The following is a 230,686-nucleotide window of genomic DNA, read 5'->3' as shown; positions in this document are numbered from 1 at the left end:
TTGACTCACGCCGAGGAGGAGCCTTACGACCGTTATATTGCCCGCATAAAGGGCAATCCGCTGGCCGTGGCGGTCAAGCTGAACGACTTGACGGACAATATGGATATCCGCCGCCTGCCGTACCTCTCGGACAAGGATGTCAAGCGGCTGAAGCGTTATTTGCGGGCCTACAAGCAGCTGACCGGCGAACCGACCTACTCGGTCTACGCCTGCCGCCAGGAGTATCCGAACGCCTATATGCCCTGGACTGAGGAAGATGATTTGGAGTTGACGCGCCGGTGGTGTGAGGGGGCGACGGAGGTGGAGCTGTCCGCCCATTTCCAGCGCAAGCCCGTGCCATCCGTTCGCGCATCGAGAAGCTCGATCTGGAGCGGCTTTACGGGAAACCAAACAGCCATGACTGAACTGCGAAAAATACCAAACGTCGGGCCGCGGACCGAAGCGGATCTACTGGCCATGGGCTACACGACCATCGAATCGCTGAAGGGCAAGACGGCCGAGGAACTCTATGCCGAGGAGTGTCGTCTGCGGGGGTGTCAGATTGACCGCTGTCAGCTGTATCTTTATCGCGCGGTCGTCTATTTCGTCAACACGGAGAATCCCGATCCGGCGAAGTGCAAGTGGTGGCTCTGGAAGGATCGGCCTGCGGCGGAAGCGGACCCCGAGCGCAAATAGACCGGTTGGGCCGATATACGCCGCAGCCTCGGGTGCCGTCTGCAAAGTGCGGCGAAACGATAAAATGATTCGCGATGATACTGAGCGTCAGCAGAAGAACCGATATTCCTGCCTTCTATTCGGACTGGTTTTACAACCGAATCCGGGAGGGGCAGGTGTGCGTCCGGAATCCGATGAACCGGCATCAGGTCAGCAAAATCCGGCTTTCTCCGGATGTGATTGATTGCATTGTCTTTTGGAGCAAGAATCCGGCGCCGATGCTGCCGCGTCTGGGTGAACTTGCGGACTACATGTACTATTTCCAGTTTACGGTCACTCCATACGACAGGGAGCTGGAGATGGGGCTTCCGCAGAAGGAGTCCGTGATCGAGACGTTCAGACTGCTGTCCGACCGGATTGGCCCCAAGCGGGTCATCTGGAGGTATGACCCGATTCTGTTCTCGCAAAGCATGGACGTCCAATATCATCTGCACGGTTTTGAGGCAATCGCCAAACGGTTGGCATCCTGTACCCAAACCTGCGTGATCAGTTTTGTGGATCTGTATCAGAAGACGCGGCGCAATTTAAGGACGACAACGGCCCGGGAACCGAGTGCGGATGAAATCACCCGATTGGCTGCGGGTTTGGCCTCCATTGCATCAAGCTATGGCATCCGGATTCAGAGCTGCGCGGAACGGATAGACCTGGAGCCGATGGGCATCCGGCATGGCCGATGCATCGACCGTATGTTGATTGAAGAGCTGCTGGGGTGCAGGTTGGAGGTCGCCAAAGACAGGAACCAACGGCCGGAGTGTGGATGTGTGCAGAGTGTGGATATCGGAGCCTATGATACATGCAGCCACGGCTGTCTGTATTGCTATGCCAACACCGATACGAAGACGGTGTATCGGAATCGGGTGTTGCATGACCCGACGTCGCCGTTGTTGATCGGCCGTATGGAGGAGGGTGATGTTGTAAAGGAGCGGGTGATCCGCTCGTTTAAGGGGAGCGATGCGCTTTTTTAGGGGTAGATAATCCGGCCGCCCCGATGGGCTTGGGACCGGTCGGACCGATGCGTGCCGCTATCTCGGACGTTGTTTGCGAAGGACGAACTCGGTCGCCTCGCGATCCTTCTGTTCGGCGGTCCGCACGGGATTCTGCAGCAGCCACTGTTCGAGCTCCTCGCGCAGGAAGTAGACATTCTTGCCGTGAGGCTTGTAGTGGGGGATGCGGGCGCTGTGGGTGAGTTTGTACATGTAGCTCGGTGAGATGCCTGTGAAGTCGCAGGCTTCGGAAAAGTTCAGGACATTCTTCTGTCCGCGCAGCAGTTGTTCGATGCGGTCGAGACGTTCCTCGACGGTTAGACTCATTTGCATAAAAACACAATTTAAAAGGTTTGACAAAGGCGTTGCACAACGCACAGGCTTGTAATTACAGAGACAAAAAAACGAAGAAAAAAGGCTGGCGACATTGTCTGCCAACGTTTCCGCTTGTTTGGACAATCTTTCCCATCTTTTTCCCGCGTACTGGCACCCTGCAAACACGACGGCGGAACCCCGAAAAGGGAGACATTGTCCGTGCCTGTCGGCGTCTACGGGCAGGCTATGACTGCGCGGCCTCCAGGGCCCGGATGCAGTCGAGAATCTGCTGCTCGCGTTTCGCGTCAATGATGTCGGCCATCTGCTTGGCCGCCGAGAGATCCTTGGCCGTAAGCGGTTTGCCCAGCTTCGAGAGGAAGCATCCCTTGGCTCCTGCCACGCGCTGCCACTTCGGGGTGATGAACCGCGCGGCACTCAACGATTCGAGCAGCAGCGCCAGCAGCTTGTTGTGGGTCGTCTGCAACGGTTCCGGGAGTTGGCAGGCGAGCAGCGACTCAACCTCCGGTCGGGTGACGTCGCGCCGGAAGAGGCCGATGCGGTTGATGTGTTCGGTCAGCAGATCGAGCTGGCGGTCGGTAAGGCGCGGCGAGAAGTCCTCCGGCGTGGGGTCGAATCCCGTGCGGCTGCGGTTGATGGCGCGGCGTTTCTCGGCCTGCACCTGCAGGGCGGTTTCGCGCTCCCGGGCCTGCTCCAGCTCCTCCTGCCGCTGCCGCGTGAAGCCGGCAATCTCCGCAACGGCGCTCTGCACCTCGTCGAGCCGGGCGTTGAGGTCGTCCCGTATGGGGGCAGGGTAGCGGTTGTAGAGGTACGCGAAGGTCTGGTCGATGCGCCGCTGTTCGTCGCGCGTGAAGTTGCCGTAGGCCAGCCGACGTTCGTAGTCGCGGTGCTGCTCGTCGAGGTAGTGGCGGACCTCCGCACCGGTGAGTCCGCGGCACTCGATCTCGCTCTCCAGGTAGTGGAGCGTGAAGCGGGGATCCTTGAAGAGAACGACGCAGAAGGTGAGCCAGCTGAAGAGGACGACCAGCGCATAGAAGATCGATCCCGGCACCATCCAGATCCAGCCCAGCAACCGGCTCCGACGCGCGAGTTGCGCGCGTACGCTCCCGATCCATGCACGAACCCTGCTGTTGGCACGACGGTGCGAGTAACGGATGTATTCGATGCGGTTCATGGGCGGTCGGTTGCGGTGCGGGGGTGAAGGCTGAAGCCCCGTCTTCCAAAGATAATCATAATTCCGGAATCCGGTTCACCGCTTCGCGTTTCTTCTCGTCCATAATCTGCGCATAGACCTGTGTGGTCTTCAGCTCGCGGTGGCCGAGGAGCTTCGAGAGGGTGTAGATCTCGGTACCCAATGAGAGCTGGAGCACGGCGAAGGTGTGGCGCCCGCAGTGGAAGGTGATATGCTTCGTGATGCCTGCCTTCATGCACCATTCGCGCAGCGCGAGGTTGTGCCAGGCGGAGTATTTCAGCCCCGAGAAGACCCGCTCGTCGGCCCTGCCGCGCGGCCCCATGTAGCGCACGGCCTGCTCGGAGATGTCGAGGTACTCCAGACCGCGGGTCTTCTTCTGGCGGAAGACCACGCGCGTGCCGCCGTCGAACTCCTGCACCTCGCCCCACGTCAGCTTGTTGATGTCGCTCCAGCGCATGCCCGTCAGACACGAGAAGATGAAGGCATCCTTTAGCACCGGGTAGGAGCAGTCGGTCTTGACCAGCCGCTGCAGCTCCTCGACCGTGAGGTATTCGCGGTGGACGTCCTCGGTTCGTGTGGCCTTGACCCCCATGGCGGGCGATTGGGTGACGATCCCCTCCTCGACGGCCCGGTTCAACGCCGCCTTGAATTTCAGAAAGTAGCTGTTCTGGCTGTTGGCCGAGAGGGCGGTGCCGCTCTTCGTGCGGGCCTCCTTGGCGAGGTAGTTGCGGAATCCCTCGACGAACCGTCGGTCGATCCGTTCGAAGGTGGTCTCCGTCCCCGCATAGGCGATCAGGTGTTTCAGCATGCTGTCCCAGTTGCCCCAGTTGCCGGGCGAATCCTTGCGCTGCTCGACCATGCCGCGGATAAATTCGACCAGGTTGGTGCGGATCTTGAACTGTCCGGCGAACCCGTACTGCTCGTTCTGCTCGTCAAGCAGCCGTTTGGCCTTGACCTTTTCGGCCATCTCCAGGTTGATCTTGTTGTGATCGCGCTCGGCCTTGTTGCGGGGTGTGGTGTAGAGGAAGTATTCGAGGGTCTCGAATTTGCGGCGGTGCTTGATCCGCCCCTCCTCATCGCGCGTGTAGCCATAGTAGTACTCCAGCACCAGCGAGGTGCGTCCCGTCGAGCGCTGTGGTTTTTGATGAAGTTTGATTTCCATGGTGTCGAGGTTTTGGTTCAGGGCAAAGATAGAAAAATATTTTTACACTTTTTTACACCTCGGCGTTTTCGAGGTGTAAATGGAGTGTAAAATTTACACCTCTACGGCAAAAACGAACTCTAGAAAATCGCTCGATTTTCTGTTGTAATTCGTTGATTTATTGGTAATTATTCTGCGTTTTGCTCGATTTTTCTTCGGTCGAGTTACTTTCCGATGCAGAACTTTGAGAAGATATTGTTCAGAACTTCGTCCGGGGCGATAGCCCCACGTCCCGTGATCTCGCCCAGATGCCGGATCACCGGCCGGATCTCTTCACTTAACAAGTCCGCCGGAAGCCCTTCGTCCAGACTCTCCATGGCGCGGTGCAAGGATTCACGCGCCGCCGTCAGAGCCTCGTAGTGGCGGCTGTTCGATACTACCGCGTCGCCGTGGTACAGCCCCTCCGTATCGACCGCATTCCGCAGCGCTTCACACAACGCCTCGATCCCGTCTCCCCGTTTGGCCGAAATCCCAAGTACTCCCTTCGGCAACCGGAAGCCCTCCGGTAAAGCATCTGTCTTGTTGACCACCGTCAACAACCGCTGATCCGGACGAAGCGTGAATTCCGGTTCCGATGCCTTCGATCCGTTCATCGTCCGGGCGTCGAGCAGGTGGACCACCACCTGCGCCCGGCGGATGCTCTCCATCGTGCGTTCGATGCCCATACGTTCCAGCCGGTCGCCCGTCGCACGGATTCCCGCCGTGTCGAGAAACCGGAACAGCACACCGCCGATATTGGCCCGCTCTTCGATCACGTCGCGCGTCGTGCCGGCAATCTCCGAAACCATCGCGCGATCCTCATTCAGCAGCCGGTTCAGCAGCGTCGACTTTCCGACATTCGGAGCTCCCACGATCGCCACCGCAACCCCCTCCTTGATCGCATTGCCCAGGGCAAAGGAGTTGCGCAGCCGCTCGATCTCCGCGCCGATGCGCTCCATCGTCTCGCGCAACGCCCTCCGGTCCGCAAACTCCACATCCTCCTCCGAGAAATCCAGTTCCAGTTCCAGCAGCGAGGTAAGATTCAATAATTGGTCCCGAAGCTCCTCCAACTCTTCGGAGTAGCCGCCGCGCATTTGGTTCGTGGCCAGCGCATGCGCCGCGCGGTTCGACGAGGCGATCAGGTCCGCCACGGCTTCGGCCTGCGAGAGGTCGAGTTTCCCGGCCAGGTAGGCGCGGATCGTGAACTCTCCCGGCCGGGCCATGCGGCCGCCCGCAGCGATCAGCAGGCGGAGAATCTCCGAAACGATGTACGGGGAACCGTGGCACGAGATTTCGACCGAATCCTCGCCCGTGTAGGAGTGCGGAGCCCGGAAGACGGTCGCCAGTACGTCGTCTACCACGCGTTCGCCGTCCGGAATCCGGCCGTAGTGGACCGTGTTCCCGGCCGCAGCGGCCAACGCCTGCCGTCCCCGGAAGATCCGGTCGCAGAGCGACAAAGCCTCCGCACCGCTCACGCGGATGACCGCGAGGGCTCCCCCGGGAGCCGTCGCCGGGGCGACGATCGTATCGTGATCCGAAATCATTACCGGCCTTCGATCCGGAGCCGTTGTCCGATCCGGAGCTTGTGTGCGTTCTTGATGTTGTTCCAGCGCATCAGTTGCGAGGTCGTCACGCGGTAGCGGCGGGCGATGGCGCCCAGCGTATCGCCCTTCTTGACCACGTAGATCGTGCCGCTGCGCTCCTGGCGTTTCTTGTCGATGTTCGCCGGGTTGATGTACTCTTTGAGATACATCGAGTCCTTGGCCTGAATTTCAGGCTCGTGGGCGATGTATTGCGCGATGTTGCGTTGCGGGAGCACCAGCGTGTAGGCTTTGGTCGTCGCCGGGATGATGTCCAGTTTGTATTGCGGGTTGAGTTGCCGCAACGTTTCCAGCGGGACGTCGATCGTCGAGGAGATCTGGTTCAGATGCATCAGCCGCGCGATGTGCAGCGTGTCCACCGAGAGCGGAATCGGCGCTTCGGTCGGCTCGATCTCGTGGAGCTGGTGGTAGGCATAGGCGTAGGTCGCGCCGATGAAGGCCGGGACATACCCGCGGGTCTCGCGCGGCAGGTAGTCGTAGATCTCCCAGAAGGTCTTGCCGCCCGAACGGGCCATGGCCTTGTTGACGTTTCCCGGACCGCAGTTGTAGGCTGCGATGGCCAGCGTCCAGTCGTTGTAGATCTTGTAGAGGTCTTTCAGGTAGCGGCACGCAGCCTGCGTGGCCCGGTAGGGGTCGCGGCGCTCGTCGACCAGCGAATTGATTTCCAGTCCGTAGCTCTTGCCCGTCGTCGGCATGAACTGCCACAGCCCCACGGCGCCCATCGGCGAGACCGCCGTGGTCGACAAGGCCGATTCGATGATCGGCAGGGCCCGCAGCTCGACCGGAAGTTCCGCCCGGAGCAATGCCTCCTCGATGATCGGGAAGTAGTATTGCGACATGCCGAGGATCCGGCTGATCGTCCCCGAACGCGGGTCGATATAGCGGTTGATGTAGTTCTTGACGATTGCGTTGAACGGCAGTTGGATCGGCGAGGCCAGATCCAGCAGGCGCCGCGCATAGACCGAATCGGGGGTCTGGTCGGCGATCACCGTCGAATCTTCGAGGATGTAGCGTTTGAAGAATTCGTCGTAGGCGTCCTGCCGCTGCCGTTCGCGCCAGACGGCCAGCAGCGAGTCGGCCTGTTCGGCCGTCAGCCCCAGCGTGATGTCGTTCAGTTCGGGCTCTTCTGCCACGGGTGGCGTCGGCTCTTCCACGGGTTCCGGGCAGACGGTCCGCAACGTATCCGCAACGGTTGCCGGAACGGTCTGTTCGCTCCGGGACTTTTTATCGCGTTTCTTCTTGCGCGGGCTGCGGTCGAGACCCCATGCCGGGGCGGAGAGGGCGGCCAGCAGGGCGAGTATCAGGAGTTTTCTCATCGTCTAAAAGTTCAGGCTCAAATTGAATCCGAAGACCGGACGGTTGCCGCCCAGCGTCGGAACGTACGTGTAATTGACCAGCGGTTCGAGGTTCATCGACAGGTCGTCCGAGATGTCGTAGTCTTTCAGGTGGGCGTCGACATGGGCGTCGATGATTTGCAGGACGTAGAGCGCTCCCGAAATGATGATGCACAGGTCGCGGTTGCGCCGGTAGTTGTCGCGCAGGTTCTTGATGAAGTCCGACGAATAGCGGCCCCGAAACTCGTCGGTCGGGCCGTTCGGATAGTTTTCGGGATGCTGTTCGTAGTCGGCCAGCAGGTTGTAGGCCTTCTTGAAGCGTTGGAAGCCGCGGTTGTTCCAGTCGATGCAGTAGATCATCGAGGCGAATCCGCCGACGACGAACGGCACCTTCCAGTAGCTGCGGTTGTAGATCTGGCCCGCGCCGGGGAAGATGCACGCCAGCGTGGTGGCCTTCTTGACGCTCGACACGTCGTTGGTCTTGTAGCTCACCGCGGCGTCGCCGATGAAGTAGATGTACGAGGCGATCGTCACTCCGAGGTAGATCTGCCGGCGCGTGTTGCTGCGGATCATCTTGGTTTGCAGCGCGTCGAGTTCGGGCGTGCGCGACAGGCTCACGTTCGTGTAGGAGTTGTACTGGCGCCGCAGCGGCTTGTAGATTTTGTTTTCGTGGATGTAGAGCCCCAGTCCCGTGCCCACCAGTCCGTAGAGGATCGGGAGTTTCCAGTACTGTTTGTTGTAGATCTGTCCGTATCCGGGCAGGACGGTCGAGATCCAGCACACCTTCGAGAGCGACATCGAGTCGCTCATGAACCACCCCTTCTTGTAGACCTTGCGTTTGGTCGTGGTGTCGATGCCGTGCAGTGCGGCGTCGTAGCGCGCCAGTGCGATCGAGTCGAGTTCCAGCAGGTCGTCCGTGCGCAGCATTGCCACGGCTGCCGAGTCGATGGGGTAGTCGAGCGTCTGGGCCGAGTCGATCCGCAGGGCGAGCTCCGCGAACCGGATCGAGTCGCGTTTGGCCCGCAGCGAATCCGGTTTCTGGAACATGCCGCCGCGCACGATGCTGCGTGCGCTGCGGGGCAGCTGTGCTTCGGCGGCCTGCATTCCCAGCAGGAGACAGCCCAGGAGCGGAAGGAGGAACCGGATTTTCGACATGGAAGGCTGCGGTTTAGGGGCGTTTGGCAAATCGTTCGATGAAGCGTTCGATATCCCGGTCGTCGTCGAAGCCGATGACGATCTTGCCGCCGCCGTTTTTCGCGCGCTTGATCGAGATCTCCTGCGAGAAGATCGGTTCGAGCGCCTCGACCAGCCGCGAGTAGCTCTCGGGATACTCTTCGTCCTCCACATTCTGTGCCTCTTTGGCGGGGGTTTCGGCGAGCGTGCGCACCAGCTCCTCGACCTGACGCACCGAAAGGTCCTTTCTGATGCAGCGTTTCAGTACCCGCAGCTGCTGTTCGGCCGGTGCGCCGGCGATGGCCTTCGCATGGCCCATCGAGATGAGCCCCTCTTTGAGAGCCAGCTGCACCTCGTCGGGGAGTTTGAGCAGGCGCAGGTAGTTCGAGACCGAGGAGCGTTTCTTGCCGACCTTTTCGGAGAGGGCGTCCTGCGTGAGGTGGCACTCGTCGATCAGGCGCTGCATGCCCAGGGCGATCTCGATGGCGTTGAGGTCCTGGCGCTGGATGTTCTCCACGAGGGCCATGGCGTGGAGGTTCTCGTCGTCCGCCTCGCGGATGTAGGCCGGGAGGGTTGTCAGGTCGGCGCGCTGCGCGGCCCGCCAGCGTCGTTCGCCGCTGATGAGGATGTATTTCCCGTCGTCGGTCTTCTTCACCGTCACGGGTTGGATGACCCCTAACTGGCGGATCGAATCGGCCAGTTCGTCGAGGGACTCCTCGTCGAACTGCGTGCGCGGCTGCGTAGGGTTGGGTATGATGTCGGCGATTTCGATCTCGGCCATCCGGCTCATGGGTTTGAGCTTTGCGTCGATGGGCTCGCTGCCGAAAATGGCGTCGAGACCCCGGCCTAATCCCTTCTGTGCTTTCATGACTTTTCGCGTGTTATTATAGGGTGCCGGATGGAGCCCCTTGCATCGGGACCCTTCTCCGGAGTTTTCAGTTGCGTTTCCGGCGGTTGCGTTTCAGAAACTCCCGGGCCAGGTTCAGGTAGTTCTCCGAGCCCACGGCCCCGGCGTCGTAGAGCATGACGGGCTTTCCGTGCGAGGGGGCTTCTCCCAAACGGATGTTGCGCTGGATTATTGTGTCGTAGGCCAGTTCCCCGAAGTGTTCGCGGACCTCGGTGACGACCTGATTGTTCAGGCGGTTGCGCATGTACATCGTCAGCAGGAAGCCTTCGATGTCGAGCGACGGGTTGAGCCCCGACTTGACCTTGCGGATCGTGTTGAGCAGTTTGGAGAGCCCTTCGAGCGCGAGGTATTCGCACTGCACGGGGATCAGCACCGAGTCGGCCGCGGTGAGGATGTTGACGGTCGTGTATCCGAGCGACGGGGAGCAGTCGATGAAGATGTAGTCGAAGCGTTCGCGCACGGAGTCGACGATGCGTTTCATGACGAAGTGGGCGTTCTCCATCTTCGGCAGTTCGGTGTCGGCGGCCACCAGGTCGATCGACGAGGGCAGCAGCCAGAGATTCTTCACGTCGGGGCTCCGCAGGATGACCTCTTCGGCCTGTTTCTGGCCGGCGAGGCATTCGTAGATGCCTTCGAGGTTGATGTCGAAGCCCAGTCCCGAGGTGGCGTTGGCCTGCGGATCGGCGTCGAGCAGCAACACCTTTTTGCCCAGCAAGGCCAGCGATGCCGCCAGATTGATGGCCGTCGTGGTCTTTCCGACGCCGCCCTTCTGGTTGGCCAGTGCGATTACCTTTCCCATGTTTCAGATTCGGTTTATAAGCAGGCAAATTTACGCAAATAATATGGCCCGTGCAAATCCGGCGGGGTGATTTCCCGAAAAGCCCGCAGGGAAGCGGATGGGAGGGGCTTCGGCGGCGATTGCGGCAAGAATTTCCCGACGTCCGGGGCGCTTAACCGAATTTTTCGTATCTTTGGAGCGGTTCCGCGCCGGAACGGCGCCGCAGGCAGAGGCTTTCGGCGGTCGCCGCCGTGCGGAATCCTCCGGGATTCCCGGAGCGACGTCCCGAAGGCCCGGGCTTCCGGGACGGCGTTCGGACCCGGAAGCCGCTCCCGACGGCAAATCGGGAAGATTTTCAGATCCATACGCATCATGAAGGAAAAGATTGAACAGAAACCGGCGGAGCATGCGCCGGAATCCGCAGCCGGAGTCTCCGCCCCGGAAATCCGTCCCACGGCAAGCCGCTTTCCCACGATCGGGGACCTGCTGGCCATGCTGGGCATCGCCCTTGCGGTGCAGGTCGTCGTCGGGGTGGTCGGGCAGCTGCTGGCCGCCGCATACGGACTCGACTTCAAGACGGCCGCCCCGAACGTCCTGGCCCGGATGACCGCCGTCCTCTACCTCGTGTCGATGTCCGTCACGCTGGCCGGGGTGCTCTATTACCGCCATCTCCGCGGCGGCCGCGGGTCCTGGGCGCATTTCTCGCTCCGCGGGCTCAACCCCACGCTGCTGCTGTGGGCCTTCGTGCTGATCTTCGCCGTCGGCATCGTCCTCGAACCGCTGCTGCGGCTGCTGCCCGACCTGAAAATCGATTTCGGGCGCGGCTTGTGGGCCATCCTCTCGCTGGTCGTGCTGGCGCCTCTCTTCGAGGAGTTCCTCTGCCGGGGCGTGATCCTCGGATCCCTGCGCGCCCGCTACGGTGTTACGGTGGCCTGGCTCGGCTCCTCGCTCTTCTTCGGCGTGCTCCACGTGCAGCCCGTGCAGGTCGTCAGCGCCACGGTCATCGGACTGATCCTCGGATACGTCTGTCTGGCCACCGAATCGCTCTGGTCGGCGATCATCCTCCATGCGCTGAACAACGCCGCCGCCTACCTGCTCATGATCCTCTTCGTCACACCCGGCGGCGAAACCCGGAGCACGCTGCTCATCGACCTGATCCATAGCCCCGTCCTTTACGGAATCATCTATGTCGTGGCGGTGGTCCTCTGCCTCGTCTCGGGATGGATGATCTGGCACGCCCTGCATCGCATGAAGGAGGCGGAGAAAAATCGCTCCGCAGCGTAATATTCCGGCCGCAATGTGCGTTACTTACAAGTAAAAAACCTATCTTTGCCATCCGAAAGATGAGTTTGCGGGCGAAAATAACGATCGCGGCGAGTGCGTTGCTGCTGGCGGGTTGCCGGGAGCTGCCCCGCTATTTCACCAGCGACACGACCATCGCCCGCGCCGGCGGCAAGGAGCTGCGCATGCGTGACGTTCGTTCGGTGGTCCCGCAGGGGCTGTCGGGCGACGACAGCGCCGCCTTCATGAAGGTATACGTCGACCGCTGGATCGTCAAGCAGCTCAAACTCGAAGAGGCCGAGACGCTCTTTTCGTCGTCGGCCGGCGACATCGACCGCATGGTCGAGGAGTACCGGCAGGCGCTGCTGATCCGCCAGCTGGACCAGCATTACGTCGACCGTTCGATCGACACGGTCTTCACCGACGACGAGATCGCCGCCTACTACAAGGCACACAAGGCCGATTTCCGGCTCGACCGGACGATCGTCAAGGGGCGGATCGTGCAGTTCGATGCCGGATACCGCCAGGCCGTGAAGCTCAAAACGCTGATGGCGGCGAAAACCGGGGCCCAGCAGCAGGATTTCAGCGATATCTGCGAGAAGAACAACTTCACGGTCAATGATTTCCGCGACCAGTGGATCGACTTCCCGGAGTTTTTGAGCTACCTCCCGACGCTGCGGTCGCAGAACTACGATCCGGTGCTGGCCTCGTCGGCCGTACAGGAGATGCGCGACAGCCATTCGCGCTACTACTTCCAGATCGATGCCGTGATGCGCGAGGGGGAGGCGATCCCGCTCGAACGTCTCCGGGACAACATCCGCCGGATCCTCTTCAACCGCCGCAAGAGCGAGATCATCCGCCGGCACGAGGAGGAGCTGTGCGCCCGGGCGCGGGAGAACGGTGCGGTGAAGGTCTTCGAAGAGCGGCACAAGACCGCGGGAACGGATGCGGCGGAGTCGGAAAACGAATCAACGAAACAAAACGATAAACGATAGCGAAATGTTGAAAAAAGGTATACTGGGTGTGCTTCTTGCGCTGTTGTTCGCGGGAGCCCTGGCGCAGAAACGGCAGGTGATGCTCGACAAGGTGGTCGCCGTGGTGGGCGGATCTTCGATCCTCTATTCCGAGGTGGCGGATTACGCCCGTCAACTGACCGAACAGCGCCGGCAGGAGGGTTACACCTCGGACCGTGACCCGATGAACGAGGCGCTGGAAGCGTTGATGACCCAGAAACTCCTCTACAACCAGGGACAGATCGACTCCGTGCAGGTCAACGACGCCGACATCATGTCGCGCGTCGAGGATCAGGTGCAGCAGATGATCGACATGGAGGGCTCGATTCCGGCCCTCGAAGCCAAACACCACATGCCGATCTTCAACATCCGCGAGATCATGCGCCAGCGCTACGAGGAGCAGGCCTATGCACAGTCGATGCAGAGCGAGGTGATGAACAAGGTCTCGGTGATTCCGGGCGAGGTCGAGCGCTTCTACAAGTCGATCTCGAAGGACAGCCTGCCGACCATCGCCGACCAGTACGTCTATGCGCAGATCACCAAGTTCCCCAAGTCGATGACCGCCGCCAAGCAGCGCACCCGCGAACGCCTGCTGGACATGCGTGAGCGTGTCATCACGGGCGGCGCGAAGTTCGAGAACCTCGCGCGGATGTATTCGCAGGACGGTACGGCGATGCGCGGCGGTGAGATGGATCCCTCGCCGCTGGCGAGTCTCGACCCGTCGTTCGCCGCGGCGCTCGAACCCCTCAAACCGGGACAGATCTCCGAGGTCGTGGAGTCGCAGTTCGGGTTCCACATCATCCAGATGCTCGACAAACGGGGGCAGCTCTACCACTTCCGCCATATCCTGCTGCGTCCGGTCTATACCTCCGAGGAACTGGGCGAGTCGCTGAATCTGCTGGACAGCATCGCCGACCTGATCCACAAGGATTCGATCACCTTCGAGGCGGCGGCCCTCAAATATTCGGACGACGCGGCCTCGAAGATGAACGGCGGCATCGTCTCGAACCACGACATTCTGGAACGCTTCAACGCCTTCGACGCGAAACTCACCGTCACGAAGTTCCTCAAAGAGGATTTCGGCCGTTTCAAGAGCCTGGACGACTACAACGCGCTGCGTCGTCTGAAACCCGGCGAAGTTTCGGATGCCTACCTCACGGAGGACATGCTGGGCAACCAGATGGGCAAGATCGTCAAACTCGTCGCGGTGATCCCCACGCACACGGCCTCGCTCAACGAGGACTACCTGCGCCTGGAAGAGATGGCCTTGCAGGAGAAGCAGGAGCGGGTCTTCCGCGAGTGGCTCTCGAAGAAGATCGATGCCATGTACGTCTACATCAGTCCGGAGTTCCGCGACGGGGAGTTCGAAAACAAACATTGGGTGAAATAGATCGTGCGCAGACTCCTCTCCATAGCCATTGTGGCGCTGTCGGCGGTTGTCGTCGTGACGGCGCGCAGCGGCATGCAGGCCCCCGAACAACCCGAGGGGGAGAAGAAACTCATCGATCTGAAATCCGACCTGATGGGTCCGGTGGCCCCGGGCGATTCGGCGGTTTTTCTGGTGGGGAACTTCGCCGCACAGCACAACGGGGCGGTCATCACGTGCGACTCGGCCGTCCGCTATTCGGACATGCGGATCGAGTTCTTCGGCAACGTGCTGATCAACAAGAATACGACCTACATCTATGGGGACCGTGCCGAATACGACGGCAATCTGAACGAGGCGCGGGTCTATTCGCATATCGTGAAGGTCGTCGACGGCGACGCCACGCTCTACACCTACAAGTTCCTCTTCAATACGAAGTCCAACGTGGGCGAATTCGCCGACGGCGGCGTGCTGACCAACCGGGAGAGCCTGCTCGAAGCCGTGCGCGGATACTACTACGCCGACACGAAGGAGCTGGTGGCCGTCGATCAGGTCGAGATGCGCAACGAGGAGTACGAACTCAAAGGCGACTCGGTGGTCTACAACATGGCCACGGACAACGCCTACTTTTTCGACCGGACGAACATCTGGAACCGCGACGGCGACTACCTGTATGCCGACCGGGGCTCCTATGAGAAACTCGACACGCTCTACATCATCACCCGCAACGGCTACATCCTGACCGAGAAACAGGAGATTTGGAGCGACAGCCTCGATTACTACCGCATGCGGAACCACGTGATCATGCGCCATGACCTGCAACTCGACGATACGGAGCGCAAGGCCATCGGGTTCGGCGATTACGGCGAATATTGGAAAGAGCCGGGAAATGCCTTTCTCACACGCCGTCCGGCGGTGGTGAGCTACGACCGCTCACAGGGCGATTCGCTCTTCCTGCGGGCCGATACGATGCTGCTCCTCACGATCAACACCGAGGCGGAGCGTCGGGCGGCCGAAGCCGCACGAGCCGATTCGCTGGCGCGGATGCGTGCCGATTCGCTGCTTCGGGCCGCGGAGCGGGGCGGCGAGTTGCCGGTCCAGACGGCCGATTCGCTGGCGCAGGAGCCGGGAATCGGTGCCGACAGCCTCGGCGGGGAGCAGCCGCTGTTGCCCGGAGCAGTCGAGCCGGGCGATTCGCTGGCGCGTCCCGAACTGCCCGATTCGCTGCGGGGAGCGGCGGTGGCCGATTCGGTGGCTGCGGAGCGTGTGAATCCGCTCGATACGCTGGTCGGCGATGCGCGGAAGGCCTATCTCAAAGAGCAGGCCCGGAAGCGGAGAGCCGAGGAGAAGGCGGCAAAGGCCGAAGCCAAGAAGACGCTGCTGGCCGAGATCGCGGCCAAGCGTCAGGAGAAGGCCACGGCGAAGCTGTTGGCCCAGAAGGAGCGCGAGGAGCGTCGGCTGGCGGCCCGCAAACTGAAACTCGAATCGAAACTCCGGGCGCGGCAGCTCCGGGCGGCCCGCAAGGGGAAGAAGCGGCCGATCGATCCGGCGGAGCTGGCGGCATTGCGCGAACTCGACTCGTTGATCCGACGCAGCGTCGAGGAGCAGGATTCGCTGATGCTGCTGATGGCCGACTCGCTGGCGGCCGCGGACTCCGCGGCGATGGTGATCCCGGCCGACACGACCGATTCGGTGGCCATGCCGGCGGACTCGATCTACCGGCTGATGAAGGGTTTTCGCAACGTGCGGATTTATCGGTCTGATTTTCAGGCTGTCTGTGATTCGATGACGTCGATCAGCACCGATTCGACGATTCACCTCTATATCGAACCCGTGTTGTGGAACGAGGCCAATCAGATCACCTCCGAGGTGATGGACATCTATACGGCCAACCAGCAGATCACGCATGCGGAGTTCGTGGGAAGCCCGCTGATGGTCTCGCAACTCGACACGACGCACTATAACCAGGTGGCCGGCAAGCAGATGACGGCGTGGTTCCGCGACAACCAGATCTACCGCGACGACGTGAACGGAAACGCCCAGACGATCTACTACATGCAGGATGGCGAACCGCCCCAGATCACGGGTGTGGGCGTCATCGAGAGCGGCGATGCGTCGTTCTTCATCGAAGAGAAGCAGATCGTGACGATCATCTATCGGCAGGACCCCACATGGAACATCTATCCGATCGACAAGGTCCCGGCGGATCAGGAGCTCTATCTGAAAGGCTTCAAGTGGGAGGGGGCGCGGCGTCCGGCGCAGCGCGATGTCTTCGACCGTACGATCCGGCCGTCGCTGCGAAGCGAGAAGTCGCAGCTTGCGCATCCGAAATTCCCGCTGCGGCAGGCCCTTGAAGAGCGCAAGAAACGCTACATCGAGGAGCGCCGCTGGACGGACCGCAACGATCTGGTCGATCCGGCCACGGTGGAGTGGATGCATGCGCTGGGCTTCGAAGTGGGGCAGCCGCGCGAGTCGGGCCCGGAGTTGTGAGTCTCCGGGGCGCTGATGGACCTGACGACCGGATGCCTTTTCCGAATGATCCATATTCCTAAATACCCTTGCCATGCCGAAAAGCGACAATAGCCGGGAACTCTTCCCGGTGGTGGACCTTGCGGGTCGGGTCGTGGGGAGCGCCACGCGCGGCGAATGCCACAACGGCTCGATGCTGCTGCATCCGGTGGTGCACCTCCACGTCTTCAATTCCCGCGGGGAGCTCTACCTGCAACGGCGTCCCTTGTGGAAGGATATCCAGCCCGGACGCTGGGATACGGCTGTGGGCGGACACGTCGACTACGGCGAGTCGGTCGAAGAGGCCCTGCGGCGCGAGGTGCGCGAGGAGTTGGGTATCGTCGGCTTCGTCCCCGAAGCCGTGGCGGTCTATCCTTTCCGTTCGGAGCGCGAATACGAACTGGTCCACGTTTTCCGCACGGTCTACGACGGGGAGGTGCGCCCGAGCGACGAGCTCGACGGCGGCCGTTTTTGGACCGCGGCGGAAATCCTCGAAAACCGCGGTAAAGGCCTTTTTACTCCCAATTTCGAGGGGGAGGTATCCCTGATTCTGAAATAGAACGCACCCCGGCCCGGAAATTGCGGGTCCCGGGGTATGCAAACACTGCTGAAACGTTGGACTCATGCCCTGCTCGAATGGCTGGGCGTTACGACGTCATCCGACGACACGCTGGACCGTTGGGTGGCCTTCCTGCTCGTGCTGCTGGCCGCCGTGCTGCTCGACCTCTTCCTGCAACTGGTCGTCGTGCGCGGCATCCGCCGGCTCGTGGAGCATACCCGCATGAAGTGGGACGACAAACTGTTCAGCGTGCCGGTGCTCAACCGCACGTGCCACGTCCTGATCGCCATCCTGCTGACGATCGTCCTGCCGATTCTCTTCGACGACGGATCCGCGGCACAGACCGTCGTGCTGCGCTTCACGCAGGTCTGTATCGTCGTCACCTTCCTGCGGCTGGTCAATGCCCTGCTGTGCGCCGCCTTCCACATCGTCTCGCTGCGCCCTTCCTGGCAGAACAAGCCCATCAAGGGGCTGCGGCAGACGGCCCAGGGGATCGCTTCGCTGATCGCCGTCATCCTGATCGTCGCCATCCTGATCGACAAGTCGCCGGTCAAGCTCCTCACGGGGCTCGGCGCCTCGGCGGCCGTGCTGATGCTGGTTTTCCGCGACAGCATCATGGGTTTCGTGTCGGGGATTCAGCTCTCGGCCAACAACATGTTGCAGGTCGGAGACTGGATCTCGGTCCCGAAGTACGGCGCCGACGGAACCGTCGAGGAGGTGTCGCTCACGACGGTCAAGATCCGCAACTGGGACAATACGCTGGCCATGCTGCCTCCCTACCTGTTGACGACGGACTCCTTTACGAACTGGCACGCCATGCAGTTGTCGGGCGGGCGGCGGGTGATGCGTTCGGTCTCGATCGACATGACCAGCGTACACTTCTGCACGCCCGAGATGCTGGACCGCTTCCGGCGGATCGATCTCCTGCGCGACTATATCGACCGGACCGAACAGCGCCTCCGGGCCTACAATGCGGCCCACGGCATCGCACCCGGCGAGCGGAAGATCAACGGTCTGCATCAGACCAATCTGGGGGCCTTCCGCGCCTATCTGCTGCGCTATCTGGAAAGCGAGGTTCCGGTGAACAGGTCGATGACGCTGATGGTCCGTCAGTTGCAGCCGACCGAAACGGGAATTCCGATCCAGCTCTACTTCTTTACCGATACGGTGGTGTGGGAGGAGTACGAGGGGATCCAGTCGGATGTCTTCGACCATGTGTTGGCGGTGATTCCCGAATTCGGACTGCGGGTCTTCCAGAATCCCGCCGGTTCGGATGTCGCGGCTCTGGGCGATTTCATCCAGGCGGATCCGGAGTCCGCACAGCCGGACTCTCCGCAGCCGGACTCTCCGCAGCCGGATGCTCCGCAGCCGGACCGGTTTGCTCCGGATTCGGACGTGACCTCTGCCTCTGTTCCGGGGGCTGCCCCCGATGTCTCCACAGCTTCCGCTGTCTCCGCCGTCCCCGCCGCTTCTGCTCCCGCTTCCGCCGCCCCGAAGGTCCCGGAGCCTACAACGTGAGCATCAGCAACACCTGAATGACGATCACGCGCAGGAACATGCAGACGGGATAGACCGTGGCGTAGGAGACCGAGGGATTGTCGCCTTCGATGGTGTCGTTGGCGTAGTTGAGGGCCATGGGGTTGGCCATGCTGCCGCAGAGCAGTCCCGAGACGGATCCGAAATCGACCTTCTGGACCCGGAGCGCGAACAGCCCGACCAGCACCACCGGTACGAACGTCAGGAAGAGTCCGGCCGCGAGCCACAGCACCCCTTCGGGCCGCATGACCGTCTCGAAGAAGTGCTGCCCGGCGTCGAGCCCCAGACAGGCGAGGTACATCGAGAGCCCCAGGGCGCGCAGCATGAGGTTGGCGCTCTGCGTCGTGTAGGTGATCATGTGCAGGCGGGGTCCGAACGTGCCGATCAGGATGCCGACGATGATTGGACCTCCGGCAAGCCCCAGTTTGACGGGGATCGAGATGCCCGGAATCGACACCGGGATGCTTCCGAGCGTGAGCCCGAGGATCAGCCCGATGAAGACCGAGATGAGGTTGGGTTCGTTGAGGCTCTTCACGGCGTTGCCGAGGATCTTCTCCACGTTGCGGATCGCCTGGGCCTCGCCCACGACGGTCAGTCGGTCGCCCAGCTGCAACCGCAGGTCGGGCGTGGCGAGCAGCTGTACGCCCGAACGGTAGACGCGGCTGATGTTGATGCCGTAGTTGTTGCGCAGGCGCAGTTGTGCGAGTTTCTTGCCGTTGATTTCGGGCCGCGTGACGAGGATGCGCTGCGAGATGAGCTGGCTGTCGACGGCGTTCCAGTCGATGTTCTCCTTGTTCCAGTCCTTCTGCTCCTGTTCGCCGAAGATCATCCCGAGGGCTTCGGCTTCGCCGGGGGTGGTGATCACCAAGATGACGTCGTCCTGTTGGAGGGTCTTGTCCGACGTGGGGATCGAGACCCGCCCGTCGCGCCAGACGCGCGAGATGACGAAGCGGTGGTGGCTCTGCACGGCGATGTCGTGGACGCTCCGGCCGAAGAGCGCCGGATTGGTGATGTGGTAACTGGCGATGAAGACGTTCTTGCGGTGTTCTGCATCGGGCCCCGGCAGGTCCGCGGGGCGGACGAAGAAGCGGCGCAGGAAGGCGATGGCCAGAATCACCCCCACGACGCCCAGCGGATAGGTGACGGCACAGCTCAACGCCGCGCCGCTGTCATCGAGCCCCAACTGTTTGAGCACCTGCTGTGCGGCTCCCAGCGCCGGGGTGTTGGTCGTTGCGCCGCACAGGATGCCCGACATGTCGGGCATCGCGATGCCGAGCAGGCAGCTCATGCCGGCGGCTGCGGCCGTGCCGAGAAGCACGAGCCCGATGGCCGGGGAGAGGAGCCGCAACCCGTCGGAGCGCATCGAACTGAAAAAGCCCGGTCCGACCTGCAAACCGAGGGCGTAGACGAAGATGATGAGTCCGAAACTCTCGGCGTAGGTCAGCATCGCCGGGTCGAGTTTGAGTCCGAAGTGCCCGGCGAGAATTCCCGCGAAGAAGATGAAGGCCGTGCCGAGGGAGATTCCGAAGAGGCGGATCTTCCCCAGACCGATTCCGATTGCGGAGATCAGCGATATCACCACGACGGCTTGCAGGGCCGAGGGTTCGAGGAGCAGGTCTTTGAGCCATTCCATCGTTGGGGCGGTTGAAAACGCTGCAAAAGTAGGTCAAATTTTCCGGATTACAGCCTTTTTCGGCCGAAAAGTGTCGGTTCCGAGCAACAGCTTCCGCAGCGCGTCGACATCCGCGGCGAAATGGCCGGGCCGTGCGGCTTCCAGTTCGCCGGGTGCGGCGTATCCCCAGCCCACGGCCACCGAGTCGAGTCCCGTGGCGGCGGCACCTTCGATATCGTAGCGGCGGTCGCCGATCATCACCGCCTCCTCCGGGGCGATTCCCAGTTGTGCGAGGGCATGGCGGATCACTTCGGTCTTGGTGGTGCGTGCGCCGTCGAGCGCACTTCCGGCGATGAGGCGGAAGTGGCGGGCGATGTCGAAATGTTCGGCGATCCGCCGGGCGAAGGGCTCGGGTTTCGACGTCGCCATGACGTTCGCGCACCCCGCGGCCGCCGTGTCGGCCAGCAGCTCCGGAATCCCGGGGTAGAGTTCGTTCTCGAAGATCCCCTTCGGGACGAAGTATTCGCGCATCTTGGCGATGGCCGCGGCCGTATCGGCGTCGTCCATGCCGTAGCGTTCGCGGAACGAGTCGGCCAGCGGCGGCCCGATGAAGGGGCAGAGTTCGCGGCGGTCCGCCACTTCGATGCCGAAGTGGCGCAGGGCGTACTCCACCGAGCGGGTGATTCCCTCCATGGGGTCGGTCAGCGTGCCGTCGAGGTCGAAGAAGAGGTATTTGCGGAGCATGGCCATGCGGGGGTTCGGGTTTCTGTCGGCAAAGATAGGCAAAAAGCCCGGTTTCCACAGCAGAAAACCGGGCTTTTCGTGATGTGAGCGGCGGGTTGGGGCGGTTGCGGATGCCGAAAAGCTCCCTGTGGCCCCTCCCTGCGACTCCTCCTTGCGACTCCTCCTTGCGACTCCTCCCTGCGGCCCCTCTCTGCGACTCCTCCTTGCGGCCCCTCCTCGCGGCCCCCCCCCTCGGATCACCCCTTCATGCGCAGGAACGAATAGCCGTAGCGTTCGGCGGCGGCGCGTTCCAGCTCTTCGCGGACCGACGGGTGGGCGATCGAGATCAGCGCCCGGGCCCGTTCGGCGAGGTTTCTGCCCCGGAGGTGCGCCACGCCGTACTCCGTGACGACGTGCTGGATCATGTGGCGCGTCGTGACGACACCGGCTCCGGGCGTCAGCAGCGCCTTGATCTTCGACTCGCCCTTCGGGGTCATCGACGGTATGGCGATGAAGGTCTTGCCCCCCTCGGAGAGCGACCCTCCGTACATGAAGTCGTGCTGGCCTCCGACACCCGAAATGATGCGCTCGCCGACCGAATCGGCGCACACCTGCCCCGTGAGGTCGACCTCCACGGCCGAGTTGATGGCCATGACCTTCGGGTTCCGGCGGATGCGGAACGGGTCGTTGGTCCACGCCACGTCCTTCATCACCAGATCCTTGCGGTAGTCCATGTAGTCGTACAGCCGGCGCGAACCGAGGGCCAGCGAGGCCACCGAGACGCCGGGCATGACGACCTTCTGCGAGTTGTCGATCACGCCGCTCTCCAACAGCGGCAGTACGCCGTCGGTCATCGCTTCGGTATGGAGACCGAGGTGTTTGTGGTCTTTCAGCGCCCCCAGCACGGCGTTCGGGATGCCGCCGACGCCGATTTGCAACGTCGCACCGTCGGGGATCAGCTCGGCGATGGCCTGCCCGATGCGGAGTTCGGTCTCGGTCGGCACGGCCGTCGGGACCTCCACCAGCGGAGAGTCGACCTCCACGGCCGCTGCGAAGCGCGACGAGTGGATGACGGCATCCCCATAGGAGAAGGGCATGGCACGGTTGACCTGCGCAATGACGGTCCGGGCGCACTCCACGGCCGAGACCGCGAGGTCGGCCGAGACGCCGAACGAACAGTAGCCCTCGGCATCCGGAGGCGAGACGTTGACCAGCGCCACGTCGAGCGGAAGGGTACCGTCGCGGAACAGCCCCGGGATCTCGCCCAGAAAGGCCGGGATCGACTGCCCGTAGCCGTCGGCGAGCCAGCGGCGGATGTTGTTGGCTACGAAAAGACTGTTCACAAGGAACGACTCCCGGAATTCGGGACGGCAGTAGGGGGCCTCGTGCGCCCCCACGGCAAAGGCCGAATAGACCTTCACGCCCCGCAGCTCTCCGCCGCGGTCGGCCAGCGCCGCAACGAGCACTTCGGGAATCGACGTGCTGCCCTGGATGTAGATGCTGTCGTTCGAACGGATGAGTTTTACCGCCTCCGCGGCCGTGGTGTATCGCATGACTCTATTTTAGGGGGTGGTTTTCGGCAAAGGCTTCGAGGCGCCGGTCGAGCAGCTCGAACTGCTCCGGACGGTTCATCTGCGAGACGCAGACCCGGATGCCGTGCTGTCGGCTTCCCGTCGAGGAGAGCGAGATGGCGCAGACGCCGCACAGCAGCAGTTCGCTCAACAGTTCGGAACTGGTCATCGCTCCGTAGCCGATCGTGTAGAAGAATCCGTCGCCGATCTGCTCGTCGCGGTCCTTGTCGTAGACGATGCGGAATCCGTGGCGGAGGAAGGTCTCCTTGGTCAGCCGCGCCCGGCGTGCGTATTCGGCGGTTTCGCCCACGAAGTCGAGCCGTCCGTCGGCCGCCGCGCGGAACATCGCCGCCAGGGCGTGCTGCGCCGAGTGGCTCGTACCCGAGGAGGCAGCATAGAGGATCGTCAGCACGTAGGCGTCGCCCAGATGTCCGATTCCGTAGCGTTCGCGCAGCGCCGCATATTCGCGCCGGAACAGTGCGTCGGAGATCGCCGCCACGGCAATCCGCTGTCCGGCGTAGCTGAAAATCTTCGACCCGGAGATCAGCAGGATCCAGTTCTTCGTATAGCGGGCCACGGTGGCCTGGTAGGGAGCCTCGAAGGGGCGCCCGAGCGGTTTGCGGAAGTCCATGCATAGGTAGGCCAGGTCCTCGATGACGATGGCGTCGTAGCGTGTGGCCAGTTCGCCGATCGTGCGCAGCTCCTCTTCGGTGAGGCAGACCCACGACGGGTTGTTCGGGTTCGAGTAGACGATCGCCGCCACATCGCCCTGCGCGAGGTAGCTTTCGAGCTTCGGGCCCAGCTTTTCGCCCCGGTAGTCGTAGATGTCGAACGAATCGCCCGGAATGCCGAGGATGCGCACCTGGCTCCGCTGCACGGGAAAGCCGGGGTCGATGAAGAGGATCTTCCGCTTCCGGGGATCGAGCTGCGAACAGAGCAGGAAGGTCGTGAAACTCCCCTGCATCGACCCCACCGTGGGAATGCAGCCCCGGGGGTCGATCTCCACGTCGAGGTAGGCCCGGATGAAGCGGGCGGCCTGCTCTTTCAGCTCCGGCAGTCCGTACATGTTGGGATACTGCGAGGCGACGCCGTTGGCCAGCGCCCGGCATTCGGCCTCGACGCCCACCTGCGCGGGCGGAAGCCCCGGAACGCCCATCTCCAAATGGAGAAACTCCTCGCCCGTCGCGCGCTCCATGATGCGGGCGATGTCGCCCGACTGGCGGATCGTCGCCCGGGCGATGTCCGCGATGTCCATCTGTTCCAATGCGGCGTGCAGATAGGAACGGTCGTAGGGCGCTTTCATCGTGCGGTCTGTTTTCGTGCGGTTTCGTATCCCGCGCGGAAGGCGGCGAGATTCGCCTCGACGACCGCCTCGCCCTTGCGGGCGAAGATGTCGCGGATGCCGGCTTCGAGCTGCCCGGCGTCGATGCCCAGCAGCGGTGCGGCAGCCCCCAGCAGCGCCATGTTGGCCGAACGCGGCGATCCCGCCTCGCGGGCCAGGGCGTCGGCATCGAGCGTGACGACCTGCGGCAGCGCCTTCAATTCGGCTTGCAGCGCCGCCTCGTCCGGGTAGTTCGGAATGTTGATCACCGGCACGGTGTTGGTCACGACCCACCCTTCGGCCGCGAGCCACGGCAGGTAGCGCAGCGACTCCATCGGTTCGAGCGAGATGATCAGGTCGGCGGCGCCCCGCGGAATGAGGTCCGAACGGATCTCCGACGAGGAGATCCGCAGGTGCGACTGCACGTCGCCGCCGCGCTGGCTCATGCCGTGGACTTCGGCCTGCTTGATCTGCAACCCTTCGGCAAGGGCCGCACGGCCTATTACGGTGGCGATCGAGAGGATTCCCTGTCCTCCCACGCCCGAGAGTATGATGTCTTTTTTCATGGCGTTTGCGGATTTATCTGTTTTTGGCGGCAGCGTGGCGTTTGGCCGTCTGGATGCACTCGCGGCGCGGGATGATGACCGAGACACCGTGGTAGGCGATCTCCTCGCGCAGGATCTGCTTCATCTCCTCGCGGTTCTTCGGCAGCGGCACCACCACGCGGATGTGGGCCGGATCGACGCCGATTCCGGCGCAGATCTGTTCCAGACGCCCCGTCCCGGCCGAATCCTGCCCGCCGGTCATGCCCGTGGTGAGGTTGTCGGAGATCACCACCGTGATGTCGGCCCCTTCGTTGACGGCGTCCAGCAGCCCCGTCATGCCGGAGTGCGTGAAGGTCGAGTCGCCGATCACGGCCACCGAGGGGTGCTGTCCGGCGTGTGCCGCGCCGATGGCCATCGTGATCGAGGCCCCCATGTCGACGCAGGTGTCGATGGCGTGGAACGGCGCCAGCCATCCCAGCGTATAGCAGCCGATGTCGCTGAACACCTTGCCGGCGGGGAATTCACGCACCACTTCGGTCAGAGCCGTGTACATGTCGCGGTGTCCGCACCCCTGGCAGAGGGCGGGCGGACGCGGTACGACGGTCTGGCTGGCGGCATGCGCCCGGTGCGGGGCGAGTCCCAGCGCGGCCCGCACGCTGTCGGGGGTCAGCTCCCCGGTGCGGGGCAGTTCGCCGGTCAGGCGTCCCCGGATCTTCTGTGCCGCGGGCAGCACGCCCCGCAGCGCCTGCTCGACGAGCGGCTGCCCCTCCTCGATGACCAGCAGCTCCTGACACTCCGCGGCCAGGTGGCGGACAAGCCGTCGCGGCAGCGGGTATTGCGAGACTTTCAGCACCGGACAGGGACAGCCCTCCGGATAGTTCTCCATCAGATAGTTGTAGGCGATTCCGCAGGCAAGGATGCCGAGCCGCTTGTCGGGACCCTCCGTATAGCGGTTGAACGCGCTCTCGACGGCCGCCTCCTCCATCCGGGCGTAGTCGTCGATCAGCGCCGTGTAGCGCACGCGCGAGTTGCCCGGCATGAGGACCCACTGACGCGGGCTTTCGGGGTAGCTCAACGGATTCTCCGGCTGCGGCTCCCCGACCTCGACGGCGGCCCGCGAGTGGGCCATGCGGGTCGTCAGACGCATCAGTACGGGAATCCGGAACCGCTCCGAGTGGTCGAATGCCGCGCGCACCATGTCGTATGCCTCCTGCTGGGTCGCGGGTTCGAAGACCGGGATCAGGGCGAACTGTCCGTAGAAGCGCGAGTCCTGCTCGTTCTGCGACGAGTGCATCGACGGATCGTCGGCCACGACGACAACCAGGCCGCCGTGGGCGCCGGTCATGGCGGAGTTGACGAAGGCGTCGGCGGCGACGTTCAGTCCGACGTGCTTCATGCAGACCATGGCGCGTTTGCCGACGAACGACATGCCGAGCGCCTCCTCCATGGCTGTTTTTTCGTTTGCCGACCATGCACGGTGAACGCCGCGTTCGGCGGCCAGCGGGTGGTTCTGAATGTATTCGGTGATTTCGGTGGACGGCGTTCCCGGGTAGGCGAAGACGCCCGACAGTCCCGCATGGAGGGCCCCCAGTGCGAGGGCTTCGTCTCCGAGTAAAAGTTCTCGTTGTGCCATAGCTTGCAGGTTGTTTCGGATTTTCAGACATGGGGAAAGGCAGGTGCCGTGCGTGTTCGATGGAGCCGGGCCGTATCCCATATCCGCATTTTACGCAAATATAACGATTTTTGATAAAACAGCAACATTTCCCGACGAATTATTAGATATACTGTATGAATTCGAAAAAAAATTTTCTCATAAAGGTCGAATTCGATTAAAAATGTAAATATGTATGGATGAGGGGCGCCCGGAGGGGGCGGGTCCGGCCGTCGAAAAGGGCAGTTGATAATTTTGGTTTGATTGGTTTTTTTACGACCTTTGCAGGGCAATCCGAAAATTGACTCTTTTTTCATGAATCACTCGCCCAACATCAAACAGGTAGAGACCGTTCTCAAATATATCAAGGATCAGCTCTATTCGGGACTTCTTCAACCCGGGGAACGCCTTCCGGCCGAACGGCGTCTGGCCGAGAAGCTCGGCGTGGGGCGTGCGCATGTGCGTGCGGCGTTCCAGAAGCTCGAATTCTACGGCATCGTGCAGACCTTCCCGCAGAGCGGTACGGTCGTCGCACAGGAGAAGATGCAGGTGCTCGAACGCATGATCACCGATGCGTTGCAGATCGAACAGTATGACTTTGCGTCGCTGGTCTACGTGCGGGTGCTGCTCGAAATCGAGGCCGTGAAGCTCTGTGCCCGGAACCGGACGCTCGAGGATCTGGCGGCCATCGAGGAGGCCTTGAAGGAGTGCGAGGAGAAGTTCTATACCGACGAGCGGGTTTCGAAGGACTTCGCCTACCACCAGGCGCTGGCCCGCGGGGCGCACAACCCGGTGATCGCATCGCTGCTGCTGGTCATCACGCCCGACGTGCTGCGTTACTACCAGCGTTACCGCGTCTGCTCGGTTCCTTCGGAGGAGGTTTGCTTCGAGCACCGGGAGTTGCTGCGCTGCGTGCGCGAGCAGGACGAGGAGGGTGCTGCCGAGATGCTGCGGCGGCATCTGAAATCGCTGCGTGAGTTTGCGGTGACGAACAACGACGAAAACCATTTTCTCGAATAGCCGGGGCCGGAACCCGGAAGAAATCCGGATCCGTGCGCACGGAAAGGACCTTTGAAACCGGGGTCCGGAGATGGAACAGACCGTAAAAATGAAGCGTATCCTTGCCTGGATACGCTTCATTTTTTATCGCTGCGACGGTCCGGATACCTCTTCCGTCCCTCTTCCGCCGTGTGCCGTTACTCTGCCTCGACCCATTCGCGCAGCGGGGTCGGCAATTCGATCGCACGGCAATCCAGCGATCCGAGCAGGCGGTGGCCCTGCGGCGTTATGGAGTAGTAGATCTGCCTGCGGTCCTTGCAACACATTTCACGCTCGACCAGTCCCTTCGATTCGACGGTGCGGAGCACCTTCGACATGTTCGAGGGTGTCAGCCCGAGCGTCTCGCCCAACTCGCCCGGACACATCCGTTCCCTCTTCGAGAGGCTGCACAGGGTCATTCCTTCATTCAGCGTGATGCCGTAATGTGCCTCGAAATCGGCCTCGAAACGCATCACAGCCCGTTGCAGGTCGCGGATTCTGCATAGTTTATCCATGCTGTTCGGCTTTGTATACGGCCTGTCTGCCGCAGTGTTCCATACATTGGCCGCATTCGATGCAGAGTTCGGGATCGATCTTCGGCAGCGAGAATCCCTCCTGCGAAATGGCCTCCACGGGACAGATCGCAATCAGCGGGCAGCGGTGACTCTGCGGGCAGCGGCCCGGGTCGATCGTGAGTGCCATTACTTGCCGAGCATTACTTCGTCGATGGCCTTTTTGAGCATGGCTTTGGGCAGGGCGCCCTGTGCCATCTGCGGTTTGCCCTCCATCGGGATGAAGAGCAGCGTCGGGATCGAGCGGATGCCGAATGCCGCGGCCAGTTCCTGCTCCTCTTCGGTATTGATCTTGTAGATGTGGATCTGATCGCCGTATTCGGCGGCCAGCTCTTCCAGAACCGGGGCCAGTGCCTTGCAGGGCCCGCACCATGAGGCGTAGAAGTCGATCAGGGCGGGCTTGTCGCCCAGGTATTTCCACTCCGTAGGATTCGTTTCGTAATCGGCGACCTTTTTCAGAAAGTCGGCCTTGGTCAATGCGATCGTGTTCATCTTTTTTGATTTTTGTTCGTTTTGTTTTTCCGTTTTGTTGTTGTTCTGGGCGCATCCGGTTGCGAAGAGCGAGAGCGCACAAAGCATGGAGAGCAGTTTTTTCATCTTTTTTCTTGCGGTTGTCTGTTCATAACGATGCAAAGGTAAAAAGTGTTTTCCAATAAAACAAATTTCCAATGGAAAATATTTTTGATTGGAATTGTCCGGCCCGGAAACGGGCGTGCGGGGCGGACTTGGGAGAAGGGGATGCGGTCGGAAATGGGACCGGCGGAAATGCGGTCGAAAATGGGACCGGCGGAAATGCGGGCCGGAAATGGGACCGGCGGAAATGTGGGTCGGAAATGGGACCGTCGGAAGTGCGGGCCGGAATGGGATCGTGCGGCAATGCGGGCCGGAAATGGGGGGGGCAGGGCGAAAATCTCCGGCTGAAACCGGGCGACCGCGGGGTGCGAATGAGGCCCCGGATTGCCGGGGCCTCTTGGATGACTGGTCTTTGAAGGGGGCCTGCCGGACGGATTCCTGACCTCGGAACCGCTCCTGCGTAAGGCCCGATGCGGGTGCCGCCTATTCGAGATAGATCATGACGTTGCCGCTGATCTGCTGCAACGAGATTTCGCAGAGTTTCGTGTTGTATTGCGCCGTGAGGATACGCTCCTCGGCATCCAGCAGGCTCTTCTGCGCCTCGCGCATCTCGATGCCCGGCAGGTCGCCCAGCCGATAGCGTTCCATGGCGATTTCGTAGTTCTCGCGTGCCGCCACAAGGTTCTCCTTTTCCAGCACGATCACTTCCAGATTGTTGCGGTAGGCCTGCCAGAAGTTCGACAGATCGGCCCGCAGCGACTGCTCCAACTGCTGGCGGGTCAGCTCCGCATTCTCGATGCTGATCCGGGCGTTGCGCTGTTCGCGCCGGCGGTTCCCGTCGAAGAGCGTGAAACCCACCGATACCCCGGCATTCAGCCCGAGCGTTCCGCGCGAGCGGTTCGTCCCCGTTCCGTAGTGGTTGTAGGCGTATCCGTAGCCGGTCGAGAGGTTCACGTAGGGGTAGTTGCGCGCCTGGATGATTTTCAGGTCGAGTTCGGCGACCGAGGTGTCGTGCCCGGCCAGCAGCAGCGAGGCGTTGGTCGCCAGCGTCCGTTCCAGCAGACGGTCCCAGTCGAGGGCGGCATTGACCCGGATCGCCGAGTCCTGAATGGCGATCTGCCGGTTGAGGTTTTCGTTGGCCAGCAGCTCGTTGATGCGGATGCGCGAGGCCGTGACGACCTCCTGCTGCGACATGTACTGCGAGCTGTCGGCGTTGAAGTCCACGCGGGCTTGCAGGAGGTCGAGCCGCGAGAAGCTGCCGACGCGGAAGCGCTCCTCGGTGATGCGGAGCCGTTCGCGCGAGAGCGCCACGGCATAGCGGAAATTCTGCAAACGCAGCGTCTGCTGGATATAGTTGTAGTATTCGGCCGTGAGGCTGGCCATGAAGTCTTCGATGGTGATGCGGGTTTGCAGGGCGCCCATCTCCTGCAACTCCTTCAACCGGCGGTAGTTCGTCCGGATGCGGAATCCGTCGAAGAGCGTCCAGTTCACGGCGACGCCCACACTGGCCGTCTGGTCGTAGACGTTCGTTTCGGAACTCTCGCCGCCGTCGCGGAGCGCCGTCGTGCGGCTGTTGTCCCACGTCCCGGTGTAGCCGGCCGAGAGGTCCGCCGTCGGGAGCATGCCGGCATTGGCGGCCGTGGCGTTGTTGTCGCTGATGCGCTCGTCGTTGCGGACGATGCGCACGTCGTAGTTGCGTTCGAGCCCGATTTCCAGACACCGCCGCAGCGTCAGCGGTTCGCTCTCGGCGTACGCTCCGGAAGCGGCGGCACCCTGTGCCGGGAGTTCCTGTGCCGGAGCCGTCAGGCAGGCTCCCAGCAATCCGAACGTCAGAATGATGCGTTTCATGCCTGTTTCTTTTTCGATTTGCGGATCCGGTCCGTCGAGACATAGCTGTAAATGGCCGGGACGATGTAGAGCGTCAGCAGCGTCGAGACCACCATGCCGCCCACGACCGCCACACCCATGGCGATCCGTCCGTTGGCGCCCTCGCCCGTGGCGACGGCCAGCGGCAGCATGCCCAGCACCGTCGAGGCGCTGGTCATCAGAATCGGTCGCAGACGCTGCTGCGCGGCCTCTTCGATGGCGTGCAGCTTGTCGATGCCGGCCTCCTGCTTCTGGTTGGCGAACTCGACGATCAGAATACCGTTCTTGGCCACCAGGCCGATGAGCATGATGATGCCGATCTGGCTGAATATGTTCATCGTCTGGCCGGCGTTCCACATGAAGACCAGCGCTCCGGCAATGGCCAGCGGCACGGTGAGCATGATGACCAGCGGGTCCTTGAAACTCTCGAACTGCGCCGCGAGGATCAGGTAGATGAGCGCGATGGCCAGAATGAAGGCGAACATCAGGCTCGACGAACTCTCGCGGAACTCCTTCGAATCGCCGGCCAGCGCCGTGCGGAAGTCGTCTCCGAGCGTCTCGGCGGCGATGCGGTCCATCTCGTCGAGCCCCTGCCCGATGGTTTTGCCCTTGGCCAGACCGGCCGAGACCGTGGCCGAGAGGAAGCGGTTGTAATGGTAGAGCTGCGGTGGCGCGACGTTCTCGACCAGCGAGATGAGGTTGTCCAGCTGGATCATCTCGCCCTTGTCGCTGCGCACGTAGATCGAACGCAGGTCGGAGGGTTTGTTGCGCTGCTGGCGGTTGATCTCGGCCAGAATCTCATACTGCTTGCCGTTCATGTAGAAGTAGCCGAGGCGCTGGCCGCTCAATCCGTATTGGAGGGTCTGGGCGATGTTGCGCGTCGAGACACCCAGCAGGTTGGCCTTGTCGCGGTTGACCTCGATGCGCACTTCGGGTTTGCTGAATTTCAGGTCCACGTCGGCCATCTGGAACACGTCGCTTTCGTAGACCCTGCGCATGAATTCGGGCAGCACCTCCTGCAAGCGTTCGAGCGAGATGGCTTGCAGCACATACTGTACGGGCATGTTGCTGCGGCGGCCTCCGAAGGTGCTCTGCTGCTGGACGAAGGCGCGGGCCCGGGTCTTCGTCCGCACGGCGGCCGAGATCTCCTCGGCGATCTCCATCTGCGAGCGTTTGCGGGTGGCGATGTCCGAGAGCGAGATGCGGACGTTTCCCGAACCGCTCGATACGCGGGCCATGACCGATTCGGCCTCGGGAACGAGCGAGTCGACCAGCCGGTTGATCTCCTCGGTGTAGTCGCGGATGTATTCGTAGGTGGCTCCTTCGGATCCGCGGGTGTTGACCGAGATCTGCGACCGGTCCTCCAACGGCGCCATTTCGGCCGGGATGGTGCTCCACAGCCACCCGATCAGGGCGAGCGTCAGCGCCACGATCGGCAGCGCCAGCCAGCGGCGGCGCAGGAACGAGGCGAGCGTCGAGCTGTAAAAGCGGTTGAGCCACTCGAAGAAGGGTTCGGTTTTGGTGTAGAACCAGTTTTTGCGCTCCTGGCGCACGAGGAGTTTGGTGGCCAGCATCGGGGTGATGGTCAGAGCGGCGAAGGTCGAGATGACGACGGCGCCGGAGATCACCATGCTGAATTCGCGGAAGAGACGTCCGGTCATTCCCTCCATGAAGACGATCGGGAAGAAGACGGCGATCAGCGTCACGGAGGTCGAGATCACGGCGAAGAAGATCTCCTTGGCGCCCTCGATGCCGGCGTCGAGCGGCGTCATGCCGCGTTCGATGCGGATGTAGATGTTCTCGGTCATGACGATGGCGTCGTCGACGACCAGTCCCACGGAGAGCACGACGGCCAGCATCGAGAGGACGTTGATCGAGAACCCGGCGACGTACATGATGAAGAACGTACCGATGAGCGAGACCGGGATCACGATGCAGGGGATGAGCGTCACGCGCCAGTTCCGAAGGAAGAGGAAGATGATGATGATCACCAGCACGAAGGCCTCGTAGACGGTCTGCTTCACCTCGTCGATCGACGCGCGGATGAAGCGCGTGTTGTCGAAGCCGTAGGAGGTCACGACGTCGTCCGGGAGGTCCTTCTTCATGGTCTCCATGCGCTGGTAGACGGCGTTGGCGATCTCGATGTGGTTGGCGCCCGGCTGCGGGACGACCACGACGCCCACCATCGGAATGCCGTTCATCTTCATGTAGCTGCGCGTGTCCTGCGGTCCGAGTTCGGCGCGCCCGACGTCGCTCAAACGGATGATGCGGTCGTCCTCCTCGCGGACCACCAGGTCGTTGAACTCCTGCGTGGTGTGCATGAGCCCGAGCGTGCGGATCGTCAGCTCGGTGGTGTTGCCCTCGATGCTGCCCGAGGGGAGCTCGACGTTCTCGCGGTCGAGGGCGTCCTTGATGTCCGACGGCGTGATGCCGTATCCGGCCATCTTCGCCGGGTCGAGCCACAGCCGCATCGAGTAGCGCTTCTCGCCCCAGATCTGCACGCCGCTGACGTCGCTGATGGTCTGCAACTGCTCCTTGACCGTGAGGTCGGCGATCTCGCTCAATTCGAGCAGCGAGCGTTTGTCGCTCTGGATCGTGACCATCAGGATCGGCGTGGCGTCGGCATCGGCCTTCGTCACGGTCGGCGGGTCGCAGTCGCGCGGCAGGTAGCGCTGGGCGCGCGAGACCTTGTCGCGCACGTCGTTGGCTGCGGTTTCGAGGTCGGTGGAGAGTTCGAACTCCACGGTGATGCGGCTCTGTCCCTGCTGGCTGGTGCTCGACAGCGAGCGGATGCCCGGAATGCCGTTGATGTTCTGTTCGAGGGGTTCGGTGATCTGGTTCTCGATCACGTCGGCGTTGGCTCCGGGGTAGGAGCACTGCACGGAGATGATCGGGTTGTCGACGCTCGGGTATTCGCGCACGCCGAGCGAGCTGTATCCGATGAAGCCGAACAGGAGGATGATGATCGTCATCACGGACGCCAGCACGGGCCGTCGGATGCTGAGTTCGGAGATGTTCATGCGGCGGCGTTTTTAGGCGGGGTTGTCGAGGTTGTCGAGTCGGACGGGAAGCCCCTCGCGCAGCTGGAGGGTGCCGGAGGTGATGAGCGTGTCGCCGACGTTGAGCCCGTTGATGATCTGGATGCTCGATTCGGTGCGCAGCCCGGTGGTTACCTCGACGGCGTGGGCCTTTCCGTTGCGGTAGAGGAAGACCTTGTCGATGCCCATTTCGGGGACGATGGCTTCGGTGGGTACGGCGATGGCGTCGGGGATCTCGTGCATGCGGATCTCGACGGTGGCGAAGCGTCCGGGGAGCAGCCGTCCCCGGGCATTCGGGTAGCGGGCGCGCACGGCCAGCGTGCGGGTCGTGACGTCGACCTGCGATTCGGTGGCGTAGACCGTGGCCTCGAAGCGCTCCTGGCGTCCTTCGATGGTGAACGAGAGGCGGGTGCCGGGTCCGATCTGGCTGGCGTAGCGTTCCGGAACGAAGAAGTCGATCTTCAACGGCGAGATCTTCGTCAGCTTGGCCACGACGACCGACGGCGAGGCGTAGGCGCCTTCGCTGACGTTGCGCAGACCGATGATTCCGTCGAACGGCGCGCGGAGTTCCGTGAGGTCGATGTTGGATTTCACGATGTCGATGTCGGCGTTGAGCATGGCCAGTTCGGTACGGGCCTGTTCGTAAGCCTCCTGGCTGACGGCATCCTTTTCCAGAAGGGCACTCTGGCGGTAGACGCGGTCTTCGGCGAGTTTGAGCTGGGCCTCGTAGCGCGAGAGCTGGGCCAGCAGCGGCTTGTCGTTCACTTTGGCCAGCAGTTCGCCCTTGCGCACGGTGGCGCCCTCCTGGAAGTTGATGGCGACGATCTTGCCCGACGTCTCGAACGAGAGGTCGACCTCCTCGTCGGGGAGGAGGTTGCCCACGGTGGTGATTCCGTCGGTCAGGGGCTGGGTGCGGATGACGGTACCGTTGACGTTGAGGATGTTTTTGGTGCGCGGCGAAGGGGTTCGTCCGGCGTCGTCCTCGGGGACCGCGCGGGAGCCGTAGTAGTTATAGATGCCGAGGGCCGCACAGAAAACAGCCAGGATGACGGCCGTGATGATCCATTTCTTCTTTTTGTTCATTGCAAAGGAGGTTGGAGATTGATGACAAAGATACGATTTTGTACCGGAAAACCGAATAAAGTTTTTTGTTTTTCTGCGTTTGCGGTCGGGTTTGCGGCACGTCGGGAGGCTTCCGGAGGGCTTTGCGGGGCATTTCGGCGGGATTTTTGTTTTTCAATAATTTAAATTAAGAGCCTTTTTATTATATTTGCGGAACAAGGAGTGCGGTTCGGCCGGACCCTGATCCGGAGACGGAGTTTCCGGGGTTCCGACGTCCGCTTTTTCGGTATGCCGCCTTCGGCTGCGGAGGCTCCGGAAGCGAAACCCTAACTTTAAATAATTGATAAAACAACCGATGAAACTGCGAACCCTTACCACCGGCCTGCTGCTGCTCTGCGGGAGCGGAGCCTTCGCGCAGGGCGATGCCTGGCGCGATCCGCAGGTCAATGCGATCAACCGCCTGCCGATGCGGGCCTCGTTCTTCGCCTACGAGAACGGGGAGATGGCCCTCCGGGGCGAAAAGAGCGCCTCGGAGCGCTTCCTGTCGCTCAACGGCGACTGGAAATTTGCCTGGGCGAAAGACGCCGACGAGCGTCCGACGGACTTCTACCGTATGGATTACAACGACGGACATTGGGCGACGATGCCCGTACCGGGACTCTGGGAGGTGAACGGATACGGCGACCCGCTGTATGTGAACATCGGCTATGCGTGGCGCGAGCAGTTCCCGAACAATCCGCCCGAAGTGCCCGTCGAGAACAACCACGTAGGTTCGTACCGCCGCGAGATCGAGATTCCCGCTTCGTGGAAGGGACGTCAGATCATCGCCCATTTCGGGTCGGTGACGTCGAACATCTCGCTGTGGGTCAACGGCTCGTTCGTGGGGTACAGCGAGGACAGCAAGCTCGAAGCCGAGTTCGACATCACGCGTTACGTCCGGCCGGGGCGCAATCTCATCGCCTTCCAGGTCTTCCGCTGGTGCGACGGATCGTATCTCGAAGATCAGGATTTCTGGCGTTTGAGCGGTGTGGGGCGCGACTGCTACCTCTATTCGCGCGAACGGGCGCATATCGCCGACGTGCGTTGCACGGCGTCGTTGGAGGATGGCTTCACGCGCGGCGTGCTGCGTGCCGACCTCACCTTCCCGACGGCGGCCCGCGGGGATGAAATCGCCCTGACGCTCACGGCGCCCGACGGGAGCGTCGTGGCCGGAGAGACGCGCCGGATCTCCGGAACGCAGGAGCAGGTGACCCTCGGGGTGGAGCATCCGAAGGCATGGACGGCCGAGACGCCCGATCTGTACCGGCTTGCGCTGTCGTTGCGCTCGGCGGGGCGCGAGGTGGAGACCGTGCACGTGCGGGTGGGCTTCCGCAACGTGGAGATCCGCGACGGACAGTTGCTGGTCAACGGACAGCCGGTGCTGTTCAAGGGCGTGAACCGCCACGAGATGGATCCGGGAACGGGCTACTACGTGACCGAGGAGCGGATGTTGCAGGACATCCGGCTGATGAAGCAGGCCAACGTGAACGCCGTGCGGACGTGCCACTATCCCGACGACAGCCGCTGGTACGAACTCTGCGACGAGTACGGATTCTACGTTGTGGCGGAGGCCAACATCGAGTCGCACGGCATGGGCTACGGGGAGCAGACCCTGGCCCGCAACCCGATCTACGACAAGGCGCATCTGGAACGCAACCGGCGCAACGTCCTGCGGAACTTCAACCATCCGTCGGTGATCGTCTGGTCGCTGGGCAACGAGGCGGGCGACGGCGGGAACTTCACGGCCTGCTACCGGTGGATCAAGTCGTTCGACACGACGCGTCCGGTGCAGTACGAGCGTGCCGAGGGCGGCGACAATACGGACGTCATGTGCCCGATGTACTGGGATTACGACCGTTGCGAGAAGTATGTGACGAACAATCCCCGCAAGCCGCTGATTCAGTGCGAATACGCTCACGCGATGGGCAATTCGGAGGGCGGCTTCAAGGAGTATTGGGACCTGATCCGCAAATATCCGTCGTACCAGGGCGGATTCATCTGGGATTTCGTCGACCAGTCGTTGCGCGTGAAGCGCGACGGGCGCTGGATCTACGCCTACGGAGGCGACTTCAATCCCTACGACGCCAGCGACAACAACTTCTGCGACAACGGTCTGATCTCGCCCGACCGGCGTCCGAACCCCCACTACGACGAGGTGGCCTTCCAGCACCAGTCCGTCTGGACGCGCCCCGTGGATCTGCGGGCCGGGAGAATCCGGGTCTTCAACGAGTACTTCTTCCGCGACCTGTCGAACTATACGCTGCTGTGGACGCTTCTGGACGACGGCTGCCCCGTGCAGACGGGAACGGTCGAACGGCTCGACGTGGCTCCGCAGCAGGAGCGTGAGTTCACGCTGCCGCTGGACCTCGACGGTTTGGAGGGCGAGCTGCTGCTGAACGTGGAATACCGCCTGAAACGCGCCGAACCGGGGCTCCGGGCCGGCCATTGCGCGGCCCGGGCCCAGCTGGCCGTCTCCGACTGGACGTTCGCGCCGCTGACGCTGGCGAACCGCTCCGCGGACCGCTTCACGCAGCCCGTCGTCACGCTCTCGGATGCCGACCGCAACTACCTGCGGATCAGCTCGGAATGCTTTACGCTGGACATCCGTCGCGCCGACGGACTCATCACCCGCTACGAGGCGGCGGGCAAACCGTGTCTGGAACCGGGTGCCGTGCTGCGTCCGAACTTCTGGCGGGCGCCGACGGACAACGACTTCGGAGCCGGCGTGCATCGGAAATACGAGGCGATCCGGAATCCGGAGCTGCGCCTGACCGCACTGGACTATGAACTCCGGGAGGGCATTGCGCATGTCCGTGCGCAGTATGATTTCCCGGCCTATGCCGCGACGCTCTCGGTGAACTATGCGGTCAACAACGTCGGGGAGATCTCGGTCGAACAATCCGTGACGGTGAAGGGCAAGGCGTCGGACCGGTCGCTGCCGCGTCTCTTCCGCTTCGGGATGCTGATGGCCATGCCGGAGGACTTCGACCGCATCGACTACTACGGCCGCGGCCCGGGCGAGAACTATGCGGACCGGAAATCGGCGGCCTTCATCGGGCTTTACAGCCAGACGGTCGACGAGCAGCCCTATCCCTACATCCGGCCGCAGGAGACCGGCACGAAGAGCGATGTGCGCTGGTGGCATCAGAGCGATCCGGACGGCTGGGGACTGCGCATCACGTCGGATGCGCCGTTCTCGGTTTCGGCGCTGCACTATTCGCCCGAGTCGTTGAGCTGCGGACCCGTGAAGGAGCAGCTGCACTTCCCGGAGATCGAGCCCGACAAGTGCGTATGGCTCTGCATCGACGGCGTGCAGATGGGTCTCGGGTGTGTGGATTCGTGGTATTCGCTGCCGCGCGACGAGTACCGGATTCCCTACGCCGACCGGACGTTCCGCTTCAAACTCTCCCCGTCGCGCCTGCTGCGGTGAGGGTTTCGGGGTGTCGTCCGGGCGTTTGCGGCCCGCAATTTGCAGCGGGGCGGTTGTAACCAAAAAATTCCGCCTATGAAAGAGAAGGAAAAATGCACGCCGTGCGAAGCGAATTTCGAGCGCAACATCCACCATCTGGTCAAGGAGGGCGAAGCCCCGACCCCGAAACAGCGCCATGAAAAGGAGCAGGAGGTGAAGGCCGCTTTCGAGGAGACCCGAACCAAAAAGTAGCCCTTCCCCGCAAGGGAATCCTGCCCCGAAGGATTGAAATGAAACCGCCCCTGCTGCAAACAACAGCAGGGGCGGTTTCGTTGTGCGGCGCTCCTTCCGGTCCTCCCCGGCTATTGCCGGGAGCGGTAGGCTTCGACGCCCTTGCGGAGGAAGTCGACGAATCCCTCGACCGAGAGATCATATCCGCGGGGTTCGACAAGGATCTGCCCGCCGTTGTCTTGCAGCACGTAGTAGGGTTGCGCATTCACGCCGTAGGTTTTCAGCGCATAGTAGGAGTTGATCTTGCCGAGGCTTTTCAAGACTTTGCCGGTGTCGGTGGTCACCCACTCCTCTTTCGGGAGCACCTTCTTGTCGTCCGAATAGAGGGCGCAGATCACGTATTCGTTGCGCAGGATGTCGAGCACCTGCGGGTCGGACCATACGCGGGCCTCCATTTCGCGGCAGTTGACGCATCCGTGTCCGGTGAAGTCGATGAAGAGCGGCTTGCCGACCCGGGCGGCGTAGGCTTCGGCCTCCTCGAGGTCGAAGAAGCCTTCGAGTCCGTGCGGGAGGTGGAGGAAATCGCTGTATTTCGGTTTGCCGTCGATGCCGTCCTGCACCGTGGAAGCGGCGGTTGAGGCCGTGTTGGCCCCGAGTACGAAGTCCTGGGTCGTCAGGGGCGGAAGGTATCCCGAGAGTCCCTTCAACGGGGCGCCCCACATGCCGGGAATCAGGTAGACGACGAACGACAGCACGACGATGGCCAGCGCGAGGCGTCCGACGCCGAGGTGTTTCACTTCGTCATCGTGTGCAAAGCGGAGTTTGCCCAGCAGGTAGAGACCCAGCAGCGAGAAGACGACGATCCAGACGGCGAGGTAGATCTCGCGGTCCAACAGCCCCCAGTGGTAGGTCTGGTCCGCGACGGAGAGGAATTTCATGCCGAGAGCGACCTCGATGAACCCGAGGACGACCTTCACGGAGTTCAACCATCCGCCGCTCCTGGGCATCTTCTTCAAGACCGAGGGGAAGAGGGCGAAGAGGGTGAACGGCAGGGCGAAGGCCACGGAGAAGGCGAGCATGGTGAGGATCGGCGTCCAGAACTCCCCGGAGGTGGATTTGATGAGCACCGACCCGACGATGGGCCCCGTGCAGGAGAACGAGACGAGGACGAGCGTCAGGGCCAGGAAGAAGATGCCTCCGAGCCCCTTCGTGTCGGCCTTCGCGTCGGTTTTGTTGACCAGCCGCGAGGGCATGGTGATCTCGAAGGCCCCGAAGAACGAGGCGGCGAAGAGCATGAAGATGAGGAAGAAGAGGATGTTCGGCAGCCAGTGGGTGGCGAGCCAGTTGAAGATATCGGCCGTCACGGCATCACCCCCGAGGATCCGCGTAATGAGGATGATGGCGGCGATGGGCACCGTATAGAGCAGGACGATGAACAGACCGTACAATGCGGCGCGCAGACGCCCCATGGCGGGTCCACCCTCGCCTTTGAGGAAGTACGAGACGGTCATCGGCACCATCGGGAAGACGCAGGGGGTCAGCAGCGCGGCGAATCCCCAGAGGATCGCCTCGATGATCAGTCCCCAGAGCGAACCGCTGCCGGCGGCATCCTTCGTCGCGGCAGGTGCGGCGGTTTCGGAAGCCGGGGCGACCTCGGCGGCGGGGGCTGTCGATGCGTTCGCGTCGGCAGGTATGGCGATCGTCAGTTCCGTATCCTCGGGGGGCATGCAGCTCTTGTCGTCGCAGATCATCCATTCGATGGCGGCCCTGACCTCGGCCTGCGGGACCGAGAGCCGCACGCGCTGGGCGAAGCGGGCCTTGCCCTCGTAGGTCCCGATCTCCATTCGGAACATCTCGTCGAAGTAGCGGTGCGGAGTCGTGAGGGGCTCGACCCCGCCTTCGAAGGCAACCCCTTCCGCAGGGGCGAAGGTGATGGAGGTGGCGTTCGGGCCGCCGTCGTAGGGACCCATGTCGTACATGTGGTAGGGTGCCGGGATCGTCGCCTCGATGACGATGCGGTATTCGTTGTTTTCGAGCGGTTCGGCGGTGCCGGTCCATGCGACCTTTTGTCCGAAGGCCGTCGCGACCGTCAGTGCGGCCAGAACAGGCAGGAGGTTGCGCATCAGTTTCTGCATCTTCGTGTCGTTTTATACCGCTGCAAAGATACATTTTTTACGGATAAATCGTTATATTCGCACGATGATTCGCATCTCGCTCATAATTGCCACGCACAACCGCGCACAGCCGCTCATCGCGGCGTTGGAGTCGGTCGTGCGGCAGGATCTCCCGCCCGGAGAGTGGGAGTGCGTGGTCGTGAACAACAACTCGGCGGATGACACCGAAGCGCGGTTTGCGGCCTTTGCCGCGCAGCATCCGGGGCTCAATCTCCGCATGGTTTTCGAACCGAACCCGGGGCTCTCGCACGCCCGCAACCGGGGGCTTCGGGAGACCGCGGCGCCGCTGATCGCCGTCATCGACGACGACGAGCGTATCAACCCCGGTTTTCTGCGGGCCTATGCCTCGTTCTTCGACGCACATTCCGATGCCGTGGCGGCCGGAGGACGGATCATCGCCGAGTACCCCGAAGGATGCCCCGACTGGATGTCGCGCTACACCGAACAGCCCATCGCCAACCCGATGGATTTCGGACCGAAGGTGCGGCCGTTCCCCGCAGGGCGGATTCCGGGCGGCGGGAACATGGCCTTCCGGCGGACGGTCGTGGCGAAGTACGGTGATTTCGACCCGGCGCTGGGGCGTGTGAACGGCCGACTGACCGGCGGTGAGGAGAGTGATTTCTTCGAACGGCTGACGCGCGGCGGCGAGACGCTCTGGTACGTTCCCGATGCCGTGATGTGGCACATCATCCCGCCGCAGAAACTCACCCTCGACTATTTCCGGCGGTTGTGCCGGAACGTCGGGGCGAGCCAGCGCCTCCGGGCGCAGCGGGACCACCGCCTGCCGAAGGCCTTCGCCGCCGAGTGCGTCAAATGGGCGGCGACGCTGCTGCTGGCCTTCGGGTATCTCTTCCGACTGTCGCCCCGCAAGGCGCTCTGGCTGCTGCGCCTGCGCTGCGGGATCTCCCGGGGCCTGTTCGGCGGCGGGTGCGGCGAGGCGTAAGCCGGGCCGTGCACTCCTTCCTTCGGGTGCTCCTGCGTTTCCTTCTTTTCCTCCTTTCCGGATGCCGACAAAAAAACGGACCCGCAAAGGTCCGTTCTCTCGTTTTCAGGCACTCCTGCCGCAGGTCAGAAGAGGTATTTCTCGTGCTTGACCTTGCTGACCAGCCGATGGATATCCGCCCAGGCCTCCTCGCCGAAGGTCGTGCCCACGACCTCGATCACCTTGCCGGCCGTGATGGCCCCGATCGTGCCGCACTGGCGCAGCGACAGCCCGTCGCAGAGTCCCGCCATGAAGCCCGCGGCATAGAAGTCTCCGGCTCCCGTCGTGTCGACGCGCTTCGCCGCGGCCATGATCCCCACGTGCACCACCTCGTCGCCCTGCTTGATCATGGCACCCTTGGTGCCGATCTTCACCACGGCGAGTTCGCACATCTCCGAGATCTTTTGCAGGGCATTCAGCGGCTCGGCCTCGCAGGTGAACGTCTTGGCCTCGTCCTCGTTGGCGAAGACGATGTCGACGTGCTCGCGCACCAGCCCGCGGAGGAATTCGAGGTTCTCGGCCACGATGTTGAAGCTGGCCAGGTCGATGGCGACCTTCAACCCGCACTCTTTGGCCGTGCGTGCGGCTTTGAGAATCAGATCGTGGTTCTGCACCAGATAACCTTCCACGTAGAGGCAGTCGTACCCGTCGAAGATCGTCGGTTCGATCTCCTCGGCGGAGAGTTCCAGGGCTGCTCCGAGGTGGGTGACCATCGTGCGCTCCCCGTCGGCGGAGATCAGCGACACGCACTTGCCCGAACGCTCCCTGCCGCGGAAGATGATCGGCTCGATCCCGAGGTTCTCCAACGCCTGGACGAAGAAGTCGCCCGTCGTGTCGGGTCCGACCTTGCCGATGAATCCGACGCTGCATCCCAACTGCGCCATGGCACGGATCGTGTTTCCGGCCGACCCTCCGAGCGAGAGCGAGTAGGGGAGTCCGGCGACCGATTTCGAGATCTCGGTTTGGAGCCGGGTGTCGACGAGGCTCATCGAGCCCTTTGCCAGTTTGAACCTCCCCAGCACGGAGTCGGTTTTCAGGTTGACCAGCATGTCCGTGAGGGCATTGCCGATCCCGATGACGCGTCTGATGCGTCGGTGTTCGGGTTTGTCGTTGAAATTCATGCGTTTATTCTGCAAGGTCGCCGTGTGGCGGCCGGGGTTACATCGAGAGTATTTTCACCAGCTCCAACGCGGCGCGGTCGATGCCCTTGTCGTGCTTGACGGCCTTCGTGAAGGGCACGTAGACGATCTTTCCGTTCATCGTGCCGATCATGACGTTGCGCTGCCCGTCGAGGAGCGCCTCGATGGCTGCTTCGCCCATGCGCGAGGCGAGGATCCGGTCGACGGCCGTCGGGGATCCGCCGCGCTGGATGTGGCCCAGGATCGTCACCCGGGCGTCGTATTGCGGGAACTCCTTCTTCACGCGCTCGGCCAGCGCCGTGGCTCCGCCCGTCTTGGGGTTCTCGGCGACGATCACGATGGCCGAGTTCTTGCTCTTGCGGAAGCCGTGGTTGATGAGTTCGGCCAACTGGTCCACTTCGGTCTCCATCTCCGGGATGATTGCGGCCTCGGAGCCCGTTGCGATGGCGCTGTTCAGCGCCAGATAGCCGGCCGTGTGGCCCATGACCTCGACGAAGAAGAGCCGTTCGTGGCTCGACGCCGTGTCGCGGAGTTTGTCGACGGCCTCCATGATCGTGTTCAGGGCCGTGTCGTATCCGATGGTCGAATCGGTCCCTCCGAGGTCGTTGTCGATCGTGCCGGGAAGCCCGACGATCGGGACGTTGTATTCCTCGGCGAAGAGACTGGCTCCGGTGAGCGAACCGTCGCCTCCGATGACCACCAGGGCATCGATGCCTGCGGCGACCATGTTGTCATGGGCCTGTTTGCGGCCTTCGGGGGTCATGAACTCCTTGCATCGGGCCGTTTTGAGGATCGTGCCGCCCAGCTGGATGATGTTGCTGACGCTTTGCGACTTGAACTCCACGATTTCGTTGAATACAAGACCCTTGTATCCGCGCATGATACCCTTGACGGCGAATCCGTTGAAGATGGCGCTTCGCGTGACGGCGCGGATTGCGGCATTCATGCCGGGGGCGTCGCCTCCGGAGGTCAGGATGCCGATACATTTGATTCCTCCCATACTCACATTAGCTTAAAAACAAAACCGGCCAAAGTTAGTGATTTTTTCAGTATTTTTCAAAAATCCGGCCGAAACCGATCGAAAATGACGACCCGCCGGACAACCGCAGGGGGTGTCGGGCGGGTCGGGTGTTGTCGGACGGGCCGGGGTCACTCCCCGGCGGAGTGCCGTGCTGCGTGGCGTTTTCCGCGGGGCCGGGAGCGTCGGGTATTGTCGGACGGGCCGGGGGTTACTCCCCGATGTCGCGCACCGAGACTTCGGGGTTGCCGGCATCCTGTCCGGCACGGATCGAGACCTCCTTGCCGTCGGCATTGATCTTCAATTCGCCCTCGTTCTTGTCCACGGTGATGTCGATCTCCTTCGACGGCACGGCGATGTGGAGGGTCCGGCGTCCCTCTTCGATAACGCTCTCCTCGTCGTAATCTTCCAGCAGGCGTTCGAGCGTCATGGTGTCGCCGTCGATGATGAATTCGCTGCGGAAGACCCGCTCCACGGCGGCTTTTTTCTTGCGGAGTTTGGCGCTCACATCCTCGCGTATGGCGATCACCGAGCACCCGATGATCGAGAGGATCCAGAGCAGGAAGATCGCCAGCACGGTCTTTCCGCCGGGTTTGCGCGAAGCGATCAGACACATCAGCACGTAGATGAGCAGGATTACGGGGATCAGCACGATGAAGATGCCGAGGATCGGGACCCAGAGCGAGAAGTCGGCGAGTTTTTCCAGATGGATCTGTTCGGGGCCTCCGATTATGATGGCGAAGAGCCCGATGATCAGGGCGCAGGCGCCCATGATGAGTCCGAAGACGAGGATTCCGGCGAAGATTTTCATCAGGATAAGGACGATCTTCCCGAAGAGCGAGACGGCTTCGGCGACGATGGGTTTCGCCTTTGCGTCGGGTTCGTTGCTGGCTGCGGCGGCGGTGGCTTCGCCGATGGACTGGGCGGTGATCTTCTCGCCGTTCATTTCGAGCCGCTGGCGGGCGGTGCGGGCGGCCGGCACGGCGAACCACATGATGAAGTAGCAGATCAGGAAGATGCCGAAGAGGTTGCCGAAGACGGGCCCGAACCAGAACAGGAAGGGAATCCCGCCGAAACAGGAGAGCAGCATGGGCAGGAAGAGCGTCAGACGGACCCAGACGGGGTCGATGTCGAAGTATTTGCCGATGCCGGCGCAGACGCCGCCGAGTTTGGCGTTTTCGGTATCGCGGTAGAGGCGGCGGGGGATGCGCGGGGTTTCGTATTGCAGGTCGCGGTCGGAGCTCTCGTCGGAGATATCCTCGGCGGAGCCCATCTGTGCGATGATGTGCTGGATGAGGGGCATCTCCACCACGCGCGTATTGTCCTGTTCGGTGAGGATCAGTTCGGCGATGCGGGCCTCGATGTCGGCGACGATCTCCGTGCCGTCGGGGGTCTCCTTATAGCTCTTTTTGAGGCTTTCGAGGTAGGCGTCGAGGGTTTCGTAGGCATCGATGTCCATCGTGAAGGCCACGCCCGATATGCTGCATTTCTTGACTTCTTTCATGGTATTGCGTTGTGTGTGGTTTCTTTCGGAGGAGGGGGTTAGTTTTTGCGGATGCTGCCGCCGCTCGATTTCGAGGCTTCGACCTTGCATTCGCCCTGGTAGCGGATTTTGGCGCCGCTCGAAGCCTGTGCTTTGAGCGTCTCGGTGCAGTTCACCGAGATGCTCGACGCGCTCGACGCCTGGACGTCGGCGCACTTCGAGGTCAGCTCTGCGGCGTTGATCTTGCCGGCCGAGCTGCTGCTGCCTTTGAACCGGTTCGTACCTCCTTTGAGCACGATGCTGGCAGCGCTCGATGTGTCGGCCGTGCACGACTGTGATTTGATCTCGGCACGGACCGTAGCGGCACTCGAAGCGTCGATGTCGCACGTCGCGGCCTTGACCGCGGCCTTGACCGTAGCGGCGCTTGACGCGTCGATGTCGCACGACCGGGCTTTGACCGACGTCTCTATTTCGGCGGCGCCCGATGCCTTGACTTGCAGATCCGCACTCTTCAATTCGACCTCCTCGCCCCGGATTTTCGAGGCACTCGAAGCTTCGAGCCGGCAGAGCATGCGGTTGCCGACCGGAACGGTCACGGTCGCCTCCATGTTGCGGACATTTTTGATTTCGGGGTCGATCGTGATCCGGAGTTCCTGATCCTCGGCCTGTACGACCACCCGCTCCATCAGGTTGTCGTCGGCGTCGATGCGGATCTTGTCGCCCTGCTCGGCCAGTATGACATGGACGGCGCGCGAGACGCTGATGGCGTCGAATTCGGGTGCCGGGATCTCCTTCGTGACGATATGTCCGCTGCCCTTGATCTCTTTTCTGTCCGGCAGGAGTCTTGCGAAGCAGACGGCGCAGAGCGCACAGGCGGCGGTCAGCATCACGATCGGTATGGTTACCAACAGGAACTTTTTCATGGCTTTGTATGTTTGAGGGTTAATCGTTCTCGACTTGTCCGTGGCGCACGCGGCGGATCTGTTCGACGAGTTCGTCCCACGCCTCGTCGAGCGTGTGGAGGTATTCGTGTCCCTTCTCCGTGAGGGTGTAGTATTTGCGGGGCGGTCCCTGGGGGGATTCCTCCCAGCGGTAGGTGAGCAGTCCGGCGTTTTTCTGCCGGGTGAGGATCGGGTAGAGCGTACCCTCGACGACGATCATCTCGGCCTGTTTGAGCTCGGCGATGATCTTCGGAGCATAGGAGTCCCCGCGCGACAGAATGGCGAGGATGCAGTACTCCAGAATTCCCTTGCGCATTTGCGCCTTTACGTTGTCTTCTGCCATGGTCTTATGCGTTTAACCGTTGAGGGGCGTTGGGGATGATCAGCCAGAGGATGATGTAGACCCAGAGGGAGAGCCCGGCGAAGAGGATCAGCAGCAGCAGGGCGAGGCGGATGCGCGAGACTTCGAGTCCGAAGAATTCGGCCAGCCCGCCGCAGATGCCGGCGATGATGCGCTCGTCGCGCGAACGGTACAGTTGGTGTCGGTTGTTTGCAGTCATGGGTTGTCAGGATTTCGGTTGGAAGGGGTTGAACGTGCGGGCGGGCTCCTCGGGAATGACGATCCAGAGGATGATGTAGGCCCAGATGGAGACGCCTCCGCAGAGGATCAGCAGCAGCGCCAGCAGGCGGACCGTCGTGGGGTCGGCGTCGAAGAATGCGGCCAGTCCGCCGCAGATGCCGGCGATCGAGCGGTCGGTCCGCGACCGGCGGAGTTTTCGCGGAGCCGGTTTCGCGGCTTCATATCCGGCTTCCGGGGTTTCGGACGCGGGGTCCGTGCGGAGTTCTCCGAAATCGGACGGGGCACCCAGTTGGGCCATCGTGGCGCGGACCACGTCGATGGAGATCACGCGCATGGGGGAGGCGACGCGTTCGCGGAAGATCTCCCCGACGCGGGCCTCGATGTCGGCCATTGTTTCGGCATCCTCCCCGGGCAGCCGCCGGCGGATATCGTCGAGATAACCTTTCAGCAGTTGACAGGCATCCTTGTCGAGCGTGAAGGCCATCGAGCCGATGTTTACGGTTACAGTCTCTTTCATGATCGCACCGGTTTTCGCCGGCTGTTTTTGCGGGTTCAACTATTTTGACACTGCAAATATATAACACTTTTTAGTATTATGCAATACAAAGTACCTGTTTTTTGAAAAAATTCTTCGGAAATTCCCCCGGTGGAGAGCTTCGGAGGAAAAAATGGCGATATTTGGGGCTTCGATGTTGCGTTTTGCCGCTTTGCTTCGTTTTACGGATACCATGAAGGAGACCGAATTCACTGCTTGTGTCCTGCCGCTGTGCGACCGTATGTTCCGTTATGCACGGATGCTGCTGCTCTCGTCTGCGGAGGCCGAGGATACGGTCCACGACCTGCTCGAACGGTTGTGGCTGGACCGGGAGCGGTTGGAGGCGGGGCGGCATTTCGACGCGTTCGTGATGACGGCGGTCCGCAACCGCTGCTGCGACCGGCTGCGGCGGCGTCGGGCCGACGAGCGGCGCAACGATGCGGTGATGGAGGGCATCGTACGCTCGTCGGAGGGTGAATCCGAGCGGTGGGAACTCCGCGAGCTGGTCCGCCGGGCGATTTCGGCCCTGCCGGAACGGCAGCGGGAGGTGCTTCACCTGAAAGAGATCGAAGGGTATCCGACACGCGAGATTGCCGCGATGGTGGGGTGCGACGAGGCGCAGGTGCGGGTGATTCTGTCGCGGGCGCGGGCGGGTCTTCGGGTTATTCTGCAAAAAATGAGAGACGATGAACGGACGACACGAACGGATTGAACGATTGGCTGCGCGCTGGCTGGCGGCCCGGACGACGGAGGCCGAGGAGCATGAGTTGCGCGAACTGCTGCGGACGGAGACGGAGCTGCCGGAGTCGCTGCGCGATCTGGCGATACTCTTCGAAGGATTCGGGGCGCTCGCCGGGGAGCGGATGCCCCATGACGGGGCGTTTGCGCCGGAGTTTGCGGCCCGGCCCGACGAAAAACCGCTCCGGCCGCTTGTCTGCGGCATCGGGCTGCCGCCCGAATCCGCACCGGCCGAATTTGTCGCACGCCCGGACCTTGACGCGCAGCCGGATACCTCGATCCGGTTGTCTTCCCGCGGCCGTCGCGGCCGTCGGATGCGGATCTTGTGGGGCGTTGCGGCGGCAGCTGTCGTGATTCTGGGGATTTTCCTCGGCGCGGAGTGGTTGCGCAAACCCTACTGTTACATCGACGGCAAGCCCGTCTACGACAAGGAGGTGGCCATGCAGACGACCGTCTATTTCGACTCCTTTGCCATGCTCGATGCTCCGGCCCGCCTGGTCGACGAACTGATCGAAAACAATTAAAAACTGAAAAACGATGGATAAACGTTTGATTTATCGCTTTGCTGCGGCTTTTGTCGCGATGCTCCTGCTGGCGTTCCCGGTTTCGGGGCAGACGCCCGAACCTTCGAAGGTCCCGGCAGTCCCGGCAGTCCCGGCAGTCCCGGCAGCCCCGGCCGTCCCGGTGGAGCCGGTGCCGGCCGAACGGGATTCGACCGCGCGGCTGGTGTTGAGCGACCGCCCGATCGCCGCCGACAGTCTGGAACGGATCGATCCCGTGGATACGGATCTGGTGGCGCTGCGGCGTTCGGCCGAGGGCGAGGAGGTGGTTCTCGAGGTGGCGGGCTTCGGCATTACGCTCTCCTCGTTGTCGGACGAGAAGATCCGGGATCGCAATGCGCGGATCAGGCGGCCGCGTTGCAGTCTGGTTCTCTTCTACAAGTCGGAGTGGGGTTACAACATCCCTTCGAAAGTCGATTACGGTGCCTATCCGGCGGGTACGGACTCGTTCTTTGACCTGCGCGGCGGCAAATCGTTCCACTTCTCGACGACGCTCGCCGGACTGAACTACGTGTTCGGCAAGCAACGTCGGTTCGATATGACGACCGGACTGCGTTATACGGTCGACAACTACCGCCTTTCCAACAATTCGATCACGCTCGGCAACGAAAACGGGATGGTTGTCCCCGTTGCGCTCGATGAGAAGGCCGACAAGTCGAAACTCCGCATTACCTCGCTCGGTATCCCATTGCATCTGGCCTACCATCCGGTGAAGCAGATGACCCTTTCGTTGAGCGGTTATTTCGACTTTACGATGGGTGCCAACTCCATCTACAAGAACCCCAAAGTGAAGAATCCGCTTTCGGGAGTCCGGACTTTCCAGTTCGGCGTCGGGGTTGGTGTCACCTATTACCGGTGCGGTGTTTATTTCCGTTACGGCGTGACGCCGCTTTTCGAGAACGGGGTGGGGCCGAAGGTGCATCCGCTTTCGCTCGGAATCTGTTTTGGATTGTAAATCGAGTGTGTTATGAAACGGATTTTGATTCTGATTCTGTTGACCGTGCCGTTCCTGGCGCGGGCGCAGAACGCATCGTGGAAGTTTTTCGACCGCTACTCGAAGGCCGAAGGTTTTTCCAGCGTGCAACTGGAACGCAAGATGATGCGGATGATGAGCCGTCAGGCGGCCGAGAAAGGGGATGCGAAACTGGCTGAACTGTTGGATGGCATCCACTATATCCGGATTGTAACCGTGGATGGCGGGGATTGTGCCACGTTTCTGAAAGATGCCGAGGCGTTGGCCTCTGATCCGGTTTTCAAGTTCCAGTTGGTGATGTCGGAGAGTTCCGGGGGCCAGACGACTCGTTTTTACCTTCGGGAAGCGGAGTTTTACAGCTATTCGGAGTTGTTAATGCTGACTTATGGCCCGAAGGAGACCGTGGCGGTGAATATCTACGGACTGTTCGATTTGAAGCAGGTTTCGCGGTTGTCGACGATCCGCCCGAAGCGTCCGAAGGAGTAGGGCGGGTGCGTGCAACGCATATCGTCCGCTTGGGCCACAAAAAAAGCCCTCCGGATTTTCGGAGGGCTTTTTCTGTGGCATTGTTCTCGCAGTTGTCAGTCCTTGAACTTGGCGGAGCGGAATTTGCGGTTCAGGCGGGCCCGGCTCCTCCCTTTACCAAAGGGAGGTCGGGAGGGATTGTGAATAACGGTTGCGTGCAACGCATATCGCCCGGGTTGGCAACAAAAATCCCCGGAATATTGTTCCGGGGATTTTCTGTGGCTACGCTTACCGTATCCGTCAGTCCTTGAACTTTGCGGAGAGGAACTCGCGGTTCAGGCGGGCCCGGCTCCTCCCTTTTCCAAAGGGAGGTCGGGAGGGATTGTGAATAACGGTTGCGTGCAACGCATATCGCCCGCCGCAACAGAAAAGCCCTCCGAAAATCCGGAGGGCTTTTTCTGTCGCATTGTTCTCGCGGTTGTCAGTCCTTGAACTTGGCGGAGAGGAACTCGCGGTTCAGGCGGGCGATATGCGTGATGGAGATCTGTTTCGGGCACTCGGCCTGGCAGGCCCCGGTGTTGGTGCAGTTTCCGAATCCCAGTTCGTCCATCTTGGCGACCATCGCCTTGGCGCGGCGTGCACCCTCCACGCGGCCCTGGGGCAGCTTGGCCAGCGACGATACGCGGGCAGCGACGAAGAGCATCGCCGAACCGTTCTTGCACGTCGCGGCGCAGGCTCCGCAGCCGATGCAGGCGGCGGCGTCCATCGACTCGTCGGCGTCGGGCTTCGGAATGGCGATGGCGTTGGCGTCGGGCACGGAGTTCGTGCGCACGGAGATGAAACCTCCGGCCTGGAGGATCTGGTCGTAGGCCGAACGGTTGACCACGAGGTCCTTGATCACGGGGAATGCGGCCGAACGCCACGGTTCGATGGTGATCGTTGCGCCGTCCTTGAACTTGCGCATGTAGATCTGGCAGGTCGTGGCGCCCTGGCTGGGGCCGTGGGCCTGGCCGTCGATGTGGAGCGAGCACATGCCGCAGATACCCTCGCGGCAGTCGTGGTCGAAGGCCACGGGCTCCTTGCCCTGGTGTACGAGGTCGTTGTTCAGGATGTCGAGCATTTCGAGGAACGAGGTGTCGGCCGAGATGTTCTCCACCTTGTAGGTCTCGAAGGCCCCTTTGGATTTAGCGTCCTTCTGACGCCATATCTTTAATGTGAAATTCATTGTTTTTCGATCTTAAAGTTCAACGTCAAAATGGATTAGTCCTTGTAGTTGCGCTGTGCCGGGTGTACGAACTCGAAGTTCAGCGGCTCCTTGGTCATCTCCGGGGCCTGGTCCATACCCTTGTACTCCCAGACGGCGGCGTAGGTGAAGTTCTCGTCGTCACGCTTGGCCTCGCCCTCCTCGGTCTGGTGCTCCGAGCGGAAGTGACCGCCGCACGACTCCTCGCGGTTGAGTGCGTCGCGGGCCATCAGCTCGCCCAGTTCGAGGAAGTCGGCCAGACGCAGCGCCTTTTCGAGCTCGACGTTGAAGTCGTTCTCGCGGCCTACGACCTTCACATCCTTCCAGAACTCCTTGCGCAGGGCCTGGATCTCGGTGATGGCCTTTTCGAGCGACTCCTTCGTGCGGGCCATTCCGACGTTCTCCCACATGATGTGTCCGAGTTTCTTGTGGATGTCGTCCACGGACTGCTTTCCGTTGATCGAGAGCAGCTTGGCGATCTTCTCGCGCACGCCCTTCTCGGCCTCGTCGAAGGCCTTGGTGTCGGTCTTCACCTTCGGGGCCTGGATCTTATGCGAGAGGTAGTCGCCGATGGTGTAGGGCAGGACGAAGTATCCGTCGGCCAGACCCTGCATCAGCGCCGAGGCGCCCAGACGGTTGGCTCCGTGGTCGGAGAAGTTGGCCTCGCCGATGGCGTAGAGACCCGGGATCGTGGTCATGAGGTTGTAATCGACCCAGATGCCGCCCATGGTGTAGTGCACGGCGGGGAAGATCTGCATCGGCTGCTCGTAGGGGCTGACGTCGGTGATCTCCTCGTACATGTCGAAGAGGTTGCCGTAACGCTGCTTGATGATCTCCTTTCCGAGGCGCTCGATGGCGGTCTTGAAGTCGAGGAAGACGGCCAGACCGGTCTCGTTCACGCCGTATCCGGCATCGCAGCGCTCCTTGGCGGCACGCGACGCCACGTCACGCGGCACGAGGTTTCCGAAGGCCGGGTAGCGGCGTTCCAGATAGTAGTCGCGGTCCTCCTCGGCGATGTCCGACGGCTTCTTGGTGCCGGCGCGCAGGGCCTTGACGTCCTCGAGCTTCTTCGGCACCCAGATACGTCCGTCGTTACGCAGCGACTCCGACATGAGGGTCAGTTTCGACTGCTGGTCGCCGTGTACGGGGATGCACGTGGGGTGGATCTGCGTGAAGCAGGGGTTGGCGAAGCCGGCGCCCTTGCGGTAGCACTGGAAAGCGGCCGAACCGTTCGAAGCCATGGCGTTCGTCGAGAGGAAGAAGACGTTTCCGTAACCTCCGGTGGCCAGCACGACGGCGTGGGCTCCGTGGCGCTCGATCTCACCCGTGACGAGGTTGCGGGCGATGATACCGCGGGCCTCACCGTCCTCGATGACGATGTCGAGCATCTCATGGCGGGGGTAGCTCTTGACCGAGCCTGCGGCGATCTCCTTGTTGAGGGCGGCGTAGGCGCCGAGCAGCAGCTGCTGACCGGTCTGGCCGCGGGCGTAGAAGGTACGCGAAACCTGCGCACCGCCGAACGAACGGTTGGCCAGCAGACCGCCGTACTCGCGGGCGAAGGGCACGCCCTGGGCGACGCACTGGTCGATGATCAGGTTCGAAACCTCGGCCAGACGGTAGACGTTGGCCTCGCGGGCGCGGTAGTCGCCGCCCTTGATCGTATCGTAGAAGAGACGGTATACGGAGTCGTTGTCGTTCTGGTAGTTCTTGGCTGCGTTGATACCGCCCTGTGCGGCGATGGAGTGTGCGCGGCGGGGCGAATCCTGGATGCAGAACACCTTGACGTTGTAGCCGAGCTCTCCGAGGGAAGCGGCTGCGGAGGCGCCTCCGAGACCCGTACCGACGATGATGATGTCGAGCTTGCGCTTGTTGGCGGGGCTCACGACCTTGATAGCTGCCTTGTGGTTGCTCCATTTTTCGGCGAGCGGCCCGGCAGGGATTTTAGCATCTAATTTTAAAGCCATATCGTTTGTGTGTTTATTGTTCTACAATTTGCAGGATTGGATCAGCAGGCGCCTGCCAGGCAGGGGCAGAAGAAGTAGACGAGAACCACGACGGCGAACCCGAGGAATACGATCGTGGCGATGATGTTGGCGATGCATTTCAGACGGGGGTACCAGGTGTCGTTGGCCCATCCGACGCTCTGGAACATCGACCATACGCCGTGGGTGAGGTGGAACCACAGGGCGGCGAACCACACGAGGTAGATCACCACGTAGTACCACTGCGAGAAGGTGTAGCGGATCAGCGCGGCGCCGTCGGCGGGACTGTACCCGAGGGAGTTGGTGTGCTGTCCCATGAGCTCGACGAGCTGCATCTTCGACCAGAAGTTGAAGAGGTGGAGCAGCAGACCGGCCAGGACGATGAATCCCAGGACGAGCATGTTTTTCGAAGCCCATGCCACGCCCGGCTCCTTCACGGTGACGGCATAGCGCCGCTGTCCGCGGGCCTTGTAGTTGCGGAGCGTGAGGATGATGGCGTAGAGGAAGTGGATCAGGACGCCGGCGGCGAGCACGACGGTTCCGGCCAGGGCGTACCAGTTGGCCCCGAGGAACTCACAGATGGTGTTGTAAGCCTCCGGCGAGATGATGGCCGTGACGTTCATCGACATGTGGAAGAGGATGAAGAGCACGAGGAAGCACCCCGTCACGCTCATTACTAACTTCTTGCCGAGCGAGGAATTGGATAGAAAACAGCTCATAATGTTTTGAAATTTGTTATATTTGTTAATGATTTGTGTCGCATCCGGCATTTCGCGGGCAAAAACGGGGCCGGTTTCGGTCGGGGATCCGGGCATCGGACCGGGAGTCGGAACGCAGCCTCTTTCGCACGGCGTTGCTTGCCGCAAAGATAGCCATTGTTTGCGGAATAACAATAGCCGGAGGCAGGAATTTATCGACCGATGGAGGGTTTTATGACCAAAAAAGAGCTCCGGAAGGAGATGCGGGCGCTGAACCGGGCGCTGGACCCCGCGGTGCGGGCTGCCGCATCGGTAGGGATCGTTGCGCGGATCGAGCGTCTGTCCGTGTTTGCGGAGTCCCGTACGGTGGGTCTCTTCTGCGCGCTGCCCGACGAACCGGACCTGTCGTCGGCGCTGGAACGCTGGCGGGCGGCCAAACGCCTTGTGGTTCCGCGGGTCGAGGGCGATGCGATGCGCTTCTTCGAATACGATCCCCGGAGGCTCGTCCCGGGAGCCTTCGGGATTCTCGAACCGGGGCCCGACGCCCGGCTTTGCAGCCCCGGGGAGATCGACCTGTTGCTGGTGCCCGGCGTCGCCTTCACCTGCGGCGGGCTCCGCTGCGGCCGGGGCCGGGGGTATTACGACCGCTATCTTGCACAAACCGCCTTCCGGGGCTTCCGGCTCGGCGTCTGCTTTGCCCACCAGCTGGTCGATGCCCTGCCGGCCGAACCGCATGATATCCGGATGGATGGCGTGATTTTTGAAGGACCTGCGAATCAGCCCGGCGGAGTTGTTCCGCCGGATGTGTCCCGCAACTGAAACGATAAACGGAACGTATGGAAAAGCGAAGGGTTGCCCTGGTGCTTGCAGGAGGCGGTGCGAGGGGTGTGGCGCATATCGGCGCCATCGAAGAGTTGGAGCGTCGGGGCTTCGAGATCGCGGCGGTGGCCGGGACCTCGATGGGAGCGTTGGTCGGAGGCATCTATGCCGCGGGACATCTGGAAGCCTTCAAGGAGTGGATGTGCTCGCTCGACAAATACAAGGTGTTCGGTCTGGTGGACTTTGCATTGAGTACCGAAGGCCTGGTCAAGGGCGACCGGGTGATGAAGGCCATGCAGGAGCTGATCCCCGACGTGCGGATCGAACAGATGCCGGTTCCGTTTGCGGCCGTGGCGGCCGATCTGCTTACGGGGCGCGAGGTGGTGCTCGACCGGGGCGGGCTCTACGATGCCATCCGGGCGTCGATCTCCATTCCGTCGGTTTTCCGTCCCGTGCACCGCGACGGCATGGTGCTCGTCGACGGCGGGACGGTCAATCCGCTGCCGTTGAACCGGGTCCGGCGCGAGGAGGGCGACCTTTTGGTTGCCGTGGACGTGAGCGCCCCGTTCGGGGCCGATCCGACGACGCGGGCCAATGCGTCGCTCAATTATTACAAGGTGCTGATCGCCTCGTCGCAGATCATGCAGCAGCATATCTCGCAGTTGATGTGCCGCCTTTACCGGCCCGACGTGCTGGTGCAGCTGCCGGCCGACAGTTACGGGATGTTCGAATTCTACCGTGCGGCGGAACTCGTCGAGGCCGGACACGCCGTGACGCGGGCGGCTTTGGATGCGTGCCCGGCGTTCGGATGATCCGTTCGTTGCCGCGGAGATCGGTATGGTTTTTGTAAATGAGAGAAATGAAAAAAGCGACGGCCCGTTTTGAAGAATTCAAATAATAGTGACGCAACTTCACACAGATTTTAGGGCCGCCGCAATCCTTTTCGGAGCGCTCCGAAGCGACCGGAGCCTTTCCGGAGTTCGTACGGGGCAAAGATAGACGAAAGTTTCCGAATCTGCAACGGCTTTGTCCGAAAGTTGCACGTGTGCGACCAAAATGTCGAAAGAGTCGGCTTTTTTGATCCGGATTTCTTTCCCCCCCCCTCTCGCTTTTGCACTGCGAGCTGCTCGCTCCGGATTTCGGACGATGCCGCGCTCCGGGACAAAACGGCAGCCGCCCGGCACCTTGCGGTCGCCGGGCGGTTGCCGTTCATCGGATTCGGGGGTCTCTCCGCTCGTTCCGTCCGCTTATTTGCGGTCGTTCTCGCGGACATAGGCCGCGATACGATGGCTGCGCTTGCCGAGCGGAATGCCGATCCCGAGGGTCAGGTTCATCGAACTCTGCCTGATGGGAACCCACTGCGGGGTGTGCTTGGTGAGCAGCAGGTCGGTGGCGAGGAAGAAGTTGATCCATCCCGGGCAGAGGTTCAGTCCGAGACCGACGGCGCTGCCGCGGTTGTCGAGCACGGAGTAGCTTCCCGAGAGGGTGAACCAGCGCGTGGGGTGGAAGTTCACCGATCCGGTGATGTTGTGCATGGTCTTGTACTCCCAGAAGCGGGCCGTGTAGAGGAGTCCTACGCCGACGCGGTGGTTCCAGACCTCGTATTCGATGCCGGCGTTGACCGATGCGCGGAGCATTTTCGACATGCTTTTACCCTCGACGCTGGTGAATTTCATCATTTCGAGATCGAAGTCGGGCGTGCTCTCCGACCCGTCGTCGGGAACCGTCACGCCGGTGAACTCGGCCTCCTGGGTCGAGACGCCCGAGACGGTGTTCTTCCGGCCCCAGTTGATGAATCCCAGGTCGGTTACGGCCAGCGAGGCCTGCAGGTTGGGCAGGATGTCGTACGTGGCGCCCAGGTCGACGGCAAATCCGTATCCGGCGGGTTTGCGGGGTTTGTAGTTGATGTCTCCGAATTCGAAGATTCCCGTTTCGGGGTCGGGCGTGACGGAGGTTCCGTCGGCGGTGACGTCGATCGTCCCCTTCGTGACGACGGCCCAGCGATCCTGTTGGAGCGAGATGTCGAACTGGTCGTAGTTGACCTGTGCGCGGGCGAGTCCGGCGAGGAACTTGCCCCGCACGCCGATGTAGAGCCGGTCGTTGAGCAGCGGGAACGAGTAGTTGAATCCGGCTTCGAGGTAGGATTCAAGCGTGGCTCCGAAGTTGCTGATGCTGCCCTCCTGCCCGCGTTTGAGGAACTCGAAGAGCGTTTTGGGGAGGTTCATCTCCTCGTTGACGCGCACGTTGAGGTCGAACGACCAGAAGTTCTTGTGATTCTTGGTGAATTTTCCGAATCCGAGGATATTGATCCGGGTGTCGAGCCCCAGAAGGTTGTTCTTTTTGAGGTTTCCGAGGGCCTGGTCGGGCGTTACGGAGCTGTCGAGCAGCGTCACCAGCTTGCCGTCGCGGGCGTAGAGAAGGTTGTCCAGGGCGATGTTTCCGTTCCACCCCATCTGGACCCCGCCGATGACGGGCAGGTTGATGTAGCCGCGCAGGGGCGCGAAGGCGGGGTTGAACTGCGAACGGAAGGTGGAACCCTCCATGAAATAGGCCGTAGGGTTCTGTGCGGCCAGCGACGTCGCGAGGAACAGCGCGGCCAGAAGAAGGTATGTTTTTTTCATGTCGGGATTCGGTTTAGAGGTCGAACTTCAAGCCTCCGCGTTTGATCAGGTGGAGGTTGATTTGGAGTTGGGTGTCGGTATCGGTTCCGCGTTCGAAACCTTTGCCGGGATAGTATTTGCCGAGCGCCACCGAGATCTCGATCGTGATGCCGCGGACGATCGTCCGCAGGTCCTCGGCGAAGAGCTGCGTTTCGGGGAACTCGTTGCCGTCGCGGTTGGCGGCGATGTCGGCCGTGAAGGTGACGTCGGTCGGCGTGAGAACGGGGGTCGCCGTGAGCGAGAGCGGGAGCTTGTTGTCGATCGTGCCGGCGATATGGAGCGTGTTCCGGCTGTCGGGGGTTCCCTCGGGGTCGAGGTTGTCGGTGAGCATGTTGACGATGTCGTCGCTGATGTCGATGTGCTCGATGTCATAGGAGAGTCCCGAGAGGTTCATGTCGAGCGTCGAGAGGTAGTTGCCGGCGAGGCTTCGGACCTGTTCGGCGAGCTGTTCGTGGAGAAGTTCGTTGTCCCGGAACTCCCTCTTGAAGGTCTCCTGGAAGGTCTCCGGGGTGACTCCGGGAAGCAGTGGCGCGAACGATTCGTAGTATCTCTCGCTCAACAGCGAGGTCACGTCGTCGAGTTTGGCGTCATCGGTCTCCATTTCGGAGATCAGTTCCGGGAGCAGTTCGTTCTTGACGAATTCGGGATCGTCGGTGAGCTTCTGCACGAGGATGAACGATCCGTTTTCGTCCTTGTCGGGCAGTTGGGTCGGAAGCCAGGTGTCGGCTTCGTTGAAGAGTTCGTCGATCGGCGTCTGATCGTTGCTGTTGAGTTCGTCGATTCCGACGATGACTCGGGCCAGGGGAATTTCGAACCGGGAGCTCTCGTCCCCGATGGCGATGTTGTCGGTGTCGATCTTGGTGAGGTCGTAATTCTGATCGACACAGGCCGTTGCGCAGATGCCGCACAGAACATACAGCGGAATGAATCTTTTCATAGGCATGGGAGTGTGTGAAAATGACCCGCAAAGATAATTAAATCCGGACAAATAAACCAAAAAAACGAACGTTTTTGTTTATGTGCAATTTCGTGACAATTTTGTTACATTTGCAGCACGTATGGATGCCGATGTGAAAAGCACGTTGAAGGAGCAGGTTGCGCTGCTTCCGTTGTCTCCGGGGGTCTATCAGTTCGTGGACCGCACGGGGACGATCATCTATGTGGGGAAGGCGAAGAGTCTCCGCAAACGGGTTTCGTCGTATTTCGTGGAGTCGAAGGAGCACAGCGCGAAGGTCCGGGTGCTGGTCCGGCAGATCGTCGGGATCCGCCACATCGTCGTGGGGAGCGAGACGGACGCCCTGCTGCTCGAAAACTCGCTCATCAAGAGCCTCCAACCGCGATACAACATCCTGCTCAAAGACGACAAGACCTACCCGTGGATCGTCGTGCGTCGGGAGCCCTTCCCGCGGGTGCAGTCGACGCGGCAGCTGCTGCGCGACGGCTCGCAGTATTTCGGGCCCTACGGGTCGGTGATGATGCAGCACAGCGTGCTGGAATTCATCCGCGAGGTGATCCCGCTGCGGACGTGCAAGCTCAACCTCTCGCCCGAGCAGATCGCCCGCGGGAAATACACCGTCTGTCTGCAATACCACCTGGGGAACTGCAAGGGTCCCTGCGTGGGTGCGCAGAGCGAGGCGGAGTATGCCCGTCAGGTCGATATGGTGGTCTCGGTGCTCAAAGGCGACCTGCGTCCGGCGCGCCGGTATCTCGAAGGGGAGATGGCGCGTGCGGCGGCGGAGCTGCGCTTCGAGGTGGCGCAGCGTTACAAGCAGCGGCTCGACGCGCTGGACCACTATGCCGGGAAGTCGGTGATCGTGAGTGCGAAGATCGTCGACGTGGATGTCTTCTCGCTGCTGCCGGACGACGATGTGGCGTGGTGCAACTTCGTGCGGATCCGCCACGGTTCGGTGGTGGGCGTGCAGACCGTGAAACTCTCGGCGGGTGTCGAGGGCGACGAGCGCGACATGCTGACGCTGGCGATCCAGTACATGGTCGAACATGTGGCGGGCGGCGAGTTGGCCCGGGAGGTGATCGTTCCGTTCCTGCCGTCGACGACACTGCTGTTCGACGGCGTGACGTTCACGGTACCCAAGCGGGGCGAAAAACTCGACCTGCTGGAATTTTCGCGCAAGAGCGCCCGGATCTACCGGGCCGAGGAGCTCAAAAACCTCGAAATCCGGAATCCCGAACGCCATGCGGAGCAGCTGCTGTCGGCCCTGCAAAAGGAACTGCGGCTGGACCGTCCGCCGCGGCACATCGAGTGCTTCGACAACTCGAACCTGCAAGGGGCGCATCCGGTAGCGTCGTGCGTGGTTTTCCGCGACGGGAAGCCGGCACGCAAGGAGTACCGCCACTTCAACATCAAGACGGTGGAGGGTCCGGACGACTACGCCTCGATGCGCGAGGTGGTCTACCGCCGTTACAGCCGCTTGCAGGCGGAGGGCGGGGAGATGCCCGATCTGATCATCGCCGACGGCGGAAAGGGGCAGATGGGGGTGATCCACGAGGTGTTGGAGGCATTGGATCTGGACATCCCGATTGCCGGACTGGCGAAGGACGACCGGCACCGCACGGCGGAACTCTATTGCGGTTATCCTCCGCTGCTGGTGGGCGTGCGGCCCACGTCGCCGCTGTTCCATTTCCTGACGAACATTCAGGACGAGGTGCATCGCTTTGCCATTTCGTTCCACCGTCAGAAACGCAGCAAGGCCTTCATCCACAGCGAGCTGGAACAGATCGAAGGCGTCGGGGCGAAGACGATCGAGGCGTTGCTGCGCCATTTCCGGACGGTGGAGAAGGTGCGTGCGGCGAACTGGGAGGAGTTGTCGGCGCTGATCGGTCCGGCGAAGGCGCGTAAGGTTCGGGCCTATTTCGAAACGGGGAAGTGATCCGGGCGCGGGAGGATGAGTTTATTCCGGATGCGGATGTTGTGGGAATGCGGGGCCGCAGGCAGGATGAGGGATGGAATGGGAAAATAATTCTGTAAAATTTCTTGCAATTGCCGGATTTTTTCTATCTTTGTCCACCCGATTCGCCGCGACGGGATCGGATTCGATCCGGCCTTTTGTGCGATACGATGCGTATTGCGAGGGGAGGCCGAGGTGTGAACCCGATGCGGAGCGCGGAGATCAGCCCGGATGGCGGAATCGGTAGACGCGTTGGTCTCAAACACCAATGACAGCAATGTCGTGCCGGTTCGACCCCGGCTCCGGGTACACAGCAAAGAGGCAATTATTTGATTTTCAAATAATTGCCTCTTTGCTGTTTTGTGATTGTTCCCGAATTGTTCCCGGCGAATCTGTAAAATCCCGTGTTGTAGTTCCGCGTGACAACTCTGCAAGAACAATCAGTTGCCTTTTACCTCGTAGCCGAGTTTATTGCGCAACAGATCGAGCAATTTGGCAAATTCGGCAGGCTTGCCGTTGACCTGCGTTGGCCAGTTGGCCGCAATCACGATCTTTTTGTCTGCCAACTGAATGGTCGGGATGTCCGGACGCCGGCCGAAGAAGTCGACGCTGCCCCGTTCGGCAAGTTGAGCCAAATACTGATCGTAATCCATGAAAACCTTGTCCATATTGCGCTTGATGGCAAAGACTTCTTTGAGGCGTTCGTGGGTCGTTTCGGGATGCTGCGTGATGTAATATTCCACCACGTCATGCACGAACTCGGTCTTCTTGGCGTATGGTTTGCCATTGAAACTGTAGGTCTGCGTATCTCGATTTCGTTCGCCCGGCTTTTTCATCGGGCCGTCAAAGGCCTTCAGATTCGTGACGGCCGACAATTCCAGCGTTGAGGCGATCATCTCTCCCAAAATCGTGTCGTCTCCGACCAACTCTGCAATTTTGTTGAAGAGTGCCGAAACACTGAACACCCGGCTACTCAAATAGGTCTCCTTCTGACACATACGGAAAACCACCTTTTCCCACTCTTCATCGAATTCCTCAGTGGCATCGAGCGATTCGAGTTCGGCTTCGGTCAAGGGTCTCAACTTGAGTTTCGAGGCGATTTTTTCGTTCCAGGATTTGAAGTCCGGCTCTTCAGTCAATTGGTTGTAAATGTATGGATAGGCGATTTGTACGCACACAAGCGCATAGTTCAGTGTCTTGCCGAGACGCTCCTGCGAGGATGTCTCGCCTTGATTCTGCATCTCGTTGATGATCGAGATCAGCGCAAGCGTATTGGTCAGACGCTTGAGCGAACGGGGATTGCTGCCCACCGAGAGGCGCGTGATTTCGGAAAGCGTTTCGGCCAGGGCAGGATCATCGAGTTCCGCATCGGTGAAAAACTCGATCTTGCGAAGGGCATCGACCAGAAAGGTATCCACGTTGTACGACGCAACGGGCATCGAGAAGGGCAGTTGGATGATCTTGTCGAAGAACGACCGGAACTCCCGTTCGTTGGCGTCGGTCAGCTCCCCGAACTTGGGTTTGAGCCCCTTGATAACCACGTCGTAGTCGATGGCCAGGATGAAGACACATTTTTCCAGATCGAAAATGTTTTTCAGCAGTTCGAGAATCTCCACGGCAACGGGAGGATCGATTCGGTCAAGGTCGTCGATGTAAAAGGTGAAGCCCTGCTTCGAGGGATCGCGGAGCAGCGCATCGTTGATCAGTTTGGCGATCTCCTCCTTGAGTTGAAGAATTTCCGAAGAGGCCGTGTTGGCTCCTCCGGCAAAGAACTCGTCGACCAACTCCCCGTCGATGCCCACGGCCCCGGCTGCGACCTTCGTGCCGACGGCGGCCATCTTCTTGAAGAGCCCGCCGAGCTTCTTTTTGCTCTCCTCCCAGCGCTGCATGTTCGGGTTCAGGGCGCCGATCTGGTTGATGATGCCCTCGAGGATAGAAATGATGGCCTGCGGCGGCGTCTTCATCAGCGAATACTGCCACGTATTGATCCAGATCGGATAGAACGGCGCGTTGTCCACTTCGCAAAGGTTGTAGCGGAGCATGTTCATCAGTGAGGTCTTGCCGCTGCCCCATTCGCCCTGCAGGGCGATGGTGATGGGGGTGTCCGTCAACCGGATGTAACGGATCAGCGCATCCTGATAGACCTGGATGCCGAAGAGATCGTCCTGCGTATGCTGACGCGGAACGTCGATGATGCTTGATTTCATGGATGAATAAAATGGTTTTATGGTCGTTGGCCGCATGATTCGGGATGCGGGCGGTTTGTTGTGAAACGCAAGCGTCCGATCTTGGGCGGCCCGTAATCCGGACTATTCCCAGACGCCTTTCTTGCAGCCCGTCTTTTCGCAATATTCGTTGAATGCCGACAAGGTCATTTCATCGCTCGACCCGCTTGTATAGTAGCGATTCCCGGTCGATTCGGTGTAGCAAACCTGGCAGTAGAGTCCGAATACCGTATCGAACTCCTTCTCGAGGCTCTTGATCTTCTTGTTCCCGGAGATCGAGATGGTGCCGCCGGAATCGGCCCGCCGGACCGAGGCCAGGGTTTTCGCGCCGTCGATGGGGGTGATACGCTCCCCTTTTGCCACCTGCTGGCGGGCATAACTGTAATAGATGCCCAAACGCAGATAGGGAAATTTGCGATTAAATTCCTTGCGGAGGGTCTCGATCTTCTTGTTGCCCGTCACCGTCAATTCCGTACTTTTGGTTGCCGGGGACGCCTTCCGGGCACTTGCCGTTGTCGTTTTTTTCGCCGTTGCGCTCTTCTTGACGGTGGTTGTGGCCTTCTTGACTGTTGCAGTCGGTTTCTTGCCGGCTGCAGCTTTCTTGGTGCTCGGAGCCTTGGGAACTGTTGTCATGATAGTCGGTTTTATAGATGGATGATGGATTCATTTCGGCGATCCGGCGGCCGGCATGGGCCTGTCGCGAATCGTCATACGTTACGGTGGCAATGTCGTAATTGTACCCGCGAACCGAATCGGGGGCAAACCGGGTCACAATCTCGGTTTTGTAGAGGCGCCCGATTTTCCGGGCCAGCAGTGAATCGTTGTTCGTCAGGGCCATGTCCAGCAGTTGGTCGCAGCGGTCGTTGTAGAAGCGTACCCACGACTGGTAGACGACATGGTCGATGGCGGCGGGATTTGCCGCAGCATCGTTGTTGTAAAACATGCCGTTGGCATGGGTTCCCTCGGCCAACGGAGCCCCTTCGACCGGAATGGTGACGAGCAGACGGATCAGTTCGTTGTCGTCGTTCCCGCTCTTCGCACCGAAGTAAATGGCGGCGGTTTCCTGTCCGAAGACATAGCCCAGAGCCGAGTGGTAGCGCTCCTGCAGCATGCGGGCTTGCGGCACGTGAAAGGCATTTGCCTTCCATCGTCCCAGTTCATCGGAGTAGTCCGCATAGAATTCGGAAAGAATGGCATGGGCCCCTTCGAAATCACCCGCAGCACACCGGTTTCGGTAGTCGGTCCGTTTTTCGTAGGCGGCTTCGGCGGCCCATTCAGCCCGTTCAACCGGGATCGAAAGCAGCGCCAGAACCACAAGCCACACGATGACCGATGCGATGCGGTATCCGCGTCGCCAGAGTAGGGACTGCCACAGATCATGGAGGATGCTTTGGATCGAGATCGGTCGGGACTGGGTCCCGTTTTTCTTTTTTCTGCTGTTCATCGTCGCTGAAAAGTCTTGCAGATCGACTGGAAGGCCGTCGGAGGGCTATTTGCAACGTTTCAAGGCGTCGCGTGTCCGTTCGACCTCGTTTTTCAGATACTCGATGCGGCGCTCGTGGGCGGCGGCCTTGTCGATCTTGTTCTTGCGATAGGTGGCTTTGGTCGAGGTGTTCGAAGCGTTTTTGATCAGACTGGCATAGTTGGCGTTGTCGCGCTTCTTGGCCTCGCGTTCCCGGGCAATTTCGGCCCGCAGGTCGACGAGCCTTTTCTTGTAGTATTCTTTGCTCATGATGGATAATCGATATGGAGATGGTTTCGGAAAAGTCCGTTTCTGCTCAACAATAATTGGCAAGGACCGGCTCCAGAATCAGCCGCACGAAATAGATGGCTGGAGGCCATGCCGCGAAGCTCCACATGTAGCCCAGCACGGCAAAGATCTTGAAGCGGAAGATTTCGTTGCGGGATTTGGCCCAGAACCACCTCGGAGGAATGTCCAGCCGATAGGCCAGCATACCGAAGATAAGTCCGACGGCAGTTCGGTGACGCTGTACTACAACGGATTGCGCGCGGCGACGAAGGCCTATTCCTGTGAACCCTACTTTGGAGGAGTAGCGTGGTTCGGCGGCGACGCCGGCGGCGGCCACGGCACGGGTGACAGCAAGTGGTGGGCCGGATGCAAGATCCTGTGTTCGGAGCTGCGGCTGTGGTCGGTCTGCCGTACGGAGACCCAGATCCGGAACGACATGACGATGACCAACGCCTCCTCTGCGGATCTGGTCGGTTATTGGCGCATGGACCGCACCACGTCGAATGTCCTTTCGGACGGCGGTTCGACCCGTTACACCTTCGAGGACTGCTCGGGTAACGGCTATACGTTGGAGACCACGGTCGCTCCGACGTGGGTTGAGAACATCAAGTCGACGGACACGGAGACTGCATGGCCCGAGTGACGTCGGGACCGGATGTTCCGAAAGTTTGAATCCCGGGCCGCACAGTCTGCGGCCCGGGATTCTGTTGTACGGGCGCCGGGGAATCCGGCCCGGACGGTTCGCCTGGCGGGTCCCGTCTCTCCTTACGGGGCTTCGGCCCTTTTCCGCTCCGGGAGCAGGGCTAAATCTCGGCGAAGAGGTTCAGCTGGTGCAGCAGCGTGAAGGTGAAGAACCCGCCGATGATCAGACAGAGAATCCCGAGCAGGGCGTTCAGCACGTGCGGACCGGGCTTCGAATGCGCGGGGTCGAGCATCCGTATGTACTCGCGGAAGAAGAGGTAGAGCGCCGGGACGACGCTGCATGCGAGCAGGTAATCCTCCGGAATGCCGAAGAAGTAGACCTTCGAGAGCCCGATCAGGGCCCAGTGGCAGAGGAACATGGCCAGTATGATGTTGACCCGTTCGGAGAAGGCCAGCATCAGCCCGATGGTGAAGACGGCCACCGAGCAGGGCATGACGGGCGAGGTCATCATCGGGAACGAGCGGCCCAGGGCCAGCGAACAGAGCGGATAGGCGAGCGGCATGAGGAACAGCACCCCGGCGAAGAGGGCATGGTGTCCGGTGCGTTCGAGGGATGCGTGCTTCACCGCGAGGTCGTAGATCCAGATGGCGCCCATGATGGCCCAGAACAGCGCCAGCAGGGTATGGTATTCGCGCGGTTCTCCGTAGACGAGGTAATATACGCCGGCGATCCAGAAGTTGAGCAGGGCCATGTAGATCTTCATGGCCGTGCGCACGGCTCCCGAGGGCCGTTTGTAGAGCAGCAGGGTCAGTACGGCGCCGGACAGCACGAGCAGCAGTTGTGCGGGCCAGGTAGCGGCGTTGTAGGCGGCGATCGTATTCCAGAAGGTTTCCATGCGGAGGGGTTATTTTTCGGTCTTGCCGCTGTCGGGAGTCCCGGATGGTTCCGATGACTTCGGGGGGTGCGGCCGGTCGGATTTCCGGCGGCGGGTCAGGGAGAAGGCCCGGCGGTTGAAGACGAAGATCGGCAGCGTGGCCCCTGCGGCGAGCAGGGCGATGACGCTCAACGAGACGGTGGCATTGAGGAAGAAGAGCTGCATGTATTGCATGCCCTGTCCGGGGTCGTTGAGCGATTGCAGGAACATGATGAGCGAAAAGACGCTCTTGTAGGCGTAGATGCCGGGGACCATGGGCAACAGGGCGGGGATGTAGAGGACGGTCATCGGACAGCGGATTCCGCGTCCGAGCCAGAGGCTTCCGAATCCGATGAGCATGGCGGCGCAGAGCGATGCCGAGGCGATGTCCACGCCGGCGCAGTTCATCAGACAGAAGCGCAGGGCGTGGCCGGCGGCGGCGAGCAGGGCGATGCGCGGGAAGGCCCGCATCGGGGGATCGGAGATGGCGCCGAATCCGATGGCGGCCACGGCTGCGAAGAGCCCGTCGAGGAGGATGTCCGCAGCGATCATAGCAGGCTGTCCTTGACCATGAGGAGGGTTGCCGAGAGGCCGACGGCGATGCAGATGATCAGCAGCAGGGCGTTGATCAGCCGGCTGCAACCGATGAGGATGTGTCCTTCGACGATGTCGATCACGCCGTTGATGAGCGGAACGCCGGGGACGAGGAAGAGGACGCTCGTGGCGAGGGCCGTTTCGGCCGTGCAGTCGAAGCGCAGGGCGGACGAAGCGCAGAGCGAGGCCATGAAAGCCGCGATGATGAAGATCAGGAAATGGTTGACGCCGTGTGCCTGCATGCGCTGTTTGGCGGCGAATCCGACGAGCGTCGAGGTGAAGACGATGGCCATGGCGGTCCAGTCTCCGCCGAAGAGTCGGCAGAACGAGGCGTTGGCCAGGCCTACGGTCAGCAGGACGAAGATCGGGTCGATTCTGGGTTTGGAGGTGAGTTCGGCGTAGCGTCTTCGGATCTCGTCGAGGGTCAGCCCTTCGTCGAGGGCGTCCCAGCTCAACGCGCTCAAGTCGGAGTTGCGCTCGAAACTGATCGGCAGGGCGGGGATCTTCACCACACGGGTGAAGGCTTCGCCCGTCTCCCCGTCGCGGACCGTGAGGATCGTGCTGCGCTGGAAACTCGACAGCTGGATATCGACGCCGAGCGATTCGCCGATGCGCTGCGAGTTGCGGATCGCCCGCGAGGTGTGGACGCCCGACCCGAGCAGGTAGGTGGCATACTCGGCGATGAAGTCGAGGATTTCCGTGAGTTCGTGCCTGGTTTTCATAATCGGGGGCAAAATTAGTTTTTTTCACTGTACCCCGTACTGCCGGGGCAAAAAAAATGCCGCCGCGCCGACCGGCATTTGCCGGGAGGGGCGCGGCGGCGGTCCGGGCGTTCGGCGGGAGCCGGAATGGGTCGTATGGCAGACGACGCGAAAGGGGTTACTAATCTCCGTGTTTTCCGGCTCCCGGGAACGTCAGATGGCTTTCCGGCGGAATCGTCCGGTGATGTCGTTCATGGTGCCGTCGGGGCCTATGCGGTAGAGTCGCTGGTTGGTTGTCGGGGCGGTCAGCGGGCCGCGGGCCGCGATCCAGGGTCCGAGTTTCACGTAGTCGAACGCCGCCGGACGGAATGCTTCGGGCAGCTGCGCCCGTCCCGAATACCAGCCCACACGGAGCCGGGGCCACTCCCGCCGGACGAACTCCGCCAGCCGGGCCACCCCGCCCGGATCGGCGTCGCCGCCCATGAAGCAGACGCAGGTTACGGACCGTCCGTAGAGGCGGAGCAGGGCGGCAAGCTCCCGCTCGTCGAGCACGCGCCCCGAGTCGCTGCACAGGTGGGGGCTGTGGCATCCCGGGCAGCGGTTCGGGCACCCGGTGAGGTTGATCGCCAGGGTCGTCTCGTCGGGAATCTCCGCGAAAACGATGTCGAAGTTGTGGTAGCGGATCATGCGTTGGCTGCGTTTTCCGGACGGAAGCCTTCCGGCCCCTTTTCCGCCGGGGCGTAATAGCGGCGTGCGGCCTCCTGCTGGCGGGCCGCCGAGAAGTTCGAGACGCGCTTCATGTAGCCGATCACGCGCGTGAGGTAGTCGAGATCGGTGCCGTGGCACTCGGGGCATTCGTGCAGATAGCGTTTGTCGATGTGCCCGCACCGGTTGCAGACCGTGTTCGGGATGTTGAACGTGAAGTAGTTGCACCCTTCTCCGGCAGCCACGCGCAGCAGGTGGCGGTACTGCTCCTTCGAGAGATGCTCTTCGAGGTTCATGTGCAGGGCCGAACCGCCGGTAAGGTGCTCGATGTAGCGGCGTCCGTGGAGGCGGAACTTGTCGATGATGTTCAGCGAGGGGTCCTCGACGACGTAGAAATAGGAGTTGTAACAGTCGCGCGGTACGGCATAGCCGTCCTCGCGGTCCCACTTGGCGTGCTTCACGCCGACGTTCTCCGCCGGGATCATCTCGCAGTTGAACATCAGCTCCTTCGAGCGGTATTTGCGGTTGCAGCGCTCGATGAGCCCCAGCACCTCCTGCACGAACGAGGCGTAGCGGTCGTTGTCGCTGATCTCGATGCCGAGGAACTCGGCGGCTTCGACCAGTCCGTTGACCCCGATCGTCAGATATTGGCGCGCGAGGTTGATGTACCCGGCGTCGAACAACGGCAGCATGCCTTTGGCCTGCAACTCTTTGAGATTTTCGTTGTAGGCGGTCTGGACCTTGTGCGTGAGGTCGACGATCTCTTCCAGGAAGGCGAGGTAGTGCATGCCGTTGCGGGCGGCGTACTGGATGCAGCGGTTGAGGTTGATCGTCAGCACGCTCTTCGATCCGGTGGAAACGCCTCCGGCGCCGAGCGTGTAGCTGAACCCGTTGTCCTGAATCTCGTTGCGCAGGCGGCAGCACGACGACAGCGAGTCGGCGTTGTCGCTGATGTAGGTGAAGAACGAGTGTCCTTCGGCATACATTTCGGCGGTGAAGTCGCCCCATTCGCGGTCCATGACGTCGCCGTCCTTCGTCAGCAGGGCCATCGTCTCGACGGGGAAGGTCAGCACGGTCTTGGTCCGTTCGCGGTTGAACCACCGCATGAACCGCTTCTGCAACCACGAGAGCGATTCCCAGTGGGGTTTCGAGCCGTCGGGGAAGACGAACTCCCCGAAGAGCGATTCGAAATAATAGCGGTCGTAGTAGGCGACGTTCCAGAAGACGGCCTGGAAGTTGCGGGCTCCGGTGGGCTGGTTGATCGAGTAGACGATCTGCTCGAAGCAGTCGGTGATGACCTTGTCGAGTGTGCGGTGCTTGCGCGAGAGGTCGACCACCTCGTCGGCGCGCGTGTAGTAGTCCTCGCCGTACTCCTGTTCGATGAAGTAGTTCATGTACATGAGGAATTCGGGCGTGGCGCAGGCGCCGGACAACATCGACGAGACGATGAAGACCATGTTGACGAAGCCGCCGCAGAAGGATTTGAGGTTGGTCGGGCGGGTGGAGTTCCCGCCGATGGAGATCGTTCCGCCGAGCAGCCAGGGGTACATCGTGATCGAGGCGCAGTAGTTGGCCATCGAGGTTTCGTCGTTCTTGTAGATGAAGTGGTTTTTGAGCAGGTGGATGTACTTGTCCGCCAGTTCCTTTCCGTACATCTCCCTGATGCGGTCGGTGAGCAGCCGGCGGTTCAGGCGGATGAAGTTCTGCTTGGGGAGTTCGCCGATCAGGGTGGCGATGTTCTTGTTCTCGACGTTGGCGTTGGCGTCGTACTTCGATCCGGTTGCGGGGTTCGAGGCGGCGCAGTAGTCGGTGAGGAACCGGAGTTTTTCGCGTTCTTCGCGATCCTCGGTGTGCTTCTGGCGGTAGAGCATGTAGCTTTTAGCCACGGCGAAGTAGTGCTCGGCCATCAGGGCGACCTCGACCTGGTTCTGAATCTCCTCGACGGACATTCCGTCGGCGACGTGCACGCGGCTCAACACCGAGGTGAGGTCGTCGTCGGTGGCGTACCCGCCCACGGCGAGGAAGGCTTTTCTGACGGCGCGTTTGATCTTTTCGACGGAGAAAGCCTCGCGTTTTCCGTCGCGCTTGACGATGTAGAGTTCCGAAATGCCCATAGCGGTCTTTTTGAAGGTTTGTCTTTGTTCGGGGACAAACGGACCTGGCGGGGGCGGCGATGCGGGGTATCCGGATCCGTCTGGCGGCAGCGTGCAGGGTAGCCGGGAGCAGGACGAAGTGCGGCGGGCGCATTCCGTATCCGAGGTCGTATGTCGGTGTTAAAAAGCATTGCGGCCCCGCCTTACATCCCGAAGGTTTCGGCCTCTCCGTCAAGGCAGGTCTTCTGACTCGCTCCCGCCGCACGCCTTCCCGTCCCCGTGGGGACAGTGGCAAAGAGTGTGCGGTGTTTTTCGGAGCTTACAGCTACGGGCATAGTCCCTGATTCACACAGGAGTTCCCTTTTGATCCCGGACCGGCAGCCGCCGGCGGGGAACCTTGCACGGAGACAAAGATAGGGATAGTTCCGGATCGTGCAAGGGTCGGACCCGAAATTTTAATGAACAAATTATGAACAACCGCGGAAAACCGCACTCCGGGGCTTCCGGACCCGACGTTCGGTGCTACGGGCGCCGGCGGATTTTGCGGAACGGGAGCCCCAGGACGCCGAAAAGGGCCTCGCGGAAGATTCCGCCCGACATCTTGGAGGTTCCTTCGGTGCGTTCGACGAAGACGATCGGGATTTCACGGAGCCGGAGCCCGAGCCGCCAGGCGGTGTACTTCATCTCGATCTGGAATCCGTAACCCTTCATGCGGACGGCGTCGAGGTCGATGGTTTCCAGCGCACGGCGGGAGTAGCAGACGAATCCGGCCGTGGTGTCGTGCAGGGGCAGGCGCGTGACGAGCCGGGTGTATGTCGACCCGAAATAGGAGATCATCAGTCGCGACAGGGGCCAGTTGACGACCTTTCCGCCCTTGACGTAGCGCGAACCGACGACGACGTCGTAGCCTTCGGCCGCGGCGGCGCAGAGCCGGACCAGATCGTCGGGGTTGTGCGAGAAGTCGCAGTCCATTTCGCAGATGCAGTCGAATCCGTGTTCGAGCCCCCATCGGAAGCCGGTGAGATAGGCGGTTCCGAGCCCCAGTTTTCCGGTGCGCTCGATGAGGTGGAGCCGCCCGGGGAACTCCTGCTGGTGTTCGCGGACGATGCCGGCCGTGCCGTCGGGCGATCCGTCGTCGATGACGAGCATCTCGAAGGGTTCGGGCAGCGAGAAGACCCTGGCGATCATCTTTGCGATGTTCTCCTTTTCGTTGTAGGTCGGTATGATGACGAGTCTGCGCATGGCGGATTCCGGAATGAATTCGGGCGAAATATACGACATATTTTCCGAAATCCGACGTTATTTCGTGTTTCGTTTCAGCGCACGTGCGGCGGCTTTCCCTTCGGGCGATACGCGAAACGACTCTCCGATCTTCTGAATGGTCTTGTTGAAGGTCCAGTCATCGAGCGGACACTCCTCGCGCAGCCAGTGCAGCGTCCGCTCGGGGAACTTCACGTAGCAGACCGAGAGGGCCCATGCGACGCCCATGCGGGCGTAGTAGGCTTCGTGGCGGAACGTTTCGAAGTGGCGGAAGAGGGCATCGAGGTGTTCCTCGTCGATGAAGTTTGCGGTGGCCATGACCACGGCGAAGCGGACGTCGTATTCGGCCCGGGCGCGGAAATAGGGCTGGATGAAGCGCCACATCGGCTCGCGTTCCTCGGTGCGGAGTTTCCAGCAGAAGCAGTCGCACAGGGCCCAGTTGTCGATCCGGGGGACGAAGCGGGCGACGAGCGGGAGTTTTTCGTCGATCGGGCAGCGGGCGGAGGCGATGACCATTCCCTGCAACATGCGCTCCTCGAAGAAACGGCAGTCGTCGCGGACGGCGAATTCGCGCCAGTTGTCGTCACGGACGATCCGGCGGGCCATTTGGCGGAGCTGCGGGATACGGATGCCGAGCATCTCGCCGGCGCCGGGGATGATCCGGGCGTTGAAGTCACGGTAGGCCGGGTCGGCCATTCCGAGGAGTGTTTCGCGGAGGTTTTCGAGATTGGTCATGTTTTTCGTTGTTTTTCAGGGTTGCGGCAACGGCTGATTATCGGATTCGGGAATGCGGTTCTGCGGTCGTACCGCCTTCGGATTCGGGAATGGGGCCCTGTTCATCGACTTCCGAATTTCGGCGTAATACCGATGAATACGGCGGCGTTGAGCCGCGGCATGGGGCGCCCGAGCACCGACTGATACTCCTCGTTGAAGAGGTTGTAGATGCAACCCTTGACCGAGAGCGCGAGCCGCCGGAATTCGAGGTTTTTTTCCAGCGAGAGGTCGTTCATGATGTAGGGCGGGACGCGGCCCAGCACGCCGAGGTCGTTGTCCGACATGGTGAAACGCTCGCTGTACCACTGCCATTTGTAGACGAGCTCCCAGCGGCGCCACGCCACGCGGGCCGTGAGGGCCGCCGACCAGACCGGGATGTAGACCAGCTGCTTGCCGACCGACTCGTCGGCCGCGGAGAACTTGTCGCCGCGGTTGACCGAACGGGTCCAGGCGATGTTTCCGTCGCAGGCGAGACGCCAGCCCGAAGGGGTTTCGGTCGATCCCGCGAGTTTTCCCTCGACACCGTAACTGTGTACGCGGCGGATGTTGATCGGGGTGTAGACGCCCTGCTTGGCGGTTGCGATCCAGAGGATCCAGTCGTCGATGCGCGAGTCGAAGGCCGTAGCCGAGAGCCGCAGCGAGCTGCGGCGGCTTTTGAGCGACGATTCGACGCCGGCGTCCCAGGTCCAGCCGCGTTCGGGGTCGAGATCGGGATTCCCGCCCGGCTGGAAATAGAGGTCGTTGAGCGTGGGGTAACGGTAGTTGCGGGCCGCAGAGGCTTTCAGGACGACGTTGCCGCGCTTCGCGAGCAGCCAGTCGACGAACAGCGCCGGGATGAGGGGCGTCGAGCGGTCGCCGTAGAGTTCCCAGCGCAGGTCGGCGGCGATGCCCAGCCGCGGCGTGGGGCGCCACTTGGCCGAGGCGAAGGCCGAGAGTTCGAAACGCTGCTGGCGGTAGAGCGTGTCGGCGCGGCGGCCCGTGGTGGCGTCGATGAGCGAGAGGTCGCCGCTGTTGACGCGGTGCTGGTGGGCCGATACGTTGGCTGCGAACATCCACTTTTCGTTCGGGGCGTATTCGGCTTCGGCCCGGGCGAAGAGGGTGTGGATGCGGCTCCGGGCGTCGGTCACGGGGGTGAAGTTGCCCTGTCCGTCGGGATCGGACTCCATCAGGTAGCGCAGGTCGTCGTAGGTGTACCCGGCGCGCACGCCGGCCTTCACCGCTCCGAAGAGCCGGTCCCAGGCGGCGACGGCGCGCAGCGTGCGTTCGGCCTGGGAGTTGCGCTTTTCGCGCGAGGTGTTGCGGTCCGAGGAGAGGAGGGCCAGCCCGCGGTCGGTGTCGAGATACCAGGCCGCCAGCGAGAAGCGGTCGCCCTGCCGCGAGGTGTAGTAGAACTCTTGCAGGAGGTGCAGGTCGCGGAAGGCACCGTTGCGGTTGCGTTGCAGGGGGTAGCAGGCGTCGACGATCTCGCCGTTGTCGTTGGTGACGAACTGCTTGGAGTCGTAGTTGCGGTAGCGGAAGTCGTTTTCCGAGGTGCTGACCAGCACGCGGGTCACGGCGCTCCACCGCCCGGCGCGGTAGCTCAACCGGAGGAACTCGTCGAAGGTGGTGAACGACCCGACGCCCTGTACGTACCGCATGGCGAATCCGCGGGTCTCGGGCTCCTTCGTGGCGAGCGTGATGGCGCCGCCCAGCCCGCCGCCGGTGATTCCCACGGAACTGGCGCCGTGGTAGATCGAGGCGTCGTCGACGAAGTACGAAGGGATGAGCGAGAAGTCGACCTGTCCGAGCATCGGGGAGTTCATCTTCATGCCGTTCCAGGTGACCTGCGTGTGGGAGGGCGCCGTGCCGCGGAACGAGGCGGTGGCGAGTGTCGCGCGGCCGTAGGACTTGATGAAGATGGTCGATCCGGAGCTCAAAGCGTCGGCCAGCGACGAGGAGATGTTCTCGCGCAGGAGGGCGCTGTCGAGCACGGTGCGCTGCACGCCGATCTCCTTCATGGGGCGCACGCCGGCGATCTCGACCCGTTCGATGTCGACGGTGCGGGCCGTGGAGTCGCGCTGCGCGAGGGCGGGCCCGGCACAGAGCAACGCGATGAGTATGGCGGCGATGCGCAGCACGTCGGACTATTCGGTTCGGGTGAAGGTGCGGTAGCAGCCGACGGCGCACACCTCGGTGGAGATCTCTCCCACGTTGTTTCCGGCCTTGTAGTTCACGCCGGTCTGGATCTTCACGAAGTCGATCCGGCGGAGGTTGGCGGGGTTGCCGTCGGTGTCGACGGCGTTGGCGATCCGGAACCGGTTTTTCATCCCGGCGCCGTCGATCGACGAGGCGTTGTCGGCATATCCCCAGGCGAAGGCCCGCATGTCGTAGATGCCCGTCTCCTGATCCGGCTCGACGTTGTCGGGGAGCCGGGTTCCGGTGTAGGTCAGCGGCTGCACCCAGGCCGGGACGTAGCTCTGCGTGTGGATGGTGCGGTCGATCGAGCCGTCGCCGCCGTTGTTGTCCGTCCAGGTGACGGTGCCGTCCGCCTGTTCGGCGTAGGTCGCCTCGTAACCGAAGCGGGTTTTCGGATTGTCGTACTCGCTGCCTTTGAGTTCGTACCAGGTTTCGCCGACGTGCGAGTCGTCGCCGTCCGAATCCTGCGCCACCCAGACGATCCCCGGCTCGGAGGAGCCGTTGAAGGAGTTCCCGGTGACGTAGAGGTCGTAGTCCGAGCCTTCGGCGGCGGGCACCGGCTCGTCGAATCCGAGGACGATGTATCCGCCCCAGCCGCCGAGCGAGACGAATCCGTAGGTGACGGTTTCGGCCCCCGGATCGGGCGTTCCGCCCATGTTGAGCCGGGCCTGGGCATAGGCGGCGGCCGCTTCGGGGGTGGTGATCGGCGCGTCGGCGGGGAACCCGGCCAGCGAGCTGTTGATGAACTGCCCCGGTGCGGGGGTGTATTCGAGGACGCGCGAGGCGGGCTCTTCGACCGTTGCCGTGGTGATCGTTTCGCTCGAATTGCAGGCCGAGACCAGGAGCAGGAAAAGTGCGTATTTTTTCATGGAGTCAGTTGTTTATTGTCGTTTGAAACAGAAGGAGCCGGGGATGATCCCGACGCGGAGCGTGTCGAGCGGTTCGCCGTCGGGTGAGAAGCGGTAGACGGCGGCGTGCTGGACGTAGTCGATGGCGTCGGCGACGTAGACCTCCGCCGTGTCGGGGTCTACGCCCAGTCCGTAATAGAGAGTCCCGGCATAGGGCAGGAAGGGCTCCGCGGGGAGCGACTCGGCATCGGCCGGCATGCGCCAGACGTCGCGGGCGATGAAATAGATGCGGTTGTTGCGTGCGTCGAAGGTGAGCCGCGAGGGCGGCGTGTCGGGCGGGAGCTCGAATTTCTTCTCGATTTCGAGTGTCGCGGGGTTGATTCTCCATAGCGCGGGGGCTTCGCCGTCGCGGCCGTCGGTTGCGGCCCAGAGCTTGCCGTTGGCGTCGAGCGCCAGCGAGTTGGGCTGCCAGCCCACGGTGATCGACCCCGCGAGGCTCTCGGTCCGGGTGTCGATGACGAGGATCTTGTCGTCGTAGGACCAGCAGTTGACGAAGACGCGGTCGCCGGTCTGCACCATCTGCTCGGTGGATTTGTGCCCGTCGGTGTCGATGCGTGCGCGGATTCGGTTGGTGCGGGTGTCGACGACGGAGATGCGCGGGTCGTAGAGGTCGGTGACGTAGGCGGTTTTCTCGTCGACGAAGTGGATGTAGCGGGGCGATACGACCTCCTCGATGAGTCCCGTGATGCGGAACGTCGCGGGGTCGATGACGTAGATCACCCCCGAGTTGTTGACTACGACGTATCCCTTCCCGTCGTGGAGGACCATCGACTGGGCGACGTCTCCGAGCTTCATGCCGTTGGCGCGGAGGAAGACGTTGTTTTCGACCGCTCCGGTGGCGGGGTCGTAGTAGGAGAGCGAGGCGTTGTCCCACATGAAGTTGCCCTCGCAGGTGATGAAGACGCCGCGTCCGGGAAGGTCGAAACGCTCCTCGGACTGGGGGCCGTACTCCATGCAGGCCCCTGCAACGAGGGCCGGCAGCGCGAGCATGATATTTCGCAGACAGCGTTTCATCGGCGTACCGTGTTTGTGTCCGGCTCCTGCGGGATATTGCGGCGTACGGTGGGCTGAAACGGTTTCGGCACGCATCGGACCCCATTCTCCGCAGGGTTTTCGGGCGGAATCGCGACGGCAGGTCTTCTGACTCGTTACCGTTCCGGCGCCTTCCCGTCCCCTTGTCGGGGGCAGTGGCCAAGAGTGCCGGATCGAGGATCGTAACTCACAGCAGCGGGAACTGTTGCCGATTTGCACGGCATTCCCTTTTAATCCCGGCGCCCGTTCGGGGCGGCTTCGGAACCGTTGCGCGACAAAAGTACGCTTTTTTCCGCGGATCGCCATGACGTTTCGCACAAAAAGGTTATCTTTGTGAAAAATTGACCGGATGGAGGACCTCGTCGTATATCGGGTGACGGCCTTTTCCGAGGCCCTGGCAGAGGCATTTGCACGGCTGCTGCCGCAGTTGTCGCCGCGCCTGGGCGCGCTGTCGGAGGAGCGGCTGCGGAGGCTGCTTGCGGCTCCGGCCGCGGCGCTCTACGTCGCCGAGCGGGCGGGCCGCATCGTGGGGACGCTGACGCTGGCGTGGTACGATGCGCCGTCGGGCCGCAAGGCGTGGATCGAGGATGTGGTGGTCGACGCTGCGGCGCGGGGCTGCGGAGCCGGGGAGGCTCTGGTGCGGGCGGCGCAGCGGCATGCCGCGGAGATCGGTGCGAAACGGGTGATGCTCACCTCGAACCCCTCGCGCACGGCGGCCCGGGCCCTCTACCGGAAGTGCGGATTCAACGAAGCAGAGACTACGGTCTTTGCCTGTAAAACGGATATGGAATGAAAAAGCTCGTGAAGATTCTGACCACGATCGTCGTGGTCATTCTGGCGATCGCACTGATCGTGCCGATGGCCTTTCGGGGCAAGATTGCCGACATCGTGAAAAAGGAGGCCAACGCGATGCTTGCCGCGAAACTGGATTTCGAACGGCTCGACATCAGCCTGCTGCGGCATTTCCCGAACGCTTCGGTCGAATTGAAGGGGCTGACGCTGGTGGGCGTCGATCGCTTCGAGGGCGACACGATCGTTGCGGCGCGCCGGATCTCGGTGGTCGTGAACCTGATGTCGCTCTTCGGCGACAGCGGGTTCGAGGTGACGAAGGTGATCCTTGCGGATCCGGCGCTGCATGCGCACAAGCTCGCCGACGGGGCCGTCAACTGGGACGTGATGAAGCCTTCGGAACCGGAGGAGACTCCCGCGGAGACTCCGGAGGAGACCCCTGCGGCCGAAGAGCCCTCGTCGTTCCGGCTTTCGGTGCGGGATTTCCGGATCTCGGGCGCGGTGATCCGCTATGAGGACGACTCCACGAAGATGCGCTTCTCGACGGATCCGCTGTCGCTGCGCCTGCGGGGCGACCTGTCGGCCGACCGCACGAACCTCGACCTGCGGTTGAAGACCGAACGCACGAATTTCGTGTCGGGCGGGATTCCGCTGTTGAGCGACGCCGAGGCGGAGCTTGTGGCGACGATCGACGCCGACCTGGCGAACCGGCGCTTCACCTTCTCGGACAACACGTTGCGGCTGAATGCCATCCGCGTGGGGCTCGACGGCTGGGTCGAGATGAAGGATGACGTCGTGGCGATGGATGTCAAGGCCGGCTGCGACGAAGTCCAGTTCAAGGATGTGCTGTCGCTCGTTCCGGCCTTCTATACGCGGGAGTTCAAGAATCTGACGGCAGGCGGCGAACTGGCCCTGTCGCTGTGGGCGCGCGGCGAGATGCAGGGCGCGCGGCTCCCGGCCTTCGAGTTGAAGAGCGAGGTGCGCGACGGCAGCTTCCAGTACTCGTCGCTGCCGAAGGCCGTCACGGACATCAACCTGGCGGCGCGGATTGCCAATCCGGGCGACGTGATGGACCGCACGGAGGTCGAACTCTCGAAATTCGGACTGCGGATGGCCGGGAATGCGCTTTCGGCGACCTTCCATGCGACGAATCTGGCCAGCGATCCGACGTTCCGCGCCACGGCCGACGGCAAGGTCGACCTGGGGGCCGTCAAGGAGGTCTACCCCCTGGAGAAGGGCGTCGAACTGGCGGGCATCATCACGGCGGACGTGCAGCTCTCGGGGCGGATGTCCGACATCGAGAAGAGCCGCTACGAGCAGCTCGGCGCCAAGGGTACGTTCGTGGTCGAGGGTCTCGATCTGACGCTCGAAAACCTGCCGCCGGTGCATATCCGCCGGGCTGCGGCGACGATCACCCCGGCGACGATGACCCTCGGGGAGTTCGGTCTGACGGTCGGGCGGAGCGACCTCTCGGCCAACGGCCAGTTGAGCGGTTACCTCGGCTACCTGCTGCGTGAGGAGACCCTTTCGGGACGCCTCTACGTGAAGTCCGACCTGCTGGATCTGAACGAGATCATGAATGCTCTTCCGGGCGATGCGTCGGATACGCCCGATGTGGAGGAGGAGACTCCGGCCGATGCCGGAGCTGCGGCGTCGACGGCGCTCGAAATCCCGCGGAACCTGAACCTTTCGCTCAATACCGAACTGCACAAGGTGCTCTTCGGGAAGATGACCTTCGACCGGATCCGCGGTGAGATGCGCATGGCCGACGGCACGCTGTCGCTCAACGGTCTGTCGCTGGGCGCCTTCGGCGGCAAGGTCTCGGCGTCGGGCAGCTACTCGACGGCTGCCGATCCGGCGCATCCGTCGCTGAAACTCGATGCCGACTTTGCGGACGCCTCGTTCCAGCAGACGTTCGAGCAGTTGGAGATGGTGCAGCAGCTGGTTCCGATCTTCGCCAAGACGGGCGGCAACTACTCGCTGTCGCTGGATTTGCGGACGTCGCTCGACGCGCAGATGTCTCCCGACTTGCAGACGCTCAATGCTTCGGGCGAGATCCGCTCGGAGAACATCGACATCCAGAATATCGCGGCGTTCGATGCGTTGGCCGACGTGCTGGGCAACGACAAGCTGCGCAGAATCGAGGCCCGGGACGTGTCGATCCGCTTCACGATCAAGGATGGCCGGATCACGACGCAGCCTTTCGACCTGAAAATCGGGGATGTGGGTGTCAACCTGTCGGGCTCGACGGGTCTCGACCAGACGATCGACTACCAGGCGAAGGTCTCCATTCCGGGCGGCGGGGTACTCCAAACCGTGGGTGTGAACATCGGCGGGACGTTCACCTCGCCGAAGGTGACGCTCGGCGTGAAGGAGGCGGTCGAGGAGGCCGTCAAGAATGTGGTCGACGAGCAGATCCAGAAACTTACGGGCAGCGAGTCGTTGTCGGAGGAGGTCGCCAAACAGGCCGAGAACCTGCGCACCGAAGCCCGGAATGCGGGAGCGAAGCTCGTCGAGGCGGCACAGACGCAGCGGGACAAACTGGTCGAGGAGGCCTCGAAGAAGGGTGCGCTGGCGAAGCTTGCGGCGCAGAAGGCCGGCGACAAACTGGTCGAGGAGGCCGAGAAACAGGCTGCGAACCTCGAAGCCGAGGCCGAGCGTCAGATCGGGAAACTCACCTCACAAGCGGAATAACCGATGCTGATTATCTTTGCCGTCATTCTGGGCGGTATTTTGACGGGACGCCTGCTGCTTGGCCGGCGTCTCGCTTTTGTCCAGCCGCTGATCACGGGGATCATCTGGACGCTGCTGTTTCTGCTGGGCGTCGAGGTGGGCTCGGATCCGGCGGTGGCGGGCGGTCTGGCGACGCTCGGCGTGACGGCACTGGGGCTTTTCGCCTTTTCCGTTGCGGGGAGCATCCTGACTTCCTGGGGGCTGTGGCTCTGGATCCGCCGCCGGGGCCTCTCCGTCCCGGCCTCCGGACCGGCGGATGACGAAACCCCGCAGGCTGCGTCCTCCCTGTGGCAGACCTTGAAGGGGAGTCTGGTGATCGTCGCCTTCTTCGCTGTGGGATGCCTTGCGGGGCTTTGGACGGAACCCGACATGCAGGGATCGTCCCTTTCGACCTGGGTGCTGTATGCGCTGATGTTCTGCGTGGGCGTGACGCTGGGCAACGACCGCACGCTGGCCGGGCGCGTCCGGCGGCTCGACCGGCGTCTGGCGCTGCTTCCCGTGGCGACGGCCGTAGGGACGCTCGGCGGCGCGGCGCTGGCGGCGCCGTTTTTCGGTGCGGACTCCGCGGTGACCTCGGCGGTCGATTCGCTGGCCGTGGGGGCGGGTTTCGGCTACTATTCGCTGTCGAGCATCTTCATTGCCGATCTGCGGGGCGCCGAACTGGCGACGGTGGCCTTGCTGTGCAACATCCTGCGGGAACTCTTCACGCTGCTGGCGGCACCGCTGGTCGCACGGTGGTTCGGGCCGCTGGCGGCGGTTTCGATCGGCGGAGCGACGACCTTCGACACGACGCTTCCGGTCATTACGCGGGCGGCGGGACGTCCCTACGCCGTGGTGTCGATCTTCCACGGCTGCGTCATGGATTTCAGCGTGCCGTTTCTGGTAACCTTCTTCTGTACGCTCTGACGCCTCCGTGCGCTTGAAACGGCGGGCTCCCGGTCCGGGAGCCTATCGTTTGATGTAGCTTTGCAGCGCCTCGACATACTCCGCGAAGGCGTCGCGTCCGGCGTCGGTGATGCGGCAGAGGGTGCAGGGCATCCGGCCGCGGAAGGTCTTTTCGATGTCGATATAGCCGGCTTTGGCGAGTTTGTCCAGCTGCACGGAGAGATTCCCGGCCGTGGCTCCGGTCTGCTGGCGGAGGAAGACGAAATCGGCGCTCTCGACCCCGATGAGGACCGACATGACGGCCAGCCGCAGTTCCGAGTGCAGCAGGGGATTCAGCTCCTTGAACATGGCTCCTGTTTTTGGTGACGACTCCGGTGGTTGATGATGTGTCCGGGGATGACCATCATCACGACGAAGATGGCCGCAAAGATCAGAATTTCGTTGTTGAGCATGCGGCAGTCGATCTGCTGCGGGTCGGGCAGTTGTTTCAGGTAGAAGTCCCAGAGGGCGATGGCCGTCGTTCCGGCCATGCCGAGAAGTCCGGCTGCGGTGTAGACTTTCGAGCGGACGATCAGCCCGGTTGCGGCGGTTCCGATCGACATCACGAGGGTGATCAGCGCAAAGAGACTCGGGCGGTAGTTCCATCCGTGGAACAGGCAGAGGATGAAGATCGGGACGAGCGCCAGCGAGCAGACGATCCACAGCGAGTTGACGATGCGGTCGATTTCGGTGCGGGGTTCGGAGCTCTTCTTTTCGGGGAAGAGCCGCATGAGGAGGATGCCCAGCACGGGGATGAGGAACCACGAGAGGCTCCACGCCGGATCGGCCCCGGCGATGTTGAGCGAGTAGTTGAGCAGCGAGACGGCCACGGTGGTGTATCCCCAGATGAGGAACGGGCGTCCGGAGTGGCGTTCGAGCCGTTGGCGGGTGTTTCGGATCATGCGCGTGATGAGTTCGATGCTCTCCTGCGCGTCGAGTTTTCGCTCTTCCATGGCAATGTGTTTTAGGGTTTGTATTTTCCGGTTTCGGGGAGGCGGTGTTGTTCACTGATGTTGCGGAGTCTCCTCATCTTCGTGGTCGAAGAGGTAGAAGGCGAACGCGAGGAGGAGTTGCAGTCCCCATCCGCCGATGACCCACAGTACCCACCAGTAGTGGGGCGAGGTGAGCCGGTTCACGACGGCCAGGAAGGCACATGTCACGGCCCAGATGATGACCTGTCGGGCAAATTGGCGGGTGGACCGCCGGCGTTTGGTGTCTGCTTCGGCGGTGTCGGCGGCGCGGATCCCTTTTCGGTCGGCTTTCATGCGGTCGGTGGCTTCCATTTTTTTTCTGCTTTTGGTGTGTCGGGCGATCTCGGTTCCGGACCTCGGATCTGTCTTGTGTTGCAAATATAAACCAGTTTATTTTATAAACCAAATTTTCCGGCGGGAAAATTGCCGGAACAGGGATATTTATTGTTGAATTCCGTGAATTTTTCAAATAGATTGTCTGTCCCCCTTGAAAAGTAAACTACTTTCGCTATTTTTGTGAGACAAACCAACAACACGAGTGCCTATGGGGAAATAGCCTGATTAAAGGGACATATTGAGACATAAAAAGCGTTAACTTGTATTCTTGTTTCTGAAAATCGCCAAATCAAAGAAACTCCCAAGAGTAAAAGTTGATGCTCACGTTGTTTTTCAACGTGGGCTTTTACTTGTTTGGGAGTAGGGTGTTTGGCGATACCTCAGAAACAAATAAGGTTAAAGGTCCGCGTTTTTTATTGTCCGGATCCCGAAAAAACAAGAATTGTAACGGACCGATAATAAATGAAAAACCTTATTGTAAAAAGAATGAAACGTATTGTTTTCAGTGGGGCAATTGCCTTTGTTTCCCTGTTTTTGTTTTCAAGTTGCTCGACGTTGAGCAGAACCAGCGCCTCCGCGCCGTTTGCCTATACGGAAGTGCATCCCAATGAGATCCGGGCCGACCTCGATTTCAACACCTCCGACAAGATTGAGGGCACGGTTCATGTCGGATACCTGCTCGGTGTAAAGGTAAGCGGCGGACGTGAATATGCCGAGGTGTTGAGCACCAACAACAGCAAATCCATTTTTGGGCTGCGGGGCAAGCGCATTCGCTCCATGGCCATGGCCAAAGCATTGAAAGGATCGGACTATGATATGATTATCAATCCGCAGTATGAAACCAAGCGCAACCGGATTCTGTTCGGCTTGTGGACTCGTTATACCGTAACGGTGAAGGGTTACGGCGCGAAGGTCAGCAGACTCTATCAAACCGACGAACCGTCCGACAGGCAGGATATCCCCTTGACGAGAGACTGATCCCGGACTTTGAACTGCGAAAATCCGATAACTTGAAATACAGTTATCGGACTTTTTGTTTCAGGATGGTTCGTTGCAATAGCAGCCTCTGTACGCCCCCCCCCTTGGTGGGTGCGGATGCGGCTTCCGACCCTTCGCTACGCTTCGATCCGATATCCTTCTGCCAGCAGTGACTCCCACTCGGGGTGGCGCTGGATGTAGCGGACGATGAACGAACACTCCGGAATAATCCGTACGTCCCGTTCGCGGAGGGCTTCGAGCGTCGATTCGACCAGCTCGCGGCCGATTCCCTGTCCCTCGAACGCGGACGGCACGATCGTGTGGGTCAGCCGATAAATACCCTCCCCGGCGGGTTCGTATTCGACGTAGGCAATCCCTCCGTTGAGGTGGAACTCATAGCGGTTCCGTGCCGCATGGTGGATGAGTTGAAACCGTTTTTCCATCTTTTTTTGTTTTTGAATCGCTGCGGAACGTATCAAATTCGATTCCGAAGCCGTATTTTTGTCACCTGTATGACGCGCATATCCGATATTCTGATCGAGTGGTACGCGCGCGAAGGGCGCGATCTGCCGTGGCGCCGCACGCGCGATCCCTACCGCATCTGGCTCTCGGAGGTAATCCTCCAACAGACCCGCGTGGCGCAGGGACTGGCCTACTACGAACGTTTCATGAGTCGTTACCCCGATGTCGCCTCGCTGGCTGCGGCCTCTGAGGACGAGGTGCTGAAACTCTGGCAGGGGCTCGGCTATTACAGCCGTGCCCGGAACCTGCTTGCCGCGGCCCGCGAGGTCGTTGCCCGCTTCGGCGGGGCGTTTCCCCGCACGCTGGACGACGTGCGTTCGCTGCGCGGCGTGGGCGACTATACCGCGGCTGCGATCTGCTCGATCGCCTACGACACGCCGTGCGCCGTCGTCGACGGCAACGTCTACCGGGTCCTGTCGCGTCTTTTCGACCTCGACCTGCCGATCGACTCCACACCCGGACGGCGCGCCTTTGCCGAACTGGCCCTCCGGGAGTTGGATCCCGCCCGTCCGGGGCTCCATAATCAGGCGATCATGGACTTCGGGGCGATCCAATGTACGCCCGTTTCGCCCCGTTGCGAGGCATGCCCGCTTTCGGAGCGCTGCCTGGCCCTGGCGTCCGGCACGGTCGCCGAGCGCCCGGTCAAACAGGGCCGGACCCGCGTACGCGACCGCTGGTTCCATTACCTGCACATCACCTCCGGCGACCGGACGCTGCTCCGCCGCCGCGAAGGAGGCGACATCTGGCAGGGGCTCTACGAATTCCCGCTGGTGGAGACCGCCTCGGCGGCCGATTTTGCGGAGGTAGCCGGAGCTCCGCTCGTTGCCGAACTGCTGGGCGATGCCCCGTGGCACCTGCTGCGGAGCACGCCGCTTCCCGTCCACCGACTCTCGCACCAGTGTCTCCACGCCTGCGTCTATCGGATCGACACTCCGACGCTGACCCCGGCCGCCGCCGCAATCGCCGTCCGGAGCTCGGAGCTCGGCGACTACGCCGTGCCGCGGCTGCTCGAACGCTATCTCATGTCGGGCCCTATCGGATGAGGTATCCGATATAGGCGGCATAGATCGCCAGGAACAACACTCCCTCCCAGCGGTCGACGGCCCGGCGCCGGAAGGTGAAGGCCGTCAGGAAGAGCAGCACCGAACTCAACAGCACGACCAGCAGATCGACCGCCGTGATTCCGCCCATGGTCAGCGGATGGATCGTGGCGCTCATGCCGAGGATCAGCAGGATGTTGGCGATGTTCGACCCGATGACGTTCCCGAGGGCCATGTCGCTCTTGCCTTTGAGCAGCGAGACGAGCGACGAGGCCAGTTCGGGAAGCGATGTCCCTCCGGCCACGAGCGTGATGGCGATCACCGATTCGCTGATTCCCATCCTCCGGGCGAGGGCCGTGGCGTTGTCGAGGAACAGCTCGCCGCCGAAGATCAGTCCGGCGAGTCCGCCGACGATCATCACGGCCATCAACCATCCGGCCATCGGTTTGCGGGCGGCTTCGGCGCTGTCGCCGGAGACTGCGGCGGGTTCCGGCGCCGTGCGCCCCGCCGAGCGGATGGCGTAGATCATCAGCAGGATGTAGAGCGCCAGCATCACGATGCGGTCGAGGCGTCCGATGCGGTCGGGGGCGCCCGTGCAGAACCAGCTGTCGGTGGCGAGCAGCAGCAGGAGGAGCGACGCGGCGGCACCGAACGGAATGTCGCGGCGGATGTTCCCGGCCGTGAGGGGCAGCGGCCGTATCAGGGCGCAGATGCCGAGGATCAGAAAGACGTTGAAGATGTTCGAACCGACGACGTTTCCGATGGCCACGTCGCTCTTCCCGGCCAGTGCCGAGAGGAGGGAGACGACCAGTTCGGGCGTGGAGGTCCCGACGGCGACGATCGTCAGCCCGATGATGAATTCCGGGACGCGGAAGCGCTGGGCCAGGGCCGCGGACCCGTCGGTGAGGAAGTTTGCGCCGGCGAGGATCAGCGCCAGGCCGGTCAGGAGAAGGAGTATGTCCATTTTCAAAGGGGGCGTTTTGCGGGTTTATCCGAGCAGGAGCAGGCTGACGGCCATCAGGGCCATGCCGGCCACTACGCCGTAGATCGAGGTGTGGGCCTCGCCGTACTCGCGGGCGGCGGGGAGGAGCTCGTCGATGGAGATGAAGACCATGATTCCGGCCACGCCGGCGAGGATGCATCCCATGAGCGTCGCGGACATGAAGGGCATCAGCACGAGGTAGGCCAGCAGGGCGCCGACGGGTTCGGCCAGTCCCGAGAGGAGCGAGAGCCGGAAGGCTTTGGCGCGGTTGCCCGTGGCGTAGTAGATCGGGATCGAGACGGCGATGCCTTCGGGGATGTTGTGGATGGCGATGGCCACGGCGATGGCGACACCGAGCGTCATGTTGTCGACGGCCGAGGTGAAGGTGGCGATGCCTTCGGGGAAGTTGTGGATGCCGATGGCCAGGGCCGTGAGGACGCCCATGCGCATCAGGCGCGGATTGCGGGGCCGGCGGTCCATCTCCTCGACGAGGTGGGCTTCGTGGGGGTTCTCGAACGAGGGGACCAGACGGTCGATGACGCCGATCAGGAGGATTCCGGCGAAGAAGCTCAACGCGGTGACCGAACCGCCGAGGCGGGGTCCCCATTCGGCCGTGAGGGCGAGGTTGGCCTGCTGGAAGAGCTCGACGAACGAGACGTAGATCATCACGCCGCCCGAGAGTCCGAGCGAGAAGGAGAGCAGGCGTTTGTTGGTGCGTTTGGCGAGGAAGGCGATGGCGCTTCCGATTCCGGTGGCGAGACCGGCGCCGAGCGTCAGCAGCAGGGGTGCGAGGATGTCGTATTTTTCCATGCGGATCGGTATCGGGATTGTCTGCGGGCAAAGATAGTGTACAAAACGGAAGTTCCAAACCGCAAGGAGTCGGTATTTTTGTCCGGGAAGCGGATTTCGGCGGCGGAATGACGGCTGTCGGGTCCGGCGGCGGTCCTTGCGGGACGGTCGGGCGTTTCAGGGAGGCCCTCCCGGGAGGGGCGAATCCGGTGACGGCCCTCGCGGGGAGGGGTTCGGCAGGCGGGTTTGGAGACGGTTTTCAGGACGGTGTCCGGTCGGGCTCTCCGGTGGCGGGCGGCCCGGGCATGGGATTCGCGGCGGAGCGTTGACGGAATGTTGAAAAAAAATCGGAAAAAGTGTTGCAGGGGTGGTGAAAAACCCCTAACTTTGCAAACAATAATAGAGAGTTCCCGAGTCCTATGTATGGTAACCCCCACATCCCGATGGCGCAGAAGTTCTGGCAACAGGATTATTGGTCGGGTTTCCAGTCTCCGAAGGACGCGGGCATTGTTGTTTTATTAGGGTAACTATTTCAGTTGCCCTATTTTTTTATGTTTCGGAGCCGATGAAGACGTTTTACGAGAACGCCGAGATTTATCGAGGAGGTCGTTTCGAGAGGGGGCGGCTGGTCGTGGAGGCGGACCGGGTGGTTGCGGATGCGGCGCCGGGGCCGGACGACCGGATCGTCGATCTCGGGGGGCTGTACCTTGTTCCGGGGCTGGTGGACGTGCATGTCCACCTGCGCGAGCCGGGCTTCCCGCAGAAGGAGACCATCGCCACGGGTACGGCCGCGGCGGCCCGCGGCGGCTATACGACGGTCTGCTCGATGCCCAACCTGAACCCGGCGCCCGATACGCCGGAACACCTCGAACAGCAGCTGGCGATCATCCGCCGCGACGCTGCGGTGCGGGTCATCCCCTACGGGACGATCACCGTGGGGCAGCGCGGGTGCGGCGAACTGTCCGACTTTGCGGCGCTGGCTCCGGAGGTCGTGGGGTTCTCGGACGACGGCCGCGGGGTGCAGTCGGCCGAACTCATGGAGGAGGCGATGCGCCGAGCCGCGGCGGTCGGCAAGCCGATCGTGGCGCACTGCGAGGTCGACGAACTTCTTCACGGAGGATATATCCACGACGGCGCCTACTGCCATGCCCACGGTCATAAGGGCATCTCGTCGGAGAGCGAGTGGCGGCAGGTGGAGCGCGACATCGCGCTGGCCGCGAAGACCGGCTGCCGGTACCACGTCTGCCACGTCTCCACGAAGGAGAGCGTCGAACTGGTGCGGCAGGCGAAGGTGCAGGGTCTGCGCGTGAGCTGCGAGACGGCGCCGCACTACCTGCTGCTGTGCGACGAGGATTTGCAGGAGGAGGGACGCTTCAAGATGAACCCGCCGCTGCGGAGCCGCGAAGACCGCGAGGCGCTGCTGGCCGGGGTGCTGGACGGCACGATCGAGGTCGTCGCCACGGACCACGCCCCGCATACGGACGAGGAGAAGTCGCGCGGGCTGGCCGGGAGCGCCATGGGCATCGTGGGGATCGAGACGGCCTTTCCGCTGCTCTACACCGGGCTGGTCCGGCGGGGTCTTCTGCCGCTGGAACGGCTGATCGACCTGATGTCGACGAACCCGCGCCGGATCTTCGGACTTGCGGGAGGCGTCGAACCGGGGCAGGCGGCCGACTTTACGGTGCTGGACCTCGGGACGCGCTGGACGATCGACCCGGCGGCGTTCCTCTCGAAGGGGCATGCCACGCCGTTCGCCGGATGGGAGGTCGAAGGATGCGCGGTGCTGACGGTGGTGGGCGGCCGCGCGGTTTACGATACGCTGACAACGAAATCAATCAGATAAGGACAGACAAGAGGATGAAAGCATTTACGAAAAAAATCGTCCTGGAGGACGGCCGCGAATTCTACGGATACGGATTCGGATCCGATCGCGAGGCCATCAACGAGATCGTCTTCAACACCTCGATGGTGGGGTATCAGGAGATCATGTCCGATCCGTCGTACACGGATCAGATGGTGGTGATGACCTACCCGCTGATCGGCAACTACGGTATGACGGACGACGACTACGAGACGAAGACGCCGACCATCGGCGGGATGATCGTGCGGGAGTACAACGACCTGCCGTCGAACTTCCGCTACACGAAGACGCTGAACGAGGTGTTCGAGGAGTACGACATCCCGGCGATCTGGGGTGTGGACACGCGTGCGCTGACGCGGATCATCCGCGACGAGGGGAGCCAGAAGGTGATCATCACCGATGCCGCGACGCCGCGTGAGGAGGCTCTGGCGCGGATGAAGGCCTATGAGATGCCCCGCGACATGGTTTCGCGCGTGAGCTGCAAGAAGCGCTGGATGTCGCGCGTGGCGAACCACCGGTACGACGTGGTGGCGATCGACTGCGGCATCAAGTACAACATCGTTCGCCTGCTGAACCGCGTGGGTTGCAACGTGATCGTGATGCCCTACAATTCGACCGTGGAGGAGATCCTGGCCTTCCGTCCGGACGGCATCGTGCTGTCGAACGGCCCGGGCAACCCGGCGGACGTCACGCCGGTGATCGAGCTGGTGAAGCAGCTGCGGGGCCGCCTTCCGATCTTCGGGATCTGCATGGGGCACCAGCTCATCTCGCTGGCCTACGGGGCGAAGACCTTCAAGATGAAGTTCGGACACCGGGGCGCGAACCATCCGGTGAAGAACCTGATGACGGGGAAACTGGAAATCACGAGCCAGAATCACAGCTACGCCGTGGATATCGACTCGCTGAAAGGCACGGGGCTGACGTTGACGCACGTGAACCTGCTGGACGGCACGGCCGAAGGGGTGGAGTGCGCCGAGGACCGGGTCTTCTCGATGCAGTACCATCCGGAGAGCGCTTCGGGTCCGCAGGACAGCGCCTATCTGTTCAATAAGTTCACTAAAATCATGGAGGAGCACAAAAATGCCTAAAAGAAAAGATATCAGAAAGGTGATGGTGATCGGGTCGGGCCCGATCGTGATCGGCCAGGCCGCGGAGTTCGACTATGCGGGCACGCAGGCGTGTCTGGCGCTCAAAGAGGAGGGATACGAGGTGATCCTCGCGAACTCGAACCCGGCGACGATCATGACCGACACGCACATTGCGGACAAGGTCTACATGGAGCCGCTGACGCTGGAATACGTGGCGAAGATCATCCGTTACGAGCGCCCGGACGCCATCGTTCCGGGACTGGGCGGACAGACGGGTCTGAATCTGGCGGTCCAGCTGGCCAAGAAGGGCATTCTGCAAGAGTGCCAGGTGGAGATTCTGGGCACGTCGTTCGATTCGATCGAGCGGGCCGAGGACCGCGAACTCTTCAAGGAGCTGTGCGAGTCGCTGGGCGAGCCGGTGCTTCCTTCGGAGATCGCCACGACGGTCGAGGAGGGCGCGGCGGTTGCGGCGCGGATCGGTTATCCGGTGGTGCTGCGACCGGCGTTCACGCTGGGCGGCACGGGCGGCGGCTTCGCCGACGATGAGGCGCAGCTGCGCGAGATGATGCGCAACGGTCTGGCGCTCTCGCCGGTGCACCAGGTGCTCGTCGAGAAGAGCATCAAGGGCTACAAGGAGATCGAGTTCGAGGTGATGCGCGACCACAACGATACGGCGATCAGCATCTGCTGCATGGAGAACATCGACCCGGTGGGCATCCATACGGGCGACTCGATCGTCGTTGCCCCGAGCCAGACGCTGACCAACAAGGAGTTTCAGATGCTGCGCGACTCGGCGTTGAAGATCATCCGGGCATTGAAGATCGAGGGCGGCTGCAACGTGCAGTTCGCGCTGGACCCGCTCTCGTTCAAGTACTACCTGATCGAGGTGAACCCGCGCGTGTCTCGTTCGTCGGCGCTGGCGTCGAAGGCTTCGGGCTACCCGATTGCGCGCGTGAGTGCGAAGATCGCCGTGGGTCTGACCCTCGACGAGATCCGCATCGCCAACACGCCGGCATCGTTCGAGCCGACGCTGGACTACGTGGTGACGAAGGTGGCTCGCTTCCCGTTCGACAAGTTCTCGGACGCCTCGAACAAGCTGGGCACGCAGATGAAGGCCACGGGCGAGGTGATGTCGATCGGCCGCACGATGGAGGAGTCGCTCCTGAAGGCGGTTCGTTCGCTGGAAACGGGCGTCTGCCACATCTACCACAAGAAGTTCGACTCGTGGTCGAACGACGACCTGCTGGACTACATCAAGATCGGCACGGACGACCGTCTTTATGCCATCGCGCAGCTGATCCGCGGAGGTGTGGACCTGGCGCTGATCTACGACAAGACGAAGATCGACCTGTTTTTCCTCGAAAAGTTCAAGAACATCGTGGAGTTCGAGAAGGTGGTCCGCGCGCATCCGATGGACGTCGAGACGCTGCGCGAGGCCAAGCGGATGGGATTCAGCGACCAGTATATCGGCCAGCTGTGGGGACTTTCGCAGCATGAGATGTACCGCCTGCGGGAGAAAAACGGAATTTTCCCGGTCTACAAGATGATCGACACGTGCGCGAGCGAGTTCGCGTCGTACGTTCCCTACTTCTACTCGACCTACGAGCAGGAGAACGAGTCGAAGGTGAGCGACAAGAAGAAGATCATCGTGCTGGGTTCGGGGCCGATCCGCATCGGACAGGGCGTTGAGTTCGACTATTCGACGGTCCACGCGATCTGGTCGATCCGCGAGGCGGGCTACGAGGCGATCATCATCAACAACAACCCGGAGACCGTCTCGACGGACTATACGACGAGCGACAAGCTCTACTTCGAGCCGCTGACGGTCGAGGACGTGATGAACGTCATCCATCTGGAAAAGCCGCAGGCGATCGTGGTGTCGCTGGGCGGACAGACGGCAATCAATCTGGCGGAGCCGCTGGCGGAGCTGGGCGTGCCGATCATCGGTACGGACTGCGAGGCGATCAAGAACGCCGAGGACCGCGGCTGCTTCGAGCGGATCATGGAGGAGCTGGGCATCCCGCAGCCGGAGGCCGAGGCCGTGACGGACATCGAAGCGGGTGTACGGGCCGCGGCGCGGATCGGTTATCCGGTTCTGGTGCGTCCGAGCTACGTGCTGGGCGGACGCGCGATGCAGATCGTCTCGAACGAGGAGCGTCTGCGCCACTACCTGCAAACGGCCGTGGAGGTGAACGTGGACCAGCCGGTGCTGGTCGACCGCTACATCATGGGCAAGGAGCTGGAGGTCGACGCGATCTGCGACGGGAAGGATGTCTTCATCCCGGGCATCATGGAGCATGTCGAGCATACGGGCATCCACTCGGGCGACTCGATCAGCGTCTACCCGACGTTCAGCGTGAGCCCGAAGGCCAAGCAGAAGATCATCGACTATACGGTGCGTCTGGGTCTGCGGATCGGCATCGTGGGTCTCTACAACATCCAGTTCATCGTGGCCGGCGAGGACGACGTCTACGTCATCGAGGTGAACCCGCGTTCGTCGCGCACGGTGCCGTTCCTGTCGAAGTCGACGGGGGTTCCGATGGCGCACATCGCCACGCAGGTGATCCTGGGCAAGAAGCTCCGCGAGCTGGGTTATGCGGAGGTCTACGGGCGTGAGAAGGAGCGCTGGTACGTGAAGGCTCCGGCCTTCTCGTTCGCGAAGATCCGGGGCATGGATTCGTACCTCTCGCCGGAGATGAAGTCGACGGGCGAGGCGATCGGCTACGACGACAAGCTGACGCGCGCGCTGTACAAGGCGTTGCAGGCGACGGGGATGCACGTCTCGAACTACGGGACGATCTTCGTGACGATCGCCGATCAGGACAAGGCGCAGGCGCTTCCGCTGGTGAAGCGTTTCTACGACCTGGGCTTCAACATCGAGGCGACGACCGGCACGGCGGAGTTCCTGCGCGAGCACGGGATCCGCACGCGGACGCGGCGCAAGCTGAACGAAGGAAGCAACGAGATCATCGACGCGCTGCGTCAGGGACATATCAGCTACGTGATCAACACGATCGACATCAACCAGCACAACACGCGCCTGGACGGCTATGAGATCCGCCGCACGGCCGTGGAGAACAACGTGACGGTCTTCACGGCGTTGGAGACGGTGAAGGTGCTGCTCGACGTGCTGGAAGAGATCACGCTGCGTGTCTCGACGATCGACGCGAAATAAGAGACGGCGGAACGATGTACAAGAAGGGAATCTATCGCATCGAGCGGAACGAACGGTTGACGGAGACGGTATGGCGGATGACGCTTGCGGGCGACACGCAGTGGATCACGGCTCCGGGGCAGTTCGTGAACATCGCGCTGACGGGCAAGTACCTGCGGCGCCCGATCTCGGTCTGCGACTGGGATGAGGGTCGGATTACGCTGATCTACAAGGTTGTCGGCGAGGGTACGGAGCAGATGAGCCGCCTGACGCCGGGTGCGGAGCTGGACCTGCTGACGGGTCTGGGGAACGGTTTCTCGACGAAGAACGACGCCCGGCGACCGCTGCTGGTCGGCGGCGGCGTGGGGGTTCCACCGCTCTACGGGCTGGCTCGGCAACTGCTGGCGGCCGGGAAACCGGTCGAAGTGGTGCTGGGCTTCAACACCGCGGCGGAGATCTTCTATGAGGAGGAGTTCCGGGCGCTGGGCTGTAACGTGACGGTGGCCACGGCCGACGGTTCGCGCGGCATCGAGGGCTTCGTGACGACGGCCATCGCCGGGGCGGGTCTGGATTTCGATTACTTCTACGCCTGCGGGCCGCTTCCGATGCTCCATGCGCTTTACAACGCCGTGGAGCAGGACGGACAAATGTCGTTCGAGGAGCGCATGGGGTGCGGTTTCGGCGCCTGCATGGGCTGCACGTGCAAGACGAAGTACGGCAACAAACGCATCTGCCGGGAGGGCCCGGTGTTGCAGAAAGGAGAGATCATATGGTAGAGAAAGTGCGCGAACAGGAGAATGCCGCCCCGGCGGTCGACATGTCGGTGGAGTTGTGCGGCGTGCGGCTGGACAACCCGGTCGTCCCGGCCAGCGGTACGTTCGGCTACGGATACGAGTTCAAGGATTTCTACGACATCAATATCCTGGGGTCGTTCTCGTTCAAGGGGACGACGCGCGAGCCGCGCTTCGGGAACCCGACGCCGCGCATCGCCGAGTGTACGGCGGGGATGATCAACGCCGTGGGATTGCAGAACCCGGGCATCGACGCCGTGATCCGGCACGAGCTGCCGCGGCTGCGTCAGTTCTTCCGCAAACCGGTGATCGCCAACATCTCGGGCTTCTCGGTCGAGGAGTACGCCTACTGCTGCGAACGGATCGACAAGCAGGAGCAGGTCGGGATCATCGAGGTGAACGTCTCGTGCCCGAACGTGCGCCACGGCGGCATGTCGTTCGGCACGAGCCCCGAGGCGGCGGCCGAGGTGACGCGCGCGGTGAAAGCCGTGACGACCAAGCCGGTCTTCATCAAGCTGTCGCCCAACGTCACGGACATCGTCTCGATCGCCCGGGCGTGCGAGGAGGCGGGTGCGGACGGCATCTGCCTGATCAACACGCTGCTGGGCATGCGCATCGACGTGGCACGTCGGCGTCCCGTGATCGCCAATACGATGGGCGGATTTTCGGGTCCGGCGGTCTTTCCGCTGGCGGTGCGGATGGTCTATCAGGTCTCGAAGGCGTGCCGGATCCCGGTCATGGGGTGCGGGGGCGTGCAGTCGGCGCGCGACGTGATCGAGATGATGATGGCCGGGGCCACGGCCGTGCAGGTCGGGGCCGCGAATCTGGTGAACCCCTACGCCTCGAAGGAGATCGTCGAGGCGCTGCCGGGCGAGATGCGGCGGCTGGGCATCGAACGATTGTCGGATATTATCGGAATAGCATAGCATCGAAGAATATGGAACGAGACGTAATCATTGCCTGCGATTTCAAATCCGCAGAGGACACCTTCCGCTTTCTGGATCTCTTCCGGGAGGAGGCGCGCAAACCCTTTTTGAAGATCGGCATGGAGCTCTACTATGCCGAGGGCCCGTCGATCGTGCGGGAGATCAAGCGCCGGGGACACAGGATCTTCCTCGACCTGAAACTCCACGACATTCCCAACACGGTGAAGAAGGCGATGGCGGTGCTGTCGCGCCTGGACGTGGACATGTGCAACGTCCACGCCGCGGGGACGATCGAGATGATGCGTGCGGCGCGCGAGGGCCTCACGCGCGAGGACGGCACGCGGCCGCTGCTGATCGCCGTGACGCAGCTGACCTCGACGAGCGAGGAGCGGATGCAGCGCGAACTGCTGATCGGGGCGTCGATCAACGATACGATCGTCAAGTATGCGCAAAATACGCGCGAAGCCGGGCTGGACGGCGTGGTCTGCTCGCCGCTCGAAGCAGGCATGGTCCACGAGGCGTGCGGACGGGAGTTCCTGACCGTGACGCCGGGCGTGCGGTTTGCCGACGGCGACGTGGCGGACCAGGTGCGCGTGACGACGCCGGCCCGGGCCCGCGAGATCGGTTCGGACTTCATCGTCGTGGGGCGCCCGATCACGGCGGCTGCGGATCCCGTGGCGGCCTACCGCCGCTGCGTGGCGGAGTTCGTGGGATAGCCGCAGGCTGATTTTTTACCGGGCATCGGAACAACCGGAAAATGTACATGGACATGAAACCCGTAAAACTGTTTTACCTGAAAGCGTGCCCCTTCTGCAAGAAGGCGCTGCGTTACATCGAGGAGGCGAAGGCCGCCCATCCGGAATTGGCTCCGATCGAGATTGAGATGATCGAGGAGTCGGAGGAGCCTGTCGTGGCCGACCGGTACGATTACTACTATGTGCCGACGTTCTATGTCGGCGGGGAGAAGGTCCACGAGGGCGGCATCTACCCCGACGAGGTGGAGGCGGTGTTGCGGCAGGCATTGGAATAGAAACCAGAAAATCAGAACATAGCATTCATGGAAAAATCAATTGCCAGGGATTTGCTGTCGATCGGCGCGGTTTTCCTGCGCCCGGAGCAGCCGTTTACGTGGGCCAGCGGTATCAAGAGCCCGATCTATTGCGACAACCGTCTGACGCTGACGGCACCGGAGGTCCGCAAACATGTCGAGGCGGGTCTTGCGGAGATCGTCCGCACGAAGTACCCCGAAGCGGAGGTGCTGATGGGGACCTCGACGGCCGGAATCGCACACGCCGCCATCACGGCGACGATCCTCGACCTGCCGATGGGCTACGTGCGTTCGGGGTCGAAGGACCACGGTCGCGGCAACCAGATCGAGGGGCGTCTGGAAAAGGGCCAGAAGGTCGTCGTGATCGAGGACCTGATCTCGACGGCGGGGTCGTGCATCGAAGTGGTGAACGCTCTGCGCGAGGCGGGCGCCGAGGTGCTGGGCGTGGCTTCGATCTTCACCTACGGGATGAAGAAGGGCCTGGACCGGCTGCGCGAGGCGCACGTCGTGAATTACAGTCTTTCGAACCTCGACGCACTGGTCGAAGTGGCGGCCGAGGAGGGCTATATCCGGGCGGAGGACAAGGAGCGGCTGTTGCAGTTCCGCGACAATCCGTCGGACGAATCGTGGATGAACCGTTAAAAACGAGGATACGATGCGACATTTGATAGACCCGACGGATCTGACGGTGCAGGAGACCGAGCAGATCGTGGCCCTGGCGGAGGACATCATCGCCAACCGGGCGAAATACAGCGAGGCGTGTAAGGGACGGAAGCTGGCGACGCTCTTCTACGAGCCGTCGACGCGCACGCGGTTGAGCTTCACGTCGGCGATGCTCGAACTGGGCGGACAGGTCATCGGCTTTTCGGACGCCAACTCGTCGTCGGTGTCGAAGGGCGAGACGGTGGCCGACACGGTTCGTGTGATCCGCTGCTTTGCGGACATCATCGCCATGCGCCACTTCAAGGAGGGGGCGCCGCTCGTGGCGTCGCAGTACGCGGGGGTCCCGGTGATCAACGCCGGGGACGGGAGCCACTCGCACCCGACGCAGACGCTGACCGACCTGTTGACGATCAAGCGCGAAAAGGGGCGTTTCGACCACATGACGATCGGTTTCTGCGGCGACCTGAAATTCGGCCGCACGGTGCACTCGTTGATCAAGGCGCTGTCGCGCTACGAGGGAATCGAGGTGATCCTGATTTCGCCCGAGGAGCTGCGCCTGCCGGACTACATGTTGCAGGAGATGCAGGCCAATTCGAAACTCACGTTCCGCGAGGTGCGCACGATGGAGGCGGTGATGCCCGAACTGGACATCCTCTACATGACGCGCGTGCAGAAGGAGCGCTTCCTGGACGAGGAGGAGTTCGACCGGGTGAAGAACAGCTTCGTGCTCGATCCCGAGAAGCTGCGCACGGCGAAGGCGGACATGACGATCCTGCACCCGCTGCCGCGCGTGAACGAGATCACGCGGGCGGTGGACAACGACCCGCGCGCGGCCTACTTCCGGCAGGTCGAGAACGGCAAGTTCGTGCGTATGGCGCTGATTCTGACGCTGCTGCGGTGGGCGGACGAGAACCGGCCCTTCGCGCATACGCCGGTTTTCGGCGAGGAGTACCTCGTCAACGAGCTGGTGTGCCCGAACCGGCGCTGCATCTCGGCGACGGAGGATGTGGACCAGCTGTTCCGGCGTTCGGCCGACGGCACGTGCCGCTGCGCCTACTGCGAGGCGAAGGCGCGTTAGGACGACCGGACGACCGGTCCGGATTTGTGCGGGTCCCCGTTCCCGGTTTTTCGGTCCGGATTGTCGATAAATTGTCGATATTAATTCTGCCGGGGAATTTTGAAAGTCGGGCGAAAATCGCTACTTTTGTAACGATGTTTTAACAGTTAGGTTAATCCCGATGATCCTCCTCTGCAATATCGACCAGCGCGAACGGAAGAAACAGCAGGTTCAGGCTGCTGCCTTCTATTCGTCGGCATGTCAGCAGATGCAGTGTGCCCGATCCCTGGGGCAGCAACTGTCCGCCTGCGGGGATCTCGGATAGATACCAGACCGCCATGACACGCGATGTCGTGGCGGTTTGCTTTTGTGATTTTTGAACAATTTGTAATTTCGACAAGACGATGAAAGTAGGCGTTATCATGGGTTCCGTGAGCGATTACGAGGTGATGGCCGATGCCGTTTCGATGCTCGAATCGTTCGGTGTGGATTTCGAAAAACGGGTGGTCAGCGCCCATCGCACGCCGGATCTGCTGTGCGAATATGCCAAGACGGCCAAAGAGCGCGGTATCGGCGTGATCATTGCCGGCGCGGGGGGTGCGGCACACCTTCCGGGCATGGTGGCCTCGATGACGACGCTGCCGGTGGTGGGCGTTCCGGTGAAGTCGCGGGCCCTGAACGGTCTGGACTCGCTGCTCTCGATCGTGCAGATGCCGGCGGGCGTTCCGGTCGCCACGACCGCGATCAACGGAGCCAAAAACGCGGCATTGATCGCCGTGTCGATCCTGGCGTTGCAGGACGCGGCGCTGGCGGCGAAACTCGAAGCCTTCCGGGCCAAACAGACCGCCGACGTCCTGAAAGCCGAACTGAACTGATCCGGGGAGACGCCGGGATGGAGGTGAACAGGGCTCGCGGGGAGATGGGAACAACGAAAAATCCGGAAAAGATGAAGACCATTGGAATTATCGGAGGGGGACAACTGGGACTGATGATCGCCGAGCAGGCCCACGTGCTGGGCGTGCGGGCCGTAGCGCTCGACCCGGCTCCGGATGCCCCGGCCTTCCGGGTGTGCGACGACCATATTGTGGCGGCCTATGACGATGCCGCGGCGCTCGAACGGCTGTGCCGGCAGAGCGACGCCGTGACCTACGAGTTCGAGAACGTGCCGGGCGACATCCTCATCCCTCTGTGCGGGAAATACAACATCCCGCAGGGCTATAAACCCCTCTACGACTCGCAGGACCGCCTGCGCGAGAAGACGAACGCCCGCGACCACGGGTTGCGGACGCCGGGCTTCGCGGCCGTGGACGACGAGGCTTCACTGCGGGCCGCAGTGCGCGAACTGGGCCTCCCGGCGGTGCTGAAAACCCGCACGCTGGGCTACGACGGGCACGGGCAGCTGGTGCTCCGGAGCGAAGCGGACATCGAACGTGCGCTGCCGCTGCTCTCGGTGCCCTGCATCCTGGAGGAGTTCATCCCGTTCGACTCGGAGGCGAGCATCGTGATGGTGGCCGACAAGGAGCATGTGGTGAGCTTCCCCGTGGGTCGGAACATCCACCGCGACGGCATTCTCGACCTGTCGATCGTCCCGGCGGCGGCCGACGCGGAGGTGTTGGCGCGGATGAAGGCGCAGAGCGAGCGCTTCATGCGTTCGTGCGGTTACGAAGGCATCCTCGCCATCGAGTACTTCATCCGGGGCGGGGAGATCTACTTCAACGAGATGGCGCCGCGCCCCCACAACTCGGGTCACTACACGATCGAGGGGTGCACGACGAACCAGTTCCGCGAACTGGTGCGCTACCTCGTCGGCGAACCGTTGCAGGAGCCGCGGCTGGTGGCCCCGACGGTGATGAAGAACATCCTGGGTCAGGACCTCGAAGCGGCGCGGGCTGTGGAACGGGAGGGCCGTCCGGACGTTTATGTCCACATCTACGGCAAGACCGAAAGCCGCCCGAAGCGCAAGATGGGGCACATCACCTTCGTCGGCCTGACGGGTGAGGAGTACGAGCGGCAGTGGGCCGCCCGCTTCGTCCGTTAGAGGGAGCGAGGGGTGCGAATGTCCCCGGGCCGACCGCTTCGCCCGTTAGAGGGGGGGGAGGGGAGCGAGAGAGAGAAGACCGGGCCGCTTTGTCCGAGTAGAGGGCGGAGAGGGGTGTGAATGGCGCAACGGGCCGACCGCTTTGTCCGATAGAGGGGCGGAGGAGTACGAACGGTGGCCGGCCGTCTCGTCCGATAAGGAGGGGCGGAGGAGGCCGGACGAGACCGCAAGGAAGAACAAGACAAACAACAACAATAAATGAACACGACCGATTATCGTATTTTCGTCGAGAAACTGCCGCGCTTCCGGGTGGAGGCGGAGAGTCTTCGGCGCGAACTGAACACGAATCTGAACCTTTCGCTGCGCGAACTGCGTCTGCTGAACATCTACGACCTGTTCGGCTTTACGGAGGAACTGCTCGAAAAGAGCCGTTACACGGTCTTCGGCGAAGTGGTGACCGATGAGGTGAGCGATACGTGCGACCTTGCGGGCCGCAAATACATCGCCGTGGAGTGCCTGCCCGGGCAGTTCGACCAGCGGGCCGCCTCGGCGGTGGACTGCGTGCGGCTGATCGACCCCGAAGCACAGGTGAACATCCGCTCGGCGAAGCTGCTGCTCTTCGACGACGGCGTTACCGAAGAGGAACTGGCCCGGATCCGCCACTACTACATCAACGCCGTGGAGTCGCGCGAGAAGGACCTCTCGGTGCTGACGGACATGGAGCAGGCCGAGGTGAAGCCCGTTCAGGTGCTGGACGGATTCCGCGAGATGACGGACGACGGGTTGGAGCCTTACTGCAAGCGGATGGGGCTGGCGATGAACGCCGACGACCTCTACGAGGTGGTGAAGTACTTCCGCGAGGAGGGCCGCGACCCCTACGAGACGGAACTGCGCATTCTGGATACCTATTGGAGCGACCACTGCCGCCATACGACCTTCACGACCGAACTCGAAGGCATCACCGTCGAGGAGTCGTTCGTGAAGGAGGAGATCGAGGATTCGCTGGCTTTGTACCTGCGGATCCGGCGCGAGCTGGGGCGCGAGCACAAGAGCATCTGTCTGATGGACATGGCGACGATCGGGGCCCGCTACCTGAAACAGAAGGGGCTGCTGGACGATCTGGAAGTCTCGGAGGAGAACAACGCCTGCTCGATCTATGTGGAGGTGGACGTTGACGGAAAGCCCGAGACGTGGCTTTTGCAGTTCAAGAACGAGACGCACAACCACCCGACGGAGATCGAACCCTTCGGCGGTGCGTCGACCTGTCTGGGCGGTGCGATCCGCGACCCGCTGTCGGGCCGCAGCTACGTCTACCAGGCGATGCGCGTGACGGGTGCCGGGAACATCTACCTGCCGGTTTCGGAGACCCTCGCCGGGAAATTGCCGCAGAGCGTCATCTCGAAGAAGGCCGCGGCGGGCTATTCGAGCTACGGCAACCAGATCGGACTGGCGACGACGCACGTGCGCGAGATCTACCACGAGGATTACGTGGCCAAGCGTCTGGAAGTGGGCGCCGTGGTCGGAGCCGTGAAGGCGGAGAACGTGCGGCGCGAACGCCCGGCTCCGGGCGACCGGATCATCATGTTCGGCGGCCGGACGGGCCGCGACGGCATCGGCGGAGCGACGGGTTCGTCGAAGGAGCACGATGCCAAATCGTTGGAGACGTGCGGCAGCGAGGTGCAGAAGGGCAACGCCCCCGAGGAGCGGAAACTCGAACGGCTGTTCCGCCGTCCGGAGGTGACGCGCCTCGTCAAGAAATCGAACGACTTCGGCGCGGGGGGTGTCAGCGTGGCGATCGGCGAGCTGGCCGACGGTCTGGACATCTACCTCGACCGGGTGAAGACGAAATACAGCGGTCTGAACTCCACGGAGCTGGCCATCAGCGAGTCGCAGGAGCGCATGTCGGTAGTCGTCGAGGCGAAGGACATGGAGGAGTTCATGGGCTACTGCCGTGAGGAGAACATCGAGGCGGTGCACGTGGCCGACGTGACGGACACGGCGCGGATGCGGATGTTCAACGGCGGGCGCAAGGTGGTGGATTTGAGCCGGGCGTTCATCGACAGCGCGGGTGCGAAGCACTACGCCGAGGCGAAGATCGGTGCGGTGGAGAACCGCAACCCCTTCGAGCGGACGATCGGGGGCGCCACGGTGGCCGAACGCTTCGCCAACAACCTGAAAGACGACAACGTCGTTTCGCAGCGGGGTCTGATCGAGATGTTCGACTCGACGATCGGCCGCTCGACGGTGCTGATGCCCTTCGGCGGACGTACGCAGCGGAGCGAGACGCAGGTTTCGGTGCAGAAGCTCCCGACCGACGGATATACCGATACGGCCAGCGTGATGGCCTTCGGCTACAACCCCTTCGTGGCGAAGTGGAGCCCCTACCACGGTGCGGCCTACGCCGTGGTGGAGGCTGCGGCGAAGGTCGTGGCGTCGGGCGCCCGCTACGAGCGGATGCGCTATTCGTACCAGGAGTACTTCGAGCGCATGACCCGGGATGCCGAGTCGTGGGGCAAGCCGCTGGGGGCGCTGCTGGGCGCCTTGAAGATGCAGGTCGAACTGGGACTGCCGTCGATCGGCGGCAAGGACTCGATGTCGGGGACGTTCCAGCATATCAACGTGCCGCCGATGCTGATGGCCTTCGGCATCACGACGGTCGACGCGCGGAGGGTGATCTCGACCGACCTGAAAGGCGCCGGACACCGGCTGTACCTCGTGCGCCACACGCCGCATGAGAACCGGATGCCCGACACGGCGCAGTTGAAGGAGAACTTCACGTTCGTGAGCGACCGGATCGCCGAAGGGAAGATCCTTGCGGCGTGGTCGGTGGGCTTCGGCGGCGTGGCCGAGGGCGTTGCGAAGATGGCCTTCGGAAACGGCATCGGCGTGGAGGTCGAGATGGAGGAGTCGAAACTCTACGACTATGCCTACGGCTCGATCCTCGTCGAGTGCGAGGGAACGCTCGAATTCCCGCGTGCGGAGCTGGTGGGCTTCACGGTGGAGGATGCGGCGGTGACGGTCGGCGGCGTGCGCATGCCGCTCGACGGGCTCTACCGTGCCAATACCGAGCGCTTTGCGGCCGTCTACCCGGACAAGGGCATGAACTCGGCCGAGGTAATGACCTCGCAGCCTGCGGAGAAGCGCTTCACCTATCCGGGCGAGGCCGTCGAGCACCCGCTGGTCTACATTCCGGTCTTCCCCGGCACGAACTGCGACTACGATACGGCGAAGGCGTTCCGCCGGGCCGGCGCCGAGGTGGAGATGAGCGTGCTGTGCAACATCGCGGGGGATGACATCCTGCGTTCGATCGCCGAGATGAAGGAGCACATCCGCCGGGCGCACATCTTCGTGTTGAGCGGCGGCTTCTCCTCGGGCGACGAACCCGACGGAAGCGCCAAGTTCATCGTCAACGTCTTGAACAACAGGGATATCATGACGGAGATCCACGCGCTGCTGGACCGCGGCGGCCTGATTCTGGGCATCTGCAACGGATTCCAGGCGCTGGTCAAGTCGGGCCTGCTGCCCTACGGTCGCTTGGGCATGGTCACGAAGGAGTCCCCGACGCTGTTCCGCAACGACATCAACCGCCACATCTCGCAGATCGTAACGACGCGCGTGGCCTCGACCAACTCGCCGTGGCTGTCGTCGTTCCGCGTCGGCGACCTCCACTCGATCGCCGTCAGCCACGGTGAAGGGAAGTTCGTGGTGAGCGAAGAGCTGGCCCGCGAACTGTTCGCGGCGGGTCAGGTGGCCTTCCAGTACGCCGACGCCGAGGGGAGTCCCACGGCCGAGGCTCCGTACAACCCCAACGGTTCGTCGTACGCCATCGAGGGCCTCGTCTCGAAAGACGGGCAGATCCTCGGCAAGATGGGCCATACGGAGCGCTGGGAGGAGAACCTCTTCAAGAACATCGCCGGCAACAAGGAGCAGACGCTCTTCGCGAACGCCGTGGCCTATTTCCGGAAGAGATAAGAGTGACATAACCGCATAACAGGAAGATACGAATCCATGAAACAGCTCGAAATGCTCTACGAGGGCAAGGCCAAGCAGGTGTTCCGCACGGATGACCCCGAAAAGATCATCATCCGCTATACGGATGCCGCCACGGCGTTCAACAATATCAAAAAGGCCACGATCGAGAACAAGGGCGTGCTGAACAACGCCATTTCCACTATCATTTTCAACGAGTTGCACAAGGCCGGCGTGAAGAGCCACTACATCGCGACGCTCAACGACCGCGACCAGGTTTGCCGCCGGGTGACGATCATTCCTCTGGAAGTGATCGTGCGCAACGTCATCGCCGGTTCGATGGCCCAGCGTCTGGGCATCGAGGAGGGCACGCAGCCGTCGAACACGATCTTCGACATCTGCTACAAGCGGGACGAACTGGGCGATCCGCTCATCAACGACCACCACGCCGTGGCGCTGGGTGTGGTGACCTACGAGGAACTCGGAGACATCTACCGCATGGCGGCGCAGATCAACGAGATCCTCAAGGCTCTGTTCGCACGGATGAACATCAAGCTCGTGGACTTCAAGATCGAGTTCGGCCGCACGTCGGACGGCGAGATCGTGCTGGCCGACGAGGTGTCGCCCGACACGTGCCGGCTGTGGGACATGACCACGGGCGAACGGCTCGACAAGGACCGTTTCCGCCGCGACCTGGGTCGCGTGCGCGAGGCCTATGAGGAAATATTGGCGCGTTTGAAAAAAATTACCGAATAACATGAGGAAAGAAGTGATCCGCGACCGCGAACTGCACGAGGAGTGCGGGGTCTTCGGTATCTACGGGGTGCCGGATGCCGCTTCGCTGACCTATTACGGACTCCATGCGCTGCAACACCGCGGGCAAGAGGGTGCCGGGATTGTCTCGGTGGATGAAAAGGGTACGTTCCGCCGCATCAAGGGCGGAGGCCTGGTGACCGAGGTCTTCAACGAGGAGAAACTCGCTGGGTTGAAGGGCTCGATGGCCATCGGCCACGTGCGTTATACGACGGCCGGCGGCGGCGGATTGGAGAACATCCAGCCGTTCCTGTTCCGTCACAATACGGGCGACTTCGCCCTGGCCCACAACGGCAATATCGTCAACTCGAAACTCCTGCGCGAATATCTCGAAAACCGGGGCAGCCTCTTCCAGTCGACCTCCGACAGCGAGATCCTGGCCCACCTGATCAAGAAGGAGACGCGTTACCACGACCGTCCGCGCATCTTCTCGATCATCGATGCGCTGAACATGCTCGAAGGAGCCTTCGCCTTCCTGATCATGACGGCCAACCGCATCTATGCGTGCCGCGACAAGTACGGACTGCGGCCGCTGTCGATCGGGCGTCTGGGCGACGGCTGGGTCGTGGCCAGCGAGACGTGCGCCTTCGATGTGCTGGGTGCGGAGTTCGTGCGCGACGTCGAGCCGGGCGAGATCGTCACCATCGACCGACAGGGGATTCGCAGCCGCGACTATTCGCAGTACAAGCGTCACGAGATGTGCTCGATGGAGTACATCTACTTCGCGCGTCCGGACAGCGACATCGAGGGCTGCAACGTCCACGCCTACCGCAAGGAGTCGGGACGCCTGCTGTGTCAGGAGGCTCCGGCCGAGGCCGACATCGTGGTCGGCGTTCCGGATTCGAGCCTGAGCGCCGCGATGGGTTATGCCGAGGAGAGCGGCCTGCCCTATGAAATGGGCCTGATCAAGAACAAGTATATCGGCCGGACGTTCATCCAGCCGACGCAGGAGTTGCGCGAAAAGGGCGTGCGGATGAAACTTTCGGCCGTGCGTTCGATCGTCAAGGGCAAGCGCGTGGTGCTGGTCGACGATTCGATCGTGCGGGGCACGACCTCGCGGAGGATCGTCACGATGCTCAAGGAGGCCGGCGCCACGCAGGTTCATGTGCGCATTGCCAGCCCTCCGATGATCGGTCCCTGCTTCTACGGTGTCGACACGTCGACCTACGACGAACTGATCTCGGCGCGCAAGAACATCGAGGGAGTCCGTCAGGAGATCGGGGCCGATTCGCTGGCGTTCCTCTCGCCCGAATCGCTGCTGCGGGCCGGCAACCGCTGCGAGTTGTGCATGGCCTGCTTCACGGGCTCGTATCCCACGGCGCTGTACGAGTCGATGGAGAATGCCAACAAGGACAATAAATGAGTAGGAATCTTAAAACCATGAATAGCTATGGCTCAAAGTTATGAAAAGGCCGGTGTGAACCTCGAAGCCGGTTACGAAGTGGTGCGGCGCATCAAGAAACACGTCGCCTCGACGGCCCGCACGGGCGTGATGGGCAACATCGGGGCGTTCGGCGGGATGTTTGACCTTTCGGCCTTGCAGGTGAAGGAACCGGTGCTGGTGAGCGGCACGGACGGCGTGGGTACGAAACTCAAGCTGGCCTTCCAGATGGACAAACACGATACGATCGGCATCGACGCTGTGGCGATGTGCGTCAACGACGTGCTGGCACAGGGTGCCGAGCCGCTGCTGTTCCTCGACTACGTGGCCGTGGGACACAACGAACCGCAGAAGATCGAGGCCATCGTGGCGGGAGTCGCCGAGGGATGCCGTCAGGCCGGCTGCGCCCTGGTGGGCGGCGAGACGGCCGAGATGCCGGGCATGTACGCCGACGGGGAGTATGATATTGCCGGATTCACGGTGGGCGTGGTCGAGAAGTCGAAGCTGATCGACGGATCGAAGGTCCGCACGGGCGACGTGCTGGTGGGCATCGCGTCGAGCGGCGTCCACTCGAACGGGTTCAGCCTCGTGCGCAAGATTCTGGACGACAACTATTTCGATCTGCATCGCAGTTATCCCGAGCTGTCGAACAAGCTGCTGGGCGAAGTGCTGCTCACGCCGACGAAGATCTACGTGAAGCAGGTCCTCGAGGTGATCCGGCAGTGCGACGTCCACGGCATCAGCCACATCACGGGCGGCGGCTTCGACGAGAACATCCCGCGCATCCTGCACGAGGGACAGGGGTTGGAGATCGAGGAGGGTTCGTGGGAGATCCTGCCGGTGTTCCGCTTCCTGGAAAAATACGGACAGGTGTCGCACCGCGAGATGTTCAACATCTTCAACATGGGTATCGGCATGGTCATCGCGCTGGATGCCGCGGAGGCCCCGAAGGCCATCGAGATCCTCACGGAGCAGGGCGAGCGCGCTTCGGTCATCGGACGTGTCACGGACACCGAGGGTGTCGTCATCCGGTAGGGCCATGCACCGCCTTGCAGTCTTCGCCAGCGGCAGCGGCACGAACTTCGAGGCCATCGTGACGGCCTGCGAGCGGGGCGAACTGCCCGCAGAGGTCGTGCTGATGGTCTGCGACAAACCCGGGGCGCGGGTCATCGAGCGGGCCCGGAACCACGGCGTCGCGACCTTCGCCTTCGCACCGAAGGAGTACGCCTCGAAGGCCGACTACGAACGCGAGATCATCGCGCGGCTGGACGCCGCGGGGGTCGAGCTGGTCTGTCTGGCCGGGTACATGCGGATCATCGGCGAGGAGCTGCTGACGGCCTATGCGGGTCGGATCATCAACATCCACCCGTCGCTGCTGCCGGCCTTCCGCGGGGCGCACGCCATCGAGCAGGCGTTGGAGTACGGCGTCAAGGTCTTCGGCGTGACGATCCACTACGTCGATGCCGAGCTCGACGGAGGGCGGATCATCGCCCAGCGCGCCTTCCCCTACGAGGGGCACGACATCGCGGAGTTGGAGCCGATGATCCATGCGGTGGAGTATCCGCTTTATGTCGAAACGATTGGAAAATTATTGAACGCAAAAAAAGAATAGCAACATGCGAGCATTGATCAGTGTAAGCGACAAGACGGGTGTCGTGGAGTTCGCCAAGGGGTTCCGGGCGCTCGGTTGGGAGGTGATCGCCACGGGCGGTACGATGAAACTGCTGCGGGAGAGCGGCGTCGAGGTCATCAACATCAGCGACGTGACGGGATTCCCGGAGATCTGCGACGGACGGGTCAAGACCCTCCATCCGAAGGTGCACGGCGGACTGCTGGCGCGCCGCGACGACCCCGAGCACCTGAAAGCCCTGAAGGAGAACGGCATCGAGTTCATCGACCTGGTGTGCGTGAACCTCTACCCGTTCCGGCAGACGATCGCCAAACCGGACGTGAAGATGGAGGATGCCATCGAGAACATCGACATCGGCGGTCCGTCAATGCTGCGTTCGGCAGCCAAGAACTGGGCCGACGTGACGGTGGTATGCGATCCGGCGGACTACGGACAGGTGCTGGCGGAGATCAAGGCCGGCGGCAACACCGAAAAGGCCACGCGGCTGAAACTCTCGGCCAAGGCCTATACCCATACGGCGGAGTACGACGCGATGATCGCCACCTACATGCGGGCACAGGCGGGTCTGAACGAGAAACTCTTCCTGGAATTCGACCTCGTGCAGTCGCTGCGCTACGGCGAGAACCCGCACCAGGGGGCGAAGTTCTACCGCGAGGAGCACAAGGTGCCCTATTCGCTGGCCTTTGCCCGCCAGCTGAACGGCAAGGAGCTGTCGTACAACAACATCCAGGATGCCAACGCCGCGCTGTGCATCGTGCGGGAGTTCGACCGTCCGTTCTGCGTCGGGCTGAAACACATGAACCCCTGCGGGGCGGCCGTGGGCCGGGATGTCGTCGAGGCGTGGACCAAGGCCTACGAGGCCGACAAGGTCTCGATCTTCGGCGGGATCGTCGCCACGAACTGCACCGTGACGCGCGAGGCGGCCGAGCTGATGAAGCCCATCTTCCTGGAAATCATCATGGCCCCGAAGTTCGACGAGGGGGCTTTGGAGGTGCTCTGCACGAAGAAGAACCTGCGCCTGTTGGAGGTCGACATGACGAAGGGCGCCGTGGATCCGAAGCAGTATGTGAGCGTCAACGGCGGCCTGCTGGTGCAGGACCTCGACGTGGCGACCAGGGAGGTGACGCCCGAGATGTGCGTCACGAAGGCGAAGCCCGCTGCGGAGCAGATGGACGATCTGAACTTCGGCTGGCGCATTGTCAAGCACGTGAAGTCGAACGCCATCGTGGCCGTGAAGGATGGCCGCACGTTAGGCGTCGGCGCCGGACAGATGAACCGCATCGGTTCGGCCGAACTGGCGTTGAATCAGGCGCGTGCCGCCGGTGTGACGGAGGGTATCGTGCTGGCGTCGGACGGCTTCTTCCCCTTCGACGACTGCGTGGCGCTGGCTGCCGGGTACGGCGTGACGGCCATCGTGCAGCCGGGCGGTTCGGTGCGTGACGAGGATTCGATCCGCAAGGCCGACGAGAAGGGCATCGCCATGTGTTTTACCGGCGAGCGCCATTTCAAACACTGATCCGAAAAACAGAACGCCCATGAAAGTACTGGTAATCGGCGGCGGAGGCCGCGAACACGCCATCGTCGATGCGCTTTCGCGCTCGGCGCAGGTGGAGAAGATCTTCTGTGCGCCCGGCAATGCGGGCATTGCGCGTCAGGCCGAGTGCGTGGCCATCCGGGAGACCGAGGTGGAGCGTCTGCGCGACTTCGCCGCGGCGGAGGGCGTCGGACTGACGGTCGTGGGTCCCGAGGTGGCGCTGGCGGCCGGCGTGGTCGACTGCTTCAAGGCTGCGGGGCTGCGTATCTTCGGCCCCACGAAGGCGGCGGCCCGCATCGAGTCGTCGAAGGAGTTTGCCAAGGAGCTGATGGCCAAATACGACATTCCGACGGCGGGATTCCGTGCCTTTACGGAGTATGAGGCGGCCCGCGAGTATGTGGCCGGGCGTCCGTTCCCCGCGGTGCTGAAATACGACGGACTGGCTGCCGGAAAGGGCGTGGTGATTGCACAGACGATGGAGGAGGCCGATGCCGCCTTGAAGGACATGCTGCTGGACGACAAGTTCGGCGAGGGCAAGGTCGTCGTCGAGGATTACCTCGAAGGTCCGGAGTTCTCGTTCATGTGCTTCGTCTCGGGGCACCGCGTCTGGCCGATGGCGCTGGCACAGGACCACAAGCGTGCCTGGGACGGTGACAAGGGACCCAACACGGGCGGCATGGGGGCCTATTCGCCGCTGCCGTTCATCACGGCGGAGGACGAACGCTATGCGCTGGAACGGATCCTGCAACCCGTGGCTGACGCGATGGTCGCCGAGGGGTGTCCCTTCGAAGGGGTGCTGTACGGCGGTCTGATGAAGACGGCGCAGGGCATCAAGGTCATCGAGTTCAACGCCCGTTTCGGCGATCCCGAGACGGAGGTGGTGCTGCCGCGTCTGAAAAGCGATATCGTCGATATCTTCTGCGCCGTGGCCGAGGGGCGCGACACGCGGTTGGAGTGGCACGACTTCGCCGCGCTGGGGATTGTGCTGGCCTCGAAAGGCTATCCCGGAAGCTATGAGAAGGGACATGAGATCACCGGCCTTGAAAATGTCGAGGGAACGGTCTACCACATGGGTACGAAGGCCGACGGCGACCGCATTGTGACGGCCGGCGGCCGCGTGCTGTTCGTCGTGGGGCGGGGTGCCACGCTGGCCGAGGCCCGCGAGGCGGCGCTGCGCGACGTGGCGCGCATCGGGTGCGACAACCTCTACCATCGTACGGACATCGGACACTGGGCTTTTGATAAATAACGGATAACGAAATGATAATCAGCGGAAAGGAACTTTCGGCCCGGTTGAAGGCCGAGATGGCGGAGCAGGTGAAGACCTTCCCTGCGAAATACGGGCGCGTGCCCCATCTGGTGGTGATTCTCGTGGGGGACAATCCGGCGAGCGTGAGTTATGTGACGGGCAAGGCGAAGGCCTCGGCCGAGGTCGGGATCCGCAACACGACGCTCCGCCGCCCGGAGTCGATTCCGGAGGCGGAGCTGCTGGGGCTGATCGCCGAACTGAACGCCGATCCGGAGGTGGACGGCATTCTGGTGCAGCTGCCCCTGCCGAAGCATATCGACGAGAGCAAGGTGATCGAGGCGATCGACAAGGCGAAGGATGTGGATGGGTTCCATCCGCTGAATGTGGCGGCGCTGTGGCAGAAACAGCCCTGCACGCTGCCCTGCACCCCGAAGGGGATCATCCGGATGCTGACGGCTGCCGGGGTGGAGATCGCCGGGAAGCGCGCCGTGGTGATCGGCCGCAGCAACATTGTGGGGCTGCCGGTCTCGAAGCTGCTGCTCGATGCGAACGCCACGGTGACGATGGCCCACAGCCGCACGCGCAACCTCGCCGAGGTGACGCGCGGGGCGGAGATCCTGGTCGTGGCCATCGGGCGTCCGAAATTCGTGACGGCCGACATGGTGGCCGACGGTGCGGTGGTCATCGACGTGGGTGTGAACCGCGACCCGGAGACGGGCAAATTGTGCGGCGACGTCGACTTTGCGGCCATCGAGCCGAAGGCATCGGTCATCACGCCGGTGCCGGGCGGTGTCGGTCCGATGACGATCTGCTGCCTGATGGAGAACACGATCGAGTGCTTTTTGAGAAACCGCTGATGCGCTTCTTGGATGCTCCTTGGATGAAACCGGCCCTTTCCCTTGCGGAGGGTCGGTTTTTCTGTCTCCGGGGCCGGATCACGGGTTTGGGGCCGCATCCCGCGATGCACTGTCGGGATGGTAAGATGAGGGGAGGCGGGAGGATTGAAAATCAGTAGTTCTGGGTATTGCCCGGTGTGTGCGGACAGCCTACCTTTACCGAAAAAACGATGGAAAAGATCCGACCCCTTCTGGCGGAGGTTCCCGCCACGTTGCTCGTGCCGCTTTGGGCACGAGCCGAAGAACAGAAACGTTCTGATCCGCTGGTCCGCGATCCCCGATCGGCGGAGATTCTTCGGGCGCTCGATTTCGATTTTTCCCGCTTTTCGGGAGGCTGGATGTCACAACTCGGGTGTTGCATCCGCACGGTGATTCTCGATCGGGAAGTGCAGCGTTTTTTGGACGCACATCCCGGTTCGACGGTCATCAATCTCGGTTGCGGACTCGATACCCGGGTGTCGAGGCTCTCCGGGTACACCTGCTGGTATGATCTCGACCTTCCGGAGGTGATTGCCTTGCGATCGCACTTTTTCACCGAGACGGAGCAGCGGCATATGATAGCCTCATCGGTACTTGACAGCGGCTGGATGGAACGCATTATGGCTCCCGGTCCGGTACTGATCATTGCCGAGGGGTTGTTCATGTATTTTTCGGAGGAGGAGGTGACTTCCCTGCTGGATGCGTTGGCCCGATATTTCCCCAAGGCCGTGCTGCTGGTTGAGATGCTTGCTCCGCTGCTGGTCGGCCGGAACCGGATGCACGATGTCGTGAAGAATGCCTCTTTCAAATGGACTCTGTCCGACAGCCGCGATTTCAGCCGGCTGAATTCCCGCCTGCATTATGATTGTGAATGGTCCTATTTCGATATGGCTCGTCGACGCTGGCGTTATTTACGGCTGATTCATGGGATCGGGTGGGTACGCCGCAATATGAACAACCGTATCGTAAGGTTGCATTTCGAATGAAAGAGTGGCGGGACCGGGGCCAAAGCCCGGTCTCGCGTTTGTTTATCGGCGGAAAGTGGCCGTCAGCGACTCGGGCAGCGGGGCGGAGGCGTCGCGCCGCCAGACCATCGCCCGGTCGGCGGCCGCATCGCCCGTCCCGAAGTCGAACCCGTCCTCCGAATGGAAGGTCACGGGAAGCTCGCCCCCGAATCCGAATCCTTCGTAGAAGCCGCGGAGCCACTCCTTGCCCGGGGTGGGGATCAGGAAGGCGGCATCGTCGCCGCGTTCGGCGATACGCGTCATGGCCTGCCGCATGAGCTGCGAGGCCAGGCCGCGGCGGCGGGCCGATTCGGCCGTGGCGACGCCGTAGATGTAGGTCGTGCGTCCGAGTTCGGTCTCGAACGGCAGGAGGTGGAGCATCGCCACGGTGCGTCCCTCCTCCCCGATGGTCAATGCCCGGCGCCGCGAGTAGTAGCGGATCAGGAACGAGTCGACGAAGTCGTCGCCGTCGCCGAACGCCTCCATCCACAATCGTTTGCAGGCCAGTTCGTCGGGGTGGAGGTGGATTGCCTGGAATTTGTGTTGCAGGAAGGCCGGGTGGTAGGAGAGCTTCGCACGCCGGAGCCCTTCCAGCCCGAGGTCCTCCTCGCGGTTGATGAGCGTGAAGCGTGCGGGCAGGTGCTCGGCGAAGCGTTTGTTGATGATCGTGAAGGCCCCGTCGTACTCCGTGTCGGCCTTCTCGACGTGGGTGTCGAACGTGTGGTCGTTGACCGCCGAACCGTAGGTGAAGGCTGCCAAACGGTCGCCCACATAGATGCAGCCGCCCGTGAGTCCCAGCTCCGCGAAGTGTTCGAAGGCCCGCTGCATGGCCCGCTGTTCGGCGCACAGCTCCGAGGTATGTCCCTCGTGGACCTTCCGCCATTCGCGTTCCAGGGCCATGCACTCCTGGAACCGCTCCGGGGTCAGCTCCTCGTAGCGGTAATCGGGGTATTCCGCGGTGAAGCGGTTGATGTGGTTGCGCTTGGGCTGGTAGCGGCGTCCGGGCAGCGTGCGCAGGTCGTCGGCGTTGTAGACATAGTCTTCGAGCGCGCGGTCCGACTCGAAGGCGAACTCTCCGGGGTGCATCCGCCGGATCATCTCGCGTCCCTCGTCCGTCAGTCCGATGATGCGCAGGCGCTGTCCGTGGGCGTGGGCGTCCTCGCGCAGCTGCGGGAGGATCGGTCCGAAGTCGCCCGCTCCGACCGGCTGCATGTAGCCGATGCGCTCGCCGCCGTCGATCTGGAAGCGGATCACCAGAAAGCCTCCGACCTCGGCCCACGCGCTGTGGTAGACCGCCTGCCAGCAGTACATGTTGGCAAAGGCCAGGTCGCAGTTGCAGATGCCCGAAGGCATCGTATAGCGCTCGATGACGCTGCGGTCTTCGAGACGGACGGGATGGAACTCAATCATGAACCGTGTAATTCTTTTGTGCGATGCGCCCGTAGTATTGCTGGACGAGGGCCTGGAAACGCCGGACGAGGCTGTCGGCCGCCGGGGCGGAATCTCCGGGACCTGCCGGAGCGGGACCGGCGGAGGTTGCCGGGGTTGCGGAGACCGCGGGCGTGAAACCGAGCGGATTCCCCGCATCGTCGAGCGTGAGGATGCCGTCGTCGGTCAGGGCCCGGAACTGTCCGTCGTAGCTCACCGACCAGCGGGGACGCTGCGGCTCGTTGAGCACGTCGCGCCCGAAGGCGAAGTAGGGCTCGCGGTTGCCCGTGAGGCCCAAGAGCGTCGGCATCAGGTCGAGTTGCTGCGTGACCTCCGTGACTTCGCCCCGCAGGGCGCCGTCCGGCGTGTACATGAAGCCGAGGATGTGCATGTTGCCCGGGTAGGAGCGGGTCTTTTCGGCGAATTTCTCCGACGAGACGTGGTCGGCCACGAAGACGAAGATCGTGTGCCGGAACCACCCCTCGCCGCCGAAGCGTTCGAAGAAACGGCGGAAGGCCTGGTCGTCGTAGGCCACGCCCTTGTGGATTTTGGTGTAACCGTCGGGGAGCGTCGCGGCGTATTGTTCGGGCACGACGAACGGGTGGTGCGACGAGAGGGTGAACAGCGAGGCGAAGAAGGGTTCGGGCATGGCCGCGAGCTCCTCGCCCATGAATTGCAGGAAGGGTTCATCCCAGATGCCCCAGTAGCCGTCGAAATCACCCGTGCCGTGGCGGGCTTCGTAGTCTTCGCGGCTTACGAGCCGTTCGACGCCCGCCGAACGGGCGTAGGCCCCGAAGCCCATCGAACCGTGCTCCGAACCGCAGAAGAAGGCCGTCGTATAGCCCCGGTCGGCGAGCATGGCCGGCAGCTGGCGGCTCCGGCCGAGCGACTGCGGCATCAGCACGAAGGGGGTGCGGAACGACGGGATGCTGCCCAGCACCGACGGCATGGCCTGAATCGAGCGCGAACCGTTGGCATACATCCGCCGGAAGGTCAGCCCCTCGCGCATCAGCGAGTCGAGGAACGGCGTGAATCCCTTCTGCGGAAGGTCGGCGTAGACCTCCGGGCACAGGTGTGCGGAGTGCTCGGCCGACATGCTCTCCATGATGAAGATCACGATGTTGCGCGGGCCGAGGTTCAGCGACGTGCTGTCGGCCGGCTGGTGCTCGGGCGTGAAGTGTTGCGGAAGCTCCTCCTCGGTGAAGATGCGCGGGAAGTTCCCGTTTTCGGAGTTCCCCGCGGTGCGGAGGATGCAGAAGGGGTTGCTCAAAATGAGGTTTGCCTTACCGCTGTCCGAGGTGTAGAGCGTGGCGTTCGAGAGGGTGATCGGGCGTGTCATGCGCGTCATGCCGCCGCGGGCTCCGGCGATGCTCAATCCGGCGGCGAGGGACAGGAGGAGCGTCCCGCCCACGTAGTAGGGCCAGCCGCCGCGCAGCAGGCTCTCTTCACGCACCCGGCGGCGGTAGGCCCAGGTCAGCAGCGCCGTGAGCGCCGCCCACACCACGACAAGGTACCAGTTCTCGGCCATGAACTTCCCGACGAGTTGCAGCGAATTGTCGTTGTCGGCGAAGAAGATCTCGTCGGCGGTGAACCGCTTCTGCGTATAGCGGAAATAGACCGTATCGGCGAGGTTCGTGGCCACGACGAGCAGCGAGTTGACCACGACGTAGTAGCCGTAGAGCAGGCCGCGGTACCAGCGTCGTTCGCGCAGGTGCAGCGGCAGCAGCGAGAGCAGGATGAACAGCCCGTCGGCGTAGACCACCGACACGGTGTCGAATTTCAGCGCTCCGGCCAGGAGCGGTCCGATTTCGCCGAAGGAGAGCGGACCCAGCTGGGCGATGTTGTAGAGGTAGAACGTGAGACGGCACAGCATCAGCACCGCATAAAGCACGACCAGCCGCCACACCAGCATCCCCAGCGGTGTGCGGAGCAGGCGTGACGGCAGTGCCGTTTTCCGGGACGTTCGTTCCATCGTGTATTCGTGCGTTTCCGAGTGTAGGCGGGTTTCGGCATCCGAACTCCTTTCTCTGCCCCCCCCCGGAATCCGTTTATTCGCAGGCTTTGAGCGACATGTCGAGCGAGCGGATCTGGTGGGTCAGCGCTCCGACGGAGATGAAGTCCACGCCGCAGGCGGCATATTCGCGCAGCGTGTCGAGCGTGATGCCGCCGCTGGATTCGGTTTCGCAGCGTCCGGCCACCTTCTCGACGGCCTGGCGCGTCATCTCGGGCGTGAAGTTGTCGAACATGATGCGGTCGACACCTCCTGCGGCGAAGACCTCGTCGATATCCTCCAACGTGCGCACCTCGCACTCGATCGGCAGATCCTTGCCTTTGGCTTTGAGGTATTCGCGGGCGCCGGTGATCGCCTGGCGGATGCCGCCGGCAAAGTCGATGTGGTTGTCTTTCAGCAGGATCATGTCGAAGAGGCCCATGCGGTGGTTCTCGCCGCCGCCGAACTTCACGGCCATCTTGTCCAGCACGCGCATGCCGGGTGTGGTCTTGCGCGTGTCGAGCACCCTGGTGTGGAGCCCTTCGAGCTGCTTGACGTAAACGGCCGTCTGCGTCGCTACGCCGCTCATGCGCTGCATGATGTTCAGGAGGATCCGCTCGGCCTGCAACAGCGAGCGCAGGCGTCCCGAAACGTAGAAGGCCACGTCGCCGGGCTTCACTCGATCGCCGTCCCGGAGTACCTGCTCGAAGCGCATCTCCGGGTCGAGGCGGTTGAGGACCAACTGTGCGATCTCGATGCCGGCGATCACGCCCTCCTGCTTGCACAGCAGGCGCATGCGTCCGTGTTCATCCGCGGGAATGCAGCAGAGCGACGTGTGGTCGCCGTCGCCGATGTCCTCCTTGATGCAGAGTTCGATCAGTTCGTCCACAAAGGGCTTGTATTCGGGTTTCATAACTTGGCTTGTTTGAGATTTACGGTGCAAAGTTAACACTTCGCGCGCGGATCTCCGCGTTCCGGCAGCTATTTTTTTACCAGCAGCCGTCCTTCGTACTCCATGCGGTAGGTGCCCATGCAGGTGAAGGCCATGTGGAAGAGGGTCCCGTCGATCGTGCCCTCGATCTCGGTAAGCATGAACTGGGGAAAATCCTGATAGTCGTAGCCTCCCGTTTCGTTCGGAAGTTTGGCCTGCGGAATGAAACTTTCGGCTGAAAAGGTGAGCGAAGCTCCCTCACCTCCGGTATAGGGTATCCGGTAGATGCGCATCTCCTGCCCGGGCATATCGGGGGCGAAGCGTGTCTGGTGCATGTAGATGACCAGCCCCTTGTCACCGTGGATTTCGAACCACGCCTCCGGATCGGAGTAGGTCGAGTTGTCCTTCGTGTTGGTTACCTTGGCCGTTCCGTAGAAGTGCATGGTCTGGCCCGAGTAGACGCCGTCGACAATCTCGGGATTGCTCGTCGCGTACTGGACGCCTTCGTCGGCTTCGTCGTTGCAGGCGGCCAGCGCAAAGGCCGCCAAGCTCATCATCAACAGTTTTTTCAGCATGTTCAATCGATATTTAGGGTTAATATAAGGCCGAAGGTCCGGGGACGCCCGCGCTGGACGAACTCATTGCCGATCGACTTGAAATAGAATACGTTGTAGCTTGTGTCCGTGAGGTTGCGCCCCCATACGCCGAGCGACCAGCGGCGGTGTTCGAGCCGGATGGTGGCATTCATGAGGGCGTAGAAGGGCTCCGTGAGGGTGTTCTCCTCGTTCCATTGGATGGGACCCGCGCCCTGCACCCCGGCCTGCACGACCACGTCGCCCAGCCACGCCACGCCCGTCGGGCGGCTCCACGTCGCCGCGGCCGAGAAGGTGTGTTCCGGGGCGTATGGAACGCGCATCCCGGCGTAATCCTCGTTGCCGCTGCGGTAGCGCACGAAGCGGGCGTCGGTGTATCCGTAGCTGACGTTCAGGTCGAGGTCCCGCCACGGCGAGGCTTGCAGCGAGAGTTCGGCGCCGCGGCTGCGCGTGCGGCCCGCGTTGGCCATCATGCGGCCGGTGGTCTGCCCCTCGGGGAAGACGGTCAGCTGCTGGTCGCGGACCTCGATCCAGAAGAGCGCGAAGTCGCCCCGTATGTCCCCTTCCAGACACGAGAAGTGACCCCCGAATTCGAAGTTCCAGCTGTATTCCGGACGGTAGGACATCCGGTCGGGATCCTCCTCGGAGGCCGTTCCCGAGATCATCATCGTCTGCATCTTCTCCTGCAAGAGGTCCGAGAACATCTGTGTGTTGAAGCCTCCGGCCTTGTAGCCCCGCGCAACCGACAGGTAGAGGTTGCGCGTCGGGTCGAAGGCGTACATCACCGAGAGCTTCGGCAGCACTTCCAGATAGGAGTGCGCAAGGTCGCCCGTGTCGTCGATCGCAATCTGCCGCGGCGACGGGGTGCTGCCGTTGACGCTCACCTCGTAGTCCAGATTCGTGCGGCTGCGGTAGCGGAGCTGCGTGCGTTCGAAATCGGCGCGTACTCCGGCGGTCAGGTGCCAGCGCCCCAGCGTCAGGCGCGATTCGTGGTAGAGCGCCGCGCCCCACGCCGGCATGCGGAACTCCGACGCGAGCGGCAGTTCGTCGGCGTCGATCGTGTAGCGGAGCAGGTCGGGCATGCGGTTGGCGTTGTCGAGGATCAGCCGCTCGATGCCCGTGCGCTTGAAGGTCACCGGAGCGTCCATCCGCTGGTGGCGGTAGAAGCCGAAGGCTCCGAAGAGCCATCCGTAGCGCTCCGCACCCCGCGAGCGGAAGACCAGATCTTCGGTCAGGGCGTGTTCGCGCACGGCCTGCCGCAGCGTGAAGTAGGAGAGCGGCGTGAAGTCCTGGTCGAGCGTCATCGCGTCGTCCGTGTACTGGTAGCTGGTGATCGACGAGATGCTGTACCGTGCGGCGTCGCGGCGTACGGTGAGTCCGTCGCTGATCGACGTGCGGAGGTAGGAGCAGGGGTCGTTGTAGGCGATTTGCCCGGGGCGGAGGATCGTGGTGCCCTCGTCGTCGAGGAGCCCCTCGCCCGCATAGGCGTAAGGATAGCCCCCCTGATCGAGCCGCGAAACCGACAGCGTGTTGTCCAGCCGCAGCCCCCGGCCGTTGTCCCACTGCATCTTCCAGCGACCGCCGGCCTGCCACTCCCGGTCGCAGGTCCGGTGCGTGTATTCGTTCTCGAAGAAGCCGTCCGTGCGGGTGTAGAAGCCCGTGACGGCCATGCCGAGTCCGGGCGCCAGCCGGTAGTAGGTGGAGGCCCGGGCCCGCAGCGTGTTGCCGCTGCCGTATTCGACCAGCGCCCGCACCCCTTCGTACGTGAGCGGCGAGAGCGTGTAGACGTTCACCACGCCGCCCATCGTGTTGCGCCCGTAGAGCGTCGACTGCGGGCCCCGCAGCACCTCGATGCGTTCGATGTCGGCCAGTTCCGTGTCGAAGCCGTTCTTGTTGAGCAGCGGCACGTTGTCGACGTTCAGCCCGATGACCGGCTGGTCGATCCGTGCCCCGAGCCCCCGCACGTAGATCGACGAGGTCATGCGCGAACCGTAGTCCGGAGCGTGGAAGTTGGGTACCGTGAGCGAGATCTCCTTCAAGGCGGTGATCCCGCCGCGCGCGACGGCCCGGAGGCCGAGGATCGACGACGCCACGGCCGTCGACCGCAGCACCGGCCCCTGCTTGATGGCCGTCACCTGCACGCGGTCGACCGCGATCGTCGTGTCGGCGCGCTCGGCCTCCGGACCGTCTGCTGCCGCGGCCCGATACGACGGCAGGAGGCCCGCCGTGAGGATCAGAACGTTTGTGAGGAGTCTTCGAAACTGCATGGTACGTCCGGAATCTCGTGTTCCGCCTGCAAAGTAACGCTTTTATTCCGGATGTTGCAATCCTAATTTATGAGGAGGAGCGCCGAAAAAGGATGGCGGGACGGGTGGCAGGGCACCTCCGGCATCCGATTCCGGCCCGGGGTCCGGGTACGGCGGGCCTCCTTACATTTCGTCGGCGTCGACCAGCCCTGCCCGGAGGGCATAGACCGCCAGCCCCGCCACGGAGCGGATGCCGAGCTTTTCGGCAATGTTGCGGCGGTGGGAGATGACCGTCGTCAGGCCGATGCCCAGCCGGTCGGCGATCTCCTTGTTGATCAGCCCGCGGGCCACGAGCGCCAGCACCTCCGTCTCGCGTTCCGAGAGGGGCGATGCCGCGGCCGGGCGTTCGGGCTGGGCCTGTTCGGGGAGCGTGTGTTCGGGGCGCCGCACCTGTTGCTGCATGCGCACCAGCGCGTGGACGAACTCCTCCTCGCCGGTGCGGATGTCGAGGCAGTGCATCCCTTCGACGGGGCGGCTGCCGGTCAGCACGATCGTGCGGTGGCGGCGTTCGCGGAAGAAGGCCGCATGGGACGTGAAGAGCGGTGCGGCGACGAAGCAGTGGATGAACCGGTCGGGGCCCGCTTCGAGGTATTCGGGGACGCTCCGGAAGAGCTCCACGGCGGCCTGCGGAACCACCTTTTCGAGGATCGAACGCAGACCCGCTCCCATGAGGATGTCGGGCGTCAGGACGGCTATCGCAGGAATCGGCGGCATCATTCGTGGTGGTAGGGTTCGTTGTTCAGGATCGTGAAGGCGCGGTAGATCTGTTCGGCGAAGATCGCCCGCACGATCTGGTGCGAGAAGGTCATGCGCGAGAGCGACAGCTTGGCATCGGCCCGGGCGTAGACCTCCTCCGAGAAGCCGTAGGGACCGCCGATCACCAGCACGAGGCGTTTCACGCCGCTGTTCATGCGTTTCTGCAACCACAGCGCGAACTCCACCGAGCGGAACTCCGTGCCCCGCTCGTCGAGCAGCGTCACGCAGTCGCCTTCCGAGAGTTGGCGCAGGATCGCCTCGCCTTCCAGCGCACGCTGCTGTTTGGCGCTCAAACTCTTCGTGTTGCGGACATCGGGAAGGGTCGTCACGGCGAAGCGGCAGTAGCGGTTCACCCGCCGGGCGTAAAGCTCGACCAGCGAGGCGATCTCCTGCGAATCGGTCTTGCCGATGACGATCAGTTCGATGTTCATGTCTCAAAGGTCGCTGTTCCACTCGCCGTCGGCGTCGGCGTAGATCACCGGACGCGACCGCTCCACCGATTTGAGCCACTGATAGGCCTTGTACATGTTGTATCCGTTGCCCGAGGGCGAGCCCAGCTCGTAGGCCACCACGCAGGTGAAGTTCCGCGAACGGTAGTACATCGACTTCACCCGTTCGAGGTACTCGTCGGCCAGCGACGGGTCGTTCGACGGCGTGCCGCCCACGCGGCGGTCGTCGCGTCGCTCCGGGGCCGAAATCGCCGCGCGGTCGATCACGTAGAGCCCCAGTTCGTCGCACAGCCCGTAGAACCACGCCGGTTGCGGGTGGCTCGGGCAGATCGTATTCTTGCCTTTGGATTTCAGGGCTTTCAGCTCCGAGAGCGTCGTCTTCGGATCCGCGGCGGCGTCATACTCCGCCCGGACGAGTTGCAGCTCCTTGCCCAGACGCATCAGGCGCCCGTCGACGAGCTCCGTCTTCCCGAAGCCGATCTTCATCGGCATGTACTCCTTGTAGACGCCGTTGCGCCGCGTGAAGAGCATCACGCTGTAAAGCGGCGGATTCTTGCTTCCGGCCTCCCACTTGTTCGCATAGGTGCCGTAGATGAAGGGGCTGTAACGGACCGTGTCGGTCGAGCGTCCGGGGATGGTGATCTCCGTCATGTTGAAGTCGAGGAGCTTGCCCTGCGGCGAATAGATGTCGTAGCCCACGGTCACCGGCTCGTCGTAGTTGTAGGCGTTGCAGGCGATGATTTTCAGGTCGAGCATCCCGAAGTCGCGCCCCAGCGTGTCGGGAACCAGCGCGATCTCGAAGTCGGCGATCGACCGTTTGTTCTGATAATAGAGGTAGCTGCCGTCGAAGATCTCCCGCGCGGCGGGTTCGGCGTCGATCGGCTGCCGGCGCGAGCGCAGCAGCACCCGGAAGTTGTTGACCCCCTCGCGGATGTAGGGCGAGAGGTCGAACTCCGCGGGGGTCAGCGGGTCGTTGACCTCGGCGACGGGCTGGTCGTTGAGCCACAGCGAATAGGGCGCTCCCGTGTTTTCGAGGTGCAGGAAGACCCGTCCGTCGGTCCAGGCGAAGGGAATCTCGATCTTGGCGCCGTAGAAGGCCGCGATGTCGCCGTCGGACTCGATGATCAGCTCCGGGCGGAAGGCCTTCCAGTATCCGCCGGCTTCGCGGTTGCGGGCGTCGGCGTCGTGGCGGGCGTCGTAGGGGATGACTTCCGTGCGGTAGATGCGTCCGCCCCGCTCGGGCAGCGGAACCGGTGTGCGCTCCTCCTGGGCCGCGGCCGCCAGCGTGCAGGCTGCCAGGGCAGCCGTCCATATCGTTCGTTTCATCGTATGCTGGGATATATATCTCGGACAAAGGTACTTTTTTTTTGCCAAATCGCAAATTATGGCTAACTTTGTCAATTCGGAAAAATGTGTGAACTGAAAGCTATGAAAACGCAGAGAATCGCAGAAATCCTGAAATCGGGTGTCGTGGATACCGACATCGTCGTCAAAGGCTGGGTGCGCACCAAGCGCGGAAACAAGAATGTGGCGTTCATCGCCCTGAACGACGGATCGTGCGTGAACAACATACAGGTGGTGGTCGACCTGGCCAAAATCGCCGAAGAGACGCTCAAACCCATCACCACGGGGGCCTGCATCCGCGTCGACGGACGGCTCGTCGCCTCGCCCGGCGCCGGCCAGGGCGTCGAGGTCCAGGCCGAACGGATCGAAATCTACGGCACGGCCGATCCCGAGAGCTATCCGCTGCAAAAGAAGGGCCATTCGCTGGAATTCCTGCGCGACATCGCCTACCTGCGTCCCCGGACCAACACGTTCGGCGCCGTGCTGCGCATCCGTCACGCCATGGCCTACGCCATCCACGAGTATTTCAACAACCACGGATTCTACTACTTCCATACGCCGATCATCACCGCTTCGGACTGCGAAGGCGCCGGGGCGATGTTCCAGGTCACGACCCTCGACCTGAACAACCTGCCCAAAACCGAGGACGGAAAGATCGACTATACGCAGGACTTCTTCGGCAAGTCGTGCAACCTGACCGTCTCGGGGCAGCTCGAAGGCGAACTGGGCGCCCTCTCGCTGGGCCGCATCTACACCTTCGGCCCGACGTTCCGCGCCGAGAATTCGAACACCCCGCGCCATGCGTCGGAGTTCTGGATGATCGAGCCCGAAGCTGCGTTCTACGATCTGGAAGACAACATGGAGCTGGCCGAGGACTTCCTGAAATACCTCATCCAGTATGCGCTGGACCACTGCATGGAGGATCTCGAATTCATGAACAAGATGTGGGACAAGGGGCTGCTCGATCGGCTCCGCTTCGTGCTGCACAACGATTTCAAGCGACTCGACTATACCGAAGGCATCGAGATCCTCAAAGCCTCGGGCCGCAAGTTCGAGTTCCCCTGCGACTGGGGCTGCGACCTGCAATCGGAGCATGAGCGCTACCTCGTCGAGGAGCACTTCAAGCGCCCGGTGATCCTGATCAACTACCCGAAGGAGATCAAGGCCTTCTACATGAAGCAGAACGACGACGGCAAGACCGTGCGCGCCATGGACGTGCTCTTTCCCGGTATCGGCGAGATCATCGGCGGTTCGGAGCGCGAGGCCGACTACGAGAAACTCAACCGCCGCGTCAAGGAGCTCGGCATGAACGAGCGCGAGCTGTGGTGGTATCTCGATACGCGCCGCTGGGGGTCGGCACCCCACTCGGGATTCGGACTGGGATTCGACCGTCTGCTGCTGTTCGTCACCGGCCTGACGAACATCCGCGACGTGCAGCCCTTCCCGCGTACGCCGCTGCACGCCGATTTTTAACCGTTTGCGAGCCATGACACCGGACGGAGGGGGGGAGCTTCCGCCGCCCGGTGCCGAGCTTTTCGGGGTGCTGACCCGAATCCGCGAGACCCGGACCCGAAAATGAAGAAACCAAATGAGAAGCTGATTTCTTAATTTGGATTCAATATGGCAATCAATCAGAAACAGGTACTTTCGCTTCAACAGAAGCTCTCTCCGCAGCAGATTCAGATGATCAAGCTGTTGGAGCTACCCACCGTGCAGCTCGAACAGCGCATCAAACAGGAGATCGAGGACAACATCGTCCTGGAAGAGGAGGAGCGTGCGCCCGAAGAGGAGGAACAGCCCCAGCAGATCTCCGTCGACGAGTATCTGCGCGAGGACGACACCCCCTCGTACAAGAGCCGCATCAACAACTTCTCGAAGGATGACAAGCAGCGTCCGGTCTATCTGACCGAGGGGCGGTCGTTGCAGGAGTATCTGGTCGAGCAGCTCGGTTACCGGAACCTCTCGGAACGGGAGATGCGGCTGGCGGTCTACCTCGTCGGGAGCATCGATGAGGATGGCTACCTGCGCCGCGATCTGGAATCCGTGGCCGACGACATCGCCTTCACGATCGGACTCGAAACCTCGGCCGGGGAGCTGGAACGGATCCTCGGGGTCATCCACGAACTCGAACCCGCCGGAATCGGGGCCCGCGACCTGCGGGAGTGCCTGCTGTTGCAGATGGAGCAGCTGCCGCTCAACACGCGGGCGCGGCGTTTGGCACGCAAAATCCTCACGAACTACTTCGACGAGTTCGTCAAGAAGCACTACGAGAAACTCATGGCGCGGCTGCAAGTCTCGGAGGAGGACTTCCGCGAGGCGATCGCCGAGATCCGGCGCCTGTCGCCCAAACCCGGCAATCTCTATGCCGAGGGAGGCACGGATACCACGCCCTACATCATCCCGGACTTCATCCTCGATTATCAGGACGGACGTTTCAACCTCTCGCTGAACTCCTACAACGTGCCCGAGGTGCGGGTCAACCGCCGTTACGTGGAGATGATCCGCGACATGGTGGGCGCCGACGGTAAGGTCAAGGAGCAGGACCGCGAGGCGCTCCAATTCGTGAAGAGCAAGATCGACTCCGCGAAGTGGTTCATCTCGGCCATCAAACAGCGTCACGACACGCTGATGCGCACGATGCAGACCATTCTGGACTACCAGCAGGAGTACTTCAAGGACGGCGACCGCTCGAAGCTCCGGCCGATGATCCTCAAGGATATTGCCGACCGCACGGGGCTCGACGTCTCGACGATCTCGCGCGTGGTCAACAGCAAGTACGTGCAGACGCAGTTCGGGATCATCCTGCTCAAATCGCTCTTCTCGGAGGCCATGCAGACCGATTCGGGCGAGGAGGTGTCGAGCTACGAGATCAAGAACATCCTCCAACAGTGCATCGACGAGGAGGACAAGCGCCGTCCGCTGACCGACGAAACCCTGATGGACATCCTCAATTCGAAGGGCTATCGCATCGCCCGGCGTACGGTGGCCAAATACCGCGAAATGCTCGGCATCCCCGTGGCGCGGCTGCGCAAGCAGATCTGATCCCGCGCCGGTTGCGGGCGGAGCCGTTCCCCGATTAACCCATGAATACGATGAATTTCCGGAAAATTGCCAATACGCTCTCCTGGGTCCTGCACCCGTTCCTGCTGCCCGTCTATCTGATGGCGCTCCTGCTCACGATGACCACCTTCGCGCTCTACTCCACGAACGTGAAGCTCTATTTCATGTGGGTCGTGGCGCTCTATGCGATCATCATCCCCTTCCTGACGCTCGGCATCCTGCGGTCGCTGGGCCGCATCTCCGACTTCCGGGTCGACGACCGCCGCGAACGCCTGCTGCCCCTGCTGATCGGCACGGTCTGCTATGTGCTCTGCGCCCTCACCTTCGCGAAGATCCCCTCGGCGATCTTCCTGCGCAAGTTCATGGTTGCGGCGGCCTGCTGCGAGGCGATGTGCTTCGTGGTGTCGCTGCGGTGGAAGATCAGCCTCCACCTGACCGGCATGGGGGCCATCGTGGCGCTGCTCGTGGTGATGAATGTCGTCGGCGTGGGGAACATGCTCATCCCGCTCGCCGCGGCGATTCTTTGTGCCGGGGCGCTGGCATCGGCCCGGCTCTATCTGGGGTGTCACAATCCCCGTCAGATTGCCGCGGGCTTCTTCGGCGGATTCTGCGTGTCGCTGCTGGCCGTGCTGTTCCTCTAACAACGGACTCCCGCCGGAGAGATGGAATTCACCCCTGCCGCAATCCATGCGGCAGGGGTGAATTTTTCAAAGCAGGATTTCCGGACCTATTTCAGCCTCCGCAGCCTGCGGTCCTCCGGGGCGGTCTCCCGCAGCGAAATGGCGAAACCGCCCCCGCGGGCCATCCATACCGACAACCGGCTCCGGGCATCGACCCGCCCGCTGCGGATCCGGTAGGATTCGGGATTCGTCGCGTAGTCGGCGTCCGGGGCGTCGGCGTAGAGCGTCGCCACATACTCCCGTCCGGGATCCAGAAAGTCGAACGCAAGCTCCATCGTGCGGGCCTCCTCGTTGGTCACGCCGCCCACGAACCACTCGCTGCGCCCTTTGGCCCTGCGCGCCGCCACGATGTAGGCGCCCGGTTCGGCTGCCAGATAGCGGCTGTCGTCCCAGTCGACGGCCACATCCTTGATGAATTGGAAGGCGTCCATGTATTTCTCGTAGTGCTCCGGAAGGTCGGCGGCCATTTGCAGCGGCGAATACATCGTCACGTAGAGCGCCAGCTGGTTGCAGAGCGTCGCGTTGACCTTCGAACGGTTGCCCGGGGCGAAGGTCGAGATGTCCATGCAGAAGATTCCGGGCGTGTAGTCCATCGGGCCGCCCTGCAACCGCGTGAAGGGCAGGATCGTGACGTGGTGGGGGCGTGTTCCGCCGAAGGCCTGGTATTCGGTGCCGCGGGCCGACTCGTTGCCGATCAGGTTGGGATAGGTGCGGCACAGTCCCGTGGGGCGCGTCGCCTCGTGGGCGTTGACCATGATGCGGTATTCGGCCGCCTTCTTCACGGCGTAGAGGTAGTGGTTGTTGCACCACTGCCCGTAGTGATGCTCGCCGTAGGGGAGGATCGGGCCCACGTAGCCGCTCTTCACGGCCGTGTAGCCGTACTCGTTCATCAACCGGTAGGCGCGGTCCATGTGACGCTCGTAGTTGCGCGTCGAGCTCGACGTCTCGTGGTGCATCATCAGCCGGATCCCTTTCCGGTGGGCGTAGTCGTTGAGCATCCGGATGTCGAAGTCCGGGTAGGGCGTCACGAAGTCGAAGACGTAATCCTTCTGGTGCCCGGCCCAGTCCTCCCAGCCGACGTTCCAGCCCTCGACCAGCACCTGGTCGAAGCCGTGTTCGGCCGCGAAGTCGATCACGCGCTTCACGTTTTCGTTGTTCGCGCCGTGGCGGCCGTTGGGCTTGCATTTCGAGAAATCGGTCTTCCCGAGCTGCACCGAGGGCAGCGACGTGTAGGCCCAGGAGCTCTTCCCGGTGATCATCTCCCACCAGACACCCATGTATTTCGCGGGTTTGATCCACGACGTATCCTCGTAGGCGCACGGCTCGTTGAGGTTCAGGATCAGGTTCGAGGCCAGGATGTCGCGGGCGTCGTCGCTCACCATCACCGTGCGCCACGGCGTCACGCACGGCGCTTGCAGATGCCCCTTGTCGCCCCGGGCATCGGGCGTGAGGTGCGAGCGGAAGACGAACGTCCGGTCGTCGAGGTCGAGGTGCATGCACGGGTAGTCGACCAGCGCCGCCTCGTGCAGGTTGATGTAGAGCCCGTCGTCGCTCTTCATTTGCAGCGAGGTCTGCACGCCCGTCGGCGAGAACGGGCCGTCGGGCGTGCCGCTCGTGCGCATGGCCTCGGGCAGCAGGCGCCGGATCTCGGAGAGCTTCGAGACCGTGTATTCGAACTCCTGCGTGTAGTAGTTGCCCGGGATCCAGAAGGCCGTGTGGTCGCCCGTCATGGCGAATTCGGTCCGCTCCTCCCGGAGGGTGAAGTGCCGGAGCCGCGGCTGCTCGGGAAACTCATAGCGCAGTCCGAGCCCGTCGTCGTAGAGCCGGAAGCGCACGATCAGCACGCGGCCCTGCTGTTCGAGCGTGACGGCCAGTTCGTTGTAGTGGTTGCGGATCGTGGCCGTTTCTCCCCATACGGGCTCCCAGGTCTCGTCGAACGAGCTCCGCTCCGCCGAGCGCAGCGTGAATCCGTCCAGCAGCGAGGGGGCGTTTTTGAGCTCGAAGCCCAACCGGCTGGGAAGCACTACCGCGCGGTCCTTGTAGGTGAGGGCGTAGCGCGGAACACCGTCCGCAACGTCGAATGTCAGGGTCAGCAGATGGCCGGGCGAGGTGAGGACCTCCTCCGCGGCGAGCGGTCGCAGAACGAGCAGACCGGCAAGGATGAGCAGCAGTCTCTTCATGAATTTTCGGTTTTTTCGTGTGTCTATGAAACAAAGATACGTTGAAAACCCGTCTCGGAGGGATAAAAAAAACCGGTTTTGGGATAAAACCGGTTTTTTTGCAGAATTTGTGAGGGCGGTTAGACGCAACCCTGGGCGAGCATGGCGTTGGCCACCTTCATGAAGCCGCCGATGTTGGCTCCCACCACGTAGTTGATGTATCCGTCGGGCTCGGTGCCGTACTGCACGCAGACCGAGTGGATGTTCTTCATGATGGATTTCAGCTTGGCGTCGACCTCCTCGGGCGTCCAGGTGATGCGCATCGAGTTCTGGGTCATTTCCAGTCCCGACGTGGCCACACCGCCGGCATTGGCCGCCTTGCCCGGGGCGTAGAGCAGCTTGTGCTGCTGGAAGATCTTGATCGCCTCGGGGGTCGAGGGCATGTTGGCGCCTTCGGCCACGCAGATGCAGCCGTTGTCGACCAGCATCTGGGCCTCGTCGCCGTTCAGCTCGTTCTGCGTGGCGCATGGCATGGCGATGTCGCACTTCACGCTCCACGGACGCGCGCCCGGGTAATACGTGGCCGACGGATAACGATCGGCGTACTCCTTGATGCGGCCGCGGAAGATGTTCTTCAACTCCATGACGTAATCCAGCTTCTCGGGGCTGATGCCTTCGGGATCGTAGATGTAGCCCGACGAGTCGGAGAGCGTTACGACCTTGGCGCCCAGTTCCGTAGCCTTCATGCAGGCGTACTGGGCGACGTTGCCCGAGCCCGAGATGCAGACGGTCTTGCCCTCGAACGAATCGCCGCGCGTGGCGAGCATCTCCTGGGCGAAGTAGCAGGTTCCGTAGCCCGTGGCTTCGGGACGCAGCGGGCTGCCGCCCCAGTCGCGGCCCTTGCCGGTCAGCGTGCCGGTGAACTCGTCGCGCAGCCGCTTGTACTGGCCGAACATGAAGCCGATCTCACGTCCGCCGACACCGATGTCGCCGGCCGGGACGTCGGTATCCTGTCCGATGTGGCGCTGCAACTCGGTCATGAACGACTGGCAGAACTTCATCACCTCGTTGTCCGACTTGCCTTTGGGGTTGAAGTCCGAACCGCCCTTGCCGCCGCCCATGGGCAGGGTGGTGAGGCTGTTCTTGAAGGTCTGCTCGAAGGCCAGGAATTTCAGGATCGAGAGGTTCACCGACGGGTGGAAGCGGATGCCGCCCTTGTAGGGACCGATGGCGCTGTTCATCTGGATGCGGTAGCCGCGGTTGATTTCGATCTCGCCCTTGTCGTTGAGCCACGGCACGCGGAACATGATGACGCGTTCGGGTTCGGCAATGCGGTCGAGTATCTTCATCTTTTGGAGAATCGGGCTGGCGACGATATGGGGAGCCAGCGATTCGGCCACCTCGCGGACGGCCTGATGGAACTCCGGTTCACCCGGATTGCGGGCGATCAGCCGGGCCATGAAATCTTCGACGTACTGTCGGGCTTGTTCGTTCATAGCGATTCGTTTTTAGAGGTTTTTGTGATGGCTTTCTGGCCTTAAAATTAATATATTCATCGCTATTTTGCAAGTTCTTTAAGAATTTCGTAAAATATTTTACTTTGATGCCTGCCCCGTTTGCTTACGGTCCGGGGCTCTGTTCGTCCCGCTACTGAAAATCCGTAATGAAAAATGACGGATTCGCCGTGAATCCGTCATGGAAATTTTTTTGAAATTTTTTTGAAAAATTTTTCCTGCTTTCGCCCGGATCGCCTCCGAAACCTCCCGATCCGCTTTCGGAATCCTTCCTGCGGGCCTTCCGTTTACTTCGAAAATGCGAACCCGAGGTAGACGTTCTCGTATTTTTTGAGCAGTGAGGCAACCGTGGCGAGCGAGGAGACCTTGCTGCCGAGTTCGGTGGCGAACTCCACGAGTTTCGTCACCGGGAAGACCAGCAGCAGGTCCGAGCCGCTGACATAGGCATGGCCGTCGACCGATCCCAGGTTGAGATTGCCCTTGGCGAAGCGGAGCGTGATGACGTGCGTTGCGGCATCGTACTCGTAGTTGCCCGATAGTTCGTGCTTCCCCAGCAGGGCCGTGAAGGTATTGTCCGCCTGTTCGAAGGTGAAGCTGCCCGCCCCGGACTCGATGCCGGCCAGTGCGTAGGCCTTTTCGAGCTGCTGCACGACGGTCGATTCAAGGGCTGCGCCGCCGAGTTCCGAGACCATATCCTCGCCTTCGAACTTCACACCCGGACCCGTGTAGTTCCAGGTTCCCGTCAGGGCGTACTGGGTCAGTTTGCCGTCGGTGGCCTCGTCGACGGCCGTGGTGGCGATTTTTTTCAGGGCATCTTTCCAGTCCTGGGCCGCGGCCGTGGTTGCAAGGAGCAGCAGGGCCGCCGGAAGAAGGAGTTTTTTCATCGTATTCGGTTTTAGTGCCGGGGGCGGCGTTCGGTTGCCGTGCCCGGGCGTGTCATAACGTGTCGAGTTCGCGGAGCCAGACCGCCGCCGAGGCGTCGGAGGGCATCCGCCAGTCGCCGCGCGGCGAGAGGGCCACCGATCCGACCTTCGGGCCGTCGGGCATGGCCGAACGCTTGAACTGCTGCGTGAAGAACCGCCGGAAGAAGGTCCGCAGCCATTTGAGGATCGTCTCGCGGTTGTAACTCCCCTCGAAGGCCACCTCGGCCAGCAGCAGGATCTTCTCCGGGCCGTAGCCCAGCCGCAGGAAGTTGTAGAGGAAGAAGTCGTGGAGTTCGTAGGGGCCCACGAGGTCCTCGGTTTTCTGGGCGATCTTCCCTTCGGCATCGGCCGGCAGGAGCTCGGGGCTTACCGGCGTGTCGATGATGTCGAGCAGCGTGGCCCGCGTCGCGGGGTCGCTCTCCGTGTCGGCGGCCCACTTCACGAGGTGGCGCACCAGCGTCTTCGGCACCGAGGCGTTGACGCCGTACATCGACATCTGGTCGCCGTTGTAGGTGGCCCAGCCGAGGGCCAGCTCCGAGAGGTCGCCCGTGCCGACCACCAGTCCGCCCTCCATGTTGGCTATGTCCATGAGGATCTGTGTCCGTTCGCGGGCCTGGGCGTTCTCGTAGGCGGCCGAACGCTCCGACGGATCGAGCCCGATGTCGCGAAAGTGTTGCAGGCAGGCCTCGCGGATCGGGATCTCGCGCACCGTGACGCCCAGTCCGCGCATCAGTTCCAGAGCGTTGCGGTAGGTGCGGTCGGTGGTCCCGAATCCGGGCATCGTGATGCCGAGGATCCCGGCGCGGTCGAGCCGCAGCAGGTCGAACGTGCGGACCGTCACGAGCAGCGCCAGCGTCGAGTCCAGACCGCCCGAGATGCCGATCACGGCCTTTTCGCTCCGCGTGTGGAGAAGCCGCCGGGCCAGTCCGTGCGACTGGATGCGGAAGATCTCCTCGCAGCGTTCGTGGCGGTCGCCCTCCTCCTTCGGGACGAACGGCATCGGGTCGATGTCGCGTTCCGGTACGGCGGCCCGCAGCCCTTCGGGGATCTCCATTTCGATGACGGTGTTCTCCGAGGAGCTCTCCCGCTGGCGGAACGAGGTGTTGCGGCGGCGTTCGAATTCCAGCCGCTGGATGTCCACGTCGGCGACGACGAGCTGTTCGTCGGTCGAGAAGCGTTCGGCTTCGCGCAGGATCGTGCCGTTTTCGGCGATCAGGCCGTTTCCGGCGAAGACCAGGTCCGTCGAGGACTCGCCGAGGCCTGCCGAGGCGTAGACGTAGGCCGAGAGCGTGCGGGCCGACTGCTGGGCGACGAGTTGCCGCAGGTAGTCGTGCTTGCCGGCCAGTTCGGGCGAGGCCGAGAGGTTGAAGATCACCTTTGCGCCGTTCAGCGCCAGCTGCGACGAGGGCGGGATCGGAGCCCAGAGGTCCTCGCAGATCTCCACGCCGAACTCCGCGCCGTTGACGGCGAAGGTGAGGTCGGCCCCGAAATCGGCCTGCTGTCCCGCGACGTCGATCCGCTCTTCCGAGATCCCGGCGCCCGATGCGAACCAGCGGCCCTCGTAGAACTCTCCGTAGTCGGGGATGTAGCTCTTCGGGACGACGCCGAGGATCTTTCCCTGGGTCATCACTACGGCGCAGTTGTAGAGCGACGCTCCGTGGCGCAGCGGCGCCCCGGCGATCAGAGCCAGCGGGAGCTTGCGCGTGTCGCGGGCCAGGCGTGCGAGGGCCTCGTCGGCGGCATCGAGCAGCGTGGGCTGCAACACGAGGTCGCCGCACGTGTAGGCCGTCGTGCCCAGTTCGGGGAATACGACGATCTCCACGCCCCGGCGTGCCGCCTCTTCGGCCAGTGCGGCCATGCGTTCCGTATTGTAGGTGCAGTCGCCGACCCGCAGGGCGGGAATCGCCGCCGCGACTTTCAGAAATCCGAAATTGTCCATCTTTTCACATGTTTATGCCCCTCCCGGGGGCTTTTCTCGCTTTTCGCTCCTTTGCCCCGGCAACGAACCGCTCCGCCGCAGCCTATTCGGCCCAGAGCTGCGCCAGGTTCAGGATCACCTGCTGGGCCTTGCGCATGGTGGTGAGTGAGCAGTACTCGAACTTGCCGTGGAAGTTCATGCCGCCGGTGAAGAGGTTCGGGCACGGCAGCCCCATGAACGAGAGCCGCGCGCCGTCCGTGCCGCCGCGGATCGGCCGCACGAGGGGCTTCACCCCGGCCATCTCCATGGCCCGCAGCGCCTTGTCGATCACCTGCGGATGGGGTTCGACCATCTTGCGCATGTTGAAGTACTGGTCCTTGACCGTGAGCGTCAGCACGTCGCTGCCGTATTTCTGTTTCAGCAGGTCCACGCAGGCCCACATGAAGACCTTTTTCTTCTCGAAGCGCTCGGCGTCGTGGTCGCGGATGATGTAGCTCACCGTGGCCCGCTCGACTGTGCCGTTCACGCCGACGCAGTGGTAGAATCCCTCATATCCCTCGGTGAACTGCGGGCGTTCAGCCGCCGGGAGCAGCGTCTGCAACTCGCACGCCACGTCGATGGCGTTGATCATCTTGCCCTTGGCATAGCCCGGGTGGACGTTGCGGCCCTGAATCTCGATCTTCGCGCTCGCGGCGTTGAAGTTCTCGTATTCGAGTTCGCCCTCCATGCCGCCGTCGACCGTGTAGGCGAAGTCCGCCCCGAAGGCCCGCACGTCGAAGAAGTCGACGCCGCGCCCCACCTCCTCGTCGGGCGTGAAGCCGATGCGGATCTTGCCGTGCTTGATCTCCGGGTGGGCCATCAGGTATTCGGCGGCGGTCATGATCTCCGCCACGCCGGCCTTGTCGTCGGCTCCGAGCAGCGTCGTGCCGTCGGTGTGGATCAGCGTGTGTCCCTTGAAGAAGGCCAGCTCCGGGAAATCCTCGACGCGCATCGTCAGGTGTCCGTTCAGCACCAGGTCGCCGCCGTCGTACTCCTCGACGATGCGGGGCTTGACATCCTTGCCGCTCATGTCGGGCGAGGTGTCCACGTGGGCGATGAAGCCGATCACCGGGGCCTGCTCATATCCCTTCGAGGCGGGCACCGTGCCCATCACGTAGCCGTACTGGTCCATCGATACCTCGGTCATGCCGAGCGTCAGCATCTCGTCGCGCAGGGCTTCGAGCAGCACCTTCTGTTTCTCGGTCGAGGGGAACGTGGTGCTCTCCTCCGACGACTGGGTGTCGTAGGAGACATATTTCAGAAAACGTTCTTTGAGATCCATATGTTGATGTATGCTTATTTCCGAGAAATGGTTATTCGATAATATGTATCAATATTATCGTAATATTTGCTTTTAATTTTTTGCTCTTTTAAAACAATCTTAGTTGTTTGACTTTCCCAACTATTCTCATTTATTGGCTTATTTCCAACAATGTTAGAAATATACTCTGTTAAAATATTTTTATTGTTGACCCCATTAAGAATTGCATTATCGAACGAGGGCTCAATCAAAAAAGATATTGAAGTTAATTTATCATTCTTGAATTGTGGCTGAGTATCAAAAATAATACAAAACTCTTGTTTACTTTGGAATGTATTGGTGCTATATCTTGTTTCACGAACAGGAATGGTATTGGAAGATCGAAACCAAAACATACAATAAATATTGTTATCCCAGATATTCATTTTCCCAGTTTCTTTATAATTTTTAATCAACTTTTTATATTCAGATCGAGACATCCCAAGGTAAAAGTTGCAGATTGAGAATTTGAAATCTGTATTTTTATTTTTATTAACGCTTTTGGTTGAGTCTTGCAGTAATTTATATACTGTAATCTCTGTTTTTAAATGTTCTATCTCTTTTTTTTAGCAGTTCACATTCGTTTGAATATCTTTTATTTTCATTTTGCAGATCTTTATTTTTAGCTCCTAAATTTATGTTATTAGCAAACAATACGATCACTAATATAGAAAGACCTATTAGAAAAATTATATAAGTTTTTTTCATCTTTTTTCTCAATTAGTTTTACTCCTCCTTTTTTGCGCGGAGCGTATGCCAGGCGAAGTAGCCGATCAGCACCAGATACATCACCAGTCCGGTCCATTCGGCGGCGTTCGAGGCGGCCCAGTCTGCGAGGAACCAGTCCACCTCGCAGAATTTCAGGATTGCGCTCACCACGCCCATCAGCGCACCGCCGGCGATGAAGCCCGACGCAATCAGCGTACCGCGGTCGAAACGCGCCTTGTTCAGCGCCTCGTCCTTCGAGCGCGTCGAGACGAACCATGCGACCAGTCCACCGACCACCAGCGGGGCGTTCAGCTCCATCGGGATGAACATGCCGAGTGCAAAGGCCAGCGCCGGAACGCCGATGGCCGTCAGCACCAACGCCAGCGCCGCACCGCAGAAGTAGAGCATCCAGGGGGTCTGGCCGCCGGTCATCAGCGGCTGGATCACCGCCGCCATGGCGTTGGCCTGCGGAGCGACGAGCGCCCCCTCGCCGACGAACCCGAACGACTTGTTGAGGATGATCATCACGCCGGCCACCGTAGCCGCCGAGACGAACGTTCCGAGGAATTTCCACGCCTCCTGTTTTTTGGGCGTCGTGCCGAGCCAGTATCCGATTTTGAGGTCGGTGACGAAGCCGCCGGCCATCGAGAGCGCCGTGCAGACCACGCCGCCGATGATCAGCGCCGCCGTCATGCCTGTCGTGCCGCTCAATCCGACGCTTACCAGCACCAGCGACGAGAGGATCAGCGTCATGAGCGTCATGCCCGAAACGGGGTTCGTGCCCACGATGGCGATGGCGTTGGCGGCCACCGTCGTGAAGAGGAACGCGATGACGAAGACGATCAGGATTGCCGTCACGGACTGTACCCAGCCGTCGAGCAGCCCGAAGTGGAAGAAGACGAAGATCGAGATGAGCGTGGCGATCAGGATCGAGAGGATGCGCTTCATCGGGATGTCGCGCTGCGTGCGCTCGGTGGTTACGGCGGCCGATTTCCCGGCTCCGAACTCCGAGACGGCCAGGCCTACGGCCTGACGGATGATCTTCGACTGCCGCACGATGCCGATGATGCCGGCCATGGCGATGCCGCCGATGCCGATCGGCTTGCCGATGTAGGCGAAGAGGTTCTCGGCCGTGAAGAGCGACGAGGGGTCGGCCAGGAGCTTTTCATTCGTGACGCCCAGCAGCGATCCCATCGCGGCGGGGTCGATCGCTTCGGCCAGCGAACCCACCACCGGGACGATGACGAACCACACGAGGCACGATCCGGCCGTGATGATCAGGGCGTATTTCAGTCCGACGATGTAGCCCAGTCCGAGTACGGCGGCCGAGGTGTTGAGTCCGAAGACGACCTTGAACTTGTCGGCGGCAACCTGCCCCCACATGCAGATGCGCGTCGAGACGGCATCGGTCCACAGGCCGAAGGTTCCGACCACGAAGTCGTACACGCCGCCGATCAGTCCTGCGACGGCCAGCAGCTTGGCCTGATTGCCGCCCTTCTCGCCCGAGACGAGCACCTCGGTCGTGGCCGTAGCCTCGGGGAAGGGGTACTTGCCGTGCATCTCCTTGACGAAGTACTTGCGGAAGGGGATCAGCAGCACGATGCCTAACAGCCCGCCGAACAGCGACGAGAGGAAGACCTGCCAGAAGGCGGCGTCCAGCCCGAGGATGTAGAGGGCCGGGAGGGTGAAGATCGCGCCGGCGACGATCACGCCCGACGAGGCGCCGATCGACTGGATGATGACGTTCTGCCCGAGCATGTTCTTCTTGCCCAGCACGGATCCCATGCCCACGGCGATGATGGCGATCGGGATGGCGGCTTCGAAGACCTGTCCGACCTTGAGTCCGAGGAAGGCGGCTGCGGCCGAGAAGATCACGGCCATGACGATGCCCATCGTGACCGAATAGGGCGTCACCTCTTTCGGCGATGACGAAGCCGGCATCACGGGTGTGTACTCCTCGCCGGGTTTGAGTTCGCGGTAGGCGTTTTCGGGAAGCGAAGTTCGGGTCTGTTCCTGTTTCATGAATCGGTTGTTTTTTAGGGAGTGTTGCCCGTGCGGCGAGTCCGGCCGGGCTCCGGATCCGGAGATCCTGCTCCTCGATTGTCAATTTTCAATTCTCGATCGCGGGCTATCGGTTGTCGCCGCTGCCGGAGATCAGGTGGCGCTGCATGCGCGAGCGGAGTTTGTCGACGTTCATCCGGGCCACCTCTTCGAGTTCGTATCCCAGGTCGCGCGAGAGCGTGGCGCAGTACCACAGCACGTCGCCGATCTCCTTGACGATTTCGAGTTTCTTCTCGTCGGTGAACTCCTTGTTGGCGTCGCGGATCACCTTTTTGACCTTGTCGGCCACTTCGCCGGCTTCGCCCGTGAGTCCGAGCGTGGGGTAGATGATCCGGCTGTCATCGGGATAGATGGCCGTTTCGAGCGCATGCTGCTGGTATTCGTTCAGTGTCATGGGATATGATGGTTACGATTTATTGAGGGCAAAAATAACAAAATTATCGGAAAAACACACGAAAAAGGCCCGGCACCTGCGTGCCGGACCCTCTTTTCGTGTCGATCCCCGGGGCTTCCGCCCGCCTTACAGCAGGTCGAGGACCTTTTCCAGACCGATGCCGTGCGAACCCTTGACCAGCACCAGCGCATGCTCCACCGGGGTCGCCTGCAACAGGTGCCGCAGCTCCTCCTGCGAAGGGCAGAGCATCGTCCGTGCCGGTTTGTCCGCAAGTGCCGCGTAGGCTGCGGCGAACTCCCCGCCCACGAGAATCAGCTCCGCGCCGGGGATTCGGGCCGCCTGTTCGATCACCGTCTCGTGCTCCGACTGCGACCAGTCGCCCAGTTCGAGCATGTCGCCCAGAATCAGCACCCGGTGCTGTTGTTCGTCCAGCGGCTCGGACGCGATGTTTTCGAGCGCCGCGCGCATGCTCGTCGGATTGGCGTTGTAACAGTCGGCGATCACCGTGTTGTGCGGCGTTACGATGCGTTGCGAGCGGAAATTGTCGGGGGTATAGCTTGCTACGGCACGCCGGATCGCGTCGTCCGGCACCTCGAAGTAACGTCCGATGGCGACCGCCGCCGCGATGTTGAAGCGGTTGTAACCCCCTTCGAGCCGGTTTTCGATGCCGTCGGCCAGCGACGAGGGGTAGTATTCCACGGCCAGCGGCTCGCGCTCGGCAGCCATCGTCGCCAGCGTGTCGTCGTCCGCACGGACGAAGGCCCGGCCGCCGTGGACCGCCAGAAAGTCGAACAGTTCGCCCTTGCCCCGCAATACGCCTTCGGGACCCCCGAAGCCTTCGAGGTGGGCCCGTCCGATGTTGGTCAGCAGTCCGTAGTCGGGTTCGGCGATCTCCGCCAGCCGGGCGATTTCGCCGCAGGCGCTTGCGCCCATCTCCACAATCCCGAACTCCGTCTCGGACGTCATGGCGAGCAGCGTCAGCGGCACGCCGATGTGGTTGTTCAGGTTGCCGTGCGTGGCGTAGACCTCGAAACGCTCCGCCAGCACGCGGCTTACGAGTTCCTTGGTCGTGGTCTTGCCGCTGCTGCCCGAGATGGCGAGGATCGGGATCCCCAGCGCGCGGCGATGCTCCCGTGCCAGCTCCTGCAAGGCCGTCAGCGTGTCGTCGACCAGCAGGATGCGGGCATCCGACGCCGCAATCGCGGCATCGTCGCTGACGGCCGCCACGGCGCCTTTCGCCAGCGCGTCGGGGATGAAGCGGTTGCCGTCGAAATTGGCGCCCCGCAGGGCGAAGAAGATGGCTCCCGGTTCAAGCTTCCGGGTGTCGGTCGAGACGTGCGGATGCGCACGGAAGAGTTCGTAGAGTTCAGATGTGCTTGTCGCCATTGTGGAATTTTACTTCGTCGATGAATTTCTTGATGTTCTGCTCCTCGGAGCGGGGGCAGATCATCAGCACGTCGTCCGTGTCGACGACGATGTACTCTTTCAGCCCGCTGATGACCGCGATTTTGTCTTTCGGCAGCGAGACGATCGACGACCGCGTGTCGTAGAGGTAGCAGCCCTCTTCGGGTACGGCGTTGGCGTAGCGGTCCTTGCGCGAGTGCTGGTAGACCGAGCCCCACGTCCCGACGTCGCTCCATCCGAACTCCCCGCAGCGCACGTAGACGTTGTCGGCCTTCTCCATGATGCCGTAGTCGATCGAGATGGCGCGGCACTCCGAGAAGGCGATCTCCACGACGTTGCGTTCGGCGTCGGTTCCCTCGGCGCGCATCACGCCGCTGAACAGCGCGTGGTGTTCGGGGAGGTATTTCTCGAAGGCTTCGATGATCGAGCGCACCTTCCAGATGAAGATGCCCGAATTCCAGAAGAATTCGCCCGATTGGAGGAATACCTGGGCCAGTTCGAGGTCGGGCTTCTCGGTGAAGCACTTCACCTTGCTGATGGGCTGCGAGTCGGAGACCTGGATGTATCCGTAGCCCGTGTCGGGGCGGGTGGGCTTGATGCCCACGGTCATCAGCGCGTCGTGCTCGGCGGCGAAGTCGAGGCATTCGGCGATGATCGAGCGGAAGTCCTCTTCGTTGAGGATCAGGTGGTCCGACGGGGTGACGATCATCTCGGCGTCGGGATTGGCCTTCATCAGCGTGTAGGCTGCATAGGCGATGCACGGGGCCGTGTTGCGTCCGACGGGTTCGCACAGCACCTGCCGTTCGTCGAGCTCCGGGAGGTGTTCCAGCACGAGCTGCCGGTATTTGTCGTTCGTCACCACGAGGAAATTCTCCGCCGGGACGATCTTTGCAAAGCGTTCGTAGGTGTGGCGGATGAAGGATTTTCCCGTTCCGAGGATGTCGAGGAACTGTTTGGGCATCGACTGCCGGCTCTTGGGCCAGAAACGGGTCCCGATGCCGCCCGCCATGATGACACAATATTTATTGCTCGCCATAAGTTATTATATGGAGTTAACTTCGACAAAGATAAAAATATTTTAGTAACTTTGCCGCCTGTCGGAAGTTAAATTTCGTCCGGGCATCGAAAATCCGGGGGTTCGTGCGCGCACCCTTCGTGACGTCTGCCGGGATGATGAAAACCATACGGGCCATGAAAATCAGATTCTTCACCATTCCCAATCTGTTGACGCTCTCGAACCTGCTGTGCGGCACCTTCGCGGCGCTTTCGGCGCTGGTCTACGGCAACCTCGAATGGGCCTTCTGGTTCGTGGTGCTGGCTGCCGTCTTCGACTTTTTCGACGGTTTTGCGGCGCGCCTGCTCCATCAGAATTCCCCCATCGGCGTGCAGCTCGATTCATTGGCCGACATGATCTCTTTCGGCTTCGTCCCCGCGGCGGTGGTCTACGTCATGACCACCCGTTCGATGGGTGAGGAGCAGTTCCTGCTGCACTGCGTCTATGCCTTCGTCAGCTTCGCCATGGCGGCCTTCTCGGCGCTGCGTCTGGCGAAGTTCAACATCGACGAGTCGCAGCACGAGGAGTTTTGCGGACTGCCCACCCCGGCCAATGCGCTCTTCTTCGTCTCGCTGGGTATGATCTCCGCACGGACGGGCTTCGATTTCGGCGGGCAGATGCTCATCTGGATCGTGCCGGCCATGGCCTGGCTGCTGATCTCCCCCGTGCGGATGTTCTCGCTCAAATTCCGCGGCTTCGGCTGGCGCGGAAACGCCATCCGCTACCTCTTTCTGACCTTGTGCGTGGTGATGATCGCCGTGCTTCGGCTCTACTCCATTCCGGCCATCGTCATCCTTTACATCCTCATTTCGGCGATCCGCTGGGGCCTCCGCCGGAATTCAAACGACTGAAAGAAAGCCGGATTTGCATAATTAAAAAATTTTAATTACCTTTGCCGCGGATTTCCGCTCTTTGGCTATGGCGAGATTTTCGAACCGGATACTGCTGACGCTCCTGCTGGGAATGCTCTCCGTCGCACCGATCGTGCTGCGGGCCCAGAGTTTCGATGCGAGCACCCTGCAACGGGCCATGCAGAACGGTCAGGGAGGAAACCTCTACGGCTCGAACCCCTACGAGCAGACCGAAGAGGAAGGGCAGCAACAGCCGCAGGACACCACCAAAAAGGAACGGAAAATCCGAAAACCGCTGGAATCCTACTTTTTCAGCGACTCGATCCGCGCGTTGAACAACTTCAAGTGGCACGTCAAACGTGACTACAACCGCGTGGAGATCGCTCCTCTGGACACGATGCTCACCGATTACCGGATCGACTATCCGTTCTATCGGGAGGATGTGGGCGACATCGCCCAGGGTGCCCTCGGACAGACGTCGCTGCCGCTGAACTATTTCCGGCGACCGCAGTTCTTTGATTTCAGTTTTGCGAGTCCCTACTACGCGTACACCTACAACATGGAGAACGTGCCCTTCTACAACACGAAGCGGCCGATGATCCGGATGAACTACGCGGAGTCGGGCCAGAAGCGTTACCGGGAGGAGAATTTCGGCATCATGGTCGCGCAGAACATCTCCCCGACGACCGGCTTCAACGTCGACTACAAGTCGCGCGGCACCCGCGGGCAGTACATCTGGTCGCGGACCAAGAACCACAACCTCTCGCTGGCCGTCAGCCATACGGGGCGCCGCTATTCGGTGCATGCGGGTTTCTACAACAACCACATCGAACAGCAGGAGAACGGCGGCGTGGTCGGAAAGTGGGCCATCGCCGATACGACGTTCAGTATGGCCTCGGGCGTGCCGATGCGCCTGGCCGAAGCCGAAGCCCAGAACACCTACCGCAACAACGCCTTCTTCATCACGCAGTCCTACGGCATTCCGTTGCAGCGTCTGACCGAGAGCGACTTTTCGATGGCGGGGCTTTCGGCCGTCTATGTCGGGCACTCGTTCGAGTACAGTTCGTGGAGCAAGGTCTACACCGACAAGAACGAACCCTATACGAACGAACGCGACCATCGGGACGAGAACGGCAATTTCGTGTCGGCGGAGTACAACTACTACAAGAACTGGTTCATCAATCCGCTGGAAACGCGCGACTCGATCTACGAACGGGTCGTCTCGAACCGGGTCTTCGTGCAGGCGCAGCCCTGGGACCGGAACGGGGTGGTGGGAACGCTCGATGCAGGAGTCGGCCTCGACCTGCACACCTACTCGCAGTTCGAACTGAACAACTATCTGACGGGAAAGTATACGAAGGTGAATAAAACCAGCTGGTTCGCCTACGGATCCGTCAGCGGAAAGATAAAGAAGTATGTCGACTGGGACGGGAACGTGAAGTTCTACCCGTCGGGATACAGAGGCGGAGACCTCTCGATCGGTGCGCACCTCGCACTGACGGGCTATCTCCGCGGACACCCCCTGATTCTCGAAGGCCGCTTCTCGATGGAGCGGCGCTCGCCGAACTACTGGCAGGAGAATCTATTCTCGAACCATTATATATGGAACACTCCTTTGAACAAGGAGAATGAGACTCGGTTGGAGGTAAAGTTTTCGGTTCCCGACTACGCATTCGAAGCGGGAGCCTGGCAGGGAGTCGTTACCGACAAGATCTACTATGCGTCGGACAGCAACGTCGCCCAGCATGACGGAAGCGTAAGCCTCACGAGCGTGTATGCCCGCAAGGATTTCCGCCTCGGCGGACTTCATTTGGACCACAGGGTATTGTTGCAGTGGAGCACGAATCAAGAAGTTGTACCCGTTCCGCTATTGAGCGCCTTCCTGTCGTATTACTACGAATTCTGGGTCGTGCGCGACATCCTGCGCTTGCAGATCGGACTCGACGGACGTTATAATACGCGATATTATGCGCCCGGATACAATCCGGCACTGTCGGTGTACTACAACCAACGCGAGGAAGAGGTGGGGAACTATCCCTACATGGACGCCTTCGTGATGGCGAAGTGGAAGAGAATGCGGATCTTCCTGAAATATCAGCATCTGAACAAGGGCCTGTTCGGAAACGGAGAGTATTTCTCGGCAGCCCGTTACCCGCTCAATCCGGGTATGTTCAAGATCGGCATCTCCTGGGGATTCTATGATTAGCGTGTTGTACTGCGCGGTATGAACTGCCCGCAAAGCAACCTTTTATGCTGAAAAAGACTGTTTTAACGTTTGCGTTCTTAACCATTTTAACGACTTTTTACGGCTTTAACGCCCATTTCGGCACTCCCGTGACGGATGATGTGCTGAACCGGATGGCCGAAGCGGACCATGCTCCCCTTGTGGAGGAGAAATGCGTCATCTCGGCCTACGACAACCTGATCCGCCGCATCAGCGAGCAGGAGGGACACGACTGGCGTCTGATGAGCGCCATCGCCTACCACGAGTCGCGCTTCACGCCCGACATCACCTCGCGCAGCGGCGCCCGGGGGCTGATGCAGATCATGCCTTCGGTGGCCCGCCACTTCGAGGTTCCGCTCGACCGGGTCTCGGATCCCGAGACCAACGTCTGGCTGGCGAACAAGCTGATGACGGAGATCCAGACGATGCTGCGGCTTCCGGCCGGCACGTCCGAGAAGGATCGCATGAGCATCGTGCTGGCCTCGTACAACAGCGGCATCGGCCATGTGAGCGATGCCCGCCGTCTGGCCCGCGTGCACGGCGAGAATCCCAACTCCTGGGAGGTTGTAGCCCGCTACCTGACCCTGAAATCCCAACCCGAATATTATGAAAACGAGGTGGTCAAGTGCGGAAGGTTCACCGGCAGCAACCAGACGCTGGCCTATGTGAACGACGTAATGGGACGCTACGACAAGTACTGTCGGATTGCCGGGAGGTAATCCCCGACAGATAATCGAAAAACAGCGCTTCGGATCTCCGGAGCGCTGTTTTTTTCGTATGTCCGAACGGGGCCGGCCAATCAATGAGGGATTCCCGCGGACGCGGGAATCTCATGCTCAATTTTTCGCCACCGGCGTGTAGACGAGTTCGACGTCGTCGACCCACATGACACTCTGGTCGCTGCCGATGAAGTAGTCGCCCCAGCGCGAAGCCGAGCAGACCACCATCAGATGGGTAGGTTTCTTGTCGGTCGACCGGTAGTCGATCGGGATGGTGATCTGCGTCCACTCCGTCACGGCCTCCCGGAGTACCCGGATGCCGTATCCGATCACATCCTCGCCCTGCGGGTTGAAGAAGGTCTTCACGTCGCGCGTGTCGATGCTCACCGGGCAGGCATCCGTACCGAAGGGGCGTCCGTTGTTCTTGTCGTCGCCGGCGCCGTCCTTGCCCATGCCGTATTTCTCCTTGGTCCAGGTTCCGAGGGCGATGTAGATTGAGCCGGTGTCCGGATCGCCTTTCTGGATATTCTCGCCCGTGGGCATGTTGGACTCCATCAGATTGATGATCCCGGGTGAGTATTTCACCCAGACCCGCAGGGCCGTGGGGCGCAGCGTGAAGGGGCGTCCGAAGTTCACGATGCCGTTCGTGCCGCCCCGCACGCCGGCGAACTCGCCCGTGAAGAGGTTTCCGGCCGCCAGTTTGATCATGACTTTGGTGCTGGCGAGTTTGGCCGATTTGGTTCCTGCGGAGCCCGGGCGGACGGTGCTTTCGTCGGGGGTCGTGACGTTGTACTTGTCGCCCAGCGTGACGGCCCCGTGGTTGCCCGAATCCCAGAAGGGCGAGATGCCCGTACCGCTTCCGTCCGTCAGATAGGGCAGCCAGGGCGTGCCGGGTTTCGACCACTCCTCCATGCCGCTGTTGGGCAGCTGCTCGATGCCTTCGGTCGTGACGGTCTCGACGTCGCTCTCGTCCGCTCCGCAGTAGGACTTGAACTGGTAGGTTGTCAGCGGTTCGGCGGCAAAGGCGGCCGAGAAGGTTCCGCCGTCGATCTCCACGTCGGGCACTTCGGACCATTCGCCGTCGGAGCCAATGCGGTAACGGAATCCCATCGTTTCGCCGGCGATTCCCGACCCGCGGAGCCAGACGACGCCCGACCAGGCATCGACGGCCTCGGTAGAGACGGTCTTGTCGGTGGGCAGCACGTAGAGCAGCCAGCGCTCCGTGCGGCCGTGGCAGGTGACATCCACGAAATGGGGTGTTCCGGCCGTCGGATCCTCCGCGTCGGGCGATCCGTAGTCCATCGTCGAGAGCTCCTCCATCGTCGGGGAGTAGGTTGTGGTGACCGTTTCCGTGCCGGCGGGTCCGAGTTTGAGCTCGGTGATCGTTATGTGGCTGCGGTCGGCCGTCTTGGCGACGTAGGCCCGGGCGATACGGTTGTCGAGGTCGAACTCCGTGGCGCCGACCTGTCCTTCGACACGGAAACTCCGCGTGATGGTCTGTGAGGCGACGATCTGCCAGTCGTAGTCCTGATAGAGCGTCAGGGTGAGGTAGACCGGCGTGCGCATGTCGAACGTCCCGGTCGGCTCCTGCGACGGGCGGATGTTGTCGAGGAAGATCTGTCGGTCGATGTTCGTGTTGTGCGGCGTGACGGTGTAGGTCACCTTGTCGATCCGCACGTTCCGGATGTCGGTGGCCTCTTCGAGTGCGAGGGTCACCGTGCGGGTCGTGAGGTCGATGTTCGAGACCGCGAAACCCTCGCCCTCCACGCCGTTGATGGCGACCTCCACGGTCGGGTAGGGCAGGTCGTTGTCGATGCACGAGGCCGTGAGGAGCGCCGCACCTGCGAGCAGATATGCCAGGAGTCGTTTCATGCGTCATTGCTTTTTCTTGTCCCACATGTGGATCGTCATGCCGATGTTGATGGCCAGGATGTTGAGTTTGAACTTCATTTTCGAGGCCTCGCGGCTGCCGATCCTGTTGCCCAGTTCGTCCTTCTGGGTCACGGAGGTGTACTGGATGCCGCCCAGTCCGAACGAGAGTGTCGCGCAGACGTTCGGGAAGATGTAGACCGCCGCTCCCGGATTGAACGCGAGTTTGAGCTGCGTATTGTCGCTGTACGTATGTTTTATGCGTCCCTCCGACTCGTAGGAGAAGCACGATGTTCCGGTTGCGACCGAGAGTTCGATCTCGGCGAAGAGCCCGAACCTCCCCTTGGGGTCGAGCCCCGCATAGGAGCGGTGGAAGATGCCGAACGCATAGTTGTTGCTCGTGAAGTCGAGATAGGGAATGTTGAGCGAGACGTCGTTGCTCTCGCCCAGATCGAAGACGGCTCCCTTGTCGAGCGTGCCGCTCATGTGGTTGTAGCCGAATCGGGCGCCCAGACAGCGGTTGTCGCGGTAGAAATAGCCGATGAAGGGTTTGACGGAGGCCATGGCGCCCTCGGCGTTGACGTTGTCCAGAATGAGCAGTACGTCGGTGTCGTCGCTCGACAGCGTTCCGTAGGAGGCCGTCAGGCCCATGATGACCTCACCCTTGTAGGCGAATTTGAGTTTGTTGATCTCCCGGTCGATGCGTCGGCGTGTCGGCAGGAAGCGTTGTTTTTGCGTTTTGGCGGTCGGGAGAGCGGCCTGTGCGGAGAGTCCGTTCCGGAGTCGGAGCGTATCGGAGTGCCCGGCCGTCGGAAGCGGAGCCGCGTCGGAGACGGCCTGTGCCGCGGCCGGTAGCGTCAGCCCGAGAGCGAAGAGCAGAAGGTATGCGATGTGTTTCATGGCGTGCCGGGTTCAGAGATAGAAGGCCATGCCGAGGCCGATCGAGAAAATGTTGACCTTGAAGTTCATCTGGCTGATGTTGCGTTCGCCGACGGTGACCTGGTTGTGGACCTGTTCGGTGTGGTTGAAGGTGATACCCATCACGCCGACGTTCACCTCCACGGCCATGTTGTTCGTGGCGAAGGCCACGATTCCCGGCGAAATTCCCAGAGCGAGGGTGTAACCGCTCTGGTAGGTGCCCTTGACGGGCGATCCGTTCGCAAAGCGGGCCTCGCTGCCGCCGGCCGCCAGCGACATTTCGTTGTAGAGGGCGAAGCGCTTGTTCCGGCCCAGCGGGATGTACTGGCGCCAGATGGCTGCCACCTGATAGGTGTGTTGCAGGGCGTAGTAGTCCTGGGCGTTGAGGCTCACGTTCGAGTCGGCGTCGCCGAAGTTGATCGCGGCCTTGTCGAGTTTGAGCAGCGTCCGCGAGTAGATGAAGCGGCCGCCCAGGGCCATGTTGTTGCGGAAGGCGTAGGCGATCATCGGGCTGATCTTGAAGGTGTAGCCTTTCGAGTCGATGCCTTCGATGATCAGGAACTGGTAGCTTTTGTTCGTATGGGTCGAGTAGGAGGCCGTACCTCCGAATATCCACTGGCCTTTCGGGACGAAGAGGTTGTGCGTATCGGTCAGACCGCGCCGGCGTCGCATCTCGTTGATCGTCAGGGGACGATGTGCGGTGCTGTCCGCCGGGGTCTCCCGGACGGTTTCTGTCATCCTTGCCGTTTCTGCCGCCGCAGCCTCCGACTCCTGGGCCCGCAGCGAGCCGCAGGCTGCCGGGAGACCCGCTCCGAGGAGCAGCAGGCGTATGAGTGTCGTGCGCATCGTTTCGCGTTTAGTCGTTAGTAAACCCACTGGAAGTCGTCGATGTAGAGCCGGTTCGTACTGCATCCGTTCATGTAGTCGCCGTACATGTTGGCCGAACACGAAATGACGATCTTACAGGGCTTCGAGGGTTTGGTTACACGATCGTAGTAGAAGATTTCGAGCTCTTTGTCGACCATCTCGTCGCCGGCGGTCGACTCCTTGATCACGAAGCGTCCGTAGCCGATGACCGGGCCTTCGGCCTGGCTCGTCGCCGTGGAGGGGTCCCACATGCCGCTCGGGGCGCTCATGCCCGAGGAGACGTTGTGCGGGGCGTCCCAGTCGACGATCGCCACGTAGATGATCGCCCGGTCGGGCTGTCCGGCGGCGATCGGATGGTTGCCGCTTGCGTCCGTGTATTTGGTCATGTCGACCGTCCCGATCGTCGCGTGGTATTTCAGCCGCAGAGCCCGGGGGCGGGCCTGCCAGTCGTAATCCTTTCCGAACCCGACGGTTCCCTGCGTGGAGGGCTTGACGAACGTTCCCGAGAAGAGGTTGCCGGCAGCCAGCAGGCCGGCCGCGGTCTGCGAAGCCAGCAGGGCGCATTTCGATCCGCACTTCTCCTGCTGGGTGCAGAGACGTGTCAACTGGTCACCGATGATGGCGCTCATGTAGTTGTTGTTGCCGCTGCCCCAGAAGGGGGTCGTCTGGTTGTTGATCGTGAAGCAGCTCATCGTACCGTCCTCCATGTCGCCGCCGGGGATGCTCTGGCCCCCTGCGGTGGCGAACGACGCGAGACTTTCGCGTTCGCCGAACATCGCCCGGCATTCGTATTCGCCGTCGGCCCGGACGCCCGTTCCGGCCTTCGGCGTGAAGACCGTCAGGCCGCTCTCGTTGGACGACTCCGTCCATTCGGGGCTGAACGTCGCCGTCCAGGTTTCGCTGCCGGCGTTCGTGCCGGGCAGCTCCTGCCACGATCCGTTTTTTGTGCGCAGGCCGAAGGTTACCGTTGTGACCGAGGGGTCGAAGACCCGGGCCCGCAGCGTGACGGTATTGGCCCACAGATCGTAATCCGCGGCCGAGGGTGCCAGTACGCCCTGCAAGGCGAAGATACACTCCGCGCTGCCGTTTCCGCCGCCGTTGTCCGTGGCTTCGATGCGCAGCGCATGGTCGCCGCCCGGGCATCCCGTGAAGAAGTCGTCGGAGAGCGTCACCGTGAGGGCGTTCTCGGCCGTCTTCACCACGGCAAGGCCGGCCGTGGGCGTCGAGACGGCCGCCAGCAGATCGTACGGCTTGCCGTCGAAGGTCAGCGTGGCTGCCGTCGTCGGCTTGACGGTCGTGATCAGGAACCGTTTTTCGCCGCCCAGATAGCGCTGCGTCTCGGAGATCTCGAAGCCGTCGCCCTCGATCGTCGGGTCGGGACTCCAAATGATCGTGTCGTCGAAATCGTCGGTATCATCGTCCACAAGGATCGCCACGGCCTCGATGAATCCCGGCAGGTCGGGCGAGTAGCGGAACGTCAGCGTGTATTTTCCCGGGGTCCGGACCTCGGGGATGGTGCCGCTCTTTTCGACCGCGCCCTTCGAGGCGTGCGTGCCGCTGAACCGCCACGAGAGGGCGTCGACACCCTCGTCGAGCGTGAAGTAACCTGCGGCGTTCTCCGTGTAGCGGAGCGTCGAGGCGGCGTCGGCGCGGCTTTCGTCATACGACGCGCCGGGCATCACCCGCACCTCGAACTCCGAACCGAAGTTTTCGGCGATGGTCTCGTCGAAAACGGCCTCGACGACGCTGTTCTGCAAGGTGCACGTTACCTCGACGGGCGTATTCGCCCCGGGGGTTACGGTAAAGGGCTCTTCGCCTTTGTAGAAGCGTCGGGTGAACGAGGCAGCGGCCTTCTCGCCGGCCTCCACCGAGACGCTGTACGCGCCGGCCAGCAACTCCAAACGCTCCGGAATGCCGGATTCCGAGGTATATTTGCGGATCGGCTTCCCGTCGCTGTTGCAGATGCTGACGGTCAGGTGCTCCATCGGGTCGTACTCTGCGGAGGAGGTCTCCGAACGGGTCGAGACCTTCATCGTCAGCGTACCCGTCGCCGTTGCGTCGTCGAGCGACGGCGAGGTCTCCGAGCAGCCCGCCGCGGCGAGCCCCAGCATCGGGATCAGGTATCTGTACAGACGTTTCATGGCTATTCGTCGGTCGGTCTTACGAGGGTCAGCGTGGCCGAGGTTTCCCCGCCCGCATTGTCGATTACGCGGAGGTGGAAGTAGTGCTTCTCGCCCGGATCGCCCAGCGATTTGAGCGCCGTGAGGATCTCGCTGTTGATTTCGAAATAGGTGCTCTGCTGCCCCTTGACCTCGTCGCCGATCTGGAATCCGACGCCGGTTGACAGCAGGTCGCCCTCGGGCGTGCCGGGCTGGATCTCGCAGAGGTCGAACTCGCCGGTGAGGGCTTCGGATACCGAGACGAGGATCTCTTGCAGCGGTCCGGACTCGATCCGCACGAGCAGCGAGCGGATGCCGCCGTTCGGGGCCGCGATGTCGACGCGCACCGGGTCGACGGTTTCCAGCACATAGGGCTGCGCGATGTCCCAGCCCTGCATGACGATCGTCGGGGCTTCGCCCTCCTCGCCGCCGCCCTCCTCGAGGATCTCCTCCCAGAGACCGTCGGTGCCGTTGATCGTGACCGTATTGTCGAGGACGAAGTTGTCCACCGAGATGTCGAACTTGATCTCGCCCTGATCGGCATAGACGATCACCAGTTCGATCTTGCGCCACTGTCCGGCCTTGACACCCGTGATGGTCTTGCTGAACTTCACCTCGCCGCCGTCGGTGAACGAACCCGTGAGGAGGAAATCCAGGTTGTTCTCCCCGTCCGCCGGCAGGAAGAAGGCGGCCTGTCGGCCGTCCCAGCGCTCCTTGCCGAACTCCATCGAGGCGGCCCCCAGCGAGATGGTGGCTTTCGTTTCGGCGGTGAGCTGGTCGGCCAGGTCGGCCGAGCAGAGCAGCGTCACCTTGATGTTCTGCAACGTGCAGACGATCTCATTGATCGTCGTCGTGGAGCCCTTCGTGATCGTGAAGGGGTAGGTCGTGCCGTAGACCGGCGACTCCCACTCCACGGCGGGGATCTCCTCCTCGCGGTGCGAGCAGACCACAAGGTTGTAACTGCCCGTCGGCAGCTCCATCGGGGTCGCTTCGAGCGAGGCTTTGAGTTCGGCGTAGCTCCCTTCGAAGGGGGTGTCGGTGCCGTCCGCACGGACGATCCTCACCCGGTAGTCGTCCGTCGCCACGGTTGCGCGCGTCGTTGCCGAAGCCTCTGCCGGCGGGTTCTGCGTCTCGTCCTCCGTATCGTCGGGCTGCATGTCGGTCTGCGAGTCGGCGATCACGCGCAGACCCACTTCGCCGTTCAGGTAGCCCGTCGTGCCGGTTGCGGACGTTCCGCTGCCCGTCTTCTTGTAGGGGGGCTCTTCGTTCACGCAGCCCGTCAGAAGGAGTGTGCCGAAGGTCAGCGTCAGAAGTAATCCGGTCATGTTTTTCATATCTCGTGTCGTTTTTTGCGGGTGGGTTACAGGGTATCGTCGTTCAGTTCGACGTCGATCGTGCGTTCGTCGAGGAATCCGTCGTCGAGGTTGATCGTCAGCGTGGCGCTGCCGTTGTCGCGGGCGTCGAAGAGGAACGTGTGGCGCGTGCGTGCGACGGTGCGGTCGAGCCGCTGCTCGGGGAAGGCGTAGTTGCGGTCGAAAGCCGTGCCGGTCTGGCTTTGGAGTTTGGCCGTGCCCGTGAGGGTCAGCGTCGTGCCGGCCTCGACGAAGACCGCTTCGTCCGCCGTTTCGGCGCCGGGGGTGAAGGTGAAGCGGTTCCCCGCGGAGGTCGTGACGGTGAACGTCGCGTCGTGGAAGTAGTTCAGGAACGACTCCGTGGCCGAGACGAGCACCTGTGCATTGGCGATCTGCACGGGAATCGTCTCCTCGACGCGCTGCCGGGCCACGATCTCGATCGCTTTACTGCCATAGTAGCAGACTTTGCCGACCCCTTCGGCCTTCGGGTCGCCGTAGCGGAGCTCGGCGGTGTAGCTTCCGGCGGGGATCGTCTCGCCCGCGTCGTTGAATGCGGAGAGGCTTTCCCAGGTTTTGGAAAACTCCGGCCCGGAGATCGTGAGGGCGAATTCCCCGGCCGTCGGGACCGGCGTCACGGCAATCTCGGCCCGTGTGGTGATCATGGCGTCGGTGCGGCAGCCGATGCGGAGCGTTCCGTATCCGTTGCCGTCCGCGGGTGTTTCATTCTTGGCGCATCCTCCGGCTGCGACGGCCGCCGATGCCAGGAGAAGAATCACTCTGTTTTTCATGTTCATGGCAGTCGTTATTGGGCGATGGATACGCGGATGTTGTCGAGGTAAACCCAGTTGTTGGAGTAGTAGTAGGTCGCAAACGCTCTGGGCTCACCGCTTTTCATGTAGACCTCCCAGACGAGGCGCTGGCTGGCTGATGCCGTCGTCGAGAACTCTCCTTGCAACGGGATATTGTCGAAGGATCCGTTCAGTGCTCCGGAGTCGTTCAGGTCGTAGACAACGGCCGGAATGTTGTATTGCAGGATCGTGCCGGGGTCGCCTTCGCCCGAAATGAAACTGCCCCAGAGGTTCGATGTGGTGTTTCGATCGGCGGTATCCGTGATGCCGGCGGCAAGATAGGGTTGCAGGACGTTCCCCTGGTTGGAGTTCCGGTTTATGGAGTAGTTGAAGCGCACGACGATCTGGCAGGAGCCCTTCAACGCCGTGAGGTCCGGAGAGTCGATCCGTCCGTGGTAGCTGCCTCGGGTCAGGGCGGCGCACTCGTTGCGACTGCAAATCCGTATCGCTTTGCCCGCGGAGGCTCCGCAACGGGCTCCTGTCCATCCGGACAATCCGTAGCCGCTCAAATCGACCGCGGTGTTGTTGCCGCTGTTTGTTGCACCGGTACCCAGATTGTCGTCGTGGCTGAAATCCGTGATTCCGCCGAACGTCTCCTCAAAGAGATACGGCACGCGGAACTCCACGACGGTCTCCCCGCCTACGGTCACGGCCGGCAGCGTGAACTCTTCGGTCAGCAGCGCATGCTCCGAATCGTACGTCACCTGGAATCCGGCCATCTCCTCCGTGGGGTTCGTGTAGCTCCGGAAGCGGACCGTATAGTCGCCCGTGCCCGTGACGTCGAACGTCCGGCTCCGGGTGTCGTCCTCGAAGGTCCAGCCTTCGGGTGCCGTCACCGTGAAGGTGTCGATCGCCTCGCCCAGCGTGTTGATGCCCGTCTCCGCGAGGCGGAAGGTCACGCGCGTGAGCTCCTGGGCCGCGGCCGGGATGTTGTAGTTGATCGGCGTGGTGTGGCCGGCGGCGAAGCGCCGGTCGGCGGTCGCCGGGACGAACGTCCGCGGCTCCGACTCGCTCGTCGCGCCTGCGGCCACGATCGAGACCGTCTCGCCCTCGCCGAGCGTCAGGGGGGCGATCATCGCGTAGACCACGGCACCGGCATCCTTCGGCTCCGAAAACCGCAGGGTCAGCGTGTTGCCCGATCCGGCCAGCACGCCGTCGGCGGCGGGATCCGAGGCGTCCACGGTCAACCGTCCGGCGACGGGCGACGGGAAGGTCAGCGTGATCTCCGAAACCGGTTCTCCGAGGTCGTTGCGCGGGATGGCGATTTTCAGTACGTGGATTTTGTGTGCGAATTGCAGGTCGACGACGTCCGTATTGTCGCTGATGCCGTTCGCATCCTTCTTGTCGTGTTCGCGCAGCGGCCCGGCGCCCTCGATCGGCGTGGCCACCATCACGTCCCACTCACCGTGGAACGCTCCGTCCTGCACGGCCGGAATATCGTATCCGGCCCGCAGTCCGTCGGTCGAGGCCGGGACGGGCGAGACGGCATAATAGGTATAGGTATCTTCGGGCATGGGCTGGATGCTGCCCCGGAAGCTGGCGCTGTTGTAGGTCGCGTTGTAGTGGTAGAGCGTGAATGCGGCTCCGTCGAGCACTGTTTCCGACGCGGAGTTCCGGGCCCAGAGCGTCAGCCGGTCTCCCTCCTGCCAGCGGACCTCCTCACCGCCTTCGTCCAGCGAGGTGCGCGTGGCCGAACGGGCCCGGATGTCGAGTCTTGCTCCCGAACCTATCGATACTTCGAAGGGGCTTGCTGCCGGGACTGTTCCGTCCTCCGGATTTTCGGAGCATGCGGCGAGGAGCAGCGGCAGGAAAAGCAGGGTTGTCCGACGTTTCATCATGCACGAATTCTTTTATCTGAATCTCTGCAAAAATAGGGGCGAGTCTCGATTTTTGGAAATAAATTCAACGAACGCGCTGTTTTTCATCACGAATCTGCAGCTTTTTCGGGTGTCGCAGTTCGGTTTCGGAATGGGAAAAGCCGTCCGGCGGAGGTTGCCGGACGGCTTTTTCGGGCCGGGGTCGGAGGTTATTCGCCGCCTTTCACGTAGCGGTCGAGCCATCCGAAGAACTCGCGGTTCCAGACCATCGAGTTCTGGGGCTTGAAGACCTGGTGCGCTTCGTCGCGGAACTCGACCAGACGGGCCGGGATGCCCCGCACGCGGGCTGCGGTGAAGGCTTCGAGCGACTGCGTGTAGGGGATGCGGTAATCCTTCTCGCCGGTGAAGATCAGGATCGGCGTGTCCCACTTGTCGACGAACTTGTGCGGCGAGTTGGCATAGGAGCGCTGCGCCGTGGCATTCTCCTTGTCCCAGTAGGGGCCGCCGTAGTCGTTGTTGATGAAGAAGAGCTCCTCGGTCTCGCCGTACATCGAGTCGAAGTCGAAGATGCCGCAGTGGGAGATGAAGGCCTTGAACCGCTTCTCGTGGCAGCCGGCCAGGAAGTAGACCGAGTAGCCGCCGTAGGAGGCTCCGACGCATCCCATGCGCGATTCGTCGGCCCACGGTTCGCGCGCCACGTCGTCGATGGCCGAGAGGTAGTCGCGGATGTTCTGTCCGGAGTAGTCGCCCGAGATCTGGTCGAGCCACTCCTGCCCGAACGAAGGTACGCCGCGGCGGTTCGGCGCCACGACGATGTAGCCCTGCGCGGCCATCAGCTGGAAGTTCCAGCGGTAGCTCCACCCGTTTGCGACGACGCTCTGCGGGCCGCCCTCGCAGTAGAGCAGCGTCGGGTACTTTTGGGCCGGATCGAAGTCGGGCGGCAGGATCACCCACGTGAGCATCTGCTTGCCGTCGGTGGTCCGCACCCAGCGTTTCTCGACCTTGCCCATGCGGATCTGGGCGTAGATGTCGCTGTTGATCTCCGAGATCCGGGTCAGGGCGCCGTCGGCGGTGTCGACCTCGTAGAACTCCGCCGCCGCGGAGATCGTGGCCAGCTCGGCCACCATGCGTCCGCCGCCCGTCGTGAAGGCCGTGATGCTGTGGTCGCCCTCGGTCCGGACCTCCACCTCGCCGTCGACCGTCGCCACGCGGCAGATCTGGTACGTCCCCTCGATCGGGGCGATGAACCACAGGCGGTCGTTGCCCTCCCAGACGACGTTCATGGCGTTGTAGTCGAAATCCGCCGTCAGGTCGCGCATTTCAGTCGTCGCACAATCATAGAGGAAGAGCCGCGCCTTGTCCGACTCGTTGCCGGCGCGCCGCTGCGAGAGGAAGGCGATCTTCCGGTCGTCGGGCGACCAGACGGGGTATTTGTCATAGCCCGGCAGGTTCTCCTGCTGCGATTCGATCTTCTCTCCGGTGTTGAAGTTGGTGGGCTTGCAGATGTTCTGCGTCTGCTGCGAGGCGACGTCGTAGACGAAGATGTCCGAGTCGGTCGAGACGGCGTAGGCCGTGCCCGTCAGCGGTTTGCAGGTGTAGGCGAGCATTGTTCCGGCGTTGTTCCAGGCGATCTCGGCCATGTCGAAGTAGGGGGCCAGCGGGGCGTCCCAGGCAGCCTCCGGGCCGAGGATGTCCCGACCCTCCTTCAAACCGTCGGGTCCGAAGTCGCCGACGAAGATGTGCAGGTGCTCGCCCTCGTCCCAGTAGTCCCAGTGGCGGACCATCAGGTCGTCGTAGATGCGGGCCTGCGACTTGTCCATGTCCTTGTGGATGTCGGCCGAGCGGCGGTCGGCCACCTGCACGCGCTGCACGTACCACGCCTTGTCACCGCGGGGCGAGATGCCGAATCCCTCGACGTCGCGCGCCAGATCCGACAGCTGCCGCACGTTGCCGCCCGCAGGGGCCATCTCCCAGACCTGCATCGAGCCGCTGCGGTCCGAGAGGAAGTAAATGTGCTGCCCGTCGGCGCTCCACCGCGGTGCGAGGCTGTTCGACGTGCAGTCGGTCAGGCGCGTTACGGCCTTCGTGGCGAGCTCCTCGACCCAGAGGGTCGTCACGCCGCGGTTTTCGGCGAGGTTGTAGTCGGTCTGCTGGTAGACGAGACGCTCTCCGTCGGGCGAGAGCACGGCGCCGCCCGCGCGGCTCATCTTCCACATCACCTCGGGGGTGAAGCGCCCGGCGGCGATCTCCTCCGGCGTCAGGGCGTTGTCGATTTTCAGGGGTTCGGGACGCTGCCGGTCGCAGGCGCCCAGCCCCACAGCTGCAATAGCCATCATCCAGATGATTTTTTTCATTTTCGTTGAGGTTTTCCTATTTATTCGTATTTTTGGATTCCGAAAAAACGACTCTTCACATGAACCGTACCGTCTATTTTGCCGACAAGGCCCTGCTTTTTACCGATGCGGCGCCCGACGGGACGTGGTATACGGTCGCGGCGCACTCCGCCGACGACGTATTGCGCCCCAAGATACTGAATTTTCTCGAATCGTACAACTCCGTGGCGGTTGTTTCGGCGGATCCCGAAGCGATGTTCCGGGCCTTTGCGGCGCAGTTCGCGTGGGTGGAGGCGGCCGGCGGCGTGGTCGTGGACGACGCGGGGCGCTGGCTGCTGATCCGCCGCAACGGACGCTGGGACCTCCCGAAGGGGCACCTCGAGGCGGGCGAGAGCATCGAGACGTGTGCGGCGCGCGAGGTGGAGGAGGAGACGGGCGTGCGGAGCGAGACGGCGCGGCCGCTGTGCCGGACGCTGCACGCCTACTGGTTCCCGAAGACCGGACGCTGGGAGCTGAAACAGACCCATTGGTTCGAACTCCGTGCGACGGGGCCCTCGTCCCTGTGCCCCCAGACCGAGGAGGGGATCGAACGGGTCGTGTGGTGCACGCCCGCGGAGGCTGCGGAACACGTCCGCGAAGCCTTCCCGACGATCCGCCGTGTGGCCGAAGCGATGGAGCGGTAGAGCGTCGTCGGGGCGGATGCTGTGATGGCAGGATGCTCGGGCAATGTCCGGGCGGGACGTTGCGGCGTCGGATTTTTAGACGGGCCCGGACCGTTCTCCGCGGCCGTTTCGGCCGGGGCTTTGCGGATGTTCGGGAGCCCGGTGGCGGGTCACTCCTTTCCGAGGCGGATGCGGACCTCTTCCTTGTATTTGCGCGAGATCTCGATCTCGGTCGTCCCGATCCGGATGCGGTTCGGGCGGTATTCGTCGATGTGCTCCGTGTTGATGATCCAGGAGCGGTGGACGCGCAGGAACCGTCGGTCGAGCTGCGCCTCCCATTGCGAGATGCGCGTCTTCGTGCGGTAGGCTTCGCCCGCTGCGGTATGGATCCACACCTCGTCGTCGTTCGATTCGATGTAGCGGATCTCCCCCGGGTCGAGCGTGATCCGGCGGCGCTCGGAGATGAAGCTCAACGTGTCGTCATACGGCTGCCGCTGTTCGAGGTAGCGTGCGATGAGCCGCTCCGGGACGATGAATACCGCGATCAGCAGCAGGATGAAGAGCGGATGGAAGACCGCTCCGGGGAGCGTGTCGGGGAGCGTGTCGAACGCGACCCGATGACCGAAGATCAGGGCGAGGTATTCGATTGCGACGACGGCCGCAACGAGATAGACGGCGTTGAGGAATTCCCCCGGCCGCTTGCCGAGCGAGAGCTGCGGCACGAAATAGCGCAGGGCCAGCAGCCCGGGCAGGAAGAAGACGGTGAGCAGGACCGCCTGGTCGGGCGCATATCCCGACGCTCCGAAGACGAGGGCGATCGCTATGGACGACACGAGCCACCAGAGAAGGGGAAGATTCTGTTTCATGGCGGAGATTGCTTGATAAATAGAAGGTGAACGCAGTGGCAGGCGACGCCGGTCTTTTCGGATCGGGCGCTTCCGAACCGCGTTCTGTGTCCGGTACAAATATAGGTGAATTTTCGCGGGAGACGATGCCGCTGCGTGATGAAACCGACCCGGAAGCCTCTTTCAGCGGGTTTCTACCGAATGACGACGGGTTTCGACGGCCCGATTTTTTGCTTCGGGACCTCCCTGCCGTCTATCTTTGTATTCGGGAATTGTCCCGTAAAACACTCAAAAAACAAGCACGTATGTTCCAACTTTTTATGGAGGGAGGACTGTGGGGCATGACCCTGCTGACCCTCGAACTGATCGGCCTGCTGCTTGCGGCCTGGAAGGCTCCCGCCTGGGTCCGGGAGATCGGATTGCTGGCCCTGATCTCCGGAGCCGTCTATACGCTGCTCGGCATCTCGCAGGTGTTGGGTTTCGTGAGGGAGGCCGGGGAGGTTGCCTTCCCGGTGCTGGCCGGCGGTCTCCGCGTGACCTGCATCCCGGTTATTTACGGATTGTTGATCCAGGCCCTCGCGCTGGTGATCCGCATGGTGCAGAAACCCCGGATCTGACTTCTCCGGCCTGCTCCCTCCCGGCCCCGGAATGAAAAACGGCTCCCGAACAATTTCGGAAGCCGTTTTTTGTCATCAATACATCGGGGCCTGGTTCATGGCGTTGGCGATGCCCTCGGCGATCTGGTCGATGGCCCCCTGCAACTTCGAGCCGAGCATCATCTTCATCATCATGTTCAGTTCGATGTGCAGCACGAGGCGCATCCGGGTATCCGTGTCGGAGACCTTGTGCAGCTGGATCCAGAAGGCGAAGTCGACCGGTACGCCGCCTTCGTCGCCCACGATCTTCACGTGTTTGGGAGCCTCCCGCTCCTCCATGCGGAGCTTGACGGTGAAGCCCTTGGCCTTGAACGAGCAGCGGTCCTCGGTGGCCTGCCACTCCTCGACGCGGTCGGCCAGCGCCGGCGTGAGGTTGTCGAAGCGGCTGATGACCGCATAGATCTGCTCCGCGGGGCGCAGAATCTGGTGTTGTTTCGAAATATATTCCTGCATTTTTCTGGTTATTTTGATGGGTCGATGGGTCGGGGTGGTTTCGGCCGTCCGGGTCGGTCCGGTTTGTGCCGATCCCGGGGCGGCTTCGGTTTGTGTCGATTTCGGGGCGGTTCGGCCGGTGTCGATCCCGGGGCGGCCGGGCGTTCAGGCGGTTCGGGGCGGCTCGGGAGCCTTTGCAGCCCGGCGGTCCGGCAGCCCGGCTACTCGATCTCGAAGGTGCGGGTCGTGTCGCTGTCGACGGTGATGCGCACCGTTACGACGTTCTCCGGGAGCAGCGGCTCGATCTTCTCGGGCCACTCCACCAGGCAGAGGTCCCCCGAGTAGAAGTACTCCTCGTAACCGAAATCGAAGGCCTCGCGCAGATCCTCGATGCGGTAGAAGTCGAAGTGGTAGATGCGGCGGTTGCCCTGCCCCTTGTACTGGTTGACGATGGCGAACGTCGGGCTCGTCACGGTGTCGGTGGCGCCCAGCTGTGCGGCGATTTCGCGGATGAGCGTCGTCTTTCCGGCGCCCATCTCGCCGCGGAAGGCCACCACGGTGCGGCGGCCCAGAAGTTCGATGATCGCCCGTGCGACCTGCGGGAGCTCCTCCTGCGAGGTGATATGGATGGTTTTCATGCGTGTTTTACTGTTTCGGTTTCAGAACGATGTACGGAACGATCATCTCCTCCATCGAGATGCCTCCGTGCTGGAACGTGTTGCGGTAGTAGCGGATATGGCGGTTGGCGTCGTTGTTGTAGACCAGGAAGTCCGAATTGTAGGCGAAGATGTAGCTCGACGTGAGGTTGCTCGACGGCAGCTGCACGTCCTCCGGGCGCAGGATCTCGTAGACCTCGCGGGAGTTGTAGGCCAGATTGCGGCCCGTCTTGTAGCGGAGGTTCGACGACGTTTCGCGGTCGCCGGTCACCTTCACCGGGTTGTCCACGCGGATCGTGCCGTGGTCCGAGGTGATGACCACCGTGTGCCCGCGTTCGGAGAGCAGCCGCAGGATCGTGTAGAGGTCCGAATGCTCGAACCAGGAGCGCGTCAGCGAGCGGAACGCCGCCTCGTCCTCCGTGAGTTCGCGGATGATGTCCGTCTCGGTGCGGGCGTGGGAGAGGATGTCGAGGAAGTTGTAGACGATGACGGAGAAGTCGGCGTCGTAGATGCGCTGGATGTTGTCCACGAGCTTGCGCCCCTGCTCCGGGCGCACAAGTTTGTCGAAGGAGAATTTCCACGTCTTGCCGTTCTGGGTCATCAGACGCCGCAGGAACTCCTCCTCGTACTGGTTCTTGCCGCCCTCCTCGTTGTCGTTGAGCCACTTGTTGGGCATCAGCTTGTCGATGGCCAGCGGCATCAGCCCGGCGAAGATCGCATTGCGGGCGTACTGTGTGGCCGTGGGCAGGATCGCGCAGTAGAAGTCGTCCTGCTGGACGTCGTAGTAGCCGCGCAGGAGCGACGAGATGGCCCGCCACTGGTCGTAGCGGAAGTTGTCGATCAGCAGCAGCGTGGTCTTCGGGTTCTCGTCCGCCACGGGGAAGATCTTCGTGCGCATGAGCGTGTGCGACATCACCGGCGTGTCGTCCGAGCGGCGGTTGATCCAGTTGTAGTAGTTGCGGCGCACGAACTTGCAGAACTCCTGATTGGCTTCGGTCTTCTGGTAGGTGAGCACCTCCTTGATGCTCTCGTCGGTCGACTCGCCGAGCTCGATCTCCCAGGCCGTGAGCCTGCGGTAGAGCGAGCACCAGTCGGCGAAGGTCTCGGCCATCTGCAACGAGGCGGAGATGCGTCCGAATTCCGAGCGGTAGTCGGCCGTGGTCTGTTCGGTGACGAGCTGCTGCTGGTGGACGTTCTTCTTGATGGAGAGGAGCACCTGGTTGGGGTTGACGGGCTTGATCAGGTAGTCGGCGATCTTCGAACCGACGGCCTTGTCCATGATGTTCTCCTCCTCGCTTTTGGTGACCATGATGACGGGTGTCGTGGGGCGCACCTCCTTGATTTTGGGGAGGGTTTCGAGCCCCGTCATGCCGGGCATCATCTCGTCGAGGATAATCAGATCGTAGGAGCCTTCCGAGGCCATGTCGATGGCGTCGTACCCGTTGTTGCAGGTGTCCACCTCGTATCCCTTCTGTTGGAGGAACAGGACGTGGGGTTTGAGCAGTTCGACTTCGTCGTCGACCCAGAGTATTTTGACCATACCTAATCGGTTTTGGGATTACAAAAATAGTGATTTTACCATCAAACGCAAAAAACATGCGCTTTATTGGGTGACCGGCGGGATTTCTTCGGCCGGGGGAGCCTCGTTTTCCCGCGCGGCTGCCGGACCGGGCGGATTGATCCGCCGGACGGTCGTGCGCGGAGGCGCCGATTCCGCACGCTTCGCCTTTTGGCCCGGGATTTGCGTTCGTTCCGGTATCGTGCTGGAAGCGTGAACCGTACGCTTCCGCTGAAAAAAGGTGAAAAAAAATTGCGGTTTGTTGGCGGAAATTCAAATAAAGCGTATATTTGCACTCCGAATCATTCGGATGAACTTAATTTTAAATACCATAAGACATGACAAAGGCTGATATCGTAAGCGAAATCGCTAAGAGCACCGGCGTGGAGAAAGTGCAGGTGCAGGCTATCGTCGAGGCTTTCATGGAGAGCATCAAGACGTCGCTCACCCAGAAGAATAACGTGTATCTTCGCGGCTTCGGAAGTTTCATCGTGAAGAAGCGCGCCACGAAAGTCGCCCGCAACATCTCGAAGAACACGACGATCACCATTCCCGAACACAACATCCCCGCTTTCAAGCCCGCCAAGAGCTTCGCGGCGAAGGTGAAATAACGACAGAATCAAGAACCTCTAAAATTTAACCACTATGCCAAACGGAAAGAAGCATAAGCGGCACAAGATGGCTACCCACAAGCGGAAAAAACGTCTTCGCAAGAACCGCCACAAGAAAAAGTAGGGTAGCACCTTTGTGCTAACGATAGATAAAGCTAAAGGGACCCACGGGTTCTTTTAGCTTTACCTGTTTTTCGGGAATCCGAATCCCGGGGCGGAAACACCGCCCGCTTGCAGAGTCCTCCGGAGAGCTCCGGAACGCTCCGCGCCGCACCCGGCAGGGTGTCGGAATTTTTCCATTGGAGTTGGCCGCCACTTCATACCAACATGCGGCTCCATTACTAATTTCAGCCCTCCCGCACCCGGATTCCCGGCGGCGGAACAAGATATATAATGAATAGAGAATTAATCGTAAACGTCACCCCGGCCGAGATCTCCATCGCCCTGTGCGAGGACAAGGTGCTCGTCGAGCTCAGCAAGGAGCAGTGCCAGACGGGCTTCGCCGTGGGGGACATCTATCTGGGAAAGGTCCGCAAGATCATGCCGGGACTCAATGCGGCCTTCGTCAACATAGGACACGAAAAGGATGCCTTCATCCACTACCTCGATCTGGGAACGCATTTCCCGTCGTTGCAGAAACTCGTCGCGTCGCAGCAGCCCGGCAAGCGCGGCATGCGCGTCGAGACCATGAAGCTCGAAGCTCCGGTGGAGAAGACGGGCAAGATCGGCGATTACCTCCAGGTGGGGCAGCAAATCATGGTGCAGGTGGCCAAGGAGGCCATTTCGACCAAGGGCCCACGTCTGACCTCCGACATCTCGCTGGCGGGCCGCAACGTGGTGCTGGTCCCCTTCTCCTCGAAGGTGTTCCTGTCGCAGAAGATCCGCTCGGCGGAGGAGAAACGGCGTCTGAAACGCATTGCCACGGAGGTGCTGCCGAAGAATTTCGGCGTCATCATCCGCACGGCGGCCATGGAGGCCCGGGACGAGGATATCGAGCACGACATCCAGACGCAGATCGAGCGCTGGCGCAAGACCTGTGCGGCGATCCGCAAAAAAGCGGCGGAGGTTCCGGCGCAGCTGATGAGCGAGATGAACCGCGCCAATACGATCATCCGCGACTCGCTGAACGGCTCCTTCTCGCAGATCGCCGTCGACGACGAGGCGATGTACAACGAGATCCGCAACTACATCCGTCAGATCGATCCCGAAAAGGAGAAGATCGTCAAGCTCTACAAGGGCACGGTTCCGATCTTCGACAACTTCGACATCTCGAAGCAGATCAAGTCGCTGTTCGCCAAGTACGTGTCGCTCAAACGCGGCGCCTACCTGATCATCGAGCATACGGAGGCGATGAACGTCATCGACGTCAACTCCGGGAACCGGACCAAGGCCGAGGACAATCAGGAGCAGACGGCCCTGGACGTGAACCTCGCGGCGGCGAAGGAGATCGCACGACAGCTGCGTCTGCGCGACCTGGGGGGCATCGTGATCATCGACTTCATCGACCTGCACAAGGCGCAGAACAAACAGGCGCTCTACGATGAGATGGTCAAGCTCATGGCGACGGACAAGGCCAAGCATACGGTGCTTCCGCTGACGAAGTTCGGACTGATGCAGATCACGCGCCAGCGGGTGCGCCCGGTGGCCGTGGAGAGCGTCTCGGACGTCTGCCCGACGTGCAACGGCACGGGCAAGATCGAACCCACGGTGGTGCTGGACAAGAAGATCGAAAACCAGATCTCGTTCCTCACGGAAGACCGCGGGCACAAGTACATCAAACTGGTCGTCAGCCCCTATGTGGCGTCGTACCTCAAAAAGGGATTCTGGTCGCTGCGCCGCCGCTGGGAGTGGAAGTACAAGGTGCGCTTGCAGATCGCCGAGGATCAGAGCATCGGGATCGTCGAGGTGCACTACCACGACCGCAAGGACAACGATCTGATCGAACGATAATTCATGGCAACCCCGCGCGAGCAGCTGGCGCAGTTCGCCGAAGGTTCGAAAGCCCTCGCAACACTGTGCCGCGAATATGGGAAACGCACGCCGACCCTCCATCTGCGGGAGCTGGTCGGCGGAGCTTTGTCGTTCTATGCGGCGGCGGCCGTGTCGGAATGCGGCGGGGTGCACGTCTTTGTGGCCGAGGACCGCGATGCGGCGGCCTACCTGCTCAACGATTTCTACAACCTGCTCGACGAGAAGCGGATCTGTTTCTTCCCCTCCTCCTACAAGCGTTCGGCGGCCTACGGGGCCGAGGATGCCCAGGGCGTGGTGCAGCGCACGACGACGATGAATGCCGTGCGGGGTTTTTCCGGCAAGGGTTACCTGGTGGTCTGCACCTATCCCGAAGCACTGGCCGAACGGGTTGCCGATGCCGAAGTGCTGCAACGGCGGACGATCGCCGTGCGCGTCGGCGACCGGATCTCGATCGAGGTGCTCGAACAGGAACTGATCGATGCGGGCTTCACGCGCGTGGATTTCGTCTACGAACCGGGCCAGTATTCGCTGCGCGGCGGCATCGTCGACGTCTTCTCCTATTCGGAGAGCAAGCCCTACCGTCTGGATTTCTTCGGCGACGAGGTCGACTCGATCCGCCGGTTCAACATTTCGAGCCAGCTGTCGTCGGACAAACTCGACCGTGTGGAGATCATCCCCGACCTGAATGCCGGCGTGGCGGCTTCGGCGAAGGTTTCGCTGGCGAAATTCGCCGGGCCGGAGGCGGCGTGGTGGTTCTACGACGCGGATTTCGTGCTGCGCCGGGTCAATGACGTGCGGCGCAAGGCGCTCGGCGACATGGAGCACCCGGAGGAGATCGACCGGCTGCTGACGAGCCGCAACGGCCTGCTGGCGGACCTCGCGGAGGCGCGGCTGCTGGTGCTGCGCGACAACCTTGCGGAGCGTCCCGCGACGGCGGAGGTGGTCTTCTCGACGGCCCCGCAGCCGAAGTTCAACAAGAACTTCGAGATGCTGGCCGACGACATGATCCGCAATGCGCTGCGGGGCTACGACACGTGGATTCTGTCGGAAAACCGGGCGCAGGTCGAGCGTCTGGAAAACATCTTCCACCAGATCGGCCGCGGACAGGCCGTGGTTCGGTCGCTGGCCGTGACGCTGCACGAGGGCTTCGTGGACAACGACCTGAAACTGTGCCTCTATACGGACCACCAGATCTTCGACCGCTACCAGCGCTACCGCATCAACGGGGAGATCCGTCGCGACGAGCAGATGACCGTCGCGGAGCTGAACCAGCTGCGTCCGGGCGACTACGTGGTGCATATCGATCACGGCGTGGGGCGCTTCGACGGGCTGGTCAAAATCAACGAGGGGGGCAAGACGCACGAGGCGATCAAACTGGTCTACAAGGACGGCGACGTACTGTTCGTGAACGTGCACTCGCTGCACCGCATTTCGCGCTACAAGGCCGGGGACGGCGAACCCCCGAAGGTCTACAAACTCGGTACGGGGGCGTGGCAGAAGCTCAAAAACGCCACGAAGAAGGCCGTCAAGGATATCTCTCGCGAGCTGATCGCGCTCTACGCCAAGCGCAAGGCCTCGAAGGGCTTCGCCTTCTCGCCGGACAGCTACCTGCAACACGAGTTGGAGGCGTCGTTCCGCTGGGAGGATACGCCCGACCAGCAGGCGGCCACGGCGGCCGTCAAGCGGGACATGGAGTCGGACCAGCCGATGGACCGGCTGGTGTGCGGCGACGTGGGCTTCGGGAAGACCGAGGTGGCGATCCGTGCGGCGTTCAAGGCGGCGTGCGACGGCAAGCAGGTGGCGGTGCTGGTTCCGACGACGATCCTCGCGCTGCAACACTACCGGTCGTTCTCCGAGCGGCTGCGCGACTTCCCGGTGCGGGTGGAGTATCTCAACCGCACGAAATCCGCGAAGGAGGTGCGGGAGATCTGCGCCGACCTGGCCTCGGGGAAGATCGACATCCTGATCGGGACGCACAAGATGCTGGGCCGGCAGGTCGTCTTCCGCGACCTGGGGCTGCTGATCATCGACGAGGAGCAGAAGTTCGGCGTGGCGGCGAAGGAGAAGCTCACCCAGATGAGCGTCTCGGTGGACACGCTGACGCTGACGGCGACGCCCATCCCGCGGACGTTGCAGTTCTCGCTGATGGGATCGCGCGACCTGTCGGTGATCTCGACGCCGCCGCCCAACCGGCAGCCGATCCTCACCGAGTCGCACGTCTTCTCGGAGGAGATCGTGCGCGACGCCATCGAGACGGAGCTGGCGCGCGGCGGTCAGGTCTACTATGTCCACAACCGCGTGGAGGACCTGATGACGGTGCAGGGGATGATCGCGCGGGTGTGCCCGAAGGCCCGCGTGGGGGTGGGCCACGGCAAGATGCCGGCCGAGAAGCTGGAAAAACTCATCATGGATTTCATCTACGGGGAGTTCGACGTGCTGCTGTCGACGACGATCGTCGAGAACGGCATCGACATCCCGAACGCCAATACGATCATCGTCGACAACGCCCAGAATTTCGGGTTGAGCGACCTGCACCAGCTGCGCGGGCGTGTGGGCCGCTCGAACCAGAAGGCCTACTGCTACCTGCTGTCGCCTCCGGACGAGCTGCTGTCGTCCGACGCGCGGCGGAGGCTGCGGGCCATCGAGGAGTTTTCGGACCTCGGGTCGGGGTTCAACATCGCCATGCAGGACCTCGATATCCGCGGTGCGGGGAACCTGCTGGGTGCCGAGCAGAGCGGCTTCATCGCCGACATCGGCTTCGAAACCTACCAGAAGATCATGAACGAGGCGGTGGCCGAGCTGCGGGCCGAGGGGTTGCAGGTCCCGGGGCTCGGAGCCGGGGAGCAGGAGGTCGTGGAGCGCATGGCCTTCATCGACGATGCGCACATCGAGATCGAAGTCGAAGCCTCGCTGCCGGACACCTACGTGTCGCAGCAGGCCGAGCGCCTGAAACTCTACCGCGAACTCGACTCGACGAAGGACGAAGCGGCGTTGCAGGCCTTCGAGAGCCGTCTGGTGGACCGTTTCGGTCCCCTGCCGCGCGCCGCGAAGGAGCTGCTCAACGTCGTGCGCCTGCGCTGGGAGGCCATCCGCCTGGGCATGGAGCGCGTGAAGGTCAAGAACGGACTGATGATCGTGCACTTCGTGGGCGAGGAGCATTCACCCTATTATAAAAGCGATACCTTCATGACTTTGCTGCAACGGGTTACGCAGCGCCCCGACCGATTCGTGCTCAAACAACACAATAATCGGCTGGCGATGACCGTTAGGAATATCAAAGATGTGGAGGACGCATACAAGACATTGCGGGAACTTTGAATCTGATCGTTGACATAGGCAACTCGCTCGTGAAACTCGCCGTCTTCGAGAAGGGGGTTCTCGTCGCCCAGCGGAGCGCGAGGTATCCTTCGGCTTCGGATTTCGAGGCGTTGTTGCAGGGACGCCGGGCCGGATGGGCCATCGTGGAGTCGACGCGCGGCGATGCGGACGAGATCGTGGAGCTGGTACGCGGATATGCGGACCGGGTGCTGGAATTTACGCCGCAGACGCCCGTCCCGATCGGGAACGCCTACCGCACGCCCGAGACGCTGGGCCGCGACCGTCTGGCGGCAGCGGTCGGTGCGACGGTGCTCTATCCGGGCCGCAACGTGCTGATCGTGGACTTCGGGACGGCGGTGACGATCGACCTGGTGACGGCCGACGGGACGTTCCGCGGAGGGTGCATCTCGCCCGGGATGCGGATCCGTTTCCGGGCCCTGCACGACTATACGGCCCGGCTGCCGCTCTGTTCGGCCACCGAGCGGGAGGAGTTGCTGGGAGGCTTCACGGATGAGGCCATCCGCCTGGGGGTGATGAACTCGATTGCCTTCGAAATCGAGGGCTATATGACCCGGATGCGTGAAAAAATCGACGATTTGTGCGTAATTTTCACCGGAGGGGACGCGAAATACTTTGCGAAAAGAATTAAAAACACGATATTTGCAAATCGTAATCTGGTCTTTTGCGGATTGGATCGAATTTTAGAGTACAATGCCAGTGAAGAACACCTTGATTAAACTTCTTGTCGCGGCAGCGGCGCTGTTCCCTGTCGCCGTGTCGGCCCAGACAAGCAGTATCAACGCCTTCTCGCCCTATACGATGTACGGCATCGGCGAAGTGAACACCCCCGGGACGCTTGCGATGCGCTCGATGGGGGGAGCAGGCGTGGCCATGCGCTCGACGGGCGTCGTGAACCTGCTCAACCCTGCGGGATTCAGCGCCGCACCGCAGAAGACCTTCCTTTTCAACTTCGGACTCGAAGGCCAGAACTACTACAACTCGCAGAAAGTCGCCGGCGAAGCGAAAAGCACGGCCTACAATACGTTCAACTTCCACGACATCGCCTTCCAGATGCCGGTGGCCAAGCGCCTGGGCCTGGGATTCAGCCTCACGCCGTACAGCTCGGTGGGTTACCGCACGAAGTACTACCACGAATACGACCCGACGGACCCCGTCTACGGAAACGTGGGCAACGTCCAGTACAACTATCAGGGCGAAGGTGACGTCACGGAGGTGAAACTCGGCCTGGGATGGGAGGTTTTCAAGAACTTCTCGATCGGCGTGGCCGCCCAGTACTACTGGGGCTCGATCAACCGCACCTTCGTGATGACCCCGACGGCGATCGCCGGTGAGGGCACCTATGTCTCGACGGTGGGAACCGACGTGTACAGCATTTCGAGCATCAAGGGCCAGGTGGGCATGCAGTGGAGCCCGATCCTGAACCAGAAGCGGATCCTGACCGTGGGTGCGGCGTTCGATTTCGGCGGCGACCTGCATCCCGAAACGACCAAGACCATCTACGTGGGCGACCTCTACAATACGACGGTCAAGGGCGACACGACGCATCTGGCGCTGGTGCTGCCCCATCAGCTGGCCGTGGGGCTCTATTATCAGACGGCCAAATGGTCCGTCGGCGTGGACTACGTCTATCAGAACTGGGGCGGCCGCAACACGGGCTATGAACTGACGGGAGTCACGGGTACGGTCGATAACCGTTCGTCCTATCTGGTGAAATACGTCAACACGAGTACGATCAAAATGGGCGTGGAGTTTACGCCCAACCGGTATGATATCCGTAATTTTCTGAAACGCTGGTCCTATCGGGCCGGTTTCCGCTACGGGACCTACAACCAGTCGTTCAACGACGAACGCCTCGGGCAGTGGGCCGTGACGGCAGGTATCGGGATTCCGGTCAAACTGTGGGCCTTTTCGGCCATCGACGTGGGAGTGGAGTACGGCCGCCGGGGCTACAACGTCGCCGAGCGGATCGGACTGGTGCGGCAGCAGTATTTCAAGATCGCCGTGGGCTTCACGCTCTTCGCAGGCCAGGAGAACGGCGAATACTGGTTCATGCGGGCCAAGTATGATTGACACAGGCAAACAAAATACACAAAAATTAATCTGACCGATGAAAAACGTAAAATTCCTGCTCTCCGCAGCATGCGCACTTACCGCATTCGTTGCGACGGCACAAGATTTCAGCGACCCGAAGTACGCGATCTGGGGTGACACGCCCGAGGAGCGTCAGCAGAACATCCTGAACAGCAACTTCCTCAAAGAGTCGTGCGACAACAAGGACTACGACGCGGCGGCCCACTACCTCAAAGAGCTGCTCGACAAGTGCCCGAAGGCTTCGGAGAACACCTTCGTGCGCGGTACCACGCTCTACAAGAACAAGATCAACCGTGCGAAGAGCATCGCCGAGAAGAACGTCTACGTGGATTCGCTGCTGTTGCTCTACGATCTGCGCAACGAGTATTTCGGCAGCCATCCCAAGCGCGGTACGGCCTACATTCTCGACCGCAAGGCCCGCGAATATCTGACCTACAAGCCCAACGACCGTGCGGGTATCCGCGAGGCGTTCCGCGAGGCGATCGAGGCCGGGGGTGACAACTCGGATCCGGAGACCGTCGTGGCCTACTTCACGAACCTCTGCGACGACTACAAGAATACGGACGAGGTGATGCCCGACGAGATCATCGCCGAGTATGACCGTCTGCTTCCGTTCTTCGAGAAGAATCCCGAGGCTTCGGAGTACAAGAGCCAGTTCGACGCGGCGTTCGGATTGAGCGGTGCGGCCAGCTGCGAGAACCTCGAAACGCTCTTCCGCGGCAAGCTGGAAGCGGCACCCGAGGACGAGGCTCTGCTGGCCCAGGCCGTGAGCATGATGTCGCGTGCGAAGTGCGACGGCGACTTCTACTTTGCCATTGCCGAGAAATACTACCAGGTGAAGCCCTCGTCGGAGACGGCCATGTTCCTGGCGCAGGCTTTCCAGAACAAGGGCGATTACGCCAAGGCCGATACCTACCTGAATGAGGCGCTTGCCGTGGAGCAGGATCCCGCCGAGCGTCAGAAGTTGCTGGTGCGCATCGCGCTGGTGGGCCTGGTGGCCAACAACATCAACGATGCCGCCACGGCAGCGCGTCAGGCCCGGGATCTGAATCCCGAGGACGGAGTTCCCTATTTCGTGCTGGCGCAGTGCTATGCGTCGTCGGCTGCCGCCTGCGGCGGATTTGCGGGTCAGGCGACCTTCTGGGCCGCTTACGACACGATGGCCAAGGCCGTGGAGCTGCTTCCGAGCGATTCGGAGTACATGGAGCACGCCAAGACGTCGCTGGGTGCTTTCCGCAATCGTTTCCCGAGCTCGGAGGAGTGCTTCTTCAACGAGTTGCAGGAGGGCGCCCGCTATACGGTGACGTGCGGAACGGCCGCCGGCGTATCGACGACGGTACGTCCCCGTTAGTTCATCCGCGACCCGTCTCTTCATGGGAAAAGGCTTGACAAAATACGTCCGGGTAGCACTCTCCGCAGCGGGGAGTGCTATCTTGCTATTCTCCTGCGGGGAGACCGACAGCGGGAAGCCGTCGGCCGCCGAGGAGGCGATGATGACCGAATACAGCGAGAATCTGTCGATTATCAACTCGCAGAACGGCAGCCGATCGTACCATTTCGTCACGCCGCTTCTCGAAGGCTATACGCTGGCGCGCGAACCCTATCGGGAGTTCCGCAAGGGAATCAAGATCACGACCTATCAGGACGACTCGCTCTCGTCGGTGGATGCCGTACTGACGGCCAACTATGCCATTTACTATGAGAAACGGGAGCTGTGGGAGGCCAAGGGAAATGTCGTGGTGGAGAAATCCGACGGCAAGACCCTCTATACGCAACAGCTTTTCTGGAACGCCCGCACGGGCAAGATCTATTCGAACGTGGATTCGAAGATCGTACAGAACAACGGCCGGGATGTCTTCATCGGCGAAGGTTTCGAGTCCGACGAGGAGTTCAAGGAGTGGCGTTTCCGCCGCATGAAGGGACGCATGGAGGTCGAGATGAAACAGGGGACCGATTCCGTGGCGTCGGACTCGGCGTCGGAGCCTCCGACGCCCTCCGGAGCGCGGGTACAACCGGCACAACCGGCACGTTCTGCCGCTTCCGGAGCTTCCGCACAGCCGACGTCGTCCGAACGTCCGGCGCAACCCGGATCGGCTGCACGCCCGGAGATTCCGATGTATGCCATCGAGGCGTCCGGAGAGCCGGCCGGAAGTGCTCGTCCGCAATCCCAAAACTGACTTCCATGCTGACCATTATTCTTCTGATAGTCTTCATGCTGCTGCTCTCGGCCTTCTTCTCGGGCATGGAGATCGCCTTTACGAGCAAGAACCGGCTCAAACTGGAAATCGACCGCAAGCAGAGCCGGATGTTCGACAGCATCGCCGAGGTCTTCGCCCGTCATCCGGGCCAGTACATCACGACGATTCTCGTGGGCAACAACATCGCGCTGGTGATCTATTCGCTGGCGATGTCGATGCTGCTGCGGGAGATCTACGCCGGGCTGGGCTGGGCGGAACTGGCCCGCGAGGGTTCGGTGGCCATCGATACGGCCGTATCGACGGTCATCATCATCTTCTTTGCGGAGTTTCTTCCCAAGTCGGTCTTCCGCAACGATCCCAATTTCTACTACCGGGTGCTGGCTCCGGTGATCTACTTCTTCTACATTCTGCTCTATCCCGTAGCTCGCTTCACGACGCTGCTGTCGCACGGGATTCTGCGCCTGCTGGGCCGCCGGGTCGAGGAGAAGAACATCACGCCGAGTTTCGACCGCGAGGACCTCGCGGCGCTGCTCGACGCGAGCGGTCAGGAGGCGCATTCGGAGCCGGACAACGAGTTGAAACTCTTCCAGAACGCACTGGATTTCGCCGACCTGCGCGTGCGCGACTGCATGGTCCCGCGCGTGGATGTCGAGGCGGTGGACATCGACGACACGACGATCGAACAGCTGACGGCGCGATTCGTGGAGTCGAAGTATTCGCGGATTTTCGTCTGGCGGAAGTCGATCGACAACATCATCGGCTACGTGAACTCGAAGAGTCTTTTCACCCGTCCGGAGCGGATTTCCGACGTGATGATGGAGGTGAATTTCGTCCCGGAGACCTTGCCGTTGCAGCTGGTGCTGGAAAACTTCATCAAGCACCGGTCGAACATCGCCGTGGTGATCGACGAGTTCGGGGGTACGGCGGGCATCATCTCGCTGGAAGACGTGCTGGAACAGATCTTCGGCGAGATCGAGGACGAGCATGACGTGCCGGACCTGGTGGAGAAGCAGGTGGGTGCGGATGAATACGTCTTCTCGTGCCGTCTGGAAGTGAAGTACCTGAACGAGCGCTACGGTCTGGGGATCGAGGAGAGCCGCGAGTACGACACGCTGGCGGGCTTCATCATCTACCATTACGAAGGGATACCGGGTGCCGGGGAGACGGTATTCATCGGAAATCTGCAACTGCGGATTCTGCGCACCACGCGGTCGCGGATCGAGTTGGCGCGGGTGAAAAAATTGTAACGCATATATAGGTCTATTTGCGAATATTTTACTACCTTTGGCTGATCTTTCGGAACAGAATAGGGAACAAAACGAATAATTAAGATTCATATGGCAAGTTTAAACACCTTACGGACCAAGTTCGGCGTCGTGCTTTCGATCATCATCGCACTGGCGCTCTTGGCATTCATCCTCTCCCTGAAAACCGAGATGGGATTTTCGGGCAATGATCCGCGCGTCGGGGTGATCGACGGCGAGAAGATCAACTATTCGGAATACTACGACCGTTACGAGCAGATCAAGGCGCAGAACAACGTCCAGGAGAGCGACGAGCAGCAGTCGGCCATGCTGGCGAATGCCGTATGGCAGTCGCTGATTGCCGACCACGTGCTGACTCCGGGCTTCGGACGCATGGGGCTCCGTGTGACGGAGCCGGAGCGTCTGGCGATGGTCAGCGGTCAGCAGCCCTCGCAGGCCTTCTATTCGGCCTTTGCGGATCCGCGCACGGGGCAGTACAACGTGGAGGCCGTGAACCAGTTCCTGGCCCAGGCCGAGTCGAACCCGCAGGCCGCCCAGATGTGGGCCCAGCTCAACGAGCAGGCGTGTCTGGAACGCGAGCTTCAAAAGTTCTACGGACTGGTGAAGGGCGGCGTGTACGTCAATGCGCTGGAAATTGCGCAGGGCGTCAAGGGCGCGAACGAGACCTTCTCGGGCAAATGGGCCGGCAAGAAGTACTCGGCAGTTCCCGACTCGCTCATCGCCGTGTCGTCGTCGGACCTGAAATCCTACTACAACAGCCATAAGGATCAGTTCAAGCAGACGCCGTCGCGGACGCTTTCGTATGTGGTCTTCGAGGTGTCGCCCACGGACGACGACCTGCTGGCTCTGGAAAACAAGGCAGCCGAGGTCGGCAAAGAGTTCGCCGCCGCGGAGGAGGTGCGTGCGTTCGTCCGTGCGAACCGCAACGGGCGGATCGCCGAGAGCTACGTGACGGCTTCGCAGCTCTCCGACGAGGAGGCGAAGGCGCTGATGGACGGTAAGATGTACGGTCCCGTATTGAAGAACAACGAGTGGACGATGGCCCGCGTGCTGGATGCGAAGATGGCGCCCGACTCGGTCGGCATCCGCCACATCGTGCTGCCCTACACGGAGGAGACGTTGGCCGACAGCCTGCTGACGGCCTTGCGGAAGGGCGGTGATTTTGCCGCAGCCGCAGCCCGGTATTCGGTTTACGACGCTACGGCGGCCAATGGCGGCGAGGTGGGAGTTCTGCCGTTCTCGGCCTTCACGGGTGAGTTTGCCGAGGCGCTGGCCGGGGCAAAGAAGGGCGACATCGTGAAGATCGCTTCGGGCGATGCCATCCAGCTGATGCAGGTCTACCGCGCCGACAAACCCACGAAACACATCCAGGTGGCGTCGATCACCTATCCGGTGGAGGCTTCGGCCGATACGCGCCGGGATATCCACAACCAGGCCGGGTCGTTCATGGTCAACGCCAAGGGCTCTTCGGAGGCCTTTGCCGATGCCGCGTCGACGGCGGCCGTGACGCCGCGTGTGGCGCGTCTCGCACAGGGCGACCGCACGATCCGCGGTCTGGAAGATTCGCGCGACGTGGCCCGTTGGGCATACGGCGCCGAGGTCGGCGACGTTTCGGAGATCTTCACCGTGGGCAAGGACTACGTGATCGCCATGCTGACGGAGATCGACGACAACGACTACGCTCCGCTGGAAAAGGTCGCCGCACAGGTTCGTTCGCAGGTGCTGCGCGACAAGAAATACGACTACATCGTCAAGGAACTCTCGGGTGCGACCCTTGCCGAGCAGGCTTCGAGCCTCGGTTCGGAGGTCGGCGACTTCTCGGGCGTGACGTTCGGCTCGTTCTACATCGACGGCGTGGGTGTCGAGCCGCGTCTGGTGGGTGCGATCGCCGCTTCGGAGAAGGGTGCCCTGTCGGCTCCGGTGAAGGGCATGTCGGGCGTGTATGTCTTCCAGGTGGAGGATGTGCAGACCGCGGACAAGCAGACCGCCGAGGCCGAGAAGGTCCGTGCACAGGCTACGGCCGAGAGCATGGCACAGCAGTTCGCCATGCAGGCCGTTCAGCAGATGGCCAAGATTCAGGACCTGCGCGGCAAGTATTTCTAACGGACGGAATATGGGAACCTTCTTTCACCTTTGCGGTGCGGGAAGGAGTGGCCAATAACGAGACGGGCCGACGTTTTCAGAACGTCGGCCCGTCCCGTTTCCCGGCTTCCGTCCCGCCTGACGCCCGATGCCCGGATTGCGAAAACTTTTGCGCGGGGTGCTATTGTTGCCCGGGATTTGTTATCTTTGTAACAACAAAATTTTTCGCCATGAACAACTTCATCTATCAGAATCCCACGAAACTGGTTTTCGGAAAGGGACAGATCGCCCGACTGCCGGAACTCATTCCGGCCGACAAACGCCTCATGATCACCTTCGGCGGGGGCAGTGTCAAACGCAACGGCGTCTACGAACAGGTTGTGAAGGCCCTTGCGGGGCGTGAATTCGTCGAGTTCTGGGGCATCGAGGCCAACCCCTCGGTCGAGACCCTGCGCAAGGCGATCGCCCTGGGCAAGGAGCGGAAGGTCGACTTCCTGCTGGCCGTGGGCGGCGGGTCGGTGATCGACGGCACGAAGCTCATCTCCGCGGGTCTGCTCTACGAGGGGGATGCCTGGGAGCTGGTGCTCAAAGGGAGCTGTCCGAAGACCGTTCCGCTGGCCACGGTGCTGACGATGGCCGCCACGGGCTCCGAGATGAACAGCGGGGCGGTGATCTCGCGCTACGAGACGCAGGAGAAATACGCCTTTTACAGCAACTATCCGGTCTTCTCGATCCTCGATCCGGAGACGCTCTACTCGCTGCCGAAGCGGCAGATCGCCTGCGGACTGGCCGACACGTTCGTGCACGTGCTGGAACAGTACATGACCACGCCGGGGCAGTCGCGATTGATGGACCGCTGGGCCGAGGGGATCCTGCATACGGTGGTGGAGATTGCGCCGCGGGCGCTGGGCGACGAGCGCGACTACGACACGATGTCGGAGTACATGCTTTCGGCGACGCTGGCGCTGAACGACATGATCCGCATGGGCGTGACGCAGGACTGGGCGACGCACATGATCGGCCACGAGCTGACGGCGCTGCACGGACTGACGCACGGCGCGACGCTGGCCATCGTGATCAACGGCACGCTGCGTACGCTGCGCGGCCAGAAGCACGGCAAGCTGTTGCAGTTCGGCGAGCGGATCTGGGGCATCACCGGCGGCACGGAGGAGGAGCGCATCGACCGGACGATCGCCCGGACCGAGGAGTTCTTCCGCTCGCTGGGGCTCTCGACGCGCCTCTCGGAGGAGGGGATCGGCGAGGCGACGATCGCCGAGATCGAGCGCCGCTTCACGGCTTCGGGCGTGCACCACGGCGAGGCCGGGAATGTCGACGGGGCGATGGCCCGCCGGATCCTGGAAGCCTGCCTGTAAACGCTTCCGGGACGGAAATTCTGCCGGGCATTCCGACTGCGGGTCGGGATGCCCGGTTTTTTTGTGCGGCGGACGGCTGTTTTGGGTGGGGGAATGCCGTTTTTTTGTATCTTTACAGCGCAGTTCCGAGGGGCTGCAACATGTTTGATTTTTACGCGAAAGCGTAAATGCTATTCTCCGTAAGGCGAAATCTGGTAAATTTCATTTGAAAACGGGAATGGGCATGGTTATTTCTACGTCACTATGTGTTGTGGCGTGGAGTTGCGCCTATTTAGTTTTCAAGGGTTTACCAGAGCCTGCCTTACGTGAATAGGATTTCAATTCCACGCTTTCTTTTTTTGTGGTTGGCTCTTTGGGAGTTGGAGAGCCCGAAAATTCAATGCTTTATGAAACGTATTTTACAAAGAGGAGCGGCCGCCCTGCTGTGCGCGGTGCTTCTGGGTATGGTCTCCTGCGACAAGGACGACGATGGAGCGACGGGTGGCAACGGGGGCAAGGCGGTTCCCGATCCGGAGGGAACGGTAACGGTGCAGATGAGAAACGCCAATAATGGGCAGACCAAAGTGTATCCGGACGGATATGGGTATTCTTCCAGTAATGGATTGTTTTATTCATCTTATTTTTGGATTGATGATGCCGATAATCTGACTGGTCAAGGTGATGTAGTTTGTATCGGGAAGGTGGCCGGACTGGGGAATATCCGGGAGCGTCCGGAGACCGGTTGGGCCAGTAAAACGGCTGTATTACCGGGGTATGGATATATTCTTCGAACGTCATCCCAATATGATCAGGATAAGAAGCCGACTTTGGATGGATATAACTATTGCCGCGTTTATGTGATGAACTACCTCACCTCGACGGGCGGCGGAATTATCGGTGCGGTGGTCAAATACCAGTCGCCGTTTATCCCCGAGAACCTGCCCGCGCAGGAGTAGTTCTCCGGCAGTTTTCGGAAAATCTTTCGGAAAATCCCTCGGCAGACCGTCGCCGTCGCCCTTTGCGGGCGGCGGCGCTTTGGTTTTTTCATACGAAAAATCCCCTCCGGCGCGGGCCGAAGGGGATCGGAAAGGCATTGGATTACCGGATTACTCCTCCATCAGGATTTCGAGGATCTTGATGGCGGCCGTGGCGATCGGCGTACCGGGGCCGAAGATGGCGGCGGCACCGTCGCGGTAGAGTTCGTCGTAGTCCTGGTGAGGGATCACACCGCCCACGATGACGATGATGTCCTCACGGCCGAGCTTCTTCAACTCGGCGATGATCTGCGGCACGAGCGTCAGGTGACCGGCGGCCAGCGACGAGACGCCCACCACATGCACGTCGTTCTCGACGGCCTGCTTGGCGGCCTCCTCCGGGGTCTGGAACAGCGGACCCATGTCGACGTCGAAGCCGATGTCGGCATAACCCGTTGCCACGACCTTGGCACCGCGGTCGTGTCCGTCCTGACCGAGTTTTGCGATCATGATACGCGGCTGACGGCCCTCTTTCTTGGCGAATTCGGCGCACAGCTCCTTGGCGTGCTCGAAGGATTTGTCGTTTTTCACTTCTGACGAATAAACTCCTGAAATGGAACGGATAACGGCTTTGTAGCGGCCTACGACCACCTCGCAGGCATCGGAGATCTCACCCAGCGTGGCGCGGACCTTGGCGGCCTCGACGGCCAGCGCGAGCAGGTTGCCCTGCTTGGTCTTCACGCACTCGGTGATGGCGTCGAGGGCCCTCTTCACGGCGGCCTCGTCGCGCGAAGCGCGCAGCTCTTTCAGACGCTTGATCTGGCTCTCGCGCACGGCGGTGTTGTCCACGGCGAGGATGTCGATCGGCGCCTCCTTTTCGAGGCGGTACTCGTTCAGACCGATGATCTTCTCCTCGCCGGAGTCGATGCGGGCCTGCTTGCGGGCCGAAGCCTCCTCGATACGCATCTTCGGAATGCCGGTCTCGATGGCCTTGGCCATACCGCCCAGCTTCTCGATCTCCTGGATGTGCTCCCAGGCCTTGTGAGCGATCTCGTTGGTGAGCGTCTCGACGTAGTAGGAACCTGCCCACGGGTCAACCTCGCGGCAGACGGAGGTCTCCTCCTGGATGTAGATCTGCGTGTTGCGGGCGATACGTGCCGAGAAGTCGGTCGGCAGGGCGATGGCTTCGTCGAGGGCGTTGGTGTGCAGCGACTGGGTGTGTCCCAGCGCGGCGCCCATGGCCTCGATGGCCGTGCGGGCCACGTTGTTGAAGGGATCCTGCTCCGTGAGCGACCAGCCCGAGGTCTGCGAGTGGGTGCGCAGTGCGAGCGACTTGGGGTTCTTGGGGTTGAACTGCTTGACGATCTTGGCCCACAGCATACGTGCGGCGCGCATCTTGGCGATCTCCATGAAGTGGTTCATGCCGATGGCCCAGAAGAACGACAGACGCGGTGCGAAGGCGTCGATCGACATCCCGGCGTTGATGCCGGCGCGGAGGTATTCCAGACCGTCGGCCAGCGTATAGGCCAGCTCGATGTCGGCCGTGGCACCGGCCTCCTGCATGTGGTAGCCCGAGATCGAGATCGAGTTGAACTTCGGCATGTTCTTCGACGTGTACTCGAAGATGTCGGCGATGATGCGCATCGAGAACTCGGGGGGATAGATATAGGTGTTGCGCACCATGAACTCCTTGAGGATGTCGTTCTGGATCGTACCCGACAGCTGGTCGAGGGTGCAGCCCTGTTCGAGACCCGTGACGATGTAGAAGGCTAGAACGGGCAGCACGGCGCCGTTCATGGTCATCGAGACGGACATCTTGTCGAGCGGAATGCCGTTGAAGAGGACCTTCATGTCCTCCACGGAGCAGATCGACACACCGGCCTTGCCGACGTCGCCCACCACGCGCGGGTGATCGGCGTCATAGCCGCGGTGCGTGGCGAGGTCGAAGGCCACCGACAGACCCTTCTGACCGGCCGCGAGGTTGCGGCGGTAGAAGGCGTTGGACTCCTCGGCCGTCGAGAAGCCGGCATACTGGCGGATGGTCCACGGACGCATGACGTACATCGTCGAATAGGGTCCGCGCAGGAACGGAGCGATACCTGCGGCGTAGTTCAGGTGCTCCATGCCTTCGAGATCTTCGGCCGTGTAGGTTCCCTTGACGGGAATGCGTTCGGCCGTGAGCCACGGTTCCACCTGACCGCAGCCTTTCGAGGCGCAGCAGCTCTTCGGCTGCCCGTCTCCTTCGTATCTGAGTTCTGAAAATTTGGCTCTCATGATCTTTGTGCGTAAAGTGTTCGGGCTTCGGCTCGCTTCGGGCGAATCGCCGCTCGGAAGAGCCTCCTGCCCATAAAAAGCACCCGGGTGCTTAGATTCCCATCTCTTTAAGGTAAAACTTCAAGGTTTCGAGCACGTTGGACTTCACGTTGATGAAGTTCGTGATGCCCTGGGCTTCCAGTTCGGGCGTGCAGGCCGGGGCGCCGGCAACCACGAGGATCGCCTTGCCGCCGAGCAGCTCCTTGACCTTCGGAGCCACCTCTGCGTAGTCGTCGTCCGAAGCGCAGACCACAACGATCTCGGCTTTGGATTCGAGAGCGGCCTTGACGCCCTCCTCGACCGACTTGAAGAAGGTGTTGTCCTGCACGCGGATTCCGGCGCAGGCGAAGAAGTTGCACGAGAACTGGGCGCGGGCGCGGGCCATGGCCAGGCTTCCGCACGTGAGCATGAAGGCCTTGGGTTGCCGTCCCGAACGGTCGACGTGCAGACGCATCGTCTCGAAGGCCATGGCGCCGCGGTAGGGTGCCAGTGTGTTGCCTTCGGCGGTCTTGCGCGTCACGGCCTCCCCGGTGATCTCCTTGCCGGCGACCTCCGTGAAGTTGGGGTACTGGTTGGCACCCAGCAGGATCTGGCGGCGCGTGGCGATGGCCTTGTCCTTGGCGGCGGCCGACGCCTCGATGCGTTCCTTGATCCATCCGGCCTTGTAGGCTGCGGTGTAGCCGCCCTTCTCCTCGATTTCGAGGAAGAGCTTCCAGGCCTCGGCGGCGATCGACTGCGTGAGGTTCTCGACGTAGTACGAACCGCCGGCGGGGTCTACCACCTGGTCGAAGTGCGACTCGTGTTTGAGCAGCAGCTCGACGTTGCGGGCGATGCGCTTCGAGAACTCCGTGGGATCCTCGAACGAGGCGTCGAACGGCGTGACTTCGAGCGAGTGCACGCCGCCGATGGCTGCCGACATGGCCTCGGTCGTGCCGCGGAGCATGTTCACGTAGGGGTCGTAAACCGTCTGGTTCCAGTCGGCCGTGCGGGCGTGGATCATCATCTTGCCGGCGCAGTTCTTCTCGGGGTTGTAACCCTTGACGATGTTGGCCCAGAGCATGCGGGCGGCGCGGAACTTGGCGATCTCCATGAAGTAGTTCGACGTCACGGAGAACGAGAAGCGCAGCTTGCGTGCGGCGAGGTCGGCGCTCAACCCGGCGTCGGTCAGGCGGGCCAGGTAGTCGTTGCCGGCCGCGAGGGCGAATGCGAGCTCCTCGACGATGGTCGACCCGGCGTTGGCGAAGATGCCGGCCGAGACGGTGACGATACGGATGTGCTTGTACTCGCGGGTGCGCTCGATGAGCGATGCGATCTTCGCGAAGCACTTCTCACCGTCGGGCGAGCAGAAGTCGCCCTTCTGCGAGAGCCCCTTGACCAGCGGGTCGATGCAGAATGCCACGTGGGCTTCGGCGGCGAGGCCCTCCTTTTCGAGCTTGTCGAGCACGAGTCCGGCGATGCGCCCCGTGTGCGCGCCGCAGAAGGTCATCTCGATGGCCGGGATGTGGATCTCGGCGAGCAGCTGATCGAGGTCAGCGGCCGAGAAGCCTTCGTTGGCGATGGAGAATCCCAGCGAGTCGACGCCCGAATTGAGGAGTTTGAGTGCCTCGGCGTTGGCCTCCTTGGGGCACTTGACCTCGATGGTCTGATGCACGCGCCAGCGGTTGTGTGCGCGCGTACCTCTCACGTAGGGGAACTCGCCTGCCTGCGAGCCCAGGAACCGGATGCCTTCGAGGTTTTCGGCACGGTAGTAGGGGCGGACGTTGAATCCTTCGCCCGTGCGCCATACCAGTTTGCGCTCGTAATCGGCACCTTTCAGGTCGGCTGTGATCACCTCTTCCCACTGCTCGGTCGGGACCGGCGGGAATTCGGTGAACAGCTTTTCACGTTTGGTGTTTGCCATGATTGTTTAGAGATTAGTATTGAGTGTTTCCCTTGTCGTTTCGAAATTGCACGTAAAGGTACGAAATAATTGGCGAATTGTAACAAGAAATTGTTAACAAAATAACAAAACTCCCCGGCTTCCCGGTTTGTCCGGAGTCCGACCTCTGCTCCGGTTGCGGTCTCTTTTGTGGAGTTATGGTTGAATAATGTTCTTTTAAACCTTTGAAAGCGGAAAATTTCAAAAAACGTAATTTTGGGCGATTGGCTGAAAAAATGGGGTGTTTTCCGAAAAATAACCCCTAAAAATCGGCGGATGGCCGAAAAAATGGGGTATTTTTTCGGAAAATGGTCGAAAAAAAACGGTGAAATCGTGGAAAAAGTGATTTTCGGAAAAACAATGATATGGAATTATTTTTACATTTGCAACCGAAAGTGCAAGACGCCGCAACGGAGGGAATGCTTCCCGGTTGGCCCGGTCTGCCGATCCCGTCGGGAGGAGCGACACGGTTGAATTTCTGGTTAGGTTTTTAGTTTGCAATGTCGGAATTCCCTCCGTGCGGCTTTTTTCAGAACCCCAAATCTTAACAGAGAGGATATGTCATCATTGCTCAGATTCAAGATGGTCGACGCGGCGATCAACCACACCGCCGTGGAGGTGAAGGTTCCGGAGGGACGCCCCTCGGACTACTTCGGAGAGAAGGTTTTCGGACGCGCCGCCATGCGCAAGTATCTCGACAAACGGACCTACGCCGCATTGCTCGATACGATGGAGAACCGCACGCCGCTGACGCGCGAGGTGGCCGACAGCATCGCCGCCGGCATGCGGCAGTGGGCCCTGGAACACGGCGCCGACCACTACACGCACTGGTTCCAGCCGCTGACGGGCGGTACGGCCGAGAAGCACGATGCCTTCGCCGAGCCCGACGGCCACGGCGGCGTGCTGGAAGAGTTCTCGGGAAAACTGCTCGTCCAGCAGGAGCCCGACGCCTCGTCGTTCCCCAACGGCGGAATCCGCAATACGTTCGAGGCCCGCGGCTATTCGGCGTGGGATCCCGCTTCGCCGGCCTTCATCGTCGACACGACGCTCTGTATCCCGACCGTCTTCATCGCCTACACGGGCGAGGCGCTCGACTACAAGGTGCCGCTGCTGCGGTCGCTGACGGCCGTCGGGACTGCCGCTGCGGAGGTGTGCCACTATTTCGACAAGAACGTCGACAAGGTTTTCGCCTATCTGGGCTGGGAGCAGGAGTACTTCCTCGTGGACGAGAGCCTGTGGGCCGTGCGGCCGGACCTGATGCTCACGGGCCGCACGCTCATGGGGCACGAGTCGGCGAAGAACCAGCAGCTGGAAGATCACTATTTCGGGGCGATTCCGACCCGGGTGATGGCCTTCATGCGGGACTTGGAGTATGAGTGCCTGAAACTGGGCATTCCGGTCAAGACGCGCCACAACGAGGTGGCTCCGAACCAGTTCGAACTGGCCCCGGTCTACGAGGAGGCGAACCTGGCCAACGACCACAACCAGCTGCTGATGACCATCATGGACAAGATCGCCCGCCGTCACCAGTTCCGGGTGCTGCTGCACGAGAAGCCCTTCAAGGGGATCAACGGTTCGGGCAAGCACAACAACTGGTCGCTCGGTACGGATACGGGCGTGAACCTGCTGGGACCGGGCAAGACGGCAGCCGAGAACTTGCAGTTCATCACCTTCCTGGTGAACGCCATCTCGGCGGTCTACAAGCACAACGGGCTGCTGAAAGCCTCGATCATGAGCGCCACGAACGCCCATCGTCTGGGAGCCAACGAGGCGCCCCCGGCCATCATTTCGACCTTCCTCGGGACGCAGGTTTCGGCCGTGCTGGACAAACTGGCGGCGTCGAAGAGCGATGACGCCATCCGTTTCGATGCGAAGAACGTCTTCAAGATGAGCGGCATTTCGCATATTCCGACGCTGCTTTTGGACAATACGGACCGCAACCGCACCTCGCCGTTCGCCTTTACGGGCAACCGGTTCGAGTTCCGGGCCGTGGGTTCGTCGGACAACTGCGCCGAGGCGATGATCGTGCTCAACACGGCGATGGCCAGCGAGCTGACGGCGTTCAAGAAGAAGGTGGACGCGAAGATCGAAGGGGGCATGAAGAAGGAGAAGGCGATCTACGAAGTCTTGAAACAGATGATCAAGGCGTGCCGGGCGATCCGTTTCGACGGCAACGGCTATTCGGACGAGTGGAAGGAGGAGGCGAAGCGCCGCGGTCTGGATTGCGAAACCTCCACGCCGCTGGTTTTCGACCGCTATCTGGATGCGGAGAGCCTGAAAATGTTCGGTGAGATGGGCGTCTTCTCGAAGGTCGAGCTGGAAGCCCGCACGGAGGTGAAGTGGGAGACCTACACGAAGAAGATCCAGATCGAGGGGCGTGTGCTGGGGGATCTGGCGATGAACCACATCGTGCCGATCGCCTCGAAATATGAGGCCGAACTGCTGGACAAGGTCTACAAGATGTCGCAGATCCCGGGGTTGAATGCCGATCCCGACATCCGGCTGATCAAGAAGATCCAGGACCACACGGCGGAGATCCAGCGCCTGACGGCCGAGATGATCGACGCGCGGAAGGTGGCCAACCGGATCGAGGATCAGCGTGAGAAGGCGATCGCCTATCACGATACGGTGGCGGTCTATTTCGATCAGATCCGGCGCCACATCGACAAGTTGGAGGAGATCGTCGACGACCAGATCTGGCCGTTGCCGAAGTATCGCGAACTGCTCTTCCTGCGGTAGTCTGTCCCGGGAGGAGAAACGACGTTCCGGCCGCCCGAATACTCGGACGGCCGGTCTTTTTGTAGCGGGTCATCCGGTGCTCTCCGCCCCATCCGACTCTTCCGCCCCATCCGACTCTTCCGCCCCATCCGCCCTTTCCGGTGCGGCCCCTCCCTCCTCCGACACAAAAAACGGGGAGGACCGTATTCCGATCCTCCCCGTCGTTCCGGATGTTTCCGGGATTATTCCTCGTCGCGGTACATGTGCTCGACGTAAATAGCGTGCTGCATCGCCTCGCGCTTTGCCACCGAAGGTTTGGTGAAGTACTGGCGGCGGCGGAGCTCTTTCAGAACGCCCGTGCGCTCGTATTTACGTTTGAACTTTTTCAGGGCGCGTTCGATGTTTTCGCCCTCTTTTACCGGCATGATAATCATAATTCGAAGTGTTTTAATTTATTGTTTTTTGTTGTTTTTCGTTTGGCTGTGGGGGGGGCGCATCGCCCGGATGCGCGGTTTCCGAAAGGGTTTGTCTACTCGTGGGCAGGTCCGCTGGTTGACCCGAATTGCAGATAGGGAGCCAGCCGTGCTGCCTCCTCGCGGGTCAGTATGTTCTGTTCGATCAATTCGTCAGCGGTACTCCAACCTCCTTTCAACTGTCTTTGCTTCAAAATTTTCCGCAACGTCCGGGGCGCAATGTAAGGATGCTGTCCCAACGTTTTCGGGCTTGCAAAGTTAATATCAATTTTCCGAATTTTGCAACTGTCGCAGTAAATTTGTTTCAAAATTTTTTCGTAGTTGCTCTCCGTGACGCCCGGAATCTCTGCGAGTTGCTCCACGCGGACGAATCCGCCGAGGCGTTCGCGGTATTCCAGAATTCGGGAGACGGTCTTCTCGCCGATCCCGATGACGGAGCGCAGGGCGGCGGAATCCGCCGTGTTGAGCTCCACGGGCTGCTCGGTCGGGTGGGGCCGTCGTTCGGGGAAGATGACGTAGGGTTCGAGGGCCGCGGCTACGGAGTCTGTGATGACGTAGCAGGCGCGCAGCTCCTCCATGTCGTAGATGCCGCTTGCGTCGCGCCAGCGGATGAAGACCCCGGCCTGACGTTTCGACAGCGCCCCGATGGCTTGCAGATAACGGGCCGAGACGGTGTCGATGCGGAAAGGTGCGGGCGGCAGGGGATCGGCGACGATGCGTCCGCTTCGGAACTCCTGCGGGGCAATGGCGTATTTGCGGCTGATGCGGATCCAGGGTTTGAGTGTGCGGTAGAGCGAGTCGCTGATTCCGTAGCAGAGGGTCAGGTCTTCGGGGATTCGGAAGATCTTGCCTGCGGCGCGGTATTTCAGCAGGCTCGTGGCTTCGAATTTCGAGAGTCCCAACGCCCGCAGTTCTTCGTACTGGATGGTATTGGGATCGAAGGGCCGCATGATGATGCTGTCGATTCCGGGACGGCGTTCGAATTCGGCTTCGACCTGCCGGGCCGCCTCGGGATCGGCTTTCGGGCGGATCAGCAGAAGTGCCGCGATCACAAGACCGGCCAACGGCAGGAAGATCGCCACGGCGCGGATTTCACGTTCGGAGAAGAACCGGGACATTTTTTTCAGGGTTTATTTGGTTGCGTGTTCGATGGCTTTTTTTACGGATCCCCAGCGGAGCAGGGTTTCACGGGCCTCGGCTTCGGAGAGTCCGGTGCTCTGGGCGACCATGCGGGTGCCGCGGGCGACGAGTTTGTCGTTCGTGAGCTGCATGTGGACCATGCGGTTTCCCTCGACCCGTCCGAGTCGGATCATCACCGTCGTGGAGAGCATGTTGAGCATCAGTTTCTGGGCCGTTCCGGCCTTCATGCGCGTCGATCCGGTGACGAATTCGGGTCCCACGACCGCTTCGAGGGCGTATTCGGCCGCGGCTGCGGCGGGCGATCCGGGGTTGCAGACCACGGCGGCGGTCAGCAGCCCTTCCTGCCGGGCTCTTCGCAATCCGCCGATGACGTAGGGCGTGGTCCCCGACGCGGCAATCCCCACGAGCGTGTCGTCGGCCGTGGGCCGATAGGGGGCCAGGTCGCGCCAGGCGCCCTCCGTATCGTCTTCGGCGTGCTCCACGGCCCGGCGCAGGGCACCGTCGCCTCCGGCGATGAGTCCGATCACGAGGTCGAACGGAACCCCGAAGGTCGGGGGAAGTTCCGAAGCATCCGTCACACCGAGGCGGCCGCTGGTTCCGGCGCCGATGTAGAAGAGCCTTCCGCCGCGGCGCATGCGTTCGACGATGCGCTCGACGAGCTGTTCCATGACCGGGATGACCTTCCGCACGGCTTCGTGTACGCGGGCATCCTCGCGGTTGATCCCCACGAGGAGGTCGTGGACGGACATCTCCTGCAAATTATCGTATTCCGAGTTTTGTTCGGTGATTCTCTTCTCCATGATGGTATTCGGCAAGCCCTCGTGCGGGCGATTCGACAATGGTTTCCACGTGATACCCTTCGGTTTCGAGTGCCGTGCGGAGCCACGGTTCGAAGTGGGCGGCCACGCCCCCGACGCAGGCGACGGGAAGCCCGGCGGGATAGCTGTGCAGGTTCCGGCGTGCGAATTCGCGGAAGGCTCCGACGACCATTTCCCGCACCTGCGGCGTGTCGATGTGCGCCCGGACGAAGGGTGCGAACGACGCGAGGAAGCGGTTGGCGAAGGGTTCGCGGTAGACGCGGCGGATGATCTCCTCGTAGGGGAGGCGGTACGCGGCGTCGAACTCCTCCCGCAGGGGGATGTGGCCCTTGAAGATGCCGTTGAGCAGGGCGCGTCCCAGTGCGGCGCCGCTCCCCTCGTCGCCGAGGAGATAGCCCAACGGGGGCACCTGCCGCACGATCTCGCCGCCGCGGCAGCAGCCGGAGTTCGACCCGGTTCCGAGGATGCAGGCGATCCCTTCGCCGCGGCCCCAGAGGGCGCGGGCGGCACCCGTGAGGTCCGATTCGACGGAGATCTTCGGCGTCTGGAAGCGGCGGGCGAGCATTTTGCGGAGCCGCTCCGAGGCTTCGGGGAAACTCCCTCCGCCGCCCGCGCCGTAGAAATGCACGGCCGAAACGTCGTGACAGGGCGGAAGTTCTGCCAGCGTGCGGCGGATCTGTTCGTCGTCGTGCAGGACGGCATTGATCCCGCGGGTGCGCATTTCGCGCATCCGGACGCCGTCGTCGGCGATCCACGTACATTGCGTCGAGCCGCTGTCTGCGAGGAGTATCATTATTCAAAGATACATATAATAGATGGAATCCGGAAGAAAAATTATCAAAACTAAATTTTTTAGTTGATAAACTATGTAAAATAGTTGCATGTGAAGATTTTTTAGTTAACTTTGAAACCGAATCGAAACCGAATCTTGTCATGGAAAAACTCACACGCCGCGAAGAGGAGCTGATGCAGTGCTTCTGGACGCACGGACCGCTGTTTGTGCGGGAGCTGGTGGCGCTGGCTCCCGAACCGAAACCGCACTTCAATACGCTGTCGACGATGGTGCGGACGCTCGAAACGAAGGGCTACGTGGGGCACAAACCCTTCGGGAATACCTACCAGTACTACCCGCTTGTCAGCGAACGGGAGTTTTCGCGCCGCACGCTGGGCAGCGTCATCGACCGCTATTTCGAGAAATCCTGCCTCGGGGCTGTTTCGGCGCTGGTCGAGGAGGAGCGCCTCTCGGTCGAGGAGCTGCGCGAACTGATCGAGCGCATCGAACGCCAAAACGCCCGGTAGCCATGTGGTACGAACTGACGCTTTACAGCCTGAAAGTCGGTGTCTGTCTGGCCGTTTTCTACCTCTTTTTCAAGCTGCTGTTGAGCCGCGAGACCTTCCACCGCTTCAACCGCATCGTGGTGTTGGGGGCGATCCTCCTTTCGTTCCTGCTGCCGCTGTGCGTGATCACGATCCGCCGCGAACTGCCCGTGGCCCCCGAATTCTTCGTCACGGATGCGCTTCCCGCCCCAGTGGCGGCCGATGCTCCGGCGCCGTTTCCGTGGCGGACGCTCGTCGGCATGCTCTTCCTGACGGGAGCCGTCGCGGCCTGTCTGCGGACGCTGTGGTCGCTGGCCGCCGTCGTGCGGATGATCCGCCGGGGGCGCCGCGAACGGCTGGACGACGGCTCGGTGCTGGTCCGTTTCCCGCAGGAGATCACGCCGTTCAGCTGGTGCCGCTTCATCGTGATCTCCGACGCCGATCTGGTCTGGAACGGCGCGGCGATCCTCACCCACGAACAGGCCCATGTCCGCCTGCACCACTCGTTCGATGTGCTGGTGACCGATCTGGCGGGGTGCCTGCAATGGTTCAATCCGGCGATGTGGCTGCTGCGGCGCGAGCTGCGGGCCATCCACGAATACGAGGCCGATGCCGCCGTGCTGGCGAGCGGCGTCGATGCCAGGAGTTACCAGATGCTGCTTATAAGGAAAGCTGTCGGCGAGAGGTGGTGCTCGGTCGCCAACAGCTTCAATCACAGTAAACTTAAAAACCGTATTACCATGATGTTGCGAAAAAAATCGTCGCGGCGGGCCGAAGCGCGTGCGCTTCTTCTGCTGCCGCTTGCGGGTCTGGCTCTGGGAGCCTTCGCCGAGACCCGTTATGTCGTTCCTGCGTACAAAGATACGCAAAATCCCGTTGCGAAGCACGAAATGCGTGCGGAAATCGGTCCGGATACGCTCGTCATCCGCGGGGTGAAGGGACTGTCGGATCCGCAGCAGGCGCCGCTGGTGGTCATCGACGGCGCGAAAGCCGACGCAAAGGTCCTCGACACGCTCCGCCCGGAACGGATCGCCGCGGTCTCGGTGCTGAAAGATTCGCTGGCCCGAATCTCGTATGGCCCGGAAGCCCGGAACGGCGTGATCGTCGTGACACTGAAAAAAACGGGCGAAGCCGCCGCTCCTTCCGGAGAGAACGGCGCCTACGGTACGCAGGTGACGACCTCCTCCGACGGGAAGACCATGTCCATTTCGATTTCGGGATCGCCGTCGCACGCCTCCCTGTCGACCTCCGGGCTTCCGGAGAATCCGGTGATCGTGGTCGACGGCAAACTCTTCGAGGGGGAGCTTCAAGGGCTCTCGCCGGAGCGGATCAGAAGCATGTCGGTCTACAAGGGGAATATCCCGGAGGAGTACCGCCGTTATACCGGGTCGGAGAACCGGGGGCTGATCGTGGTTGAGTTGAAAAAAACGGGAGCGTCGGGCCTCGACAGCGACTATTTCCGGAGCGAGGAGTGGAAGCGGGCACAGATGGAGCTCTCCGAGATGGATTCCTACTTCAAGAGCGACGAGTGGAAGGAGGCGCAAAAGCGGCTCTCCGAGGTTTCGGATGCTTCGGATTCCTATTTCCAAAGCGAGGCGTGGAAGCGGGCGCAGATGCAGCTCTCCGAGATGAACAATTATTTCCAGAGCGACGCGTGGAAGAGCGCGCAGCAGAAGCTGAAAGACCTCGACGACGGGAAATTCCGGGGTTCGGTGATCTCCATGTATCAAACGGATGCGGCGGATGCCGGGGTGTCGGTTCCCTGCAATACGGTGGTCGGGGGCCGGGGCGGCATGGTGGTCACGGGTCCGGAGGTGATGTCGAAGAGCCGTTCCGACGACAATGGCTCGGTCACGGTGGCCAAGGGGCGCGTGACAGCCGACTTTTCGGAGATCGACGAGGCGGACTACCGGATCGAGATCGACGGCAAACCCGCCACCAAGGCCGATCTGGAACGGATCGAACCGGGAAAGATCAGGCGTTTGGAGTTGGTCCGCAACGATGAGACACCCGGCAAGGAGGGTGTGCTGCGGGCCCGGACGCGCAAATGACGGTTGCCGGAGATTTCCGGTTCTGCCTTTCGACGGGCGGAGCGGAGCATTCCGTTCCGCCCGTCTTTTGTTGTGCTTGTCCTTGTTCCGTCGTGTTCCGCCGTGCTCTGTTCCTCCCGCCGCGTTTTTCCCGCTCCCTTTTCGCCGGTTGCCGCCCCGGGTTATTTGAAGTCGACGATCTCGGGCCGGGTCGGGCGGTAGCGGTACTGTTCCAGCCGGGTGGAGTTCGAGATGCGGAAGTAGTCGCAGTCGACGAGCCCGCTCTTCCCGAATGCGATGCCGAGCCGGATCTGGATCGTGTTGAAGATGAGTCGTTCGTTCCGCAGGCGGACACCGACTCCGAACGAGGTGAAGAATTCGTTCTTGAAGATGTTGGAGTCGTATCCGAGGAGCCCGAAGTCTGCGAACCCGAAGAAGGCAAGACGGAATCCCCACGGCTGGTAGGGCGAGAAGAGCACGGTCTCCGAGTTCAGGATCATGCGGTTCGTACCGATGGCATATTCGTTGAGGGCCTGCAATCCGTTGGTGTCGGTGAATCGGATGCTTTCGTCGCTTCCGGACCATCGGTTCCATCCCTGGGTGTAGTTGAACGAGATGAATTGCCGGATCCGGCTGCGTTGGAGCAGAAAGAGGTTCGAGAACCAGCGCAGGTCCACGTCGACGGCACTCCGCTGCCACATGCCGTCCGCGGGGTCGATGTAGCTTCCGAGCGTGGCTCCGCCCATGATGTAGCCGATCGGGCAGAAACCTCCGGCCTCGTAGCTCAAACCCAGGTAGACGGCATCGCTGAACTCGCCCCAGGTATATCCGGTTACCGCTTCGGCCTTGTATCCGGCGGCGAGGTACTCGCGTCGTCCGAATCCGTAGATCATGTTGGCGGTGTAGAATTTCTCGCGGTAGAGACCCAGCCCGAGGAGCAGGGCGTCCTGGTCGTGCAGTGCGGGGTTGTAGCGCGGGCCGACCTCGGGGCGCAGGGTGGTCCGGCTGTAATTGTAACGTCCGGTGAGGTATGCGCTCGACTTGATGGGGCGCAGATAGCGGGAGTATCCGGCCCAGGCGTCGAGGTTCCGGACCTTGACGAGCAGCGAGGTGTCCTGCTCGATCATGTAGCGTTTGTCCTTGATGTTGTTGTAGGTGAGACCGATCTCGTAGTCGGTCGGTTTGAGGAACTCCTTCCGGAGTCCGATGTCGAGCAGCGAGCTGTAAAAGTCGCGACCGGCGTTGAATTCTGCGGTGTAAAAGCTCCCCAGGACATTCGGGATCTTGTATTCGACCATGTTTCCGCCGTAGGAGAAGTCCCTGCGGTCGAAGTTGGTGAGGAATTTGAGGCTGTTTCCGGATCCGAAGATGTTGGCGTCGGAGAGTGCGACCATGGTACGGCCTTCGGAGCGGATGGATCCGTCGGCGGAGATGGTCCAGCTGTCGCGGGTCGTGATGACGAGGTTCACGCGCGTGGAGTCGACCGAATCGGGTTGTACGGCGATGTCGATTTCGGAGATATAGTCCCGGGATCGGATGAGCTGTTTGGTTCGGACGATGAGTTGCGGGTCGAATTCGTCTCCGGATTTGAAGAGCAGGTCGCGGCGGATGACGCGGTCGCGGGTGAGCATGTGTGTGTTGTTTGCGGCGCGTTCGAGCCAGGTGCCTCCGGGGTCGAAGACCTGCTGTCGTTCGATGGCGATCTGCCCGATGGTTTTGCCGGCGAAGGGTTCCAGCAGGCTGCTTTCGTCGCGGAATTGTCCGTTCGAGGTAGTATCGAGGACGGGTTTGACGAACACCAGGTTGTAGAGCATGCGAGGGACGGTGCGTCGGCTTGTTTTCGACTCAATGCTGTCGTAGAGTCTGTTGTTTCGGTTTCTGGCTTTGGGGTTCCGGATCCGGGCGCTGTCGGGGGTGAAGCGGTTGGGGGTCTGCATGCCGGGTCTTGCCGAGGGGCTTGCGGCGCGGGCTGCGGCCACACCACCCGGGAGACACAGGATCAGGATCAGGATGAATGTGCGGAACCGGAACATGGGCTCAAAGATAACGTAAAAATCCGGTAAAACGTATGTGAAAACGCTTTCGGGGGAGGTTTGAATGCAAAAAAAAGCCCACCCGGAATTCGGGTGGACCTTTTTTGTCAGGCAGTTGAAACTTTTGGTTGCGGTTCTGCCGGCCCCTTCCTGCGGCCCCTTCGCAGTGCTGTCAGCCCTTCCTGCCGACCCCTTCTGCTGGCTCCTTCCTGCGGCTCCTCGCAGTGCTGTCAGCCCTTCCTGCCGACCCCTTCTGCCGGCCCCAGCCGACCTTTGGGGAGGTTATTTGCGGCGCTCCTTGGCCTCGATGCACTCCGTGGCGTGGGGCACCTTCATCAGCCGCTCCTTGGGAATCAGTTTTCCCGTGGTCTTGCAGATGCCGTATGTTTTGTTCTCGATGCGTACAAGAGCCATTTCGAGGTTGCGGATGAACTTCATCTGGTGGGTTGCGAGTCGTCCGTTTTCCTCTTTCGAAAGGGTTGCGGCCCCCTCTTCCAGCACCTTGTAGGTCGGCGAGGTGTCCTCGGTGTCGTTGTCCGCCGTATGGGTGATCGTCGCACGCAACAACTCGTAATCGGCTCGTGCGTTTTCGAGTTTTTTCAGAATAAGTTGCTTGAACTCTTCGAGTTCGGCGTCGCTGTACCGTGTTCTTTCGTCTGCCATGGTCTTGTCCTCTCTTTTGGTTTTATGTAAAATTAAACAATATTTCCGATATAACCAAATTTCCGGGGAACAGAACGGTGCTACATTTTCGTTATGGCGATGCGCAACGGCTCGTCATCGACATCCGAATCGACGACAATTCCGCCGGCGGGTTGAGCGGCCGTGCAGATTCCGACGGCCAGCGTCTGCGATGCGATGTAGTCGGCAAAGCGGGCTACGGCGTCGGCAACGATCTCCTTCTGTTCGATCTCCACGCGGATCTTGTCCGTAACCTCGAATCCGGACTCCTTGCGGATGTTCTGGATGCGGTTGATCAATTCGCGTGCCACACCTTCGGCCTTGAGTTCGTCGGTGATGGTGATGTCGAGGGCCACGGTGAGCTTGCCCTCCGAGGCGACGAGCCATCCGGGCATGTCCTCGGAGGTGATCTCGAAGTCGGCGGGCGTCACGACGATCTTCTCGCCGGCGATGTCGAGCACGGTTTCGGGTGCGGCCTCGATCTCGGCGATGCGCTCCTGCGAGAATTCCGCGGTCAGGGCGGCGATCTGCTTCATCTGCTTTCCGTAGCGCGGGCCGAGGGTCTTGAAGTTGGGCTTGATGCGCTTGGTGATGATGCCGGCGGTATTTTCGATGAGTTCCACCTCCTTGACGTTGACTTCGCTCATGATGAGGTTCTTCACGGCGGCGATCTGTTCGGCCATGGCGGGGTCGAGCACCGGGATGAGGATCTTCATCAGCGGCTGGCGGACCTTGATCGAGACCTTGCGGCGCAGGGCCAGTACCATCGAGGATACCTTCTGTGCGAGGTCCATGCGCTCTTCGAGCCGGCTGTCGATCAGCGAGAGTTCGGCCCTGGGGAAGGTCGAGAGGTGTACGGACTCATCGGTGTGGCGGCCGCTCACGGCGTTCAGGTCGCAGAAGATGCGGTCGGTGATGAACGGTGCGAAGGGCGCGGCGAGCATCACGACGGTTTCCAGACAGGTGTAGAGCGTCTGATAGGCTGCGAGCTTGTCCTCGGTCATTCCGCCGCCCCAGAAGCGTTTGCGGTTGAGGCGGACGTACCAGTTCGAGAGGTTTTCGCCGACGAACTCCTGAATGGCGCGGGCCGCGGGCGTCGGGTCGTAGTTTTCGAGCGCCTCGGTCACCTCCTTGACCAGGGTGTTGAGCAGCGAGATGATCCAGCGGTCGATCTCGGGACGCTTCTCCATCGGCACCTCGGGTTCCCGGCCGGTGAAGCCGTCGACATTGGCGTAGAGGGCGAAGAACGAGTAGGTGTTGTAGAGCGTTCCGAAGAACTTGCGGCGCACCTCGTCGACGCCGTCGCGGTCGAATTTGAGGTTGTCCCACGGCTGCGAGTTGGAGATCATGTACCAGCGTGTGGCGTCGGGTCCGTAGGTGTCGAGCACCTCGAAGGGGTCGACGGCATTGCCCAGCCGCTTGGACATCTTGTTTCCGTTCTTGTCGAGCACCAGACCGTTGGAGATGATGTTCCGGAATGCCACCGAGTCGAACAACATCGAGGCGATGGCGTGCAGCGTGAAGAACCACCCGCGGGTCTGGTCGACGCCCTCGGCGATGAAGTCGGCGGGGTATACCTCCCCGAACTTCTCCCTGTTTTCGAACGGGTAGTGCACCTGTGCATAGGGCATGGCTCCGGAATCGAACCAGACGTCGATCAGGTCGGGTTCGCGGCGCATGGGCTCGCCCTTCGACGAGACGAGGACGATCGAGTCGACGTAGGGGCGGTGCAGGTCGATGCGGTCCGTGGAGTAGTTCTCCTTCGACATGTCGCCGACCTTGAAATTTTCATAAGGGTTGTGCTGCATCACACCGGCCTGGATTGATTTTTCGATCTCGCCCATCAGCTCCTCGACCGAACCGATGCATTTCAGCTCCGAACGGTCCTCGGTGGCCCAGATCGGGAGCGGCGTGCCCCAGAAGCGCGAACGCGAGAGGTTCCAGTCGTTGAGGTTTTCGAGCCACTTGCCGAAGCGTCCCGTACCGGTCGATTCGGGTTTCCAGCGGATCGTGCGGTTCAGCTCGATCATGCGCTCCTTGCAGGCCGTCGTGCGGATGAACCACGAGTCGAGCGGGTAGTAGAGCACGGGTTTGTCCGTGCGCCAGCAGTGGGGGTAGTTGTGGACGTGCTTCTCGATCCGGAAGGCCAATCCGGCGGCCTTCATCTTCATGCAGATGTAGATGTCGAGCGACTCGGCGGCCTGTGCGGCCTTCTCGTCGTACCTTCCGTCGACGGTGAACTGCGGGTCGTAAGCGTTCTTGACCCAGCGGCCTGCGTACTCCTTGTAGGCCTCGACGTCGACGCACTCGCTCACGAAACGCTCGTCCAGTTCGTCGAGGAGGTAGAATTTCCCGGTGAGGTCGACCATCGGACGGGTTTCGCCCCTCTTGTTGATCATGAAGAGCGACGGGATCCCGGCGGCGCGTGCGACGAAGGCGTCGTCGGCACCGAACGTCGGGGCGATGTGTACGATGCCCGTACCGTCCTCGGTGGTCACGTAGTCGCCCGCGATGACGCGGAAGGCCTTTGCCGAGGCCTCCTTCCAGTTGCCGTCGGCATCCGTCTCGACGGGCTTGACCCAGGGCAGCAGTTGTTCGTACTCCATGCCGACCAGTTCGGGGCCCTTCCACTCGCCGACCACCTCATAGGGGACGAGTTTGTCGCCGGGCTTGTACTCATCCAGCGCGATGCCTTCGGCCTTCTTGTTGAAGTGTGCGTTCAGGAGGGCTTTGGCCACCACGGCGGTCATCTTCTCACCCGTGTAGGGGTTGTAGCTGCGCACGGCGACGTAGTCGATCTTCGGGCCGACGCAGAGGGCCGTGTTCGAGGGCAGGGTCCAGGGCGTGGTGGTCCAGGCCAGGAAGACCGGGGTTCCCCAACCCTCCATTTCGGGCTTGGGGTTGCGGATGCGGAACTGCGCCACGACCGTCGTGTCCTTGACGTCGCGGTAGCAGCCGGGCTGGTTCAGCTCGTGGGTCGAGAGCCCGGTTCCGGCCGCGGGCGAGTAGGGCTGGATGGTGTAGCCCTTGTAGAGCAGCCCCTTGTCGTAGAGCTGTTTCAGCAGCCACCACAGCGACTCGATGTACTTGTTGTCGTAGGTGATGTAGGGGTCGTCCATGTTGACCCAGTATCCCATCTTGCGGGTGAGGTTCTCCCACATGCCGGTGAACTCCATGACGGCTTCGCGGCACGTGCGGTTGTACTCCTCGATGGAGATCTTCCTGCCGATGTCCTCCTTGGTGATTCCGAGTTTCTTCTCGACGCCCAGTTCGACGGGCAGTCCGTGGGTGTCCCATCCGGCCTTGCGGTGGACGAGATATCCCTGCTGGGTTTTGTAGCGGCAGAATACGTCCTTGATGGTGCGGGCCATGACGTGGTGGATGCCGGGCATGCCGTTCGCCGAGGGGGGACCCTCATAGAAGACGAACGTCGGATGCCCCTCGCGGGTTTCGATGCTTTTGTGGAACGTGTCGCGGGCATCCCATTCGCCGAGCACGTCGGCGGCGGTGCCTGCCAGGTCGAGGCCTTTATACTCCTTGAACTTCATATCGGTAAGAAATTTTTTTCGCTGCATGTTGACAACCCGCAAAGATAATAAAAAGATTGGAAAACGTTGCAACCTTGCCCCGAAACCGTCACCTGCGGGGCGTGAAACAACGCTCCGGGCCGCCTGTTCGCTGCGGAACGGCGGCCCGGAGGGTGTTTTCGGCTCGGCAGCCGGTCAGTCGAAGGACTGCATCTCGATGAGTTTGGCGTAGATGCCGTTTCGCGCCATGAGTTCGGCGTGGGTGCCCTGCTCGGCGATGCGGCCGTGGTCCACGACGATGATCTGGTCGGCGTTGTGGATCGTCGACAGGCGGTGTGCGATGACCACCGACGTACGGCCTTTGAGCAGTTTGTTCAGAGCATCCTGCACGAGTTTTTCGCTCTCGGTGTCGAGGGCCGAGGTGGCCTCGTCGAGGATCAGGATGTCGGGGTTTTTCAGCACGGCGCGTGCGATCGAGAGGCGTTGTCGCTGGCCTCCGGAGAGTTTCGTGCCGCGGTCTCCGATGTTGGTGTCGTAGCCTTCGGGGCATTCGCGGATGAAGTCGTCGGCATTGGCGACCCGGGCCGCTTCGACAATCTCCTCGTGCGAGGCGCCGCGGCGTCCCATGCCGATGTTGTTCGCGATCGTGTCGTTGAAGAGCACGGTATCCTGCGCCACGACGCTCATGTGGGCGCGGACGCTCTCCTGGGTGTAGTCGCGCAGGGAGACTCCGTCGATGAGGATCTCGCCGCTCGTGGGGTCATAGAAGCGGGGCAGGAGTTCGCTGAGGGTCGACTTGCCGCCTCCCGAAGGTCCGACCAGCGCGACGGTCTGCCCGCGGCGGATCTCGAACGAGATGCCGTCGATCACCTCACGGGAACCGTCGTAGGAGAAGTGCACGTTGCGGAATTCGATCTTGTCTTTCAGTCCGGTAAGTTCGCGGGCGTCGGGTTTGTCCTGGATTTCGGGTTTGGTGTCGATGATCGAGAAGATGCGCTCTCCGGCGGCCAGACCCTGGTTGATGTTGGCGAACTGATCGATGAAGGTCCTGACGGGGCGGGTGATCTGGGAGAAGATGGCCACGAAGGCGATGAATCCTCCGGGGTCGAGCGATCCGGCCGAGACGAGCGAGCCTCCGAATACGAGGATGACGCCGACAGCCGTGATTCCGAGGAATTCGCTCATCGGGGAGGCCAGCTGCTGGCGGCGGGCCATCGAGAGGGTGAGGCGTGCGAGGTCGGCGCTGATGTCGTAGTATTTCTGTTTGATGTATTCGGTTGCGTTGTAGCTCTTGATGACCTTGATTCCGGCGAGGGATTCGTCGAGCGTGGCGACCATTTCGCCCATTCGTTTCTGGTTGGTGCGGGCGGGGTGGCGGAGTTTCTTGACGATGTTTCCGATGAGCAGGGCCACGATCGGGAGGAAGAGGATGGAGAAGAGGGCGAGTTCCCACGAGATGGCGACCATCATGACGATGTATCCGATGATGAGGAAGGGCTCGCGGAAGGAGACTTGCAGCGTATTGGTGATGCAGAACTGGACGACGCCGACGTCGGAGGTGATTTTCGAGATGATGTCGCCCTTCCGCTGGTCGGAGAAGTATCCGACGTTCATGTCCATGACGCGGGAGAACATCTCGTTTCTCATTTTCTGGAGCGTGCGTGTGCGCATGTTCTCCATGGTCCAGGCCCCGAGGTATCGGAAGAGGTTGCTCAACAGGCTGATGATGATGGCGACGACGGCCAGCAGCAGCAGGACGTTCTGTCGGTCGTATTCGTGGAATACGTGCGAGTAGGTGTAGTTGAAGAGGGCGGTCAGATACTCCTGGTTGAATTGCAGGGGCGGGAGTTTCTCCACGTACTCGAAAGTGTACTTCGCGTCGAACATCGTGTTCAGGATCGGGATGATCAGCATGAACGTCAGCGAGTTGAACAGCGCGTAGAAGAGCGAGTAGAAGAAATAGGGGATCGCGTATTTTTCGATCGGACGGGCGAAGCCCAGCAGCCGCATGTAAGTCTTGAACATTCCGTAGGGTTTGGAGGTTGCGCAATCTCACAACCGGCCCGAAGTCCGTCGGGGGGAATCCGCATTGGGTCGGGATTCCGGAGGCTGCGGTCCGGCATCAATTTCCTGCAAATATAGTGATAATAACCCGAAAAGCGAAAAAAGCGCGGATTTTCGGAAAATTATCGGAAAGAAAGGGCATTTTATCGGACCTTTCGAGTGATTTCGGACTCGGGATTCGTGTTCTTTTACGCCTGTTCGGGCGTGTAGCCGGTGTCTTCGAGCCAGTTTGCGCGGTCGTTGGCGGCGGCGACGGCCAGCTGGTCGCAACGGTTGTTCTCCACGGTGTCGGCGTGTCCCTTGACCCAGACGAAGCGGACGTGGTGGCGGTTGTAGACGCGCAGGAACCGCATCCAGAGATCGGGGTTCTTCTTTCCGGCAAAACCCTTGCGGAGCCAGCCGAAGACCCATCCTTTGGTGACGGCATCGACGACGTATTTCGAGTCGGAGTAGATCACGACGTCCGACCCCTCGAAGCGGAGCGCTTCGAGGGCCACGCAGACGGCCGTGAGCTCCATGCGGTTGTTGGTCGTGAGGCGGAATCCCCGGGAGAGCTCCTTGCGGTGGGGCCCCGAGAGGAGCACGACGCCGTAGCCGCCGGGCCCCGGGTTTCCGAGGGCCGAGCCGTCGGTATAGATCGTGATGGAAGGCATTTTCGCTGTTGTTCGGTCTCCTGTTTTTTTGCGACAGGCCCCCGTCACGGGGACGGGGGTCGGTCGGTGGTGGGGTTGCGGCCCGGGCCGCAACCGTCGGTCCCGTTGTTTTGCGCCTGTCCCGGGGCGGCCGCTTCTTTCGGATTTGGCCGTTTCCGACGGCCCGGCGGTCCTTTCGGCTCCGGCACCCTGGCCCGGTCGGCGTTCCGGTGTCTATTTCAGTGCCGCGAGCTGCTCTTTCAGCGCCGCGATCTTGGCTTCGGCATCGGCCTGCTTGGCGCGTTCGTTGGCGACGACCTTCTCGGGCGCCGACTGCACGAAGCGCTCGTTCGAGAGCTTCTTCATCACCGAGGCGAGGAATCCCTCGTAGTATTTCAGGTCGTCCGTGAGCTTTTTGATTTCGGCCTCGGCGTCGATCTTCCCGGCCAGCGGCACGAAGTACTGCGTCGTCTTGACGAGGAAGGCCGCGGCGGCGGGATCCTTCTCCGTGACGGGCTCGATGGCCGCGAGGTTGGCCATCTTCATCACCACGGGGGCGAACTCCGCGGGGTAGTTCCCGTCGACGATGACGTGGAGCGTGAGGGCCTCCTTCTGGGGCAGGTTCTTCTGGTTGCGGATGTTGCGCACCGAGGAGACGATCTCCTTCACCAGCTCGAAGCGGGCCATCAGGGCGGCATCCCCGACTGCGGGCTGCGGCATCTGCGCCACGCAGATCGACTCGCCTTCGCGTCGCGGCGCGAGGGCCTGCCAGATCTCTTCGGTGACGAACGGCATGAAGGGGTGCAGCATGCGTATCAGGGCGTCGAAATAGTGCTTCGTGGCGTCGAGCGTCGCCGAGTCGGTCGGCTGTCCGTAGGCGGGCTTGACCATTTCGAGGTAGAGACTGCTGAAATCGTCCCAGAAAAGCCGGTAAACCTCCTTGAAGGCCTCCGAAATGCGGTAGGCCTTGAAGTCCTCGTCGATCTGGCGCAGCGAGCGGCTCAAAGCCTGTTCGAACCACGCCACGGCCAGACGGTTGTTTTCGCTCTGCGGGGCTGTGTTGTCGGCCGTCCATCCGTTGACCAGACGGTAGGCGTTCCAGATCTTGTTGCCGAAGTTGCGGCCCTGCTCGCAGAGCGCCTCGTCGAACATCACGTCGTTTCCGGCCGACGAGCTGATGAGCATCGCCATGCGGACACCGTCGGCGCCGTACCGGGCGATCAGGTCGAGCGGGTCGGGCGAGTTGCCCAGCTGCTTGGACATCTTGCGGCCGATCTTGTCGCGGACGATGCCCGTGAAGTAGACGTTGGCGAAGGGCTTCTCCTGCCGGTATTCATAGCCGGCCATGATCATGCGGGCGACCCAGAAGAAGATGATGTCGGGCGCGGTGACCAGATCGTTCGTCGGGTAGTAGTATTCGATCTCGGCGTTGTGGGGGTTGCGGATTCCGTCGAAAACCGAAATGGGCCAGAGCCACGACGAGAACCACGTGTCGAGCACGTCCTCGTCCTGCCGCAGGTCGGCGAGCTGCAACGTCGGGTCCCCGGCCTTGGCGCGGGCCTTTTCGAGGGCCTCTTCGGGCGTGGGTGCGACGACGAAGCCTCCTTTGGGGAGGTACCACGCCGGGATGCGCTGTCCCCACCACAGCTGGCGCGAGATGCACCAGTCCTTGATGTTCTCCATCCAGTAGCGGTAGGTGTTCCTGTACTTCTCGGGCACGAAGCGGATGGCGTCCTCCATGACGGCGCGCGTTGCGGGCTCGGCGAGCTCCTTCATCGAGAGGAACCACTGCATCGAGAGTTTCGGCTCGATGGCGACGCCCGTGCGCTCCGAATAGCCGACGTTGTTGGTGTACTCCTCGGTCTTTTCGAGGAGCCCGGCGGCATCGAGGTCCTTCTCGATCCGGCGGCGGACATCGAAACGGTCCTGTCCGACGTACAGGCCGACCTTGTCGTTGATCGTTCCGTCGTCGTTGAAGATGTCGATGGATTCCAGTCCGTATTTTTCCCCGAGCATGTAGTCGTTGACGTCGTGCGCCGGGGTCACTTTCAGGGCTCCGGTGCCGAACTCGATGTCGACATACTCGTCGCGGATGACGGGGATCGAGCGTCCGACGAGCGGCACGATGACGCGGGCGTCGGCCGGGAGGTCCTGATAGCGCGGGTCGTTGGGGTTGACGCAGAGGCCCGTATCGCCGAGGATGGTCTCGGGACGGGTCGTGGCGACGATGATCGTGCGCTCCGATCCCTCGACCTTGTAGCGCAGGTAGTAGAGCTTTCCGTGCGACTCCTTGAAGATGACCTCCTCGTCGGAGAGGGCGGTCTGTGCGGCGGGGTCCCAGTTGACCATGCGGACGCCGCGGTAGATCTTACCCTTGTCGTAGAGGTCGCAGAAGACGCGCAGGACGCTCTCCGTGCGGATGTCGTCCATCGTGAAGCAGGTGCGGTCCCAGTCGCACGAGGCGCCGAGCTTGCGCAGCTGCCGGAGGATGACGCCTCCGTACTTCTCCTTCCACTCCCAGGCGTATTTCAGGAATTCGTCACGCGAGAGCGACGCCTTCTCGATTCCCTTTTCGCGGAGCATGGCGACGACTTTGGCCTCCGTGGCGATCGAGGCATGGTCCATGCCGGGGACCCAGCATGCGTTCTTTCCGGACATGCGGGCGCGGCGCACGAGGACATCCTGCAAGGTGTTGTTGAGCATGTGCCCCATGTGGAGCATGCCGGTGACGTTGGGGGGCGGGATGACGATCGTATAGGGTTCGCGTTCATCGGGTTCCGAGTGGAAGAGCCGGTGGTCGATCCAGTAGTCGTACCATTTGGCTTCGATTTGTTGCGGAGCGTATTTGTCAGCGATTTGCATAACGCATTATGGGTTTTAAAAAGGGTTTCCGAACTCTTTCGGGGAGGCAAAGTTATTAACAATCTGTCAAAGATGAAATAAAATCAGCGAAAAAACGTTACCTTTGCGACATTCTATATAGGTAAGGACATTATGAGCAAGAAAGATAAGATCGAAACCATTGAAACGGACGAGCTGAATCTGGCCCCGGAGCTGCTCGACGGCAAGCATCGGGTGATCCCGATCGTGACGGGCGGCGACGAGCCGGTCGAGGAGGTCGAGGTTCCGGAGATCATCCCGATTCTGACGCTTCGTTCGTCGGTCCTCTTTCCGGGGGCCATCACGCCGATCACCGTGGGACGCGACAAGAGCATCTCGCTGGTGCGTGCGGTGAATGCCGAAGGCGGCATGCTGGGTGCCGTGCTGCAACGCGAGAGCGAGGTCGAGGACCCCTCGCCGGACGACATGTACAAGGTCGGTACGGCGGCGCGGATCATCAAGATCCTGGAGATGCCGAACGGCAACCTGACGGTGATCCTGAACGGTCTGGAAAAGATCGAGATCACGGAATATATCGCTACGGAACCCTATTTCAAGGCGCGGGTCGTGGCGCTGCGGGACTCGACGCCCGACGTGAAGAGCATCGAGTTCGAGGCGCTGGTCGACTCGATCCGCGACGTGGCGCTGAACATCATCAACGTCTCGCCGTCGATGCCCAAGGAGGCGGCCTTCGCCATCAAGAACATCGACTCGAAGCGGGGAATCATCAACTTCATCTGCTCGAACATGGAGCTCACGGACGAAGACCGGCAGTCGCTGCTCGAAGCCCCGGGGCTGCTGGCACGCGCGCGGAAGCTGTTGGAGATCCTGATCCGGGAGCAGCAGCTGGCCGAGTTGAAGAGCCAGATCCAGGAGCGCGTCAAGCAGGAGATCGACAAGCAGCAGCGGGACTACTACCTGCAACAGCAGATGCGCACGATTCAGGACGAACTGGGCGACGGCCCGGATGCCGACATCGAGAAGCTGCGCGAGGAGGCCAGGAAGAAGAACTGGCCGAAGGAGGTGGGCGAGACCTTCGAGAAGGAGTTGCAGAAGGTCGAGCGGCTGAACCCGGCGGTTGCGGAGTATTCGGTGCAGATGACCTACCTGCAACTGCTGCTGGAACTGCCGTGGAACGACGTCACGAAGGACAACCTCGACCTGAAATGCGCGCGCGAACAGCTGGATCACGACCACTTCGGACTCGACGAGGTGAAGGAGCGGATCCTCGAACACCTGGCGGTCATCAAGCTGAAAGGCGACCTGAAATCGCCGATTCTCTGCCTCTACGGCCCTCCGGGCGTGGGCAAGACGTCGCTGGGCAAGTCGGTGGCCGCGGCGCTGGGCCGCAAGTTCGGGCGCATTTCGCTGGGCGGCCTGCACGACGAGTCGGAGATCCGCGGACACCGCCGCACCTACATCGGTGCGATGCCGGGCCGGATCATCCAGACGATCAAGCGCTGCGGGTCGTCGAATCCGGTGATCATCCTCGACGAGGTGGACAAGGTGACGGTCTCGAACCACGGGGACCCGTCGAGCGCGCTGCTCGAAGTGCTGGACCCGGAGCAGAACACGACCTTCCACGACAACTATATCGACATGGAGTACGACCTCTCGAAGGTGCTGTTCATCGCCACGGCGAACAACGTGGGGAACATCGCCCCGGCGCTGCGCGACCGCATGGAGATGATCAACATCCCGGGCTACCTCGTGGAGGAGAAGGTGCGCATTGCGCTGGACCACCTGCTTCCGAAGCAGCGCGAGGCCCACGGCATCAAGGAGCAGGAGATGACCCTGACGCCGGAGGTGGTCGAGGAGATCATTTCGTGCTATACGCGCGAGGCGGGCGTCCGCTCGCTGGACAAGCATCTGGCGAAGATCGCGCGGGCGCGGGCCAAGCAGATCGCCTTCGACGAGACGTTCGCTCCGGAGATCTCGAAAAAGGATCTGGAAAAGATCCTCGGGATGCCGAAGTTCCTGCGTGAGGAGTACGAGGTGGGCGGCATGACGGGTGTCGTGACGGGCCTGGCGTGGACCGAGGTCGGGGGCGACATCCTCTACATCGAGTCGTGCCTGACGCCGGGCAAGGGCAAGATCAGCCTGACGGGCAATCTGGGCGACGTGATGAAGGAGTCGGCGACGATTGCGCACGAGTGGGTGATGGCTCACCACAAGGAGCTGAACATCGACCCGAAGCTGTTCGAAACGAACGACATCAACATCCACGTTCCGGAGGGTGCGATCCCGAAGGACGGCCCCTCGGCGGGCATTACGATGGTGACGTCGATCGTCTCGACCTACACGGGCCGCAAGGTGAAGGAGCGGATCGCCATGACGGGCGAGACGACGCTGCGGGGCCGGGTGATGCCGGTCGGCGGCGTGAAGGAGAAGATTCTGGCGGCCAAGCGGGCCGGCATTACGGAGCTGATCCTTTCGGAGGAGAACCGCAAGGACATTGCGGAGATCAAGGCGGAGTACGTCGAGGGTCTGACGTTCCACTACGTGCGGACGAACGACGAGGTGCTGGCGCTGGCGTTGGAGTAGTTTTCCAAATGGAGAATGGAGAATTGAAAATGGAAAATTGAGTGTTGAGCATTTGAGGATAATGGCGATCTGAAAGTTCCGACCTTCCATTCTTCGGAAAAGGCTTCCCTCATAAAGTCCCCTCCGCGGAGGGGATTTAGGGGAGGGTAGATCTGAATACGCGGCCACGGGCCGCGAGCAGCGGCGGACGGGAGCGAGTTGCCCTGAAAAGTAATTTTATAAGGATATTTATAATATAACCATGCCTCTGACATTCATCGCAATCATCCCGGCGCGCTATGCGTCGACACGCTTCCCGGCCAAACCGCTGGCGCTGCTGGGCGGCAAACCCGTGATCCAGCGGGTCTACGAACAGGTCGCCGGGGTGCTGGACGACGCCGTGGTGGCCACGGACGACCAGCGGATCTACGACGCCGTGCGGGCGTTCGGCGGGAAGGTCGAGATGACCTCGGCGGCGCACCGCAGCGGTACGGACCGCTGCCGGGAGGCCTACGACAAGCAGGGACGTGCGTACGACGTGGTGGTCAACGTGCAGGGCGACGAACCCTTCATCCGCCGCGAGCAGCTCGAAGCGTTGAAGCGCTGCTTCGAAAATCCCGCGACCGACATCGCCACGCTGGTGAAACCCTTTTCGGAGAACGACGGGCTCGCCGCGCTGGAAAACCCCAACTCCCCGAAGGTGGTGCTCGACGTGCAGTCGCAGGCCGTCTATTTTTCGCGTTCGGTGATTCCCTACCTGCGGAATGTCCCGCGCGGGGAGTGGCTGGCGAAACACACCTTTTACAAGCACATCGGCATTTACGCCTTCCGCTCGGAGGTGCTGCGCAAGGTCACGACCCTGCCGCAGTCGCCTTTGGAACTGGCCGAGTCGCTCGAACAGCTGCGGTGGCTGGAAAACGGCTATAAAATAGGTGTGGGCATCACGGATGCCGAGACCGTGGGGATCGACACCCCGGAGGATCTGGCCCGTGCCGAAGCGTTCCTGAAACAACATCCCGAATTCAACCGATAAGTGTTATGAAACTCATTGCAGGACCCTGCGTCATCGAATCGGCCGAACTGCTGGACGCGGTGGCCGAACGCCTGGTGGCGATCAACCGCCGGCTCGGGACGGAGATCATCTTCAAGGCGTCGTTCGACAAGGCCAACCGGACGTCGATCGCGTCGTTCCGCGGCCCGGGGCTCGAAAAGGGGCTCCAAATGCTGGCGGACGTGCGGGCGAAATGGGGGCTGAAACTCCTGACGGACATCCACGAATCGTGGCAGGCCGCGCCGGTGGGCGAGGTGGTCGACGTGATCCAGATCCCGGCGTTCCTGTGCCGGCAGACCGACCTGTTGGTGGCTGCGGCGAAGACCGGCCGCACGGTGAACATCAAGAAGGCGCAGTTCCTCTCGGGGGTGGACATGCAATACCCCTACGAGAAGGCGCGCGAGGCGGGAGCCCGGGAGGTGTGGCTCACCGAACGCGGCAACTCGTTCGGCTACAACAACCTGGTGGTCGACTTCCGCAACATTCCCGACATGCTGCATATCGCTCCGACGGTCATCATGGACTGCACGCACTCGGTGCAGCGCCCCGGCGCGGCGGGCGGCAAGACGGGTGGCAACCGCGAGTTCGTCCCGGCGATGGCGCATGCCGCAAAGGCGTTCGGCGCCAACGGCTTCTTCTTCGAGGTGCACCCCGATCCGGACCGGGGTTTGAGCGATGCCGCGAACATGCTGCGGCTCGATGATCTGGAACCGCTGATCGAATCTTTGCTTTGACCGACATGACCGATACGACGAAATCCCAAATTCTGACGGTGGCACGCAAGGCGTTGCATACCGAGATGCTGTCGCTGCGCCATCTGGAAGAGACGCTCGACGATTCGTTTGCGCGGGCCGTGGAGCTGATTCTTGCGAGCCACGGCAAGTGCATCGTGACGGGCATGGGCAAATCGGGCCTTGTGGGTCGCAAGATCGCTGCGACGCTCGCCTCGACGGGAACGCCGAGTTTCTTCCTCCACCCGGGCGAAGCGTTCCACGGCGACCTGGGCATGATTTCGAAGGAGGACATCGTGCTGGCGCTCTCCTATTCGGGCGAGACGGACGAGATTCTGAAAATCGTGCCTTTCATCCACTCGAACGGCAACCGGCTGATCTCGATGACGGGAAACCCGGATTCGGCGCTGGCCAAGAACTCGGACGTGCACCTGAACGTGCGGGTCGAGGAGGAGGCCTGCATCCTGCACCTGGCCCCGACGTCGTCGACCACGGCACAGATCGCCATGGGCGATGCGCTGGCCGTTTCGCTGATGGACTTGCGGGGCTTCACGAGCGTCGATTTCGCCCGTCTGCATCCGGGGGGCAGCCTGGGGCGGCGCCTGCTGATGACCGTGGGGAACGTCATGCGGGACCACGACCTGCCGGTCGTTTCGCCCGACTGCCCGGCTGCGGAGATGATCCACGCCATTTCGAAGGGCGGTCTGGGCCTGATCGTGATCTGCGACGGCGACCGCATCGAGGGTATCGTGACGGATGGCGACGTGCGCCGGGCGATGGAGCGGCTGCGGGGCGAATTCTTCAACATCCGGGCGATGGATATCGCCACGCCGCATCCGAAGACGATCGCCCCGACCGAGAAGCTGATCGAGGCGGAGAAGATGATGACGCGCAACAAGGTGACGTCGCTGCTGGTGACCGACGAATCGGGAAAACTCGCCGGTGTGATCCAGATCTACGACATTAAACTCTGACGGGTCGGTTTTCGCCGTCAGGGGGCGGGAGGAGAAAAAGAGGAAGGCCCGGATCTCCGGGCCTTCCTCTTTTTGGTACGGGTTCGGTCCGGCGGGTCATTCCCCCTCTTCCAACTGGAAGAGCTCCTCGACGGGCTTGCCGAATGTCCGTGCGATTTTCAGCGCCAGCACGGTCGACGGAACGAACCTCCCGGCCTCGATGGCGTTGATCGTCTGGCGGCTCACGCCCACGGCCCCGGCCAGTTGCTGCTGGGTCATGCGCACCTCGGCGCGTTCGACCCGGATCCTATTCTTCATGCGCCGCCTCCTTTCCGAGCCGCCAGAGCATCACCCGTTCGATCACGAGGAAGAGCACGGGCAGCAGGCAGAGGTTGAAGATCATGAAGTTGATGTAGGCGAAGTCGTAGAGCACCAGCGCGGAGAGTACGGAGACACCCACGGTGACATAGAGCGCCGCGAGCAGGGCGTTGAGACGGATGCGGGCGATGAGTTCGTCCTCGATGCGTTCGCGCGAGCAGCCGATGAAGAGGACACCGAGCAGAACGCCGATGATGACGATGTTGTTCCAAAGGCGGGTGAAGTCCCGGGCCGGAGCGAATGAGTCGGGCAGCAGGAACGAGGGGAATCCGTTGAATCCGTCGAAAAACATCAGTGCGCCCAGCAGGGCCGTCGGGATGAATAGCACCCATCCGATCCGTTTGAACGCATGGGGCAGCAGCAGGATTTTGTTCATGACTGGTTGTTTTTTGTCGGTTTGGGCAGGCTGCCGGAGGTGCGCACTTCTCCCGCCTGCTGTCGCAAATATAAAATAAACTTTACAAAATAGCAAGCAAACACGACAAAAATAAGTGCTTCCCGAAAAAAATGGGCCGAACCATGCCGCTCCGGTTCGGGTTCGTGTTCCCTCTCCGCTCTTCCGAACCGGGGCTCCGCCGCTCCGAACCGGACCCGCGTTGCTCCGGGCAGGGATGGCGCTTTTCCCTCCTTCGCCGTTCAGAGCCGGGCGATCAGTTCGTCGATGTGCCGCTCTTCGGTGGCCCAGCTGGTGACGAAGCGCACGACGGTCTCCTCCTCACCGCGCGGCCCCCACAATTCGAAGGTGGCATACCGGCTCAACCGGTCGATTTCGCGGTTCGGCAGGACGAAGAACTGCTGGTTGGTCGGCGAGTCGATGTAGAGCCGATATCCCTTGTCGAGCATCGCCGCTTTCAGCTTCAAGGCCGTCGTGATGGCCTGACGGGCGATCCGCAGATAGAGCCGGTCGGTGAAGAGCGTCTCGAACTGGATGCCGGCCAGCCGTCCTTTGGCCAGCAGGGCGCCGTGCTGCTTGACGAGGGTGAAGAAATGGGGCAGCAGTTCGGGGCGGGTGATGACGACGGCCTCGCCGAAGAGCGTTCCGGTCTTGGTTCCTCCGATGTAGAAGACGTCGCACAGGCGTGCGATGTCGGGGAGCGAAGGGGTGGCTCTGTCGGCGGCCAGCGCATAGGCGAGCCGTGCGCCGTCGAGGTAGAGCGGGATCGAACGGCGCCGGCAGACGGCGTGGAGCTCTTCCAGTTCTTCGAGACTGTACAGCGTCCCGAACTCGGTCGGGTGCGAGATGTAGAGCATCCCGGGGATAACCATGTGGGGCCAGGTCTCGTCGCGGTAGAACGTGTCGATGAAGCGTTCGACGTCGCCGGCCCGAACCTTGCCGTCGTACTGGGGCAGGGTGAGGACCTTGTGTCCGGCGGCCTCGATTGCCCCGGCCTCGTGGACGTTGATGTGGGCCGATTCGGCGGCCAGCACCCCTTCGTGACGGCGCAGCAGCCCGTCGATGACGGTGGCGTTGGTCTGGGTGCCGCCCACCAGGAAGTGGATCCCGGCTCCGGGGGCCTGGCACTCCCGGCGGATGAGTTCCCGGGCATGGGCCGTGTAGGGGTCGCAGCCGTAACCGGGGGTCTCTTCGAGGTTGGTCTCGACGAGGCGGCGCATCACTTCGGGATGCGCGCCCGCCATGTAGTCGCAATCGAAATGGAGCATCTTTGGGGTCTTTTTGGGGTCAGTTTCGGATGTAGTGGGGCATCTCGCCGGGGATCTCCATCGAGAATTCCGCGAGTCCGCGCACCTCGCCGGCTTCGCGCCAGACGGTCTGGTAGATGAGTTTGCGGACACCGCGCTTTTCGATCGTGTAGACGTTGCGGCCTCCGGTTTCGAGCAGCCGGCGGATGATTCCGCGCGAGCGTTCGTTGTGGCAGGGGAAGAGCGACTGACCCCGGACATCGCCGTTGACGGCGACGGAGCGATCGTTCTGGTAGCGGACGATTCCCTGCGTGTCGCAGAGCGTGACGGCGCAGTCGAGTTCATCGGCCCATGAGGGCGTTTCGAAGGAGATCATGGGAAATGCGTTATTAAGCGGAGTTAGGGTATCTGGTTTCGGGGAGCGGAGGGAGCCGCGGTAAAATACGGTGCCGCGGGGCTTTGGCATACCGTGTTGCCTCATCCGTCGGGAAAACCGCTCACCCTTTGGCTCCTTCCTACTGCTGGATTCGTACCAGCTGTTCGCGGTAGGCGTTCAGGATCCGCGATTTGGAGATGAATCCCAGATAACGGTTCTGCTTGTCGACGACGGGGAGCATCCACGTATGCTTGTCCTCGAACTTCTCCATGACGCTCTGGATCGACTCGTGTTCGAGGATCCGGTCCGGCGGCTGAATCATGTAGTCCGAGATCGGGTGTCCGTATTTTTCGTGTTTGAACATGTCTTCGCGCAGGTCGTCGAGTTGCACGATGCCCAGCAGGCGCCCGAAATTGTCGATCACGGGGAAGATGTTGCGCCGGGCGGTGGAGATGATGTGCACGATGTCGCCCAGGGTCATGTTCTCCTTGATGCGCAGGAAGTCGGTCTCCATCAGTTCGTCGAGTTTCAGGAAGACGAAGACCGACTGGTCCTTGTCGTGGGTGAGCAGTTCGCCCTTTTGCCGGAGCTGCTTGGTGTAGATCGAGTCGGGGTCGAGGTAGTAGTCCACGGCGAAGGAGATGCAGGCGGTGATCATCAGGGGGATGAAGAGCCCGTAACCGTTCGAGAGTTCGGCGATGAGGAAGATCGAGGTCAGGGGGGCGTTCATGACGCCGGCCATGACGCCGGCCATACCGACGAGCGTAAACGAGACGATCGAGACCTCCCAGTGGAAGAGCATGTTGCAGACGAGTGCCAGGGAGGCTCCGGTGAAGGCTCCGACGAAAAGCGACGGAGCGAAGGTTCCGCCGACACCTCCGGCGGCGTTGGTTGCCGACATGGCGATGACCTTGAAGAACATCGTGGCGATGACGAAGAGGAGGACGACCCAGTCGATGTCGCGGAACCGGTAGAAGAGCGAGTTGTCGAAGAGCTCCTGTGCGTTTCCGTGCATCAGGGAGGTGAATCCCTCGTAACCTTCGCCGTAGAGGGGCGGGAATACGAAGATCAGGATGCCGAGGATTGCGCCGCCCCAGATCCACTTTTTGTACTGCTTGTCGATCTTCTTGAAGAATCCGCCGATACGCGCGTTCATCGAGGTGAAGTACCAGGCCATAAGTCCGCACAGCACGCCGAGAAGGATGAACAGCGGGATCTGCCACAGTTTGAAGGCGTCCTCCGGGGCGAGCGTCACGGCCAGAATGGGGTCGAATCCGCGGAGCATGAAGGCCATCGTGGTTGCAGTGATCGAGGCGATGAGCAGCGGGATGACCGATGCGGCCGTGATGTCGAGCATGAGGATTTCCAGGACGAAGACCACGCCGGTGATCGGGGCCTTGAAGATGGCCGCGAGGGCGGCTCCGGCGCCGCAGCAGAGCAGCAGCGTGGTGTGCTTGTAGTTGAGCCTTGCGAGGCGTCCGACGTTGGAGCCGATGGCGGCTCCGGTGAGGACGATCGGGGCCTCGGGCCCCACCGAACCGCCGAATCCGATGGTTGTGGCGCCTCCGACGACCGATGTCCAGCAGTTGTGCCCGGCGATGCGGGAGTTGCGGCGCGACATGGCGTAGAGGACGCGCGTCACGCCTTCGGAGATGTTGTCGCGGACGATGTACTTGACGAAGAGCGTCGCCAGAATGATACCCACGGCGGGGTAGATCAGGAAGAGGAAGTGCGCGCTGTCGACGGGGAACCAGTTCGTCAGTCCGTTCTTGATGGCGTAGAGCAGCACCTCGAAGAGGTAGGTCCCCAGGCCGGCGAGCACACCGACCACCACCGCCAGCAGCATCATCATCTGGCGGTTCGAGAGCCTTCTGGTCAGTCGCAGGAAAGCCGGGTAGATACGGTCGGTGCGGAATGCCATGTTGTCCGGGGGATCAGCGTTCCGAAGCGGCGTACTGCCGGGCCTGTTCGGCGATCAGCGCCTCGTCCTCGAAGTAGTCGATCTTCATGGCGCGCCGGACGTCGGCAAGGGTTTCGGCAGCTGCGGCGCGGGCGGTTTCGGAGCCCCGGCGGAGGATGTCGTAGACCCCGCCGATGCGGGCCTCGTAGTAGTGGCGGCGTTCGCGGATGGGGTCGAGGGTCTCGTTGAGGATGGCGATGAGCAGGCGCTTGACCTTCACGTCTCCGAGTCCTCCGCGGCGGTAGTGTGCCTTCAACTCGTCGAGCGAGGCGTATTCGGGGAGGTATTTGGCGAAGTGCTCCGGGCGGCTGAACGCATCGAGGTAGGTGAAGACCGTGTTGCCCTCGACCTTGCCGGGATCCTCCACGCGCAGGTGGTCCGGATCGGTGTACATGCCCATGACCTTCTTCTTGACCTCGTCGGCCGTGTCGGAGAGGTAGATGCAGTTACCGAGCGATTTCGACATTTTGGCTTTGCCGTCCGTGCCGGGCAGGCGCAGGCAGGCGGCGTTGTCGGGCAGCAGGATTTCGGGCATCGTGAGCGTCTCGCCGTAGACGGCGTTGAACTTGTGGACGATCTCGCGCGTCTGCTCGATCATCGGCTCCTGGTCCTCGCCCACGGGAACGGTCGTTGCGCGGAAGGCGGTGATGTCCGAGGCCTGGCTGATGGGGTAGGTGAAGAACCCGACGGGGATTCCCTGCCGCTGGGTGGTGTCACCTTCGACGGCACCCTCGGCGAAGCCGCGCATCTGGATCTCGGCCTTGACCGTCGGGTTGCGTTGCAGCCGCTGCACGGTCACCAGATTCATGTAATAGAAGGCCAGTTCGCAGAGTTCGGGGACCTGCGACTGGATGAAAAGGGTCGATTTGGCGGGGTCGAGACCTACGGAGAGGTAATCCAGCGCCACCTCGATGATGTTCTGGCGCACCTTTTCGGGGTTGTCGGCGTTGTCGGTGAGGGCCTGTGCATCGGCGATCATGATGAAGATGCGGTCGAATTCGCCCGAGTTTTGGAGTTCCACGCGACGTCGGAGCGAACCGACGAAGTGTCCCAGATGGAGCCGGCCCGTGGGACGGTCGCCGGTGAGTATGATTTTAGCCATATTTCAGAAAGTGTACATTTTAACGGCAAACATACGAAAAAGCGGGCGGGCGACCTAAAAAAGTTTGTGGATATAGATTAATTTTATATATTTGTCGTAGAAAATAAACACCCGTTATGACCATCATTCAACTCGAATACCTGTTGGCGGTAGCCAACTGCGGCAGTTTTTCGCAGGCTGCCGAACACTGTTTCGTGACGCAGCCGTCGTTGAGCATGCAGATCAAGTCGCTGGAAGAGGAGTTGGGGGTGGTTCTTCTGGACCGCTCGAAGAAGCCGGTGATCCCCACGGAGGCGGGTGCAGTGGTGCTGGAACGGGCCCGGGAGACGCTGAAAGCCTACAACTGCATCCGGGAGGCTGTGGCGGAGTTGAAGGGCGAGACGGCCGGGAAGCTGCGGCTGGGCGTGATCCCGACGATTGCGCCGTACCTGCTGCACAAGTTCATCCCGACGTTCGTGCGGGAGTACCCGAAGGTGGAGTTGGAGATCTCGGAGATGATCACCTCGGAGATCGTCGAGGCGTTGAAGCGCGACCGGATCGACGCGGCGCTGGTTGCGAGCGGCACGTGCGGGGAGGGGATCTTCGAACAGGAGCTCTTCAACGACCGTTTCTATGCCTATGTCTCTCCGGAGAATCCGCTCTATGAGCGGCAGAACATCCGCATCGAGGATATCGACCTGAAGGATCTGGTGATTTTGAGTCCCGGGAACTGTATGCGGGACCAGATCATCGAGTTGTGCCAGGCGCGGCGGTCGATGCCGACGCACTACTCGTTCGAATCGGGGTCGTTGGACACGCTGATGCGGATTGTGGACTGCACGTCGTGTCTGACGATTGTTCCGGAGATGTCGGTGGAGTTCATACCTTCGGACCGCCGGGATCGGTTGAAGACGCTGGCCAAGGGAGCGATGTCGCGCAAGATCGCGGTGGCTGTACGCCGGACGTATGTAAAGAATTCGATCATCAAGGTGCTGACCGACACGATTCTCGCGTGTGTGGAACAGTCGCGCTCGTGATCCCGGCTGCGGGGTGTGCCCGATGCCCGGAAAAGTTGAAAATCCCCGATACGTCAGGTCGTATCGGGGATTTTTCGAAAAGCCGGAGCCGATTGTACCCGGTTTTTTGTCTGTGGTTTGTGACGGAAGCTCGCAATCGGTTTTTCTTCTGCCGCTTGCCGACGGTTTGGATGGATGCAATGTGTTTTTTTGCCGGTAATTTTCAAATATCAATCTCTTTTCGTACCTTTGCAAGGTTATATACGCCTATCTTGAAATTTATGGACAAACTGATCGAAACGATCGTCAGCGCGATTGAGGATAAAAAGGGTAAGAATATTGTATCGTTGGACCTTTCGGGCTTCGACGGCGCCATCTGCTCGCATTTCGTGGTCTGCAATGCCGACTCCACGACGCAGGTGGCGGCCATTGCCGACGGCATCGAGGAGAAGGTGCTCGAAACGCTGGGCGAGAAGGTTTGGCGCATCGAGGGCCAGCAGAATGCCGTGTGGATCGCCATGGACTATGTGGATGTCGTGGTCCACATCTTCCAGACCGAGCTGCGCAGTTTCTACAAGCTCGAAGAGCTCTGGGCCGATGCCCCGATGGTGAAATATGAATATGAAGCGTGAGATATGGTACAGAGACCAAACAGAAACAACAATAATCCGAAAATGAACATGCCGCGGTTCTCACTGCTGTGGATCTACGGAGTGCTTGCGGCGCTGATTCTGGGCTACTATCTGTTCGGGTCTTCCGACGACCGGCCGATCGAGAGCAACTGGACGACGGTCCAGCCGATGGTCGAGCGGGGCGATGTGGAGAAGATCCTCATCCTGAACAAGGACCAGGCGCAGATTTTTCTGAAAAAGGAGGCGGTCGAGAAATACCGCAACGATACTTTGGACAAACGGCTGCGCCGCCTGCCCGACGTGGGGCCCCAACTGATCTTTACGATCGGCTCCGTGGATTCGTTCCGTGAGGATCTGAATGCCGCCGAAACCCGTCTGGGCACGAAGGTGCAGGTGGAATACGCCAACAAGCGCGACGACTGGACTTCGTTGCTGGTCAATCTGCTGCCGTGGGTGCTCATCATCGGGGTGTGGATCTTCGTGATGCGCTCGATGGCCCGGGGAGCCGGAGCCGGCGGAGGCGGAGGGATCATGAACGTCGGCAAGGCCAAGGCGCAGGTCTTCGACAAGGACAACTCCAAGCGGGTGACATTCAAGGATGTGGCCGGGCTGGAAGAGGCCAAGGTGGAGATCATGGAGATCGTGGATTTCCTCAAAAAGGCCGACAAGTACAGGGAGCTGGGTGCCAAAATCCCGAAAGGGGCCCTGCTTGTGGGCCCTCCGGGTACGGGCAAGACGCTGCTGGCCAAGGCCGTTGCGGGCGAGGCGAACGTTCCGTTCCTCTCGATTTCGGGTTCGGACTTCGTGGAGATGTTCGTCGGCGTGGGGGCGTCTCGCGTGCGCGACCTCTTCGAGCAGGCCAAGCAGAAGGCTCCGTGCATCGTCTTCATCGACGAGATCGACGCCATCGGGCGTGCGCGCGGGAAGAATGCCGGTTTCTCGGGGAACGACGAACGCGAAAACACGCTGAACCAGCTGCTCACGGAGATGGACGGCTTCCAGACCAATACGGGTGTGATCGTGCTGGCGGCGACCAACCGCGCGGACATTCTGGACAAGGCGCTGATGCGTGCCGGGCGTTTCGACCGTCAGATCGAGGTGGGGCTTCCCGACGTGAAGGAGCGCGAGGAGATTTTCGAGGTGCACCTGCGTCCGCTGAAACTCGATCCGGCGCTGGACCGCTCGTTCCTGGCGCGCCAGACCCCCGGATTCTCGGGTGCCGACATCGCGAACGTCTGCAACGAGGCGGCGCTGATTGCGGCGCGCCATAACAAGAAATATGTCTCGAAGGAGGACTTTCTGGCTGCCATCGACCGGATCATCGGCGGTCTGGAACGCAAGAACAAGATCATCACCGACGAGGAGAAGCGCGTGATTGCCTACCACGAGGCGGGCCACGCCACGGTGAGCTGGATTCTGGAAAACGCCAGTCCGCTGATCAAGGTGACGATCATTCCGCGCGGGAAGGCGCTGGGAGCGGCGTGGTACCTGCCCGAGGAGCGTCAGATCACCACGCGCGAGCAGCTGATGGACGAACTGGCGGCGACGCTGGGCGGCCGGGTTTCGGAGCAGCTGACTTTCGGCGAGGTGTCGACCGGGGCGCTGAACGATCTGGAACGGGTCACCAAGCAGGCTTATGCCATGGTTGCCTACTACGGCATGAGCGAGCAGGTGGGCACGCTGTCGTACTACGATTCGACGGGCCAGAGCGACATGTCGTTCACGAAACCCTACTCCGAGAAGACGGCGCAGCAGATCGACGCCGAGGCGCGGCAGGTGATCGACCGGGCCTACAAGATGGCCGAGCAGGTGCTGAAAGAGCACCGCGAGGGTTTGAAGGAACTGGCCGAACTGCTCTTGCAGCGGGAGGTGGTCTTCACGGAGGACGTGGAGCGGATCTTCGGCAAGCGCAAGAAGGACATCGAACGGGAACGCCGCGAGGCTGCGGCCGCTGATGCAAAATCGGCCGCCGATGCGAAACCGGCTGCTGACAAGGCGGCGGATGCCGTGGCCGACAAGAACGCGGCTGCGGTCGGGGAGTCCGGGACTCCGGCGGCGAAGGATGCGGGGACAAATGCCCCGGTCGGAAGCCGCGAAACGCCGGAACAAACGCCGGAACAGAAATAGGAAACCTGCTTGACCCTTGAAAACCGATGCGTGAAAAAATGAAGAACTTTTGGATCCGGACCTGGAGCGGCATTTTGCTGGCTGCCGTGGTTCTGTGGGCGATCCTCTGGACGCAATGGAGTTTCGGTGTGCTGCTGCTGCTGCTGCTGATCGTCGGCATGGCGGAATTCTATACGCTGGCCGAGAAACAGGGCAACACCCCGCAACGCTTCCTCGGAGTGGTTGCCGGGGTGGTGCTCTTTGCCCTGAACTTCGCGTTCGTCTGCGACGATATCCAGATTCTGGGCCGCGGGAGCCATGCGTTCGGCAGCGGCATGGCCTTCATGCTGCTGCTGTTGCCCGTGATGTTCATCTGCGAGCTCTTCCGGCAGCGGGAAAATCCCGCGGGGAATATCGCTGCGACCATTCTGGGCGTCGTCTATGTGGCGCTGCCACTCTCGCTGATGCTCTACTTCCCGATCATCTCCGGCGAGACGTGGAATCCGTGGGTGATGCTGTTCTATGTCTTCATCATCTGGGCGAACGACGTCTTTGCCTATCTGGTGGGGATGACGATCGGCCGTCACCGGCTTTGCGAACGCCTTTCGCCCAAGAAGTCGTGGGAAGGCTTCTTCGGCGGGCTCGTCGGTGCCGTGGCGATGGGTTTCGTGGCCGCACGGGTGCTCGGGGCCGATCAGGCGGCGTGGGCCGGTCTGGCCTTCGTGGCCTCCATCACGGGCGTGCTGGGCGATCTGACGGAGTCGATGTTCAAGCGGGCTGCGGGGGTCAAGGACTCCGGGACGCTGATTCCGGGGCACGGCGGTGTGCTGGACCGCTTCGACGCCATGCTGTTGTCGGCGCCGTTCGTCTTCGTCTATATGCTTTTTGTGATGTAACTGCAAATCTCACCGTGTTATGAGAATCAATAAGGAAGGATACAAGATCATCGGTATTTCGGGAGCCGTCTGCCTGCTGATCTGGTGGCTTTTTTACCGCATGCTGGTCAACGAATCGGGCGTCGCCCTGCTGTGGGGCGGGACGATATTCCTGCTGCTCTTCTGGTTCTTCATCGTGGCCTTCTTCCGCGAACCCCGTCGGGTTCGGATCCACGATGCGGATCTGGTCTTCGCGCCGTGCGACGGCCGCGTGGTGGTGACCGAGGTGGTGAAGGAGACCGAATACTTGCAGGAGGAGATGTTGCAGATCTCGATCTTCATGTCGATCACGAACGTCCACATGAACTGGGTTCCCGTGGGCGGAACGGTGGAGTATTTCAAATATCATCCGGGACGTTTTCTGGTGGCGTGGCATCCGAAGTCGTCGACCGAGAACGAACGTACGACGACGGTGGTGAAGATGCCCACGGGCCAGCGGGTGCTGTTCCGCCAGGTGGCGGGACTGATCGCGCGCCGGATCATCTCCTACATGAAGGTCGGGAATCCGGTGGAGCAGAACAGCGTCTGCGGGTTCATCAAGTTCGGCTCGCGGATCGACATCCTGATTCCGAAGGAGAGCGAGCTGCTGGTCGAGATCGGGGACCCGACGGTCGGGTCGCAGACGCCGATCGCGCGGCTGCGCAAGGTAACGGACCAAGAGTAAGGGAGGTATGCAAACGACGCCACAGACCGTTCTGAAATTCGTCGTGGGCGCGGCAATTGCCGCGGCCGTGCTGTTTCTGGTCTGGTATTTCTCGTCGATCGTCGTCTATATTCTGGTTTCGGCCGTGCTGGCCGTGGTGGGCCGGCCGTTGGTGAAGCGTCTGTCGGAGATCCATGTCCGGGGCTGGCGGGTTCCGCGCTGGCTGGCGGCGCTGCTGACGCTGATCGTGATCTGGGTGGTTGCCGCGGCTTTCTGCTCGCTCTTCGTGCCGCTGGTCTTCAACAAGATCAACCAGTTTGCACATGTGGACTTCACGGCGGTCATGGAGAGCATCAGCGAACCCGTTGCGCGTGTGCAGTACGACCTGCAACACCTTTTCGCGCTGCCCGAGAGCACCTTTTCGCTCTCCGAGGAGCTGACCGCAGCGCTGCGTCAGATCATCGACATCAACTCGCTGAACCGGGTCTTTTCGTCGGTCGTGGGCGTGGTGACGTCATCGGTGATCGCGATTTTCTCGATTTCGTTCATCACCTTCTTCTTCCTGAAAGAGGAGGGGCTTTTCTATGCGATGGTTACGGCAGTCTTTCCGGAACACTACCACGAGAACATCACCCGGGTGCTGGATTCGGTGACGGTGCTGCTGGGCCGCTACTTCACGGGCATTCTTTCGGAGAGCCTGCTGCTGATGATCGCCGTGTCGCTGGTGATGATGGCCTTCGGAATGAAGGCCGCCGATGCGGCCTTCATGGGTCTGACGATGGGTATTATGAACGTCGTCCCCTATGCGGGACCGCTCATCGGCGGAATCGTTTCGGTCTTCGTGGGAATCGTGACACCGATCGAGGGGATGTCGGTGGGGCACACGGCCATTGTCATCATCGGGTCGCTGCTGGTGCTCAAAGGACTGGACGACTTCGTGCTGCAACCGACGCTCTATTCGGAGCGGGTCAAGGCCCATCCGTTGGAGGTCTTTCTGGTGATTCTGATTGCGGGGTCGCTGGCGGGCATCGTGGGCATGCTTCTGGCCATTCCCTCCTATACGGTGCTGCGGGTCTTCGCCAAGGAGTTCTTCTCGCAGTTCAGCCTGGTGCGCAAACTGACGGAAAAAATCTGACGATGGGTGCGGTGATCGAGGCGGGAATGCCGGGGGATCCGGCGGACGGAGGAACCGTGGTCGAGGGGACGGTGACACATGGACGGCAGCTGGGCCGCGAACTGGGCTTTCCGACGGCGAACCTGTCGGTGCCGGCGGATTTTCCACTTCCGGACGGAGTCTACCGTTCGCGCGCGGAGGTCGGCGGACGCCGGTACGACGGCATGTCGAATCTGGGCTGCAACCCGACGGTGGGGGGCGGCGAACGGCGTTTGGAGACGCACCTTTTTGACTTCTCGGGCGAGCTGTACGGACAGAGCCTGCGGGTGGAACTCTTCGAGCGGATCCGCGGAGAGCAGACCTTCGCGACGGTGGAGGAGCTGCGGGCCCGGATTGCCGCAGACAAGGCCGCGGTGTCGGCACTTTTGGAGCAATAGGATCGGCGGGCGCCGGACGCCGGATGGATGCGTCCGCGACTGCCGATATCGGATACATTAAATGAAAAACAACATGTTCTTGGACAACACGCTTCCCTATAAGGTGGCCGACCTGTCGCTGGCCGAGTGGGGACGCAAGGAGATCGAGATCTCCGAACACGAAATGCCGGGTCTGATGGCCGTGCGCCGCAAATACGGACCCCGGAAGCCCCTGAAAGGGGTGCGCATCATGGGATCGCTGCACATGACGATCCAGACGGCGGTGCTGATCGAGACGCTCGTGGAGCTGGGTGCCGACGTGCGCTGGTGCTCGTGCAACATCTTCTCGACGCAGGACCACGCCGCGGCGGCCATTGCGAAAGCCGGAGTTCCGGTCTTCGCGTGGAAGGGCGAGACGCTGCCCGAATACTGGTGGTGCACGGCGATGGCGATGTCGTTCCCGGGAGGGAAGGGCCCGCAGCTGATCGTGGACGACGGCGGCGATGCCACGCTGCTGATCCACAAGGGTTACAAGGCGGAAAACGATGCCGCGACACTCGACTATGCACCCTCGTCCTACGAGGAGGAGGTCATCCTCGACACCTTGAAGCGGATTCTGGCCGAGGACCCGCAGAAGTGGCACCGCACGGTGGCCGAATGGCGGGGTGTGAGTGAGGAGACCACGACGGGCGTCCACCGCCTCTACCAGATGCAGGCGGCCGGAGAGCTGCTCGTTCCGGCGATCAACGTCAACGACTCCTGCACGAAGTCGAAGTTCGACAACCTCTACGGATGCCGGGAGTCGCTGGCCGACGGCATCAAGCGCGCCACGGATGTGATGATCGCCGGCAAGGTGGTTGTCGTGTGCGGCTACGGCGACGTGGGCAAGGGCTGCGCCCGCTCGATGCGTTCGTACGGCGCGCGGGTGATCGTCACGGAGATCGACCCGATCTGCGCGTTGCAGGCGGCGATGGAGGGCTTCGAGGTGAAGACCGTGGAGAGCGCGCTCTCCGAGGGCAACATCTACGTGACCTGCACGGGCAACTGCGACATCATCACGCTGGAACACATGGAGCGGATGCGCGACCAGGCGATCGTCTGCAACATCGGCCATTTCGACAACGAGATCCAGATGGCGCGTTTGGAGGCGTCGGCGGCCGTGAAGACGACGATCAAGCCGCAGGTCGACAAGTATACCTTCCCCGACGGGCACTCGATCTTCATTCTGGCCGAGGGTCGTCTGGTGAACCTGGGCTGTGCGACGGGGCACCCGTCGTTCGTGATGTCGAACTCCTTCACGAACCAGTGCCTGGCGCAGATGGAACTCTGGGAGCAGACGCTTGAAGTGGGCGTCTACCGCCTGCCGAAGCACCTCGACGAGGAGGTGGCACGGCTGCATCTGGACAATCTGGGCGTTGAACTGACGCACCTGACGAAGAAGCAGGCCGACTACATCGGTGTCCCGGAAGAGGGACCCTACAAGGCCGACCACTACCGCTATTGACCGTCGCGGAGCGGCGGACCGACCCGCGGACGGAGCGCAGCCCCGTTGCGATACGAAAAACCCCGGAAGCCATGCTTCCGGGGTTTTTGCATTCAAGCGGCCGGCAACCGGCGGCCGGTATCGGGACCGCCGACTGCCCGCGACGGTCAATACCCGAAGATCTCCTCCTGCGAGACGGTCCGGATGGGGCCGAGCGTTTTGAGGAAATTCAGGTCGAGGTTCCGGATGTCGCCCAGAATACCGTAGGTGTAGGGACGGTCCTTGACCCATTTCAGCTGCGTTGCCTTGACGTCTTCGAGGGTCATGTTCTGGACCTTCTCGAAGATCTGACGGTCGCGCTCCTCCGAGAGCCCGAGCCTGCGCAGCGCGAGGTAGGAGTTGAGCACATCGACGCCGGTGGTACGGTCGGTGCGCAGCCGGGTCAGAATGGCTTCTTTGGCGATGTTGAAGGCGGTCTCCGATTCGGGCATCTGGTTGATGATCTCGTCGAAGGCCTCGACGGCGGTCTGCATCTTGTCGTTCTGCGTGGCGATGAAGGCGATGTAGTTGTAGTTGTCATCGGCATAGCGGGGTCCTCCGATCCAGGCCGCGGCGGAGTAGGCCAGTCCGCGGGCCTCGCGCATCTCCTGGAAGCAGATGGAGTTCATGCTGCCGCCGAAATACTCGTTGTAGAGCGTGATTTCGGGATCGTTGGCTACGTCGAAGGTCTCGCCGCGGTTCGAGTATTGCAGGTAATAGAGCTGGTTGGCATCGTACTGTGCCAGCACGACGCTGCTCTGGTCCGTGCGCTGCATCTTGGGGTGGCTCTTTTCGAGCGGAGTGAGCACCTCGGCAGCGCGGTGGCTCTCGGCGAGGAGCCCCTTCACCTCGTCCTGCGCCATCGGACCGTAATAGAGCACCTCGTGCTGTTTGTTCATCAGGTCGCGGACGCGGGCGAGGAGCTCGTCCGAACGGAGCGTCAGGATCTCGTCGTTTTTCAGCGTCGTGCGGCGGATGAACTCCTCACCGTAGATGAGGTAGGTTTGCAGCGCGGAGAAGTTGCGCGCCTGGTTGAGTTTGGCATCGGCGCGGGACTTGATCAGGTCCTGTTTGAGGTTTTCGAGGATGGTCTCGTCGGCTTCGGCACCGGCGATCAGTCCCTCGACGATCTCGATGGCCTTGGGCATGTTTTCGCTCAATCCGGAGATTCGGATGACGCTCTGGTTGCTGCCGGCGCGCATCGAGAAGGAGCAGGCGATGTCGTACATCTCGGATGCGATCTGCTCGGCGCTCATGGCCTCGGTTCCGAGGTACCCCAGATAGTTGAAGGCCAGTTCGAGGGCCGGATCGCTCTCGAAACCCTTGTCGAAGACGTATTGCAGCGAGAAGATGTCGTTCAGGTCGTTCTTCTTGTAGAGGACGTGGATTCCGTCGCGGAGGTCGAACTGTGCCATCTCCTTCCGGTAGTCGACGAAGACGGGCTCGATGGGTTTCACCTCCGACTGCTGGATTTCGGTCAGGAAGGCGCTCTGCATGTCGCGGTTGGTGACGATCGGGGTGATCTTCGGAGCGGCGATCTTCTGAACGTTCTTGTCCTCGCCCTGGCGCTTGTAGACGATGGCGTAGCTGTTTTCGCCGAGGTACCGGTTGGCCCAGTCGACGACATCCTGCTTGGTGATCTTCGACATGCGGTCGATCATGGCGACCTCGTCGGCCCAGTCGGTTCCGGCGATGAACGACTGTACGTACATGTCGGCACGCGAGTCGTTGTCCTCATAGGCTTGCATCAGGGCGAGTTTGAGGTTGTTGATCGAGGCCTCGATGAGCTTCTCGTCGAAGTCTCCCGCACGCAGTCGGGCCACTTCGCCGAGGAGCAGGTCGCGGACCTCTTCGAGCGACTGCCCGGTCTTGGGAGTGCCGCCGGCGAGGAACATGCTGTAATCGGGCCGATCCGAGAATCCTCCGTAGGCACCGAGGACCTTCTGCTGCTGGTTGAGGTCGAGGTCGATCAGTCCGGCCTGACTGTTGTGGAGGATGTCGCTGGCGATGCGTGCGACGTCGTTCGGGTCGGCCGAACCGCCCGGCAGGCGCCATCCGATCATCACGTTGGCGGCTTCCAGTCCGTAGACTTCGCGCACGACGGGCTCGGTGATCGGCTCTTCGGGCTTGAATTCGAGCTTCGGCAGGTTTTCGTTGGGCAGCATGTCGCCGAAGTACTTGTCGATGGTGGCGATCACCTCGTCGGGATTCAGGTCACCCGAGAGGCAGATGGCCATGTTGTTCGGCACGTAGTAGGTCTTGTGGTAGTTCCGCACGTTGGTGATCGAGGGGTTTTTCAGATGCTCCTGGGTGCCGAGCACGGTCTGTGTTCCGTAGGGGTGGTTGGGGAAGAGCGCGGCATCGAGGGTCTCCCAGACCTTGCGGCTGTCGCGCGTGAGCGACATGTTCTTCTCCTCGTAGATGGTTTCCAGTTCGGTGTGGAATCCGCGGATCACGGGGTTGCGGAAGCGGTCGGCCTCGATGCGGGCCCAGTTGTCGACCTCGTTTGCGGGGATGTCCTCGACGTAGACGGTCATGTCCTGCGAGGTGTAGGCATTGGTTCCGTTGGCTCCGATGGCGGCCATCAGCTTGTCGTACTCGTTCGGGATGGCGATCTTCGAAGCCTCGTAGCTGATCGAGTCGATACGGTGGTAGATGGCGGCGCGTTCGGTCTCGTCGTCGGTCTGGCGGTAGACTTCGAAGAGCTGTTCGATCTCGTCGAGCAGGGGTTTCTCGGCGGCATAGTCCGAGGTTCCGAAGTTGGGCGTACCCTTGAACATGAGGTGTTCGAAGTAGTGGGCCAGGCCGGTTGTTTCGGCGGGGTCGTTCTTTCCGCCGACGCGCACGGCGATGTAGGTCTGGATGCGCGGCGTCTGCTTGTTGACGCTCATGTAGACTTTCAGACCGTTGGGCAGGGTGTAGATCCGCGTGTTCATCGGATCCCCTTTGACCGTTTCGTACTTGTACTTGCTGCACGACGATGCGAGCAGGGCAAGGACCACGACGGCCAGAGTCAGCAGTTTTTTCATAGAGGTATTGTTTTAAAAGAGATTAGTCAGCCAGTTCCAGAACGCGGGCCAGATGTCGGCGACGACGTGGACCCAGATGTCGGCGACGACGTGGACGAGGATCCCGACGGCGACGATGAGTTTGATACCTGTTCCGACGAAGAAGGAGAGGAAGGATCCGAATCCGACGACGAGGGCTTTGGCGAAGTCGCTGCGGTCGTTGACGAGTTCTCCGATGACGGCTCCGACGAAGGGTCCGAGGATGATTCCGACGGGACCGGCGAAGAATCCGACGAAGATGCCGATGGTGGCTCCGATGGATCCGGCGCGGGAGCCTCCGAAGCGTCTGGTCATCCATGCGGGGAGGAAATAGTCGGCGAGACTGACGGCGATGCAGACGGCGAGCCAGATCCAGAGTGCGGAGGTGCTCATTTGCGAATAGGAAGCGAAATAGGAGCAGAGGAGGCCTCCGTAGGAGAGGAGAGTTCCGGGGAGGACGGGAACGATGCATCCTGCGATGCCGAGGATCGCGAGGATGAATGCGCATATCGAAAGCAGAATATCCATGGGCGGGTCGGTAGTCAGCCGGAGACAAAGATAGGTATTTAAACGAAAAAATCTCCTTCGGGAAGGAGATTTTTGTTTGTTTTCACCGGAAGAGATCGGGGCGTTACTTGACGAGCCGGTTTGTTGCCGTGTCGGGGAAGATGACCCAGGGGCGGAACTGCTTGGCGTCCTCGAAATCCATCAGGGCGTAGGATGCGATGATGACGACGTCTCCGACCTGGACCTTGCGTGCTGCGGCGCCGTTGAGGCAGATGCAGCCGCTGTCGCGCCGGCCTTTGATGATGTAGGTTTCGAAACGTTCTCCGTTGTTGATGTCCATGATCTGGACCTTCTCACCCTCGATCATGTTGGCGGCCTCCATCAGGGCCTCGTCGATGGTGATGCTTCCCACGTAGTTGAGGTCGGCCTGTGTGACCGTCACGCGGTGGATCTTCGATTTGATGACTTCGATCTGGAATTTCATTATCGGATGCGGATGTTGTCGATTAAACGGATGTCGCCGGCCTGTACGGCGATGCAGCCCTGGATGCGGTCGGTGTCGTTCCAATCCGCTACCTCCTGCATCGTGCGGGCGTCGACCGACTGGTAGTAGATGACTTTGAGCAGGGGGTTGCTCTCGACCTCCTTCACGACCCACGCTTTCAGGGCTTCGGGCGAGAGTTCCCGCGACTTCTCGGCGGCGCGGCGCAGCGTGGCGTAGATATGAGGTGCGGCGGCGCGGTGGGGTGCATCGAGGAGCTGGTTGCGCGACGAGAGGGCGAGTCCGTCCTCGCCGCGGACGATGGGGCAGTCGACGATCTCGACCGGCAGTTGCAGCTGTCCGACCATGGCGCGGATGACGGCGATCTGCTGGAAGTCCTTCTCTCCGAAGTAGGCGCGGGCCGGGCGTACGATGTCGAAGAGCCGGCTGACGACCTGTGCCACGCCGTTGAAGTGTCCGGGGCGTGTGGCACCCTCCATGACCTTGTCGATCTGCCCGAAGTCGAAGACGCGGGTGTCGGGTTCGGGGTAGATCTCCTCGACCGGGGGCATCAGGACGAAATCGGCCCCGGCCTCTTCGAGCAGCCGTGCGTCGGCTTCCGGGGTACGGGGGTAGTGTTTGAGATCGTTCTTGTCGTTGAACTGCGTGGGGTTCACGAAGACGCTGACGACGACGACGGGGTTTTCACGCCGGGCCCGCTCCACGAGCGAGCGGTGTCCTGCATGCAGGGCTCCCATCGTGGGGACGAAACCGATCCCGGACTGCTCCGTGCGGTCGAGTTCGGCGCGAAGCTCATTGACGCTTGTAAATACTTTCATCTCTGCAAGAATACCGAGTTGCGGGGGCAAAGGTAGAAATTCCCGCAGACATAACGAAGGAAAATTTCAAAAAATGCACTATCTTTGACGGAAACAAACGTTTCAACAGGCATGAAAAGGCTTTTTCCTCTTGTATCCATGACATTTATGATTACCGCACTGACCTCGTGCGGCGACGCGCCGAAGGGTGCGGCGCCGTGGATCGTCGACCGCTTCGACGACATCAAGGTCATCCGTTACGAAGTACCGGGTTTCGAGGCGCTGCCGCTCGAACAGAAGGAGCTGATCTATTATCTTGCGCAGGCTGCGAAGTGCGGCCGGGACATTCTCTACGACCAGAACTGCGTCGTGAACCTGCCGGTGCGCCGGACCCTTGAAGTGGTTTACGAAAACTACGCCGGGGACCGCACGACGGCCGAATGGCAGGCTTTGGAGAAGTATCTGAAAAAGGTGTGGTTCGCCAACGGCATCCACCACCACTATTCGAACGACAAGTTCACGCCGGAGTTCACGGAGAGCTATTTTCTGGAACTTTGCGAGTCGATCCCCGTGGAGCGGTTCGGCGACTTGCAGCCGATGATCGCCACGGTGAGCAGGGCGATCTTCGACCCTGCGGCCTACCCCACGCGGCTGAACCAGCGGGCGGGCGACGACCTGTTGCTCACCTCGTCGGGCAACTACTACCGGGGCGTTTCGCAGACGGAGGCCGAGAGCTTCTACGCGGGGATGGCGGCCGCCGACGCCAGGGACCCCGAACCGGTCTCCTACGGGCTGAACAGCCAGCTGGTGAAGGACGACGCCGGGAAACTCGTCGAGCGGACGTGGAAGGTCGGCGGCATGTATTCGGCGGCGATCGAGCGGATCGTCTACTGGTTGGAAAAGGCCGAATCGGTGGCGCAGGAGCCGCAGAAGTCGAACCTCGCGGCACTGATCGCCTACTACCGGAGCGGCGACCTGAAGGAGTTCGACCGCTATAACATCGGTTGGGTTCGGGATACGGTCTCGAACGTCGATTTCGTGAACGGCTTCATCGAGACCTACGGCGATCCGCTGGGCTTCAAGGCTTCGTGGGAGTCGATCGTGAACTTCGTGGATTCGGCGGCCTGCCACCGCACGGAGGCGATTTCGTCGAATGCGCAGTGGTTCGAGGACCACTCGCCCGTGGACCCGCAGTACCGCAAGAAGGAGGTGAAGGGCGTCTCGGCGAAGGTGATCACCGTAGCGATGCTGGGCGGGGACTGCTACCCGGCGACGCCGATCGGCATCAACCTTCCGAATGCCGACTGGATCCGCAAGGAGTACGGTTCGAAGTCGGTGACGATCGACAACATCACCTATGCCTACGACCAGGCGGCGCACGGCAACGGCTTCAACGAGGAGTTCGTGCTGCGGGCCGAGGACCGCGAGCGGATGGACAAGTACGGCAAGCTGGCCGACGACCTCCATACGGACCTGCACGAGTGCCTGGGCCACGGTTCGGGGCAGCTGGCGCCGGGCGTGACGGGCTCGGAACTGCGCAGCTACGGCTCGACCCTGGAGGAGGCGCGTGCCGACCTCTTCGGGCTCTACTACCTCGGTGACGAAAAGCTCGTCGAGCTGGGTCTTGTGCCGTCGTTCGACGTGGCGAAGGCCGGCTATGCGAACTACGTGATGAACGGTCTGATGACGCAGCTGGCACGCATCGAGCCGGGCAAGAACATCGAGGAGTCGCACATGCGCAACCGGAAGCTGATTTCGGAGTGGTGCTACGAACGGGGCAAGGCCGACAAGGTGATCGAACTGGTGCAGGAGAACGGCAAGACCTACGTGGTGGTGAACGATTTCGAGAAGCTGCGCGGGCTCTTCGGGGAGTTGCTCCGCGAGGTGCAGCGCATCAAGTCGGAGGGTGACTACGAAGCGGGCAAGGAGCTTGTGGAGCGTTACGGCGTGCAGGTTGAGCCGACGCTGCACAACGAAGTGCTGGAACGCTATGCGGCGCTGCATATCGAGCCTTACGGCGGTTTCGTGAATCCGGAATACGAACTGGTCGAGCAGGACGGCAAGGTGGTCGACGTGAAGATCAGCTACCCGGCGAACTACGTGGAGCAGATGCTCGACTACTCGAAGAACTACTCCTACCTTCCGAACGTCAACTGACGCGGCGGACGGAGCGACGACCGAAGGGCTGTGCGGAAGCACGGCCCTTTTTTTGTGCCGGCCCCCCCCTTCCGGCGGCACCCGGTCGGGAAGCCCCCCCCGCAAAAAAAGGACGCACCCCGCAGTGGAGTGCGTCCCGAGCGATCCGATTCCGGAAGCCTTACTCGGCCACCTCTTCGAACTGGTCCTTGCCGACGCCGCAGACGGGGCATACCCAGTCTTCGGGAATCTCCTCAAAGGCGGTTCCGGGGGCGATACCTCCGTCGGGATCGCCGACTGCCGGGTCGTAAACCCAGTCGCAGACTACACAACGATACTTTTTCATCTTTTTCGTGTTTTAAATGGTGAATAATGGTGTGGATATGCAAATAGATTGCCGGAATCACTCCGGCCGGTTATCGGGTGCTTCGCCCTTCGCTTCCCGGTGTTTTTCGGCGCCATTCCGGTTGTTTCCCGGCTCCGTGGCCTTCTGTTCCGGTTCTGTGGTCTCCTGTTCCGGACCCTCCTCTTCCTCGTCGATCTCCTCGTCGTCGGGACGGTTTCCGCCGGGCGGCGTGAGCTCGGCAACCAGCCGGTCGGCATCGGCGCACGAGACGTAGAGCCGGTCGTCGTAAATATCGGTGATCTCGACGAAATTGCGCCACTCCGAGGCGTAGATCCGCACGCGGTCGAGCCTTCGCAGGTCGATGAAGTGCCCGTAGTATCCGAAGAATCCGTACCCGCCGAAGATCGGGATGAACCACTTCATGCGCCGCGTTTCGACCCGGCGGACGGAGGCGATTTCGTTGCGGCGGATCTCGGTGATGTCCAGCAGGCAGCGGACCTCGACACGATCCTCCGATACGACGATCTTGCGGGGGATCGAGAGGGCCATCAGGGCGATCAGCGCGACGATGAACGAGGTGAACCATGCCGAGAGATAACCCCCTTCGTAGAGGTGGTAGAGCGCCCAGCCCAGCAGTGCGAAGATGGCCAGGTAGACGAGCGACACGTAGATCGTGCGGCGGGAGAAACGGTATTTGTAGACGCTCTGCATCGGATGGTTTGTCAGGTTCGGTGTATTCGGTTTTCGGGTTTGTCCGGATTTGTCCGGGGGCTGATCGGTCGTCCGGCCTCGTCCGTTCCGGTTTATTCGGCGTGCCGGGCTTCTCGTCCATTCGCTCCGGCGGCTTCATCCGCTCCGGCAGCTTCTGCCTCTTCGCGTGCGGTGAGCAGGGCTTCCGCTACGATGAAGTCTTCGGGGGCGGTGAGCTTGATGTTGCCGCGTTCGCCCGGGACGAGACATACCGGATGCCCGGCGGCCTCGACGACCGAGGCGTCGTCGGTGAATGCCGGGCGGAACTCCGCCGCATAGGCGTTGCGCAGCACGTCGGCGCGGAACACCTGCGGGGTCTGCACGCAACGCAGCCGGCTCCGGTCGACGGGGTGTGAGTTTCCGGCGGAGTCCGTTTCGCGGAACGAATCGACGGGTTCCACGACCGGGATGGCGGCTCCGTGTTCGGCCGCGGCGCGGACGACCCGGCGGATCATCTCGGCCGTGCCGAGCGGGCGCACGCCGTCCTGCACGGCGATCAGTTCGGGATCGCCTGTCAGGGCTTTCAGTCCGCAGCGTACCGAGTCGAACCGTTCGGCACCTCCGGCCACGACACGGTGCCCGGCGACGTCGAAGCGTGCCGCGAGATCCTTCCAGAAGGAGATGTGCCCTTCGGGCAGGACGACGACGATCTCGGCGCCGGGCAGCGCATCGGCGAAGAGCCCGATCGTGCGGGCCAGCACGGGCAAGTTCCCCAGGAAGCGGAACTGCTTGGGAAGTCCCTCACCCATGCGGCGGCCGCTGCCCCCGGCCACGATGATGACTGCGACACGTTCCATACGGACCTACTTTTCGGACACGACCGCCGGGGCCGCCGCATCGGGCAGCACGAGCGAGTCGAGTTGGGTGATGCGCTCTTCGGGTTTCACGTCGCCGTTGAGTTCGGCCATGATGCGGTCACGGACGAATTCGAATCCGGCACGGTTCTCCTTGGAGATGGGTTCTGCGGGCTCCGAGGGGATTTTCAGCGGGTCGATGGGCGTACCGTTTTTCCAGACGCGGTAGTCGAGGTGTGGGCCCGTCGAGGCGCCGGTCGAACCGACGTATCCGATCAGCTGGCCCTGCGAGACGCGCGTGCCTTTGGAGATACCCTTGGCATATCCGCTCAAATGGAGGTATCCGGTTTGCAGGTTTCCGGGGTGCTTGATTTTGAGGGTGTTTCCGCCGCCTCCGCCCCAGCCCTTGAAGATCACCACGCCGTCGGCCACGGCATGCACGGGCGTACCCTTCGGGGCGGCGTAGTCGACGCCCGTGTGGGGACGGTAGACCTTGTAGATGGGGTGCTTGCGGGCGTAGGTGAAGCGCGAGCTGATGCGCGAATATTTCAGCGGGGCTTTGAGCATCTGCTTGCGGAGGCTTCCGCCGTCGGCCTCCCAGTACTGGATCTTGCCGCCCTGCCGGTAGGGGATGGCGTAGAACTCCTTGCCGCTCTGGACGAACTTCGCGCCCCAGATGCGGCCGATGCCGACCGAGACGCTGTCGTCGATGAAGCGCTCGTCGTAGATCACCGTGAAGCTGTCGCCCTTCTGGATGCCGAAGAAGTCGACGGTCCACTGGTAGATCTCTTCGAGTTCGGCGGCGAGGGCGTAGGGGAGCTCCTGCTCCATGATGGCGCCCCAGAGCGAGGAGTTGATCACGGCGCTCTTCTTCGTGCGGCGCAGGGTGTACTCCTTGCAGTCCTTGCGTACGGAGACCGAGTCGTTGTCGTGGAACCCGAAGACGACATAGTCGGTGACGGAGACTTCGTATGCGAGCCAGTCGAGGTGGGGGGCATAGAGCGAATCTTCGTGGATGAAGGCCGTGAACTTGTGTCCGGGGCGGATGTTGCGCAGGGGGAAGACATCCCGGGAGGCTTTGTCCAGCCGGTCGACGGCGAGGGCCGAGATGCCGAAACGGTTGAGGATTCCGCCCATGGTTTCGCCGTTGGCGACCTCACCGGTTTCGGTGCGGTAGTTGTCGGCGTCGATACCGTAGAGGAGGTTTTGGGGTTCGGCCGTTTCGGCATTATCGTTGTCGGTTGCGGCGTTGCGGCCGCAGGCGGCGGCTCCGAGCAGGAGCAGCGCCGCGAAGGCAGTTTTCAGATTTTTCATAGTCGAAGCAAAGATAGTAAAAAAAACGGATTGCGGGAATCGGGAGTTCCGGATTTTGCGGTGGAGCCTTTCCTTGGGCCGGGAATGGGCGATGCCGGTTGTTTTGCGGGGGCGTCGGTCGGTTTTGGAGCGTTTTTTGCGGGTCGGAGAGAGAATTGCGGTTTCGGGTTTGGCGATCCGGGGAATAATTTCTATCTTTGAACATTATCTGTTCAAACCGGTAGAAAAATGCTCAAATGCCTGCTTGCGCCTGCGGCTTTCCTCTATAAGATGGGGGTGACGTTCCGTCACCGTCTCTTCGACTGGGGCATCCTCAAAAGCGAGCGGTTCGACATCCCGATCATCTGCATCGGCAACATCACCGTCGGCGGTACGGGCAAGACGCCGATGGCCGAGATGGTGATCACCTACATGGCGCAGATGCACCGCGTGGCGCTGCTCTCGCGCGGCTACGGGCGCCGTACGAAGGGCTATCTGGAAGTGCGCACCGACTCCCACTACCGGGATGTAGGGGATGAACCCCTGCAAATCAAGTTCAAGTTCCCGGATACGGTGGTCGTGGTGTGCGAGAAGCGCGCCGAGGGGATCCGCCGGCTGCGTGCCGAACACCCCGAAGTGGACCTCATCGTCATGGACGACGGATTCCAGCACCGCTACGTGGAGCCGAAAATCAACGTCGTGATGATCGACGCCACGCGCCCCGTGCAGCACGACCGGATGCTGCCCGTGGGGACGTTGCGCGACCTCCCGGAGGAGCTGCACCGGGCCCACTATTTCGTGGTGACGAAGTGCCCCGAGCACATGGCGCCGATCGACCGGCGGATCCTGCGCAAGGTGCTGATCCAGGTGGCTTACCAGCGGGTCTACTTCACGCGCTTCGAGAGTTTCATCCCGCAGCCGCTCTATGCGGACGAGGCGCCTTCGGAACCGCTTGCCGGGGGGCGTTCGGTGATCGCACTCTCGGGGATCGGGAATCCGGGTCCGTTCTTGCAGTCGCTGCGCGAACGCTACAAGGTCGTCTCGGAGATGACGCTCGACGACCATCACGTCTACAAGGTGCGGGACATGACCGCGCTGAAAACGCTGCTGGCGAAACATCCCGATGCGGTGATCGTCACCACGGAGAAGGATGCCGTGAAGATGACCAACCGGTCGAAGATCCCGCCGGAGGTCCGCCGGGCGCTGTACTACCAACCGATCAATATTTCATTCATAGAGGATTCGGCGACGGATTTTCTGCAAAAACTGGAAGAAGATGTTAGAGGAAATTAAACGGACCGCGGCCTTCATCAAGGCGCAGACAAATGACTTCACCCCCGAAGCGGGTATTGTTCTGGGGACGGGCCTGGGCGGCTTCGCCGACCGGATCGAAACCTCCTATACGCTGGAATACAAGGATATTCCGGGCTTTCCGGTCTCGACGGTCGAGGGGCACAAGGGCCGGCTGATCTTCGGCGAGATCGAGGGCCGCAGGGTGGTTGCCATGCAGGGCCGCTTCCACTACTACGAGGGGTATACGATGCAGCAGGTGACGTTCCCGATCCGGGTGATGCAGCAGCTGGGCATCCGTTATCTCTTCGTGTCGAACGCCTCGGGCGGGATCAACACCTCGTTCCGGGTGGGCGACCTGATGGTCATCACGGATCATATCAATCTGATGCCCAACCCGTTGATCGGTCGCAACATCGCCGAACTGGGCCCCCGTTTTCCGGACATGCACAACTGCTATGACCGGGATCTGATCGCCGCGGCGACGCGCATCGCCGAAGAGGAGAACATCAAGCTCCAATACGGCGTCTACGTGGGCGGCACGGGCCCGACGTTCGAGACGCAGGCCGAGTACCGCTACTTCAAGGCGATCGGCGGCGATGCGGCGGGCATGTCGACGGTTCCGGAGGTGATCGTGGCGCGCCACATGTCGATTCCGGTCTTCGGGGTTTCGGTCATCACGAACTGCGGGCTGTCGGACGAGGTGGGTGACCACGAGGACGTGCAGCGTCAGGGCCGGAAGGCGGGCGTGAAGATGGAACAGCTCTTCAAACGAATGATTAAAGAACTGAAATAATGGTAAACAAGGTAATCTTGATCGGCAACGTGGGCATGGACCCGGAGGTCCGCACGTTGGAGGGGGGCGCGAAGGTTGCGCGCGTGCGTCTGGCGACGACCGAGCGGTTGTACGACCGTCAGGCGAACGAGACGAAGGAACACACCGAATGGCATACGATCACGTTGTGGCGGGGTCTGGCGGATGTGGTTGACCGCTACGTGCGGAAGGGCTCGCAGATCTATGTCGAGGGACGCCTGCGCACCCGCGAGTGGATGGACAAGGACAACAACAAACGCTATACGACGGAGATTCTGGCCGATACGATGAATCTGCTGGGACGCCGTTCGGACAATCCGGCTTCGGACGGATCCCCGATCTCGGGATACGGCTCGCAACCGCAGGGAGGCCAGCAGGGGAGCTACCAACAGGGGGGCTACCAGCAGGACGGTTACCGGCAGGGCGGAACTCCGCAGCCGCAGGCTCAACCCCAGCCGCAGCAGCCGGTTACACCTCCGGCGGACGATCCGGACGATCTGCCGTTCTGACAGACACGGAGCGTGCGACGCTGTTTTTCACCCCGGTTCCGGAAAACGGACCGGGGCGATTTTTTTGTGTGTGGGTGAGGGGGTGAGGGGGGTGAG

The 230,686-nt window shown here is 61.7% G+C and carries 196 protein-coding genes, 1 tRNA gene and 2 riboswitches (1 of these 199 cut by a window edge); of the genes, 85 read left to right on the top strand and 112 right to left on the bottom strand.

Features of this window, described 5'->3' with window-relative positions:
* Both B5G16_RS12840 and B5G16_RS03960 read left to right on the top strand, forming a co-directional pair.
* Positions 1-675, top strand: the 3' portion of a protein-coding gene (locus B5G16_RS12840; RefSeq protein ID WP_239405949.1) for a helix-hairpin-helix domain-containing protein. The gene continues 231 nt to the left of window position 1, outside the view; 675 of the gene's 906 nt are visible here — the last part of the coding sequence; its start codon lies beyond the left edge, outside the window; its stop codon occupies positions 673-675.
* Positions 676-749: 74 nt separating this feature from the next.
* Positions 750-1,679, top strand: a complete 930-nt coding sequence (locus tag B5G16_RS03960) for a DUF1848 domain-containing protein (protein ID WP_087261375.1) — start codon at positions 750-752, stop codon at positions 1,677-1,679.
* A gap of 57 nt (positions 1,680-1,736) precedes the next feature.
* Here B5G16_RS03960 and B5G16_RS03955 read toward each other — a convergent pair whose 3' ends face one another.
* The 8 genes from B5G16_RS03955 to B5G16_RS03920 form a co-directional block, all read right to left on the bottom strand.
* On the bottom strand, positions 1,737-2,030 hold the full coding sequence (locus B5G16_RS03955; RefSeq protein ID WP_087261372.1) for a helix-turn-helix domain-containing protein: 294 nt from the start codon (positions 2,028-2,030) through the stop codon (positions 1,737-1,739).
* A 226-nt stretch (positions 2,031-2,256) separates the two neighbouring features.
* Positions 2,257-3,204, bottom strand: coding sequence for a hypothetical protein (locus B5G16_RS03950; RefSeq protein WP_087261369.1), 948 nt, complete (start codon positions 3,202-3,204; stop codon positions 2,257-2,259).
* 55 nt (positions 3,205-3,259) lie between these two features.
* A complete protein-coding gene (locus B5G16_RS03945; protein WP_087261366.1) occupies positions 3,260-4,384 on the bottom strand; it encodes a site-specific integrase in 1,125 nt (374 codons plus the stop codon).
* 203 nt (positions 4,385-4,587) lie between these two features.
* Positions 4,588-5,946: a tRNA uridine-5-carboxymethylaminomethyl(34) synthesis GTPase MnmE gene (gene mnmE / locus B5G16_RS03940; RefSeq protein WP_087261363.1), complete on the bottom strand. Its 1,359-nt coding sequence runs from the start codon at positions 5,944-5,946 to the stop codon at positions 4,588-4,590.
* Complete coding sequence (locus B5G16_RS03935) at positions 5,946-7,319, bottom strand: lytic transglycosylase domain-containing protein (protein WP_087261360.1); 1,374 nt, start codon at positions 7,317-7,319, stop codon at positions 5,946-5,948. The genes mnmE and B5G16_RS03935 overlap by 1 nt, the downstream gene beginning before the upstream one ends.
* A gap of 3 nt (positions 7,320-7,322) precedes the next feature.
* Positions 7,323-8,492: a DUF5683 domain-containing protein gene (locus B5G16_RS03930; RefSeq protein WP_087261357.1), complete on the bottom strand. Its 1,170-nt coding sequence runs from the start codon at positions 8,490-8,492 to the stop codon at positions 7,323-7,325.
* 13 nt (positions 8,493-8,505) lie between these two features.
* Complete coding sequence (locus tag B5G16_RS03925; RefSeq protein ID WP_087261355.1) at positions 8,506-9,378, bottom strand: ParB/RepB/Spo0J family partition protein; 873 nt, start codon at positions 9,376-9,378, stop codon at positions 8,506-8,508.
* Between the two features lie 67 nt (positions 9,379-9,445).
* Complete coding sequence (locus tag B5G16_RS03920) at positions 9,446-10,216, bottom strand: ParA family protein (RefSeq protein WP_087261352.1); 771 nt, start codon at positions 10,214-10,216, stop codon at positions 9,446-9,448.
* A gap of 351 nt (positions 10,217-10,567) precedes the next feature.
* On the opposite strand from B5G16_RS03920, the gene B5G16_RS03915 reads away from it, so the two are divergent.
* The 6 genes from B5G16_RS03915 (at position 10,568) to B5G16_RS03890 (ending at position 18,440) form a co-directional block, all read left to right on the top strand.
* Positions 10,568-11,479, top strand: a complete 912-nt coding sequence (locus B5G16_RS03915; RefSeq protein WP_087261350.1) for a CPBP family intramembrane glutamic endopeptidase — start codon at positions 10,568-10,570, stop codon at positions 11,477-11,479.
* A 59-nt stretch (positions 11,480-11,538) separates the two neighbouring features.
* A complete protein-coding gene (locus B5G16_RS03910; RefSeq protein WP_239405948.1) occupies positions 11,539-12,471 on the top strand; it encodes a hypothetical protein in 933 nt (310 codons plus the stop codon).
* Positions 12,472-12,475: 4 nt separating this feature from the next.
* Positions 12,476-13,879 (top strand): peptidylprolyl isomerase, encoded by a 1,404-nt coding sequence (locus tag B5G16_RS03905; protein WP_087261347.1) that lies wholly within the window; start codon positions 12,476-12,478, stop codon positions 13,877-13,879.
* A 3-nt stretch (positions 13,880-13,882) separates the two neighbouring features.
* Positions 13,883-16,345, top strand: coding sequence for an OstA-like protein (locus B5G16_RS03900; RefSeq protein WP_087261344.1), 2,463 nt, complete (start codon positions 13,883-13,885; stop codon positions 16,343-16,345).
* Positions 16,346-16,418: 73 nt separating this feature from the next.
* Positions 16,419-16,922, top strand: coding sequence for an NUDIX hydrolase (locus B5G16_RS03895; RefSeq protein WP_087261341.1), 504 nt, complete (start codon positions 16,419-16,421; stop codon positions 16,920-16,922).
* 36 nt (positions 16,923-16,958) lie between these two features.
* On the top strand, positions 16,959-18,440 hold the full coding sequence (locus B5G16_RS03890) for a mechanosensitive ion channel family protein (protein WP_087261339.1): 1,482 nt from the start codon (positions 16,959-16,961) through the stop codon (positions 18,438-18,440).
* On the opposite strand, the gene B5G16_RS03885 is transcribed toward B5G16_RS03890, so the two are convergent.
* The 6 genes from B5G16_RS03885 to B5G16_RS03860 all read right to left on the bottom strand — a co-directional run bounded on the left by B5G16_RS03885 (position 18,430) and on the right by B5G16_RS03860 (position 25,863).
* Positions 18,430-20,091 carry a putative transporter gene (locus B5G16_RS03885; protein WP_087261336.1) on the bottom strand — a complete coding sequence of 554 codons (1,662 nt, stop codon included), beginning with the start codon at positions 20,089-20,091 and terminating at the stop codon, positions 18,430-18,432. The two genes, B5G16_RS03890 and B5G16_RS03885, sit on opposite strands and share 11 nt — an antisense overlap.
* A gap of 33 nt (positions 20,092-20,124) precedes the next feature.
* Entirely contained in the window at positions 20,125-20,814 is a 690-nt protein-coding gene (locus B5G16_RS03880) for an HAD hydrolase-like protein (RefSeq protein WP_087261440.1), read from the bottom strand.
* Positions 20,815-21,050: 236 nt separating this feature from the next.
* Positions 21,051-22,346, bottom strand: a complete 1,296-nt coding sequence (locus tag B5G16_RS03875; RefSeq protein ID WP_087261333.1) for an acetyl-CoA hydrolase/transferase family protein — start codon at positions 22,344-22,346, stop codon at positions 21,051-21,053.
* A 4-nt stretch (positions 22,347-22,350) separates the two neighbouring features.
* A complete protein-coding gene (locus B5G16_RS03870) occupies positions 22,351-23,667 on the bottom strand; it encodes an aminotransferase class I/II-fold pyridoxal phosphate-dependent enzyme (protein WP_087261331.1) in 1,317 nt (438 codons plus the stop codon).
* Positions 23,664-24,251, bottom strand: a complete 588-nt coding sequence (locus B5G16_RS03865; RefSeq protein ID WP_087261328.1) for an indolepyruvate oxidoreductase subunit beta — start codon at positions 24,249-24,251, stop codon at positions 23,664-23,666. Before B5G16_RS03865 ends, B5G16_RS03870 begins: the two co-directional genes overlap by 4 nt.
* Positions 24,252-24,264: 13 nt before the next feature.
* Positions 24,265-25,863, bottom strand: a complete 1,599-nt coding sequence (locus B5G16_RS03860; RefSeq protein ID WP_087261326.1) for a thiamine pyrophosphate-dependent enzyme — start codon at positions 25,861-25,863, stop codon at positions 24,265-24,267.
* A gap of 333 nt (positions 25,864-26,196) precedes the next feature.
* Here B5G16_RS03860 and B5G16_RS03855 point away from each other — a divergent pair, with 333 nt between their 5' ends.
* Positions 26,197-26,901, top strand: coding sequence for a FadR/GntR family transcriptional regulator (locus B5G16_RS03855; protein WP_087261322.1), 705 nt, complete (start codon positions 26,197-26,199; stop codon positions 26,899-26,901).
* Positions 26,902-27,077: 176 nt separating this feature from the next.
* On the opposite strand, the gene B5G16_RS03850 is transcribed toward B5G16_RS03855, so the two are convergent.
* From B5G16_RS03850 to B5G16_RS03820, 6 genes are all read right to left on the bottom strand, one after another.
* Positions 27,078-27,434 carry a MarR family winged helix-turn-helix transcriptional regulator gene (locus B5G16_RS03850; RefSeq protein ID WP_087261319.1) on the bottom strand — a complete coding sequence of 119 codons (357 nt, stop codon included), beginning with the start codon at positions 27,432-27,434 and terminating at the stop codon, positions 27,078-27,080.
* Entirely contained in the window at positions 27,427-27,621 is a 195-nt protein-coding gene (locus B5G16_RS03845; protein ID WP_087261314.1) for a 4Fe-4S binding protein, read from the bottom strand. The genes B5G16_RS03850 and B5G16_RS03845 overlap by 8 nt, the downstream gene beginning before the upstream one ends.
* Positions 27,621-28,088, bottom strand: coding sequence for a thioredoxin (gene trxA / locus B5G16_RS03840; protein WP_087261312.1), 468 nt, complete (start codon positions 28,086-28,088; stop codon positions 27,621-27,623). Before trxA ends, B5G16_RS03845 begins: the two co-directional genes overlap by 1 nt.
* 459 nt (positions 28,089-28,547) lie before the next feature.
* Positions 28,548-29,912, bottom strand: coding sequence for a TolC family protein (locus B5G16_RS03830; RefSeq protein WP_087261305.1), 1,365 nt, complete (start codon positions 29,910-29,912; stop codon positions 28,548-28,550).
* Complete coding sequence (locus B5G16_RS03825) at positions 29,909-32,950, bottom strand: efflux RND transporter permease subunit (protein ID WP_087261302.1); 3,042 nt, start codon at positions 32,948-32,950, stop codon at positions 29,909-29,911. The genes B5G16_RS03830 and B5G16_RS03825 overlap by 4 nt, the downstream gene beginning before the upstream one ends.
* A 12-nt stretch (positions 32,951-32,962) precedes the next feature.
* The gene (locus tag B5G16_RS03820; RefSeq protein WP_087261299.1) at positions 32,963-34,051 is read right to left on the bottom strand and encodes an efflux RND transporter periplasmic adaptor subunit; all 1,089 of its coding nucleotides are present in this window, start codon (positions 34,049-34,051) and stop codon (positions 32,963-32,965) included.
* 334 nt (positions 34,052-34,385) lie between these two features.
* On the opposite strand from B5G16_RS03820, the gene B5G16_RS03815 reads away from it, so the two are divergent.
* Together B5G16_RS03815 and B5G16_RS12770 are read left to right on the top strand one after the other, a co-directional pair.
* Positions 34,386-37,499 carry a glycoside hydrolase family 2 TIM barrel-domain containing protein gene (locus tag B5G16_RS03815; RefSeq protein ID WP_087261296.1) on the top strand — a complete coding sequence of 1,038 codons (3,114 nt, stop codon included), beginning with the start codon at positions 34,386-34,388 and terminating at the stop codon, positions 37,497-37,499.
* Positions 37,500-37,574: 75 nt separating this feature from the next.
* Positions 37,575-37,730, top strand: a complete 156-nt coding sequence (locus B5G16_RS12770; RefSeq protein ID WP_204227998.1) for a hypothetical protein — start codon at positions 37,575-37,577, stop codon at positions 37,728-37,730.
* A gap of 110 nt (positions 37,731-37,840) precedes the next feature.
* Here B5G16_RS12770 and B5G16_RS03810 read toward each other — a convergent pair whose 3' ends face one another.
* Complete coding sequence (locus B5G16_RS03810; RefSeq protein ID WP_087261293.1) at positions 37,841-39,844, bottom strand: protein-disulfide reductase DsbD family protein; 2,004 nt, start codon at positions 39,842-39,844, stop codon at positions 37,841-37,843.
* A 64-nt stretch (positions 39,845-39,908) separates the two neighbouring features.
* On the opposite strand from B5G16_RS03810, the gene B5G16_RS03805 reads away from it, so the two are divergent.
* Positions 39,909-40,826, top strand: a complete 918-nt coding sequence (locus B5G16_RS03805) for a glycosyltransferase family 2 protein (protein ID WP_087261289.1) — start codon at positions 39,909-39,911, stop codon at positions 40,824-40,826.
* Positions 40,827-40,951: 125 nt separating this feature from the next.
* Here B5G16_RS03805 and B5G16_RS03800 read toward each other — a convergent pair whose 3' ends face one another.
* From B5G16_RS03800 to B5G16_RS03770, 7 genes are all read right to left on the bottom strand, one after another.
* Positions 40,952-41,953 (bottom strand): adenosine kinase, encoded by a 1,002-nt coding sequence (locus tag B5G16_RS03800; protein ID WP_087261437.1) that lies wholly within the window; start codon positions 41,951-41,953, stop codon positions 40,952-40,954.
* A 70-nt stretch (positions 41,954-42,023) separates the two neighbouring features.
* On the bottom strand, positions 42,024-43,004 hold the full coding sequence (gene pfkA, locus B5G16_RS03795) for a 6-phosphofructokinase (RefSeq protein ID WP_087261286.1): 981 nt from the start codon (positions 43,002-43,004) through the stop codon (positions 42,024-42,026).
* A gap of 229 nt (positions 43,005-43,233) precedes the next feature.
* A complete protein-coding gene (locus tag B5G16_RS03790; protein WP_087261283.1) occupies positions 43,234-44,526 on the bottom strand; it encodes a PspC domain-containing protein in 1,293 nt (430 codons plus the stop codon).
* 38 nt (positions 44,527-44,564) lie between these two features.
* Positions 44,565-45,428: a head GIN domain-containing protein gene (locus tag B5G16_RS03785; RefSeq protein ID WP_087261279.1), complete on the bottom strand. Its 864-nt coding sequence runs from the start codon at positions 45,426-45,428 to the stop codon at positions 44,565-44,567.
* A 19-nt stretch (positions 45,429-45,447) separates the two neighbouring features.
* The gene (locus B5G16_RS03780) at positions 45,448-45,789 is read right to left on the bottom strand and encodes a PadR family transcriptional regulator (RefSeq protein ID WP_087261277.1); all 342 of its coding nucleotides are present in this window, start codon (positions 45,787-45,789) and stop codon (positions 45,448-45,450) included.
* Between the two features lie 4 nt (positions 45,790-45,793).
* Complete coding sequence (locus B5G16_RS03775; protein ID WP_087261273.1) at positions 45,794-46,006, bottom strand: PspC domain-containing protein; 213 nt, start codon at positions 46,004-46,006, stop codon at positions 45,794-45,796.
* Between the two features lie 6 nt (positions 46,007-46,012).
* Positions 46,013-46,543 carry a PspC domain-containing protein gene (locus tag B5G16_RS03770; protein WP_087261435.1) on the bottom strand — a complete coding sequence of 177 codons (531 nt, stop codon included), beginning with the start codon at positions 46,541-46,543 and terminating at the stop codon, positions 46,013-46,015.
* Positions 46,544-46,754: 211 nt separating this feature from the next.
* Here B5G16_RS03770 and B5G16_RS03765 point away from each other — a divergent pair, with 211 nt between their 5' ends.
* Genes B5G16_RS03765 through B5G16_RS03750 form a run of 4 tightly spaced genes read left to right on the top strand, consistent with a single transcriptional unit; the run spans position 46,755 to position 49,318 of the window.
* Entirely contained in the window at positions 46,755-47,273 is a 519-nt protein-coding gene (locus tag B5G16_RS03765; RefSeq protein WP_087261270.1) for an RNA polymerase sigma factor, read from the top strand.
* A complete protein-coding gene (locus tag B5G16_RS03760; RefSeq protein ID WP_087261268.1) occupies positions 47,248-47,823 on the top strand; it encodes a hypothetical protein in 576 nt (191 codons plus the stop codon). The genes B5G16_RS03765 and B5G16_RS03760 overlap by 26 nt, the downstream gene beginning before the upstream one ends.
* Before the next feature lie 13 nt (positions 47,824-47,836).
* Positions 47,837-48,814, top strand: a complete 978-nt coding sequence (locus B5G16_RS03755; protein WP_087261266.1) for an outer membrane beta-barrel protein — start codon at positions 47,837-47,839, stop codon at positions 48,812-48,814.
* 12 nt (positions 48,815-48,826) lie between these two features.
* Entirely contained in the window at positions 48,827-49,318 is a 492-nt protein-coding gene (locus B5G16_RS03750; RefSeq protein ID WP_087261263.1) for a DUF4252 domain-containing protein, read from the top strand.
* Between the two features lie 460 nt (positions 49,319-49,778).
* On the opposite strand, the gene B5G16_RS03745 is transcribed toward B5G16_RS03750, so the two are convergent.
* Genes B5G16_RS03745 through B5G16_RS03735 form a run of 3 tightly spaced genes read right to left on the bottom strand, consistent with a single transcriptional unit; the run spans position 49,779 to position 53,241 of the window.
* Positions 49,779-50,522 carry a succinate dehydrogenase/fumarate reductase iron-sulfur subunit gene (locus tag B5G16_RS03745; RefSeq protein ID WP_087261261.1) on the bottom strand — a complete coding sequence of 248 codons (744 nt, stop codon included), beginning with the start codon at positions 50,520-50,522 and terminating at the stop codon, positions 49,779-49,781.
* 35 nt (positions 50,523-50,557) lie between these two features.
* The gene (locus tag B5G16_RS03740; protein WP_087261258.1) at positions 50,558-52,504 is read right to left on the bottom strand and encodes a fumarate reductase/succinate dehydrogenase flavoprotein subunit; all 1,947 of its coding nucleotides are present in this window, start codon (positions 52,502-52,504) and stop codon (positions 50,558-50,560) included.
* A gap of 41 nt (positions 52,505-52,545) precedes the next feature.
* Positions 52,546-53,241: a succinate dehydrogenase cytochrome b subunit gene (locus B5G16_RS03735; RefSeq protein WP_087261433.1), complete on the bottom strand. Its 696-nt coding sequence runs from the start codon at positions 53,239-53,241 to the stop codon at positions 52,546-52,548.
* Between the two features lie 213 nt (positions 53,242-53,454).
* Here B5G16_RS03735 and B5G16_RS03730 point away from each other — a divergent pair, with 213 nt between their 5' ends.
* Both B5G16_RS03730 and B5G16_RS03725 read left to right on the top strand, forming a co-directional pair.
* Complete coding sequence (locus B5G16_RS03730; RefSeq protein ID WP_087261430.1) at positions 53,455-54,039, top strand: 5-formyltetrahydrofolate cyclo-ligase; 585 nt, start codon at positions 53,455-53,457, stop codon at positions 54,037-54,039.
* A 17-nt stretch (positions 54,040-54,056) separates the two neighbouring features.
* Positions 54,057-54,851, top strand: a complete 795-nt coding sequence (locus B5G16_RS03725) for a patatin-like phospholipase family protein (RefSeq protein ID WP_087261255.1) — start codon at positions 54,057-54,059, stop codon at positions 54,849-54,851.
* Positions 54,852-55,286: 435 nt separating this feature from the next.
* Here the strand turns inward: B5G16_RS03725 and B5G16_RS03720 are convergent, their stop codons facing one another.
* Together B5G16_RS03720 and B5G16_RS03715 are read right to left on the bottom strand one after the other, a co-directional pair.
* Positions 55,287-56,660 carry a DUF5723 family protein gene (locus B5G16_RS03720; protein WP_087261252.1) on the bottom strand — a complete coding sequence of 458 codons (1,374 nt, stop codon included), beginning with the start codon at positions 56,658-56,660 and terminating at the stop codon, positions 55,287-55,289.
* 13 nt (positions 56,661-56,673) lie between these two features.
* The gene (locus B5G16_RS03715) at positions 56,674-57,636 is read right to left on the bottom strand and encodes a hypothetical protein (protein ID WP_087261250.1); all 963 of its coding nucleotides are present in this window, start codon (positions 57,634-57,636) and stop codon (positions 56,674-56,676) included.
* A 121-nt stretch (positions 57,637-57,757) separates the two neighbouring features.
* On the opposite strand from B5G16_RS03715, the gene uvrC reads away from it, so the two are divergent.
* A complete protein-coding gene (gene uvrC / locus B5G16_RS03710) occupies positions 57,758-59,587 on the top strand; it encodes an excinuclease ABC subunit UvrC (RefSeq protein ID WP_087261248.1) in 1,830 nt (609 codons plus the stop codon).
* 243 nt (positions 59,588-59,830) lie between these two features.
* Positions 59,831-59,914: transfer RNA gene (locus B5G16_RS03705), tRNA-Leu, on the top strand.
* Positions 59,915-60,045: 131 nt separating this feature from the next.
* Here the strand turns inward: B5G16_RS03705 and B5G16_RS03700 are convergent.
* From B5G16_RS03700 to B5G16_RS12720, 5 genes are all read right to left on the bottom strand, one after another.
* Entirely contained in the window at positions 60,046-61,812 is a 1,767-nt protein-coding gene (locus tag B5G16_RS03700; protein ID WP_162612014.1) for a KAP family P-loop NTPase fold protein, read from the bottom strand.
* A gap of 102 nt (positions 61,813-61,914) precedes the next feature.
* Positions 61,915-62,226 carry a hypothetical protein gene (locus tag B5G16_RS03695; RefSeq protein ID WP_143260819.1) on the bottom strand — a complete coding sequence of 104 codons (312 nt, stop codon included), beginning with the start codon at positions 62,224-62,226 and terminating at the stop codon, positions 61,915-61,917.
* A 22-nt stretch (positions 62,227-62,248) separates the two neighbouring features.
* Positions 62,249-63,274 (bottom strand): hypothetical protein, encoded by a 1,026-nt coding sequence (locus B5G16_RS03690; RefSeq protein WP_087261239.1) that lies wholly within the window; start codon positions 63,272-63,274, stop codon positions 62,249-62,251.
* 45 nt (positions 63,275-63,319) lie between these two features.
* The gene (locus B5G16_RS03685) at positions 63,320-63,562 is read right to left on the bottom strand and encodes a hypothetical protein (RefSeq protein WP_087261237.1); all 243 of its coding nucleotides are present in this window, start codon (positions 63,560-63,562) and stop codon (positions 63,320-63,322) included.
* A gap of 46 nt (positions 63,563-63,608) precedes the next feature.
* Positions 63,609-63,785 (bottom strand): hypothetical protein, encoded by a 177-nt coding sequence (locus tag B5G16_RS12720; protein WP_162612013.1) that lies wholly within the window; start codon positions 63,783-63,785, stop codon positions 63,609-63,611.
* Between the two features lie 27 nt (positions 63,786-63,812).
* Here B5G16_RS12720 and B5G16_RS03680 point away from each other — a divergent pair, with 27 nt between their 5' ends.
* Positions 63,813-64,223 carry a hypothetical protein gene (locus B5G16_RS03680; RefSeq protein WP_087261233.1) on the top strand — a complete coding sequence of 137 codons (411 nt, stop codon included), beginning with the start codon at positions 63,813-63,815 and terminating at the stop codon, positions 64,221-64,223.
* Between the two features lie 160 nt (positions 64,224-64,383).
* On the opposite strand, the gene B5G16_RS03675 is transcribed toward B5G16_RS03680, so the two are convergent.
* From B5G16_RS03675 to B5G16_RS03630, 10 genes are all read right to left on the bottom strand, one after another.
* Entirely contained in the window at positions 64,384-65,118 is a 735-nt protein-coding gene (locus tag B5G16_RS03675; RefSeq protein ID WP_087261230.1) for a DUF6064 family protein, read from the bottom strand.
* A gap of 9 nt (positions 65,119-65,127) precedes the next feature.
* Positions 65,128-65,688: a threonine/serine exporter family protein gene (locus B5G16_RS03670; protein ID WP_239405945.1), complete on the bottom strand. Its 561-nt coding sequence runs from the start codon at positions 65,686-65,688 to the stop codon at positions 65,128-65,130.
* Entirely contained in the window at positions 65,685-66,452 is a 768-nt protein-coding gene (locus B5G16_RS03665) for a threonine/serine ThrE exporter family protein (protein WP_087261227.1), read from the bottom strand. Before B5G16_RS03665 ends, B5G16_RS03670 begins: the two co-directional genes overlap by 4 nt.
* Positions 66,453-66,644: 192 nt before the next feature.
* Positions 66,645-67,118: an anaerobic ribonucleoside-triphosphate reductase activating protein gene (gene nrdG / locus B5G16_RS03660; protein ID WP_087261224.1), complete on the bottom strand. Its 474-nt coding sequence runs from the start codon at positions 67,116-67,118 to the stop codon at positions 66,645-66,647.
* A complete protein-coding gene (gene nrdD, locus B5G16_RS03655; RefSeq protein ID WP_087261221.1) occupies positions 67,115-69,250 on the bottom strand; it encodes an anaerobic ribonucleoside-triphosphate reductase in 2,136 nt (711 codons plus the stop codon). The genes nrdG and nrdD overlap by 4 nt, the downstream gene beginning before the upstream one ends.
* A gap of 197 nt (positions 69,251-69,447) precedes the next feature.
* A riboswitch (cobalamin riboswitch) is annotated at positions 69,448-69,645 on the bottom strand.
* Between the two features lie 106 nt (positions 69,646-69,751).
* Positions 69,752-70,471, bottom strand: a complete 720-nt coding sequence (locus tag B5G16_RS03650) for a polyprenol monophosphomannose synthase (protein WP_087261428.1) — start codon at positions 70,469-70,471, stop codon at positions 69,752-69,754.
* A 57-nt stretch (positions 70,472-70,528) separates the two neighbouring features.
* Positions 70,529-71,224, bottom strand: a complete 696-nt coding sequence (locus B5G16_RS03645) for a DNA alkylation repair protein (RefSeq protein ID WP_087261219.1) — start codon at positions 71,222-71,224, stop codon at positions 70,529-70,531.
* A 101-nt stretch (positions 71,225-71,325) separates the two neighbouring features.
* Complete coding sequence (locus B5G16_RS03640) at positions 71,326-73,380, bottom strand: TonB-dependent receptor plug domain-containing protein (protein WP_087261217.1); 2,055 nt, start codon at positions 73,378-73,380, stop codon at positions 71,326-71,328.
* A 6-nt stretch (positions 73,381-73,386) separates the two neighbouring features.
* Positions 73,387-74,307, bottom strand: a complete 921-nt coding sequence (locus tag B5G16_RS03635) for a hypothetical protein (protein WP_087261214.1) — start codon at positions 74,305-74,307, stop codon at positions 73,387-73,389.
* A gap of 12 nt (positions 74,308-74,319) precedes the next feature.
* A complete protein-coding gene (locus B5G16_RS03630) occupies positions 74,320-75,360 on the bottom strand; it encodes a YncE family protein (RefSeq protein ID WP_087261424.1) in 1,041 nt (346 codons plus the stop codon).
* 99 nt (positions 75,361-75,459) lie between these two features.
* A riboswitch (cobalamin riboswitch) is annotated at positions 75,460-75,662 on the bottom strand.
* A gap of 65 nt (positions 75,663-75,727) precedes the next feature.
* Here B5G16_RS03630 and B5G16_RS03625 point away from each other — a divergent pair.
* Genes B5G16_RS03625 through B5G16_RS12765 form a run of 3 tightly spaced genes read left to right on the top strand, consistent with a single transcriptional unit; the run spans position 75,728 to position 79,806 of the window.
* Positions 75,728-76,171, top strand: coding sequence for a GNAT family N-acetyltransferase (locus B5G16_RS03625; RefSeq protein ID WP_087261211.1), 444 nt, complete (start codon positions 75,728-75,730; stop codon positions 76,169-76,171).
* A complete protein-coding gene (locus B5G16_RS03620) occupies positions 76,168-78,861 on the top strand; it encodes an AsmA family protein (protein ID WP_087261209.1) in 2,694 nt (897 codons plus the stop codon). Before B5G16_RS03625 ends, B5G16_RS03620 begins: the two co-directional genes overlap by 4 nt.
* Positions 78,862-78,864: 3 nt before the next feature.
* Entirely contained in the window at positions 78,865-79,806 is a 942-nt protein-coding gene (locus B5G16_RS12765; RefSeq protein ID WP_204227996.1) for a lysine exporter LysO family protein, read from the top strand.
* A 42-nt stretch (positions 79,807-79,848) separates the two neighbouring features.
* Here B5G16_RS12765 and B5G16_RS03610 read toward each other — a convergent pair whose 3' ends face one another.
* The 3 genes from B5G16_RS03610 to B5G16_RS03600 are packed head-to-tail and all read right to left on the bottom strand — an operon-like array spanning position 79,849 to position 81,107.
* A complete protein-coding gene (locus B5G16_RS03610; protein ID WP_087261206.1) occupies positions 79,849-80,133 on the bottom strand; it encodes a winged helix-turn-helix domain-containing protein in 285 nt (94 codons plus the stop codon).
* Complete coding sequence (locus tag B5G16_RS03605; RefSeq protein ID WP_087261203.1) at positions 80,118-80,777, bottom strand: hypothetical protein; 660 nt, start codon at positions 80,775-80,777, stop codon at positions 80,118-80,120. The genes B5G16_RS03610 and B5G16_RS03605 overlap by 16 nt, the downstream gene beginning before the upstream one ends.
* A 51-nt stretch (positions 80,778-80,828) precedes the next feature.
* Positions 80,829-81,107, bottom strand: a complete 279-nt coding sequence (locus B5G16_RS03600) for a 2TM domain-containing protein (RefSeq protein WP_239405944.1) — start codon at positions 81,105-81,107, stop codon at positions 80,829-80,831.
* Positions 81,108-81,617: 510 nt separating this feature from the next.
* On the opposite strand from B5G16_RS03600, the gene B5G16_RS03595 reads away from it, so the two are divergent.
* Positions 81,618-82,109 (top strand): hypothetical protein, encoded by a 492-nt coding sequence (locus B5G16_RS03595; RefSeq protein WP_143260818.1) that lies wholly within the window; start codon positions 81,618-81,620, stop codon positions 82,107-82,109.
* Between the two features lie 137 nt (positions 82,110-82,246).
* Here B5G16_RS03595 and B5G16_RS03590 read toward each other — a convergent pair whose 3' ends face one another.
* Complete coding sequence (locus B5G16_RS03590; protein ID WP_087261198.1) at positions 82,247-82,552, bottom strand: GNAT family N-acetyltransferase; 306 nt, start codon at positions 82,550-82,552, stop codon at positions 82,247-82,249.
* 69 nt (positions 82,553-82,621) lie between these two features.
* On the opposite strand from B5G16_RS03590, the gene mutY reads away from it, so the two are divergent.
* Positions 82,622-83,674, top strand: coding sequence for an A/G-specific adenine glycosylase (gene mutY, locus B5G16_RS03585; protein ID WP_087261195.1), 1,053 nt, complete (start codon positions 82,622-82,624; stop codon positions 83,672-83,674).
* Here the strand turns inward: mutY and B5G16_RS03580 are convergent.
* Together B5G16_RS03580 and zupT are read right to left on the bottom strand one after the other, a co-directional pair.
* Positions 83,664-84,635, bottom strand: coding sequence for a calcium/sodium antiporter (locus B5G16_RS03580; RefSeq protein ID WP_087261192.1), 972 nt, complete (start codon positions 84,633-84,635; stop codon positions 83,664-83,666). The genes mutY and B5G16_RS03580 overlap by 11 nt on opposite strands.
* 24 nt (positions 84,636-84,659) lie before the next feature.
* Positions 84,660-85,463 (bottom strand): zinc transporter ZupT, encoded by an 804-nt coding sequence (gene zupT, locus B5G16_RS03575; RefSeq protein WP_087261190.1) that lies wholly within the window; start codon positions 85,461-85,463, stop codon positions 84,660-84,662.
* Between the two features lie 544 nt (positions 85,464-86,007).
* Between zupT and B5G16_RS03570 the strand changes: the two genes are divergently transcribed.
* Genes B5G16_RS03570 through pyrB form a run of 9 tightly spaced genes read left to right on the top strand, consistent with a single transcriptional unit; the run spans position 86,008 to position 96,051 of the window.
* Complete coding sequence (locus B5G16_RS03570; protein WP_087261186.1) at positions 86,008-87,285, top strand: dihydroorotase; 1,278 nt, start codon at positions 86,008-86,010, stop codon at positions 87,283-87,285.
* Positions 87,286-87,299: 14 nt separating this feature from the next.
* Positions 87,300-88,391, top strand: coding sequence for a glutamine-hydrolyzing carbamoyl-phosphate synthase small subunit (gene carA / locus B5G16_RS03565; protein WP_087261183.1), 1,092 nt, complete (start codon positions 87,300-87,302; stop codon positions 88,389-88,391).
* Entirely contained in the window at positions 88,384-91,566 is a 3,183-nt protein-coding gene (gene carB, locus B5G16_RS03560) for a carbamoyl-phosphate synthase large subunit (protein WP_087261180.1), read from the top strand. Before carA ends, carB begins: the two co-directional genes overlap by 8 nt.
* Before the next feature lie 14 nt (positions 91,567-91,580).
* Positions 91,581-92,321, top strand: coding sequence for a dihydroorotate dehydrogenase electron transfer subunit (locus tag B5G16_RS03555; protein WP_087261176.1), 741 nt, complete (start codon positions 91,581-91,583; stop codon positions 92,319-92,321).
* The gene (locus tag B5G16_RS03550; RefSeq protein ID WP_087261172.1) at positions 92,315-93,262 is read left to right on the top strand and encodes a dihydroorotate dehydrogenase; all 948 of its coding nucleotides are present in this window, start codon (positions 92,315-92,317) and stop codon (positions 93,260-93,262) included. Before B5G16_RS03555 ends, B5G16_RS03550 begins: the two co-directional genes overlap by 7 nt.
* Positions 93,263-93,273: 11 nt before the next feature.
* Positions 93,274-93,978 (top strand): orotidine-5'-phosphate decarboxylase, encoded by a 705-nt coding sequence (gene pyrF / locus B5G16_RS03545; protein ID WP_087261169.1) that lies wholly within the window; start codon positions 93,274-93,276, stop codon positions 93,976-93,978.
* A 53-nt stretch (positions 93,979-94,031) separates the two neighbouring features.
* Positions 94,032-94,292, top strand: coding sequence for a glutaredoxin domain-containing protein (locus tag B5G16_RS03540; protein WP_087261417.1), 261 nt, complete (start codon positions 94,032-94,034; stop codon positions 94,290-94,292).
* Between the two features lie 27 nt (positions 94,293-94,319).
* Positions 94,320-94,952, top strand: a complete 633-nt coding sequence (gene pyrE, locus B5G16_RS03535) for an orotate phosphoribosyltransferase (RefSeq protein ID WP_087261167.1) — start codon at positions 94,320-94,322, stop codon at positions 94,950-94,952.
* Between the two features lie 13 nt (positions 94,953-94,965).
* On the top strand, positions 94,966-96,051 hold the full coding sequence (pyrB, locus tag B5G16_RS03530) for an aspartate carbamoyltransferase (protein WP_087261165.1): 1,086 nt from the start codon (positions 94,966-94,968) through the stop codon (positions 96,049-96,051).
* Between the two features lie 151 nt (positions 96,052-96,202).
* On the opposite strand, the gene B5G16_RS12515 is transcribed toward pyrB, so the two are convergent.
* A complete protein-coding gene (locus B5G16_RS12515) occupies positions 96,203-96,454 on the bottom strand; it encodes a hypothetical protein (protein WP_143260817.1) in 252 nt (83 codons plus the stop codon).
* Between B5G16_RS12515 and purE the strand changes: the two genes are divergently transcribed.
* From purE to B5G16_RS03475, 11 genes are all read left to right on the top strand, one after another.
* Entirely contained in the window at positions 96,435-96,905 is a 471-nt protein-coding gene (gene purE / locus B5G16_RS03525; RefSeq protein WP_087261163.1) for a 5-(carboxyamino)imidazole ribonucleotide mutase, read from the top strand. The genes B5G16_RS12515 and purE overlap by 20 nt on opposite strands.
* A 71-nt stretch (positions 96,906-96,976) precedes the next feature.
* The gene (gene purK / locus B5G16_RS03520) at positions 96,977-98,068 is read left to right on the top strand and encodes a 5-(carboxyamino)imidazole ribonucleotide synthase (protein ID WP_087261160.1); all 1,092 of its coding nucleotides are present in this window, start codon (positions 96,977-96,979) and stop codon (positions 98,066-98,068) included.
* 258 nt (positions 98,069-98,326) lie between these two features.
* The gene (locus B5G16_RS03515) at positions 98,327-102,040 is read left to right on the top strand and encodes a phosphoribosylformylglycinamidine synthase (RefSeq protein ID WP_087261158.1); all 3,714 of its coding nucleotides are present in this window, start codon (positions 98,327-98,329) and stop codon (positions 102,038-102,040) included.
* Positions 102,041-102,076: 36 nt separating this feature from the next.
* The gene (gene purC, locus B5G16_RS03510; protein WP_087261156.1) at positions 102,077-102,793 is read left to right on the top strand and encodes a phosphoribosylaminoimidazolesuccinocarboxamide synthase; all 717 of its coding nucleotides are present in this window, start codon (positions 102,077-102,079) and stop codon (positions 102,791-102,793) included.
* Position 102,794: 1 nt separating this feature from the next.
* Complete coding sequence (gene purF / locus B5G16_RS03505) at positions 102,795-104,213, top strand: amidophosphoribosyltransferase (protein WP_087261154.1); 1,419 nt, start codon at positions 102,795-102,797, stop codon at positions 104,211-104,213.
* Positions 104,214-104,240: 27 nt separating this feature from the next.
* Positions 104,241-105,266 carry a phosphoribosylformylglycinamidine cyclo-ligase gene (gene purM / locus B5G16_RS03500; RefSeq protein WP_087261152.1) on the top strand — a complete coding sequence of 342 codons (1,026 nt, stop codon included), beginning with the start codon at positions 104,241-104,243 and terminating at the stop codon, positions 105,264-105,266.
* Between the two features lie 4 nt (positions 105,267-105,270).
* Positions 105,271-105,843: a phosphoribosylglycinamide formyltransferase gene (gene purN / locus B5G16_RS03495; protein ID WP_087261150.1), complete on the top strand. Its 573-nt coding sequence runs from the start codon at positions 105,271-105,273 to the stop codon at positions 105,841-105,843.
* A 4-nt stretch (positions 105,844-105,847) separates the two neighbouring features.
* Entirely contained in the window at positions 105,848-107,377 is a 1,530-nt protein-coding gene (purH, locus tag B5G16_RS03490; protein WP_087261147.1) for a bifunctional phosphoribosylaminoimidazolecarboxamide formyltransferase/IMP cyclohydrolase, read from the top strand.
* A 19-nt stretch (positions 107,378-107,396) separates the two neighbouring features.
* Positions 107,397-108,644 (top strand): phosphoribosylamine--glycine ligase, encoded by a 1,248-nt coding sequence (gene purD / locus B5G16_RS03485; protein ID WP_087261145.1) that lies wholly within the window; start codon positions 107,397-107,399, stop codon positions 108,642-108,644.
* Between the two features lie 11 nt (positions 108,645-108,655).
* Positions 108,656-109,501: a bifunctional methylenetetrahydrofolate dehydrogenase/methenyltetrahydrofolate cyclohydrolase FolD gene (gene folD / locus B5G16_RS03480; RefSeq protein ID WP_087261141.1), complete on the top strand. Its 846-nt coding sequence runs from the start codon at positions 108,656-108,658 to the stop codon at positions 109,499-109,501.
* 209 nt (positions 109,502-109,710) lie between these two features.
* The gene (locus tag B5G16_RS03475; protein WP_087261139.1) at positions 109,711-110,505 is read left to right on the top strand and encodes a class I SAM-dependent methyltransferase; all 795 of its coding nucleotides are present in this window, start codon (positions 109,711-109,713) and stop codon (positions 110,503-110,505) included.
* Positions 110,506-110,547: 42 nt separating this feature from the next.
* Here B5G16_RS03475 and B5G16_RS03470 read toward each other — a convergent pair whose 3' ends face one another.
* From B5G16_RS03470 to B5G16_RS03435, 8 genes are all read right to left on the bottom strand, one after another.
* Positions 110,548-111,933, bottom strand: coding sequence for a GNAT family N-acetyltransferase (locus B5G16_RS03470; protein ID WP_087261137.1), 1,386 nt, complete (start codon positions 111,931-111,933; stop codon positions 110,548-110,550).
* On the bottom strand, positions 111,926-113,923 hold the full coding sequence (locus B5G16_RS03465; protein ID WP_239405943.1) for an LTA synthase family protein: 1,998 nt from the start codon (positions 113,921-113,923) through the stop codon (positions 111,926-111,928). The genes B5G16_RS03470 and B5G16_RS03465 overlap by 8 nt, the downstream gene beginning before the upstream one ends.
* A 76-nt stretch (positions 113,924-113,999) precedes the next feature.
* Entirely contained in the window at positions 114,000-114,854 is an 855-nt protein-coding gene (gene nadC, locus B5G16_RS03460; protein WP_087261135.1) for a carboxylating nicotinate-nucleotide diphosphorylase, read from the bottom strand.
* 68 nt (positions 114,855-114,922) lie between these two features.
* Positions 114,923-115,447, bottom strand: coding sequence for a hypothetical protein (locus tag B5G16_RS03455; RefSeq protein WP_239405942.1), 525 nt, complete (start codon positions 115,445-115,447; stop codon positions 114,923-114,925).
* Positions 115,448-115,449: 2 nt separating this feature from the next.
* Entirely contained in the window at positions 115,450-117,732 is a 2,283-nt protein-coding gene (locus tag B5G16_RS03450) for a TonB-dependent receptor (RefSeq protein WP_087261132.1), read from the bottom strand.
* 162 nt (positions 117,733-117,894) lie between these two features.
* On the bottom strand, positions 117,895-118,488 hold the full coding sequence (locus B5G16_RS03445; protein ID WP_335340987.1) for a helix-turn-helix transcriptional regulator: 594 nt from the start codon (positions 118,486-118,488) through the stop codon (positions 117,895-117,897).
* Positions 118,485-118,958 (bottom strand): 23S rRNA (pseudouridine(1915)-N(3))-methyltransferase RlmH, encoded by a 474-nt coding sequence (rlmH, locus tag B5G16_RS03440; protein ID WP_087261130.1) that lies wholly within the window; start codon positions 118,956-118,958, stop codon positions 118,485-118,487. Before rlmH ends, B5G16_RS03445 begins: the two co-directional genes overlap by 4 nt.
* A gap of 3 nt (positions 118,959-118,961) precedes the next feature.
* On the bottom strand, positions 118,962-120,302 hold the full coding sequence (locus B5G16_RS03435) for a glycoside hydrolase family 2 TIM barrel-domain containing protein (RefSeq protein WP_087261128.1): 1,341 nt from the start codon (positions 120,300-120,302) through the stop codon (positions 118,962-118,964).
* 102 nt (positions 120,303-120,404) lie between these two features.
* Here B5G16_RS03435 and asnS point away from each other — a divergent pair, with 102 nt between their 5' ends.
* The 3 genes from asnS to B5G16_RS03420 all read left to right on the top strand — a co-directional run bounded on the left by asnS (position 120,405) and on the right by B5G16_RS03420 (position 124,021).
* A complete protein-coding gene (gene asnS, locus B5G16_RS03430) occupies positions 120,405-121,793 on the top strand; it encodes an asparagine--tRNA ligase (RefSeq protein WP_087261127.1) in 1,389 nt (462 codons plus the stop codon).
* Positions 121,794-121,940: 147 nt separating this feature from the next.
* The gene (rpoN, locus tag B5G16_RS03425) at positions 121,941-123,362 is read left to right on the top strand and encodes an RNA polymerase factor sigma-54 (RefSeq protein ID WP_087261125.1); all 1,422 of its coding nucleotides are present in this window, start codon (positions 121,941-121,943) and stop codon (positions 123,360-123,362) included.
* Between the two features lie 50 nt (positions 123,363-123,412).
* Positions 123,413-124,021: a hypothetical protein gene (locus tag B5G16_RS03420; protein WP_087261123.1), complete on the top strand. Its 609-nt coding sequence runs from the start codon at positions 123,413-123,415 to the stop codon at positions 124,019-124,021.
* An 86-nt stretch (positions 124,022-124,107) separates the two neighbouring features.
* Here the strand turns inward: B5G16_RS03420 and B5G16_RS03415 are convergent, their stop codons facing one another.
* From B5G16_RS03415 to B5G16_RS03375, 11 genes are all read right to left on the bottom strand, one after another.
* The gene (locus B5G16_RS03415) at positions 124,108-126,240 is read right to left on the bottom strand and encodes a glycoside hydrolase family 97 protein (RefSeq protein ID WP_087261122.1); all 2,133 of its coding nucleotides are present in this window, start codon (positions 126,238-126,240) and stop codon (positions 124,108-124,110) included.
* A 119-nt stretch (positions 126,241-126,359) separates the two neighbouring features.
* Positions 126,360-127,715 carry an NADP-specific glutamate dehydrogenase gene (gdhA, locus tag B5G16_RS03410; RefSeq protein ID WP_087261120.1) on the bottom strand — a complete coding sequence of 452 codons (1,356 nt, stop codon included), beginning with the start codon at positions 127,713-127,715 and terminating at the stop codon, positions 126,360-126,362.
* Positions 127,716-128,020: 305 nt separating this feature from the next.
* The gene (locus tag B5G16_RS03405; protein WP_087261117.1) at positions 128,021-128,617 is read right to left on the bottom strand and encodes a DUF4923 family protein; all 597 of its coding nucleotides are present in this window, start codon (positions 128,615-128,617) and stop codon (positions 128,021-128,023) included.
* A gap of 52 nt (positions 128,618-128,669) precedes the next feature.
* A complete protein-coding gene (locus B5G16_RS03400; RefSeq protein WP_087261115.1) occupies positions 128,670-130,595 on the bottom strand; it encodes an NAD(+) synthase in 1,926 nt (641 codons plus the stop codon).
* A gap of 82 nt (positions 130,596-130,677) precedes the next feature.
* Entirely contained in the window at positions 130,678-131,895 is a 1,218-nt protein-coding gene (gene pepT, locus B5G16_RS03395; protein ID WP_087261113.1) for a peptidase T, read from the bottom strand.
* Between the two features lie 14 nt (positions 131,896-131,909).
* Entirely contained in the window at positions 131,910-132,299 is a 390-nt protein-coding gene (locus B5G16_RS12510) for a hypothetical protein (protein ID WP_162612012.1), read from the bottom strand.
* A 136-nt stretch (positions 132,300-132,435) separates the two neighbouring features.
* The gene (locus B5G16_RS12505; RefSeq protein WP_143260815.1) at positions 132,436-132,621 is read right to left on the bottom strand and encodes a hypothetical protein; all 186 of its coding nucleotides are present in this window, start codon (positions 132,619-132,621) and stop codon (positions 132,436-132,438) included.
* 18 nt (positions 132,622-132,639) lie between these two features.
* Positions 132,640-134,643: an OPT family oligopeptide transporter gene (locus B5G16_RS03390; protein ID WP_087261111.1), complete on the bottom strand. Its 2,004-nt coding sequence runs from the start codon at positions 134,641-134,643 to the stop codon at positions 132,640-132,642.
* A gap of 106 nt (positions 134,644-134,749) precedes the next feature.
* Positions 134,750-135,076, bottom strand: a complete 327-nt coding sequence (locus tag B5G16_RS03385; protein ID WP_087261109.1) for a nucleoside triphosphate pyrophosphohydrolase family protein — start codon at positions 135,074-135,076, stop codon at positions 134,750-134,752.
* 126 nt (positions 135,077-135,202) lie between these two features.
* Complete coding sequence (locus B5G16_RS03380; RefSeq protein WP_087261106.1) at positions 135,203-136,462, bottom strand: UDP-N-acetylmuramoyl-tripeptide--D-alanyl-D-alanine ligase; 1,260 nt, start codon at positions 136,460-136,462, stop codon at positions 135,203-135,205.
* Entirely contained in the window at positions 136,443-137,516 is a 1,074-nt protein-coding gene (locus tag B5G16_RS03375; RefSeq protein WP_204227994.1) for a mannose-1-phosphate guanylyltransferase, read from the bottom strand. Before B5G16_RS03375 ends, B5G16_RS03380 begins: the two co-directional genes overlap by 20 nt.
* Before the next feature lie 155 nt (positions 137,517-137,671).
* Between B5G16_RS03375 and pssA the strand changes: the two genes are divergently transcribed.
* From pssA to B5G16_RS03360, 3 genes are all read left to right on the top strand, one after another.
* Positions 137,672-138,385 carry a CDP-diacylglycerol--serine O-phosphatidyltransferase gene (gene pssA, locus B5G16_RS03370; protein ID WP_087261102.1) on the top strand — a complete coding sequence of 238 codons (714 nt, stop codon included), beginning with the start codon at positions 137,672-137,674 and terminating at the stop codon, positions 138,383-138,385.
* 67 nt (positions 138,386-138,452) lie between these two features.
* Positions 138,453-140,591, top strand: coding sequence for a putative porin (locus tag B5G16_RS03365; protein ID WP_087261406.1), 2,139 nt, complete (start codon positions 138,453-138,455; stop codon positions 140,589-140,591).
* A gap of 44 nt (positions 140,592-140,635) precedes the next feature.
* Positions 140,636-141,328, top strand: coding sequence for a transglycosylase SLT domain-containing protein (locus B5G16_RS03360; RefSeq protein WP_087261100.1), 693 nt, complete (start codon positions 140,636-140,638; stop codon positions 141,326-141,328).
* A 117-nt stretch (positions 141,329-141,445) separates the two neighbouring features.
* Here B5G16_RS03360 and B5G16_RS03355 read toward each other — a convergent pair whose 3' ends face one another.
* From B5G16_RS03355 to B5G16_RS03320, 8 genes are all read right to left on the bottom strand, one after another.
* Positions 141,446-143,200, bottom strand: coding sequence for a PCMD domain-containing protein (locus B5G16_RS03355; RefSeq protein ID WP_087261098.1), 1,755 nt, complete (start codon positions 143,198-143,200; stop codon positions 141,446-141,448).
* A 3-nt stretch (positions 143,201-143,203) separates the two neighbouring features.
* Positions 143,204-144,097, bottom strand: coding sequence for a hypothetical protein (locus B5G16_RS03350; RefSeq protein WP_087261095.1), 894 nt, complete (start codon positions 144,095-144,097; stop codon positions 143,204-143,206).
* A 12-nt stretch (positions 144,098-144,109) separates the two neighbouring features.
* Positions 144,110-144,961, bottom strand: a complete 852-nt coding sequence (locus B5G16_RS03345; protein ID WP_087261093.1) for a hypothetical protein — start codon at positions 144,959-144,961, stop codon at positions 144,110-144,112.
* A 17-nt stretch (positions 144,962-144,978) separates the two neighbouring features.
* Complete coding sequence (locus tag B5G16_RS03340) at positions 144,979-147,123, bottom strand: DUF4493 domain-containing protein (protein ID WP_087261092.1); 2,145 nt, start codon at positions 147,121-147,123, stop codon at positions 144,979-144,981.
* Positions 147,124-147,125: 2 nt separating this feature from the next.
* On the bottom strand, positions 147,126-148,466 hold the full coding sequence (locus B5G16_RS03335; RefSeq protein ID WP_162612011.1) for a DUF4493 domain-containing protein: 1,341 nt from the start codon (positions 148,464-148,466) through the stop codon (positions 147,126-147,128).
* A gap of 35 nt (positions 148,467-148,501) precedes the next feature.
* Positions 148,502-149,281: a DUF4493 domain-containing protein gene (locus B5G16_RS03330; protein WP_162612010.1), complete on the bottom strand. Its 780-nt coding sequence runs from the start codon at positions 149,279-149,281 to the stop codon at positions 148,502-148,504.
* Positions 149,282-149,295: 14 nt separating this feature from the next.
* Positions 149,296-151,176, bottom strand: a complete 1,881-nt coding sequence (locus B5G16_RS03325) for a hypothetical protein (RefSeq protein ID WP_162612009.1) — start codon at positions 151,174-151,176, stop codon at positions 149,296-149,298.
* Between the two features lie 191 nt (positions 151,177-151,367).
* Complete coding sequence (locus B5G16_RS03320; protein WP_087261085.1) at positions 151,368-153,512, bottom strand: S9 family peptidase; 2,145 nt, start codon at positions 153,510-153,512, stop codon at positions 151,368-151,370.
* A gap of 59 nt (positions 153,513-153,571) precedes the next feature.
* Between B5G16_RS03320 and B5G16_RS03315 the strand changes: the two genes are divergently transcribed.
* Positions 153,572-154,174 carry an NUDIX hydrolase gene (locus tag B5G16_RS03315; protein WP_087261083.1) on the top strand — a complete coding sequence of 201 codons (603 nt, stop codon included), beginning with the start codon at positions 153,572-153,574 and terminating at the stop codon, positions 154,172-154,174.
* Positions 154,175-154,323: 149 nt separating this feature from the next.
* Here the strand turns inward: B5G16_RS03315 and B5G16_RS03310 are convergent, their stop codons facing one another.
* Positions 154,324-155,019 carry a LytR/AlgR family response regulator transcription factor gene (locus B5G16_RS03310; RefSeq protein ID WP_087261081.1) on the bottom strand — a complete coding sequence of 232 codons (696 nt, stop codon included), beginning with the start codon at positions 155,017-155,019 and terminating at the stop codon, positions 154,324-154,326.
* Positions 155,020-155,303: 284 nt separating this feature from the next.
* Between B5G16_RS03310 and B5G16_RS03305 the strand changes: the two genes are divergently transcribed.
* Positions 155,304-155,615, top strand: a complete 312-nt coding sequence (locus B5G16_RS03305) for a hypothetical protein (protein WP_087261079.1) — start codon at positions 155,304-155,306, stop codon at positions 155,613-155,615.
* A gap of 75 nt (positions 155,616-155,690) precedes the next feature.
* Here the strand turns inward: B5G16_RS03305 and B5G16_RS03300 are convergent, their stop codons facing one another.
* From B5G16_RS03300 to B5G16_RS03290, 3 genes are all read right to left on the bottom strand, one after another.
* Entirely contained in the window at positions 155,691-156,107 is a 417-nt protein-coding gene (locus tag B5G16_RS03300) for an SRPBCC domain-containing protein (RefSeq protein WP_087261078.1), read from the bottom strand.
* A gap of 200 nt (positions 156,108-156,307) precedes the next feature.
* Entirely contained in the window at positions 156,308-156,724 is a 417-nt protein-coding gene (tsaE, locus tag B5G16_RS03295) for a tRNA (adenosine(37)-N6)-threonylcarbamoyltransferase complex ATPase subunit type 1 TsaE (RefSeq protein ID WP_087261076.1), read from the bottom strand.
* A gap of 7 nt (positions 156,725-156,731) precedes the next feature.
* Positions 156,732-158,282 (bottom strand): T9SS response regulator signal transducer PorX, encoded by a 1,551-nt coding sequence (locus B5G16_RS03290; RefSeq protein WP_087261074.1) that lies wholly within the window; start codon positions 158,280-158,282, stop codon positions 156,732-156,734.
* Here B5G16_RS03290 and B5G16_RS12500 point away from each other — a divergent pair.
* From B5G16_RS12500 to B5G16_RS03235, 12 genes are all read left to right on the top strand, one after another.
* Positions 158,275-158,517 carry a hypothetical protein gene (locus B5G16_RS12500; protein ID WP_143260814.1) on the top strand — a complete coding sequence of 81 codons (243 nt, stop codon included), beginning with the start codon at positions 158,275-158,277 and terminating at the stop codon, positions 158,515-158,517. The genes B5G16_RS03290 and B5G16_RS12500 overlap by 8 nt on opposite strands.
* A gap of 121 nt (positions 158,518-158,638) precedes the next feature.
* Positions 158,639-158,911, top strand: a complete 273-nt coding sequence (locus tag B5G16_RS03285) for an HU family DNA-binding protein (protein ID WP_087261072.1) — start codon at positions 158,639-158,641, stop codon at positions 158,909-158,911.
* A 393-nt stretch (positions 158,912-159,304) separates the two neighbouring features.
* A complete protein-coding gene (locus B5G16_RS03280; RefSeq protein WP_087261069.1) occupies positions 159,305-160,861 on the top strand; it encodes an Rne/Rng family ribonuclease in 1,557 nt (518 codons plus the stop codon).
* 3 nt (positions 160,862-160,864) lie between these two features.
* Positions 160,865-164,200: a transcription-repair coupling factor gene (gene mfd, locus B5G16_RS03275; protein ID WP_087261067.1), complete on the top strand. Its 3,336-nt coding sequence runs from the start codon at positions 160,865-160,867 to the stop codon at positions 164,198-164,200.
* Positions 164,197-164,937: a type III pantothenate kinase gene (locus tag B5G16_RS03270; protein ID WP_087261065.1), complete on the top strand. Its 741-nt coding sequence runs from the start codon at positions 164,197-164,199 to the stop codon at positions 164,935-164,937. The genes mfd and B5G16_RS03270 overlap by 4 nt, the downstream gene beginning before the upstream one ends.
* Positions 164,912-166,291 carry an OmpP1/FadL family transporter gene (locus B5G16_RS03265; RefSeq protein ID WP_204227992.1) on the top strand — a complete coding sequence of 460 codons (1,380 nt, stop codon included), beginning with the start codon at positions 164,912-164,914 and terminating at the stop codon, positions 166,289-166,291. The genes B5G16_RS03270 and B5G16_RS03265 overlap by 26 nt, the downstream gene beginning before the upstream one ends.
* A gap of 37 nt (positions 166,292-166,328) precedes the next feature.
* The gene (locus B5G16_RS03260) at positions 166,329-167,663 is read left to right on the top strand and encodes a tetratricopeptide repeat protein (protein ID WP_087261063.1); all 1,335 of its coding nucleotides are present in this window, start codon (positions 166,329-166,331) and stop codon (positions 167,661-167,663) included.
* A gap of 22 nt (positions 167,664-167,685) precedes the next feature.
* Positions 167,686-168,489 (top strand): LPS export ABC transporter periplasmic protein LptC, encoded by an 804-nt coding sequence (gene lptC, locus B5G16_RS03255; protein ID WP_087261061.1) that lies wholly within the window; start codon positions 167,686-167,688, stop codon positions 168,487-168,489.
* Between the two features lie 5 nt (positions 168,490-168,494).
* Positions 168,495-169,757: a hemolysin family protein gene (locus B5G16_RS03250; RefSeq protein WP_087261058.1), complete on the top strand. Its 1,263-nt coding sequence runs from the start codon at positions 168,495-168,497 to the stop codon at positions 169,755-169,757.
* 90 nt (positions 169,758-169,847) lie between these two features.
* Positions 169,848-171,878, top strand: a complete 2,031-nt coding sequence (locus B5G16_RS03245) for a peptidylprolyl isomerase (protein ID WP_087261056.1) — start codon at positions 169,848-169,850, stop codon at positions 171,876-171,878.
* Between the two features lie 209 nt (positions 171,879-172,087).
* Positions 172,088-173,230, top strand: a complete 1,143-nt coding sequence (locus B5G16_RS03240; protein ID WP_087261054.1) for an iron-containing alcohol dehydrogenase — start codon at positions 172,088-172,090, stop codon at positions 173,228-173,230.
* 386 nt (positions 173,231-173,616) lie between these two features.
* Positions 173,617-174,165, top strand: a complete 549-nt coding sequence (locus tag B5G16_RS03235) for a DUF5036 family protein (RefSeq protein WP_087261051.1) — start codon at positions 173,617-173,619, stop codon at positions 174,163-174,165.
* Between the two features lie 150 nt (positions 174,166-174,315).
* Here B5G16_RS03235 and scpA read toward each other — a convergent pair whose 3' ends face one another.
* Both scpA and B5G16_RS03225 read right to left on the bottom strand, forming a co-directional pair.
* Positions 174,316-176,457 (bottom strand): methylmalonyl-CoA mutase, encoded by a 2,142-nt coding sequence (gene scpA / locus B5G16_RS03230; RefSeq protein ID WP_087261049.1) that lies wholly within the window; start codon positions 176,455-176,457, stop codon positions 174,316-174,318.
* A 91-nt stretch (positions 176,458-176,548) separates the two neighbouring features.
* Positions 176,549-178,396 (bottom strand): methylmalonyl-CoA mutase family protein, encoded by a 1,848-nt coding sequence (locus B5G16_RS03225; protein WP_087261048.1) that lies wholly within the window; start codon positions 178,394-178,396, stop codon positions 176,549-176,551.
* Positions 178,397-178,996: 600 nt separating this feature from the next.
* On the opposite strand from B5G16_RS03225, the gene B5G16_RS03215 reads away from it, so the two are divergent.
* Positions 178,997-181,153 carry a glutamine synthetase III family protein gene (locus B5G16_RS03215; protein ID WP_087261402.1) on the top strand — a complete coding sequence of 719 codons (2,157 nt, stop codon included), beginning with the start codon at positions 178,997-178,999 and terminating at the stop codon, positions 181,151-181,153.
* 221 nt (positions 181,154-181,374) lie between these two features.
* Here B5G16_RS03215 and rpsU read toward each other — a convergent pair whose 3' ends face one another.
* The 4 genes from rpsU to B5G16_RS03195 form a co-directional block, all read right to left on the bottom strand.
* Positions 181,375-181,566, bottom strand: coding sequence for a 30S ribosomal protein S21 (rpsU, locus tag B5G16_RS03210; RefSeq protein WP_087261045.1), 192 nt, complete (start codon positions 181,564-181,566; stop codon positions 181,375-181,377).
* A 95-nt stretch (positions 181,567-181,661) separates the two neighbouring features.
* Entirely contained in the window at positions 181,662-182,723 is a 1,062-nt protein-coding gene (locus B5G16_RS03205) for a helix-hairpin-helix domain-containing protein (RefSeq protein ID WP_087261043.1), read from the bottom strand.
* A gap of 12 nt (positions 182,724-182,735) precedes the next feature.
* Positions 182,736-183,545 (bottom strand): N-acetylmuramic acid 6-phosphate etherase, encoded by an 810-nt coding sequence (murQ, locus tag B5G16_RS03200; protein ID WP_087261041.1) that lies wholly within the window; start codon positions 183,543-183,545, stop codon positions 182,736-182,738.
* Positions 183,505-184,356 (bottom strand): ATPase, encoded by an 852-nt coding sequence (locus B5G16_RS03195; protein WP_087261039.1) that lies wholly within the window; start codon positions 184,354-184,356, stop codon positions 183,505-183,507. Before B5G16_RS03195 ends, murQ begins: the two co-directional genes overlap by 41 nt.
* Before the next feature lie 140 nt (positions 184,357-184,496).
* On the opposite strand from B5G16_RS03195, the gene B5G16_RS03190 reads away from it, so the two are divergent.
* Entirely contained in the window at positions 184,497-184,862 is a 366-nt protein-coding gene (locus B5G16_RS03190; protein ID WP_087261038.1) for a BlaI/MecI/CopY family transcriptional regulator, read from the top strand.
* A 2-nt stretch (positions 184,863-184,864) separates the two neighbouring features.
* Entirely contained in the window at positions 184,865-186,931 is a 2,067-nt protein-coding gene (locus tag B5G16_RS03185) for a M56 family metallopeptidase (RefSeq protein ID WP_087261036.1), read from the top strand.
* Positions 186,932-187,092: 161 nt separating this feature from the next.
* Here B5G16_RS03185 and B5G16_RS03180 read toward each other — a convergent pair whose 3' ends face one another.
* The 6 genes from B5G16_RS03180 to B5G16_RS03155 all read right to left on the bottom strand — a co-directional run bounded on the left by B5G16_RS03180 (position 187,093) and on the right by B5G16_RS03155 (position 198,709).
* Positions 187,093-188,943 (bottom strand): POTRA domain-containing protein, encoded by a 1,851-nt coding sequence (locus B5G16_RS03180; RefSeq protein ID WP_087261034.1) that lies wholly within the window; start codon positions 188,941-188,943, stop codon positions 187,093-187,095.
* A gap of 282 nt (positions 188,944-189,225) precedes the next feature.
* Complete coding sequence (locus B5G16_RS03175) at positions 189,226-189,606, bottom strand: TraR/DksA family transcriptional regulator (protein ID WP_087261032.1); 381 nt, start codon at positions 189,604-189,606, stop codon at positions 189,226-189,228.
* Between the two features lie 80 nt (positions 189,607-189,686).
* Complete coding sequence (gene ileS / locus B5G16_RS03170; RefSeq protein WP_087261030.1) at positions 189,687-193,172, bottom strand: isoleucine--tRNA ligase; 3,486 nt, start codon at positions 193,170-193,172, stop codon at positions 189,687-189,689.
* Between the two features lie 174 nt (positions 193,173-193,346).
* On the bottom strand, positions 193,347-195,176 hold the full coding sequence (locus B5G16_RS03165) for an ABC transporter ATP-binding protein (RefSeq protein ID WP_087261028.1): 1,830 nt from the start codon (positions 195,174-195,176) through the stop codon (positions 193,347-193,349).
* Between the two features lie 227 nt (positions 195,177-195,403).
* On the bottom strand, positions 195,404-195,868 hold the full coding sequence (gene rnhA, locus B5G16_RS03160) for a ribonuclease HI (RefSeq protein WP_087261026.1): 465 nt from the start codon (positions 195,866-195,868) through the stop codon (positions 195,404-195,406).
* 213 nt (positions 195,869-196,081) lie between these two features.
* Positions 196,082-198,709 carry a valine--tRNA ligase gene (locus B5G16_RS03155; RefSeq protein WP_087261025.1) on the bottom strand — a complete coding sequence of 876 codons (2,628 nt, stop codon included), beginning with the start codon at positions 198,707-198,709 and terminating at the stop codon, positions 196,082-196,084.
* A 132-nt stretch (positions 198,710-198,841) separates the two neighbouring features.
* On the opposite strand from B5G16_RS03155, the gene lon reads away from it, so the two are divergent.
* The 4 genes from lon to B5G16_RS03135 all read left to right on the top strand — a co-directional run bounded on the left by lon (position 198,842) and on the right by B5G16_RS03135 (position 204,006).
* Complete coding sequence (gene lon / locus B5G16_RS03150) at positions 198,842-201,271, top strand: endopeptidase La (protein ID WP_087261024.1); 2,430 nt, start codon at positions 198,842-198,844, stop codon at positions 201,269-201,271.
* Between the two features lie 247 nt (positions 201,272-201,518).
* Complete coding sequence (gene kdsB, locus B5G16_RS03145) at positions 201,519-202,283, top strand: 3-deoxy-manno-octulosonate cytidylyltransferase (protein ID WP_087261399.1); 765 nt, start codon at positions 201,519-201,521, stop codon at positions 202,281-202,283.
* Positions 202,284-202,288: 5 nt separating this feature from the next.
* On the top strand, positions 202,289-203,035 hold the full coding sequence (kdsA, locus tag B5G16_RS03140) for a 3-deoxy-8-phosphooctulonate synthase (protein ID WP_087261022.1): 747 nt from the start codon (positions 202,289-202,291) through the stop codon (positions 203,033-203,035).
* 5 nt (positions 203,036-203,040) lie between these two features.
* A complete protein-coding gene (locus B5G16_RS03135) occupies positions 203,041-204,006 on the top strand; it encodes a KpsF/GutQ family sugar-phosphate isomerase (RefSeq protein ID WP_087261395.1) in 966 nt (321 codons plus the stop codon).
* A gap of 96 nt (positions 204,007-204,102) precedes the next feature.
* Here the strand turns inward: B5G16_RS03135 and B5G16_RS03130 are convergent, their stop codons facing one another.
* The 6 genes from B5G16_RS03130 to trpS form a co-directional block, all read right to left on the bottom strand.
* Positions 204,103-204,303 (bottom strand): helix-turn-helix transcriptional regulator, encoded by a 201-nt coding sequence (locus tag B5G16_RS03130; protein ID WP_087261020.1) that lies wholly within the window; start codon positions 204,301-204,303, stop codon positions 204,103-204,105.
* Positions 204,293-204,739: a hypothetical protein gene (locus tag B5G16_RS03125; protein WP_087261019.1), complete on the bottom strand. Its 447-nt coding sequence runs from the start codon at positions 204,737-204,739 to the stop codon at positions 204,293-204,295. Before B5G16_RS03125 ends, B5G16_RS03130 begins: the two co-directional genes overlap by 11 nt.
* 260 nt (positions 204,740-204,999) lie before the next feature.
* Positions 205,000-206,025 carry a threonine aldolase family protein gene (locus tag B5G16_RS03120; protein WP_087261017.1) on the bottom strand — a complete coding sequence of 342 codons (1,026 nt, stop codon included), beginning with the start codon at positions 206,023-206,025 and terminating at the stop codon, positions 205,000-205,002.
* Between the two features lie 19 nt (positions 206,026-206,044).
* Positions 206,045-206,380: a PAS sensor protein gene (locus tag B5G16_RS03115; protein WP_087261015.1), complete on the bottom strand. Its 336-nt coding sequence runs from the start codon at positions 206,378-206,380 to the stop codon at positions 206,045-206,047.
* 139 nt (positions 206,381-206,519) lie between these two features.
* A complete protein-coding gene (locus tag B5G16_RS03110; RefSeq protein WP_087261013.1) occupies positions 206,520-208,301 on the bottom strand; it encodes a chloride channel protein in 1,782 nt (593 codons plus the stop codon).
* Between the two features lie 13 nt (positions 208,302-208,314).
* Positions 208,315-209,442, bottom strand: a complete 1,128-nt coding sequence (trpS, locus tag B5G16_RS03105; protein WP_087261011.1) for a tryptophan--tRNA ligase — start codon at positions 209,440-209,442, stop codon at positions 208,315-208,317.
* Between the two features lie 116 nt (positions 209,443-209,558).
* On the opposite strand from trpS, the gene B5G16_RS03100 reads away from it, so the two are divergent.
* The 8 genes from B5G16_RS03100 (at position 209,559) to ahcY (ending at position 217,787) form a co-directional block, all read left to right on the top strand.
* A complete protein-coding gene (locus B5G16_RS03100; RefSeq protein ID WP_087261008.1) occupies positions 209,559-210,458 on the top strand; it encodes a hydrogen peroxide-inducible genes activator in 900 nt (299 codons plus the stop codon).
* 260 nt (positions 210,459-210,718) lie between these two features.
* Positions 210,719-211,069, top strand: a complete 351-nt coding sequence (gene rsfS / locus B5G16_RS03095; protein ID WP_087261006.1) for a ribosome silencing factor — start codon at positions 210,719-210,721, stop codon at positions 211,067-211,069.
* A gap of 3 nt (positions 211,070-211,072) precedes the next feature.
* A complete protein-coding gene (gene ftsH / locus B5G16_RS03090; RefSeq protein WP_087261003.1) occupies positions 211,073-213,196 on the top strand; it encodes an ATP-dependent zinc metalloprotease FtsH in 2,124 nt (707 codons plus the stop codon).
* Between the two features lie 38 nt (positions 213,197-213,234).
* A complete protein-coding gene (locus B5G16_RS03085) occupies positions 213,235-214,071 on the top strand; it encodes a phosphatidate cytidylyltransferase (RefSeq protein ID WP_087261001.1) in 837 nt (278 codons plus the stop codon).
* Between the two features lie 19 nt (positions 214,072-214,090).
* The gene (locus B5G16_RS03080; protein WP_087260999.1) at positions 214,091-214,774 is read left to right on the top strand and encodes a phosphatidylserine decarboxylase family protein; all 684 of its coding nucleotides are present in this window, start codon (positions 214,091-214,093) and stop codon (positions 214,772-214,774) included.
* 7 nt (positions 214,775-214,781) lie between these two features.
* Positions 214,782-215,888: an AI-2E family transporter gene (locus tag B5G16_RS03075; protein WP_087260997.1), complete on the top strand. Its 1,107-nt coding sequence runs from the start codon at positions 214,782-214,784 to the stop codon at positions 215,886-215,888.
* 2 nt (positions 215,889-215,890) lie between these two features.
* Positions 215,891-216,304: a riboflavin kinase gene (locus tag B5G16_RS03070; protein WP_239405941.1), complete on the top strand. Its 414-nt coding sequence runs from the start codon at positions 215,891-215,893 to the stop codon at positions 216,302-216,304.
* A gap of 73 nt (positions 216,305-216,377) precedes the next feature.
* Entirely contained in the window at positions 216,378-217,787 is a 1,410-nt protein-coding gene (gene ahcY / locus B5G16_RS03065) for an adenosylhomocysteinase (RefSeq protein WP_087260996.1), read from the top strand.
* Between the two features lie 146 nt (positions 217,788-217,933).
* Here ahcY and B5G16_RS03060 read toward each other — a convergent pair whose 3' ends face one another.
* The 4 genes from B5G16_RS03060 to panC form a co-directional block, all read right to left on the bottom strand.
* Positions 217,934-220,834: a M16 family metallopeptidase gene (locus B5G16_RS03060; RefSeq protein WP_204227990.1), complete on the bottom strand. Its 2,901-nt coding sequence runs from the start codon at positions 220,832-220,834 to the stop codon at positions 217,934-217,936.
* A 12-nt stretch (positions 220,835-220,846) separates the two neighbouring features.
* The gene (locus tag B5G16_RS03055) at positions 220,847-221,380 is read right to left on the bottom strand and encodes a DUF456 domain-containing protein (RefSeq protein ID WP_087260994.1); all 534 of its coding nucleotides are present in this window, start codon (positions 221,378-221,380) and stop codon (positions 220,847-220,849) included.
* Positions 221,381-221,483: 103 nt separating this feature from the next.
* Entirely contained in the window at positions 221,484-221,843 is a 360-nt protein-coding gene (gene panD / locus B5G16_RS03050; RefSeq protein WP_087260992.1) for an aspartate 1-decarboxylase, read from the bottom strand.
* Positions 221,843-222,679 (bottom strand): pantoate--beta-alanine ligase, encoded by an 837-nt coding sequence (panC, locus tag B5G16_RS03045; RefSeq protein WP_087260990.1) that lies wholly within the window; start codon positions 222,677-222,679, stop codon positions 221,843-221,845. Before panC ends, panD begins: the two co-directional genes overlap by 1 nt.
* 111 nt (positions 222,680-222,790) lie before the next feature.
* Here panC and B5G16_RS03040 point away from each other — a divergent pair, with 111 nt between their 5' ends.
* Positions 222,791-224,815 (top strand): dipeptidyl-peptidase 3 family protein, encoded by a 2,025-nt coding sequence (locus tag B5G16_RS03040; protein WP_442856528.1) that lies wholly within the window; start codon positions 222,791-222,793, stop codon positions 224,813-224,815.
* Positions 224,816-224,975: 160 nt separating this feature from the next.
* Here the strand turns inward: B5G16_RS03040 and rd are convergent, their stop codons facing one another.
* From rd to B5G16_RS03020, 4 genes are all read right to left on the bottom strand, one after another.
* Positions 224,976-225,140 carry a rubredoxin gene (gene rd, locus B5G16_RS03035; protein WP_087260986.1) on the bottom strand — a complete coding sequence of 55 codons (165 nt, stop codon included), beginning with the start codon at positions 225,138-225,140 and terminating at the stop codon, positions 224,976-224,978.
* Between the two features lie 57 nt (positions 225,141-225,197).
* On the bottom strand, positions 225,198-225,851 hold the full coding sequence (locus B5G16_RS03030; RefSeq protein ID WP_087260983.1) for a PH domain-containing protein: 654 nt from the start codon (positions 225,849-225,851) through the stop codon (positions 225,198-225,200).
* Positions 225,852-225,943: 92 nt separating this feature from the next.
* Positions 225,944-226,687, bottom strand: a complete 744-nt coding sequence (ispD, locus tag B5G16_RS03025; protein WP_087260981.1) for a 2-C-methyl-D-erythritol 4-phosphate cytidylyltransferase — start codon at positions 226,685-226,687, stop codon at positions 225,944-225,946.
* A gap of 6 nt (positions 226,688-226,693) precedes the next feature.
* Entirely contained in the window at positions 226,694-227,998 is a 1,305-nt protein-coding gene (locus B5G16_RS03020; protein ID WP_087260978.1) for a M23 family metallopeptidase, read from the bottom strand.
* 228 nt (positions 227,999-228,226) lie between these two features.
* On the opposite strand from B5G16_RS03020, the gene lpxK reads away from it, so the two are divergent.
* From lpxK to B5G16_RS03005, 3 genes are read left to right on the top strand one after another with little or no spacing between them, the layout of a single operon-like run.
* Positions 228,227-229,270 carry a tetraacyldisaccharide 4'-kinase gene (lpxK, locus tag B5G16_RS03015; protein ID WP_087260975.1) on the top strand — a complete coding sequence of 348 codons (1,044 nt, stop codon included), beginning with the start codon at positions 228,227-228,229 and terminating at the stop codon, positions 229,268-229,270.
* The gene (locus B5G16_RS03010) at positions 229,254-230,063 is read left to right on the top strand and encodes a purine-nucleoside phosphorylase (RefSeq protein WP_087260973.1); all 810 of its coding nucleotides are present in this window, start codon (positions 229,254-229,256) and stop codon (positions 230,061-230,063) included. Before lpxK ends, B5G16_RS03010 begins: the two co-directional genes overlap by 17 nt.
* Entirely contained in the window at positions 230,063-230,590 is a 528-nt protein-coding gene (locus B5G16_RS03005; RefSeq protein ID WP_087260971.1) for a single-stranded DNA-binding protein, read from the top strand. The genes B5G16_RS03010 and B5G16_RS03005 overlap by 1 nt, the downstream gene beginning before the upstream one ends.
* The last annotated feature ends 96 nt before the right edge of the window (positions 230,591-230,686 follow it).

Source organism: Alistipes sp. An66 (genome assembly GCF_002161445.1).
Taxonomy (GTDB): Bacteria; Bacteroidota; Bacteroidia; order Bacteroidales; family Rikenellaceae; genus Alistipes; species Alistipes cottocaccae.
The sequence above is the reverse complement of the archived record's forward strand: the minus strand, read 5'-3'. Positions and strand labels throughout refer to the sequence as shown.

Coding starts and splice junctions, on each gene's coding strand:
- B5G16_RS03960 (WP_087261375.1), top strand. CDS start 750: ATGATACTGAGCGTCAGCAGAAGAACCGATATTCCTGCCTTCTATTCG.
- B5G16_RS03955 (WP_087261372.1), bottom strand. CDS start 2,030: ATGCAAATGAGTCTAACCGTCGAGGAACGTCTCGACCGCATCGAACAA.
- B5G16_RS03950 (WP_087261369.1), bottom strand. CDS start 3,204: ATGAACCGCATCGAATACATCCGTTACTCGCACCGTCGTGCCAACAGC.
- B5G16_RS03945 (WP_087261366.1), bottom strand. CDS start 4,384: ATGGAAATCAAACTTCATCAAAAACCACAGCGCTCGACGGGACGCACC.
- mnmE (WP_087261363.1), bottom strand. CDS start 5,946: ATGATTTCGGATCACGATACGATCGTCGCCCCGGCGACGGCTCCCGGG.
- B5G16_RS03935 (WP_087261360.1), bottom strand. CDS start 7,319: ATGAGAAAACTCCTGATACTCGCCCTGCTGGCCGCCCTCTCCGCCCCG.
- B5G16_RS03930 (WP_087261357.1), bottom strand. CDS start 8,492: ATGTCGAAAATCCGGTTCCTCCTTCCGCTCCTGGGCTGTCTCCTGCTG.
- B5G16_RS03925 (WP_087261355.1), bottom strand. CDS start 9,378: ATGAAAGCACAGAAGGGATTAGGCCGGGGTCTCGACGCCATTTTCGGC.
- B5G16_RS03920 (WP_087261352.1), bottom strand. CDS start 10,216: ATGGGAAAGGTAATCGCACTGGCCAACCAGAAGGGCGGCGTCGGAAAG.
- B5G16_RS03915 (WP_087261350.1), top strand. CDS start 10,568: ATGAAGGAAAAGATTGAACAGAAACCGGCGGAGCATGCGCCGGAATCC.
- B5G16_RS03910 (WP_239405948.1), top strand. CDS start 11,539: ATGAGTTTGCGGGCGAAAATAACGATCGCGGCGAGTGCGTTGCTGCTG.
- B5G16_RS03905 (WP_087261347.1), top strand. CDS start 12,476: ATGTTGAAAAAAGGTATACTGGGTGTGCTTCTTGCGCTGTTGTTCGCG.
- B5G16_RS03895 (WP_087261341.1), top strand. CDS start 16,419: ATGCCGAAAAGCGACAATAGCCGGGAACTCTTCCCGGTGGTGGACCTT.
- B5G16_RS03890 (WP_087261339.1), top strand. CDS start 16,959: ATGCAAACACTGCTGAAACGTTGGACTCATGCCCTGCTCGAATGGCTG.
- B5G16_RS03885 (WP_087261336.1), bottom strand. CDS start 20,091: ATGGAATGGCTCAAAGACCTGCTCCTCGAACCCTCGGCCCTGCAAGCC.
- B5G16_RS03880 (WP_087261440.1), bottom strand. CDS start 20,814: ATGCTCCGCAAATACCTCTTCTTCGACCTCGACGGCACGCTGACCGAC.
- B5G16_RS03875 (WP_087261333.1), bottom strand. CDS start 22,346: ATGCGATACACCACGGCCGCGGAGGCGGTAAAACTCATCCGTTCGAAC.
- B5G16_RS03870 (WP_087261331.1), bottom strand. CDS start 23,667: ATGAAAGCGCCCTACGACCGTTCCTATCTGCACGCCGCATTGGAACAG.
- B5G16_RS03865 (WP_087261328.1), bottom strand. CDS start 24,251: ATGAAAAAAGACATCATACTCTCGGGCGTGGGAGGACAGGGAATCCTC.
- B5G16_RS03860 (WP_087261326.1), bottom strand. CDS start 25,863: ATGGCACAACGAGAACTTTTACTCGGAGACGAAGCCCTCGCACTGGGG.
- B5G16_RS03855 (WP_087261322.1), top strand. CDS start 26,197: ATGAATCACTCGCCCAACATCAAACAGGTAGAGACCGTTCTCAAATAT.
- B5G16_RS03850 (WP_087261319.1), bottom strand. CDS start 27,434: ATGGATAAACTATGCAGAATCCGCGACCTGCAACGGGCTGTGATGCGT.
- B5G16_RS03845 (WP_087261314.1), bottom strand. CDS start 27,621: ATGGCACTCACGATCGACCCGGGCCGCTGCCCGCAGAGTCACCGCTGC.
- trxA (WP_087261312.1), bottom strand. CDS start 28,088: ATGAAAAAACTGCTCTCCATGCTTTGTGCGCTCTCGCTCTTCGCAACC.
- B5G16_RS03830 (WP_087261305.1), bottom strand. CDS start 29,912: ATGAAACGCATCATTCTGACGTTCGGATTGCTGGGAGCCTGCCTGACG.
- B5G16_RS03825 (WP_087261302.1), bottom strand. CDS start 32,950: ATGAACATCTCCGAACTCAGCATCCGACGGCCCGTGCTGGCGTCCGTG.
- B5G16_RS03820 (WP_087261299.1), bottom strand. CDS start 34,051: ATGAACAAAAAGAAGAAATGGATCATCACGGCCGTCATCCTGGCTGTT.
- B5G16_RS03815 (WP_087261296.1), top strand. CDS start 34,386: ATGAAACTGCGAACCCTTACCACCGGCCTGCTGCTGCTCTGCGGGAGC.
- B5G16_RS12770 (WP_204227998.1), top strand. CDS start 37,575: ATGAAAGAGAAGGAAAAATGCACGCCGTGCGAAGCGAATTTCGAGCGC.
- B5G16_RS03810 (WP_087261293.1), bottom strand. CDS start 39,844: ATGCAGAAACTGATGCGCAACCTCCTGCCTGTTCTGGCCGCACTGACG.
- B5G16_RS03805 (WP_087261289.1), top strand. CDS start 39,909: ATGATTCGCATCTCGCTCATAATTGCCACGCACAACCGCGCACAGCCG.
- pfkA (WP_087261286.1), bottom strand. CDS start 43,004: ATGGGAGGAATCAAATGTATCGGCATCCTGACCTCCGGAGGCGACGCC.
- B5G16_RS03790 (WP_087261283.1), bottom strand. CDS start 44,526: ATGAAAGAAGTCAAGAAATGCAGCATATCGGGCGTGGCCTTCACGATG.
- B5G16_RS03785 (WP_087261279.1), bottom strand. CDS start 45,428: ATGAAAAAGTTCCTGTTGGTAACCATACCGATCGTGATGCTGACCGCC.
- B5G16_RS03780 (WP_087261277.1), bottom strand. CDS start 45,789: ATGGCAGAAGACAACGTAAAGGCGCAAATGCGCAAGGGAATTCTGGAG.
- B5G16_RS03775 (WP_087261273.1), bottom strand. CDS start 46,006: ATGACTGCAAACAACCGACACCAACTGTACCGTTCGCGCGACGAGCGC.
- B5G16_RS03770 (WP_087261435.1), bottom strand. CDS start 46,543: ATGAAAGAGACTGTAACCGTAAACATCGGCTCGATGGCCTTCACGCTC.
- B5G16_RS03765 (WP_087261270.1), top strand. CDS start 46,755: ATGAAGGAGACCGAATTCACTGCTTGTGTCCTGCCGCTGTGCGACCGT.
- B5G16_RS03760 (WP_087261268.1), top strand. CDS start 47,248: ATGAACGGACGACACGAACGGATTGAACGATTGGCTGCGCGCTGGCTG.
- B5G16_RS03755 (WP_087261266.1), top strand. CDS start 47,837: ATGGATAAACGTTTGATTTATCGCTTTGCTGCGGCTTTTGTCGCGATG.
- B5G16_RS03750 (WP_087261263.1), top strand. CDS start 48,827: ATGAAACGGATTTTGATTCTGATTCTGTTGACCGTGCCGTTCCTGGCG.
- B5G16_RS03745 (WP_087261261.1), bottom strand. CDS start 50,522: ATGAATTTCACATTAAAGATATGGCGTCAGAAGGACGCTAAATCCAAA.
- B5G16_RS03740 (WP_087261258.1), bottom strand. CDS start 52,504: ATGGCTTTAAAATTAGATGCTAAAATCCCTGCCGGGCCGCTCGCCGAA.
- B5G16_RS03735 (WP_087261433.1), bottom strand. CDS start 53,241: ATGAGCTGTTTTCTATCCAATTCCTCGCTCGGCAAGAAGTTAGTAATG.
- B5G16_RS03730 (WP_087261430.1), top strand. CDS start 53,455: ATGACCAAAAAAGAGCTCCGGAAGGAGATGCGGGCGCTGAACCGGGCG.
- B5G16_RS03725 (WP_087261255.1), top strand. CDS start 54,057: ATGGAAAAGCGAAGGGTTGCCCTGGTGCTTGCAGGAGGCGGTGCGAGG.
- B5G16_RS03720 (WP_087261252.1), bottom strand. CDS start 56,660: ATGAAAAAAACATACCTTCTTCTGGCCGCGCTGTTCCTCGCGACGTCG.
- B5G16_RS03715 (WP_087261250.1), bottom strand. CDS start 57,636: ATGAAAAGATTCATTCCGCTGTATGTTCTGTGCGGCATCTGCGCAACG.
- uvrC (WP_087261248.1), top strand. CDS start 57,758: ATGGATGCCGATGTGAAAAGCACGTTGAAGGAGCAGGTTGCGCTGCTT.
- B5G16_RS03700 (WP_162612014.1), bottom strand. CDS start 61,812: ATGAAATCAAGCATCATCGACGTTCCGCGTCAGCATACGCAGGACGAT.
- B5G16_RS03690 (WP_087261239.1), bottom strand. CDS start 63,274: ATGAACAGCAGAAAAAAGAAAAACGGGACCCAGTCCCGACCGATCTCG.
- B5G16_RS03685 (WP_087261237.1), bottom strand. CDS start 63,562: ATGAGCAAAGAATACTACAAGAAAAGGCTCGTCGACCTGCGGGCCGAA.
- B5G16_RS12720 (WP_162612013.1), bottom strand. CDS start 63,785: ATGCTGGCCTATCGGCTGGACATTCCTCCGAGGTGGTTCTGGGCCAAA.
- B5G16_RS03675 (WP_087261230.1), bottom strand. CDS start 65,118: ATGGAAACCTTCTGGAATACGATCGCCGCCTACAACGCCGCTACCTGG.
- B5G16_RS03670 (WP_239405945.1), bottom strand. CDS start 65,688: ATGATCGCTGCGGACATCCTCCTCGACGGGCTCTTCGCAGCCGTGGCC.
- B5G16_RS03665 (WP_087261227.1), bottom strand. CDS start 66,452: ATGAAAACCAGGCACGAACTCACGGAAATCCTCGACTTCATCGCCGAG.
- nrdG (WP_087261224.1), bottom strand. CDS start 67,118: ATGATCCGCTACCACAACTTCGACATCGTTTTCGCGGAGATTCCCGAC.
- nrdD (WP_087261221.1), bottom strand. CDS start 69,250: ATGGGCATTTCGGAACTCTACATCGTCAAGCGCGACGGAAAACGCGAG.
- B5G16_RS03650 (WP_087261428.1), bottom strand. CDS start 70,471: ATGCGCAGACTCGTCATCATACCGACCTACAACGAAAAGGAGAACATC.
- B5G16_RS03645 (WP_087261219.1), bottom strand. CDS start 71,224: ATGACCAATCTCGAAAACCTCCGCGAAACACTCCTCGGAATGGCCGAC.
- B5G16_RS03635 (WP_087261214.1), bottom strand. CDS start 74,307: ATGAAAAAATACGCACTTTTCCTGCTCCTGGTCTCGGCCTGCAATTCG.
- B5G16_RS03630 (WP_087261424.1), bottom strand. CDS start 75,360: ATGAAACGCTGTCTGCGAAATATCATGCTCGCGCTGCCGGCCCTCGTT.
- B5G16_RS03625 (WP_087261211.1), top strand. CDS start 75,728: ATGGAGGACCTCGTCGTATATCGGGTGACGGCCTTTTCCGAGGCCCTG.
- B5G16_RS03620 (WP_087261209.1), top strand. CDS start 76,168: ATGAAAAAGCTCGTGAAGATTCTGACCACGATCGTCGTGGTCATTCTG.
- B5G16_RS12765 (WP_204227996.1), top strand. CDS start 78,865: ATGCTGATTATCTTTGCCGTCATTCTGGGCGGTATTTTGACGGGACGC.
- B5G16_RS03610 (WP_087261206.1), bottom strand. CDS start 80,133: ATGTTCAAGGAGCTGAATCCCCTGCTGCACTCGGAACTGCGGCTGGCC.
- B5G16_RS03605 (WP_087261203.1), bottom strand. CDS start 80,777: ATGGAAGAGCGAAAACTCGACGCGCAGGAGAGCATCGAACTCATCACG.
- B5G16_RS03600 (WP_239405944.1), bottom strand. CDS start 81,107: ATGGAAGCCACCGACCGCATGAAAGCCGACCGAAAAGGGATCCGCGCC.
- B5G16_RS03595 (WP_143260818.1), top strand. CDS start 81,618: ATGAAACGTATTGTTTTCAGTGGGGCAATTGCCTTTGTTTCCCTGTTT.
- B5G16_RS03590 (WP_087261198.1), bottom strand. CDS start 82,552: ATGGAAAAACGGTTTCAACTCATCCACCATGCGGCACGGAACCGCTAT.
- mutY (WP_087261195.1), top strand. CDS start 82,622: ATGACGCGCATATCCGATATTCTGATCGAGTGGTACGCGCGCGAAGGG.
- B5G16_RS03580 (WP_087261192.1), bottom strand. CDS start 84,635: ATGGACATACTCCTTCTCCTGACCGGCCTGGCGCTGATCCTCGCCGGC.
- zupT (WP_087261190.1), bottom strand. CDS start 85,463: ATGGAAAAATACGACATCCTCGCACCCCTGCTGCTGACGCTCGGCGCC.
- B5G16_RS03570 (WP_087261186.1), top strand. CDS start 86,008: ATGAAGACGTTTTACGAGAACGCCGAGATTTATCGAGGAGGTCGTTTC.
- carA (WP_087261183.1), top strand. CDS start 87,300: ATGAAAGCATTTACGAAAAAAATCGTCCTGGAGGACGGCCGCGAATTC.
- carB (WP_087261180.1), top strand. CDS start 88,384: ATGCCTAAAAGAAAAGATATCAGAAAGGTGATGGTGATCGGGTCGGGC.
- B5G16_RS03555 (WP_087261176.1), top strand. CDS start 91,581: ATGTACAAGAAGGGAATCTATCGCATCGAGCGGAACGAACGGTTGACG.
- B5G16_RS03550 (WP_087261172.1), top strand. CDS start 92,315: ATGGTAGAGAAAGTGCGCGAACAGGAGAATGCCGCCCCGGCGGTCGAC.
- pyrF (WP_087261169.1), top strand. CDS start 93,274: ATGGAACGAGACGTAATCATTGCCTGCGATTTCAAATCCGCAGAGGAC.
- B5G16_RS03540 (WP_087261417.1), top strand. CDS start 94,032: ATGAAACCCGTAAAACTGTTTTACCTGAAAGCGTGCCCCTTCTGCAAG.
- pyrE (WP_087261167.1), top strand. CDS start 94,320: ATGGAAAAATCAATTGCCAGGGATTTGCTGTCGATCGGCGCGGTTTTC.
- pyrB (WP_087261165.1), top strand. CDS start 94,966: ATGCGACATTTGATAGACCCGACGGATCTGACGGTGCAGGAGACCGAG.
- purE (WP_087261163.1), top strand. CDS start 96,435: ATGAAAGTAGGCGTTATCATGGGTTCCGTGAGCGATTACGAGGTGATG.
- B5G16_RS12515 (WP_143260817.1), bottom strand. CDS start 96,454: ATGATAACGCCTACTTTCATCGTCTTGTCGAAATTACAAATTGTTCAA.
- purK (WP_087261160.1), top strand. CDS start 96,977: ATGAAGACCATTGGAATTATCGGAGGGGGACAACTGGGACTGATGATC.
- B5G16_RS03515 (WP_087261158.1), top strand. CDS start 98,327: ATGAACACGACCGATTATCGTATTTTCGTCGAGAAACTGCCGCGCTTC.
- purC (WP_087261156.1), top strand. CDS start 102,077: ATGAAACAGCTCGAAATGCTCTACGAGGGCAAGGCCAAGCAGGTGTTC.
- purF (WP_087261154.1), top strand. CDS start 102,795: ATGAGGAAAGAAGTGATCCGCGACCGCGAACTGCACGAGGAGTGCGGG.
- purM (WP_087261152.1), top strand. CDS start 104,241: ATGGCTCAAAGTTATGAAAAGGCCGGTGTGAACCTCGAAGCCGGTTAC.
- purN (WP_087261150.1), top strand. CDS start 105,271: ATGCACCGCCTTGCAGTCTTCGCCAGCGGCAGCGGCACGAACTTCGAG.
- purH (WP_087261147.1), top strand. CDS start 105,848: ATGCGAGCATTGATCAGTGTAAGCGACAAGACGGGTGTCGTGGAGTTC.
- purD (WP_087261145.1), top strand. CDS start 107,397: ATGAAAGTACTGGTAATCGGCGGCGGAGGCCGCGAACACGCCATCGTC.
- folD (WP_087261141.1), top strand. CDS start 108,656: ATGATAATCAGCGGAAAGGAACTTTCGGCCCGGTTGAAGGCCGAGATG.
- B5G16_RS03475 (WP_087261139.1), top strand. CDS start 109,711: ATGGAAAAGATCCGACCCCTTCTGGCGGAGGTTCCCGCCACGTTGCTC.
- B5G16_RS03470 (WP_087261137.1), bottom strand. CDS start 111,933: ATGATTGAGTTCCATCCCGTCCGTCTCGAAGACCGCAGCGTCATCGAG.
- B5G16_RS03465 (WP_239405943.1), bottom strand. CDS start 113,923: ATGGAACGAACGTCCCGGAAAACGGCACTGCCGTCACGCCTGCTCCGC.
- nadC (WP_087261135.1), bottom strand. CDS start 114,854: ATGAAACCCGAATACAAGCCCTTTGTGGACGAACTGATCGAACTCTGC.
- B5G16_RS03455 (WP_239405942.1), bottom strand. CDS start 115,447: ATGCTGAAAAAACTGTTGATGATGAGCTTGGCGGCCTTTGCGCTGGCC.
- B5G16_RS03450 (WP_087261132.1), bottom strand. CDS start 117,732: ATGCAGTTTCGAAGACTCCTCACAAACGTTCTGATCCTCACGGCGGGC.
- B5G16_RS03445 (WP_335340987.1), bottom strand. CDS start 118,488: ATGATGCCGCCGATTCCTGCGATAGCCGTCCTGACGCCCGACATCCTC.
- rlmH (WP_087261130.1), bottom strand. CDS start 118,958: ATGAACATCGAACTGATCGTCATCGGCAAGACCGATTCGCAGGAGATC.
- B5G16_RS03435 (WP_087261128.1), bottom strand. CDS start 120,302: ATGAAACGAACGATATGGACGGCTGCCCTGGCAGCCTGCACGCTGGCG.
- asnS (WP_087261127.1), top strand. CDS start 120,405: ATGAAAACGCAGAGAATCGCAGAAATCCTGAAATCGGGTGTCGTGGAT.
- rpoN (WP_087261125.1), top strand. CDS start 121,941: ATGGCAATCAATCAGAAACAGGTACTTTCGCTTCAACAGAAGCTCTCT.
- B5G16_RS03420 (WP_087261123.1), top strand. CDS start 123,413: ATGAATTTCCGGAAAATTGCCAATACGCTCTCCTGGGTCCTGCACCCG.
- B5G16_RS03415 (WP_087261122.1), bottom strand. CDS start 126,240: ATGAAGAGACTGCTGCTCATCCTTGCCGGTCTGCTCGTTCTGCGACCG.
- gdhA (WP_087261120.1), bottom strand. CDS start 127,715: ATGAACGAACAAGCCCGACAGTACGTCGAAGATTTCATGGCCCGGCTG.
- B5G16_RS03405 (WP_087261117.1), bottom strand. CDS start 128,617: ATGAAAAAACTCCTTCTTCCGGCGGCCCTGCTGCTCCTTGCAACCACG.
- B5G16_RS03400 (WP_087261115.1), bottom strand. CDS start 130,595: ATGGACAATTTCGGATTTCTGAAAGTCGCGGCGGCGATTCCCGCCCTG.
- pepT (WP_087261113.1), bottom strand. CDS start 131,895: ATGGATCTCAAAGAACGTTTTCTGAAATATGTCTCCTACGACACCCAG.
- B5G16_RS12510 (WP_162612012.1), bottom strand. CDS start 132,299: ATGAATATCTGGGATAACAATATTTATTGTATGTTTTGGTTTCGATCT.
- B5G16_RS12505 (WP_143260815.1), bottom strand. CDS start 132,621: ATGAAAAAAACTTATATAATTTTTCTAATAGGTCTTTCTATATTAGTG.
- B5G16_RS03390 (WP_087261111.1), bottom strand. CDS start 134,643: ATGAAACAGGAACAGACCCGAACTTCGCTTCCCGAAAACGCCTACCGC.
- B5G16_RS03385 (WP_087261109.1), bottom strand. CDS start 135,076: ATGACACTGAACGAATACCAGCAGCATGCGCTCGAAACGGCCATCTAT.
- B5G16_RS03380 (WP_087261106.1), bottom strand. CDS start 136,462: ATGGCGACAAGCACATCTGAACTCTACGAACTCTTCCGTGCGCATCCG.
- B5G16_RS03375 (WP_204227994.1), bottom strand. CDS start 137,516: ATGGCGAGCAATAAATATTGTGTCATCATGGCGGGCGGCATCGGGACC.
- pssA (WP_087261102.1), top strand. CDS start 137,672: ATGAAAATCAGATTCTTCACCATTCCCAATCTGTTGACGCTCTCGAAC.
- B5G16_RS03365 (WP_087261406.1), top strand. CDS start 138,453: ATGGCGAGATTTTCGAACCGGATACTGCTGACGCTCCTGCTGGGAATG.
- B5G16_RS03360 (WP_087261100.1), top strand. CDS start 140,636: ATGCTGAAAAAGACTGTTTTAACGTTTGCGTTCTTAACCATTTTAACG.
- B5G16_RS03355 (WP_087261098.1), bottom strand. CDS start 143,200: ATGAAACGACTCCTGGCATATCTGCTCGCAGGTGCGGCGCTCCTCACG.
- B5G16_RS03350 (WP_087261095.1), bottom strand. CDS start 144,097: ATGAAACACATCGCATACCTTCTGCTCTTCGCTCTCGGGCTGACGCTA.
- B5G16_RS03345 (WP_087261093.1), bottom strand. CDS start 144,961: ATGCGCACGACACTCATACGCCTGCTGCTCCTCGGAGCGGGTCTCCCG.
- B5G16_RS03340 (WP_087261092.1), bottom strand. CDS start 147,123: ATGAAACGTCTGTACAGATACCTGATCCCGATGCTGGGGCTCGCCGCG.
- B5G16_RS03335 (WP_162612011.1), bottom strand. CDS start 148,466: ATGACCGGATTACTTCTGACGCTGACCTTCGGCACACTCCTTCTGACG.
- B5G16_RS03330 (WP_162612010.1), bottom strand. CDS start 149,281: ATGAAAAACAGAGTGATTCTTCTCCTGGCATCGGCGGCCGTCGCAGCC.
- B5G16_RS03325 (WP_162612009.1), bottom strand. CDS start 151,176: ATGAAACGTCGGACAACCCTGCTTTTCCTGCCGCTGCTCCTCGCCGCA.
- B5G16_RS03320 (WP_087261085.1), bottom strand. CDS start 153,512: ATGAAAAAAATCATCTGGATGATGGCTATTGCAGCTGTGGGGCTGGGC.
- B5G16_RS03315 (WP_087261083.1), top strand. CDS start 153,572: ATGAACCGTACCGTCTATTTTGCCGACAAGGCCCTGCTTTTTACCGAT.
- B5G16_RS03310 (WP_087261081.1), bottom strand. CDS start 155,019: ATGAAACAGAATCTTCCCCTTCTCTGGTGGCTCGTGTCGTCCATAGCG.
- B5G16_RS03305 (WP_087261079.1), top strand. CDS start 155,304: ATGTTCCAACTTTTTATGGAGGGAGGACTGTGGGGCATGACCCTGCTG.
- B5G16_RS03300 (WP_087261078.1), bottom strand. CDS start 156,107: ATGCAGGAATATATTTCGAAACAACACCAGATTCTGCGCCCCGCGGAG.
- tsaE (WP_087261076.1), bottom strand. CDS start 156,724: ATGAAAACCATCCATATCACCTCGCAGGAGGAGCTCCCGCAGGTCGCA.
- B5G16_RS03290 (WP_087261074.1), bottom strand. CDS start 158,282: ATGGTCAAAATACTCTGGGTCGACGACGAAGTCGAACTGCTCAAACCC.
- B5G16_RS03285 (WP_087261072.1), top strand. CDS start 158,639: ATGACAAAGGCTGATATCGTAAGCGAAATCGCTAAGAGCACCGGCGTG.
- B5G16_RS03280 (WP_087261069.1), top strand. CDS start 159,305: ATGAATAGAGAATTAATCGTAAACGTCACCCCGGCCGAGATCTCCATC.
- mfd (WP_087261067.1), top strand. CDS start 160,865: ATGGCAACCCCGCGCGAGCAGCTGGCGCAGTTCGCCGAAGGTTCGAAA.
- B5G16_RS03265 (WP_204227992.1), top strand. CDS start 164,912: ATGCCAGTGAAGAACACCTTGATTAAACTTCTTGTCGCGGCAGCGGCG.
- B5G16_RS03260 (WP_087261063.1), top strand. CDS start 166,329: ATGAAAAACGTAAAATTCCTGCTCTCCGCAGCATGCGCACTTACCGCA.
- lptC (WP_087261061.1), top strand. CDS start 167,686: ATGGGAAAAGGCTTGACAAAATACGTCCGGGTAGCACTCTCCGCAGCG.
- B5G16_RS03250 (WP_087261058.1), top strand. CDS start 168,495: ATGCTGACCATTATTCTTCTGATAGTCTTCATGCTGCTGCTCTCGGCC.
- B5G16_RS03245 (WP_087261056.1), top strand. CDS start 169,848: ATGGCAAGTTTAAACACCTTACGGACCAAGTTCGGCGTCGTGCTTTCG.
- B5G16_RS03240 (WP_087261054.1), top strand. CDS start 172,088: ATGAACAACTTCATCTATCAGAATCCCACGAAACTGGTTTTCGGAAAG.
- B5G16_RS03235 (WP_087261051.1), top strand. CDS start 173,617: ATGAAACGTATTTTACAAAGAGGAGCGGCCGCCCTGCTGTGCGCGGTG.
- scpA (WP_087261049.1), bottom strand. CDS start 176,457: ATGAGAGCCAAATTTTCAGAACTCAGATACGAAGGAGACGGGCAGCCG.
- B5G16_RS03225 (WP_087261048.1), bottom strand. CDS start 178,396: ATGGCAAACACCAAACGTGAAAAGCTGTTCACCGAATTCCCGCCGGTC.
- B5G16_RS03215 (WP_087261402.1), top strand. CDS start 178,997: ATGGTCGACGCGGCGATCAACCACACCGCCGTGGAGGTGAAGGTTCCG.
- rpsU (WP_087261045.1), bottom strand. CDS start 181,566: ATGATTATCATGCCGGTAAAAGAGGGCGAAAACATCGAACGCGCCCTG.
- B5G16_RS03205 (WP_087261043.1), bottom strand. CDS start 182,723: ATGTCCCGGTTCTTCTCCGAACGTGAAATCCGCGCCGTGGCGATCTTC.
- murQ (WP_087261041.1), bottom strand. CDS start 183,545: ATGGAGAAGAGAATCACCGAACAAAACTCGGAATACGATAATTTGCAG.
- B5G16_RS03195 (WP_087261039.1), bottom strand. CDS start 184,356: ATGATACTCCTCGCAGACAGCGGCTCGACGCAATGTACGTGGATCGCC.
- B5G16_RS03190 (WP_087261038.1), top strand. CDS start 184,497: ATGGAAAAACTCACACGCCGCGAAGAGGAGCTGATGCAGTGCTTCTGG.
- B5G16_RS03185 (WP_087261036.1), top strand. CDS start 184,865: ATGTGGTACGAACTGACGCTTTACAGCCTGAAAGTCGGTGTCTGTCTG.
- B5G16_RS03180 (WP_087261034.1), bottom strand. CDS start 188,943: ATGTTCCGGTTCCGCACATTCATCCTGATCCTGATCCTGTGTCTCCCG.
- B5G16_RS03175 (WP_087261032.1), bottom strand. CDS start 189,606: ATGGCAGACGAAAGAACACGGTACAGCGACGCCGAACTCGAAGAGTTC.
- ileS (WP_087261030.1), bottom strand. CDS start 193,172: ATGAAGTTCAAGGAGTATAAAGGCCTCGACCTGGCAGGCACCGCCGCC.
- B5G16_RS03165 (WP_087261028.1), bottom strand. CDS start 195,176: ATGTTCAAGACTTACATGCGGCTGCTGGGCTTCGCCCGTCCGATCGAA.
- rnhA (WP_087261026.1), bottom strand. CDS start 195,868: ATGCCTTCCATCACGATCTATACCGACGGCTCGGCCCTCGGAAACCCG.
- B5G16_RS03155 (WP_087261025.1), bottom strand. CDS start 198,709: ATGCAAATCGCTGACAAATACGCTCCGCAACAAATCGAAGCCAAATGG.
- lon (WP_087261024.1), top strand. CDS start 198,842: ATGAGCAAGAAAGATAAGATCGAAACCATTGAAACGGACGAGCTGAAT.
- kdsA (WP_087261022.1), top strand. CDS start 202,289: ATGAAACTCATTGCAGGACCCTGCGTCATCGAATCGGCCGAACTGCTG.
- B5G16_RS03135 (WP_087261395.1), top strand. CDS start 203,041: ATGACCGATACGACGAAATCCCAAATTCTGACGGTGGCACGCAAGGCG.
- B5G16_RS03130 (WP_087261020.1), bottom strand. CDS start 204,303: ATGAAGAATAGGATCCGGGTCGAACGCGCCGAGGTGCGCATGACCCAG.
- B5G16_RS03125 (WP_087261019.1), bottom strand. CDS start 204,739: ATGAACAAAATCCTGCTGCTGCCCCATGCGTTCAAACGGATCGGATGG.
- B5G16_RS03120 (WP_087261017.1), bottom strand. CDS start 206,025: ATGCTCCATTTCGATTGCGACTACATGGCGGGCGCGCATCCCGAAGTG.
- B5G16_RS03115 (WP_087261015.1), bottom strand. CDS start 206,380: ATGATCTCCTTCGAAACGCCCTCATGGGCCGATGAACTCGACTGCGCC.
- B5G16_RS03110 (WP_087261013.1), bottom strand. CDS start 208,301: ATGGCATTCCGCACCGACCGTATCTACCCGGCTTTCCTGCGACTGACC.
- trpS (WP_087261011.1), bottom strand. CDS start 209,442: ATGGCTAAAATCATACTCACCGGCGACCGTCCCACGGGCCGGCTCCAT.
- B5G16_RS03100 (WP_087261008.1), top strand. CDS start 209,559: ATGACCATCATTCAACTCGAATACCTGTTGGCGGTAGCCAACTGCGGC.
- rsfS (WP_087261006.1), top strand. CDS start 210,719: ATGGACAAACTGATCGAAACGATCGTCAGCGCGATTGAGGATAAAAAG.
- ftsH (WP_087261003.1), top strand. CDS start 211,073: ATGGTACAGAGACCAAACAGAAACAACAATAATCCGAAAATGAACATG.
- B5G16_RS03085 (WP_087261001.1), top strand. CDS start 213,235: ATGAAGAACTTTTGGATCCGGACCTGGAGCGGCATTTTGCTGGCTGCC.
- B5G16_RS03080 (WP_087260999.1), top strand. CDS start 214,091: ATGAGAATCAATAAGGAAGGATACAAGATCATCGGTATTTCGGGAGCC.
- B5G16_RS03075 (WP_087260997.1), top strand. CDS start 214,782: ATGCAAACGACGCCACAGACCGTTCTGAAATTCGTCGTGGGCGCGGCA.
- B5G16_RS03070 (WP_239405941.1), top strand. CDS start 215,891: ATGGGTGCGGTGATCGAGGCGGGAATGCCGGGGGATCCGGCGGACGGA.
- ahcY (WP_087260996.1), top strand. CDS start 216,378: ATGTTCTTGGACAACACGCTTCCCTATAAGGTGGCCGACCTGTCGCTG.
- B5G16_RS03060 (WP_204227990.1), bottom strand. CDS start 220,834: ATGAAAAAACTGCTGACTCTGGCCGTCGTGGTCCTTGCCCTGCTCGCA.
- B5G16_RS03055 (WP_087260994.1), bottom strand. CDS start 221,380: ATGGATATTCTGCTTTCGATATGCGCATTCATCCTCGCGATCCTCGGC.
- panD (WP_087260992.1), bottom strand. CDS start 221,843: ATGAAATTCCAGATCGAAGTCATCAAATCGAAGATCCACCGCGTGACG.
- panC (WP_087260990.1), bottom strand. CDS start 222,679: ATGAAAGTATTTACAAGCGTCAATGAGCTTCGCGCCGAACTCGACCGC.
- B5G16_RS03040 (WP_442856528.1), top strand. CDS start 222,791: ATGAAAAGGCTTTTTCCTCTTGTATCCATGACATTTATGATTACCGCA.
- rd (WP_087260986.1), bottom strand. CDS start 225,140: ATGAAAAAGTATCGTTGTGTAGTCTGCGACTGGGTTTACGACCCGGCA.
- B5G16_RS03030 (WP_087260983.1), bottom strand. CDS start 225,851: ATGCAGAGCGTCTACAAATACCGTTTCTCCCGCCGCACGATCTACGTG.
- ispD (WP_087260981.1), bottom strand. CDS start 226,687: ATGGAACGTGTCGCAGTCATCATCGTGGCCGGGGGCAGCGGCCGCCGC.
- B5G16_RS03020 (WP_087260978.1), bottom strand. CDS start 227,998: ATGAAAAATCTGAAAACTGCCTTCGCGGCGCTGCTCCTGCTCGGAGCC.
- lpxK (WP_087260975.1), top strand. CDS start 228,227: ATGCTCAAATGCCTGCTTGCGCCTGCGGCTTTCCTCTATAAGATGGGG.
- B5G16_RS03010 (WP_087260973.1), top strand. CDS start 229,254: ATGTTAGAGGAAATTAAACGGACCGCGGCCTTCATCAAGGCGCAGACA.
- B5G16_RS03005 (WP_087260971.1), top strand. CDS start 230,063: ATGGTAAACAAGGTAATCTTGATCGGCAACGTGGGCATGGACCCGGAG.